We start from the raw sequence: 230686 nt of genomic DNA, 5'->3' as shown, positions 1-230686 counted from the left end.
CTGGTATTTCGTGGCCTTGGCGGTGAAGAGCTGATCCATGAGCTGTTTATGGCCATGCCCGGCGGTGTGGTCGGTGCCATGTTGCTGGTGATGGCGGTGATCTTCCTGCTTGGCTTTATTCTGGATTTTATCGAAATCACTTTCGTGGTGGTGCCGCTGGTGGCGCCTATTCTGCTGGCGATGGGGCTGGATCCCGTCTGGCTTGGGATCATGATTGCCATGAACCTGCAGACCTCGTTCTTAACGCCCCCTTTTGGTTTTGCGCTTTTCTATCTGCGTGGTGTGACCGGCGATACCGTGTCCAGCGGGCAGATCTACCGGGGAGTCATTCCCTTTGTGGTACTGCAGCTGGTGATGTTGCTGCTGCTGAGCCTTTGGCCGGGATTGGCCACCTGGTTGCCGTCGGTGCTGTATGGCAACTGACGGCCAATACTAAAGACAGGAGTTACTCAACATGATGCGTAAAATAGGGTTTTCGGTGCTGGCGACGGCGCTTTTATTGATGGGCTGCAACGACGACAAGGCCCCGGCCGCTCAGGCTCCGGTGGCCGAGGTTAAGCCCATTGAGTGGAAACTGGCGACCTCTTGGCCAAAGAACTTCCCGGGGTTGGGGACTGCGCCCGAACACTTCGCCACCATGGTGGATGAGATGTCTGCCGGGCGCCTGAAAATCAAAGTCTATGGTGCGGGCGAGCTGCTGCCGGCACTGGAAGTGTTTGAAGCCGTGAGCGAAGGCTCAGTGCAGATGGGCCACAGCGCTGCGTATTATTGGAAAGGTAAGGCACCGGCGGCGCAGTTTTTCACCTCCATACCCTTCGGTCTTAATGCCCAGGAGATGAATGGCTGGCTTACCTACGGCGGCGGTCAGCAGCTGTGGGAAGAGGTGTATGCGCCTTTTGGTATTCTGCCGATGCCAGGCGGCAACAGTGGCGTGCAGATGGGCGGCTGGTTTAATAAAGAAATCAATAGCCTTGATGATTTGAAAGGCCTGAAGATGCGCTTGCCCGGGCTTGGGGGCGAAGTGCTTAAGCGCCTGGGCGGCGTGCCTGTGGTGCTGCCGGGGCGTGAGCTTTATACCGCGATGCAGACAGGTGCCATTGATGCAACCGAGTGGGTGGGGCCATACAATGATTTGGCTTTTGGCCTGCATAAAGTTGCCAAGTTTTACTACTATCCCGGCTGGCATGAGCCCGGCACAACACTTGAGTTTCTGATTAATAAAGAGGCCTTTAACAAGCTGCCCAAGGATTTGCAGGCAATAGTGCGGGTGGCGGCCAAGGCCACCAATCAGGATATGCTTGATGAGTACACCACCCGCCATGTGGGCGCGCTGGAAAGCCTTATCAATGAGCATGGCGTGCAGCTGCGCCAGTTCCCTCAGGATGTGATGGACGGGCTTCGCAAGACCTCGGCCGAGGTGATTGCCGAGCAGTCGGCGCAGGATCCCATGATGCAGAAGGTGTTTGATGCCTATCGTGAGTACGAGCGCGGCGTGCGTCAGTATCACCTGATCTCGGAAGATGCTTACAGTCGCTTAAGACAATGAGGTTTTTGAGTGCAGGCTTTAATGCTATGCTTGGCTCACTTTGCAAAACTACTTTGTGCCCCGGCTGACGGGGCTGGAGAGCACCATGCCTTTATTGGACAGTTTCACCGTTGACCATACCCGTATGAACGCCCCTGCGGTGCGGGTGGCTAAGACCATGAGCACCCCAAAGGGTGACACCATTACTGTGTTCGATCTGCGTTTTTGTGCCCCCAATAAGGACATCCTCAGCGAGCGTGGCATCCACACGCTGGAGCACCTGTTTGCTGGCTTTATGCGCGATCATTTGAATGGCAATGGCGTTGAAATCATCGATATTTCGCCCATGGGTTGCCGCACCGGCTTTTATATGAGCCTGATTGGTGAGCCGAGTGAAAAGCGGGTTGCCGATGCCTGGCTTGCCGCCATGGAAGATGTGCTCAAGGTTGCCGATCAGAAGGCCATTCCAGAGCTCAATGAATACCAGTGCGGTACCTATGAGATGCATTCTCTGGAGCAGGCGCAGGACATCGCGCGCACCATTATTGCCGCTGGTGTCAGCGTAAACCGTAACGATGAACTCAAGTTGGCTGACGAAATTCTGAACCAGCTCTGATTTATTGAACGTCATATTGAAAAAGCGGCGCGAGCCGCTTTTTTTTCGTCTAAAATCATCCATGTCACAAATAAATAACAATAAAGCTGCCGACATTGGTGGCCATTTCGGGATATATGGATGAAACACACCCCTGCGCTTGTTTCCTGCTTATTGGCCGGGTGCGCATGCTTCGCTGCGTGGGCCGAAGAGCTGCCCGCGCAGACTGTCACTCCCTTCTTTACCGAGCTGCTTGGTATCAATTCCCCAACAGTGTTACCCCTTCAGCCCCTTGGCAGCCTTGCAGGCAAGGCATCAATCATGGGCGAAAGTCGCTTTTTTCAATCTGACAGCAGAGAAAATACCCCCGGCCTGAACGGGATTGACCTTGCGCTGGCCCCTTTTGCTGCACCGGGCGTGTGGCTCGATGCCGGGCGCTTCGGTGTCGATGGCCTCGATTTGTGTGGCTTGTCGGCTGAGCAGTGCGCCAATGAGCTCAAAAGTGATTATTGGCTCAGTCCGGCGGGGCAGGGCAGTGATGGACTGGGACTAGAGGCACGGGATGATAAAACCGCAGCACTGAGGGCGGCGCTGCAATCCAGTAACGAGGCGCTGGATATGGGATTTCGCGGCAGTTATCTGCAGCAGAAAGCCGATGACAGCAGGCTGGATGATGCTAAAGACACCGAACTCTTTATTGCCCTGGGTGCCTCCAGTTTGCCGGGGGCAAAGAATAAGCAGCGCACCGAGCTTGGCTGGCTGTATCAGGACAGCAGTGTGCCGCTTTCAGCCGCGGCGTTGACCGTAAGCCGCGAGCGGCAACGGCTGCATCTAACCCATTATGCGGGGGTAGTTGGCGGCACTGGCAGCAGTCAAAGGACAAATATCAGAAGCAACAGCATTCAAAGCAGCACCCGTACCGACCTTTTTTGGCAGGAAAGCCGGATAGATTTTACTGCGCTTGCAGCGGCGCCTTCCAATACTGAGGCTGACAATAGCCTGCTTGGCGCCGCGGGGCCGAGCTCTGCGCTTATAGATGGCCCCAAGGATACGGCAGCGGCTGCGGTCCAGGGTATTAATGCTGATAACTTTATTGGCGGCTTTGTTGGGGATGTGCGCTATCAAACCATGGGCATTCAAAGCGAAAGCATCGACAGCTATGGTAAGCACTCACTCAGCTATCGGCTGAGTTATCAGCACGACAGCGCTGACTATAAAGGCAGCATGCTGGTTGAGAGCGCAGCGGGCACTAACCCGGAAGTTGCCAATGTGGAGATAAGCGACAGCGCCAGTGTACTGACACTGGGGCTTAAAGCACGGCTCGATTTCGCCTGGCTGGATGTAGCCGCACAGGCCAGTTGGCTGCGGGCCGACACTGAGCGGGTAAGGACTGAGCGGGCAGGTACTGAGCGGATAAGCAATGAGCCAGCTGGCGGCGAAGCGGGCACTGACTTTTCCATGGATAGCAGCAGTGAAGGCTGGCGCTATGGTCTGGGGTTGCTGTTTGCCGACGACAGCATTGGCTTGTGGGGCCGGCATGGCTTTACTCCCCCCGCACCTGGGAATGCCGAGGCGCTGGCGCAAACCTGGGATGGCATCAACCTGGATGGAAATTGGGCCATGGGCTCATTCAGTCTGAAAGGACAGCTGTGGGCACGGGACTACGACAACTTGCATCTGGACTGCACCGAACTTGAGGACTGCCCTGGTCTGAAAGGCATGCATCAGCTCAATGTCGCGGATGTATCGGCCAGAGGGTTTGGGCTGTCCGCCAGCTGGCTTGGGGAGTTTGGCGCGCTGAGCGTGCCCCTGGTGGTAGGGGTTGAGGAGAATCGCAGCGAATTTGATTCGGCCCAGTGCCTTGTGGCAGCGAGCCGCTGCTATAACAGTGGCGACCGATTGCCCTGGCAGCCTTCCCGGCAGCTGTCGATGGCGCTCGGACTCAGTGCTGGTGAGTGGTCACTGTCGTTCACTGGCCGCGAAATCACATACCCTGAAGGGGATATGAGCCGGCTTGATGCGGCCCTGTCGTGGCAGCACGGTGCCCATGGGGTGTACCTCAGGGCAGACAATCTTGCCGCCGATGACTTGCCCTCGAAGGTGGCAGATTTTGGTCCACGGGGTGGCGAAGTTTTGTTCAGTCTCGGCTATCGCTGGCATGGCTGAATCCGGCGGGGTTTTGTATCTCATTCGAGTTAGTGTCCCGGCTGGCGTGTCTTAGAGTTCTTTTCAATATTTGCTTATATAAGTTCATATATATTAGATAGATATAAAACTTGTTGCAGCAAAAATCCTTTTCTGCGAGGGCGATGTTTTGTCTTGGTGGAAAAGCGTGAATTTCACGGCGGAAAACGGCCTGCGAAGTTTGAAAACACGCATAATTTTCGTGGCGATGGCAGGGCGTTTGGGGTAAAATGCGCGCGACCAGCGTGATTGCGATCGCATTTCTGTGATAAATCTGCGCCAGCTCAACGCTAACGGTTTGTTTAAAACCGGGTGTCTAGCAGGAACGCGGCGCGTTGTCTTTCCTTCAAACGTAGTGCATGTGGATATGATTACAATTAAGAAAGGATTGGATCTGCCCTTAACGGGTGGTCCAGAGCAAGTTATCCATGATGGCCCAGCCATTAAACACGTAGCTACATTGGGTGAAGAGTATATTGGCATGCGTCCTACCATGAAAGTTAAGGTAGGAGACAAGGTAGCCAAGGGTCAGGTGCTTTTTGAAGATAAAAAGAATCCTGGCGTGAAATATACGGCTTTGGCCAGTGGTACTGTTACTGAAATCAACCGGGGTGCGAAGCGAGTTCTCCAGTCTGTGGTGATTGAACTTGAGGGCAACGATGCTGTTGCTTTTGCCAAGTACGATGCTGCTGAGCTGGATTCCCTGAGTGGTGAGCAAGTCAGAAACAACCTGATCGAATCAGGTCTGTGGACTGCCCTGCGTACCCGTCCTTTCAGCAAAGTTCCTGCAGTTGATGCGTCACCTGCCGGCATCTTTGTTACCGCAACCGATACCAACCCCCATGCTGCCGATCCCGCTTTGGTGATTGCCGAGCATAAAGAAGACTTTGCCAACGGCCTGAAGGTGCTGGCAAGACTGACCGAGGGTAAGGTTTACCTGTGTAAAGCGCCTGGCGCTGACATTCCTGCTGCCAATGCCGAAGTCCATGAGTTTGGTGGCAAGCATCCTGCCGGTTTGGCAGGTACCCATATCCACTTTATTCTGCCTGCGTCTGCCCATCGCTCGGTGTGGCATATCGGTTACCAGGACGTGATAGCCTTTGGTCAGCTGTTCACTACTGGCGAACTGAATACCAACCGTGTGATCTCTATTGCCGGCCCTAAAGCCGTTAAGCCTCGCCTGGTGCGTACCCTGTTGGGTGCCAGCATCGAGACCCTGACTGCCGGTGAAACTGCCGAAGGTGTGGTACGTAAGGTGTCTGGCTCTGTACTGAACGGTCGCACTGCGACTGGTGTACACGCCTACCTGGGTCGTTACCACCTGCAGGTGAGCTTGCTGGAAGAGGGTACTGAGAAGGAATTCATCGGCTGGATTTTGCCAGGCAGCAACAAGTTCTCCATTACCCGTGCCTTCCTGTCTCACCTGTCGCCAAGCCGTCTGTTCGATATGACGACCAGCACCGGTGGTTCAGACCGCGCCATGGTGCCTATCGGCAACTACGAGCGCGTAATGCCATTGGACATTCTGCCAACCATGCTGCTGCGTGATCTGGTATCCGGTGATATTGACGGCGCTATCTCTTTGGGTGCGCTGGAGCTGGATGAAGAAGATTTGGCACTGTGTACCTTTGTGTGCCCAGGCAAGTATGACTACGGTTCCTATCTGCGCAACTGCCTGGATACGGTAGAGAGGGAAGGCTGATGAGCTTGAAAGATTTTCTTGAGCGTATTGAACCGCAATTCGAAAAAGGCGGTAAATACGAGAAGTGGTATGCCCTGTATGAAGCGGCCGCCACTATTTTCTATACGCCAGGTCTGGTGAACAAGGGCAAGACCCACGTTCGCGATAACCTCGACCTCAAGCGTATGATGATCACCGTGTGGGCCTGTGCCTTCCCGGCGATGTTCGTTGGTATGTACAACGTAGGTCTGCAGGCTCAGCTGGCTCTGGCTGCTGGTTTTGCTACCCCTGACGTATGGCAGGTTAGCCTGTTCGGTATCCTGGGTACTGAGCTGACTGCCGATTCCGGTTGGGCCACGCTGATGTGGTACGGCGCCTGTTTCTTCCTGCCTATTTATGCTGTGACCTTCGCGGTCGGCGGTATCTGGGAAGTGCTGTTTGCCATGGTGCGCGGTCATGAAGTAAACGAAGGCTTCTTCGTTACCTCTATTCTGTTCGCCCTGACTCTGCCTGCCACTATCCCGCTGTGGATGGTTGCACTGGGTATCACCTTCGGTGTGGTGGTAGCAAAAGAAGTGTTCGGTGGTACCGGACGTAACTTCCTTAACCCTGCGCTGGCCGGTCGTGCCTTCCTGTTCTTTGCCTATCCGCTGAACATGTCCGGTGACACCAGCTGGGTTGTGGCCGATGGTTTCTCTGGTGCAACTCACCTGAGCCAGGCTGCTACCGGTACCCTGGAGTACGGTCTGAATCAGGATTGGTGGAATGCCTTCTTCGGCTTTATCCCAGGTTCTGTGGGTGAAGTATCGACTCTGGCCATTCTGCTGGGCGGCTTGGTTATCATCTATACCCGTATCGCGTCCTGGCGCATCGTGGGTGGTGTACTGGTAGGTATGATTGCCGTATCGACCCTGCTGAACGTCATCGGTTCTGACACCAACCCAATGTTCGCCATGCCTTGGTACTGGCACCTGGTACTGGGTGGTTTCGCCTTCGGTATGATGTTCATGGCTACCGACCCTGTGTCTGCCTCTTTCACCAACCAGGCCAAGTGGGCCTACGGTCTCCTGATCGGTGCCATGGCGGTGTTCATTCGTGTGATCAACCCTGCGTTCCCTGAAGGTATGATGTTGGCCATTCTGTTTGCCAACCTGTTTGCGCCACTGTTCGACCATTTCGTGGTACAGGCAAATATCAAGCGGAGGATTGCCCGTGGCTAATAATAAAGATTCGTTCGGAAGAACGCTGTTTATCGTTGTTGGCCTGTGCCTGGTGTGCTCGATCTTCGTATCGACTGCTGCCGTAGTACTGCGTCCGACTCAGCAGGAAAACAAGCTGCTGGATAAGCAAAAGTACATTCTGGAAGCTGCCAACCTGATGGACACCAAGGCTGGCAACATCACCAAAGCAGAAGTACTGGCAACCTACAACAAGTATGTTGAAGCCCGCGTAGTTAACCTGAAATCAGGTGAGTTTGTGGACGGTGTGGATGGCAATACCTTTGATCAGGAAAAAGCTGCCCGCGATCCAAAGACTTCTTCCAAGCCTGTGAATGACGTTGCTTCTATCAAGCGCGTACCTAACGAGGCTGTGGTGTACCTGGTGCGTGACGATGCCGGCGCGCTCAAGACTGTGATCCTGCCTGTTAAAGGCTACGGTCTGTGGTCAACCATGTTTGCCTTCCTGGCACTGGATCCTGACCTGAACACCATTCAGGGCCTGGTTTACTACGACTTTACCGGTTCTGGTGAAACCCCAGGTCTGGGTGGCGAAGTACAGAATCCTAAGTGGAAAGCACTGTGGCACGGCAAGAAACTGTTCGACGAACAGGGCAAGCTGGCTATCAGCGTGACCAAGAACCCAGCAGTGGCTGCCTCTGTACACGGCGTTGACGCCCTGTCTGGTGCAACCCTGACCAGTAACGGTGTTCAGCACTCGCTGACGTTCTGGCTGGGTAAAGAAGGTTTTGCGAGTTTCATTGAAAAAGCACGCAACGGAGGGCTGAGCTAATGGCCAACGAACTGAAAAAGGTTCTGACCGGACCTATTATCTCCAACAACCCGATTGCGCTGCAGATCCTGGGTGTTTGTAGTGCGCTGGCAGTAACCAGTAAGCTGGAAACTGCCCTTGTGATGACTCTGGCTCTGACCGCGGTAACCGCGTTCTCGAACCTGTTCATCTCCATGATCCGTAATCATATCCCTAACAGCGTACGTATTATCGTGCAGATGGCGATTATCGCCTCGCTGGTAATCGTGGTTGACCAGGTACTGCAGGCTTACGCCTACGACGTGGCCAAACAGCTGTCGGTATTCGTGGGCCTTATCATCACCAACTGTATCGTGATGGGCCGCGCCGAAGCCTATGCCATGAAGACACCTCCAATGATGAGCTTCATGGACGGTATCGGTAACGGTCTGGGTTATGGTGCCATCCTGCTGTCTGTTGGCTTTGTGCGTGAACTGTTCGGTAACGGTTCTCTGTTCGGCGTTGAGATCCTGTCCAAGATCTCTGACGGCGGCTGGTATCAGCCCAACGGTCTGCTCCTGCTGCCACCGAGTGCGTTCTTCCTGATCGGTATCCTGATTTGGATCATCCGCACCTACAAGCCTGAGCAAGTTGAAGCAAAAGGATAAGGTCAATGGAACATTATATCAGTCTGTTAATCCGCTCTGTTTTCATTGAAAACATGGCCCTGTCCTTCTTCCTCGGTATGTGTACTTTCCTGGCTGTGTCCAAGAAAGTAAAAACAGCCATGGGTCTGGGCGTTGCCGTTATCGTGGTACTGGCGATTTCAGTACCTGCTAACCAAATCATTTATCAGGGCATTCTGGCGCCTGGCGCTCTGGCCTGGGCCGGTGTTCCTGAGGCTGACCTGAGCTTCCTGAAGTTCATCACCTTTATCGGTGTTATTGCTGCACTGGTACAGATCCTTGAGATGACGCTGGATAAGTACTTCCCACCGTTGTACAACGCGCTGGGTATCTTCCTGCCGTTGATTACTGTGAACTGTGCAATCTTCGGTGCCGTAGCCTTCATGGTTGAGCGTGACTATAACCTGCCTGAATCGCTGGTTTATGGTATCGGCTCTGGTATCGGTTGGGCACTGGCCATCGTACTGCTGGCGGGTATCCGTGAGAAGATGAAGTACGCCGATGTACCTGATGGTCTGCGTGGTCTGGGGATTACCTTTATCACTGCCGGTCTGATGGCTCTGGGTTTCATGTCGTTCTCTGGTGTGTCCCTGTAAGGGGCACCTCAAGAAGGCTCATCGGTTAAGCCTTCTAAGGATTAGTTAATGGAAAATTTAGATATTTTTCTGGGCGTTGGTATGTTTACCGCCATCGTACTGGTGTTGGTACTGGTGATTTTGTTCGCCAAGTCCAAGCTGGTATCAAGCGGTGATATCACCATCGGTATCAATGATGATCCCGCAAAAGCCATCACCACCGAAGCTGGCGGCAAGCTGCTCGGTGCCCTGGCCAACAGCGGTATCTTCGTATCTTCTGCCTGTGGTGGCGGTGGCTCTTGTGGTCAGTGCCGTGTGCACGTGAAGTCTGGTGGTGGCGATATTCTGCCTACCGAACTGGATCACATCTCCAAGGGTGAAGCCAAGAAAGGTTGTCGTCTGGCATGTCAGGTTAACGTGAAAACCGACATGGAGATTGAACTGGAAGAAGAAATCTTCGGTATCAAGAAGTGGGAATGTACTGTTATCTCCAACGATAACAAGGCGACCTTCATCAAGGAACTCAAGCTCGGCATCCCTGATGGCGAATCAGTACCTTTCCGTGCCGGTGGTTACATCCAGATTGAAGCCCCTGCGCACCATGTTAAGTATGCTGACTACGATATTCCTGCAGAATACCGTGGCGATTGGGAACACTTTGGCTTCTTCAAGCTGGAGTCCAAGGTTGACGAACCTACCATTCGTGCATACTCCATGGCCAACTATCCGGAAGAGTTCGGCATCATCATGCTGAACGTGCGTATCGCTACGCCTCCACCACGTAACCTGAGCCTGCCATGTGGCAAGATGTCTTCGTACATCTGGAGCCTGAAGGCCGGTGACAAGGTTACTATCTCTGGTCCATTCGGTGAATTCTTCGCGAAAGACACCAATGCCGAGATGGTATTCGTGGGTGGTGGTGCCGGTATGGCGCCAATGCGTTCACACATCTTCGACCAGCTCAAGCGTCTTAAGAGCAAGCGTAAGATGAGTTTCTGGTACGGTGCCCGCTCCAAGCGTGAAATGTTCTACGTAGAAGATTTCGACGGTCTGGCAGCTGAAAACGATAACTTCGTGTGGCACGTGGCCCTGTCCGATCCTCAGCCAGAGGACAATTGGGATGGCTACACCGGCTTCATTCACAACGTTCTGTACGAGAACTACCTGAAAGACCACGAAGCGCCGGAAGATTGTGAGTTCTACATGTGTGGACCTCCAATGATGAACGCGGCAGTGATCGCCATGCTCAAAGATCTCGGCGTTGAAGACGAAAACATCCTGTTGGACGACTTCGGCGGTTAATGGAATTGGCCCCTGCTGATGGTGGGGGCCAAATATCAAGAACTCACGAGAATGCAGGTCCCAATGAAAAAGACCTTTTCAAACTGGCTGGTCCTTGTCGGGCTGGCCTTTTTTATTTCAGCTTGTGCTAAAGCGCCCGAAGTGGTTTCCCTGTCGGGCAGCACCATGGGCACCACCTACAACATCAAGGTTGTCCCCAACGACAAGCTGCCACAAAGCCAGCTGCTGCAGGCCGAAATCGATTTGGCACTGGAGCGGGTGAACGACCAGATGTCGACCTATCGCCCCAACTCAGAGCTGAGCCGTTTCAATCAACTGCCACTGGAGCAGGGCGTACAGGTCTCTGACGACACCATTACTGTGATCCGCGAAGGCATGCGTCTGTACGACCTTACCGGCGGCGCGCTGGATATCACCCTCGGCCCTCTGGTCAATATCTGGGGTTTTGGTCCGGACAAGCGACCAACCCACTCGCCAACCGAGGCAGAAATTGCCGAGGCCAAGAGCCGCACCGGTATCCACAACATCAGTATCGAAGGTAACCGCCTCTATAAGCATAACGCTCATCTATATGTGGACCTGTCATCCATCGCCAAGGGCTATGGCGTCGATGTGATTGCTGCCTTGCTGGATAAGTATCAGCCCCAGGGCTATCTGGTAGAAATCGGCGGCGAGCTGCGCATCAAGGGCACCAAGGCTGATGGCAGCGCCTGGCGTATTGCGGTAGAGAAGCCCCAGGCCGAAGGCCGCGCTGTGTCTCAGGTGATTGAGCCCGGCAATATGGGGATGGCCACCTCAGGTGACTACCGCAACTACTTTGAAGAAGACGGCAAGCGCTTTTCCCACTTGATTGACCCGCGCACCGCGTTCCCTATTCAGCACACTCTGGCGTCGGTTACTGTGCTGCACCCAAGCTGCATGACCGCCGATGGTCTCGCCACCGCCATGATGGTGCTGGGCACAGAAGCGTCGTTGGAACTTGCCAAACAGCACGGGCTGGCGATAATGCTGATTGAGAAGCAGGGCGAAGAGTTTGTGGTACACTACAGCGACGCGTTTTTGCCCTTCGTTAAGTCCACTCAGGAGTGAAGTATGAGTACCTTTATCGCGGCCTTTGCGGTATTGATGGTGTTTTTTCTGTTGATGTCGATTGGTTACATCATCAAGAAGAAAGCCGTTGCCGGTAGTTGCGGTGGCCTGGGTGCCATTGGCATCGAAAAGGCCTGTGACTGCGATGACCCTTGCGACCGACGCAAGGCCAAAATGGCAGAGGAAGAGGCTCGCAAGGAAAAGCTGGCAAAAGACAGGATCATCTGACGACTCACGCTCGTTTGCCAATACAGACTCTTATCAGCAGGGCGCCTTCGGGCGCTCTGTTTGTTTATTGGCTGGCGGCCGGGGTTGCTGTCTATACTCAGGCTTTAGGATCTGGTTTCAGGATCCGGTTGCCATCAGCGCCAAGGAGAAGCCATGAGTTCGGCACCCGAGCATCTTCTCAACTCAGTCGCCTCCATTACTGAGCAGCGGCAACTGCTGTCGCTGGCCACCAGTCTGATAGACACCATAGAGCAAACCATGGGGGTCAGCCAGGTGGCGGTCATTAATGTGGGCGAGTTACCCCACTTTCCGCAGCTATTGTCCTCCTCTGGCTTTACCTTGGGGATGGATCCTTTGCCGCCGTGTGTGCAGGCCTGCGTGGATCGCGGCGAACTGGTGCTGTGCGACCTTCAAACGCCCTGCAAGGTGGCTCTGCCCATCAAGATGAACGACACAGTGGTCAAGGTACTGCTGATTAACGATATCGACCCCGATGATACCCAGCTCACCATGCTCAGAGCCTTTTCGCGGATTTACGAGAACTTCGCCCGCGTGGTGCAGGAGAGCCAGACCGATAGCCTCACCGGGCTTTTGAATCGCAAGGCCTACGATGCCAGGCTGTTTCACCTGTTTACCTGTATCCGCAGCGAAACCCGCCGGGCACCTTATTTCTGGATGTTGACCTTCGACATTGATTTTTTTAAGAAAATCAACGATACCCTGGGTCACCTCTATGGCGACGAAGTGTTGCTGCAAATCAGCCAGGTAATGCATAGATGCTTCAGTGCCGACGATGCACTGTTCCGTTTCGGCGGCGATGAGTTTGTGGTGCTGCTGGATAACAAGTCCCAGCGAGAGGTCGAAGACATCTGCCGGCAACTGCTGGCCGGGGCCGCCAACATCCGCCATGAGAAGACAGGCCCTGTCACCCTTTCGATTGGAATTACCGCCCTCAATCTTGAGGACAATCCGGTCTCTGTGTTGATGAAAGCCGACAAGGCGCTGTATTTTGCCAAAGAGAACGGCCGCAACCAATGGGCGTTTTATCATCAACTTATCAGTCACGGTGACCTGTTGCCGCCCCATATTGATGACGATATTGAGTTGTTCTGACAAGGGGCTAAAGCATAAACGCAATGAGAATGATTGTCTTTAGTATGTAATTGATATTAAAGAAAAAGTTGATTCAGCCTTCCAGTTGTACTAGGTTTGAATTTTGATATAGATCAAACTTTCATCAACCTGGGACGACTGCTTATGAAAGGCCATGCCAACGTGGTAAGCCATCTCAACAAGGTGTTGACCGCCGAGCTTACTGCCATCAACCAGTATTTTCTCCATGCCCGTATGTTCAAAAACTGGGGGCTGGAAAAGCTCAACAGCAAAGACTACAAAAAATCCATTGAAGACATGAAGCATGCCGACAAGCTTATCGAGCGGATTTTATTCCTCGAAGGTTTGCCCAATTTGCAGGCGCTCGGCAAGCTGCGTATCGGCGAGCACTCAGAAGAGATGCTTGGCTGCGACAAAACCATGCTGGAAGAACAGTTGCCGCTGCTGCGCGCTGCCATTGCCGACTGTGAAGCCTCACAGGACTATGTCAGCCGTGACATTCTGGAAGAGATCCTCGAAGACGAAGAAGAGCATCTGGACTGGCTTGAGTCTCAGTTTGAGCTTATCCGTCTGACCGGCATACAGAATTATCTCCAGGCGCAAATGGACGATTAAAGGAGGGCAATATGAAAGGTAATCAGGAAGTCATAGACGTGCTCAACAGCTTGCTCACCGGTGAGTTATCCGCAATGGATCAATACTTTGTCCATGCGCGCATGTACGAAGACTGGGGACTGAACGAGCTTTATGAGCGTATCGCCCATGAATCGGACGATGAGCGCGAGCACGCCGCCAAATTGGTGTCACGTATCCTGTTTCTGGAAGGTACCCCCGATGTTGCCAGCCGTGAAAAGCTTAATATCGGCAGCAACGTCGAAGAGATGCTGAAAAACGATTTGGCGTATGAGTACAAGGTGGCGGGCAATCTGAAAAGCGCCATCGCCCTGTGCGAGGCCAAAGGTGACTACGTCAGTCGTGAGTTGCTGGAACAGCTACTTGAAGAAACCGAAGATGACCATCTCTACTGGCTTGAAAAGCAGTTGGGGCTGATTGGCAAGATAGGGCTGCAGAACTACCTGCAATCCAAGATGTAGTTGCCACTCATTTTTAAAGGTTATTCTGCGCCCATGCAGTTTACTCCTCGCTTTTTCCGGGGCAGTCACTGACTTTGGAGAAAGCTGCTGGCATTTGTAATTGAGTGCAGCATATCAAACCAACAGCGGCCAAAGCGGCCGCTGTTGTCGCTTATTTAACTAATTTCATTGATTATTTGCTGTTATGTGTTGGCGATTGTTGCTAGATTTGACTGCTATTTTGCCCACTTAGAATAAGGGAAGGCCACCAGGGCCCGTGGGAGTGCTGTGACCCTCGAGCGCCGTGCTCGTTGTCAGCGCTTACCCACCCGACTTGCGATTGCCTTCCTCAGTGCAAAGGGTCATTTCATGGGACATATTAAACGCTCTTTGAGTCTGCAATTGGTGCTGACTCTGGTTGGTGCGCTGGCGGTGTTGCTGGCTCTGGTCGCCACCTTTCTGGTTCGGGATGCCAGCCAATCAACCCGCGCGACCATCGACGGCGATATCAACGCGCTGATGGAACTCAAAAGCCGCGAGATCCGAGGCTATTTTGAGGCCAAAGGTCAGGTTATCCATTCGGTATTTGCCGAGCCTGGGCTGACTGGCTGGTTCAGTCAGTATCGGGCCCGTGGCAGTGAGATTAGCGCTGAAAAAACTTATCAGGATATCGTTGCCTATTTCCGATTCTTCTCGGACCGGGATGCTGACATTAAGTCGGTATTTTTCGGCTCGGCCAATACCTTCGAATATTTCGACCTGAACGGCCGTTACGACGGCGACCCCAACTATTACACCAATAAGCGTCCATGGTGGCAGGAAGCGCTGGACAAGGGCGGCCTGTTCGTGGGCGATCCGGCAGTGGATGCCAATGACGGCTCCATTTCCGCCACGGTAAAAACCCCGGTATTCGGCGCCAACGGTCAGCTGATTGGCATAGGCGGCATGGATATTCTTATCGATACCATTGGTAAAACCCTGCTGGCCCCCATCAAATACCGTGGTGCCGGGCAGGCATTTTTGATGACGGACGATGGCAAGCTTGTGTATTTCCCCGGCTTTAATCAGGCGTTCCCGCCAGGCTCGCTGATCCAGAACGTGGACAAAAATGGCAGCGACGGCTTTGCGGCTTTAGGCCAGCAGATGCGCCGCCAGGCCAGTGGTTTTGCCGAGGTGGAATATCGCGGTGAAGCCCAGCGGGTTGCCTTTGTGGAAGTGGGCGGCGATTACCCCAAGCAGAAATGGCATCTGGCCTTTATGCTGCCCCACGAGGTGATTGAAGCGCCGGTGCGGGATGCGTTTTGGAACGCCTGCTGGATGGCGCTGGGCATTATTCTGCTGGTGGGTATCACCGTGTGGCTGCTGCTGTTGCCGCTTCGAAGACAACTAAGCTCGCTGCTTGGCGCTATGGAAGACATGGCCAAAGGGGAGGGGGATTTGTCGCGCCGGATTGAGCTTGAGCGCGAGGATGAGCTTGGTCAGATGGCCGATGCCTTCAATCGCTTTGCCGCCAAGGTACAGCAAATGCTGCTGGAAACCCGTGAACTGACCCGGGATGTGGATGATGGCATTGTGGAGGCCCGTAAGATTTGCGATCTGGCGGTGGGTGCGGTCTCGCGTCAAAAGCAGCAAATCGACTCAGTGGCCGCAGCGGCCACTGAAATGGCTCACACCAGTCAGGAGATGGCGGCAAACTGTCAACGCAGCGCCGATTTTGCCGAGCGAGCCCAGAGCCAGGCCAACGATGGCAAGCTGATTGTCACTGAGGCCACGCAGGGGATAGAAACGCTCTCCAATCGGGTGGTGGAAGCGGCCGGGGTGATTAAAGAGCTCAGAAGCAGCTCTGAAAAAATCGGTGAAGTGCTCAGCGTTATTCGCAGCATTGCTGAGCAAACCAACCTGCTGGCACTCAATGCCGCCATCGAAGCGGCCAGGGCCGGTGAACAGGGGCGCGGCTTTGCGGTGGTGGCCGATGAAGTGCGTACGTTGGCATCGCGCACCCAGGATTCCACCGCCAATATTCAAGGCATTATCCAAACCCTGCAGCAAAGCGCCATGAGTGCCGAGTCAGTGATGGAGGCCGGGGTGACCGATGCCAGACGCGGTCAGGAACTCACCGAGCAGGTGCAAACTTCGCTGGTGCAGATCACCGAGGCTATTGAAGCGATTATGCAGCAAACCACTGAAATCACTGTGGCTGTGGGCCAGCAGGCCGTGGTGGCAGAGGAAGTGGCCCACAATGTGGAAACGGTGCGCGGGTTGTCTGATGAGTCCCACGCCGCCAGTCAGGAGCTTTCAGGCAGCCTCAAAGCCTTCGAGGACATGACCCGCTCCTTGTCCCGTAACATTGGCCAGTTCAGGATCTGATCTGCAGCCAACCTTAAAAAAGCGCCTGCGGGCGCTTTTTTATTGGATGGATTTTTGGTACTGTTTTTATATACAGTGTTTTTTGTAGCTCGCCAATGGGAAAAATCATACATATCGATATGGACTGCTACTTCGCTGCGGTGGAGATGCGGGACTTTCCCGAACTCAGGGGCAAGCCGATGGCTGTGGGTGGCAGTCGCGACCGCCGCGGGGTGATCAGCACCTGCAATTACGAAGCCCGCGCCTTTGGTGTTCGCTCAGCCATGGCCACCGCCTATGCCCTTAAACTGTGTCCGGCGCTTATTCTGCGCCCCGGTCGTATGGAGGTGTACAAGGAGGTCTCGGCGCAAATCCGGGAAATCTTTGGCCGTTACACCGATTTGATTGAGCCGCTGTCGCTGGATGAAGCCTATCTGGATGTGAGCGACTGCAAGTTGCATCAGGGCTCTGCGACCCGCATCGCCGAAGCTATCCGTGGTGATATTCTGCGGGAAACTGGCCTGACTGCTTCGGCCGGGGTGGCGCCGGTGAAGTTTGTTGCCAAGGTGGCCTCGGATCTTAATAAACCCAATGGCCAGTATGTAGTGACGCCGGATACCCTGATGGACTTTGTTCGCCAGCTACCCCTTGGCAAAATTCCCGGGGTAGGCAAGGTGACCGAAGAGCGGCTCGCGGCCATGGGGCTTAAGAACTGCAATGATGTGCAACAGTTGCCTGCGTCAGTGTTGGCGCAGCATTTTGGCAAGTTTGGTGCTGTGCTGTATGAGCGGGCCCACGGCCGGGATGAGCGCGCAGTGGTGTCTCACCGTGAGCGTAAATCCGTCGGGGTGGAAACCACGCTGCCCAAAGACCTGCATACTGAGGCCCAATGCCGTGAGGTGATGGCATCGTTGATCCCCGAGCTCAATCGCCGTCTGGGCAGAAGTGGCGCCGGGCGCAGGCTGAATAAGCTGGTGGTGAAGCTTAAGTTTGATGATTTCCGCCAGACCACCATTGAAAGCCGTGCCGATGAACCTTCGGTACGGCTGTTTGAGTCGCTGTTATCGCAGGCCTTTTTACGGGCCGAAGGCCGGGGTATTCGTCTGGTGGGAATTTCGGTAGGTTTGGCGAGTCAGGAAGCTGAAACCGATACCAGCGCCCAGTTGGCACTGGCGTTATAGTGAGGTCACAGGGGCTGTGCTTTTTTGTGTTCGCGATAATGCAGATACACCCCTACGGTAAACAGGGTCAGCACCCCGGCGATGATGGCACAAACAATGTGGTGCAGCAGCAGGTGGCTTAATAAAAAGGCCGGGATATCTTCAAAGCCTTCAATAAAGAACAGCTTGGCAACCAGCGCCATATACACGGCCGTATGCAGCAGGGCGCCCAGAGCAAATAAGCGGCCAAAGCGCTGCTTCAGCGCCGGTGCCAGCCCTGTGACTCCGGATTTCACCAGCACCCAGGCGAGCAGCGACAGCATCAGCGCCAGCCCACCGAGGCCCATCAGTGAACTCTTGATAACCGCAATGGCAGCAATAAAACAGGCAAGCAGCATCAGATACCCTCAAATTGTTGATGCGCCAAGCTTATTGATGCTTGCTGAAGCCTGACTTAATCAGCGCTTGAGTGACCCTAAAATCCCCCGCACCAGGCTCTGACCAAGCTTGGTGCCAAAGGTGCGCGCCAGACTCTTGAAAAACGTCTCAGTGGCCGAGTCGCTGCGTTTGGCGGGCTTTTTGGCACTCTTGGCCTGCTGCTGTGCTTGCGCTTGTTGCTGCTCGTCTTTCTCGGCTTGCTCACGGCGTTTGGATAGCAGCTCGAAGGCCGACTCTCGGTCAACCAGCTCTTTGTATTTGCCGGCAAGTGGCGAGCGTTGCAGCAGTTGGGTACGTTCTTCCTGGGTCAGGGGCCCAATGCGGCTTGCCGGTGGACACATCAAAATGCGTTCCACCTGAGTCGGGCTGCCTTTGGCGTCCAGTACCGACACCAGCGCCTCGCCTGTGCCCAGCTCGGTTATTACCTCAGCAGTGGCGAAGGCCGGATTTGGGCGGAAGTTATCGGCCACCGCCTTAACGCTCTTTTTATCCTTGGGGGTAAAGGCGCGCAGTGCGTGTTGAATGCGGCAACCCAATTGTCCAAGAATGGCTTCGGGAATATCCATCGGGCTTTGGCTGATAAAAAACACTCCCACGCCCTTGGAGCGGATAAGCCGTACCACCTGCTCAATTTTATCGACCAGCACCTTGGGGGCGTTATCGAATAAAAGATGCGCCTCATCGAAAAACAGCACCAGCTTGGGTTTGTCGGCGTCACCCTGTTCCGGCAGGGTTTCGAACAGCTCTGAGAGTAGCCAGAACAGGAAGGTGGCGTAGAGTTTGGGTGACTGATGGATAAGGGTGGTGACATCGAGAATGCTTACCACGCCTTTGCCGGAGAAATCGGTCTGCATCAAATCGGCAAGCTCCAGCGCCGGTTCGGCAAAGAAGTTTTCGGCCCCTTGTTCTTCCAATACCAACAGTCGGCGCTGAATGGCGCCTACTGACGCGGCACTAATATTGCCGTACTGACCCGAGAGACTCTTGGCGTTATCGGCCATAAACGATAGCAGGGCGCGCAGGTCTTTTAAATCGAGCAGCAACAGCCCCTGCTCGTCGGCATAGTCGAAACAGCCGTAGAGCACGCCGGTTTGGGTGTCGTTAAGTTCCAGCAGACTCGAGAGCAGCAATGGCCCCATCTCGCTGATGGTGGTGCGGGCACCCAGGCCCAGCTTGCCGAAGATGTCCCAAAAGAGGGCGGGGCAAGCGGCGAAGGCGGGCATCTCCATGCCAATCTGCTGGCAGCGACTTTGCAGTTTGTCGTTGGCTTTGCCGCTTGCTGCAAGGCCGCTCAAATCCCCTTTTACATCGGCCAGAAAGCAGGGTACGCCCAGATTGGAGAAGGATTCGGCCAATACCTGCAGGCTGATGGTTTTGCCTGTACCTGTGGCGCCCGCTATCAACCCATGGCGGTTGGCCATGGCCGCATCGAGTGAAACTTGCGCCTTGCCGTTTCCCCCCAAAAGAATGTCAGTCATAGTTGCTTCCCTGTCTGCCCCGTTCGGGCTGTAATGCATGTGGTAAGTAAGATGTTATCCTTTATAAGACAATGGTTTGTTGTGATTTAAACCACAAGAGAGACAAATCCATCCTTTGTCTGATTGGTCGTCGCAATGCATAACACCCCCAGATACCAAACCTAATTCGGCGACAATAAAAAAGCCACCTCAAGGTGGCTTTTGTGTGTTGTCCGGCGATCATTCTTGCCCGGAAACCCTGTTATGCCAGCGGTGGCGTGCGCGGAGGCACTTTACGCTTATTGCCGGTGGCTTCGAATGCCGAGGCGACACTGAGGAGCGCATTGTCATCATAGGCGCGGCCAGCAAAGGTCAGACCCACAGGCATGCCGATATCGGCCATTACACCCATGGGCACAGTCACAGTGGGTACGCCCAGATGACGGATGGCGAGGTTGCCATTGGCGACCCAAACGCCGTTGCTCCAGGCGATGTCGGCAGAAGCCGGGTTCACATCGGCATCGGCAGGGCCCACGTCGGCCACGGTGGGGAAGAGCACGGCATCCAGCTTAAGCGCATCCATCCAGTCTTCCAGATCCAGCTTGCGGGTCTTCTCAAGCCCACGCAGACCGTCGGGCACAGTGGCAATTTCATTCCACGGCTTGATGCCGCGCTTGGCCATGTTGACGTACTCATCCATACCGGCGGCAAGGTCGCCCTCGCGGTTTGGCAGGGTGCCCGGGTCATGGGGGAAAATCTTCGGCCCATCCACATCCTCAAGCTTATTAAGCTTGGGGTCGCCATTGGCACGCAAAAAGTCATCGAAGGCCCAGCCGGAGAGCTCCCACAACTCGTCGTGCAAAAACTCAGGGGTGACTATGCCGCGATTGAACACGGTTGGCGCGCCGGGTCTGTCGCCTTCGCAGTTGGACACCAGCGGGAAGTCCACTTCAATCACGTCGGCGCCGGCGGCTTCCAGCGCCGCTCGGGCCTGCTCCCACAGGGCAATCACAGAGTCACGGGTATGAATGCGCTGACCGGTCGGGCCGCCAATACCCGGGTTTTCGCTGGTGCCGGCGAGTTCATCCTTATTGATAAACATCTTGGGCACACCAAAGCGCTTGCCTTTAAGGCTATCGGCACTTGAGGCGAGGGTGAGATAAGACTCGGGGCGCACTTGTGAGGCCTTGGGGATGCTTACCCAGGGTTGCATGCGCCACAGATCGCCGCGGGTTTCGCTATCGTCGGCAACTACCACATCCAGCACCTCAAGCAAATCGGCCATGGTGCGGGCGTAGGGCACTACCACGTCCATGGTGGGGGTCAGTGGCCAGTTGCCGCGCACCGAAATCACGCCGCGGGACGGGGTGTAGGCGCACAGGCCGTTGTTGGAAGCAGGGCCGCGGCCGCTGGACCAGGTTTCTTCTGCAAGACCAAAGGCGCAAAAGCTGGCGGCGGTGGCGGTACCGGCGCCATTGGATGAGCCGGAGGCGAAGGGCGCAGTGAGATAAGCTGCGTTGTAGGGGCTTTCGGCGCGGCCATACACACCGCGCTGCATGCCGCCATTGGCCATGGGGGGCATATTGGTTTTGCCAAGGCAGATGGCGCCATTGGCACGCAGACGCTCCACGGTGAAGGCATCGCGCTGGGCAACCAAATCTTTAAAGGCCGGGCTGCCGGAGGCGGCGGTGAGGCCCTTCACCAAATAACTGTCTTTGGCGGTGTAGGGGATGCCATCGAGTGGCCCCAGGGTCTCGCCGCGAGCGCGGCGCGCATCGGATGCTTCGGCTTCTTTCAGTGCATCGGGGTTGTGCACCACCACCGCATTGAGTTTGGTGTCGGTACCTGGGCCATCATAGGCTTCAATGCGGGCAATATACGCTTTAACCAGCTCGACCGCCGTGGTGCGGCCGGATTCGAGCGCGCCGCGCAGCTCGGCAATGGATACTTCGGTTACTTCGAACATACGGGTAACTCCGAAAAGGTGAATAAACAGGCCGATTATTTGCCGGATGGGATCTGCTGGGTGATGCAGTGGATGTTACCACCGCCAAGCAGGATCTCACGGGCAGGCACGCCGATAACTTTATGCTCAGGGAAGATGTCTTCCAGAATGCGCTGAGCTTCACCGTCGGTGGCTTCGTCCAAAAGCGGGTAGACGATACGGTCGTTGGTGATAAGGAAGTTCACGTAGGAACCGGCCAGACGACCTTCGGCCTCGCGTGGCACGCCGGTGCCGCTCTCAACGCCGGCAGACTCTTCTTCGGTGCAGTACAGCGGGCCTGGCTGAGGCAGCTTCCACACCTTCAGTTTGCGGCCCTTGGCATCCACAGCGGCTTCCAGCACCTTGAGCGCGGCAACAGAGCGCTCGTACTGCGGGTCGTTCACATCGTCGGTCCAGTGCAGTGCAACTTCGCCGGGGCGGACAAAACAGCAAATGTTGTCGATGTGGCCATCGGTCTCGTCCATGTAAACGCCGTCACCCAGCCAGATAAAGCTGGTTACGCCAAGATAGTCGCGAAGATAGGCTTCGATTTGCTCTTTGCTGAGATGCGGGTTGCGGTTTTCATTAAGCAGGCACTCGGCGGTGGTGAGACAGGTGCCTTCGCCGTCCACGTGGATGGAGCCGCCTTCGAGGATAAGCGGCGCTGCGTATCTGTCCATGCCGTGCTGGGCCAGCATTTGGGCTGCCACTTTCTCATCCTGATCCCAGGGGTAGTAGAGGCCGCCTTTGTGGCCGCCCCAGGCATTGAAGCCCCAATCGATACCGCGGCACTCGCCGGCGGCGTTGGTAACCACTGTCGGGCCTGTATCGCGTGCCCAGCAGTCGTCGCTGTTCATCTCAACCAGGGTCACGTGGGCAGGCATTATGGCGCGGGCCTTATCCATAAACTCGGCTGGCACACCCATAAACACGGGGGTGGCGCCACCAATGGCATCGGCCACCTTGGCAAAGGTCGCCTGTGCGAAGCGACCGGCTTCGCGCCAGTTATCGGTGCGATAGGGCCAGATCATCCAAACAGCCTGCTGGTGTGCCCACTCGGCTGGCATGGTGAAGCCATCGGCGGCGGGGGTCGAATTTAGGGTGTTGATGCTCATCGCAAAGTCCTTATATCCCCGTGCTGGCATGTTGCACCACAGGGCCGATCATGGAGAAAACGGGTTTAAGCCGTCAGGTTACACCACTGAATGGTTAAGCAGTGTAATGGTTTTAATTTTAGCCTCGAACATCCCAAAAAAGCGCCAGCCTTTTTGGCGATGATTGAGTAGAGACAGTGTAAGAAGTTGCGCAGCCATACAACAAATGAATAAGATGTATGTGCCCATAAATATCGCGAATAGTGGTCATGAAACTGCATCAACTCGACCTGAATCTGCTGCTTGCCTTTGACGCCCTGATGACCCAGGGCAGTGTGACCCGCGCTGCCGAGTCGCTGTTTATCAGTCAGCCCGCCATGAGTCATGCTCTGGGCAGACTGCGCACCGCCTTTGGCGATCAGCTGTTGGTGCGCACTCCGCAGGGGATGGTGCCCACGCCCCGGGCACAGCATCTGCACAGTGGCGTACGTCAGGCGCTTAGGCTTTTGGAGCAGCAGCTCAGCGAAGAAGAAGCCTTCGAGCCCGAAAACTCGCGGCGCCGCTTTGTGCTGTGTACCACTGACTATGTGGAGTGCGTGCTGATGCCGCCTTTGATGCAGCGCCTCAACGAGCTGGCTCCTGGGGTGAGCATCGAAATTCGTATTCTGCGGGATAGGCTGCCGGAGGCGGAGCTTGCCTCCGGCGAAATCGATTTGGTGTTGGGCTTTGATGAATATATGCAGGTACCGGCCTATCTTGGCAAAGAAACCTGGCTCACCGAGCCGCTGGCAGGTTTGGTGCGAAAAGACTTACCCGGCGTTGGCGAGCAGATGGCGCTTAGCGAACTTATCGGCATGGCCCATGTGTTTCACTCGCCCCTTGGCACCTCAGAAGCCCGGCTCGATAGCTGGCTCGGGAGCCAGGGCTTATCGCGGCGCATTTCGGTGAACAGCCAAAGCTATATGTCGGCGGCATCGATTGTATGTCGAAGCGACTATGTATTGGTGCTGCCCAAAAAGGTGGCAGATTTGCTGGCCGAACACTGGCCGCTGAAGCGGCTTCAACTACCTGAGGATGTGCCCGGTTATCACCTGAACTGCGTCTGGCACCCGGCGCTTGGTGGACATCCGGCGCTGATTTGGCTTCGCAGCCTGATGAAGGCGTTGGTGAGCGGCTAGGCCATATAGCGCCAACGCTGTGCTGAGAGGTAAAGAAAAGGGCGACTCAAGAGTCGCCCTTTTTATTTGGTTAATTTAAGGCTCAGGCCTTTTCAGGAATACGCTCAAGCACTGCCAGCAGCAACTGCCAGTACTGGCCCACGGTTTCGATGTTCACCATCTCATCGGGGCTGTGTGGGAAGCGGATGGTGGGGCCTATGGAAACCATGTCCATCTCGGGGTAGGGCTTCTTGAACAGGCCGCACTCGAGACCGGCGTGGATAACCATGATCACCGGCTCCTTGTTGTAGATGTCCTGATAGGTTTCACGGACGATGGCCATCACGGGCGAGCTGTTGTCCGGCTTCCAACCGGGGTAAGCGCCGGAGAGCTCGATTTCAGCGCCAGCGAGGTTAGAGAGCGCAATCAGCATGCCTTCAACCTGGGTGCGGCCAGAGTCAATCAGCGAGCGGATAAGGCAAAGGATTTTCACATCCTGCTCGCTGGTGGTGATAACGCCCACGTTAAGCGAAGTTTCGGTGACACCGGCTACTTCATCGCTCATGCGCATCACGCCGTTGGGGCAGGCGTTCAGCAGGTCGATAAAGGTGTTCTGGCTGTGCTCGCTCATCACCCGCTTGGGCTCGGCCACTTCGGTCAGGGTCAGTACGGCGCCGGGATCGGCAATGGCCAGCTCTTCACGCACCAGGGCTTCGAAGGCACTGACGGCGTCTTTCAAGCCTTGCTCGTGCTCGGCCGGTACCATCAGGGTCAGGCCAGCTTCGCGGGGAATGGCGTTACGCAGTGAGCCGCCGTTGAAATCGGCCAGCTCCAGTTGCAGGGCTTCGACGTTTTCAAACAGGAAGCGGGCCAGCAGCTTGTTGGCGTTACCACGGCCAAGGTGAATGTTCACCCCTGAGTGACCACCCTTGAGACCAGACAGGTTCAGCGCGAAGCTCTTGTAACCTTCGGCCGGGGCTTCCCATACCATGGGCAGGGTGATTTCGGCGTCTACGCCACCGGCGCAGCCCATGTAAATCTCACCTTCCTGTTCAGAGTCTGTGTTAATCAGGATTTCGGCATCCAGGTAACCGGCTTCCAGGCCGAAGGCGCCGGTCATACCGGCTTCTTCGTCTATGGTCAGCAGCACTTCCAGTGGGCCGTGGGGAATGTCATCGCTGCCGAGGATTGCCAAGGCCGACGCCATACCAATGCCGTTGTCTGAGCCAAGGGTGGTGCCGCGGGCCTTAACCCACTCACCATCCACATAGGCTTCAATGGGGTCCTTGGTAAAGTCGTGTACCTTGTCGTTGTTCTTCTGCGGCACCATGTCGATATGCGCCTGAATAACCACAGTCTTGCGGTTTTCCATGCCGGGAGTGGCGGCTTTACGAATAATCAGGTTGCCGACTTTATCTTCCACAACGGGCAGGCCTTTATCGCGGGCCCATGCCTGAATGTGCTGGCTCAGAGCTGCTTCGTGTTTGGAAGGATGGGGAATGGCACAGATTTGTTCGAACCACTGCCACAGAGGCTGAGGGTAGAGCTGATTAATAGCAGTCACGGAATACTCCCGGCTTTTTTTGTCATGACTGGGCGCTGTGCGCCCCTGATTGCGCCGAGTTTACCACAGAGTCGGCGTCGGGTGGATGGTGAAAAGGGGCTGGACTGGAAGCCAAAGTTTCCAGCGAAAGGCCGTGCTGCGGGTGGCAAATGATGCTGTTTGCAGGAATAATCAGCCGAGCCTTGCAATACACAATCAAAACAATAGGACGGGTCATGTTTCAGGCACAATTTGTTGTTGAACAGGATGAAAATGGCATCTTCGCCGGTGAGGGCTTCGATGCCCTCGTGGTGCTTAGCCCTTCATTGGATGCAGTTTCCCTCGATGAAGTACGTCTGCTGGCAGGTCACGCCGCCAGTATCGACAAGCGGGTGGGAAAGACCACCACCTTACTGCTGGCACCGGGCCTCGCCGGTGGCCGCTTGATTTACGCTCCCATCGGCAGCAGCTATGGCGATTATGACGACGTACGCTCTGTCACCCAGGCCGCCCGCAGCGCCATTGCCATGGCAAGAGATGCCGGTGCCACCCGGCCACTGCTGGCGGTGTTTGGCCGTGACGATAAAGTTGAAGCCATGCTGGCCGCCGCCCTTGGCTGTGGTCAGGAATTATGGACCAGCCTTGAAGCCCGCGAGCAGGGCGCTGCCCTTTGCAGCATTGAAACCATTGGCCTTTATGGCGCCGATGAGTCGCTCGCCACACTGGCCAGCGCCCTCGAAACTGGCCGCAATCTCGCCCGAGACCTGTGCGGCACCGAGCCTGAGCGTATGTCGGCGCCCGCGTTTGCCGATTACTGCGTTAAAGCCTTTGCTGGCTCTGATATTCACACCCGGGTGATTGAAGGCCGTGACGAACTGGAGCGCGACTATCCGCTTTTGAGCGCCGTGGGCCGTGCCTCCTTTGGGGTGGGTCGTCATCAGCCCAGAGTCGTGAAACTCGAATACGTGGGCGAGGGCGAGATAGAGCGCACCTTCCTGTTTGCCGGTAAAGGCGTGGTGTACGACACCGGCGGCGCCGATCTGAAAATTGGCGGCGCCATGGCAGGCATGAGCCGTGATAAGGGCGGCGCTGCTGCCGTTGCAGGCCTGATGAAAACTCTGTCGCTACTCAAACCCAAAGGTATTCGGGTGATTGCCGAACTTGGGCTGGTGCGTAACAGCATTGGCTCAGAGGCCTTTGTCACCGATGAAATCATCCCAAGCCACGCCGGGGTGCGGGTGCGGATTGGCAACACGGATGCCGAGGGGCGTCTGGTCCTGGCCGATATCTTAAGCCACCTGCGGCAAAAGGCGCTTAGCGCCATCAACCCTGAGATCTTCTCGGTAGCAACACTGACCGGCCATGTGGTGCGCGCCTACGGCGGTTATCCGGCGGCGGTGGCCAACTCTGTGGCTCACAGCGGCGGAGTGGCAGGGCAGATTGCCATGTTGGGTGACAACATGGGGGAGCCATTCGAAGTCTCCAGGCTGCGCCGGGAAGACTTTGACAAGATTAAAGATGTGTCTGGCGCGTCGGACATTTTGTCATCCAACAATGCGCCTTCGTCTGTCACAGCCCGCGGCCATCAGTTCCCGGCGGCGTTTCTTATCCGCGCCTCGGGCCTTGAGGCACATGGGCTTGGCAGCGATAAGCCCCTGCCTTACGTGCATCTGGACATCGCCGGCAGTGCCACAGAAGGGGATCCTGTGTACGGTAAACCAACAGCATCGCCTTTGGCGGTAATGTGTCATTACATTACAAAATAATTACGCAATTTATAACTTGTTGAAAAATTGCGGAATGTCATTGGCGTTCCGCTTTTTTATTGGAAGTTCATCACAAATACCCCCAGAATTAATGTGTAATAAAATTACAGAAAATCGTCAAAATAAAAAATTTATCAAATAATGCTTGTAATAAAACTACAGTTAGCTATACTTGCTCTCGTTGACAGGGCAAGATGCCCGTCACCTCTAGTCAATCCAGGATGGATACCTCTCCAGGGAACCGAGTGACAAGTTGTCTCCACGGATATGAGAATCTCTAGCTCCAGGGAACCGAGCCAAGCTTCGCTAGAGTACTTACTGACTTGTTAATTTGGAGCTTATGACTATGTCTTACACTGGTAAAAACGCATTCGTTTGGCAGAACACCTGGTTTAACGCAACTTTGCTGCGCGGTGGTCTGTACACCATGAACTTCAAGGGTTAATCGTCCCCTTAATGGCGGTTCAAGGGTTTAACTACCCCTTCCCTAAGTAGTTTCCATCATCCATCAACCTTTGTGTTACCCCCTTGGGGTACTTTTTGGACTCAAGTTGTATGTTGATACGCATCTGTCGACATACCAGGTTTTTCCGCTAGCGCGGTAATTCTTTTCCCATCCGGGACGCTTGAAACATGTCTTTGCCTGCTCATTGAGCAGGCTTTTTTTTATCCATTGCAACCACAGCCGCTAATTTGCGCATTCGATTGCATGCTGGGTCCCACCTCGCTTTGGTGTTTTATTCTGGCCTGACCAGGCCAAAGTCCCTATAATCTGCCGCGAATAAAATGTTAAGGCATTTTTACATTCGCTCTGATACCCATTATTAAAACAAGATCAAGGAACCCGGTTCCATGTTAGAAAAAATCTTTAAACTCAAAGAGAATCAAACGACTCTGAAGCAGGAAGTGGTTGCGGGGTTAACGACCTTCCTGACGATGGCGTACATTATTTTCGTCAATCCCATGATGCTGGCCGACGCCGGTATGGATCACGGCGCCGTGTTTGTGGCGACCTGTCTTGCGGCCGCTATCGGCTGTTTGATCATGGGCCTGATGGCCAACTATCCCATCGCGCTGGCACCCGGCATGGGCCTGAACGCCTTCTTCACCTACACGGTAGTGGGTGAGATGGGTTACAGCTGGGAAACCGCGCTGGGCGCCGTGTTTATGTCCGGTGTCTGCTTCCTGATCCTGTCGCTGGTACGTATTCGCGAGTGGATTGTGAATTCCATTCCCATGTCGCTGCGTCTTGGTATTGCTGCCGGGATTGGCTTGTTCCTCGCCCTGATTGGCCTGAAAAGTGCCGGTATTGTGGTGGCAAGCCCGGCAACTCTGGTGACCATGGGCGATATCAAAGCCTTCCCGGCGGTGATGGCGGTACTGGGCTTCTTCCTGATTATTGCTATGGTAAATCGCGGCATGAAGTCGGCGGTTATCTTAAGCATTCTCGCCATTACCGGCCTGGGGCTGCTGTTCGGTGATATCCAATACAATGGTCTGGTTGCCGCGCCGCCATCCATTGCCCCCACCTTTATGAAGATGGACCTCTCTGCCGTGCTCGAAGTGAGCATGCTGTCGGTGGTGTTTGCCTTCCTGTTTGTGGATTTGTTTGACACCTCCGGCACCTTGGTGGCTGTGGCCCAACGTGGTGGTTTCCTTGATGACAAGGGCCGTCTGCCACGTCTGAACCGCGCCCTGACTGCCGACAGTGTGGCCACTATTGCTGGTGCTGCGCTGGGTACGTCAACGACCACCAGTTACATTGAAAGTACCGCTGGCGTGAGCGCCGGTGGCCGCACCGGTCTGACGGCCGTGGTGGTGGGACTGCTGTTTTTGGCCGCGCTGTTTATCTCGCCGCTGGCGGGCATGGTGCCGGCTTATGCCACCGCAGGTACCCTGTTCTATGTGGCCATTCTGATGATGTCTGGTCTGGTGCACGTAGAGTGGGAAGACATCACCGAAGCTGCCCCTGTGGTGGTGGTGTGTCTGCTGATGCCGCTGACCTTCTCGATTGCCTCGGGTATTGCCTTTGGCTTTATCTCTTATGCCGCCATCAAGGCGCTCAGTGGTCGCTTCCGCGACCTCAATGTAGGCGTGGTGGTGCTGGCGCTGCTGTTCCTGGCGAAGTTCGCTTTTGCCTGATAGCCCCCGGGCTGCTTAACAGATTAAGGGTCATACAATGTATGGCCCTTTTTTTGTGTGTTTTTTCAACATGAGTGCTTTTTGTGGCAAATATCCATCGGCGCCGTTGTGCAAGGGTGGTTGCTTTGGGTATAAGGTGAGTTCGGCTTTTTTACATGGATCAAGATGAACTCGAGTGTGCAGGGCTACCGGCGGGTAGTGGTAAAACTGGGAACCAGTGTGCTCACCTCCGGCAGCAAATCGCTGGATAAGGCGCATATGGTGGAGCTTGCCAGACAGATGGCGGCGCTGATGAAGTCAGGTGTGGAAGTGGTGTTGGTGACCTCGGGTGCCATTGCTGCTGGCCGTGAACATCTGGGATACCCGGTTCTGCCCGACACCATGGCCAACAAACAGCTGTTGGCCGCTGTCGGGCAAAGCCAGCTCATTCTCGCCTGGTCGCAACTGTTCAGTATCTACGGCCTGCATGTGGGCCAACTGCTGCTGACCCGGGCGGATCTGCACGACCGCGAGCGCTATCTCAATGCCCGCGATACCCTCAATGCGCTGCTGGCGCAGGGAATTATCCCCATCATCAATGAAAATGATGCGGTGGCGACCACCGAAATCAAAGTGGGCGACAACGATAATCTGTCGGCCCGGGCTGCGCTCTTGTGCGATGCCGACCTTCTGATGTTGCTTACCGATCAAAAAGGCCTCTTTGATGCCGATCCCCGCAAAGAGCCCAACGCCAGACTTATTCCGGAAGTGCAGCACATTGACGACAGCCTGCGTTTGCTGGCTGGCGGCTCTGTGTCCGGTCTTGGCACCGGCGGCATGGCCACCAAGCTTGAAGCGGCAGATATCGCCCGCCGTGCCGGTATCGAAGTGATTATCGCCTCCGGTCATCATCCGGAAGTGATCCAAAAGGCCGCCAGCCGAGAGGCGGTTGGTACCCGTTTTCTTGCTATCGAAAGTCCGCTTGAGAGCCGTAAACAGTGGATTTTAGCCGGTCCTAAAGCCAAGGGACGGCTGCATCTGGACGCCGGCGCCGTGGCTGCCGTTACAAGTAAAGGCCGCAGTCTGTTGGCCAAGGGCATTGTGTCGGTGGAAGGTGAGTTTGAGCGTGGCGATACCCTGGAGCTGCTAAGCCCCGAGGGCAGGGTGGTTGCCAGGGGCATTGCCCGCTATCAGGCCAGGGCGCTTAGCGCCATTGCAGGTAAGCACTCCGATGATATTGAGCCGCTGCTTGGCTATGACTATGGCGATGCCGCCGTGCATCGCAACGATATGGTGGTATTGGCGGGAGGTGAGCGCTGATGAGTGAGCAACAAGCGTATTTGGAACAACTGGGTCAGGCGGCCAAAACCTCGGGTTTTGCGCTGGCAAATCTGGGCATTCAAGCTAAAAATCAGCTGCTTGCGGCTATTGCCGCTGAGCTTCGCGCCGACAGCAGCACAATTTTGGCGGCAAATCGCCGTGATGTGGTATCTGCCCGCGAAGCCGGGCTCAACGATGCCATGATAGACAGGCTGCTGCTGGATGAGGCGCGGCTTAATGCTATTATCGCCGATATCGACAATGTGATTTCCCTTGCCGATCCTGTGGGTGAAGAGTTTGATAACCGCTTGCTGGATAACGGTATTCGCCTCAGTCGCCGCCGGGTACCCCTTGGGGTGATTGGGGTGATTTACGAGGCGCGCCCCAATGTTACCGTGGAGATTGCGGTGCTGGCGCTGAAAACCGGTAATGCGGTCATTTTGCGTGGCGGTAAGGAAACCCGTGAATCGAACCTGGCACTGGCTGCGGCTATCCGCCGGGGGCTGAGTCAGCAAGGACTGCCACAAGATTGCGTGCAACTGATTGATAATCCAGACCGTGCTTTGGTGACCGGGCTTTTGAAACTCGATAAATATGTCGACATGATAGTGCCCCGAGGCGGCCAGGGACTGCAGCGCCTGTGCGCCGAGCAGGCGACCATTCCGGTTATTCTGGGTGGGATTGGTATTTGTCATCTGTATCTGGATAAGGATGCCGACACCGGCCGCGCAGCGGATGTGATTATCAATGCCAAGGTTCAGCGCCCGACCGTGTGTAATGCGCTGGATACCCTGCTTATCCATCAGGATAAACTCGACTGGTTGCCGCAGCTTGCCAAGGCTTTGCAGCAGCAAGGTGTGAAGCTGGTGGCCTGTGAGCAAAGCCTGAGCGTCCTCGGATCCGCCGGGATGACGGCCCAGGCCGCCACCGAGGAGAGTTTTGGCACCGAGTGGTTGTCGCTGACTCTGGGGGTGCGGGTAGTGCCTGATATAGACACCGCCATCGACCATATCCGCCGCTATTCATCCGGGCACTCAGAGGCGATTCTTACAGACAATCTGGCCGCCGCTACCCACTTTCTGAATGAGGTGGATTCGTCGGCCGTGTATGTCAATGCCTCGACCCGCTTTACCGATGGTGGTCAGTTTGGCCTTGGCGCCGAAGTAGCGGTCAGCACTCAGAAGCTGCATGCCAGAGGGCCTATGGGATTGGAAGCGCTGACCACCTACAAGTGGCTCGCCATCGGCGACTACACCTGCCGCTGAACCAACAGCCGCAGTGGCAATCACTGATAACCAATAGCCACTAAAAAAGCCGCATCAAGCGGCTTTTTTTATTGTCTTTTTATCATCGTGGTTTTTTCGGCGGCACGTATTGATCACCCATCAGCTCTTTAAGTCTTTCTTCTTTGGGGAAGACCGGCGGGTCGACGATGTAATCCACAATTGCGATGCTCCAAACTATAACCATGCCGATAATGATGGCAATGGACATAATTCGAAAGGCAATGATTGGATCCTGGGCGTGGGCGAAGTACCTGAGCTGTACATAGCGGTTCAGGTAAATGGCGGGAAACAGAAACATGGAATACATCAGCACTGCGGTGGTGGTGAATACATTGCCGTAATAATGGTCCACCACGAGCATAAACAAACACACCAGTAAGGCCGTGTAACGAAAGCGAATTTCGGCCCTGGGAGAAAGGTGGAACAGGGGTTTGCCGTCAATAACCAGACTCATGCTCTTGCGCGCTCCTTTGCACTTGAGGTTTCAAGTTATAAACCTGTTAACGGAAGTTTTCAACCTCGTATGGTCTGAATGGCTAAGTCGATGGTGAAATTCACTAATAGCTGAGGCCTTGGAAACTCATCTTTCGCTGCGCCAATTTTATCGTGTTGAAAAATAAGGATATAAATTTTGGCATTCTCTTTGCTATCTCAACCTTTAGACAACTAAAGAGTTCCGCGTTTCAAGGAGAATCAAAATGAGAACAGCACTGACCACAGCCACCCTGACTGCACTGTTATTAGCCGTACCTGCGTTTGCTGCCGATAAAACCCTGACCCAGAGTTTTGATTATCAGGGCGAAACCCTGACCCTGGATGTGGGCGTGGGTGAGGTGGAGATAGTAGCCGCCGATACTCAGCAAGTTCAGATTGAAGTGAGGGTTGAGCCTTCCAATGATGGCTTCCTGTTTTTCGGTGGCCGCAAGGATGTAAGCGATGTGGATTTGCACGCCAAACTCACCGAAGGCAAGAAGCTGACGCTGCGTCTTAACGACAACGACGATGTGAAAGAGCACTGGCGCATCTCCATTCCGGCCTCAGCTGCCATCAATGTGGACATGGGCGTGGGCCGCATCGAAACCAACGGACTGGATAACAGCGTCGAAATCGACCTGGGTGTGGGCGAAGTGGAAGTGAATCACAGCCACGATTACGGCGATATCTCGCTGCACTCGGGTGTGGGTGATGTGAGCTTCAGCCACAATGGCCAAAACGTTGAAGTTGAGCGCGCCATGGTGAGTGCCAGCTATCAGGCCAATGCCGGTGGTCAGGGCCGTCTGGCGGTGGATGTGGGTGTAGGCGAAGTCGACATCAACAAGCTGTAAGTGGTTTTCCAACATTAAAAAAGCCCCATTGAGGGGCTTTTTTAATGGGCGAACTTAAGGAAGGTGTGAATAAGTCCCGTGCTTGCTCTGCGTGAGCTTACCGTGGATAGGTACAAGGCACAGTTCGCGGTGAATGGCCCTAGTCCTTCGCAAGACTTCGCAAGAACTGTAACGTCGCAGATACCGCTGTAAGCCGCGTCTTCAGTTGAATGCCTTAAACTGTCGCCGCTATCAAAGCCAGAGCTGTGCGACGACTTGTTCGCACCTTCCCTAACTGCTGAGCGGCGTCTTGGCGGTATTTTTAAGCCGTGGTAGCAATTGTTGCAATGCCAGCGCGAACAGAATCAGCGCCAGCCCAACAAAGGTTGAGGCTTTAATGGCTTCGCCCAGGATCAGCGCGATAAAGCCAATCGACAGCACAGGCGAGAGGAACACCAGGGTACTGATGCTGGCGGTGCGCTCGGCGGTTTTCAGCGCCATCAGCCACAGCACGAAAGTGACGCCCATTTCAAACAGACCCACATAGACAGCGGCCGCCAATCCCTGAGGATTAAAGTTCGGCCATCCCTGCGTGGCCAGCATTGCCAGGGTCACAAAGGGTAGGCCCACCATAAAGCTGAGCAGCAAGCTCACCACAGGGTCGCCCTTATCGCGGGTATTCACTATCCAGTACAGACACCAGAGCACAGTGCTGGTGAGCGCCATCAGCATGCCTGTGGGCTTCTCAATCGAAAAGCCACCCAGACTGCCACCGGTGGCAATCACAAACACGCCGCCATAGGCCACAAGCGCTGCCAGCAAGTCGGTCTTTCGCAGCTTTTGCCCAAGCAGCGGCACTGCCAGCAGCGGCAATAAAATCGCCCAGGTGTAATTGAGCGACAGGGCTTGCTGGGCGGGCAGCAGGTCGTAGGCTTTAAACAGCACCAAATAATAGAGGAAGGGGTTGAGCAGCCCGGTTTGCAGATAAAACAGCGGCCGCATTTTGAACTGGCGCTTGAGTAATGACAGTTTGCCCTGATATCCCAAAATGGCGGCAAGGGCACAGATGGAGCTGATGACGGCAATAAACAGCAGCTGCAGCGGCGAATAGTGCGCCAGTGCCAACTTAAAGGCCGTGGCAACCGTGGACCATAGCAGTACGGCAGCCATACCGTAAACATAGGCCAAACTTGAGGTTTTCAACGATAGTGTTCCTGTGAACCGAGACAACGTTGTCAATGGCATGGCCACTGACGCTTCGATTGCATGCATTATACGCTTTTCGGCTATCAATTTTGCAAAAAGGATCAAAATTTTTTATTCGCCCCTTGTAATCGAAAAGACCGACCCAATATAGGCGTTAAGGACGAGATGTGGCGAGCATCATGCGGGACTTGAAAAGTTCAGACCGCGGCCCCATATCCAAAACCAAGCAACGAATTACTGCATTTAAAAGATTTTTTGGAGGACTCCATGGGTAAGATTATCGGTATCGACCTCGGCACAACCAACTCTTGTGTAGCTGTGCTCGATGGCGGCAAGGCGCGAGTGATTGAAAACGCTGAAGGCGATCGCACTACGCCCTCCATCATTGCGTTTACTGAAGACGAAACGCTGGTAGGCCAGCCTGCAAAACGTCAGGCCGTGACCAACCCAACCAACACCTTCTTCGCGATCAAGCGTTTGATTGGTCGTCGTTTCAAAGATGACGAAGTTCAGCGCGACGTGAACATCATGCCATTCAAAATCATTCAGGCTGACAACGGTGATGCCTGGGTGGAAAGCCGCGGCAAGAAGATGGCACCTCCGCAGGTGTCTGCCGAAGTGCTGAAAAAGATGAAGAAAACGGCTGAAGACTTCCTCGGTGAAGAAGTGACTGAAGCGGTTATCACAGTTCCTGCTTACTTCAACGACGCCCAGCGTCAGGCCACCAAAGATGCCGGCCGTATCGCGGGTCTGGATGTAAAGCGTATCATCAACGAGCCAACTGCCGCGGCACTGGCCTATGGTATCGACAAGAAGCAGGGCGACAACATAGTTGCCGTGTATGACCTCGGTGGTGGTACTTTCGATATCTCTATCATCGAAATCGACAACAACGATGGCGACCAGACCTTCGAAGTACTGGCCACCAACGGTGACACTCACCTCGGTGGTGAAGACTTTGACAACCGTCTGATCAACTATCTGGCCGACGAGTTCAAGAAGGAGCAGGGCCTGGATCTGCGTAACGATCCACTGGCTATGCAGCGTCTGAAAGAAGCCGCTGAAAAGGCCAAGATTGAGCTGTCCAGCACCAACCAGACCGAAGTGAACCTGCCGTACATCACTGCCGATGCCACAGGTCCAAAACACCTGGTGGTTAAGGTGACCCGTGCCAAGCTGGAATCGCTGGTTGAAGACCTGATTCAACGTTCTCTGGAGCCGCTGAAAGTGGCCCTGGCCGATGCTGATCTGTCTGTGTCTGACATCAACGAAGTGATTCTGGTTGGCGGTCAGACCCGCATGCCAAAGGTGCAGGAAGCGGTAACCAACTTCTTCGGTAAAGAGCCTCGTAAGGACGTAAACCCTGACGAAGCCGTGGCCGTGGGTGCTGCCGTGCAGGCGGGTGTACTGGCCGGTGACGTGAAAGACGTACTGCTGCTTGACGTGACCCCTCTGTCTCTGGGTATCGAGACCATGGGCAGCGTGATGACCAAGCTGATTGAAAAGAACACCACCATTCCTACCAAGGCAAGCCAGGTGTTCTCTACTGCCGATGACAACCAGAGCGCCGTGACCATTCACGTGCTGCAGGGGGAGCGTAAGCAGGCCAGCGCCAACAAGTCACTGGGTCAGTTCAACCTGGAAGGCATTGAGCCTGCCCCACGCGGCATGCCACAGATTGAAGTAACCTTCGACATCGACGCCGACGGTATTCTGCACGTGTCTGCCAAAGATAAGAAGACCGGTAAAGAGCAGAAGATCACCATCAAGGCTTCTTCTGGTCTGTCTGACGAAGAAGTTGAAAAAATGGTGCGTGACGCCGAAGCCCATGCTGACGAAGACAAGAAATTCGAAGAGCTGGCTCAGGCCCGTAACCAGGCTGATGGTCTGGTACACGCGACCAAGAAGCAGGTTGAAGAAGCCGGTGAAGCCCTCGGCAGCGATGACAAGGCCAAGATTGACGCCGCCATCGCCGATGTTGAAGTGGCTGTAAAAGGCAACGACAAAGAAGCCATCGACAAGGCCACTCAGGCACTGATTGAAGCTTCTTCCAAGCTGGTGGAAATCGCTCAGGCCAAGGCCCAGAGCGCCGAGGGCAGTGCCCAGGGTCAGTCTTCCAGCAATGCCGGTGGCGACGATGTAGTTGACGCCGAATTCGAAGAAGTGAAAGACGACAAGAAGTAATAAGCCCGGCTTATTACCTCGGTAGCGGGCGTTAGGGGCAACCCTCACGCCCGTTTGTCCAAGCCAAGCAATGAAAGCGTGAGCATATGTCAAAGCGAGATTATTACGAGGTGCTCGGCGTTGGCCGTGACGCCAGCGAACGGGAAATCAAGAAGGCCTACAAGCGCCTGGCGATGAAGTATCACCCCGACCGTAACCCCGGAGACAAAGAGGCCGAAGCCAGCTTTAAAGAGGTTAAGGAAGCCTATGAAATCCTGACCGATGCTGACAAGAAAGCCGCTTACGATCAGTTTGGTCATGCCGGTGTTGATCCCAACCGCGGTGGCGGTGGTTTCGGTGGTGGCGGTGATTTCGGTGATATCTTCGGCGATGTGTTCGGCGATATCTTCGGCGGCGGCCGCCGTGGTGGTCAGCGTCAGGCAGCCCGCGGCTCCGACCTGCGTTACAACCTGGAGCTGTCACTGGAAGAAGCCGTACGCGGCCTGACCAAAGAGCTGAAAGTCCCAACCCTGGTTGGCTGTGACAGCTGCGATGGTTCAGGTGCCAAGAAAGGTTCGTCTGCCACTACCTGTGGTACCTGTCATGGTATGGGCCAGGTGCAGATGCGTCAGGGCTTCTTTGCCGTGCAGCAGACCTGTCCTACCTGTCATGGACGCGGCAAGATAATCAAAGATCCTTGCAGCAAGTGTCATGGCAATGGCCGTGTTGAGAAGACCAAGACCCTGTCGGTGAAAATTCCGGCTGGCGTCGATACCGGTGACCGCATCCGTCTGGCCGGTGAAGGCGAAGCGGGTGAATTCGGCGCACCACCGGGGGATCTGTATGTACAGGTAACCGTGCGCGAACACCCGATTTTTGTTCGCGACGGCAACAACCTGTACTGTGAAGTGCCGATTTCCTTTGCCAAGGCTGCCCTTGGCGGCGAAATCGAAGTGCCGACCCTGGATGGCAAGGTGAGCCTGAAGATCCCGGCCGAAACCCAGACCGGACGCATGTTCCGTCTGCGTGGCAAGGGCGTGAAATCGGTTCGCAGCCATGCCGTGGGCGATCTGCTGTGTAAAGTGGTGATGGAGACGCCGGTCAACCTGTCTGAGCGTCAGAAAGAACTGCTGCGCGAATTTGAAGCCAGCCTCACCGGTGAGTCGAAAAAACACAGCCCCAAGGCTGAAGGCTTTTTCGATGGGGTGAAGAAGTTCTTCCAGGATCTGAACAGCTGATCCCAATCCGTAAATTGAAAAGCCCGGCAATGCCGGGCTTTTTGTTGTCTGATTTTTATCGTTTTTTCAGAGCAGACTAAACGGCTACTGCGCCTTGGGAGCGGGCTTGGGTTGACGGAATACCAGTTTGGCGCCATCGAATATCAACCTTGAGAGCAACTTTTTACAGTTGCCGGTGCCGGCATCATCAAATTGCAGGCCATATTCCTGGCGGCCCCTGTGGACCCGGCGGTTACGGATAATGCCTGAAAGCGGAAAGGTTTCGCCGCTGTCGGGGGATGCGACTTCGAGGGTCATCTCCTGACCCGACTCAAACACCGGCGCTATACCCTGATAGGAAAAGCAGCAGCCACTCATGGAAATGTCTTTTAGTGCCACCTCCATCCGCCGCTGTGCAGTCAGCAGAAATCCATTGATATTCAGCTGATAGCGCATTTCGCCCCTAAGCTGGAACAGGGTGGCTTGCTCGGGCAGCTTGAGGATCATCAGCCCAACCGGGGTACGGATGACATGGTCGATGCAGGTTTTGAACTTAACGATAGCGCCTTCCGCCCGCTCGGAAATACAGGTAACAAACACCCAGAAACCCACCTGCAGGTAAAGGTCCATTTCGGCGGGTTTCATCGACGGCAGGCTGTAAAAGATGTGCTTTTTATTGTCATAACCGATGAAATGGGTGTTGGCCGTTAGCCTTTGTCCAAGCGGGGTGGTGATTTCTACCGACACTTCGCTGCCATGGTCGATATGATCCATGGCCATCAGGCCCGACACTGCCTTTTCACGGTCTTTGGAGTAGAGGGTTTTGGGCTTGTTATTGGCCTGATTTGTCATGGAACGCATACGCTTTTATTGGGTGCCTTCCTAAAAGATAACACAATTTTTACAGGAGGCACCCTGAACAAATCAGCAGCACATCAGAGGCTTATCGGCGCAATTTCGCCCATTTCCACCATGCGGCCGATGGCAGGGCGGTCAATGCAGCGTTTCAGGTAATCCATCAGCTCTGGCATCACCTGCAGCCCAACCTTGAAGTGCATCATCAGTGCCACACAGTTGTGAATGTCGGCCAGGGAAAAGCCGCTTTCCAGCAGATAGCCGCTGCTGCTAATGCCTTTAAGCAGGATTTGCTGGGCCCGCATGCCTTCCCAGTCCATGGTTTGCTTGAGCTGTGCCATCTCAAGCTTCAGCTCATCCGGGTAGATACGCTCGTTTTTAATCAGTCCCCAGGGCGCGACTTCCAGCTCTGACAGCGCAAAGTCGCTCCACTGCATCAGCTTTGCCTGTGTTTTGGGGCACTCGGGCAGCAGCGGACTTTGCGCCGCTTTGGCGATGTAATAACAAATGGCGTTGGTCTCAAGCAAAATCAAATCATCATCTTGCAGTGCCGGTACCTTGCCATTGGGATTGATGGCGAGGTACTCGCCCTGGCGACACTCGCCGCCGCGCAGATCCAGCCTGCGATACTCGTAGGGCAGGGCGGTTTCTTCCAATGTCCATAACGCCCTCACGGTTCGGGTGTTGGGGCTTCCAAATAAGGTCAACATAAGCACTCCTTTGTCAGTGTTTCAATCGGTCTTGTACTTGCCAGTCTAGTGCTTGCAGTTAAGGCAAATAATGGTCATATTTGCCCATAAAGGTGCGAAATGTGACTTGGGGCCAGAAATGCCAACTATTGCCGTGTTAGCCATGCCGGGATGCATGGCCTCTTCAGTGCACAATGTGCTGGATGCCTGCTATGTGGCTAATCGCTGTATTGCGGCATCAAAGGGGGCGCAAAACGCTGATGACCAATCCGCTGAGGCCTCTTCAGGCCTGAGCACCAATATCCAGTCTGGCAATGGCCAAGTGGCCTCTGCGCAACATGGGCTTAAAAATAACGCTCAGGCTGGGTTTGTTGCCAGGGCCGGGTTTGACGCCAGGATAGTCACCATGGATGGCAAATCGGTCGATACCACTACAGGGCAGCAGATCCATCCCCATGCGGGTATAGATGATATTGAGCGGCCGGACATCATTCTTATCTCAAGCCTTTTATCTGCCTCGGCCACCTTTGCCGATGTGGATAGCTACCTTAAGAATGCCCTGCCTGCGGTCGAGTGGGTCCGCCAGATGAGCCGGGACGGCAGTTTTATTGCCAGCGCTTGCAGTGGCACCTTCCTGCTGGCAGAGGCCGGGCTGCTCGATGGCCGTGATGCCACTACACACTGGATGCTTGAAGGGGTATTTCGGCGCCGCTACCCAAGAGTCAGCTATCACGGGGAGCGATTATTGCTGGAATATGGCGACCTTATCTGCGGCGGCGCATTCAGCGCCTTTAATGATGTGCTGCTTCGGCTGATTGAGCGCTACGCCGGGCGGGAAATCGCGATGCTATGTGCCCGGGTGATGCTGCTTGAGCCGAGCCGCGAACTGCAACAGCCCTTTGCCGAGCCTGGCAACAAGCATCATGAAGATGAAAGCATTGCCCGTGCCGAGGCCTGGCTTAAGCGCCATTTCGACAAGAAAATTAGTGTGGAAGAGGCAGCCGATGCCGTCGCCATGGGAGGGCGTAACTTCAAACGCCGCTTTAAGGCGGCGACCGGGGAGACACCACTTGAGTATTTACAGCGGCTTCGTATTGAATCGGCAAAACGGCAGCTGGAGCAATCGGGTCGCAGCAGTCTTAAGGTGATCTGGTCTGTGGGCTATGAAGATGCCAGCTCGTTCAGACGCCTGTTTAAGAAGCACACCGGAGTGACAATGGAGCAATACCGGCGCCGTTTTGGGATGGTCCACTCGCCCGGAGCGCAATCGCTACAGGCATCCCCGGGCGATTTGGCCTGAGGCAGCAGTCGGCGTAGAATGGTGCCCATGTTGAGCTCCTGTTAAATCATGACGGGTAATTAAAGGAATAAGCGAATGAAACAACTCCTTTGTGCCGCTGCGCTGCTGGCGCTACTTGCTGGCTGTGCCACTCACCAATCGCCCACAGGCCGTGGCCAAACCCTGCTGTTTTCCGCATCAGAAATGGACCAGCTCGGTGCTGCTTCGTTTGAAGAGATGAAAAAGCAGCAAAAGATAAGTAAAGACAGCAAGGTCAACGCCTATGTGGGCTGCGTGGCCAACCGGGTAACAGCAGCACTGCCGGGGAACACCCAGCGCTGGGAAGTAGTTGTATTTGACTCGCCCCAGGTGAATGCCTTTGCTTTGCCGGGTGGCCATATCGGCGTGTACACAGGCCTTTTGAAGGTGGCTGAAAATCAGGACCAACTGGCAGTAGTGCTGGGCCATGAAGTGTCTCACGTGCTGGCGCAGCACAGTAATGAGCAGGTATCCCGTGCGCAGATGACCGGCACTGGCCTTCAGCTGGCCAATGTGGCACTGGGCGCAGGCGGTATTGCCAATCGTGACCTTTATATGGCGGCGCTGGGGCTTGGAGCCCAAGTGGGCTACATTCTGCCCTTTGGCCGCGAACAGGAAACCGAAGCCGATGTGATGGGGCTTGAACTGATGGCCCGCGCAGGTTTTGACCCCAGAGCCGGCACCAGGCTGTGGCAAAATATGGCTAAAGTGGGGGGCGAGCAGGGGCCAGAGCTACTCTCAACCCACCCTTCACACAGTACACGGATCAGTGAACTTAGCCGTCTGGAGCAAAAAGTGCTGCCCCTGTATGAGGCGGCAAAAGCGGCCGGGGTAAAGAACTGTCAAATTACTAAATAAGGCAGAGCTTTTTCGCCGCGGCTGCCTATTTCGTGATAGAATACCTGCCGTTATTTTCATGTACATTCGAGAGAACCCGAATTATGTCTGATAAATTCAGCACTGTTGAGCTGCAGGCGAGCTACGGCGTAGGCCGTCAGCTGGGCGAGCAACTGGCCGCCAATTCCTTTGAAGGTCTGAATATTCCTGCCGTACAGGCCGGTCTGGCCGATGCATTCGACGGCAAAGAAAGCGCCGTTTCCATGCAGGATCTGCAGATTGCCTTTACCGAAATCAGCCGCCGCCTGCAACAGGCTCAGGAAGAAGCTGCCGAAGCCGCTATCGCCGAAGGCGAAAACTTCCTGGCTGAAAACGCCAAGCGTGACGGTGTATTCGTGACTGAATCCGGTCTGCAATACGAAGTGCTGAGCGAAGGCAATGGCGACAAGCCTACTTACGAGTCAACTGTTCGCACTCACTACCACGGTTCTTTTATCGACGGTAAAGTGTTCGACAGCTCTGTTGTTCGTGGCCAGCCAGCCGAGTTCCCGGTATCTGGCGTTATCGCCGGCTGGACCGAAGCGCTGCAGCTGATGAACGTTGGCGCCAAGTACAAGCTGTACGTGCCATTCCACCTGGCCTATGGCGAGCGTGGTGCGGGCTCTTCCATCCCGCCATACTCAACTCTCGTTTTCGAAGTTGAGCTTCTGGATATCGTTTGATGTTAAGCGCCTGAGCAATGCTCGGGCGTTTTTTTGTGTTTCAGGGAGCAATAGATGACAGCACATGTGCGAGTCGCCGTCATTGGTGCCAGCGGCCGAATGGGCCGTGCACTGCTGGAAGCGGCCGGTAACCACGAAGGCATAGTGCTCGGCGCCGCCATTGAGCGTCCGGGTTCAACCTTGATTGGTGTTGATGCGGGTGAAATGGCCGGTTTGGGCAAGCTGGGCGTGAGCCTGGTGGATAGCCTAGATGCGGTAACCGAGCAGTTCGACGTACTTATCGATTTCACCTCTCCGGAGTCCACGCTGATTAATCTTGACTGGTGTGTAAAGCACGGCAAGGCCATTGTGATTGGCACTACCGGCTTTAACCATGCCCAGAAAGAACAAATAGTGGCGCTGGCAGAAGAGACCCCAGTGGTGATGGCCCCCAATATGTCAGTGGGCGTCAACCTGATGTGGAAACTGCTGGAAGTCGCGGCCAGGGTGATGGGTGAGTACACCGACATCGAAATCATCGAAGGCCACCACAGACACAAGAAAGATGCGCCTTCCGGCACCGCACTCAAGATGGGCGAAGTGATTGCTCAAACATTGGGGCGTGACCTGGAAAAAGTGGCCGTGTACGGCCGTGAGGGCATCACAGGTGAACGCGATCGTCAGACCATCGGCTTTGCCACAGTGCGCGCCGGCGATCTGGTGGGTGAACACACCGCCATGTTTGCCGATATCGGCGAGCGTTTGGAAATTACCCATAAAGCATCCAGTCGTATGACCTTTGCCAATGGCGCCATGCGTGCAGCCAAATGGTTGGCCGATCAGAAGTCGGGTCTTTACGATATGCAACAGGTATTGGGATTGAGTTGATTAAAAAAACCGCCATTGAGCGGTTTTTTTATAATCTCTGACCGTACTGTATAGACGAAGCCAAGCTTCGCAGATATAATCATTGGAATTTGTCAAAATTTCGTGTTTTTGCGGAAAATTGGTAATTAAATCGACAAAATTCTTCAAATAACAATGACTTGGCTCTTTCGGAGGTCGCGTTGACAAAGTCTGCCTTACTCGTACTCGAAGATGGAACCCTGTTCTCAGGCACAGCAATAGGTGCAGATGGAATTGCTGTCGGAGAAGTTGTTTTTAACACTTCAATGACAGGCTATCAAGAGATATTGACGGATCCTTCTTATTCTCGCCAGATAGTTACCCTGACTTACCCCCACATCGGAAACACCGGTACCAACGATGAAGACACTGAATCCAATGGGGTTCATGCCTGTGGTCTCATCATTCGCGATCTTCCCCTAATCGCCAGTAACTTCCGTTCCACCCAATCCCTCAGTGATTATCTCAAAGCCAACAACGTCGTTGGTATTGCCGATATCGATACCCGCAAGCTGACCCGCATTCTGCGTGAAAAGGGTGCTCAGGCCGGTTGTATCCTGGTGGGTGATTTGGACAGCGACAAGGCACTGGCTGCGGCCAAAGCTTTCCCAGGCCTCAAGGGCATGGATCTGGCCAAGGAAGTGACCACTGCCGAGCGCTATCAGTGGCGCAAGGGCAGCTGGCGTCTGGAAGGCGGTCTGCCTGCAGATACCCCGGAAAGCGAACTGAAATTCAAGGTTGTGGCTTATGACTACGGCGTGAAAACCAACATCCTGCGTATGCTGGTTGACCGTGGTTGTGACGTAACCGTGGTACCTGCCAAGACTCCAGCCAGCGAAGTGCTGGCGATGAATCCGGACGGTGTGTTCCTGTCAAACGGCCCTGGCGACCCAGAGCCATGTGACTACGCCATTGCGGCAATTCAGGACATCCTCAAGACAGACATTCCGGTATTCGGTATCTGTTTGGGTCACCAGCTCCTCGGCCTTGCCAGTGGCGCCCAGACCCTGAAAATGAAGTTCGGTCACCATGGTGCCAACCACCCAGTGGGTGACGTTGAAAAGGGCACTGTGATGATCACCAGCCAGAACCACGGTTTTGCCGTGGACGAGGCAACGCTGCCAGCCAACCTCAAGGTGACCCACAAGTCACTGTTCGACGGTTCGCTGCAGGGCATTCACCGCACAGACAAGCCGGCGTTCAGCTTCCAGGGTCACCCAGAAGCCAGCCCTGGTCCACACGACTGTGCCCCGCTGTTCGACCATTTCATCGAACTGATTGAAGAGTATCGCAAGAACGCCAAGTAAGCCGAGCTGGAGAAGATTGAAGCAATGCCAAAACGTACTGACATAAAAAGTATTCTTATCCTGGGTGCTGGCCCGATTGTTATCGGCCAGGCCTGTGAATTCGACTACTCCGGCGCCCAGGCTTGTAAAGCCCTGCGCGAGGAAGGCTACCGCGTCATCCTGGTGAACTCCAACCCAGCCACCATCATGACCGACCCAGAGATGGCCGATGCCACTTACATCGAGCCAATCCACTGGGAAGTGGTGCGCAACATCATCGCCAAAGAGCGTCCAGACGCCATTCTGCCCACCATGGGTGGCCAGACTGCACTGAACTGTGCGCTGGAGCTGGAAGCCAAAGGCGTGCTGAAGGAATTCAACGTTGAGATGATCGGCGCCACCGCCGATGCCATCGACAAGGCTGAAGACCGCGCCCGTTTCGACCAGGCCATGAAGAAGATTGGCCTTGAGTGTCCACGCGCCGGTATCGCCCACAGCATGGAAGAAGCCTACGGCGTTCTCGACCAGGTTGGCTTCCCTTGTATTATCCGTCCATCCTTCACCATGGGTGGTTCGGGCGGCGGTATCGCCTACAACAAAGAAGAGTTCGAAGAAATCTGTTCTCAGGGTCTCGAACTGTCTCCAACCAATGAGCTGCTGATTGACGAGTCGCTGATCGGTTGGAAAGAGTACGAGATGGAAGTGGTGCGTGACCGCAACGACAACTGCATCATCGTCTGCGCCATCGAAAACTTCGACGCCATGGGCGTGCACACAGGTGACTCCATCACTGTGGCACCCGCTCAGACCCTCACCGATAAGGAATACCAAATCATGCGTAACGCCTCCATGGCGGTACTGCGTGAAATCGGTGTGGAAACCGGTGGCTCCAACGTACAGTTTGGTGTTAGCCCCACCACCGGCCGTATGGTTGTTATCGAGATGAACCCCCGTGTGTCGCGCTCATCTGCGCTGGCCTCTAAAGCAACCGGTTTCCCGATTGCCAAGGTTGCCGCCAAGCTGGCCGTGGGCTTTACCCTCGATGAGCTGATGAACGACATCACCGGCGGCCGCACCCCGGCGTCCTTCGAGCCGTCCATCGACTACGTGGTTACCAAGGTGCCACGCTTTAACTTCGAGAAATTCGCCGGCTCCAACGACCGTCTGACCACTCAGATGAAATCTGTGGGTGAAGTGATGGCCATCGGCCGTACCTTCCAGGAGTCGGTACAGAAGGCTCTGCGTGGTCTTGAAGTAAGCCGCAACGGTTTCGACCCTATCGTCGACCTGAGCGATGCCGATGCTATGCAGAAAATTCGCCATGAGCTCAAAGAGCCGGGCGCTGACCGCATTTGGTACATTGGCGATGCCTTCCGCGCCGGTCTGTCTGTGGACGATATCTTCGCCCTGACCAACATCGACCGTTGGTTCCTGGTGCAGATTGAAGAAATCATCCAGCTGGAAGCCAAGGTGAAAGAGCTGGGTGTTACCGGTATTGATGCCGACTTCCTGCGTAAACTCAAGCGTAAGGGCTTCTCCGATGCGCGTATGAGTGCACTGCTTGGCATCAGCGAAGGCGAAATCCGCAAGCTGCGTGAGCGCTTTAACGTGTTCCCGGTATACAAGCGCGTGGATACCTGTGCGGCCGAATTTGCCACCGACACCGCTTACATGTACTCCACCTACGAGGAAGAGTGCGAAGCCAATCCGTCTGACAAAGACAAGATCATGGTACTGGGCGGTGGTCCAAACCGTATCGGTCAGGGCATCGAGTTCGACTACTGCTGTGTACACGCCGCGCTGGCGCTGCGTGAAGACGGTTATGAAACCATCATGGTTAACTGTAACCCTGAAACCGTTTCTACTGACTACGACACCTCAGACCGTCTGTACTTCGAGCCAGTGACTCTGGAAGACGTGCTGGAAATCGTGCGTATCGAGCAGCCAAAAGGCGTTATCGTGCACTACGGTGGCCAGACGCCACTGAAACTGGCCCGTGCCCTCGAAGCTGCCGGTGTACCTATTATCGGTACCAGCCCAGACGCCATCGACCGTGCCGAAGACCGTGAGCGTTTCCAGCAGGCCATCAAACGCCTGAACATGAAGCAGCCTGAAAACGATACCGTGACCACGGTTGAAGGTGCTGTGATTGCTGCCGAGCGGATCGGTTACCCACTGGTGGTTCGCCCATCTTACGTACTGGGTGGCCGCGCGATGGAAATCGTCTACGACGAGCAGGACTTGCGCCGTTACTTCAACGAAGCCGTAAGCGTATCCAACGCCTCGCCAGTACTGCTGGACCGCTTCCTGGACGATGCCACCGAGGTGGATATCGATGCTGTGTGTGATGGCGAAACCGTGGTTATCGGTGCCATCATGGAGCACATCGAACAAGCCGGTGTTCACTCTGGTGACTCTGCCTGCTCGCTGCCGCCTTACACCCTGTCCAAGGCGATTCAGGACGAAATGCGTGAGCAGGTGACCAAGCTGGCTTTCGAGCTGGGCGTAGTGGGCCTGATGAACGTACAGTTCGCCGTGAAGGATAACGAAATCTACATGATTGAAGTTAACCCACGTGCTGCCCGTACCGTGCCATTCGTGTCCAAGGCCACCGGTGTGCCACTGGCCAAGATTGCCGCCCGTGTGATGGCAGGTCAGAGCCTGAAAGAGCAGAACTTTACCAAGGAAGTTATCCCGCCTTTCTACTCAGTGAAAGAAGTGGTGCTGCCGTTTAACAAGTTCCCTGGCGTTGACCCGCTGCTCGGCCCTGAAATGCGCTCTACCGGTGAGGTAATGGGTGTGGGCGATACCTTCGCCGAAGCCTATGCCAAGTCTGAGCTGGCCTCTATCAAGGATGTACCACGCTCAGGCCGCGCCCTCTTGTCTGTGCGTAACAGCGACAAGAAGAAGGTTGCCGACCTGGCCGCTAAGCTTTTGGAGCTGGGCTATGAGCTGGACGCCACCCACGGTACCGCCGTGGTACTGGGTGAAGCCGGTATCAACCCGCGTCTGGTGAACAAGGTGCATGAAGGCCGTCCACACATTCTTGACCGCATCAAGAACGGTGAATACGCCTATATCGTCAACACCACCGAAGGCCGTCAGGCTATCGAAGATTCACGCCAGCTGCGCCGCGCTGCACTGCGTTACAAGGTGAACTACACCACCACCCTGAACGCAGCCTTCGCCAACTGTGTGGCTCACAACGCCGACGACCGTAACAAGGTTGCTTCGGTGCAGGAACTGCACGAGCGCGTGAACAAAGCCCAGGGCTAATTGGCCGCTAAGCCAACACGCTAAATAAAAAAGCCACCCAATCGGGTGGCTTTTTGTTTCAGGGTAGAAAAGTGTTGGGAGATTGGTTGGGAGCCCTGAAACCAGGGCTCCCCGAGCAAGGTTAGAACTTGTAGTTCACACCCAGGGTGTAAGTACGACCATCCAGATCGAAGTAACGACCTTGATCGTAGGTACTTGGGTTACGTGGTGGCTCCACATCGAACAGGTTCAGTACACCGGCGCGAACCTGCAGGGCATCCGTGATGTTATAGCGACCGGTCAGATCCCACTTGATATAAGAGGGCAGTTCGTTGTAGTCGTTATCTTCCGGAGTCCACTCATTGCTCAAACGGGTGTGATGACGGTAGTTAGAGGTTAACGCCAGGCCTAAATCATTGATGCTATAGTTGGCAGTAAAGCGCATCTTCAGACGAGGATTGTGGTAGTTGCCTGTGGTATTGCGGTAATCCTCTTCTTTACCTGTGGTGTTGTGCTCACGGTTCTCAAGGTAAGTACCGAGTAAGCGCAGGTCAAAATCACCAAATCCGGAGTCGAAACCATAGTTCACCTCAAAGTCAGTGCCTTTAAGGTTTGATGTCGCGGCATTCACGGGCTTCTGGTAGTAATTGTCGATTTCCAGCGTGCCTGGGGTACGCTCAATCAGTGCGCAATAAGGGTTATCCAGGCTTTCAGACTCATAGCACCCAGAAACAATTTGTGCGGCGCTTGGATAGGTAATCATATCCTCCATATCGAATTCCCAGTAATCCACTGTTACCGAGAAGTTTTCAAGATATCGTGGGGTATAGACAAAGCCGATAGTAATGTCGTTGGCGATTTCTGCAGACAGATCGGTGTTACCTACGATGAAGCCTGGATGGTTGGTCGATTTCCAATCGTTCGACGGTGCCCAACCCTCAGGAATACCGGCAGCACGGCAGTTTGCCAGGATATTGTCTTTATATTTACCTGCGTTATCAATCTGGCCTTGCTCACAGGGGTCGTTAAAACTCCCGTAAGTTTGTGCCTTCGGATTGTAAAGTTCGGAAATGTTAGGTGCACGAACAGACTTGGATGTGTTGAATCGGAATTTCAGGTCGTCGTTCACAGTCCAGTTCAGACTTACTTTCCATGCATCTTCCTGACCTACTTCAGAGTAATCCATGAAGCGGTAGGCGGCTTCCAGAGTCAAGTCACTGATTAGGAACACATCAGCAATCAGTGGCACAGAGACTTCTACTGCAGCTTCGTTAACGCTAAAGCCACCATCCATAGCTTCGGAAGCGTTACCAAAGATAAGACCTTTGGCCATGTTTTCATCTGGCTCAGTGACAGAGCTTTCTTTGCGGTATTCGTAAGTGAATGCACTCACGACTGTACCTGCTGGCAGCTCGAACAGATCGCCGGAAACGGTCGCACCCACCACAGTCTGTTCGATGGTGGCTTCACGCTCAGCAACAGTGGAGAAGTAATCGAGGGATTCTTGGCTTACAAGGCCCTTACCCCAAATGTTGGCGGGAGTACAGCCTTCAACCGCGCCAATCACATTACCGGCGGCGTCACGTTTGGCACAAACGATTTCGCCGTTGTAGAGACCGGCATCCAAGGCGTCGGTGAGCTTGGCTGTCAACACTTCACCCTGGAATTCAGTGTGCTGTTTGACCTGACCGAACTGAGCGTAAGCGTCATAGCTCCAGCTGTCAGAAATACCGCCTTCGAAGCTCAAAGCAGCGCGCACTGTATCGCGCTGCTGGTCATACTTACGGTTACCAAATGCACTGCCGAGGAAGTAGGCATTAAAGGTTTGCATTCCCTTGTCGGCGAAGAATTGTCTCGCTTGGTCTGTCAGCAGTGGGTTATCGGTACGCTGGTTTCTGAAAGTGAAAAATGCAGGTGAAGACTCGCCAAAGGCGTGGGTGTCGGAGTAGAGCAATTCCAGGCTGACACTGTGGTCATCGGCGTAGTCATAGGTAAAGTTACCCATGGCGTTGATACGCTCAAGCGGGGTTCTTACATACTTGTGCTCAAGGAAGTTATAACCATCGCCTTCACCTGTGTAGTAGTTGGTGTTACGGCTGCCTGGGGTTTTACTGGCTGGAAACGGATCGTTGGCGACAAACTCGCGGATATCGCCATTGTCGGCAAACACATAGTGGCCACCCGGGGCAAAAAAGTCGCCGGTTTTGCTGTAAACAAACAGTGAAGATTGGCCTTCACCATAGATGGTGCGACGTGGAATACCATCGGTATTATCTACGTTATCAGGATGGTCGTAGGACAATACACCATTACGAATAAAAGAGCGTTGGTCGCCGCGTAGCTGCTCGTCTTTGGTGTAAGACAGGTTACCGATAAAGCTCAACTTACCCAGCTCGTTACCAAAAGTAAAAGAGGCGTAGCTTGATTCGCCACCGTCCTGAGAAGGCTGTCTGGTTGAAGCGTCAACCTCAAAACCATCAAAGGATTTTTTGGTGACAATGTTTACCACACCGGCAACTGCGTCAGAGCCGTATACGGCAGAAGCGCCACCGGTACTGATTTCAATACGCTCGATGATAGATGTAGGAATGTTGTTCAGGTCAACGGCACTTGAAGTTGGCGAGCCTGACACGAAGCGGCGACCATTCACCAGTACCAAGGTGCGGTCAGTTCCAAGACCACGCAGGTCGGCGTTGTTCAGACCGTTGGCGAACACACTGTTGTTGGTGGTTTCAGGTGAAAGGCCGGTGGTCGCTGACGGCAGCTCTTCAAGCAGACCGGCGACGTTGGTGATACCGGCATCAACCATGGTATCGCCGCTGATAACTGTGATTGGAGTTGGAGAGAGTTCACCGATACGCTTGATTTTAGAACCGGTAACTTCAATACGTTCAACAGGTTGTTGTTCTGCTGCTACAGCTGGAAAAACCAGACTGGTGGAAAGCGCCAAAATCCCCAAGCGCACTGCGTTTGCTGTCAATGATACAGAGTTCTTCATTACATCTCCTTGAACTTTATAGTTATGTCCGTTGCCAATTGAGCACGGTTAAGCTCGTGGCAATGGGCTGTTCCCGCAATGTTTCTGTGTGTGTTTCGTCTGTTGCGAAAATATTGCGGACTGTGCATATCAAATGAATTCCCTTAAACAATTCTTAAAACATGTAAATTCGGGCGGGATTTTCATCAGCAATGCTGGATAAGGGTGGAATAATTTTGATACAGACGGGCGGAGAAACGACGGCAGGCATGATGTATAGGGTCATCAGAGTGCAAAACAAGCCAATCATGCTGCCTGTATCAGACGCTCGATTGATTTTTGTGTTCGGGTGGCCAATTATATTTAAGAGAGGGTTACCAAGTTGTTGCAATGCTGCCAAAGGCTTGGGTGGCACCCTCTCGTTGTCGTGCAGTGCTGAACCCATCCGGCTGCCAGGGAAGGAGGTACGGAGTTTATAACCCTAACCAGGAGAACCCGTATGTTTTCCAGCCTCAGGCTCTCTCAGCAGCTCTATTACTCATTCGGTGCCGTGATTCTGCTTCTAATGGTGGTCACAGTGGCCGGATACCGTGGACTGACTCAGGGCTTTGATAACTTCACTGAATATAGGTTGCTGGCGCGAAGCTCCAACGCAGCCAGTGAAGCCGAAGCCACTTTGCTCCGTGCCCGGGTCGATGTCCTCAAGTACCTTAAAACCCCGGAAGATAAGGTTTATCAGTCATTTCAGACAAACATGGCTGAGCTCAATAAAGGCTTTGCCAAGGCCAAGGAACTGGAGCTTGATGCCGCCCGCGACCGTTTGCTGGCCCAGGCTGACGAACTGGTGAAAAATTACGCCTCTACCTTTGAAGCCGTTACCCACGACTTTGCCGCCCGCAACAAGGTGGTACACAATGTGCTGGACCCTACGGGGCTTGGCATGCGGGAAAAGGTGACAGATATCATTACTGCCCTGTATCAGGAAGGTGATTCCGAAGGCTTATTTATTGCCGCAAGAAGCCAGGAAAAACTGATGCTTGCCAGGCTGTATGCTTCCAAGTTTCTGATTTCCAATAAAGAAGATGATTATCAACGGGCATTGCAGGAACTGTCTGCCCTCGATGGCACTGTCGATGGTCTTAAAAATACCGAAAGCGCGGCCGTGATTGCCGACAAGGTACAGAGCATAGATGAAGGCCGCGCCAAGTACCGCGACGCACTTAAAGAGGTGTACGGCATTATTCAGGGCCGCAATAAGCGCATCAATGAGGGACTGAATGTGATTGGCCCCAAGGTGGCTGGGGTGCTTGATGACTACAACAAAGCGATTCAGCAGCAGCAGGATGAGCTGGGGCCCCATGCGCAGCAGGAAAGTGAAGCAGCCATCAATACCGTGATTGTGGTATCCATAGCAGCGCTGCTGCTTGCCATTTGGCTTGCCGTTACCGTGGTGCGCGCCATTCGTCGGCCTGTGGGTGGCGAACCCAGAGAAATGGCATCCATTGCCCGTGAGATAGCCGCTGGGAACCTGGGGCAGAACTTCCAGACTCAAGGCAGTACCGGTATTTATGCGGCCATGGCTGAGATGAATGACAACCTGCGCCGCATTATCAGCGAACTCACGGAGGCATCCCGTACCCTTGGCGAATCCTCCAGTGGCATGCTGGGCGTCACCGAAGAGAGCCGGGTCAACTCAGAGTCTCAGGCCGATCAATTGGCGCATACCGCCTCGGCGATGCAGGAGATGACCCACACTGTGGATGACATAGCCCAGAATGCCCAGCGCGCTTCGGAAATGGCCTCTGAAGCCGATCACCATGCTCAGGACGGCATGGGCGTGGTAGAAGACACCCGTCGCAGCATTATGGCGCTGGTGGACAATATCACCGATGTCAGCGGCATTATCGAGAACCTGGAGAAAGAAACCGAAAACGTCGGTTCTATCCTCGGGGTCATTCGCGGTATTGCCGAGCAAACCAACCTGTTGGCGCTCAATGCAGCCATTGAGGCGGCCCGCGCCGGCGAACAGGGACGCGGCTTTGCGGTGGTGGCCGATGAGGTGCGGAATCTTGCCAGTCGAACCCAAAACAGCACCGAAGAAATTCAGGCCCTGATTGGCCGCTTGCAGGCCGAGTCACGCCGTTCAGTTGAATCCATGCGGGTCAATGTAACTGAAGCCACTCAAACGTCAGAAAAGGCCAATAAGGCGATTGCTGCCCTCGGGGCGATTGCCGACTCTGTGATGGCTATCCGTGACATGAACCACCAGATTGCGGTTGCCGCCGAAGAGCAGGCCACTGTGGTCAACACCATTAACCTGAGTGTGGAAGAAATCAGCGTGCTGGCCCGCAAGAATGCCGAAGGCAGTGAACAGGTGCAAAGTTCGGCCAATGGTATCAACGGAATATCCCGCAAACTCAGTGGGATAGTAGGGCGATTCAAGCTCTGATCCCCAAAGCCCCGACATCATATGGCTGGTCTGTCCTTTGTGATGTCGGGGCTTTTATTATTGGCGCGCCGCGTCAAGCGTGTTATCAACGACCTGTTAGCCCAACCTTTTTGATTATCTACAGGCCGCAGGTTTTGCTTGCACCAACGCAGTTTCTGGAGAAGCGTCGGCCCTTATTGATGGTATCCCGCCACGGATGCCAGGACGGGGAATCGCCATGAGTCGCAACAAACTTGCCGAAGCCAAACATTTGCTGGAGCAGCCCATGACCCTGGGCAACCTGAAACGCTTTCAGGTGCTGTGTCAGGGAATGGACGCCGAAACCGACGCTGTGCGTGAGCTGCGTGAACCACTCAAAGCCCGCGTAGCTGAAGATGAAGAGCTGTTTTTTACCGCACTCGAGCAGGGGCTGCTTTAACCGGCTCTCAGTACAAGTGAGCCGCTGCCAAGACGCCCAGCTTCAGCCAAGACATATAGCTTCAGCTACCAAGCAGCAACAAGCGTCTCAGCCACGACATAGAGCCAATGTCCTGTTTCCGGCGCAATCCTCGCGTGCAGTTTCGTGCCTCTCTCGCACTTGATGTAATCTGCCCTTGAAAAGCGCCTGAGCGAGCCCCATATTAGCCACTATGAACGCCACCAGATCTGTCTTTGCCGCGCTGCTAATTGTTCTCGGCCTGTTTTTCGCAGGCTGGGCGGGTGTGGCTCAGGCATTTTCCGCCGACCATTCGGTTGAGTCGGCGGCCTTATCCGGTGGACAATCCTGTGCTGAGCTTTGCTCTGATTTCGATGGCATTTTTTCTGAAATCAATGGCATAGACGGCAATAACTTGCCGGTGCATCTGGAGCTTAGCGCCGCGACGCCATTCGGCGCGACGCCATTCGCCGCCAAGGCTCTGGGGTCAGGAAGTCATCACGCCGGCTCGTCACTGCCGCTTGGCAAAGATCTTAATATTCCCCGCTCGTTTCGATGGCAGGTGCTGCAAAGTCAGTGGCAGCGCGATTTTGCCCCCGAATATCAGTTGCTGTTCGAACTGGCGATGCCAAGCTCGCCCGAGCTTGAGCCTGGACGGATAGAACCCAAGCCGCCTCAGGTACAGTGGGTGCTTGGGCCGCAAACCGGTGGCACCTTGCGCCCCGGTGGCTGGAAAGACACCAATCTGCAATTCCGTTTTATCCAACAAGCCGACTTTTCTCTCGCTTAATCAGGCCTTTGGCCTGTCTGGGGCCGCACGGTTTCGTCGCGGCTTGGGCACAGATTTTGTGAGAGATCATCATGATTACCGATTCAATCCTCCAGCGTGGGCGGCAAAAGTCGTCTGCGCGTAAAAGCCTTAACCGTAATTCCCCCTGGCAGGTGCTAAGCCTGCTTATTGGACTGATTTTACTGGCATTGTCGGCCTTGCCGAGCTTCTTTGGTGAAGATGCTGCACTGGTGGTGGGCAAAGATGCCTGGCTTGGGCCAGAGACCATCAGTGAGCAGCTTGGCGCTGCCAATATTGCTATTAAGCACATCAGCCGCGACGGCGATAATGTGCTGGTGGTGCTTGCCGAGCCGCAGCAGCAAATGTCGGCCCGAGCGCTGTTGCTGCCAACAGCCAGGGAAGCCTCAGCCATCACCCTGTCTATGGTGCCTGCCGCGCCCGAGTGGCTCAGTCGGCTCGGGCTTTCACCGGTAAAACTCGGACTGGATTTGCGTGGCGGCGTGCAGTTTTTGATGCAGGTGGATCTGGAGCCCGTGTATGCCGCCCAGGGCGATGCCTTGTCGTCTGCTATCCGTGAACAGCTGCGTGCCCAAGGCAGCCGCGGCGTTGCCCTTTACAAAGACGATACCAGCGGCGAAGCGCCTGACGCCATCCGCGTTGCGGGCGATGAAGCAGGCTTGTCGCAGCTTAAAGTTTGGCTGCAACGCAGCTACCCACAGTGGCATATCAGCACCAAAGACGGCGCGCTGCATTTGCGCCTGACCGATAACGAACGTCAACTTATCCGCCAGCAAACCATGGGGGAAAACGTGCGCATTATGCGTGGCCGTATTGGTGAGCTTGGGATCACCGAAGCTGTGGTGCAGCGACAGGGCGACAGCCGCATTCTGGTGGAGCTGCCCGGGGTGCAGGATCCGGTTGCCGCCAAGAGGGTGTTGGGGGCAACTGCGAGTCTGGCCTTTTATGAGCTCAGCGACAGCCCCGGCGCGCAGCAAATGCCCTTCGGCGAAGGGCGTATCGGCATTGCCCGTCAAAGCGTGCTTGGGGGCGAGCATATTAAGGATGCCCGCGCCGGCAGCGATGAAATGGGACGCCCTTCAGTGAATATTGCGCTGGATACCGAAGGCGGCCGCCGGATGGCGGATTTTTCCCGTACGCACATTGGCAAGCCCATGGCCACCAGTTACAGCGAATATCAGGCTACTGAGCAGGGCACCCGCAAGGACAGCCGAATTATTTCGGTGGCTACCATCACCAGTCAGCTGGGGAATCGCTTTTCTATCACAGGGCTTGGCAGTCATCAGGAGGCGCAGGAGCTGGCCATGTTGCTGCGGGCTGGCTCAATGACGGCGCCGGTGACTATTAAAAAAGAACGCACCATAGGCCCAAGCCTGGGGGCAGAAAATATTCACAATGGTTTTGCTGCGCTCACTCTTGGGCTGGGAGCCACCTTGCTGTTTATGGCGCTGTGGTACCGGCGTCTTGGCTGGGTGGCCAATGTGGCGCTGCTGGCCAATATGACCATGCTACTTGGGCTGATAGCCCTTATCCCCGGCGCTGTGCTCACCTTGCCGGGCATCGCCGGATTGGTGCTCACCGTCGGTATGGCTGTCGATACCAACGTACTGATATTTGAGCGTATTCGCGACAAGATGAAAGAGGGGCGCAGCCTGGCGCTTGCCATCGACCGCGGCTTCTCTTCTGCCTTTGGCACCATTCTCGATGCCAACCTCACCACCATGATCACCGCGTTGGTGCTGTATGCCATCGGTAATGGTCCGGTGCAGGGCTTTGCCCTGACTCTGGGTCTGGGATTGGTGACTTCCATGATCACCGGCATTTTCTTATCCCGGGTGATTATCAACTGGGTATATGGCCGCGATGAGCGCAAGGCAGTGAGGATTTAAACATGAAAAAGCAAACGTTAAGCAGAATTCGGTATCTGATGAGCGGCATTTCCGTGCTGCTGCTTTTGGCCTCTATGCTGCTGGTGGGGTTCAAGGGTTTTAATCTGGGGCTCGATTTTACCGGCGGCGCCTATGCCGAAGTGGTGATGGCCCCCGGCACCGAGCCCCGTACCCTGGAGCAGGCATTGACCCCGGTGATGGGCGCCAACCTGTCGGTGGTGGCCACCGAGCCTGGCCGATTTTTGATCCGTACCGGCGAGCCGCTGGATGAAGTCTCCCGTCCGGCGTTCAATCAGGCACTGACATCCATCGATGCCGATGCACGGGTGCTCGACAGTGACTCAGTTTCGCCGCAGGTGGGCGAGGAGCTATTTGAGCAAGGCGGACTTGCGCTGTTGGTGGCGCTGATGTGTATCCTCGGCTACCTGTCGCTGCGCTTTGAGTGGCGTCTTGCCAGTGGCGCCCTGCTGGCGCTGCTGCACGATGTGGTATTGGTGCTTGGGGTGTTTGCCGTTACCGGAATGGAGTTTAACCTCACTGTGTTGGCGGCGGTGCTGGCGGTGCTTGGTTATTCGCTCAACGACTCCATTATTATTGCCGACAGGATGCGCGAGCTGATGATTGCCCGTCCCCATGACAAGTTGGCTGATATCAATAACGCCGCTGTGGTGCAAACCTTCTCCCGCACCATGGTCACTTCGGGCACCACGCTGATGACGGTCGGCGCCCTGTGGCTGCTGGGAGGTCCGGCGCTGGAAGGGTTTGCCACTGCCATGGTGATAGGCATAGTCACCGGCACCTTCTCGTCGATTTCGGTTGGTACCGTGCTGCCGGAACTACTTGGGTTGACACCGCAGGTGCTGGCAAAGCCTGCACCTCAGTCACCCTGAACCGCACTGCCCATTGTCACCAATTGATGCAATTGACCAAATTTTAGCTGCCTCAGAGGCTTGGGGCAGCTTAAGGTGTGAGCTTACAGAGGTTTGCTCGGTCAAAGGTTTGAGATTGTGGCGTTAATGGCATAGCATGCGCCAAATTTTCTACCGCTCACAATACCATGCTGACTGTTACCGACTACTTTGCCAGGCATCAGATTAACGACTTCGTGTTCATTCCCAACCCGGGTAATGCCGGAGATTCACTTATCAATGCAGCCACTTTTCAGGTGTTTGATGATGCGGGTTTTCGCTATGAAGTCAGAAGTCCGCGCCAAGTGCGCAAGGCCATTCTGGCGGGGCAGAGCATGGAGGCATTACAGCTTAAGGATAAGATAGTGGTTCTGGGCGGCGGTGGAGCCTTTACTTCCCAGTACACCCATTCTGCAACTCTGATTGAGGCCATTCATCGCCAGGCACGCCAACTCATCCTGTTGCCTTGCACTGTGGAGGGGCACCAGCAGCTGCTTGGCTCACTGGGAAGCAATGTCACCATATTCTGTCGTGAGCGTATCAGTCTTGCCCATGTGCAAGCCCATTGTGATGGCCCAGAGCTGTTGCTGCATCATGATATGGCCTTCTCGGTTAACTTGCCGCGTCTGTTGGCACAACCCGTGACAGGTGTCAGCCTGCGCAAGCGTATCCGACTTTATTTCAGTCGCCGCGCCATGGCAGCCCTAAAGCAAAAAAATGGTCAAGCCAGCCTGAATGCATTCCGTCTTGATGCCGAAGCCTGTGGCCGGCCCATTCCCGAAGACAATCAGGATCTGTCTGAAATGTTTACCCTCGGCACTCAGACCCGGGCACAGAACCTGTCTTCAGCCAAAATTCTGTTGTCGCAGATTAACCAGTTTGACCATATCAGCACCAATCGTCTGCATGTGGGGATTGGCGCGTTTTTGCTGGGCAAACGGGTCGACTTTTTCGCCAATTCTTATTTTAAAAACCGCGCCGTGTATGAGCTTTCCATCGCAGGGCGAGACGGGGGCAGGGTGAGCTTTATCGACTCATCCGCAAACGATACAGCCGCTGCAGAAACGGCAGCGAATGGGACTGAAACCGGCTGCGCAGCCTGAGTTTCCATCCCGCAAAACGGCAGCCCTGGGCTGCCGTTGTTGTTTCAGCCATATGAGGGTTACCATGGCCGGCACATAGCCGCTTTCACATCGACGTTACCAAGGTGGGAAAGCAGCTGACAGGGGCAGCTAACCAGGCAGCCGCCGACAGAAAGTAATCAGGTAATGAATATAAGGGAATGGGTATAAAAGTGACTTGGAATATATGGGGGCCACTGTGAGCAGCATGTCCGGCACAGCAGTCAGCAACAGTATTATCAACACCGCCAGAACAAAGCTGGTGGCCGTGACCGCTGCCGATGAGCCTCTGCTTCGGGTTATAAGTGAGGCTTTACCGGCGATACTTACCCCAGCGGTATGTCTGCATTTGCCGCCGAATTTTTCAGATATTAGCTCGGCAGCCAAGGCAAGAGCGCTGTTGGATGAGATGCTATCCCAAAGTCAGGTTACTGCTATTTTTGCCAATCTGGGCGATAAGCCTGATGCTAACCCACTGGCTGGACTTATCTTTATGCATATCGCCGCACAAGAGGCGGCAAGCGGTGCGGCCGAGGCGCACCTGGGTTACCTGTTGGCGGAGCGCTTTTGGGGTGGCGGCATCGCCAGCGAATGCCTGAGTGCCTTTGTCGCTGAGGTAAGTAAGTCGGCCCCGGTGAACACCCTGGTGGCCGGGGTCGAGGTTGGCAATCTTGCATCTATCCGATTGCTGGAAAAACTCGGCTTTAGCCTACAGAACAGTGACAGCGAGCAGAGCACGCTTCACTACGCTCTGGCCCTGCGCTGTCACGGCTAGTCCCGTCACAGCGTGTCTCGTCACAGCTAGTCTCTTCACAGTGATTGAACTGGCTTGGCGATACTCTGCTTTAACGCCTGAGTCTGTACTGGCATAGATTGCCACTAACTCTCTCAGAGGCAGTAGCCGCCATCTATGGTGAGGCTGGTACCTATTACCCCTTCAGAGCCGGGAGACAGCAGGAATGCCAGTCCCGCCAGCATCTGCTCAGGTTGCAGGAAACCGCCAAAGGCTGTGGAGGACAGCTGGTCGCCAAGGCCGTCAATCTGCTGTTGGCTGAAGCCAGCCTTTTGCTGAATTTCGGTTAGGGTCACCCCTGGGCGCAGGCTGTTGATGCGAATGTTACGCGGTGCCAATTCCAGGTTAATGGCAGCCACCGCTGCTTCGAAAGCACCTTTGCTGGCGCTGTAAATAGCGGCACCGGCAAAGCCTTTTTCAACCGCAATGCTGGAGGTATACACCACGGACGCGCCCTGGCTCAGCAGTGGCAGCAGGGTTTGCAGGGTAAACAGCGGCCCTTTGAAATTCACCTGCATGGTTTCTTCAAACAGCGAGTCTGTCATATCGGCAAGGCCAAACGGCTTGAAAATCCCGGCATTGAGCAGCAGGGCATCGAGGCGGATTTGGCACTCTTCCAGCGTCTGCTTAAGCCTCGGTAAATGCGATACATCAGCGCTGTCGGCCAGCACTCCCAGCACCTTTGCCCCTTTTTGCTGTGCCTGTAGCTGACTAACGGCATCATCGAGCCTTGCCTGATTGCGGCCGGTTATCACAAGCTGCCAGCCGAGTTTAAGAAAATGGCTGGCGGCGGCATAGCCGATGCCTGAGGTGGCGCCGGTGATCAGCAGTGTTTTTTGCGGGGCTTGTTGCGTATCCATGGGGTTCTCCTGTGGTGTATTGAGCTGCTTTTCAGCATACTTAAGCCTTGGCGCAAGGATTAGCCCCCAACTGGGCAACACAATGATTCCCAAAGGTAAACACTGATGTATGAGCCTGTTTTTACAGCGGATGTTAGCTATGACACCAATAGTATCGAACCCGCACAGCCGCCCAAATCCCCCATTAAACCGCATCTTTTGCACCAGCAGTTGCCGCTGATTTATGTGTTCAGGCTGGTGGCCGAGCTTGGCAGTTTTCAGGCGGCGGCCCACAGGCTGGCGTTGCCACGCTCTTCTGTCAGTAAAAAAATTGCGGCGTTGGAAGACTTTTGCGCCGAGCGTCTGTTTGCCCGTCATACCCGCGCACTCAAATTGACCGATGCCGGTGTGGCCTTGCTAAGCGCTACTGATGGCCTGTCGCAGCTGCTGGCCCAAACCGAAAACTGGTTGGTGGGTCAGCAAAGGTCACTTTCAGGCAGAGTAAAACTCAGCTGCTCGACCTTGCTTGCCGCCGAATACTTGATGCCAAGGGTGATTGAACTGCGGCGCCTCTATCCACAAATCAGCCTGGAGCTGGACTTTCGCGACGAGCTGGTGGATTTGCTCGATGAAGGGGTGGATATTGCCATTCGGGTGGGCAAGCTGCCCGACTCGTCGCTGGTGGCAAAAAGGGTTGGGCTCAAACGCTTTGGCTGGTATGCAAGCCCCGGCTATCTTAAGCAGCGTGGCGTGCCAGCGGCGCCTGAGTCTTTAAGCGAGCATGATTGTATCGTGTATCGCAATCGTCATTTGTGTATGGATTTGTGGCGGTTCAGTGGCCCCGATGGGCGTATCAGCGAGCACAGGGTCAGTGCCGCAATACTTTCAAGCGACAGCCGCAGCCTGCTGGAACTGGCGCTGGCCGATCAGGGGATTATCATGGCTGACCGCCTGCTGGCCCGCCGCTACCTTGCCACCGGCCAGTTGGTGAGCCTGTTTGATGACTGGCAACATCCTGAGACCCAACCTGTGCATCTGGTTTGCCTTGGCCGCAATAGCCGCAGCCGCGCCGCCGAGACCCTGTGGGAGCGACTGGCTGAATGGCTGCAAGCCGATTTGGCCTGAACAGGTTTGGCCTGACCTGTTTGTTTTGAACAGGCTTAGCCCGCGCTGCGGAGCGCTTTGGTGATCGAGATCAGCCGCTGGTTCGTAATCTTTGCTGACTGCCACGGCTGTTGCCATCGCCTTTGCGAATGCCTTTGCACAGGTTGAAATTGCCCTTTGCCGTGGCCCTTCTCACCCAGCCGGAATGAGCCACAACCAGATGTTACCCCAAAGCCCCAAGGGCGATTTTCAGTTTCATACGCTTCGATTACTCCTTGGCGATCAGCTGGGCAGCAATCACTCCTGGTTCAGTCAGCGCGATGATGGCGTGCTCTATCTTATCGCTGAGCTTAAGCAGGAAAACAGCTACGTTACCCATCATATCCAGAAGGTGTGCGCCTTTTTCGCCGCCATGGCGGATTTTGCCACAAGCCTTAAGGCTGCGGGTCATAGGGTGTTGCACCTCACCCTGGATGACAGCGCCGAATTTGCCGACCTGCCAGCACTCTTAAGCCATGTGCTGCAACTAACAGGTGCCGATCGCTTTGAATATCAGCGCCCCGATGAGTATCGGCTGCTGTTGCAACTTGGCAGCTTTGAGCCGTGTGGGGTGCAAGTCGAGATGGTGGAAAGCGAACACTTTTTACTGCCGTTCGATGAGATAAATGCGCTCTTTCCCAAAGGGAAACACATACTGATGGAAAGCTTTTATCGGCGGATGCGAAAGCGCTTTAACATTCTGATGGATGGCGCCAAGGCCGTTGGTGGCCAGTGGAATTTCGATGCCAGCAACCGCAATAAATTAAAAGCGCCCGACATTGCAAACTTGCCGCAGCCTTTGCAGTTTACAAACGATATCAGCGAGATAGTCTCGCGCCTGCAGCGCCATGGTATTGTTACCATCGGCAGTCTTAAGCCCGGAGCCAGGCAAAGCTTCTCAACAGCAAGCGAGTCATACGCCAGCGGTGACCTATTTGCCACATTTGCTCAGCCCGAGCCCGAGTTTGAGCCTGATCATGCCTCCCGCGCCAAAACACACACTCTGCTGTGGCCCATCAATCGCCAGCAGAGTCTGGCCCTGCTGGCCCATTTTTGCCGTTACTGCCTGCCGCTGTTTGGCCGTTTTCAGGATGCGATGACGGCAAATCACTCATCCGCCTGGAGCCTTTACCACAGCCGCTTATCCTTTTCGATAAACAGCAAAATGCTGCATCCGGCCGAGGTGATAGATGCCGCCATCAGCGCCTATAAGGCCAGCGGCAATGGTGGAGTAAAGGGCGCAATCGATTTGGCGCAGGTCGAAGGTTTTGTACGGCAAATCCTTGGCTGGCGGGAATATGTGCGCGGCGTCTATTGGGCCAATATGCCGGATTACGCCAATCTTAATGCCCTTGGCGCTCAAAGGCGGCTGCCGCACTATTTCTGGAGTGGCGATACCCGCATGAACTGTATGCGCCGCGCCATAGGGCAATCACTGGATTATGCCTATGCCCACCATATTCAGCGGCTTATGATCACCGGCAATTTTTGCCTGCTAACCGACATCGACCCGACGCAGGTGGACGACTGGTACCTTGGCATCTATGTGGATGCCATTGAATGGGTCGAGATGCCTAACACCCGAGGCATGGCGCTGTTTGCCGATGGCGGCATTGTGGGCACCAAACCCTATGCCGCCAGTGGCGCATATATCAACAAGATGAGTGATTACTGCCAGGGCTGCCATTACAACATCAAGGCCAAAAGTGGCGTAGGTTCGTGCCCCTTTAACAGCCTGTATTGGCGCTTTATGTACAAACATAAAGAGCGCCTTGGCGCCAACCATCGGCTGGGGATGATTTTCAGCAGTTGGTACAAAATGGCAGAGTCGCAGCGCAGCGCGATTCTGGCCACAGCCGAGCAGTATCTGGTGGATTTGGAGCGACTGTAATGAAGATTTTGATTGTGGGTGGCAGCGGCGGTATTGGCAGCGCCATGGTCAAAGAGGTGATGGCAAGGTTTGCTGATGCCGAGGTGCATGCAACCTTCTACACAAGAAGCAATCCGCCCGACAGCGAGCACATACCCGGCGTCAGTTGGCACAGGCTCGATGTAACCGATGAGGCCGAAATTCAGGCATTGAGCGAAAGCTTTGAAAGTTTGGACTGGCTTATTAACTGCGCAGGCATGTTGCATACAGCCAGCAGGGGGCCGGAAAAGTCCCTGTCGCAGTTTGATGCGGATTTTTTCCTGCACAATATAAAAGTGAACGCCTTGCCTTCTTTGCTGCTCGCCAAGCACTTCAGTGCAAAATTAAAGTCCAGCGCTGCGCCGCGACTGGCGGTGCTTTCTGCCAAAGTTGGCAGCATCAGTGATAACCGCTTGGGCGGCTGGTACAGCTACCGGGCCTCCAAGGCGGCGCTTAATATGCTGATTAAAACCCTGGCGGTGGAGTGGCAGCGCAGCCTGAAACAGGGCGTGGTGCTGGCGCTGCATCCGGGCACCACCCAAACCCGCTTATCTGCGCCGTTTCAGGCCAATGTGCCCGAGGGAAAACTGTTCTCACCTGAGCGGGTAGCGGCTGATTTAATTGCCATTCTTGCCAACGCCAAGGTTAATGACAGTGGCAGCTTCCTTGCCTACGACGGCACTGTGCTTGGTTGGTGAAGGCTGCCTTAGAGAAAATCCTCAATAAACCAGGCGGCAAAGCCATGTCTGCCGCTGACTCCGGCCTTTTTGTACACCGCCGAGGCCTGCTGGCGAATGGTCTTCTCTGCCGTGCCGCGCAGCAGGGCAATTTCTCTTAGCGACAAGCCCTTAAGTAACAGCAACCCCACTTCCTTCTCGCTTTGGGATAGCTCCCAGCGCTGAAATTGCAGTGCTATCACTTCCGATAATCTGTGCCTTGCATCTATCAGGCCTTCATCCTGTGGCAGCGGCAGATTACGGGCCTCATCCAGCGCCTGTTTCAGCTCGGCTATCTCAGTCTTTTGCCTATGGTGGCTGTTTAACATCCAAGCCAGCATCAGGGTAGCCAGCAGCAACAGCGCGCCTTCCTGAAACAGGTGCGCCTTGGAAGCCCCCTGGCTTAAATCGGCATAAAGATCCTGACCACTGGCAAAAATCACCAATAGCAGCAGCCCTATGGTCAAGGTGTCGCGGTTTGGCATTGGTTGTCCTCAATTCCTCTGTTATCGCTGTTTTGGCCAGATTTATGGCCCTTTGATGTATCCGGCAAATGTCCTAAAGGCTTGTCAGTCAGGCGTTTGCCCAATGTATCTGGCCATTCACAGGCAGATAATCCGCTTATCGAATAGAGCCTTACGGCGCCGATTATCCAAGCCCTGCTGCGGGTGAACTTTTACCCGGTAGCCACTGAAAACCGCAATAGCAGCAGGGCCTTTTTAGACATCACACAGGAGTCAGTGTCATGCAAGAGAAAAAATACGTTTGGGACATTTTTGTCAGAACTTTCCACTGGTCGCTGGTTATCGCCTTTGTGGTGAGCTACGTGAGTGGCGATGAATTGCAAAGCCTGCATGTGGCCAGTGGCTATTTCATCCTTGGCCTTATCCTGATGCGGCTGGTGTGGGGCTTTATTGGCACCAGGCACGCGAGATTCAGCGACTTTGTGCGCTCACCGGTTGCGGCCTTTGGTTACCTTAAGGGGCTTGTCAGTGGCGATGACCAAGGTGCAGGGCCGCGGTATGAGGGCCACAACCCGGCTGGCGGCCTGATGGTGTTAATGCTGCTTGCCTCGATACTCGCCACCGGGTTCAGCGGCCTTAAAATCCTCGGCTATGAAGGCGAGGGACCTTTTGCCCAAACCGGCATCGCTCAAAGCGACGGCAATAGCCAAACCGAGATGGCTCAAACCGGCATTGCTCAAATCGATAGTGCGCCAACCCTCGCAGCTCAGCCAGATATCGCCATCAAGCAGCCAGCAGCAGGCAAGGACGATGATGACGATGACCATCATCAGAGCGCCTTTGGCAGCGACGGGCACAACCGGCAAGCCTACGCCTCGGTGGGCGACTATCATGACCATGAAGGCGCCGAGAGCGAAGCCGAGGAGTTCTGGGAAGAAATCCATGAGTTCTTTGTCAACTTCACCCTGCTGTTGGTCATACTGCATGTGGGCGGGGTATTCCTGTCATCCCGCGCCCACGGCGAGAATCTGGTGAAGGCCATGGTTACTGGTTATAAAGGTGAAAAAGACTGACTTGCCCCGGGGGATTTGAAGGGGGAGCCGCACAGTCGTTATTAGGGCGTTATACCCCTATAACAGAAAAAGATATATCAGCTACAGCATTGTGGATTAGGCATACGCCATCCCCCATCGAAGCCGCTTTGGGTGTTGGGAGAACTTTGAGGACAGCCATATCTTTCTGAGGTTTCGCACGCTCTTGACTAGCCTTTGAGGCATCCCCTTTTCGTCAGTCGAGGCTCATCATGACTATAGCTCGCTGTCAGTTGATTGATGCTGAAAGTACGCCCTTTTACCAAGTGATTAACCGTCGCGTGAGGGATATTACTATTCAGGCGGCAAATGACCTGCGTCGCTCAGCCCCTCAGAAAGTAAAGCAACAACTGGCAAGGGTTGGCTCTGTGTTTTGCTGGGTTTGCCTTTAGGGAGAAGAGCGCAGTGTTGTGTGGCTTTCCGCAGCAGAGGTGTTGCGGGGGGGCTGACTTTTCTGCTCGGTTTCTGGTGTCTTGCTGTGATCTTCCTGCAAGACCTTTTTCAGGCTGCGGAAAATGTGAATAGCACTGCGTTCGGCCTTGTCGATGCGGCCATCGTTGATATTAATGGCGATGGCCGCATCGTACTCGGGTAGCAGTGTTAGCAGGCTGTACCACATTGTGTTTGAGCCATTGTGCCAGAGAGTTTGTCCTCCCTCTGCGGCTGGTCTTTGCTTTATGACCCAGCCTTTGGCGTAATCATCCAATGACGGCTGATGTAGGCGACTGAACTGGTCGTGTGGCAGAAATTGGCTGCGCCCGCTGCTGCCAAGCAGATGCTCGTTGGCGTAGCGGGCGAGGTCGGTCAGACTCATATGAACGCTGCCAGCAGGTCCCATCAATTTGGGATTGTCGGCATTGGAGGTGACTGAAAAGGTAAATCCGAGTATTGACTTGTGGCCACGTGGCTGGGAGTTGTCCGGTTCATCCTGCGGCGGGCCAAAGCCTGCAGAACCAAGCCCCAGCGGGATAAAGAGTTCTTGCTGCATCAGGCTCTCCCAGCTTTTGCCGGTAGCCTTCTCGGCGATAACGGCGGCTATGGTGTAGCCCGTGTTGGAGTATTGATACTGGCTGCCCGGTGCGTGTTCCGGAGCATCAGCCAGTATTTTTTGCACGGCTTTTAGCCTGGCCTCCAGCAGCTGCTGCTCATTGTCGGGGTCGTCTTTGAACATGATTGATATAGGGAAATTTGCTGGTGCACCTGATGTGTGATGCAGCAAGTGGGCCAGAGTAGCTTGTTGCCAGCCGGCGTCTATGCCGCCTTTGCCGGGAGGAATAGACTCAATCCCCTGATCCCAGCTTAGAATACCTTTTTGCACTAGCCGGGCAATCACAGTGGCAGTCATGGATTTGGTGACAGACCCCAGATGCCACTTATCTTGGACCGAGAGCGGGGTGTCTCGGCTTTTTTCCTGCTTCCCTTCAGTGGCAAGTGCCCGAATTTCCCCATTTTGGATCACCACAGCCCCCATGCCCATCAACCTGGTTTCTCTGAGTTGGGTGTTGAGTTGTTGTTCCAGCAACAATTGAAGTCGGGGGTTGGTTTGAGCCATAGATTGAGCCATAGATGGGATACTCCATAGGCAGAGGCATGGAAGTAGTGCGACTAAAGTATTCTTAACGTTGTTGTTTTTATACATAGAGCCTTTGAGATGATTGGTCTATAGCCATTGATTTTATGATTAACCCTTAAGGACTGACAGACAGAAAATAGAGTGATATTTGTAAGTGAATACGAATGAAGTGGCAGCACAGGGCTAGATAGCGAAGGTGCTCCAGGGAAGGTGAGATGAAACTGGTCAGCTCATAAGGCCAAAGTGAGCTACCGATAATTGTTGCGCTAAAAAGTTAGCTCTGTCTCAACACAGTTGTTGAGCAGTATGTAATCCCTTTAGGCGTCGATTTAAGTCGCTTACAAAGCGATTTATGCAATCAAATCCGTTGAGAACTCTTTGCTGTACAGGCCATAACCTCTACCCGTTATTTATGTACTCAATTGACTTTTATAGTAAAAATTAAATATCGCTGTCCCTTCAACAATCTTCAGAAACCTTTAAGACCCTTCCGGCAAGTTTGTCCCTAAGCTGTGAGTCTCACTAATCCGAAGGAAGATAATATGAGACGAAACAGCCTATTGATAATGGTGGTTGCTGCGCTGAGCATTGCTGCAGCCGAAGCTTCTACGACTGATGTAACTCAGCAAAGCGCCTCGCAGCAAAGTGAAGCCGCCACAGCAAATGTGGTAAGCGACAAGCTGAACATTGGCGCGCAGATACTGGCATCCGAGCCGAAGCTGCTAAGCAGCGTGATAGTGATGCATCAGGGCAGCTTGGTGCATGAGTCTTACTACAACGGCGCCAAGGCGGACGGCCTGCACGACTTTCGCTCTGCCAGTAAAAGCCTGACTGGCTTGATGTTTGGGGTTGCGCTGCACGATGGCTATTTTAACTCAGAGCACGACAAGGTATTGCCGCTGTTTAAAGACTATGAACCCTTGCTGTACCCCAGCGCCGAGAAGTCGGCGATGAGCTTTTTCGACTTGCTGTCGATGACCAATCCCCTCGAATGTGACGATATGAATAATTTCTCGGCCGGCAATGAAGAGCGGATGTATCTGCGTAAAGACTGGTTGCGATTCTTCTTCGATTTGCCGTCACGGGCCAATCCGCCCTGGGAAGCGCCGATGGATAAGCAGCCCTTCGGCCGTGACTTTTCTTACTGCACCGCAGGCATTTCCATTACCGCAGCGGCCATCGAGCGAGCGTCTGGTAAGCGTCTGTCTGATTATGCCGACGCGGCGCTGTTAAAGCCCATTGGTGTGGGCGAGACCCAGTGGCTGTATTCGGCCACCGGCATTACTCAGGGCGGCGGCGGGCTGCGAATAGCGCCGCGGGACTTTTTGAAAATTGGCGAGCTGATCCTGAACAAGGGTCGTTGGGGCGACAAACAACTCTTGCCCGCCGAGTGGATTGCCAAGAGCCTGACAGCCTATTCTGAGTCTATGCCAGAGCTTAATGCCAGCTATGGCCTCACATTCTGGCAGTTCCCCTATGAGATAAAGGGCAAAACAATCAATGCCTTTGCGGCAGCTGGTAATGGTGGTAACTATCTGTTTATCGTGCCTGAGCTTCAGCTTACGGCGGTGATTGCTGCCACCGCATACAACACGCCTTACATGCACAAACAATCTCAGGGCATTTTTGCCGCTATTGTGCTGCCTGCAATAGTTGATTAGGGTCGGGCAGGGATATCAGGCCGATTTTGGTGCGCTCGCGGGCACTTAAATCGGCCATATGGTCCAGCACCTTTTGTAGCTTGCCTGTCTGTATCAGGCCTTTAAAAGGGGGCAGACTGGCAATAAATTTATGGTCCAGATAGCCAAGCCCCGCCGCTTGGTCCAGCGCCTCGATTGCGGCCTGGTTATGGCCATCGGCGATGTCCAGCAGGCTTTGGGCAATGAAGAGGTTAGGCCAGCCATCCGGGCTGGGGTTTATCTGTGGTTTGGGCGGCATGCCAGCTAGCTGTGTATCTGCTCCAGGCTCAGTTTTTAGCAGCCAGTAGCGCAGGGCAAGGGCGGTGGCCGAGTTGCTGTCTTTCGAAATTGCGCTGTCCAGCAACGCCATTGCTCTTTGCCAATCCTCGGCCTGCATCGCAATCAATGATTGCAACAGCAGACTGTCGGCGGTGGCCGTATCCAAGGCGTGCAGCTTTTCAATTGCCGCAAGTGCCTTAGCAGATTGGTTATTCACCATCAAAGACCTGGCATAGAGCAGCGAGGTGAAGTTGTCGTTGGGGGCCAGACTGTAGGCTAGCCCTATCCACTCATAGGCCCGGGGCGCGTCAGCCAGATAGAGCACTTCGGCAATTTGCAGATACTTGTACGGGCTATTGCCCGCCAGCGCCGACAGATTGAGGTTGATTGACTCGTACAGCCGCCCTTTTTGGGTGTAGAGGTAGGCGAGGGAGCCTGCTATCCGGCTTTGCAGCTTTGAGGGCTTTGCGAGTGCCTGCTCGTAACTGGCAATGGCCCGATTGATATTGCCAAGCACATCCTGATGGTAGCCTTCGAGCCAGAGGATTTCGGCGTCCGGCTGCGGGTTTTGCTTAAGGGCTGTGATAAGGCTGGCGGCTTCATCCAGCAATTCCGCTTTGCCATCGAACTTGGCCACCCGCTCCAGCAGCGCCTTACAAAGGCCAATCTGTGCCTGCTGCTTATCCGCCGCATTGGCTAAAAACTGCCGGTAGAGCTCTATAGCCAGCAGATTACCTGCCGCCGTGTGCTGGTTGGCAAATTGCCCGGCCTTTCGCAGCAGTACAGGTAAGTCAGCAGCCTCTTGGTTGTTGCTAACTTTCCCGTTGCCTGCGCCACTATCAGAGGTAGCAGATTGCCAACTAACCCAGGCTAGCAGGGCCAGGGCGCACATCAGGGCAGCCGCTATTACGACTGGCCAATACCGCTTTTCTCCTTTGGTGGCTGTTTGCGTATACACTGGGGGGGGCAAGGCTGCATCGGCAGCGCCTGGAGGCTTGGGGGCAGCGCCTGGAGGCTTGGGGGCTGCGCTTGGTGATGTGGGCGCTTCGGCGGATGCTGAGGTGACCTCCCCAAGCCAGATATAACCCACGCCGCGCTCGGCTTCTATGGCATCCCGGCCGGTCTCGCCCAAGGCCTTTCTAAGCAGCGAAACCCGCTGGGCCAGGGTTTCATCGCTGACAAATTCTTTATTCCACACTAATCTCGCCAACTGCTTTGTGGGCAGCGGCTTAGCGGCATTGAGCAGAAACACTTCCAGCAGGCGATAACTGAGGCCATTGATATTCACGGCTTCGCCATCAATGCTGACCTGCCTTGACTGGGTATTTAGCTGAATGCCACGGCTTTGCAGTATTGTCGGCTCGTTGGCTGAATTGATATAGATATCAGGCATATCCGCTAAGATAACCAAGCTTGGTAGAAATTGATACCAGTGAACAGGCCATTTGATTGGGGAAAGACATAAACCCAAAGCGAGCCCGCTATCGCAGATAGCAAAAAGGCCCGCAAGGGCCTTTAGTACTTGTCATTCTTGGCGGCGCGCTACAGCAAGGGGCTGGCAAGTAAAAAGCCCCGAAGGGCTTTTCTCATTTAGGCGGCGCGATTTCTCATTTAGTGTAACGGGTCAGGGGGAATGAGAATAATGGGATCAGGCGGGAATGAATGAAAACTGGTGAGAAATTTCCAGAAACCATGCGGGTTTGATGGGGGTTTAAAGGCTCGTTAACGGCTTCTTTCTAAACGCAAAGCTAATTGAGAAAAAGGACCGGAGCTGCGCAACAGCTCCGTATAAATGAGAAATCTCACTTGATGTCCTTTCCTACCCAAACAACCTTGCCAACGATGGTCAACTGCTTCAGGTCTGAGCCTTGCACAGTCTGGGTCTTATAATCGGTGTTGTCCGATATCACATCAATCCCGCCATCGATACGACGTTGCACTCGTTTTGCAAACAAATCGCCACCAAGGCTCAAGACATAGATGGAGTCATCCAGTTGTGTTTGGCTTGTATCAACCAGGATGGAGTCACCGCTGTGGATTGTTGGCTCCATAGAGTCGCCTTTCGCAAACACCACTCTCAGGTGCTCGGGGTTTAATCCTCTATACCGCAGCCACTTGTACCTAAATGCCAGCTTACGTTTTACCTGTTCATTTTCCCAAACTGCACCATGGCCCATGCTTACTTGGGCATGAAACCCGTCAATGAGTGCGTACTCTTCGTCAAATTCTGCGCAAGAGACAACGGCATAGGTTGATTCAGACTCTTCTTGGGTCTGATGCTTTGGGCCTTTACCAGTTGCCAACCATTCCAGATTCACGCCGCGATACCGGGCCATCTTTATAACTTCGGCCAGCTTAGGCGTTCTGCCTTTGAGGTGCATTCTCAGAGCGCCTTCAGAGAGGCCAATGCTGCGAGCAAACTCCCTGATACTGTCGTCGCCAATCAGCTCGTTGATTCGCTCCGGTAGTGATCCTATTTCCTTAGCAAGTATCGGATCGTCGATCCGATTTTCCTGCGCATCTTTGTCTTTATCCATAATCTTTTTAAAAACAACCAGATATTAGCTGGTCGTCACTTTTGTGATGAAAAAAAGAAACGGATCAAGAAAAAATACTTGAACCGCGAATAAATGTGATCAAACATGATTATAAATATACGCATTGCGTACATTTGTGGGCTTTCTTCGTTTACGTCACAACATACCAGATAACACGCAAAGCGCACGTTTATGGATGTTACCACAGGGAAATTGAAAAGGTATGGACATACACAATGCCAACCAGATCCGGGCAGCGTTGATGGCAAAAGGATATTCCTGCCGTACCTGGGCCCAAGAGCACGGCTATTGCCCTCGAACTGTGCAGCAGTACGTGAACCTGTTCGCGCCAGACACAGGTCGAAAGCCTAAGCGTCAGATAGCCAAACAGATCATCAAGGATTTGGCCAAAACCTTGGACGTTGAGTTTTCCCAAGGAGAAGGTCAATGAAAGAATGGTTTACAGCCAAGGAGTTGGCAGGGCTGCCAGGTCTGCCAGCGGCAGATAGAAATATCCGTATATCTGCGCAAAAAGGTGATTGGATAAGTCGCCCTCGCGCCAAGGGTAAGGGCCTAGAGTACCACCTGAAAAGTTTGCCGCCGCTGACTCAGGCTCACCTGCATCAGCAAGCTATTCAACAGCCTGAGCGAGTTATGGCTACCGCTCGGTCGATAACGTCCAAGCCCAGTCAGGCCATAGTTACCAAGCTGGAAGCACAGAGCAAATACCTGAGCCTGCCCTGTTCAAAGCAAAACGTTGCTGAGTCCAGATTCCAGTTGCTGCAAGAAATGGAGCAGTTCCTAATTCCTTTTGAGGTGGCTGGTCGAAAAACCGAAGGTGTTCAGGCTTTTGCTGATCTTCATAAACTGTCAAAAGCTACCCTGTATCGCTGGCAAAAAGCCTATGAGGCTGAAGGCAAAATGGGACTGGTCGACACAAGGGGCGGCGTCACAGCCAGCGTCATGGCTGACAAGCAATTGCAGGAGTTTTTGATTGCACTGGTGAGCGCAAAGCCACACCTGCTGAATCAGGCCAACGAATTGCATCGCCTGGCAGCGCTAAAGGCTGATGAGCATCTGTGGAAAGTCCCCTCTGTAAGCGCTATTCGTCGCTGGATGAATCGTTGGCATCAAGATAATCAGGCAGCCTTTGCCAGTCTCACCAACCCCGATGCGTACAACAGCAAACACCGCCCTTTGTATGGCACCACTTATCCGTGGCTTACCGGCCCCAATCAGGTGTGGGAGTTCGACTCCACCCCAACCGATGTGATGCTAAATGCCAACGGCAAGCTGCGTCGTTACGCCTTAGTGGCGGCAATTGATGTGTATAGCCGACGCCCCATGGTCCTGGTTACACCCAGCTCAAATGCTGAAGGTATCTGTCTGTTACTTCGTCGCTGCCTGCTGACCTGGGGCATGTTGGAAGAAGAAGGGCTTGCACGTACCGACAACGGTAGTGATTACGTGAGCAGTCGTGTCACGGGCATCTTTGACTTACTGGGTATCCGTCAATCCAGAACGCGTCCATTCAGTGGCTGGGAAAAACCCTTTATCGAGCGCTTCTTTGGCACCTTAAGTCGAGCCCTGTTCGAGCTGTTACCGGCTTATATAGGCCATAGCGTAGCTGAGCGACAGCAAATTGAATCGGCCAAAGCTTTTGCACAAAGGATTGGGGGCAAAAACAAAGCTGCCAATACCGAAGAAACCCTGGCGCTTGCGATGACGCCTGACGAACTGCAGAAAATGATTAATGACTGGGTGGAATATGACTACTTACACCGGGTTAACGACGGTTTTAAAGGCGAATTGAAAGGCAAAACACCCTTTGAAGTGATAAGCCAAAGCCGATACACGCCGCGCCATGTGCCTAACCCTCATGCGCTTGACGTGCTGCTCAACCACATCGGCGACGCCACCGTCATTCGTGGCAGCGTCAGCGCCGGTGGAATCAAATACACAGCGCCAGAGTTGCAGGAAAGTGCCTGGGACAGAAAGCGAGTCAGAGTATTCCTCGATCCATCCGATGTTGGCCGCGCCACCTTGTACGCACTTGATGACTGGGGTCGCTGCATCGATGCCGTGAACCTTGATTTGGTCGGGCGCGACATCGACCCGGCCGCATTCAGACAGGCGCGCAAGGAAGATAAAAAAGTCCTGGCAAGTTTTCGCAAGGCAACCCGCGAGCTACAGCAAAAATTCAATATCGATGGATTGGCCGCAGAGGCGTTGGCCAAGGCGGCAGCAGAGCGGGGCAGCCTTACAGGCTTTGTGCCAAAGGCATCACTTACCGATAACCCAGCACTCACAGCGCTGAGTATTCCCTCTCCGAGCAATAGTGAAAACCAGCTTGAGCGAATCAGCCGTGAGTCTGAAACCGTGGCCGCAGCTGCGCACAAGGTTAATCAAACCCACGCCAATGCCATGCGCACCGAGCATGAAAAGGCAGAAGAACTCACTCTCGAATCGATTAATCGCGCTCTGACAGAGCGGGAGCAGGCATGGCTTAAGAGCTATCGCCTCAAATATCGCTTGTTTGCCAGTCGGTTGGACAAGCTCAAAGAAGACGTAAAAAAAGCCGCCAATTGAGGTGGCGGCTGTTGGGTGGGCGCTTGCGTCCAACTTTAATACACAGGAGATATTAGATATGAAACACCGAGTTGTCGAGGTTAAAAACGTGCTGGCCTGTCTTGAACTGATGGAAAACCTTCAGGGCCGCTCCAGCATTACCCCCGGGATCGGTCTTATCCATGGCCCAAGCGGTTTCGGTAAAACCACCACCATTTGCTGGCTCATCAATCAGCTGGGCGCCATGAATGCCATTTATGTGCGCTGTTACGCCACCGATACCCCTTCGTCATTTCTCGCCCGAGTCATGGAGGAACTGGGTGCCGACATGCTGTATCCGCTGCGTAAGAGCGTCGATTTCATCGTTGACCGCATGAATGAACGCCAGTTGCCACTGTTTATCGATGAAGCTGACCACATTGTCGGCCAGTCAAAAATCATGGAAACCATCCGCGATCTCTACGATGCCACCGAGCAGCCGGTGGTACTGGTAGGCATGGAAGAGATTGCTCGCCGTATCAGTCACCGCAAGCAGCTGTTTAACCGGGTCAGCGAGTGGGTCGAGTTCCAACCTGCCGATTTGGCTGATGTACACAATTTTGCCAAAGAACTCCTTGATGAACGCATCTCAGTGGGTGACGACCTGCTTGAACATATCCGCAAACGCAGTGGTGGCGAGGTACGACGCATCCTCACGGCTCTGGAAAAAATAGAGCGCAGCGCTTTGGCGAACGATTTGGATTACGTCGATTTGTCGAGCTGGGGTGACCAACCTCTGTTCCTTGAGTTCAGGCGCTAGTCCGCTTCATTCCCCAGCCATCAGAGCACTCTCAAGGGATTCAAGCTGAACATTTAGGGATTGATTATGGCGAACGACACAGAAAAGGCCTGGGCTTGGATCCAGCGTCAAACCAGTTTTACCCGCGCAGAACTCGCTGAGGCAACAGGGGTTGGACTTAAGAGTTGTAGCGGCATTATTCAGAACCTTAAAAATCAGGGCCTGATCAAAGTGACGGCTTACCCGACTGGGGAGCGGTTCAAAGGTGGTTTTAAACCCAGACGCTACAAACCTGTAAAGGGAGCAACTCTTCTTGGACGTGGGCACAGCCGCAAAGCAAAACATCGCCGTGGCACAGGGCAGCAACGGCTTTGGCAATCAATGCGAATTTTGCGCACGTTCACATACCCAGATCTGGTGGCAACAGCTGAAGTGAGCATCAGCACAGCCCGCACTTATTGTTGCTTGTTGATTCGCTTTGGCTATGTCCGGGTAGTCAGGCCTCGCCCTGATCACTTGCCCAATGCGCAACGCACCGGACAGTGCGCCAGCTTCCGACTTGTAAAAGACTCAGGCCCAATTGCGCCCAAACGTCAGGGTGATGGGCTGTATGACACCAACTTAAAGAAGGAGATCCACCATGACGTGGCTTGAGGTGATGGCCGAACAGGCTGAATTGCATGGCCAAAAAGCGGTGGCTAATAAGCTTGGGATCTCTCGCACCACAGTTAGTCAGGTGCTGAGTGGCAAATATCCAGGAGACATGGAGCGGATGCGAAAGCTGGTGGAAGGCGCATACATGAATCGCACCGTTTTATGTCCCGTGCTGGGCGAGATCCCGCTGAATGAATGCCTTGCCAATCAGCGCAACACCCGTACCACCGGCAACCCAATCCGAATCAAGTTGTACCGCGCCTGCAGGGCTGGCTGTGGCCACTCCAGTTTGGAGGTGGACCAGGTATTCACAGTGCAATCAAGTTTGGTGAGCCGCCGCAACGACTATGACGCAGACGGCACCATAAGGCGCCTGATGCTGCAGGCCGGTGATGACAAACCTCAATTGATTGCTTTGTTAAAAACGGAACTTAAACACCTGGGCGCCAGGTTCAACCGCGCAATGAAGGAGAAAGCATGAAAAACACCAATGGGTTCAACGTTATTCAGGCTTTGCGCCTGCGCGGTATGCAGGTTGTGAGCCAGCAAAACAACGTCATTCATATCGACCGTCCCAGCAGTGATTTTCGCAAGGCGGCGGTAGACATCATCGAAAACATCAAAGGCATCCGCCGCCGCTCACAGGCCGTGCAGTTTCACGGCGTCACGGTGCGCTGGAGTGAGGACGCTTAGCATGGAGTATCAAGCTATGGGCATGAAAACTAATCACAAAGTGGCCGAGCAGGCCACCCCCGCAGGCTATCGCCAAAACGCCAAGGGCGATTTGGTACCGGAAAACCGCATCAAACCAGTGGACAAACTGCGTGATGAGCTGGTGCTCAGTTTGGTCGTTAAGGCCAAAGAACTGCGGCAATTGATGATGGAGTTCAAGCTGCTCGCCATGGGGAATATTGCCGACTTTGTTGAGCTGTCAGCCAGTGAGTACGGCGTCAACTACGGCGGCAGAAAGGGCAACGTCACCCTCACCAGTTTTGATGGCCGCTACCAGCTGGTGCGCGCCATGGGCGAACACCGGGTGTTTGATGAACGCATCCAGCACGCCAAGGCGTTGATTGATGCCTGCATCACCCGCTGGAGCGGTGGCGCCGACACCCGACTGATGGCCATGGTGGAGCATGCGTTTAGGGTCAACCAGCAAGGTCGCATCGATGTAAACCAGGTACTGAGCCTGCGCCAGCTCGACATTGACGATACCGACTGGAAAACCGCCATGGATGCCATCGCCGATGCCATTCAAGTCACAGGTACCAGCCAATATCTTCGCCTTTACGAACGTAATCCCGGCGGCCGCTATCAGCAGCTGCCACTCGATATCAGCGCCCTTTAATCCAATTTTGCCAACTGAAAGGAATCCCCATGGAACACATCAATGAAAGCCAGTTTTACCTCGAAAGCGCCACCGAAGCCGCCAGTCTTGAGCGCCGCAAACTTTACGCAAGTGCCGCTGAACTCTGGTCTAAAGCCGCCATTGAGGCGAGCTGTCGCCTTAACCAGCATTGGGCTGAAAACCGCGCTGAATTTTGCCAAAAGGCCGCCCGCAGGCAAAAAGCGGCTAAAGAGTTGTCGTTGGTGGCCCGTTCTGTGGCCGAAGCGGAGGTGGCCTGATGGAGTCAATCAAACACCTGCTGCAAAACAACCAGGCAAGCCTCGACCAGGTCGCTTTCAAGCTGCGATTGGCGGCGCTGCTTGAGGCCAGCTTCGAGACACTTCGAAGCGAACTGTCCGCTATGGCCAGCGAGCATCCGGCGCTATGCCTCGAAATGGGCGCTGCCATCATCAAGGCGCTCGATGGCTTAAGTCATGAGTTTGCCGGAGAGCGCCGCAACCTGGTGGCCTTCTTTATGAACAAGGTGCTAAAGGAAGTCGCCAGTGCCAAGCGGGGGCCAATCCCCGCCTAAGCGAAACCACCGGCTGCTGCTAAGCAGTGGCCGTTTGGTCTGCCGTATGTGGTGATACGGCACTGATGAGCAGCCAAAGGAAACGGCATGAATGACAACCGTAAAGCCCTACACAGCAAACGTCCTGCTCAAGTACGTGATGAAGCACTTGCCAGCCACCCAGTCAGTTGCTGAGGCGTGGCTCGATAAAAACGCCCCTCACTGGCGCAAAAAGGCAAAGGAGACCCAATGCAAACCGACTCATTCAAAATCGACAGCAGAAAGCGCCTGATGCAGCTGATTAACATTGCCAAAGGCAAGCTGCTGCTGGATGAAGACACCTATCGCAGCCTGCTTAAGGGCATCACCGGCAAAGACTCCCTGCGCGCCATGGGCCTACATGAGCTGGAAACCGTGCTTGAGGTGCTCAAACAAAAGGGCTTTAAACCACACAAGGGCGAGGGCAGGCAGACTACAGCCCGCAGGCTCAGTAAACCCAGCGGCCACAGCAAGCTTGCCCTTATTGACCGTATCGTAGCGGTGTGGATCACCATGGGCCATCACCTGGTAATAACCGATCCAAGCGAGGCCGCGCTCGATGCCTACGTGCGCCGTATGACATCAAAAGCAAACGGCGTGGGGATGGGGGTAGACAGCGTGCGTTGGCTCGATGAAGTGCAGGCAGTAAAGGTGCTCGAAAGCCTTAAAAACTGGCATAAGCGGGAGCTGCTTGAGCGTATTGCCCAGCGCGGCGAAGCCTTGCCCCTTGGCAAAAGCGGTGCCCCAGCCGGTTATCAAACCGTTGTTAACGCATACCTGGGCGCAGGTGCTGCAGAATGAATGTGAAAAAGGATGTGCCACTAAATCCCCAGCTTGAGGATGAGCAACTGGAGCTGCTTGGTGCAGGCAGTGAAGAGCTGGAGCAGGCGCTGCTTACCTTATCCAGCCTCGATGATGACGAGCGCATTGAGTTTATGCGCCGCTGGCCATCGACCCTGCAAAGCCTGTGTGAGCTGATGCGCATCACGCTGCAGGAATATAAGGTTGCCGAACCGGCACTCATCGCCGAGGCACTGGCCACCACCTTAAGCTCTTATCTCGGTGGCCGGGATCTCTATATCCCCAACGGCGAGCGGCTCAAAGACGCGCTGCGGGATATCCGTATCTGGCGCGAGTTTAAAGGCAATAACCTGGAGCAGCTCAGCCGCCAGTATGGCCTCACCGAGCGGCGGGTCAGCCAGATAGTGGCAGAGCAGCGCGCGGCCTTTGTGGCAAGAAGGCAAAGGGGGTTGTTTTGATTGTAAGTTGTAGGAATAATAACCACTTAATTCGTGGAGGTTATTATGGCTTTATGGGTTGGTGATTGTCCTAGGTGTAAAGCGAAAAACATGACGTTTGACGTAGAAAGCTATGTATTCGTTAGGAAGTTTACTAATTTCCAGGACATTCTCGAAGTTTCCGCTCAATGCCGTCAGTGTCGACAACTTTCAATTCTTCTTTGTTTATCCCAGAATCATGATCATAGCCATAAAGGTAGAATTGCTATAGCAGCCATCCCCGATGATCTAGAGAATCATTTTAAATTCCAAAGGCTCGTTACCAACGCTGACATTGATGTAGCTGAGGCTCCTGAGCACACCCCATCAGACATAAAGCAAGCATTTGAGGAGGGGGCAAAATGTCTCGCTGTTGGATGCAATAATGCGTCGGGCGCAATGTTTAGGTTAGCTCTGGATCTTTCTTCTAAAAGTCTTTTACCTGAAGAAGGCAGTCCAGACATCAATTACCGACAACGAACGAATTTAGCAGATAGATTGAACTGGCTATTTGATAATAGGCATTGGCCGGAGTCATTGAGGGAACTGGCAGTATGTATCCGACTGGATGGCAACGATGGTGCTCATGATGGGGCATTAGGGATTGAAGATGCCGAAGATCTGATGGACTTCACGTACTTGTTGCTGGAAAAAATCTATACGGAGCCCGCGCGGATTGAAGCAAGTAAGGCTCGACGCGAAGCCCGCAGAACTGCTGCGAAAGTATAGGTTATAGGTACTGGGAATAGCCACTCAGTGGAAAGAAGGAACTTCAAAATGCGCTTTGTTCTTGTCTTATTAACAGCCCTTATCTGGGCGTACTACTTTTTTCCTGTTCAAGTGTCCGGAACTGTCTATATTGTCACCAACTCAGCAACAGTAAGAACCCTGCCTCTTACTGAGATTAAGGTTTACCCTCTTAAGCAGTTCAGAGCCGCATTTTATCTCAAGCAAGCCTTTGTAAGTGAGCATTGCATTGGTGCAAAAGATGAGGCCTCAGCAGCCAAAGCATTGTTGGAAAAAGGCCCTGTTGCTCGTGAAGATTACGAGCAAAGTGTGGTGTGCTCACCGCGCAATCTCATCAGTAGTATTGAACTGGAACCAAAAGAAATCCTCATAACGGATCAGCTAGGCAACTTTACCTTTTCGCTCTCCCGTTTAAACGATGTTGTGCTGGTTGCGATGGCAGAACGCCAATTGCCCTTAGAAAAGGAACGCTATCTTTGGTTAGTCCCTGTAAGTGCACATCGTGGATTTACTGTGGCAGTCGAACTAAACAATCTTAACCAGGTCGTTTCAAGTGATATTAGGGATATTGCTCTGTAACAACGTGTTTTTAACTATACTCTTGCTTATGTTGTGTGATTCGTTCGGTGATAGGGTTGACCATGAAAGGTAATAGTGTTTCCAAGGATATTGCAACGACCTATTTAATCGGATTCGAAGTAATCCAGAATCAGTTCAGCTCTTTTAGGCAGGCAGCCATACGTAAGTACGCTGAAGATGAGTCCTCAAACCAAGGCGTCAAGGCTGTATTCGCAGATAGCGGATGCCTTCAGTTTCATCTTTTCGGTATGTATGTGGATGTCTTTTTTGAACCAGTTGTTGTCAGCAAAGTAGAGCGAGCCGTCTTTGGCAGAATCAAGTTTGTCCATAGGCGATGTGGATTAAATTGTTTGCTGATGGAGTTGTTGGTTTCTCTGGAAGGTCGAGTGTTCAGGCCTTGCGGCAAGCCTGATATTTTGGGACAAGAATACGGCACCATTGGCGATGAACAATGGAGATTGCATACTGACTTTGATAAAGACTTAGCCGCTGCCCTGTTGAATTTATATGTTCATGGGGAATCACCACAAGCTTACTGGGATTCTCAGCACTAACCCCGAAACCTTTCCAATCCGCCCGGTCTCTCCAAACCGGAACAATGGCAATACGTCCATCGTTCCGGTTTTTTTATGGCCCCAGCTTCCTGTCACCACAGCACCACTTGCGCTTTTAATCGCAGTACCGAAAAAGGTCTGACCCACCCTGAACTGGTGGCCACTGCCAGCAAGCTACTCGAAGACGAAGAGCAGTATCGTGCCAAGCCTTATATGTGCTCTGAGCGTTATCCCACCGTGGGCTTTGGTCAGCGCATTGGCCCCCGTGATGCACCGCTTTCCGTTTACCGTTTCACTCTGCCACGGCCGGTTGCCGAAACCTGGCTACGGATCAATGTTGCACTGCTGGCTGGGCAGCTTGTTACTCACCCCACCATTGCCCCGGCTTTTGCCGCGGCCAATCTGGCGCGCCAGACCATCTTGCTGAGCATGGCCTATCAACTCGGGGTCAATGGTCTGGCCCGATTTGAAAACACCCTTAAGGCCGCAGCCAGTGGCGACTGGCGCGCAGCAGCGCGCCATGCCCTCGATAGCCGCTGGGCCAGGCAAACCCCACAGCGCGCCAAACGCCATGCCATGGCACTGGAGCGCGGAGAGCTTGTCGGCGCTATGACGCTTACTGCTAACGCGGGGGAACAACGCTGATGGCCTTTATCCCACAACGCCAGCGCAGTGCCGTTAACTCGGCACCCATGGTGACGGATACACCTAAACGCATTCAGAACAAGGTCTATCGCCAGTGTGCGCTGGACGGTTTTCATGCCCGCATTGAGCGCGAACTCTCTGGCCAAAGCACTGCACTGGTGCCGCTCTACAGCCACCACGCCACCCGCCAGAGCTTTTATGAGCAAGGCTGGCATGCAGTAACACCTCTGCATCTGATGAAGGCTCAAGCTAAAGCCCGCACCGCTTCAAGTAACACCCAATCACATAGCCAATCAGCCACCAGAACTCTGCCATAAGGAATGCCCATGGACCCTCTGACTTTAAGCGCTATCGCCACCACCTTAATCAATGCCGGACCCGGCATTATTCGGGGGATAGCGGCGCTGTTTGATGATAAGCCTACCCGCGACACAGCCCACAAGGTGGCCGACCTGGTGGAGGTCGCAAGCGGCCGTAAAGCTGCCAGCGAGACCCTGGCCAAGGGGCTTACCACCTTTAACCCGGCTGAAATTCTGCGTTTGGAAGAAATCGCCCGTCAGGCAGAAGTGGAGCTTGCCCGCATCGAGGCTAACCGTGACACCGAGATCCATAAACAAACCCAGGCCACCATCCAGAACGGCGATAACGCAGCTGACCCCTATGTGCGTGCCACCCGGCCGCTGATGGCGCGCTTAAGTGGTATCGCCGCCTTTGTGTATGTGCTCGCCCTGGAGCTGGCCCGCGCCTTTGGTAAAGGCGATGGTGCCCAGGTGCAGCTGGCGCTGCTGCTGATAGCGCCGCTGCTTACTTACATGGGCCTGCGCGAAATCGGCAAATGGCGCGAGGCAACTGGGGCTGTGGGCTCACTTGCTACGGCGGGTGCCGGACTCAAGGGGCTCTTTCGCAGCAAAGTGCCTGCTACCACAAGCAAGGACTGACATGGACGAACTAGACCGGGCACAGGCCCTTGAAGCCATGGAGCGTGCTGCCTGCATTTCGGCTGCGGTCGCAGCCAAGCCCAAAGGCAACGGCATCTGCATCGATTGCCAGGAGGCGGTGGAGGCTGAGCGCAGCAGTTCCCTTCGCTGCTTAAGCTGTCAGCAGGACGACGACAAACGCCAGTTACAGCGAACCGGAAAGCGTACAGGAGGCCTCCGTGCTTGATTGGTTACTCAAATACTGGAGCGTGCTGGCGGGCATTGGTGGGCTGCTTGCCCCTTTTGTGATGGCCTGGTTTACCACCCGCTTTACCCCGCGTATCGAGCATGAGCGGGTGGTGCAGGCCGTCGCTGAGATAGAAAAGCGCCAGCGGGAAACCCAGCAACAGCTTGAGGGCATTCCTACACGTGATGAGCTGCATGCACTCGACAAGGTGCTCCACGGTCTTGGCGAACGGCTGGGCGCCATGGAAAAGGGCATTAACCATGTCCGTAACAGCGTAGACATGCTGATTGAAAACGAAATTAAAAGTGAGCGCCGGGGCTGACACGCTGGCCACCTGAAAGGAGATAACAATGGCATTGGCAAACATTATGGCAGAGCACCAGCGCCTGGTGATTTTGCGCCTTCTGGCTGAGGTGCCGGGGTATGAGTTAAACGAGTCCATTCTTCAGGATGGACTCGATGCATACGGCCTAAACGTCAGCCGTGATGCGCTGCGCACCCAACTGGCATGGCTCACCGAGCAGGGGCTGGTTGCACTGCAAACTGTAGGCAACACCCAACTGGCCACCCTTAATGGCCGGGGTGAAGACGTGGCAGCAGGCCGCGCTTATGTCCCTGGCGTTAAGCGCCCAAGGGCTGGGGGCTGATATGGCAATAGCTGACACCCCCACCCGAGGCCGCCGCAGCAAGGTGGATTTGCTGCCGGACGATATCCGCAAGCGCCTTGATGCCGGGCTGCGTGATGGCTCGATTCAGCAGATTGATCTGCTGGATGAAATCAATGCCCTTATCAAAGCGGCGGGCTTGCCAGAAGAGCAGCAGCTCAGTCGCGCCGGGCTTAACCGCTATGCCAGCAAGATGGAGGCCGTGGGTAAGTCCCTGCGCGAGATGCGCGAAATCACCCAGGTGTGGACGGCCGAACTTGGCGACAAGCCCACCGGTGAGGTGACCAAACTCATCCTGGAGATGGCCCGTTCACAGCTGTTTAAAGCCCTGTTAAACGAGTCCCAAAGTGGCGAGATCGCAGACGTCGGGATGATTAAGGAAGCGATGCTGGCGGTGCAGCGCCTTGAGTCGGCCGCCATGGCCAGCCATAAGCGCGAGAAAGAGAACCGTGCTGTCTTTGCCCAGGAAGCTGCCGCTGCGGCTGAGAAAGTTGCCAAACGCCAGGGGCTCACCGCCGAAGGGGTGGCGGCCTTTAAACGTGAAATTCTTGGCATTGCCTAACACCTGAGCCGGAGGTCATATGGCTAAAAAAGTGCTGTGTAACATCACCATCAAGGGGCATGAAAAGACCTGGGGCTTTCATACCCATGTTGATCCCAAATACCTCGACGAGTGGCGCGCCGATGGCATTCACATTGAAACCATCGTCTGCATTGTTCCTGTGGCCGTTCAGCGTGCCGGGTTAACCAAAGTTTGGTGCGTTGGCTGGGATCTGGTGTCATTTGCTTTTTTAAAGCCAAGTTGGTGGCGCGAGCGTAGCGGTGAGCTGAAGGCCGCTGTCGCCCATTGGTGGAGTAGCCGCTGATGTCTGCTGTTGCCGCCGTGCCCAATCACGAAGACCTGCTGGGATTTGATCCAGGTGAGGTAATGCTCGGCTATCAGCGCCGCTGGGTCGCCGATCCTGCGCCGCTCAAGATTGCCGAAAAGTCACGCCGTACCGGCCTGACCTGGGCCGAGGCCGCCGATGCGGTGCTTACGGCAGCCAGCAGCCGGGGTGAGGGCGGTACCAATCACTTTTACGTGGGCTCTAACAAGGAAATGGCGCGGGAGTTTATCGATGCCGCCGCCATGTGGGCCAAGGTATTCGATAAGGCTGGCAGCGAGATCAGCGAAGAGGTGTTCATCGATTCTGGGCAGGATGGCAAAGAGATCCTCACCTTCGCCATTTACTTCGCCTCCGGCTTTAAAATTCAGGCACTGTCATCGAATCCTTCAAACCTGCGCGGGATGCAGGGCAATGTCACCATCGATGAAGCCGCCTTTCACGACCGTTTGGCCGAGGTGCTCAAAGCGGCGCTGGCGCTCACCATGTGGGGCGCCAAGGTGCGGCTTATCTCTACCCATAACGGAGTGGAGAACCTATTTAACGAGCTGATTAACGACTCCCGCGCCGGTAAAAAAAGTTACTCGGTGCATCGGATTACCTTGGATGATGCCTGCGCTGAGGGGCTGTATCGGCGTATCTGCCAAATCCGGGGCAAGCCCTGGAGTCAGGCGGCCGAAGATGCCTGGAAAGCAGAGCTGCTTAAATCTACCGCCACCGAAGATGATGCGTTGGAAGAGTATTACTGCGTGCCCAAATCCGGCGGCGGTGCTTATCTTTCCCGGGCGTTAATTGAAGCGCGTATGGCATCAGTCACAGACAGTGGCCCAGTGGTGCGCCTGGCTAAAAAGAATGACTTTGGCGAGTGGCCAGAGAGCCTGCGCGCTGCCGAAGTGCTCAAGTGGTGTGAGGACGAGCTTAAAGGCGTGCTCGATGCGCTCGACCCAAACCGCCCCCATTGCTTTGGCGAGGACTTTGCCCGCTCAGGCGATTTAACCGTGATTAACGTGGGCGAAATTGCCCAGGACCTACACATCACCGCCAAGCTGCAGGTGGAGCTTAAAAACATTCCGTTTCGCCAGCAGGAGCAAATCCTGTACTACATAGTCGATGCTCTGCCACGGCTGCGTGGCGGCGCCATGGATGCACGTGGTAACGGCCAAGCCTTGGCAGAATACGCCCAGGACAAATACGGCAGCGAGGTGATTGCCTCGGTGATGCTGAGCGAAAGCTTCTACCGTGAGCAGATGCCCCGTTTTAAAGCCCACTTTGAAGATGCGTTAATCACCATCCCCCGCGACGATGACACCCGCGCCGACTTGCAGGCGCTTAGCGTAAACCGCCGAGGCACCCCCTGCCTGGGTGAGGTGCGCACCGGCAAGGAGAAAGAGCGCCACGGTGATGCGGCCATCAGTTTGTTTTTGATGGTGTACGCCTCAACGCTGGATGGCGCGCCCATCGAATTTACCCCCATTCCCAAAAGCGACCACCGCAACCAGTTGGCGGGCGCAAACCGAAACAATGACGACGACATCCCGCAGCGAGGTTGCTGGTAATGCAAGAAAGAACATCCAAGATAGTGGACAGCCAGGGCCGCCCCTTTAAAACGAAAGATGCACAGGCGTATCAAACCGACGATGTGCGTCTGGCATCACTGCACCGTACCTTCTCAGAGCACCCATCCAGTGGACTCACGCTAGCCAGGGCCGCCGAGATCCTGATAGCCGCCGAACAGGGCGACATCATCGCCCAGTGTGAGCTGGCCGAAGACATGGAAGAAAAAGATGGCCACCTGTATGCGGAACTGGATAAGCGCAAGCGTGCCCTGATGGGCGTAGATTGGCAAATCCAGCCGCCCCGCAACCCCAGCCAGCAAGAGCGTGATGATGCCGATTATTTGTCAGAGCTGCTCAGTGAAGGCAACTACATGGCCAAGCTTATCAAAGACATGGCCGATGGTATTCATAAGGGGTTTGCCATGCTGGAGCTGAGCTGGCATCGGGAGCTTGGTGAGTGGTTTGTGGAGGCGCCGGAGTATCGCGATCCATCCTGGTTTATGCCTCACCCTGAGCGGCGTAATGAGCTGAGGCTGCGTGATGCTACCGCTGAAGGGGCAGAGTTGTGGCCCTTTGGCTGGATTAGCCACCGGCACCCCGCCAAGAGTGGCTATCTCAGCCGTTCGGGTTTGGTACGCCAACTGGTGTGGCCCTTCATCTTTAAAAATTATTCCATCCGTGACCTGGCGGAGTTTCTAGAAATCTACGGTTTGCCGCTGCGGATTGGTCAGTATCCGGCTGGCGCCAGTGCAGACGAGAAATCGGCGCTGTTGCAGGCGGTAATGAGCATAGGCCACAACGCCGGTGGCATTATGCCCAAGGGCATGGTGATGGATTTTCACAGCGCCGCCAGTGGTCAGGCAGACCCGTTTGAGCTGATGTTCAGCTGGGCCGAAAAGACCATGAGCAAGGTTATCCTGGGCGGTACCTTAACCAGTCAGGCCGATGGCAAGTCATCAACCAATGCCCTGGGTAACGTACACAACGAGGTGCGAGAAGAGCTGCGCGACTCAGACCTGATGTTGATTGCCGAGACCTTGAGCCGCGATCTGGTTATGCCCCTCTATGCCCTCAACTGCAAGGGCTTCCAAAGCCCGCGCCGTTATCCGCGTCTGGTGTTTGATACCACTGAAGCGGAGGACTTTAAGCAGCTGGCCTATCCCCTGCGGGCGTTTGTCAGCATGGGCATGCAAATCCCGCAGCAGTGGCTCCATGACAAGACCCGCATCCCCAAGCCGGTGGACGGTGAGGCGGTGTTGACCATGCCGAAAGAACCGGACGCAGAGCCTGCTGTGGCACTGGCAGCCCTTGCTGCCACCTCTACAGATAAGCCTTTAGCCCAGGACTCTTTAAGTGAGGCCGCTTTAAATGAGGAGCCTTTCACTCAGGATAGTCTGGCACAAATGACCGAGCGCCTGAGCCGCGACGCCGGGGCGCTGATGGCCAGCCTGATGGAGCCCGTGGCCGATGCGGTTTTGAACGCCTCCAGCCTGGAAGAGCTGAGAGACAGCATCACGGAACTTGAGCTGGATGATTCGGCGCTTCGCAGCCAATTGCAAAAGGCCATCGCTGCCGCTTATTTGCTGGGGCAAATTGAAGTGGAAGACGATGCCGAGGAGGCAAGCTGATGCCTGGGGCCGCCGCCAAATACGGCAGCTTGCCCTTTGCCGAGGCCATTGCGGTTTTTCGGCAAAAGCTCAATATGCCCACCGAGAGCTGGCGCGATGTCTGGGGTGAGGCCCACAACCGCGCCTTTATGGTGGCAGGCGCCATGGGTGAAAGCTTGCTGAATGATTTACGTGGCGCTGTGGACGATGCCATTGCCAGAGGCGTTAGCCTGGGCGAGTTTCAAAAGCAGTTCGCCGCGATTGCGGCCAGGCATGGCTGGGACTACACAGGCCCGGAGCCGTGGCGCGCCAGAGTTATCTACGACACCAACATGCGCCAGAGCTATAACGCCGGTCGCGAGGCGCAAATGGAGGCGACCAAGGGGCGCCGCCCTTACGGCATCTATGTGCATGGGGACTCACTGAATCCTCGGGAGCAGCACCTCAAATGGCATTATCTGGTATTGCCGCTGGACGATCCCTGGTGGCAGACACACAGCCCCAGCAATGGCTATGGCTGCAAGTGCAAAAAGTACAGCCTGAGTGCAGCAGAACTGCAGCGTCGGGGGCTGACTGTCTCCAGCTCGCCCGCCATTGAATACCGGGATTACCTGGATAAAGCCACCGGCGAAATAAGGCAAATCCCCAGAGGCATTGATCCCGGCTTTGAATATCGCCCTGGGAATCTGGAAGATGCCAACAAGACATTGCAATCAAGCTTGCAAGCCAAAGCCACCTTCTCCACCAAGCCAAGAGCGGCCACTGAGCCAAGAGTAGCCAAGGCGCCAGCAGCTGCGCCGCGCACCTCTTCACCGAGAATGGTGGATAGCGTGTTTTCATCGGTAAAGGGCGTCGAGGCCAAGGGCTTGTCGCAGCTGCTGGAGCAGTTGGCACCGGAACCCAAAGCGCTGCTGGCCCAGTACATCCAATCGCGTGGTGCCAAAACATTGTTTGTGAAACAAACCGAAATGGGCAGTGGCGTGGCGGGTAACAAGATTGCCGATGAGGTAGCAGCCTATCTTAGTATCGATAAGGCTCAGGCCCGGTATATGTATTACAGCCGCCATGCCAGAAGAACCAATGGCTTTACCGCCAAACACTGGCAACACGTAGTGGTAAAGTCGCCCGCCAGTGCCAGCTTTAAAAAAGTAAAAATGGAAACCTTAGCCACTGCAGCTGCTGACGCATTGCAAGCGGCACAGTTGGGGGCACCGCTCTGGAGTATCTCCACCAGAGCGCAGACTCTGGGCGGAGACAGCGCCCGAGTGTTGGCGACCTGGGCACATGAAATAGGACATCAGGTACATTTTCACGGTGGCGAAACTGCACTGGCAGAGTTTGGCTATGTTTCGCAATATGCTAAAAGTAATAACTATGAAACCTTTGCTGAATGGTTTGCCTGTTTCCTGTTTGCCCCGGATGCCGTTAAGGCTCACAATCCGGTGCTCTATCAGGCAATTGTGCAAACAGTTCAGCATGCCAGTGGTATTCGGGAGCAGAAAAATTAATGATAAAAAGCGATAACACCAAACTTGAGCGTGCCATTGCCATTCTGGACTTACCACTGACATTGGCACTGATTAGGGAATTTAACTATCTGGCTGATACAGCAACGGGTGCAGAGGCAAGAAAAATAGGTGAATTACACGGTGCACTATTTTTAAAAGTGTCTGAAAACCGTGAGTTGTTCGTTGAAGCAATGGAAGAAGGCTTGATCTAATGGCAGGCGCCCGGATTGAAATCAGCACCGAGGGATTTGAGGCTGCGGCGGCCAAGCTTGCGGCCATTGCCGCCAAAGGCGAGAAGCTTGGGCCGCTGATGAATGACATCGGCGAGATGCTGCTCTTTAGTCATCAGGAACGTAACGCCCAGGGAATTGCACCGGATGGCACCCCTTGGGCGCCATTGAGCGCCGCCACCCAGGCGCTGAAACCGCGCCACCAAACCACGCCCTTGCGGCTTAACGATATCCTGTTAAACCAGCTGGCCTATCAGGCCGATGACCAGGGCTTGGAGCTGGGCTCCAACATGGTCTATGCCGCCATGCAGCAGTTTGGCGGCACCACGTCCCCCAAGAGTATGATCCCCGGTAAGGAGATCCCGGCAAGGCCGTTCCTTGGCCTCAGTGACGAAGACGAAGCCAGTGTGCTGGAAATGGTGGCAGGGCATTACCAGTTTGAAGGCTGAAGCCATGGGCGCGATTTTAACGGCTTGAGTCTGCAAAGGTGAGCCGTGGCACATCGAAACAGGGTTTAATGGCTTTCAGGGGGATTTAAACGGGGTGGAAGGTGGATCCTGGTTTGCAATCTCAGTTGGCTTTAAAAAATCTTAACTCAGATTGGTTCTTTAGGTTCGAGATCGGTTAGCTTTGCAAAGCACCACTTAACAAGAACGGAGAATAGGATGATGGGTGAGTTTGCAGAGCTGAACGTATTTGAGTATTTGCGGTTGCAACTAAAGAAAGCTGCCGAGGGAAAGAGACAGCGCTCAGACTATGCGGTAATTCAGCGATTGTTAGAGCGATATTCAGAGCTTGAGTCACACATCAATATCATGTACCAGACACTAACGATTCCTCAGATGAATCGATTAATTGACTTGGTGATTGACGCAGTGGCATTCGGAAATGAGGATGAAGTCGAGGAGGTTAGGAATACTCCAAAAGAATTGAAGGCCATTAATGACAAAATTGCCAGTTTGGCATTTGAACTAGCCGAGCAATTGGATAAGCGAACTCAGTTTCACAATAAAACATCATTCACAAGTAATACTCACTATGCGTTATTCAAACTTATTGAAGATGCAGGGAGTTCAAATTATCTGTTTGAGAGCTTTTTAAAAGAATCGTTGAGAAATACAGTCGGCCCGTATGATCTAAAATATTACCCATCTATTCGTCAAGTAGTCATCCAGCTTGGGGTTGACGCTAAAAATGCCTTAATTGAGACAAGTTCAGAATTAGATCTAATTATCACTAGAACTGAACGCCCATCTAATGCTGATCAAATTAGAGCAATTTTAGAAATTTTGCAATTTTCCCAAAAGAATGATGGCCATTATTCCTATTTTAGAATCCCAGATGAATTTGAAATGTCTAACCAAGCCATTGCCGCTTTTGTAAATGTTGCTTTTGATATTCCATTTGATAAGCTTGTCGACGACATACAAGTAAGAAATGCTAAGCGTAAATATAAACAGCTTTGCACAGAAGACTAAGCCCGAAAACTTCGTGAACCGCTGACCACAGCAACCTGCATAATGGGCACTCAATCACCGAAAAGTGCCCAATTTTTATGTGTCCCGGCGGCCCTATTCACAGAAGTCTACCGATCGCCCTTCGTCAGAGCCGTCACAGACACTGCAGCTTGCAGGCTTTAGTTGTTGAGGTATTTGCTTACGGATTAGTTGAATCCTTTACCTCCACATAACACCACTGCTCGGTGTCTTCTAGGTAGTGGATATCCACGGTCAACGGCTTGGTGTTGCCTTGCGCCAGTCGTTGACTGGCCCGCTCGGCGAACAGCAGCTTAAGATCTTCTCGTTTGTCCACGCAGCCGTAGCTGGGTATGAAGAAATAGCCAACCAGTGTCACCAACATTGCCCCGGGCACGGCCACCATAAATACCCGCTTCCAGCTGAATTTGCGTTCCATCGCTTGCTCCTGCGTTTCCTGAAGGCGCTGCCTATTACTGATCGCTACGTGCCAACTTGCAGCTTGAGCCTAGACCCAAAACCTTGCCTGTGCCAGCCAGATGCGGCAAGCATCCTAAAAATGCCCCTAAAGCGCAAAAGCCACCTGCGCCGCTACCCACATAAGACAAAGCAGGGGTTAACGGCTTTCTGACGGTTTTAAAGGGCATTTAAAGGGGGTTAAGTGACTAGTTTCTTGAAAAGCGGCGCGGATTGAGCAATGTTCACCGTGGGACACTACTGAGAATGCAACATGTGCGGACGCCTCAACGTAATAGACGATCCTCTTTGTATCTGGGTGCAGGATGTGCTGGGGCTTAAGTTTAGCACCCACAGCAACAGCGATCTGCGGCCAACTCAACCCCTTGCCGCTATTCATAAGGCCCTAGGGCAACTGGCACAGCTCGATTGCAGCTGGGGCATCAAGCCGCAGTGGGCCAAGCAGCTCTTAATCAATGCCCAGGCCGAAACTGTGCGGGAAAAGAAGACCTTTGCCAAAGCATTTCGGGAGCACAGAGTGTTGGTGCCATGCTCCGGCTGGTATGAGTGGCGCACAGAGGCTGGCACTAAACATAAGTATGCCTTCAGCCATCCCGCCGGTGAGCCTCTACTGATGGCTGGCATCTATTACCCCAGCTATTATGAGCAAACAGCTCCTCAGCTGGTTCCCCTGACCACGGCCCCGACCCAGCAGTGCGCCGAGTACCACAACCGCATGCCCTTATTGGTACCGCTTGATGCCGTGGGTTATTGGTTTAACAGTGTCTCTGAAAATCTTGATGTGTTGCTGCATTCTCCTTCGCTGCCTTTTCTGATAAATCGAAGTTAATGTTTCATGGGCTTTTATAGCCCGTAAACCTGTTGGATAGCAGTTGTTGTCCACTTCATGAAAGTCGAACTACACTTCTATAACTACTGGGAAACTTGGTTCAGGGAATGCGCGAACGATGATTTTGACTGTAGTGAGATATTCCTATGAATGTAAAACTTAAAATATTTTTTGATGCTTTAAAGTCCACTTATAACAATTGGGAATACCGTGAATTCGGACGAGGTGAGTTTGATGTTGACGCCGTGAATTCTGAAGTTCATTACCGAATTTACTATGATGGTAAGTTGATGATTGCTTTTAAAAGTAATACGGGTGTTGAACCAGAACGTCTGCACGCCAACAGTGAACAATTCCATCAGGTGAATGTGAATGTACAAGACAGCCATTTTAACTTTGCCAGTAAGGATGACGGTTGGTACTTCGAAGGTATGCACCTGGATCATCTTCCTAGCTACTTTGAGGGTATGCTGAATTTTGCGAGAGAAAAGCTAATTTCAGTGGACTAAATTCCTTTCTAACCCGAAACCTTTCCAATCCAGAAGGGTTAGTTTCCCCGACAAAATGGGCACTCAGTTTAGGTTTAATACCGTGAGTGCCCATTTTTTATGTCTACCGCAAAGCGTCAATCACAGCAGCTGCAACTCGCCGCCTTAAGTTCTGCCATTGCCTTTGAGATAGGCAGCGCCGGGGCAACTGGCGACGATGAAGGTTGGGTTCAAGCGCTGCCCGATGGTGCGTTTGCAGCGGTGGATGGCCGCCCCCACGATGTTGCCAGTGGCAAGTGGCTGATGGATAGCATCGCCTTTGCCGCGCTGCAAGCCAACACCCCGCATCAGGCGGGTGATCTGGTGGTGGATTACGAGCACCAGACGCTGAACAAAGAAAAGAACGGCGAACCGGCACCGGCTGCCGGTTGGTTCAGCATCAGGGATGTGGCCTACCGTCCCGGTGAAGGACTGTTCATTAAACCTCGCTTTACCGACAAAGCCCTGGCGTTTCTTGCTGCCAAGGAATACCGCTATTTCTCGCTGGTCTTTGGCTATGACACCGCCACAGGCCGCCCCCAATTTATCCACTCCGGCGCCCTGACCAATCGCCCCGGCGTCGATGGCATGTTGCCCCTGGCTGAGCTTTCGGCGCGGCTTGCAGCCTTGGGCTCAGGACTGCCTGCACGGCTGAATGCCGCTGGCTCAGGGCTGCCTGCACGGCTGGATGCCGAAGGCTCTGGACTGCCGGACTCCTTACCACAAGTTCACCCAACCCCACCCAACACGGAGGAGAAACCCGTGAATGACACCCTGAAAAAACTGCTGGCTAAGCTCGGCGTCTCCCTTGAGGAAGGCACAGAGCTTAACGAAGAGCAGGCAGCTGCAGCCCTGGCTGCACTCTGTGCCCTTGAAGCCCAGGCCGGAGAGGTCGCCGGGCTGCAAACCCAATTGGCGGCGCTCTCTGCCAATCCGCCTGCCATGCCTGTTGGCCAGGTTGACCTGAGCCAGTATGTGCCCATTGCCACGGTCAATGCCCTGCGTGAGCTGCTCACGGCACTGACCGCCGAGAACGGCGCCTTAACGGTGGAGCAAACCGTGAAAGCCGCCATCGATGATGGCCGTGCCTTTGCCTGCGAAAAAGACTACCTGGAAGCCCTGGGTAAGCAGTCGATGGCGGCGCTTTCGGCGAACCTCGATGCCCGCAAGCCGTTGGCCGCATTAACCGCAAAACAGACCACCACGGTGCCCGCTCCCAAAGAGCAGGACACCAAGCTGGCGGCACTGTCTGCTGAAGAAAAACAACTGGCCAACGCCTGGGGCATGTCTGAAGCAGACTTCGCCAAGGCCAAAGCCGCTGACAAGGAGTAACCCTGATGGCTGCGATTAATGCTGCAAGCTTGCAGGCCCTGCGCACCATGGTGCGGGCAGAGTTTCAAAATGCACTGATGAACGTGGAGCCGCTTTACAACAAGGTGGCCAGCGTAGTGCCCAGCAATACCAAGTCCAACACCTATGGCTGGCTGGGTGCGATGCCTTCGTTTCGTGAATGGATTGGTGACCGGGTTATCAACTCCATCAAAGAACACGGCTACACCATCACCAACCGCACCTTTGAAAACACCATCGGCATCGGTCGCGATGATGTTGAAGACGATACCGTGGGTACCTACAAGCCGATGGTCGCCATGCTCGCCCAGGAAGGGGTGGAGTTCCCCGATGAGCTGGTGTTTGGTCTGCTTGCCGCCGGTTTTACCTCACTGTGCTACGACGGTCAGAACTTCTTTGACACCGACCACCCGGTGAATGCCAAGCATGATGGCACCGGCGCCGATGCCTCTGTGGCCAACATGGCTGTTGATGGTGCCTACACCGGCGAACCCTGGTTTGTGCTGGATACCACCCGTCCTTTGCTGCCGCTCATCTTCCAGGAGCGCCGCAAGCTGGATCTGAACACCCTGTTTAACCCTACCGATCCTGCGGTGTGGACCAAGAACGAGTTTCAGTTTGGTGCTGACATGCGCTGTGAGGCCGGTTTTGGTTTCTGGCAGATGGCCTTTGGTAACAAGCGTGCGCTGAACGCTGACAACCTCTGGGACACCATCAAGCAGATGAAGGGCTTCACCCGTGATGGTGGCAAGAAGCTCAAAATCCGCCCCAGTCTGTTGGTGGTACCGGCCAGCCTCGAAGATGTGGCGACCAAGCTGCTGACCCGCGAGCTGATTGATGAAAGCGGCACCTCGGTACAGAACGAGCTTAAGGGCAAGCTTGAGCTGCTGGTGGTACCCGGTCTGTAACCCATGTCTTTGGCTCACAGGGAAGTGAGCCAAAGCCCGGTCTCAGTCTGAGGCCATAAACCCAGAGAGAGAAACATGAAATGGCGAATCCGACTATCTCAAAGCTTGCTGTGCTTATCGCTGTGTGCCTCGCCCATGATGGCTATCGCCGCGCCGGTCTTAGCTTTAAACGGGGCGAAAATAAGCTTGATCCCGAAAGCCTGTCTGAAGACCAGGTTGCCGCCCTGGAGGCCGATCCCCGCATCCTTTTGGAGCTGCGCTCTCCTGACGGTGAGCCCGTACCGCAGTCTGCGCTGGTTTCAGCGCCGGGGAGTCTGGACACAGCAAACGGTGATAAGGCACTGAGCTTTGCCGAGGCCGTGGCAACCCTTGAGCCAGACAACAGGGAGCACTTCACCAGCGGTGGCAAGCCCCAGCTTGAAGTCCTGGGCAAGCTGATGGGTAAAACCCTGACGGCGGCTGAGCGCGATGCGCAGTGGCTGGCCTATCAGGCAGCCGCCGGTAGCGGAGCAACGGCCTGATGTACGCCACCGCCGCCGATATGGTGAGCCGCTTTGGTGAGCAGGATTTGGTGCTGCTTACCGAACGGGAGGACTCCACCCCAGGTGCGATAAACCAGCCGGTGCTGGAGCAGGCTCTGACAGATGCCAGCGCCGAGATAGACAGCTATCTGGCTGGCCGTTATCAGCTGCCACTGGCGCAGGCGCCCGAGGTGCTTATTCGCAGCTGCTGTGATGTGGCCCGTTATCTGCTCCTGGGCGACCGTGCCCCGGAGCAGGTCGAGAAGCGCTATCAGGCGGTGGTCAAGTGGCTGACTCTGGTGAGCAAGGGGGACATCCAGCTCGGGTTGGCATCCGACACTCCCATAGAGCCCAGCGGCCCGGTGGCCGTGATTGAAAGCGCGGGCAGCGTGTTCAGCCGTGCTGGCAGTAAGGGCTTTATCTGAGGGGGGATGTATGTACGTGCTTATCGATGACTACCTGATAGCCGGTGATGCGCTCAAGTCTTTGCTCGCCGATGTGCCCGGGGTGCGCAAGGTCTACGCCCAGAACGAGCTGGGTGATGTGGATGAACGTGCCCAGGTGACCCCGGCGCTTCATGTGCTCTACCAGGGCGACACCCTGCCGGATTCGGCCCAGGGCGGCACCAATGTGCAGGTAAAGCAAACCTGGCTGGTGGTGGTGGCCTGCCGACTGTCACTGCATGAAACCCCCGGCAAGCTGATTGCCGGGGTGCTCAAAGCGGTGGCGGGCAAAACGGCGACGCTTGAAAACCAAACCCTGGGACCGTTCCTGCGGGTACCTGCTGCGGTAAAGCCCAGGTACACCCAGAGCCACGCCTATTTCCCGCTGGCCTTCAGTGTCCAGCTTAAGTTCAACAACAAGTAAGGAGACATCTTATGTCTGGATTGTTAGTCGCGGGCAACTTCTTCGTTGACCGACTCAATGCCCTTGGGCAATCAACCGGGGTTGTTGGTCCTATCAACACTACCAAACTGGCCATTAAAACCGATGCCGACGAAAAGGTGCGCGGCAGCCGTAAGAAAGAGAGCTATGGCCAGGCGCTGAGCGTGGTGAAAATCGCCAAGCCGGTGGAAGTGGAGTGGACCTTTGACGACGTTCCTGCCGACCTGTTGGCCATGGCGCTGATGGGTGATGCCACTGTGGTGAATACCGGTTCGGGCAACCTCACAGATGAGCCCTTTACCTTGCCGGATAACCAGCGCTGGCTGGAGCTGGGGCAGCGTAATTTTGCCAAAGCGGCCTTTGTGGTCAAGAAAGACGCCGCCACCCTGACGTTGGGCACCGACTACGAGGTCAACTATGCCCTGGGCCTTATCCGCGCCCTCAAAGGTGGAGCGGTTGCGTCAGGCGGCGCCATTACCGTTACCGCCCAGCACAACGCTATCAGCGGTACCCTGATTAAGGGCGGTATCAAGGCGCAAACCCGGGCGCGGATCTTCGGTGAGGGTACCAACCTGGAAACCGGTAAGCCGATTTCGCTGGATATCTTCGATGCCTCACTGGCCTCGACCCAGGCAATCGACTTTGCCGCTGCTGAGTTTGTGTCAGGCACCCTTGCGGGTAAGGCGCAGCTTAAAACCGGTAAAGACTCGCCCTTTGAGTATATGGAGCTGGACGCCTAACGGCACCACCACAACAAGGCTCCAAACCGCTGTTTGGAGCCTTTAATCCCTCATTAACACCCAATTAAATACAGGATTTTGCATGAGCAACACCTCCCTGGAATTGGCACTGCGCATAGTGGCCGAGGCCACCGGCAAGCAAAGCATCGAGGCCCTGGTCGCGGAGCTTTTGCGCGTTGGCGAAACCTCAGACAGTGTTAATCCCAAGGCCAAGGCGCTCGCCAATGAAATCGATGAGCTTGGCAACCAGCAGGAACTCATCAACAGCTTTAAGGCCAGCCGCAATGCGCTGGAAGAGCAGGAACTGGCGCTCACTGCAGCTGCTATGTCGCTGGAAGAGTTGCGCCGTAAGGCCGAGCGCACCGATGAACCCTTCACCCAACTGGCCCGCTCCATTGACAGTGCCGAGAAAGAGCTGGAGCAGATGCAGCAGGAACTGGCAGAGCAATCCGCCAGCCACACCCGGCTGCAGCAGGCGCTGTCCAAATCCGGCATCGACTATAACAACTTAGGCATAGCACAGCGTAAGCTCGGCGTGGGCTTCGATGATGCCGGGCGCAAGGTTGACCGGTTCACCAAAGAGCTGGACGAGGGCGACGCCCAGGCACGCGCCAGCGCCGAAGGGCTGCGAGGTGTGGTGGCCCAGGTTACCGCCCTGGCTGCCGCTTATGTGGGCTTTGATAGGGTCGCCCAGGCTGTTAAGGATGTGTTCACCACCGGCGACCAGTTCGAACGCCTTGGGGTACAGTTTCAGGCGCTGATGGGCTCCATCGAAGGGGGCAAGCAAGCCACAGCCTGGGTGAAGGAGTTTGCCAAAAACACCCCGCTACAACTTGAAGAAGTCAGCCAGGTGTTTGTAAAGCTCAAAGCCTTTGGCCTCGACCCCATGAATGGCTCGATGCAGGCGGTAGTTGACCAGGCATTAAAGCTGGGTGGCTCATTCCAGGAAGTGGAAGGCATCGCGCTCGCGCTGGGGCAGGCATGGGCCAAGCAGAAATTGCAGGGCGAAGAGATCCTGCAGCTGGTCGAGCGTGGTGTGCCCGTGTGGGACATGCTCGCCAATATCACCGGCAAGAATACCCAGGAGCTGCAAAAACTCAGTGAGCAGGGCAAGCTTGGCCGCGACGTTATCCAGCAGCTGATGGACGAAATGGGCCGCAGCAGCGCGGGCAGTGCGGCGGCGCAGATGGCGCTTTTGTCTGGTCAGGTCTCAAACCTTCAAGATAACCTCAGCCAGTTTTATGACCTGGTGGCCCAAAGCGGCGCACTCGATTGGCTCAAGAGCCAGTTATCAGAACTTAATGCCGAGTTTGCCGTCATGGCCACCGATGGTCGCCTCAAGGAATGGGCACAAGCCTTCAGTGACACCATAGTGTCTGCCGGTGCTGCCATCAAAGACGTGATGGGGCTTTTGTACGACTACCGCGAAGAAATTGGCTTTGTGGCCAAAGCCTGGCTGGCGCTCAAGGTGGGTAGCTATTTCAGTGACGTGGTGGTGGGCGCCCAAGCCGCCATGGTCGCGATGCGCAGTTACACCGCCGTCATCGCCGGTACCGCAGCCGCAACCGACGCCGCCACCCTGGCGGCAGGCAAATGGAAAACGGCGCTTGCCGCCGTTGGCCGTGCCGGGCTGTACCTCTGGCTGATAGAAGAGCTGGTGACGGTTGGCTTTGCCTACAAGGACATGCTCGTAGCCCAGGAGGCCCAGGCAAAATCAGAGCGCGAAGCAGCGGCGAGCACCAAGGAAAAAGCTGAACGTCTAAAAGAGCTGAGCGAGGAGACTGGCATAGCCATCAGCACCATGGCCGAGTTTCATGAGGCCGAGGAAAAGGGGCTGATTATCTATGACGAGGCAATAGGGAAATATAAAGCGGCAGCGAAGGCGGTAGAAGAGATTGCGGATGCGGCAGACACTGCCACGGCTGCACTCGCTACCATGTCAGAACCCATCCGCATCACAGTGGATGAAGCGCTTAAGCTTACCGACACCTTAAGCCGCCAGGCGGGCAGCCTCGACAATCTCAAGGGGGGCATGGGCGGCTTTATCCGCATGGTGGATGTTGCCCTGGTATCACTCAAAGATGCCGGTGATGAGTACCGTGCTCACGTGAGCCTGCTGGAAGAGCTGAAAGGCAAGTTTGAGGCGCAGCAAACCTACCTTGATGCGGTGGCCCAGGGCACTGAGGCGCTGGAAGCCGCATACAAAGAGCTGGGCATTACCAGTGCCAACTCACTGCAAGATACTGCCGAAAAGTCCCGTGTTGCGTTTGAGCTTATCCGTGATGCCAAAGAGCCGGTAGATAAGGTGCGGGATGCGTTTATTCAATACGCCCGCGCCGCGATCGTAGCAGCAGAGGCGAATGGTAAAGCCGTACCGGACAGTCTCAAAATGCAGGCAGCAGCGCTTCAGCTTAGTGAAGAGTTCGACAAGCTGACTCGTAAACAGCAGCAATATGGCGAGACTGTTAAAGGTCTGACACCAGAGCATAATCGCTTGGCAAAGGAGCTGGAAAACACTCGCGAAAACCTTGCCCTTAGTCGCAATGAAATGAACTCCAGCACGGCCAGTGAAAAAGATAAAGCCGAAGCCACCAAGCGCCATTGGGAACTGCAAAAGAAGTTAGGCGAGCAGACTCAGGCGCTGACAGAAATTCAGGCGTTGGAAGCGGCTAATTACTCGCAGCTGAAAGCCAAATATGAGGCTGTGTCAGATGAATTGCTGCGGCTTGAAAAAGCGTACCAGGACAATGGCATCACCGCCGCTGAGTACCTGGAGCAAAAAGAGCGTCTGGGTAATGTGCTCAGCGTGCTGCAACGCCTGATGGGGGGCTACTCAGACGCACAGAAAAACGCCGCCAAAGCTGCCAGTCAGGCCACTAAAACATTGGCTGAGCAGCGCGAGGAACTGGAGCGCTTACAGCAGACAACCGGCAGAGCGGTTGAGTATGTAAACCTGTTCGCAGGTGCTTTTGAACACCTCAATAAAAAGTTCAACTTCAGCGCCGACAGTACCGAAAGGCTCACAGCCCGTCAGGATGAGCTGACGGATATGATCATCCGAAACTCGCGGGTGACTACGGGCTTTTGGGGAGAGTTGGCAAAGCTCTCTAATCAAGGCTTTATCCGTGAACGGCAAATCATCAGTGAAACCCTGTCTATTCGACGCTGGACCGAGCAACTGGCCAGCTCTGGCATCACGCTGCAGCAAATTGATGCCATCGCCAAAGCGTCACGTCTGCAAATCCGCACCCTGGGTGAAGAAGACTTAAAGCCACTGCAGAGCGCCATCGACGCCGCCCGGCAAAAACTCAAAGACCTTCGCGATGACATCCAGGGGACGGTGCGGGATCTGCAGGATGAGCTTGATCAGCTTAACGACAATCAGGCAGCCATCGAAAAACGCCGATATCAGCAGCAACAGCGCGATTTGCAAGACAAACTCAAGGCCGCCGAAAAAGCCCAGGACCGAGAGGCCATGGCCGCTGCCAGCGAGGCGCTGCGCCTTGCTGAAGAGGTGTACCGGGTTAAGCAAAAGCAAGCCGCCGCAGACAAAGCTGAGCGTGAGCAGCGCGAGCGGGAAACCCGAAGTGGAGCAGCGGCTAAAACCGTGTCTCAAGCACCTACCCAACAAGCCGCAGCGGGCGCTGGTATTTCAGCACCTGGTGCAGCGCTGGCCAGCGGCGGCGCTCAAAATGTTGTGCGTCTCGAATTGGTGATGCCATCCGGGCGAATGATTGAGGCTGAGGTTTTTGGGCAATTTGGCGAGCAGCTGCTGGCCGAGCTGGAACGCATCAAGGGGGCATCATGATCACATTAGACGCTATCGAACTGCCCGAGTTTATTTGGCAAAACCGCACTGGATACAGCCCCTGGCGAGTGCATCAGGAGTATTCCCTGGATGGCAGTCAGCACATTGAGGTGGCGGCTGCTCAGGCCGGACGGTCAATTGTGCTTTTCAGTGAGGGCGAGGCGGCTGCGCTGTTTAACCAGTTGGAAACTCATGCCATCGCCAGCGGCGCCGCCAGCTTTGAGCTGGTTATCCAGGGCGAGAGCTACAACGTGATGTGGGACTACAGCAGCCAGCCGGTTTTCGGGGTGCCCAGCGTGAACTACGCAGACCAAGCACCCGAGTTTTATGACGCAGTAACACTGCGTTTAATGACCGTTTAACAGGGACAATCACAATGACATACACCCGCTCAAACCTGGCAATCTTCAAGGCGCAACAAGGCGGTGATTCACCGGATGCCGGTGGTCAGCGCACTATAAACAAGGTCGCATCGGGGGTAATCAACGCCCTGTTCCCGGGCCTGTCTGATATTGATCATGCTGAAAGTGCGGTAGAGATTGCCAAATGCTTTCCAGCCCTCGATACGGCTGACACAGAGAGCCTGATTGATGCACACATTTTTATCAGTGAACCCCCTACAGATCCGCTGGTAACCCTGATGATTGCGGAAAGCTCTTTGCTGGATGATGAGAGTCGCCGCAAGGACATGGTGGACATGCTGGAAAGTTCAGTGCGGGCAGGGCAGTTAATCCGTGATGGCTTGATTGGCCTGCTGGCCGGTCAGGACAGCTTTCCCCGTCCTTATCTGCAGTCCATGTACCGCTTTAATGACCGTGACTATTGGGCCAACGTGACCTTGCTGCAGGGGCAGATTATTTGCATCAGTGTTGAGTATGAAGGCAACGAAGATGCCCGCTATCCCCGGTTTGAGCATTTTTGTGAAATTCAACGCACAGTGACCGGTGGCCAGGAAGGGCAAGTGCAGTTCAAACCGCCCATCCCCTTTGACACACCAGACCGCGATGTGGTTATTAACGGCGAGTCTGGTTGCACCAAGCTGCGTCTTACCAGCCAGAACGCCGATGTAAAATACCACGGCGTCACCCGCCTGACCGCCGAAAACAGCTCATCTTTGCTGGCAGTGCAAAACACCGTGGCTGAACTGTTGCCCCGGGTGAAAACCGCCAAGCCCCATGCTGGTTTGTCACTGTCAGCTCAGGGCACCTCTGATGTGCCGTCACAGGTGATTAAACGGGTGGTTTCGCTGCCGGAAGTGTCGGGGCAGTCTACTTATATTTTCGATGTGCCAGACCTGATTAATACGGATTTTGTCAATAAGGTGCTGGGCTTGGCCCCCAAAGCGAGCGGCATCAGAAGCAGTTATCGCTGGAGTGTATCAGTCACCGGCAGCAAAGCCTCAGCAACCAGGAGCATTACGATTGGCGGTGGGGTCGGTGTGGCAATAAATGGTGTTAGCCTGGAATACGTATCCGGGCTGCGGTACCACCACTATGAGTCAAGCAGTCCACTGCCAAGCTCAGATAAGATTGCCATCGGTACCGTGATAATGACCATCACCTTTACCAATGGTTCGGGCAATATCGTGCTGCGGGAAACTGAGGCGGGCTTTGTTGACAGCTCAGGCCGCAAGTTTGTCGAATTGGATTATGCCGATGGCACTGTTACCAAGTTCCCTGATGCGCGTGGCGACTTTACCGTCAGCTTTGAGTGCCTGGCTGAGCCTGGGCTGTCTGAGGAAAACGTAGCGGCATTCAACATGTCGATTACCAGCCCCATACCCGAAACCTTTTATTTCACCGTCAACTCAGCCGATGGCAGCACTTTGCTCAGCGGCAGCAGCGATGCGGCGGGCGTGATTACCGGTAATGGTGTCACCAGTGGCAGCATCAGCGGCAACACAGTGCAAATCAGTTTTGCCCAGGATGTTGATTTGACCAGCTTCCGCTATGACGTATCTGAGCTGGTTACACTCAACCCGCCGCCTGAGCTGTTTGGCCTGAACCCGCTGCGGCTGCAAAACGCAGGGGTGGTACCTATTTTCAATGCCTGGAATGCGGTAGCCATCCAGCACACCCAAACGCAGATAGTTGCAAGCCCTGCGAGCGGCCAGACCAAGAACGTGAGGGCAGGGGCGCAGTTTGTCGATATAACGGATGCCGCCGGTCAGAGCCTGTGGACGGAAGCCAATACCCATTACAGCTATGACTCAACCACCGGCGTGGTGACCATTAACAGCGACTTTGCCGGTTTCACCGCACCGTTTTTGCTCACCGATACCATTGGCGAATTGGCGCAGGTGCTTGAGGTATTCGAGAAGTCTTTGCAGCTGTCAAAGCCGCTGGAAGGAACCTATCCAGCGGGCGCCGTGGTGGCCTCAGTGCAAAAGCTGGGCAGCCTGCAGGCGCGGGTAGGACAAGTACGGGATATGTCGTCTTGGGACGATAACTGGAACCAGGATGGCACCCCGGCAACCGCCAGCTTCAACTATGTGGATTATCCGATTGAAGTACAAAACGACAGCGCGGTGAATGAAGAATGGGTGCTGATTTTTTCCAGCTCCACCACGTTCCGCTGTGTCGGTAAGCGTATCGGTCAAATCGCCACCGGTGACACCTTAAACGACTTTAGCCCCATTAACCCGCTCACCGGGAAGCCATATTTCATCATCCGTTTTCAGGCGTTTGGCGGCGGTTGGCAAGTGGGTGAGGCCATTCGATGGCCAACCTACGCCGCCAGCAAGCCAGCCATGCTTATTCGCACCACCGCTTCTGGTCACAGTCAGATAGAGGTTGACCGTTCAGTGCTGGGCTTCCGTGGCAACCGTTCATCAAATCCAGCCCTGTAAACCGGGGCGCATCTTGGAGATAGCAATTTATGGCAGCTTTACCCGTCATTGAGTACCGCTGGGACGACCCCGGCGCCCCTCAGCTTGTCAATCGCACAGCTGCAGAGTGGATTGATGTATTTAAGAAGTGTTTGGTGGATGGTTATGGCACCAAGCCCGGTGCAGGTTGGTCGGTTGCGTTCGAGAACGAGGCCAGCAAGCAGGTGATGTTTCAGACGGCGATGAATATCCCAGGTCACACCGGCGGCTTTTGGAAGCTGTGGCCAAAGGATGGACAGGAAACCCAAAACAACGCCACGATGCTCAACCGCTCAGGCGTGTTAGTCACAGGCCTTGACCCCAATTGGGATACGGTACCAAACGCCAGTTACCAGAACGCATTCTATGGCTACTACGTAAACAAGTGGATTATTCTGGCGACCCCTATCAGCTTTTACATTTTCACCGGCTCTGATAATCGGCCATATATGTTTAACGCTACGGTAGAGCACCCCTGTTTTGGTGTTGGCGCCCTGGATAGCGCTTACCCCAATGATGCCTCTGAACACACATTGATGGTGGCATCTTTATCAAGCAATGAAGCGTCCGGACATTGGTCAAGATGCCTTGGATACATTTCATCTGGGGTTAATGCGGTTCCACTTGCCGAAACGTCTGGAACACAAAGTAAACAGTGGTATAGGCACCGCTTACCATTTGATAGCTTTGGAGCTTCTAGCTCAACTAATACACCAGGCACCGGCTGCCCTAACCCCGTGTATGGCCGTCACCTGCTTTACTCCGCTGTAGCCGCCTACAACTCAGGAACTGACAGCGAAGGCACTTTGATAAAAGACAGCCTGTTGGCACCGCTGTTCAGGGGCGGATTCCCCGGCCTGCGGCAAATGTCCACATCAGGTTTTTCTGACCAGCTTTGGCCTCAAACCAGAGTGATAAATGGTCAAAAGCATTACCTGTTATCGAACCCGAACAGTGGTGGCTGCAACCTGTGGGTAAACGCAGAGGAATGGTATGAATAATCTGATTACGTTTGGGATTGATAAAACTATCCCGCGCCAGATGGCCAAGCTCGCCATCGTGAATGCTGACCCCAATGCAGAGCGTTTCTTGGTGTTGGACAGGCGCACCATGGCAGTGCTGCGGCATGGCTCTTTTGCCAATGGCCATACTCAGAATTGCTTCTTTGGCCTCGGCTATGAAAACAGCAGCGATTTGCTGTTGTTGATTGTCGATGATGATGAGCAGTTCAATGCCAAGGCCACGGACGGCATTCAGGCAGAATTAGGGGATGCCAACGAGGTGGGCTAATGCCAGTCACAATCCTGTTTGATGAATCCTGGCCTAATGCCAGCTCACCCCTGGATTTTAGCCCGGTGGTAACGGGGGTTTCCCCTCAGTTTGATGAGCCCTGGCTCAATGCCCGCTCACCAGTTTCCCCGCAATTTGGCGGGGGTACCACCCCTGAGCCAGTCGATGATTCAATCGGTATTCAGGTGGGCATTGCCTGGGCCGACTTTACAGCGGCAGAGCAGCAGCTGCTGCTGGCCAGTGAAAGCGTTTCATTCGATACCCGGGCGGCCTTAGCCTGGCAAGCCCAGGCTATCAATACCGAGAGTGCGATTGAATGGGACTCACCACTTGCAGAAGAAAACCGTTGCAGTTTGTCACAGGATAACCCCGCCTCGGTGCGGCAGTCGGTAGGCGTGGATTGGGACAGCCCCGAAACCGTTGAAAGCCAAAGCGCCAGTGAGTGGCAGACCATGCCACCCGTGCGGGATACGCCAGCGCTGGCATGGTCAGACAGGCCATCAGACGGACTGCGGCATGGTACCGCCTGGCTAAAAGCGCACCCTGTTGGAGCGCGGCCAAAACTGGCGTGGTTTTCACCGCCTGCAGGTGTTTGCAGCAGGATCCGCTGGGGCATACCAGAGCGCAAGCGGGTGTGTTCGAATCAGTATCGTAAGCCAAAAAGCCCTATCACTATTCTGTTTGATGAACCCTATGGATCCAGTGTTGGGGTTACTGATTTGCGCTTTGACACTGAGCCCATGGTCTGTGAGTGGGTAGGTGGTGGCGGCCTGATTGACGGCCCGCCAATCCTGCCTCCGCTCAACCTGAAAATCCCCATAGAGCCCCAAATTCGCAGGAGTTATTTAATGACACCGCAAATAACCTGTATCCGCATGACTGACCAGCTTCCGATTGTACTGCGCTCTGTGTCTATTCAGCACTCTCGAAGCCAATGGGCTTGCACCTGCAATATGGTGTTTTCATCAAAGGGCGATGCTGACCGGGCAGCCGGGCAGTCGGTGAGGTTAACGGTCAATGGCTATGACTTTTATTTGGTTGTTGGCACCTCAGCATCCAGTGAGCGATTTGGCCAGGCTACCTTTACCGCATCGGGACGTGGGCTGCTTGCAGAGCTGGCAACACCCTATAAAAAGGCCGTGAACTATACCAACCAGGTGGCTCGAAGCTTTCTGGGGCTGGCCTCAGACATTGTGGCTAACACAGGCTGGAACATTGCCTCGGCCATAACCGATTACAACGTCCCGGCGACGGCATGGAGCTATGCACAAAAGACCCCCGCAGAGGCGTTGAATATGATGGCATCAAGCATTGGCGCCATGCTCGATGTAGACGGTGAAACCCGCACCATTACCTTCATACCTCGCTGGCCGGTGTCGCCCTGGGCGACAGATACAGCCACCCCCGATGTGGTGCTGCATGATTCAGTTATTTTGGAAATGAGCGAGCGTGAAGACCTGCGTTCGGATGCAAATGCGGTTTTTGTGCGTGGTGAGCAGCTTGGTGTGGCCGCTAGAGTGAAACGCTTCGGAACCGCAGGCGATGCCTTTAGTGGTGATATTGTCGAGAAGCTTATTACTGACAACCAAGCCGCCAGAATGCGGGGCACTCACGAGTTGGCTGAGGCCGGGAGCAAGTTACAGACTCAAATCCGCACCAAGCTGATGGCCGACCTGCCACCAATCAGACCCGGCATGTTAGTTGGCGTTCGCCGTGGCGCATCATTATTTAAAGCTGTTTGCGACAGCTGGCAGTTAAATGCAGCGGTTAACGGAGAGGGTAAAGTGGTGGTTAACCAGAGTTTAACCCTGTTGAGGAATGCAGCATGAGCAACCTCTACCAGCGATTTAGCCAGCTTAATCCCAAGCCTCAACGTGCTGTTGCGACCGTTGTATCGGTGTCAAATGGCATGACGACAGTGCAGCACGTCGATGGCAGCTATCAGACTGTGTTAGGGGAGGGTATTGCCAGCGGCAAGGTCTACATCATCGACGGTCAGCTCCAAGGCCAAGCCGCCGACCTGCCATTTACTGAGATTGAAGTGTGAGATCAATCAGATAGGCTTAATTTGCTTGAAGTGTCGCATCTGATTGATGAGATGAGCTGAGAGCTTGAGATATTTCTCTGACTGTTCGCTGGTAAAGGGCATGATCGGGTTTCTTACCATTATTTTGTCAATCTCGATCATGGTTCTGAGCAAGGCTCGGTCAACTTCTATCGGGAGAGCAAATCCTGGTAGCTCATTCTCGATGTCGGTCCACAATAAAAATTCGAGGGAAAGCTCGCCATTTTTTTCTTGATCAGAGTGTTCCATCAGTATGCGAAATAACTGTTTTTCAAGTTGTTGCCAAGATAGATGCAAAGCTCCCTTAGGGGATGAGATGCATGTTTTTTGTAGACTTGAGAGGATCCCCAGCTCAACAGGTTCTGCTAGCGGGTACTGCATAATGAAGTCTAGCAAGTTTACCAAATGGTTTCGGTCACCTATTTTGGGGGCTGATTCGGAAGGTGAAATGCCTATCTGTGATGTATCTGATTGATAAAAAAGAGCAATTGTGACGGCAGTCACAAGCGATAGGAGCACGGCAGATAGTATTAAAAGTTGACTAAACAATTTTCTAATCCCTGAAATATTGTTTCTGATTCAGTACTGCATCGAGATTTTGTATTGGATGTAAGGAAAACTCGCACTGAGCACTCGCCGATATGGTCCAGCCAAAACACTGAATAATTTGAATGTAGATAGTGGCCAGCGTTCTGTAAATGGTGAGTTAGTAGATTAATACGTTTGTGGAAGTAGTCTGTGATTCAACACCAATTTTTTAATTTATCAGTGGTCTGCATGGCACGAAGGGCGGTGCCTAAAGTACCGTAGACATTTGTCATTCGTGGCGGCGTGCTACAACAGAAAAGGCCCCTGTTGGGCCTTTCTCTTTTCTCATATAGGCGCCGCCATTTCTCATTTAGGTCGGCGCGCTACATTTAGGTCGGCGCGCTACAGCTACACATCCCAAAATCATTCCGGCTTGGGTGGAACATAACCTTCGATTTCAACATCCTTGCCTTCGAACAGGAACAGCTGCATTTGCTCTTCGAGCAGTTTGCGATGTTCCATATTCATCATATTGAGCTTCTTCTCATTGATAAGCATGGTCTGCTTTTTCTGCCACTCGCCCCAGGCTTCTTTGCTGATGGTGTCGAAAATGCGCTTGCCGAGTTCACCGGGGTAGAGCTGGAAATCCAGGCCTTCGGCTTCTTTACCCAGATAGACACACTGAATGGTACGGGCCATGTTTTACTCCTTGTTGGCGGCAGCGTTGCCGCCGGATTCTTGCTTAAGTTCGCTTACAAGGCTCGCCAGAATGCGCTCGGTGGCGGCGGCAAGCCCAAGATTTTCGCCTTGGAGGAGGTTATACCAGAGACTCAGGTTATCTTCCATGATAAGCGCCTCAGCCTGGGGGCTGCCAAGGCGCAGTTTTACCGGCTGAATGTCGAGGTGAAAGTGGCTGAAGGTGTGACGAAAGCCATCGAGCAGGGCAAGCTTTTTGCTGTCAAAGCCATTGGTTTCGACAAAATTATTGAGTGCCTCTTGGCTGTCAAACTGCGGGAAGCACCAGAGGCCGCCCCAAATGCCGCTGGGTGGCCGCTTGATAAGCTTGACTGTGTTTGCCTGCTGCAGAATAAGCATCCAGCCTTCGCGGGCGGGAATGGTCTTTTTTGGCTTTTTGCCGGGAAACTCGGTCTGGCGACCTGCGAGCTGGGCCCTGCAGTCGATGGCGACCGGGCAATCGCCACATCTGGGGCGGCTGCGGGTGCAGACATTGGCGCCCATATCCATCATCGCCTGATTGTACTTTTGAATATCTTCCTTTGGCGTCAGCGCTTCGGTGAGCTGCCACAGGGCGGTATCGACCCGCTTTTCACCGGGCCAGCCTTCGATGGCGCCGTGGCGTGCCAGCACTCTTTTTACGTTGCCATCGAGAATGGGGTGATGTTGCCCCAAAGAGAGCGACAGCACGGCACCCGCGGTGGAGCGGCCAATACCGGGCAGGGCGAGAACAGCCTCAAAATCGGTGGGAAACTCTCCGCCGTGCTCATCGCGGATAATTTGCGCGGCCTTATGCAGGTTACGGGCGCGGGCATAGTAGCCAAGGCCGGTCCAGTGGTGCAGCACTTCATCTTCGTGGGCGTTTGCCAGGTCGCTTACCGTGGGGAAGCTCGCCATAAAGCGTTCGAAGTAGGGGATAACAGTGGCGACCTGGGTTTGCTGCAGCATGATTTCCGACACCCACACTTTATAAGGCGTCTTATTTTGCTGCCACGGCAGGCTCTTGCGGCCGTGTTTGTCGTACCAGTTGATAATGCGCTCGCCAAAGGAGGCGCTGGGGTGAGTTGCTGCCATGGAAGGTGCGAACCGCTCCTGAATACCTGAGTGTGAAGCTAAGGAAGGTGCGAATAAGCCCCGTGCTTGCTCTGCGTGAGCTTACAGCGGATAGATGCAAGGCACAGTTCGCAGCCAATGGCCTTAGTCCTTCGCAAGAGCTGTAACGCGGCAGATACCGATGTAAGTCACGCCCTACGGGGCTTTGATAGCAACACCATTTCGGCGTTATTCAACTTCGCCATGCCCCGGCATGCATTCAGTTGAATGCCTTGAACTGTCGTCGCTATCACAGCCAGAGCTGTGTGAGGACTTGTTCGCACCTTCCCTAAGGATTGGCGGGCAGTGTAGCCTCGCTGCGCCCAGGGGACAAGCCGGACGCAGCAGGCTGTCGAAAAGCGCTATGAAAACGGCTGGGAATTCAGGCTGTCAGCAGGCGCTGCTGCTGGTATACTTTTTCAGCTTCGGGGCTTGCGCTCAAAGGATAACTTTGGATAATGCCCCTTCCTTTTTGAATAGTGTTTTAAGTTGTCTGCACTCCAGCGCCCGTGAGGCCTTGGGTTGCGGGCAGATGCGAGGCAGGAATGAGTGAAGTAACCACCGCAGAATTTAACGAGGATGGCGTTTATCTTCGCAAGGTACGCAGCTTTGTTCTGCGTGAAGGTCGCCTGACCACAGGCCAGGCCAAGGCCCTTGAAAGTTTTTGGCCCACCATGGGGCTGGAATATAGCCCTGAGCCTGTGAATTTTGCCGAGGCCTTTGGCCGTGAAGCCGACACAGTAGTGGAAATTGGCTTTGGCATGGGCGCTTCTCTGGTGGAGATGGCAGCCAACGCCCCTGAGCTTAACTTTATCGGTATTGAAGTGCACAAGCCTGGCGTAGGCGCCTGCCTCGGTGATGCCGGTGCGGCTGGGATAAGCAACCTGCGCGTGTATCACCACGATGCGGTGGAAGTGCTGGAAAACGCTATTGCCGATGGCTCTTTGGCCCGGGTGCAGCTGTTCTTCCCAGACCCATGGCACAAAAAGCGTCACCACAAGCGCCGTATCGTACAGCCTGAATTTGTGCAGCTACTTCGCCGCAAGCTCAAAATCGGCGGTGTATTCCATATGGCCACCGACTGGGAAAACTATGCCGAGCATATGCTGGAAGTGATGAGCGCTGCCGAAGGCTATAAAAACCAGTCTGAAACCAACAACTATGTTCCGCGCCCGGATCATCGCCCACTGACCAAGTTTGAAAACCGTGGTCACCGCTTGGGTCATGGGGTGTGGGATCTCATGTTCGAACGCGTTGAATAATCAACTATTTCCATCAACCAAAGAGGGAAGAAACATGGCCAAGAACCGTAGCGCCCGTCTGCGTAAAAAGCTGCGAGTGGATGAGTTCCAGGAACTGGGTTTTGACGTACGCTGGGTATTTAACGACAGCGTCAGCGAAGCCGACATTGATGCGCTGGTGGATAAGTTTATCGATGACGTGATTGAGCCCCGCAAACTGGGCTTCCACGGCGGCGGCCACAAGGAATGGGAAGGCATCATCGCCACTCAGGCCCTGGGCAAGTGCACCGATGAAGACCGCGCCGCCGTAAAAGCCTTCTTCGATACCCTGCTGGTATCCGATGTGGAAGTGTCTGAGCTTTACGATCTCTGGTGGGATTAATTGATGGCCGAGCAGGCACTGCTTGACGAGCTGGTCGCCAGAGTCAGGCCGTTGCTCGGACAGGGCAAGGTGGCGGATTATATTCCGGCCCTTGCCCGGGTTTCACCCCACAAGCTCGGCATTGCCGTGACCAGCCTCGATGGCACCACCATTGGGGCCGGTGACTGGCAAGAGCCATTCTCGATTCAAAGTATCTCCAAAGTATTCAGCCTGACCGGCGCCATGATGCTCTACGAAGAGAGCGAGATCTGGTCGCGGGTAGGTAAAGAGCCGTCCGGGCACTCGTTCAACTCGCTGGTGCAGGTTGAGCTTGAGCGGGGCATTCCGCGAAATCCCTTTATTAATGCCGGCGCGCTGGTGATTGCCGATATGCTGCAAAGCCGCCTTGGGGCGCCCAAACAGCGGATGCTGGAAGTGGTGCGGATGATGAGCGGTAACAGCTCTGTGTGCTACGACAAGGTGGTGGCCGCCTCTGAGTACCAGCACAGCGCCCGTAACGCCGCTATCGCCTATTTGATGAAGTCCTTCGGCAACTTCCACAACGACGTGGACAAGGTGCTCAGAAGCTATTTCCACTATTGCTCGTTGTCGATGAGCTGCGCCGATTTGTCCCGGGCGATGATTTATCTTGCCGATAAGGGCATGACTCTGGATGGACGCGAGATAGTCAGCCCCACAGAGACCAAGCGCCTGAACGCGCTGCTGGCAACCTCTGGCCTCTATGATGGCGCCGGTGAGTTTGCTTACCGTGTTGGTATGCCGGGCAAGAGTGGCGTGGGTGGCGGTATTATCGCGGTTATTCCCGGGGATATGGCAGTGTGCGTCTGGTCTCCTGCGCTGGATGCCAGTGGCAATAGCCTTGCGGGCACCCGCTTGCTGGAGCTGCTGGCCGAGGAGCTGGGGCGCTCGATTTTCTGAGCCTTTCTTTTTAGGTTTTTTGCCCCTCGCTCAATTACAGCTACGCATCTTAAAGGCGATTTCCTGATTTGCGGATATAACTCCCCATCGCAGGAAATCGCTTTTTGTTATCTTTCTCAGTAACTGGTGAAAAAAATCACTTTTTAGTGATTTAGCTCACGCCTGCCTTTGCTTTGATTCAGCTCATCTTCATTGAAATTATATTAATTCCTTATTAATCATTTTGTTATAAAAGTTGGCATGACCTTCGCTATATCAGGCCATATAACTTACAAAGGCAAGGATAGATGCGATGAAAACCAAGACTCTTGTTACCGGTGTAGTTTTGGCAACTTTGATTGGCGTGACTGCCGTGGTACCCGCCATGGCCCACGGGATCAGTAACGACAGCTGCGATGTGAACCTGAATTATGACATTTCTCTTGAGCCTCAAAAGCTGGTGCTGAGCCAGAAAGGGGATGAGTTTTATCGCTTCGAACCCGGCAAATTGTATGTGGAAGGCAAAGAAGTTGCCTTGACTGGTGAGCAGCGCGCGCTGGTAGACAGCTACGCCGACAGCGTGGCCCGTCAGGTGCCTGAGTTTGTCTCCCTGGTAACCGAAGCTGTGGGTCTGGCCAGTCAGGCAGTAAACACAGCGCTGACGCCACTGCTGGGTGAAGATACCGGCAACCGTGTAGGCGAGCTGATGGACAACGTTAACGAGCGTCTTGGCGAAGTGATGCATAAGAACGGTGACAGCTACTACATAGGTGTAACCGATGGCTCCATCGATGAGGTGTTCGACAAGGAGTTCGAACAGGAAATCGAAAACCTGGTGCAGGAATCCGTAGGCACCCTGATGGTTCGCCTCGGCACCGAAATCCTGTCTTCAGAAGGCGACAGCTTCGAGGCCAAGATGGAAGCCTTTGGCCAGAAAATGGAAGCCATGGGCGAGCAGATTGAGCGTGAAATGGAAGCTCAGGCCAGCACCCTGGAAGCCCGAGCCAATAAGATGTGCGATGAGTTTGAAACCTTGGTAGCCCTCGAGAGCGAGCTTAGGGCCAAGGTGCCTGAGCTGTCCAAGCTGGAGTTGGCCGACGCCAAGCAAGAGGCGCTGCGCGAGTAACAGATGTAAGGCAAGTATGTTGTGAGTAACTGAATTTCAGCGGCATTTTTCAGCAAGATTTTTAACTGACATTCCTTGGTTCATTCCTTGAACGTTTGGCCCCATCCCCTGGGGCCGTTTTTTTATTCTCCTGTTGCTGCTTGAGCCACGGCAGAAGTGGAGACAGCGAGCGGATTTTTGTTATACTGCTAAAAAATAACAAAAAACTCGGGTTTCTCCGGGATTCCCTGACTCTACCTTAACGTGCTTTTTTGGTATATCTGATTGATTATCATTGGTTTGTCTGAGCTTTGGCCCCGGCCCGAGCTGAGCTCGCCGAACATAGCTTAAGGCCACCTTCATGTTAGAACTGTTAGAACCCATTGCCATTTTCACCCATGTTGCCAGGGCGGGAAGCTTCAGCGCAGCGGCAAGGAAACTCGGGATTTCCAAGTCAAAGGTGAGCACCCAGGTGGCTGATCTTGAACATAAGCTGGGCGTGCAACTTATTCAGCGCACCACCCGTAGCCTGAGTCTGACCGAGGCCGGTCATCTGCTGTATGTGCAGGGCGAAGAGCTGCTGCGGGATGCCGACCAGGCCGTTGCCAGTGTTCACAATCTCAATGATGCAACCCGTGGTGTGCTCAAGGTGGGGATTTCCCAGTCCTTCGGAACCATGCACATTATTCCTGCGTTGCCTGAGTTTATGACCCGTCACCCTGAGCTTGAGCTGCAGGTGAGCTTGCTGGACCATAAGGTGGATGTGGTCAGTGAGGGCCTGGATTTGCTGCTGACCATGTCGGAGCAATTGCCTCTGGGTATGGTGGCGCGGCCGCTGATGAAGTGTCAGTTTTTACTGGTGGCTTCCCCCGATTACATTGCCCGCCATGGCGAGCCGACCCGCCCAGAGCAATTGGTTGATCACAATTGTCTTGTGTATCACGGCGAGTGGCACGAGCACAGCGTGTGGCAGTTCAAGCGTGGCGATGATTACTGTGAGATTGGTGTTTCAGGTAACTTCCGGGTAGATAACGCCCCGGCGCTGAAGTCGGCTGCCGTAAGCGGTTTGGGTGTGGTGTATCTGGCGAGCTATCTGCTGGAAGATGAAGTGCAAAAGGGGACTCTGGTGCCGCTGCTGCGCGACTGGCAGCTGACTCATCATTTGCCGCTGCAGGCCGTGTATCCACGCCGTAAGCATCTGGCTCCCAAGGTGAGCTCCTTTATCGATTTCATCAAAAATCATATCGGGACTCCCCCTTATTGGGATGCGCCTTATCAGGAACTGTACGCCGAACGTCGATGATTTTATAAATTCATTGTTTGTGAAAACGGATAATGATGTGATCTGGGTAGTATAAAATCAATTAATTCACAAATAATCAAACGTTTAGCAAATGTATTAAACCGGTCCAAAGGGCCGGTTTTTTAGTATCCGCTTAAGCAGTTTTTCCTACATCACTTGCACTCTGTTCATGAATTAATACAATGGATGCCAATTGGATTGGGGCGATCTGAGCCCGTATCGACAGGGGAAATGACCCCTTCCGCTGTTGATACGCAGATCACGCGATAAGCAGTCCCAAGACAATGCCGGCAGAGTTTATTATTAAAACCGGTCCGGCTTTGAAACCATCATCCTAGTTTTTTGGTTTACCCCGGACGTCATGCCGGGGTGATTTTTTATGGCCAGACTGATTTTGTGATGGAACAGATTAAGCACCCTGTACCCTACAAGCCGCCGAACGATAATAATGAGCGGCACACAGGGCGCCAAATGGAAATTGCAGTCATAGTGGCATACGCCAAAGGATGACTCAGGCTTCCAGAGAAAAAGCCACAACCCAGGTTGTGGCTTTTTTTCGTCTTGTGTTCTTGTGATTCTGTGGTAGTCACGATGCCTTTTGAGATTGTCCTGATGCCTTTAGTGCGGGCTTCATCAGCCTTTCCTGTGGCCTAACAGGTAACCTTTCCAAACGCCTTTTTTGGCGCGCCAAACAAAAAGCCCGGGTCATAGCCCGGGCTTGTTTATTCGGCGGCAATTACCGCCTTTGTGGCAGCCGTTACAGCTTGGCTGCGCGTGCCTTGGTGTCCTGCACCCAGGACTGTACCTTGGTTTCGAGTACATCCAATGGCAGCGGGCCGTTTTTCAGCAGTAGGGTGTGGAATTCACGGATATCAAAGTCTTCACCAAGGGATTTCTTGGCGTAAGCGCGCATATCCAGAATGCGGTTCATGCCTACCTTGTAAGCTGTTGCCTGTGAAGGCATAACAATATGACGCTCAACCATTTTGACTGCATCAGACTCGGCGTTGGGGGTGTTTTCCACATAGTAGGAAATACCTTGCTCGCGGGTCCATTTTTTGGCGTGAATACCTGTGTCTACCACCAGGCGGCAGGCGCGCCACAGCTCCATGGCCAGACGGCCAAAGTTGGAGTATGGGTCCTGGTACAGGCCCATTTCACGTGGGAAGTACTCGGTGTACAGGCCCCAGCCTTCAACATAGGCGGTGTAGCTGCCGAAGCGGCGGAATTTGGGCAGACCTTCCAGTTCCTGGGCAATGGCAATCTGCATATGGTGGCCGGGCAAGCCTTCGTGGTAGGCCAGGGCTTCCATCTGGTACTTGGGCATGGCCTTCATGCTGTACAGGTTGGCATAGTAGGTGCCGGGGCGACTGCCGTCCGGAGAAGGCTGGCTGTAGAAGGCCTTACCGGCACTCTTTTCACGGAACGACTCAACCGGCTTCACAATAAGCCCAGCCTTGGGTTTGATGGCAAAGACTTCATCGAGACGTGATGACATGTTGTCAATCAGGGCCTTGGCATCGTTGATATAGGCGGCCTTGCCTTCATCGGTTTCCGGATAGTAGAACTGCTCATCGTTGCGCATAAAGATAAAGAAGTCTTTCAGGCTGCCTTTGAAGCCCACTTCTTTCATGATGTCGCGCATTTCATTGTGAATGCGCTCCACTTCCTTAAGCCCCAATTCGTGGATGGCGATGGCATCCATGTCGGTGGTGGTGGTGCGCTTGAGGGCATTGTTATAGAAAGCATTGCCGTCAGGCAGCTTCCACACGCCATCTTTGTTATCGGCACGTGCTTCCAGGGTGCCCAGATACGTTATCAGATCGCTGTAGGCCGGTTTAACTGCGTTTTTCAGTGCCGCCTCGGCCTGGGACAACAGCTCAGCACGCTCTGCATCGGTGATCTCCAGCTTTTCCACTTTACGCTTGAAATCGGCCCACAGGGTGCTGTCGGCGCCGTTTTCAAACGGGGCACCCTTGATGATGTTGTTGCTGTCGTTGATTACATGGGGGAATACAAATTTGGGCGCTATGATGCCTTTGGCTGCTCTGATCTCAAGCGCATCTTTAAGCTGAGCAAAGCGCTGTGGTACGCCATTGAGGCGGCTGATGTAAGCCTTGGCATCGTCGATATTGTCGACCATATGTTGGTTGATAAGTATCGATGCAGTGAGTGAGTGCACGCCGTACATCTGGTTTACCGGATAGTTGTGCAGGCGCCATTTGTGGTCGGCAATCTGATTTTCCAGCCGCTGAATCGCCAGGGTTAAGCTAAGGGCAGTCTGCTCATCCAGCTCGCTTGAATTAACGGTCTGCAGGCGTGTCAGCTGTGATTTGGCCCGCGCCAGTTCCTGTTCGCTGGCCGCTTCACTGATTTCATCCCATTTGCCATAGTCGGCGCCCTTGATGCCCAGCATGGTCTGGCTGATGGGGCTTGCCATCACGTTTTCCATAAACAGGGTCTCGAACAGGGCGTTGGCCTGCTCAGATGCAGACAGTGCCTGCTGCTCGGCAGCGGTCTTGGTGGTATCGGCGATGGCCAGTGACGGAGCAGTGCCCAGAGCCATCATCAGGCTGAGGGCGAGAAAGGTTTTATTGTTTTTATAAGATGAGAACATTGGCTGACTTTAGCTAGGTTGATTTGCGATGGGATCATCCTAAAGAAGCCAGTGTTAAATTTCAGAGTTTAGTGTTAGGAAATGTTTCGATGTGCGCGGTATCACGGCTTTTTTCAGTCAGTCGTGAACCTTGCGCACTCAAAGATCATAAAAACTGCGACAGCAGATCGTTGACGAACATATGGCCCTTGGGGGTAAGGGTCCAGTGGCTGTCGCTGTTCTCTATCAGGCCGCGCTCGGCGGCGCATTGCATGCCCCCGGCAATGGTGTCAGCACTGATACCTGTGCGTGCTTCAAACTCGCTCTTGGGAATAGGGCTCATCAGCCGCAGTCGGTTCATCAGGTACTCGAGGGGTCGGTCTTCTTCAGCTACCTCTGAGCACTCGAACATAAAGTCGCTGGCACCCAGATAACCCTTGGGATGCTTAATCTTTACCGTGCGCACAATGCGGTTTTCTGTCGCCAGAGTCAGTTTGCCATGGGCGCCGCAGCCGATGCCGAGGTAGTCGCCAAACTGCCAGTAATTGAGGTTATGGCGACACTGGAAGCCCGGTTTGGCATAGGCCGAAATTTCGTATTGCTCATAGCCAAGCGCCGCCAGTTTTTTCTGACCCTGTTCGTAGATGCGCCACAGATCTTCATCATCAGGCAATTGCGGCGGCCGCGAATGGAACAGGGTGTTGGGCTCAATGGTGAGCTGATACCAGGACAGATGCGGCGGGTTCAGGCTGGCGGCAGTATCGATATCGGCCATGGCCTCTTCGAAAGACTGATTGGGCAGACCGTGCATCAAATCCAGGTTAAAGCTTTGATAACCAGCGGCTTTGGCAAGCTCGGCGGCGCGGGTGGCTTCATCCTTGCCATGAATGCGGCCAAGCAGATTAAGCTTGTCTTTGGAAAAGCTTTGCACCCCAACCGACAGGCGGGTGACTCCGGCGCTGCGATAGGCGCTGAAATCGTCATGTTCCAGGGTGCCGGGGTTGGCCTCCATGGTGATTTCGATATCGGCTTCAAAGGGGATGCGCTGCTTTACGCCATCCAGCAGCCTGCCAATGGCGCTGGCATCAAACAGCGATGGTGTGCCACCGCCGATAAAGATGCTGTGCAGTTTGCGGCCCTGAACATAACCAAGGTCGGCATCCAGATCCTTAAGCAAATCGTCGACATACTCTTCCTGTGGCAGCTCGCCTTGCTTGCCATGGGAGTTAAAGTCGCAATAGGGGCATTTTTGCACGCACCAGGGGATGTGAACGTACAGGCTCAGCGGTGGCAGCGCTAAAGAAGGGCTGCCCTGGGTCACGGCTTGGCTCATAGAAATCAGATAATACCCTTGGCCTTGAACTCAGCCAGCAGCAGCGCCAGCGCCTTGCCGCGGTGACTAACGGCGTTTTTGGCTTCGGACGACATTTCGGCAGCGGTCAGCTGGCCGCCCTCGGCGATGAAAATTGGGTCGTAGCCGTGGCCATTGTCGCCCTTGGCTTCAAAGCCGATGCGACCTTCCCAGGCAGCCTGGCAGATGATGGGGGTTGGGTCCTTGGCGTGGCGCATAAATACCAGTACGCACTGGAAGCGGGCACGGCGCTCAGTTTCTTGTTCGAGGGCGCCGAGCAGCTTTTGCCAGTTGTCGGTGTCTTTGGCGCCAACGCCTGCATAGCGGGCTGAATAGATGCCAGGGGCACCCTCGAGGGCGTCTACTTCGAGCCCTGAGTCGTCGGCAATGGCCGGCAGACCGGTAATGGCGGCGGCGTGGCGGGCCTTGATGATGGCGTTTTCAACGAAGGTGGTGCCGGTTTCTTCGACATCGGGTACCTGAAACTCGCTTTGAGCTACAACCTCAACGTCAAACGAAGCGAACATTTCATTGAATTCTTTCAGCTTTCCTTTGTTGCCACTGGCAAGAACCATCTTTTTCATCATAACCCCCGATAGGCTTGGAAGGCGCACCACAGCAATGTTTCGGGCGCCATTTCAACGTGGCGCCATAATACCCAAGGACACCTTCAAAGGACAGAAAAAACAAAGCCTGCGAATGCAGGCTTATCGGCTGTGAAATTTGTCAGTCTATGTAGAACTTCTGCTTGAATTTCAACGTGGTATTTAGCTTGTTACCGCTTTTGACCGCAATCTGGAAGTTGATTTCTTCGTCGTTGCGAACCGGCACCTCGGCAATGTAATAGATTGCCGCGCCTTCGCGGATTTCACGGAACTTGAGCTCCACCTTGGCATCCAGCAGGTTATTGGCCACGCCGCTGATCTCAACGGGGACTGCAGGGTTACCGGCTTCGGCGGTGTCGAGCACGGCAATATTGACTATGCCCTTGTAGCTGGAACGCTCAATGCCATAGTTTTTGGCGATGGTGGGGGTGAGGAAGGTACTCGGCAGAGCCATGTAGTGGATATCGTACTGACCTACCTGTTCCTTTTGTTCGGCGCTGGCCAGGCCACAAAGGCTGGCGGTCAGTACCAATACTGCGCAGAGTTGACGCAACATAATCCTGTCCTCCTGAAATGGACGTATTGCATAAGTATAAACCGGCGAAACGCGACTGACATTTCGCCGGGGTGGCTGTTTTATAAAAACGCTTTGAAATCTTCCGGGATTTGGCTGGGGCTTTTGATACGGATGAGCTTGTGGCGGCCAAGTTCGCCGCGCTCAATGACCACATCGCCCTTGGCGACTTTAAAACGCTTGGCCAGTAGCTTGCAGATATGGGCATTGGCCTTGCCGTCCACCGGTGGCGCTGTGATGGCGAGTTTAAGCTCCTCGCCGTGCAGCCCCATCAGATCGTCCCGGCTGGCCTTGGGCTGAACGTACAAGGCCAGCAGCAGATCGTCGTTGTCGTATCTGATGGCTTGCATCAGATATAAGCCCAGAAGGGCACGTATTGCGACAGCAGCATATTGATAAAGTTAAGGGCGATAAACACCACCAGTACCGACAAATCCAGGCCACCGATGGGTGGAATGATACGGCGTACCGGCGCCAGAACAGGCTCGGTCAGCTGGGCGATGACCATGATAAAGGGGTTATAACCCTGATTGAACCAGCTGAGGATGGCACGGATAAGCAGCATCCAGAAGAAGAGCACACCGGCGTTTTTAATCACCGCCACTACTGAGTAAGCGAGTATGGTGGGCAGGTTGATGACAGCCCCTGCTATCAGGGTCAGCACCAGCATTTTCACTACAACAACGGTAATGGCCAGCAGCACGGAGGCGGTGTCCAGTTTGCCGATAGGAGGCAAAATGCGGCGCAGAGGTGCAATCACCGGATGAGTGGCTTTTACCACAAACTGGCTGAAGGGGTTGTAGAAGTCGGCTCTGGCCAGCTGCAGCCAAATCCTTAAGATCACCACCATCAGGTAGAGGTCAAACAGGGTGTTAACCAAAAAAACCATCGCATTCATGAAGTTTGCCCTTAGTTTCTAAAACGGGTTTAAACAATCAGTTCCCAAAAATCGTGCCATTAAAAGCTTTTGGCCATCTGTTCGGCGCGCTTGATGCAATTGCCCATGGCGTCCTTGACCAGGCTTCTAAGCCCACCGGCCTCGAAGGTGGCAATGGCCTCGGCGGTGGTACCGCCCTTGGAGGTCACATTGGCCCTGAGCTCAGCTGGAGTGAGATCCGGATTTTGCTTGACCATGGCCGCGGCACCAACGGCAGCCTGCTGCGCCAGGGTGCGGGCGTCGGCTTCGGGGAGCCCCATCTGCACACCGGCTTCTATCATGGCCTCAATGAACAGGAAAAAATAGGCCGGTGAACTGCCTGCAAGTGCAATTACTTTATCGATTCCAGACTCATCGGCGACCCACACCACATCGCCACAGGCGCGCATAAGGTGCTCGGCAAAGACTTTATCGTCTTCGCTGATGCCTGCAGGGGCGTAGAGACCCGTCATCCCCAGCCCCAACTGCATCGGGGTATTTGGCATGGTGCGGATAAGTTTGACCTGCTTGCCGAAGTAATCATGATAGCGGCTTTCAGGAATACCCGCGGCTATGGTGATAAGCAGCTTGCCATCGATAACATTGGCCAACGCTTCGCAAACCCCTTGCATCAGCTGGGGCTTCACTGACAGCAAAATCACATCGGCATTGCTGGCGCTTTCGAGGTTATCGTGGGAGGTATTGATGCCGTAATCGGCTGCCAGCGCCTCAAGTTTGGCGGCGCTCGGGTTGGTGGCTGTGATAAGGGCTGAGTTGTAGCCGCTTTTTACCAGTCCACCGATGATGGCCCGGCTCATATTGCCGGCGCCGATAAAACAGATTTTCTTTTGTTGCATCTACAGGGCCTCTTGGGCTGTGTTATAGGGTCAATATGGGGGCCGGGTGCTGCAAAAACAATGCAATCGACAAAAAATCAGCCTGCTGAAATAGGCCCTAGTATTATGGTTAGTTCAGGTTGACGTGCCCTGGTTGCGCTCGCCAAAAATGGCGCTGCCAATCCTCACCATGGTTGAGCCTGCGGCGATGGCAAGCTCCAGATCGCCGCTCATACCCATGGACAGGGTGTCAATTTGTGCCCGCTCGCCATGGCTTTGTTTAAGGGCATCGAACAGGGTTTTCATGGCGCCAAGCTCGGCGCGGGCGCGGGTTTCATCTTCGGTAGCCGCCGGAATCGCCATCAGGCCTCTGAGTTTGAGCTGGGGCAGGGCGCAGATGACGTCGGCAAGGGCAGCTATCTCTTCAGCGCCGATGCCGGATTTGCTGTCTTCTTCGCTGATGTTCACCTGAATCAACACATTGAGGGGGGCCAGTGCGGCCGGGCGCTGATTGGCAAGCCGGGTTGCCAGTTTTTCTGAGCTTAGGGTATGCATCCAATCGAAGTATTCGGCCACCAAACGGCTCTTGTTGGATTGCAGCGGGCCGATGAAATGCCACTCGATACCCGGACAAGACTCGCCAAGGGCTTCTATCTTGGAAACCCCTTCCTGAACGTAGTTTTCACCAAAGCAGTTCTGCCCGGCGGCAAAGGCTGCCTGAATATCGGTCACAGGTTTGGTTTTACTGACCGCAAGGAGTTTGATTTCTGATGGGTTTCTTGAAGAATTTTGCGCCGCTTGGGTGATTCGCTGCTGGGCGAGAGCCAGTCTGTCTGCTATTGTTGTCATCATGTAATCAATCGGTTGAATGGATATCCCATACCATGGAAATCACAGAGTTACTGGCGTTTAGTGTAAAACACAAAGCCTCGGATCTGCACCTGTCTGCCGGGGTTCCCCCCATGATCCGTGTGGACGGCGAAGTGCGTAAAATCAATCTGCCTGCACTCGATCATGCCGGCGTACACTCCTTGGTGTACGACATTATGAATGACAAGCAGCGCAAAGACTATGAAGAGCACCTGGAAATCGACTTTTCCTTCGAAGTGCCCAATCTCGCCCGTTTCCGTGTGAACGCCTTTAACCAGTCCCGCGGTGCGGCGGCGGTGTTCCGTACCATTCCCAGCCAGATCCTGACCCTTGAGCAGCTGGGCGCGCCGGAAATCTTCAAAAAAATCGCCAGTTTCCCCCGTGGTCTGGTGCTGGTAACCGGCCCAACCGGTTCCGGTAAGAGTACCACCCTGGCGGGCATGATTGACTATGTGAACGAAAACCGTCACGACCACATCCTGACCATCGAAGACCCTATCGAATTTGTGCATCAGAACAAACAGTGTCTGATTAACCAGCGTGAAGTGCATCGCCACACCCACAGCTTTAACGCCGCCCTTCGAAGCGCGCTGCGTGAAGACCCCGACGTGATCCTGGTGGGTGAGATGCGTGACCTTGAAACCATTCGTCTGGCCATGACAGCCGCAGAAACAGGTCACCTGGTTTTTGGCACCCTGCACACCACCTCGGCGGCCAAGACCATTGACCGTGTGGTTGACGTATTCCCCGCCGGTGAAAAAGACATGGTGCGTACCATGTTGTCAGAGTCATTGCAGGCGGTAATTTCCCAGACCCTTATCAAGAAGATTGGCGGCGGCCGGGTGGCGGCGCACGAAATCATGATGGGTACTCCGGCTATCCGTAACCTTATCCGTGAGGACAAGGTGGCGCAGATGTATTCGGCCATTCAAACCGGTATGGCCCACGGCATGCAGACCCTCGAGCAGTGTCTGGCCAACCTGGTGAACCGTGGTCTCATCACCCGTGAAGATGCCATGGCCAAGAGTTCCAACAAGCAGGCGACATTTTAAGGATTAACCATGGATGTACGTCCCTTTTTGAAGGTGATGGTCGAGCGTAAAGCCTCGGATTTGTTCATCACCGCAGGCTTTCCGCCCAGCGCCAAAATCGATGGTGAACTGCGGCCGCTGGCGGAAAATCCATTCAGCCCGGCGCAGTCGCTGGACTTCGTTGAATCGCTGATGAGCGATGCGCAAAAGAAAGAATTCCACGAAAGTCGCGAATGTAACTTCGCTTTTGCCGCCAAAGATCTTGGCCGTTTTCGTGTGAGCGCATTCTGGCAACGTGAATCGCCTGGCTGCGTAATGCGCCGTATCGAAACCCGCATCCCTGAGATGGAAGATCTGAAACTGCCGCCAGTGCTGAAAGACCTGGTAATGAGTAAGCGCGGTCTTATCATCATGGTGGGTGGTACAGGTACCGGTAAGTCAACGTCGCTCGCGGCCATGGTGGGTTACCGTAACGCCCATGAGCGCGGCCATATTCTGACTATCGAAGATCCGGTGGAATTTGTGCACGACCACCGCAAGAGTATCATTACCCAGCGCGAAGTGGGCATAGATACAGACTCCTTCGATGCGGCGCTCAAGAGTTCGCTGCGTCAGGCCCCGGATGTGATCCTTATCGGTGAGATCCGCAGCCAGGAAACCATGGAGTTTGCCTTGTCGTTCGCCGAAACCGGTCACCTGTGTATGGCAACCCTACACGCCAACAACGCCAACCAGGCGCTGGACCGTATCATGCACCTGGTGCCTGAAAGTAAACACCAGCAGCTGCTGTTTGACCTGTCGCTTAACCTGCGCGGCATTGTGGCGCAGCAATTGGTGCCCAAGGCCGATGGCACAGGTCGCCGTGCCGCCATCGAAATTCTGATTAACACTCCCCGTGTGTCCAGCATCATTCAGAAAAATGAGCTGCACTTGCTGAAAGACACCATGGCCAAGTCCAATGAGCAGGGGATGCAGACCTTCGACCAGGCCCTGTTCCAGCTGTATCAGGAAGGTGAAATCAGCTACGCCGATGCGCTGCACCACGCCGACTCGCCAAACGACCTGCGTTTGATGATTAAGCTGGCAGGCTCGGAAAGCACGGGCTCAGGTTTCCTCGAGGGCGTGACCCTGGATATGGACTGACGCTTTGTGATGAAAAAAACCAGGCGTATGCCTGGTTTTTTGATCGCAGCGGCCGCTTGTGGCGTACTCTCATCTAAACCAATTGCTTTCCCTCATTGGCCGGTTAACGCCGGGAAAGGTCACTGAAGACATTAATATTCAGGAGTCAGGATGCGTAGTTTATTGTTTTCATTGCTGTTGATTGCAGGTGTTCATCCGGCAATAGCGGAAGTGCAGGGCACCGAAGTAAAGGGCGCCGAAGTACAGGACACAGTAGCGCAGGGCGCGGCGGAGCAAACAGTGGGCGCTCAGTCCGCTTGCCCTGCGTATCTCAACCATGAGTTTCGAAAGCTGCACTCCAGCGAGTCGGTCAACCTGTGCGACATTGCCGCCGGCAAGCCTGTGCTCTTTATCAACACCGCCAGTAATTGTGGTTTTACCCCGCAGTTCAAGGCGTTGGAGCAGCTGAATAAGGAATATGGTCCCAAGGGGCTGGTGCTGGTGGGCTTTCCTTCCGATGATTTCTTTCAGGAAGAAAACGATGAAAAGGACACCGCCAATGTGTGTTACCTCAATTACGGGGTAACCTTCACCATGCTGGCCACCTCGGCGGTGCGTGGCGGTGATGCCAACCCGGTATTTGAGTATCTGGGAGATAAGGCCGGCTCGCCCAAGTGGAATTTCTACAAGTATCTGGTATCTGCCGATGGCAGTGAAGTAAAGGCATTCAACTCACGGGTGAAGCCCGACAGCCTGGAGCTAAAGGCTGCAATCGAGGCCCTATTGCCCAAAGCGCTTTAGAGTGTTATCCAAGGCGCTTTGAGGTGTAACGCATTCAGGCTGAAATAAAAAAACGCCGCATCAGCGGCGTTTTTTATTGGCGATATCAGCCGCAATATTGATTTTCAAAGTAGCTTTCGACAATCAATACCGCCGATACCGCATCCACCTGGCCCTTGGTCAGCGCCTTGAATCCGCCAAGCTCAAACAGCCTGGCCTTGGCATCGGCTGTGGTCAGGCGCTCATCCTGGGTGGCAATCTTCACCCCGAAACGGCCATTCAGGCGGTTGGCGAACTTGCGTGCCCGTTGGGTCATCTCCTGTTCGGTGCCATCCATGTTCAGTGGCAGGCCAATCACCAATAAATCGGGTTTCCACTCGTTAATCAGCTTGCCGATGTCATCCCAATTGGGGATCCCATCCACCGCCTTAACCGAGGTGAGCGGATTGGCGCTGCCGGTAATTGACTGGCCAACGGCGATACCTATGCTTTTGGTACCAAAATCAAAGCCCATCACTGTACTCATCAGGCATGTCCCGTCTGGCTGGATACCTGCCACAGTTCAAAGCCCAGCGACTTGCTGGCCTGTTGCCAGCGGTCTTCGTGGGGCAGGGCAAACAGAATTTCATCGCTGGCAGGGATGGTGAGCCAGCTGTTGTCGGCAAGCTCCTGCTCAAGCTGACCCGCGCTCCAACCTGCGTAGCCCAGCGCCACCACAAAGTCCTTGGGAGCCTTGTGGGTGCCAAGGGATGAGAGAATATCCCGCGATGTAGTGAGCATCAGCTCGTCGGTCAAGGCACTGGAATTAGCCCAGCCGCCCTGGGTGGTGTGCAGCACAAAGCCGCGCTCCGGATTCACCGGGCCGCCCACCAGTACCTGATCGCGGGTTTCACTCAGTAAAATGCCTTCTTCCGGCAACAGGTCGAGCTGGGCAAGCAGATCCCTGATTGACATACCCACCGGACGATTGATCATCAGCCCCATGGCGCCCTTGGCATCGTGCTCACACAGGTAAACAACGCTGCGGTCGAAAAAACCGTCATTAAGGCTTGGCATAGCAATAAGTAAATGATTTTTAAGACTGTCCATAGGCCTAACCCCCGGCGAGTTTAACCGTGAAGCCTTGCTTTTCCAGCAAGGATTTTAGCTGCTCGCGATTGTCGGTTTGGATTTCAATATCAAAGTCTTTGACAGTACCGCCGCAGCCGCACTGTTTTTTCAGCTTTTGCGCCAGCTCTTTAAGTTCACTAACGTCCAGCCCCAGACCTTTAATTACGCTGACACCCTTGCCCTTACGGCCTTTACTGTCTTTGTGAATACGGACGACGCCATCCCCTTTGGGGACTTCGGCCTGTTCCTTGGGCTCATCGATTCTGCCTTTATCTGTGCTGTAGACCAGTAATACGTTCGGATCGATTCTCATTTTGGGATGCTTTTTCCACGGGGCATTTTTGCCAGTTTACCAGAGTGGACGGGCATTTGGCTCCTAGACAAACGACAAAAGCCACCCGCAGGTGGCTTGTGTGACTATCGGCTCTGACTATCAGTGCTTAAAACATCAGCAGTAGATTGGTCAGCAGCAACGCCGAGGTGAGCAGCAGTGCCGGCAGCATAAAGCGGCGCAGGCTGGGCACAGTTAAAATGGCACTCAGCGCCAACATTGCCAGCGCCAGGCTGGCAGGCAATAACTTCTCGGGGGTGATTTGGGTGAGCAATAACCAGCTGGTCACCAGCAGGGAGACCAATAGCAGCCCGGGATTCGTCAGGCTGGAGTGTTCCGTGCTGATGTCGGTACTGACCTTGTTGGACGCCGGGGCGAAAAAGAACACGGCAGATGCAATCACAATGGCAGCGATAAACCAGTACACGGGCAAACCTCCTGTTAAACCTAATTGATAATGATTATCAATAAATGTTTTGTCCGGGTCAAGTGCTACCTGGAAATCGTGATATTTTTCAGTTGTTACTCACAAAAATGGCAGTTAAGCTGAAACCAATTTACCGTCCTTCTGTCTTACCCAGCAGAAGAATCGCTTTTTCGGGGAAGTTATTATGAAGAAACTTATTATCGCGGCAGCAGCGCTGGCACTCAGTGCCTGTTCCAGCCTGAATACCAGCTGGGACTTCGATCCCGGTGTTAGCTTCAATCAGTACAAAACCTATAGCTGGATTGAAAAACAAGGCGATGAAGCCGGTTACCATCTGGATGGTTTGATGGATCAGCGGGTACGCGACGCCATTGAATCCGAGCTTAACCAAAAGGGTTTCAGCAAGACAGACAAGGCGGGTGCCGATCTGTTGGTGAACTATCTCACCAAGGTTGATAAGAAAATCAATGTCGATACCTTCAACACCAACTACGGCTACAACCCATATTGGGGCCCCGGCTGGGGTTGGGGCGGCCATGTGCAGACCCAGACCACAGTGCGCGAGTACGAAGTGGGCACGCTGATCATTGATTTGGTTGACAGTAAAACCGGTAAGCTGGTGTGGCGCGGCTCAGTGGCCGACACCATTCGCGATAAAAACACCCCTCAGGAGCGCGAAGCCAAGGTGCGTGAAGCCGTCTCCAGCGTGATGATGAATTATCCGCCCAAGCCTGAAGGCAAGTAGCTGCAAAGCAATAAGCCTTTGTAGGCTAATACAATACTTGAGTAATCAAAAAGCGACCAGAGGTCGCTTTTTTTGTAGCTGATGCCCTTAATAGCCAGGGTTATTTAAGTCGCAGGGCTGTCCGCAAATGTTGTCCCAGCGGTGACATCGACAGGCTGTGATGCTGGATAATATCCACATTGGCCTGCCACCCGAGAGACTCAAAACTGATCGGCAGCCGTTGCATATTGCCCTTGAGCAAGTCGCGCTCAACCAAATGTTTGGGTAACAGCGCCCATCCCAGTCCCTGCTGAACCAGGGTCATCAGCACAAAGTAGTTGTCGGCATACCAGGCATCGGGGGAATGAGGCTCACTCAAAAAGCTGCGATGCTGCCCGCGGGCGCCTATTACCAACTGTCGGTGCAGCTTAAGCTCATCTATGTGTGCCAGAGTGCGCTTGGCCAGCGGGTGATGGCTTGCCACCACCGGCTCAAAGCGTACGCTGCCGATGGACTCAAAATCCATGCCTTCCGGATAAAGCGCCTCACTGAATACCAAGCCTGCGCCCACCCGTCCGGTGCGGGTCATTTCGATAATATCGCTGCTCGCTGCGGACAGAATTTCCACTTTAAGCCCGGGAAAGGCATCGGGCAGCTCGGTCAGCAGCCGCAGAAGCTGCTGCTCGGGAATGCCTTCATCATAGGCCAGCGTCAGACTGGCAGGACCGATTTGCCCAAGCAGTGACACTTGCTGATTTAGCCTGTGCTGCTGGCCAAGCACGGCTTTGGCATAGGGGAGCAGGCGCTCGCCTTCAGCGGTCAGTGCCGGGTAGCGGCCCGTCCGGTCGAATAGTTGATGGCCGCAGTCGATTTCCATATTGATCACCTGCTGACTCACTGCAGATTGCACCTTGCCAAGGCGTCTGGCGGCGCCGGAAAACGAACCTTCTTCCACGGTAGTGACAAAACAGAGTAGCTGCTCGTGACCAAGCATATCGATATTCCAGATGGTATCTAACTTTATTTGGCATTTTAGCAGATAGAAAATGGCCGCAGTCGGATCTTTGGGGAGACAGAACATGGGCAAGGGTCAAAAGAGCAACAGTCAAAAGTGCAATGGTCATATAGGCAATGCGAAGGCAGTGAGGTCTGAACTGACGGCCGAGATGACCAAATCAGAAATGAGCACGCCTGAGCGGGCACTGCAGGCAATGATATTTGAACTGTTGGGGCTGGTGATGGTGGTACCGCTGGCCGCCTGGCTGACCGGTGAAAGTGGCGGTCATATGACGGTGATAGGCGCGCTGCTGTGCATCTTTGCGCTGCTGTGGAACTACCTCTACAACCTCTGGTTTGACAAGGTCATTGCCGTACCAAGGGCCAAACGCGGCTTTTGGCTGAGGGTAGGGCATGTGCTCGGCTTCGAGCTTGGGCTGGTGTTGGTGAGTGTGCCTGTGATTGCCTGGTATCTGGATGTAAGCCTGTGGCAGGCGCTGCTGCTGGATGCCGGATTTTTGCTGTTCTTCTTTGTGTATGGCGGGCTGTTCTTCTGGCTGTACGACAAGCTGCGGCCTCTCTGGCACCGCCCAGTGCCCTGCAATCCATAAAGACGCAAGCCACACCGCCGATGAATGGCGCTGCCAATAGTGAGTACAACTCGACCAAAGTCGAGCAGCAGCGCTGCGAACGCCTTGTTATGCTGCCAGCCGGTAGTGGCATTTGTGGCTCAAATGAATGTGCTGCCGCTATTTTCTTAACCCGCGCTGTTATCCAGTCCAAAAAGGTATTGGGTAACGCATCTGGCAGAAGGCGTAAGCTATGCAGGCATTTTTGGCATCCTGGTTTGACAGTTTGGAAGGGGGGGATACGCCCGATGCCGTGTGCTCAAGCCGCTGGCGGGAACTGATCCAACAGGCCGCCAATGGCGAGCTGGATGACTGGCAATCCACTCCTCCCGGAATGCTGGCGCTGATTTTACTCTTCACCCAGGTGCCAAAGCGCCTCGGGCTGCCAAGCCCTGAGCGCTGGCACTTCAAGGCACGCGCTCTGTGTATCAGTGGTATTCGCCGCGGCTTTGATACCCAGCTTGACCTTTGTGGCCGACATGGCTTTTATGCGCCGCTGTTTCACTCCCAACTCGAAGAAGACAAACTGTTGCTGTCACGCCTGCTTGGGGGCATGCGCGCCCTCGCGGCCGATCAGGATCCGCAGCTGTGTCGACTGGCCCAATGGCAGGGCTGGTGGCAGCAGGCGGGCCTTGAGTCCGCCGTGGCAGGATGTCAGTCAAATGTTTGAATTTCCAGACACTACTGCTAGCCTTATCCCATGATGAAAACAAAATGCTTTTTCTTTGTGAATTAAGCAGTAAAATATCATCCGTTGATCATGGGGTCGAAAGATCCTGAAATGGCGCAGATTATGCTGTGTCTGTGATTAAACCTCAGGGATTTCACTATGGATCCGTGGCTAAAAGGCTGTTTACTGCTGCTGTGTCTTTACGGACCCTGGGTGCAGGCAAACAGTGATAAAGATGGAGATGGGGTTCCGGACTTCAAGGACGCATGTCCCGGCACTCCCGCAGGCAGCAAAGTTGGCGCCAACGGGTGCGCAGTTCAACCTTCTTTTTCTTCTCCTCTGTGCTTGATGACCTCGGACAATCAGCCATTTCCGGCCGATTGTAACCATGCTGAAATTCCATCGGTTTATTTTGAATTCGGATCGGCTTTTGTACCCTTTGAAGATGCCGCCATGCTGGCGCGGTTGGCAGATTCTGTGAGGGAGCAAAAGGTGTCACTGCTACTTAAGGGGCACACCGATATTATCGGCAAGGATGACGTCAACCGACGCCTGTCCCTTGCACGAGCCGAAAATGTGGCGGCTGTGCTGAGTGGTGACTTTGGCATTGAAAGGGCGCGGATCCGTCTCGAATCCTGTGGGGATTCCGAGCCGGTAGCCTCCAACGAAACCGAGTACGGCAGACAACAAAACCGCCGCGTGGATATACTGATAATTGTTGAATAAAAAAGCGTTTCTACTTTTTAAGGGAGTAACTTAATGGAACATATCCAAGCGCTTCTCGATCAAGCCCCTGAGCTTGCGATGACCTACGGCATGAAAGTCATTTTTGCCATCATCATCTTCCTGGTGGGTAAGTACATCTCCAACGTGGTGAAGAAAGTCACCACCAAGGTGATGACCAACCGTAAGATTGACCAAACCGTCACCTCATTTGTGGCCAACCTGGCGTGGGCCGTGGTGTTTGTGTTCACCATCATTGCCACCCTGGGTCAAATTGGTGTGCAGACAGCCTCTCTGGTTGCGGTCATCGGTGCCGCCGGTCTGGCGGTAGGTCTGGCGCTGCAAGGTTCTTTGTCCAACTTTGCTGCCGGTGTGCTGATGGTTCTGTTCCGTCCATGCCGCGTGGGTGACTTCATTGAAGCCGCTGGCATCGCGGGTGTGGTAGATGAAATCACCATCTTCTCTACCAAACTGCGTACAGGTGACAACAAGGTTATTATCGCGCCTAACTCTGCCATCATGAATGGCACCATCACCAACTACTCCGCCATGGAGAAGCGCCGTGTGGATCTGGTGATTGGCGTGTCTTACGATGCCGACATCGCTCTGACCAAGAAGGTGCTGACCGACATTCTGGACAACAACCAGTATGTGCTCAAAGACCCTGCTTACACAGTTGCGCTGAACGAGCTGGGTGCATCTTCCATCGACTTCGTGGTGCGTCCATGGGTGAAAAGCGGCGACTACTGGGCTGCCAAGTTCGAGCTGATGGAGCAAATCAAGAACGCGCTGGATGCCAACAACATCGGCATTCCTTATCCGCAGATGGATATTCACGTGAAAGAATTGCCTGCTGCAAAATAATCAGCAGTTATTCTGAAAAGAGCCGGCTTTTGCCGGCTTTTTTATTGCCGCCTATGGCGATAGCAAAGGCTTTTTGCAACACTGTTTGGTTAATAGTGCTGATGGCGCCAGGTCATCAGTCCATGCAATAAGGCACAGCTTCAGGGAGAGTCGCCATGTTTAAACCACTGTTATTGGCAGCCTTAATGGCTGTTTGTGTCAGCCCATACGCCGCCGAGCGCGCCAGCGTGACCATGGGAGGCAAACCGGTTGCCCTGTCAGGCACCTTACCAGAGGTGGGTCAGGCAGCGCCGGGATTTCGGGTGGTCGACAGCGCCTTTAATCCGGTCGCCCTGAGTGACTTTAAGGGCAAAACAGTGCTTATCAGCGCCGTGCCCAGCCTGGATACCGGGGTATGTGCGCTGCAAACCAAGCGCTTCAACGACGAAGTGGGTAAGTTTGATCCCAAGTCGGTGGTCATGCTGACCTTAAGCACCGACTTACCCTTTGCCCAGAAGCGTTTTTGCAAAGTGGAAGGCGTTGAAAATATTCAGGTATTGTCCGACTCTGTCTGGCGCAACTTCGCCGAAGAATACGGGCTCCTGATTGAAAATATGGGTCTGCTGGCCCGCAGTATCTTTATTGTTGATGCCGATGGCGTGCTCAGATACAGCGAGCTGGTCCCGGAAGTGAGCAAGCACCCCGATTATGATGCGGCGCTCAAGGCGCTTACCGATATCAGCAGCCGTTAATTCGATGGGTTGAATAATAAAAAAGCGCCGCTATTGCGGCGCTTTTTGTTGATATGGCTCAGTGGGCGTGGGGATCGCTCTGGTAATTAAAGGTCGGCATCGACCAGCGATAACGGATAGCACACATCCTCAGGCCAAAGCCCAGCAGCAGGCAGCCCAGCAGACTTGGCCAGCCGCCAAAGCCGCTCATGGCCAGCAGCACATAGGCCGAGGCGGTTAATGCCGAGGCGAGCGCGTAAAATTCACGCCTGAAAATCAATGGGATCTCGTTACAGAGAATGTCGCGAAGCACCCCGCCAAACACGCCGGTTACCACCCCCATGGCCACGGCCACCACGGGGCTGAAACCCAGCATCAGGGTTTTCTGGGCGCCGGTAATAGAAAATACCGCCAGCCCCAGTGCATCAATGGCCAAAAACAGCCTGCCCAGATAACGCATCAACGGCGCAATCAACACTGTCAGCAGCGAAGCGGCGGCAATGGCAATCAAATAGTGCCAGTTGGCAATCCAGATCAGCGGATAGTTGCCAAGCAGCATATCCCTGAGGGTGCCGCCACCCACGGCGGTGACCAGACCGATAATCACTACCCCGAACAGATCCATCTGTTTGCGACCGGCCGCGAGGGCACCGGTCATGGCCTCGGCAAGTACACCGATAAGCCAAAGGATCATAATGAATTCTGTTTGTGCCACTTTGGCGCTCCGATGGGGTGAAAAACGCTGCATTTTGCCTGAATCTCTGGCCTTTTCAACCAAGATTAGTTCGGGATTTGCATTAGATTATGTAATGTGTGAGCCAGATGTTTCCGGGGGCAGATGAACGCCTGTTCGGCGCACAGTGTTGCTGTGCTGGCCTTTCATGACATTAGCCTTGATAATCGGCTGTGACTTTACTTAGCGGGGGACAACCAATGCCAGTGGATTTCAGAAGTGATACCGTGACTCAACCAACCGACGCCATGCGCCGCGCCATGTTTGATGCGCCGCTGGGGGATGATGTATACGGAGATGATCCCACGGTCAACCGTCTGGAAGCCATGGCCGCAGAAATGCTGGGTTTCGACAATGCACTGTTTACCAGTTCGGGCACTCAGGCCAATTTGCTGGCGCTGATGAGCCACTGCGATCGCGGCGACGAATACATCTGCGGCCAGCAGGCCCACAATTACCGTTTCGAAGGCGGCGGCGCTGCAGTGCTTGGCAGTATTCAGCCGCAGCCACTGAATAACCAGGCCGATGGCAGCATTGCCCTTGAGGATATAGAGGCGGCCATTAAGCCCGACGATGTGCACTATGCCCGTACCCGTCTTTTGAGCCTTGAAAACACCATAGGTGGTAAGGTGCTGCCGATGAGTTATTTGGCGGACGCCCAGGCACTGGCGTTTAATCGGGGTCTTAAAATTCATCTGGATGGCGCCCGGCTTGCCAATGCAGCGGTGGCGCTGAACAAGCCCATGGCGGAGATTGCCGGTCACTTTGACTCGGTATCCCTGTGTCTGTCCAAGGGACTGTGCGCGCCAGTGGGCTCGCTGCTGCTGGGGGATGACAGGCTTATTCAAAAGGCGCGTCGCTGGCGCAAAATGCTGGGTGGGGGCATGCGTCAGGCCGGTGTGCTTGCTGGTGCTGCCATAGTGGCGCTGGAGCAGCAGGTCGAGCGACTGGCTGACGATCATGACAATGCGGCATTGCTGGCCCGGGAGCTTGTGCAAATCGACGGTTTTGACGTAGATATGGCATCGGTGCAAACCAATATGGTGTTTGCCAGGGTGGCTGACAATATCGATATTCAGGCAGTCGCAGCCGAGCTGAGCAGTCGTGGTTTTGTAATTTCAGCATCAAAGCAGCTTCGTCTGGTCACCCATAAGGACATCAGCCGCGCAGATGTGCACAGCTTTATTGCGGCGCTTAAATCAATCTGTCAGTAAGCCCGGCTTATCCAGTGTGAGCGGTCATGAGCTCAGCAGCTGGGGCAGAACGTGCCCCAGCGCGGCGCGCTCTTGGGGACGCACGCGCAAACTTGGTGCAGCTTTTACCTCTATTGAGGTGGGCGGTTGTTCAACTAATTGATTTATATGGCGCCACAACTGTGGCGCGGCGGTTGCAAAGACATTGGGGTGAACATCACGGAGGACACCCCATGAAATACCTGAGCCGTCGTTTGGTTAAACCCGATCATCTCAATCCCGCCAATACCCTGTTCGGCGGTCAGTTGCTCAGCTGGCTCGACGAAGAGGCGGCCATTTTTGCTGCCTGCCAAATGAAGAGCGAGCGGCATGTCACCAAACTTATCGCCGAAATCAACTTTATCACGCCGGCGCGGGCTGGCGATGTGCTGGAGTTTGGCTTCGAACTTATCAGCATGGGGCACAGCTCCATTACGGTGCGTGCCAAGGTGCGCAACAAGGTGTCGCTGCTGCCGGTGGTGACCGTGGAAAAGCTGGTTTTTGTGCATGTGAATGAGAAGGGATTGCCTACCCCCCATGGGATGCGGGCCTATGCCGCCTGAAGGCTCAGCGCCCATGTTGGAAGCCTGGAGTTAATCCCGGGCGTGAACTGGCGGCAGGGAAGCCTGTCAGTTTTTCTCTTCAGAAAGCTCTTCTTTGACTGAATTGACCGCATCCCGTGAGGCATGACCAACGGCCTTGGTGGCATCACGGGTAGCGTGACCAATCGCCTTGGTGGCATCGCGGGTGGTGTGGCCGATTTCGCGGGTAACGTCCTTGGTGGTATCTCCCACGGTGCGCCCAGCGTCTTTAAGCTCGGCGCAGCCGCCAAGCAGTGCCAGAATCGCAAGTGTGGTAGTGAGAGTTGCTAAGGCTTTCATAAAGGCTCCTTGGTTATTGGCGGCCATTATACTACCAATTACTGCCTTTTTTGCCTCCTGGTTTGTGCCTAAGCTGGCTGAGACTTATTTGCACTCGCCGGTTTGCCCCTGCCTTTATCGAAAAGACTATGATAGGCTGATTTCACAAAACAATAACAAAATCTGTGAGTTCCCTATGCTTTCTTCTCAAACTCCGCCAGCCGATCCCCTGGCCATCGACATCTTCGAAATGCAGCCTGCCGACTTTGCCGATGTGCTTGCGCTGGGTGAAATTGTGCACGGTGAAGCCTATCTCGACCTGCCTCATCTTGAGGCGCTGTGGCGCGCCGGCGTGAAAGGGGGCATTAATGCCAGTTTTGTCGCCCGCAGTGGCAGTGAATTGCTGGGCTTTCGCCTGACTGTCGCTGCCGGAAACTGGCAGCCTGATACCTGGTGCAGCCCCGAACTTTGGGGTGTCGCGATTGAAGAGGTGTGTTATTTCAAATCCAACACTCTGGCTGAGCATGCCCGTGGCAAGGGCCTCGGTGGTTTGCTGCTTGCCAATGCCGCAGCCGCCGCCAAGGCGCAGGGCGCCAAGGCCGGGGTGGCCCATCTGTGGCAGGAAAGCCCCAACAATGCGGCGGTGCGCTATTTCACCAAGGCCGGAGGCAAACTTATCAAGGCCCATCCGGACCGCTGGAACCAATCCCACGACAATCCCGATTACCTGTGCACCCTGTGCGGTAACGATTGCCACTGCACCGCCTGTGAAATGCTGTTGATGCTGTAAGGAGCCCGCCGTGTACGATCCTTTGGTTAGTTCGTGCCCTGCCGGGCTGCCGCTGGCGCGCTCCTATTGGAGTAGCACGACTGAATTGGCGCCGCCCAGACCGCCGCTGCAGGGCGGCCACAAAGCGGATGTGGTAGTGATTGGTGCCGGTTTCACCGGGCTGCTGACGGCCTGGTATCTGGCATCGGAATATGGCCGCGAGGTTACAGTGCTTGAGGCCAACCGGGTCGGTTTTGGTGCCAGCGCCCGCAACGGTGGCTTTGTGCTCAAAGGCTCGGGCCGCCTCAGTTACGCCCAAATGGCATCCCGCTGGAGTCTTGATACTGCCAAGGGCATTTATCAGGAGTTTTCCGAGGCTGTCAGCCGGGTTGAGGATATTATCCATACCGCTGCCATCGACTGTGAACCCCAGCAGCAGGGCTACCTTAAAATCGCCCACAGTCCCAAAGCCATGGCTTCAATGCAGGCCGGTGCCGATTTTATTGCCCGCCATATGGGCCAGGGTGCCGAGTTTATCAGTCCTGAACGGCTCAAAGCGGAGTTTCTCAATCATCAGCAATCCTTCGGCGCATTGCGCCTTGCCGATGGTTTTGGCCTCAATCCGCTTAAGTTGTTGCTGGGTTACGCACGGCTTGCCGAACAGGCCGGTGTGATAATTCATGAAGGCAGCACTGTGCTTGGCAGTCGTCAGGAGGCAGCGGGCTATGTGCTTGAAACCTCCCAGGGCCAGCTGCAGGCAAACGCGCTGGTGTATGCCGGTAATGCCTATTCGCAGCCGTCGCTGACCGACATGCTTGCCGGGCGTTTTTTGCCGATTTTGAGCAATGTCATAGTTACCGAACCGCTCAGTGACGAGCTGCTTCATGAAGCCGGGCTTTACAGCCGTCAGGTGGCCATGGATACCCGGGTGCTCAAATACTATTACCGTTTGCTGCCGGACAATCGGTTGCTGTTTGGTGGCCGCGGCGCGGTGTGGGGCAAGGATGCCGATGACTATGTTTATGTGCGGCGCTTGCAACAGGCCATGTGCCGCGCGTTTCCGGCGTTATCCGGGGTTTCGCTCAGCCATCACTGGCACGGCTGGCTTGCTGCCGCCATGGATGATATGCCCCATGTGTATACCAGAGGCGGGGCAGGTTACAGCATGGGTTATTGCGGTGCTGGCGTGTCTTTTTCGGCCCAGGCAGCCTGGCGCCTGGCGGGAATGCTAAGCGGTGTAAAACCGCCCCAGTTGCCTCTTTATGGCACGCCTTTGCCACATTTTCCGCTGGCGCCGCTTCGTCGCCTCGGACAATGGGGCTACTACCATTACGGCCGTTTCCGGGATGCGCTGGGGTAAGCAACAAAAAGCCCGGAGAGACCTGTGTCCATCCGGGCTTTTCAATTGAAGACCTTTATTCGGTTAATTCAGATGCTTGCTCATCCAATAAAGACTCTGACTCATCCAGAGGCAGCAGTTTAATCTGGAAGTAGGCATAGCCTGCACTTACCACGGGGCAGATGTAATTGAAAAAGGCGAATGGCAGATAAGCAATGGTGGCGACGCCAAGGGTGCTTGCCATAAAAGCGCCGCAGGTGTTCCAGGGAACCAGCGGACTGGTGACAGTGGCTGAGTCTTCCAGGGCACGCGACAGGTTTACCGGCGCCAGATTATGACGGCTGTACTCAAGCTTGAGCATACGGCCGGGCAAAATGATGGCAATAAACTGATCGGCAGTGATGATATTGGCACCGATGGCACAGCCCAGAGTGGTGATCACCAGACTGGATGAGGTTTTCACCATCGACAGCATACTTTGCAGCAAACGGTTCAGCAGCCCCGTGGCTTCCATCACCCCGCCAAAGGCCATGGCCGACAAAATCAGCCATACGGTGTTGACCATGCCCGACATACCGCCACGGCTCAGCAGGCTGTCCAGCATCTCATCGCCGGTGTTGGCGCTGTAGCCATTGAACATGGCAATCCACAGCCCCTTGATGAGCGCCAGTGGCTGACCCAGACTTGGATCTGCGGCAAGCTTGGTTACGCCATCGAATTGGAACAGCGCGGCGCAAAGCACACCGGCGAGGGTGCCCAGGATCACGGTAGGGAAGGCGGGCATTTTGCGGTAGGCAAGAAAGATAACCACCAGCAGTGGCAATAGCAGATGCGGGCCGATATGAAATTCGCCGTCGAGCAGTGCCAGGGTGGCGTCGAGGTTGGTTTCCACCCCGCTGGTATCGGCCGACAGACCAATAAATAGGAAAATCAGTAGTGCAATCAGGATGCTGGGCACTGTGGTCCATGTCATATGGCGGATATGGCTGAAAATATCCGTGCCCGCCACGGCGGGTGCCAGATTGGTGGTGTCCGACATTGGCGACATTTTATCGCCAAAATAGGCGCCGCTGATGATGGCACCTGCCGTAATTTCAAGGCTCAGGCCAACTGCCTGGGCAATGCCAACAAGGGCGATACCCAGGGTGCCTGCCACTGTCCAGGAGCTACCGATAGACAGGGCCACCAGTGCACACAAAAGGCAGCTGGCCGCATAAAAATAATCCGGGCTCAACACCTGCATACCGTAGTAAATCATGGCAGGCACTGTGCCTGAGAGGATCCAGGCGCCAATTAAAGAGCCCACCGAGAACAGGATCAGCAGTGCCGGGGTGGCTACTCCAATACTGCGCACCATGCCTTCTTCGACATCTTTCCAGCAAAAGCCATTTTTAATGCCCACCACCATGGCGATACAGGCGGCGAGGATCAGGGCTATCTGGTTGGCACCGGAGGAGCTGTCGGAGGAGAAAAGGTAAACGGCGGCGGCGAGCATGGTGACCAGGGCCGCCACGGGGATAAGCGCATCCACCAGGCTGGGCTGTTTGTGGGAGGTCATATTTTACATCCTGAAATTATTATAATTTTTATTCCGACTTTGGTGCCGGATGGCCTGTTTTGGCCTTTATGTTTTTGCTTGTGTTTGGCAGTGTCTGCCGGACGCTGAGCGCCTGTGCGCGCCCAGAGCAAGCCTATCCTGACATACTTGAATGACAAAAGTCGATAACAAATCCGTTACCTTGGCGCCGTCCAGGCCACGTTATTCGGTGAAGCTCCGCAAGGTTAAAAGCCGCCGCAGGAAGGAGTAAGGGGTCATAGATGTGACAAATGAAGTGAAGAGTGTCAAAAACAAAAAGGGCGCCCTTTGGCACCCTTTAAGCGGTTAAGCACAATCAGATTTTGCCGAGGCGGTCCTGATAATCTTCGATAAGGTGGCTGACAATCGCCTTAGGATCGGCTTCGTCGCAGCACTCATCTAGGAAGAGTTTAAAGGTGACCAGGGCATGACCGTCGTTTTTCAGCCGGGAGCTTTGCACCGCAAAAAACGCCTTTTCATCGGTGGCCTTGCGTATCACAAACCCTGCGTCTTCAAATGCCAGCTCGCCGGACTCGCTGTGCCATTTGGTGATACGTTTCAGGGCGATTTCACTGGAGTGGTTTAACTCGATGTGGTTTTTCCAGCTAACCTCGTGCTGGGGATCCTTGTAGTGTGGGCAGCGTACTGTGTAGTTATAAACATGGGTAATGGCTGTCATCGCTTTCCTGCCTTATGTTCACCAAAAATGTTGCGCCTAAGATAGTGTTACCTTAGCCCGATTTTCAAAAATGTGTAGCATCAGTGTCACTTGTCTTGTTTGTAACATGCTCATGGGGGTTAAAACGGGTGTTGGATCAAACTTTAGCAATCGCTGATGAAAAACTGAACAGTCGTAATGGAAAGCCGTGCTGAGTGGACTGGCTGGTTTTGGCAAGGGTGAGCCGCTGCCAAATGGCTTCGCCTAATGACTTTTGCGTGATGATTTAAGACGTCGCTTGGTATCGACACTTATTGACGCTGCCTGCTTGCCGCTGCCTGCGAGGGATGGAAGCGGTTAACGCATCAGAAAAGAAACGGCCCGGCATTAAGCCGGGCCTGTGTTTGCCTAATCTTTGCAGGGAAAAAGCGAACAAGCACATTCTAAGTGATTTGTATCATTCTGTAACCCTGCTCTGGCTAAAAATGTAGGTAAATTTACATCAATCCGGGGAAATCTTTGCCTTTTGAACCGCGATCGCGTCATTAAATGATGCTGTACGCTATCGAGCTGTTTCATTGATATCTATTCGGGGATCAAGTGGCCAATAAAAAGGCCCCCGGGGGAGCACCGGGGGCCTGGCTTTGCCTCGCTGGAAAGGCTGGGCTTAAGCCCGGCCGTCAGCGAAAGTTAAAGCGCATTCTTGAAAATCTGACAGATTTCTTCGTGGCTTGCCTGCTTGGGATTGGTAAAGCCACAGGCATCTTTCAGGGCGTTGTCTGCCAGCACCGGAATGTCCGCTTCTTTCACCCCAAGTACGGTGAGGTTTTCAGGGATGTTCACCGCTTTGGACAGGGCCTTGATAGCATCGATGGCCGCCTGGGCGCCTTGCTCGTCGGTCAGCGCCGCAACTTCAACACCCATGGCTTTCGCCACATCTTTCAGGCGCTTAGCCGCAACCTGAGCGTTGTACTCCTGCACATAAGGCAGCAGCAGGGCGTTACATACGCCGTGGGGCAGGTCGTAGAAACCACCCAGTTGGTGCGCCATGGCGTGCACATAACCAAGACTTGCGTTGTTAAAGGCCATACCGGCAAGGAACTGGGCGTAGGCCATCTGTTCGCGGGCTTCAAGATCCTGACCATCGTGCACCGCACGGGCAAGGTTGGCCTGGATAAGTTCAATCGCCTTGATGGCGCAGGCATCGGTAATGGGGTTGGCGGCAATGGATACGTAAGCTTCAACCGCGTGGGTCAGCGCGTCCATACCTGTGGCAGCGGTGAGCGCGGCGGGCTTTTTCAGCATCAGCTCAGGGTCGTTTACCGACAAAATCGGCGTGGTGTGCTTGTCCACAATGGCCATTTTGATATGGCGCGCTTCGTCGGTGATGATACAGAAGCGGGTCATTTCGCTGGCGGTACCTGCGGTGGTGTTAATGGCCACCAGCGGTAGTTGCGGCTTGGCCGATTTGTCCACTCCTTCGTAGTCTTTAATGCTGCCGCCATTGGTGGCCACCAGAGCAATGCCCTTGGCGCAGTCGTGGGGCGAGCCGCCGCCCAGTGAAACCACAAAGTCACACTGGTTGTCTTTCAAAAGTTTAAGGCCAGCTTCCACGTTGCCTGTGGTGGGGTTGGGCTGTACGCCATCAAACACCACGGCCACAATGCCGTTTTCACCGAGTTTTTCGACCAGATCGCCGGCAATACCGATTTGCACCAAGGGCTTATCGGTCACAATCAGTGCCTTTTTAAAGCCGAGGGTTTTGATATCGCCAATGGCATCGTCCACCGCACCCTGACCGAGTACGTTTACTGACGGGATAAAAAATTTAGCAGCCATACATCCACCTTTCTAAGCTGAAATTGAGTTTCTTCTGGCACTAAAGGTAACAGTGGCTTAGGGCTGAATTTGTGATCCGGTGCAGGCTTTGTACCCACAAGTGAGTAAAAGAATTCAAAAGTTGTAAGTGGTTAACACAATGGTGTTGCCCTGTTGTCTGGCGCAGTAGTTTACCGTGCAGCGGCTGATGCATTTTTGTGCAGCCTGCACTGCCTTGGTGCTCAAATGAAATCAAATACCTGCAATTCCACCCACTTACTCTTGGCCGCAGATTCCCCAAGTCGATAATTTTTATCTTCATTTTGCTGAAACCAAAGTGAAGCAATTCCTTGGCATGCTGTCTGCTCTATGACCACTGATGGTCGAATAGGGTGGAGAGAATGGCATTGGACAAGCTCTTTTATCTGCAAGGGATAGGAGACAGGTTCATCGATTGCAGCGGCGCTGAGCGCAGCTTCAGTCATGATGAACGCATGGCCTTGCTGTGTGCCCTGATGCGCAGGGACTCAGCACCGGGCGAGCAGGATATTGCCAAACGTATTGAAGCGCTGGACGCTAACCCCTGGCTCCATGTGCTGCCGGGGCTGCAACACGCCTTTGTTGATGAGCCCGCCATCGAACTGCAACTGCCAGAGTCCGCCTTTGCGGGGATGCAGCTGCCTGTTGCTCAGCAGCATGAGTTTGGCTCAGCTGCTGCCAATCCTCTGCACTCCCAACACTTAATTGAGCTTTGTATCCGCTTGACTGGCGACGAAAACTCAGGCGCCAAGGCGCCGGCAAGCTATCGGCTCAGTTTGACGCTGGCGCAGGCAAAAGAGGTGGGCGACTATCTTCGCCCCGATGGCCGTTACATCAGATTGCGTTTGCCATTGCCCCTTGAGCTTCAAATTGGCGAGTACCAACTGACGGCGACCCTGGATTGGTTTTCGCAACATGCCTTTTCCGGCGAGTTGTTGATTGTCCCCAGACGCGGCTATCTGGGGGTACTGGATACGTCTGCTCCTTCCAAACTCAGTCGCCCATGGGGCCTTGGGATCAGCCTTTTTTATCTTCGCAGTCAGCGCCAGTGGGGCGTGGGCGATTTTGCCGATCTGGGCAAACTGATTGAGCTTGGCGCCGAATCCGGCTGCGACTTTATTACCTTAACCCCGCTGCACGCGCCTTCGCTCGCAAACACCAGCCTTATCAGCCCATACAGCCCGTGGGACAGACGCTTTCTAAATCCACTGTCGATTGCCATCGACTGGCTGCCGGAATATGCCGGTCTCAGTCAGCAATTTAAAGTGGGTGAGTGGCTGCGCGAGCGGTTGCTGCTTAACCAACTTGCTGAGATTGATTATCCCAAAGTAGCGCTGCTCAAATACCGGGCATTGGCGCGACTGTTTGCGGCGTTTGAGGCCATGGACGAACTCTGTGGCCGGGTGCAGCGCTTCGAAGCCTTTGTTAAAAGCCGTGGTCAGGCGCTTGAGAATTTCTGCCAAAGCCAGCTTGCTGAAGCCAAGGCGCTTGGCGCCGTAAGCGAGGGCGTGCTCTGGTGGGCAGACGAGGCGCTGTCTGTGGTGCTCAAGACCCCGCGCTTCTTTGCCTGGCTGCAATTTGTGGCCGATGAACAGCTTGAGCAAAGTCAGCTGCGCTGCCGTCAGGTGGGAATGCGACTTGGGCTGGTACGGGATCTCGCCGTCGGCGCGCTGGGGCAGGGCAGTGAAGTCAGTGCCCGCTACCAGCGCTGCGCTGCCGGGCCCTTACTGCAAGAGCCTGCCGGAGAGGCTGCTGCAGCGGGGTCTGATGAACTCACCGCCTTTTGTGAGCGGCTCGATATTGGCGCGCCGCCAGACCCCTTTTCCGCCACCGGCCAGAATTGGGGCATGCCGCCTTTTGACCCAGTGGCCCTGAAGCAATCTGCCTTTCAGGCTTTCAGGCGCCTTTGCCGCGAAAACATGCGCCACTGCGGTGCCCTTCGTATCGACCATGTGATGGCGATGAGCCGCATCTGGTGCTGGAGCCCAGCCCTTGGCGGCGACGCGGCAAAGCAAGCTCACCCGGAACAGGACGGCGGCGCTGGCGATACACGACTTGGCTGCTACCTGCATTTCCCGGCCGACACCCTGCTGGCCATCTTAACCCTCGAGAGCCATTTAAGCCGCTGCGTACTCATAGGTGAAGATCTTGGAACTGTGCCGCCAGGGCTCAGAGAAGAGCTTAAAAAGCTTGGGATTTTTGGCAATGACCTGATTTATTTCTGCCGTGAAGGCGAGCGTTTTATTGCCCCTGCCAAACAGCGCCGCGCGGCCTTGCTGCAGCTTGGCAATCAGGATGTGCCGCCCTTTATCGCCTGGTGGCGAGGGCTGGATTTACAGCAGCTTGACGCCATAGGTCTTGGCCGTGAAGGGGTACTTATGCAGCGTCGGCGCGATAAAGAGGCGCTGGCTCAGGCGCTGTCGGATGAAGGGGTGCTGGCAGCAAATGCCCTGAAGTCAGATGCCACTGCGTCCGACGATGAACTTGCCGTATTCGATGCCCTGCTCAATTGGTGCGGTCGCAGCCGCGCCGAGCTTGTGGGGGTCAGCCTTTGGGATCTGGCGCTGGAAACACGGCCGGTGAATATCCCCGGCACCCATAACGAATATCCCAACTGGCGCGCCCGCCTTAGCCAATCGTTGGACAACCTGTGGCAATCGGCCGGATTTCGCGCCCGCTTGCATGCCATTCGTTTGGGCAGGCGCGGTGAATTGCAGCCTGACACTGTGGCGACCCAGGGGACAGATGCCTGAGCACAGAATTACATTTTAAAAATATCCAGTTACCGCCTTTGGAGGACACCATGACAGCCCCGGATGTTTGCGAAAGCGATGTGAATAGCACCCTGGTCAGCGCTTCGGCGTTGGGCCAGAACTCCGAGCAGACGTATGCCGATGCGTATTCACAAGTCCAAAGCCCAGTCTTGGCTGATTCAGGGCTTATCAGTGAGCAGGAGGCCCGCCTGTTGGCCCGCGGCGAATACGTCAATGTGTTTTCCCTGCTGGGCATGCACAAGGTCGCCGGCAAGCTCTGTGTGCGCTGCTTTTTGCCGGGTGCCATGGCGGTGGATGTGCTGACCAAAGATGGCAAAAAGGTAGCAAGTCTTGATGCGGTGGCGCGGGAAGGGCTGTTTGCCGGCCTGCTTGGGCGGCGCAGTAATCCCTTTGCCTACCGGCTGCGGGTGGCCTATCCCGCCTTTGAGGTGGTGATTGATGACCCCTACGGCTTTGGCTCCCAGCTTGACGACACTTCGCTCTACCTTTTCGGTGAGGGGCGTGAGCTTTATGCCCAGGATTATCTGGGTGCCAATCAGCGTGTTGTCGATGGCGTGGCGGGCATTTTGTTTTGCGTTTGGGCACCCAATGCCAAACGGGTTTCTGTGATTGGCGATTTCAACCATTGGGACGGCCGGGTGCATGTGATGCGCCATCATCCTGCCAGTGGCATTTGGGAAATTTTTATCCCGGCAGTGCATGATTTAGCCCACTACAAGTTTGAAATCCTCACGCCTGCTGGGGAGCTTCTTATCAAGTCCGACCCCTTTGCCAAAGCGATGGAAGCTGCGCCCAATAATGCATCCAGAGTGGCGCCAGTCTCTGCATTTGTGTGGCAGGACGAAGCCTGGATGCGCGGGCGCAGCCGCGATTGGCACAAAGAAGCCGTGAGTATTTACGAGCTGCATCCCGGCTCCTGGCGGCGAAAGCAGGGCAGCAGTGAGAAGCCACAGGGCGCCTGGCTCAGTTACCGCGAGCTTGCCGATGAGTTGGTGCCTTACATCAAGTCCATGGGCTTTACCCATGTTGAGCTGATGCCGCTGTCGGAATTTCCCTTTGATGGTTCATGGGGTTACCAGCCGGTGGGCCTTTTTGCCCCCACTCAGCGCTTTGGCAGTGCCGATGACCTTAAATATCTGGTGGATGCCTGCCACCGCGCCGGCATTGGCGTGCTGCTGGATTGGGTGATAGCCCATTTCCCATCCGATGCCCATGGCCTTGCGCGCTTCGACGGCAGTTGCCTTTATGAGCATGAAGATCCGCGCCTTGGACGTCATCCCGACTGGGACACCCTGATCTACAACTATGGCCGCGCCGAGGTGCAAAGCTTTTTACTGTCGGCGGCCACCGTGTGGCTGCGTGACTTTCACATCGATGGGCTCAGGCTCGATGCGGTGTCGTCGATGCTGTATCTCGATTACAGCCGCGAGGCGGGGCAGTGGCTACCAAACAGCGAAGGTGGCCGTGAAAACCTCGACGCCATCGACTTTTTAAAGCTTCTGAATCAACGGCTTTATGCCGAGTTCCCCGGCATCATGATGATTGCCGAAGAGTCAACCGCCTGGGACGGTGTTACCCGGCCCGTGCATCAGGGCGGGCTTGGCTTTGGCTTCAAATGGAACATGGGCTGGATGAATGACAGCTTAAGTTATCTCGCCAAAGACCCCGTCTATCGCAGTTTTCATCATCATCAGCTTACGTTCGGCATCATGTACGGCCACAGCGAGCAGTTTATTTTGTCCCTCAGTCACGACGAAGTGGTGCACGGCAAAGGCGCGCTGCTGTCGAAAATTCCCGGTGACGACTGGCAGAAGTTCGCAACGCTTCGCGCCTACTACGGCTACATGTGGGGCTTCCCCGGCAAAAAGCTGTTGTTTATGGGTGGCGAGTTTGGTCAGCGTGATGAATGGAACCACGACAGAAGCCTCGACTGGCACCTTTTGCAATATGCGCCCCATCAGGGGCTGGCGCTGTGGCTTGCCGATTTGAACCGCTTGTACCGCGAGCGCAGTGTGCTTGGGCTAAGCGATCACGATATGTCCGCCTTTCATTGGCTTGACTGCGACAACGCCGCCCACGGCATTTACGCCTTTGTGCGCGGAAGGGGCGAAGAGGCCCTGGTGTTTGTGGTCAATATGACCCCTGAGCTGTATCTCGGCTACCGGCTTGGCTTGCCGGATGTTATCGAGGTTGACGCCGGGGAGCATGATACTGAGCAAGCCCGTGTTTCGGGGCAGTACAGTGTTTCGGGGCAGGACATTCTTTCGGGGCAGGACAGTGCTGCCGCCGATGAGTGGCGCGAGCTTTTAAACAGTGATGCCCACTGTTATGGCGGCAGCAATCAGGGCAATGGCGGGGTAATTGTCTGTGAAGACGTGCCCGCTCAGGGGCAGCGAAGAAGCGCTCTTATCACGGTGCCGCCCCTTGGCTGCCTGGTGATTGGGCGAGCTGCTTCCAAACGCACTGTATCCGGGCAAGCGCTCGCTGCGGCCAAGTCTTCGCTTGCTACTGCCAGTAAAACCGCTGCCAGTAAAACCGCTGCCACTAAAACTGCTGCCGCTAAAACCAACGCTGTTCAAGCTAAAACCGAGAAAGCCAAAACCACGAAAGCCAAAACCGCAAGAGCCAGCGCAAAGCCCGCGACAGCCAAACCAGCCGCCGGTACCGGGTTGAAAGGGGCGCGAAAATGAACTTCCACGCCGGACAGCCGGGAGTATGGCTAACCGACGAAGGCGCCAGTTTTTGCGTGTTCAGCGGAGACAGTCAGGCAGTATTTTTGTGCCTGATTGACGAGGCTGATAAAGAGTTTTGTTATCCAATGACCCGCCGTGGTGACCTCTGGTCTTTGACCGTGGAAGGGGTGCGCCATGGCCAGTGTTATGGCTACCGGGTCCACGGCGAGCAGGACGCCTTTGGCTCACTGAAAGACCCATCAAGGCTGCTGCTTGATCCCTATGCTCGCGCCATAGTTGGCATGCCGGCAAAGTCACAGCGCGAGGTGTCTGCTCTCAAAAGTCGTCTGCTGGATACCGCCGCGCTGCCGCCTTTTGTGCATCCAAGGCCCCGTGTGCCGATGGAGCACAGCGTGCTTTACGAGCTGCATGTAAAGGGCTTTTCCATGGGCTTTCCTGGTATTCGCGATGAGCATCGCGGCAAGTTTCTCGCCTTTACTGAGCCTAAGGTGCTCGATTATCTCGCCAATCTTGGCATTACCGCGGTTGAGCTGATGCCCTGCCAGCAGTTTTTTCACGAGCCCTTTTTAACCGATAAGGGGCTCACCAACTACTGGGGTTACAACAGCATCGGCTTTTTCGCACCCCACAGTGACTACGGTGATATTAGCGACTTTCGCGCCATGGTCGACGCCCTCCACAGCCGCGGCATTGAGGTGATTTTGGATGTTGTCTACAACCACACTGCCGAAGGTGGCGCCGAGGGACCGGTTTACAGCTTCAAGGCCCTCGATAATGCCGCCTATTATCGGCTCACCGAGGGCGGCGGATATATCAACGACACCGGCTGCGGCAACACCCTGAATCTCAATCATCCGCGGGTGCTTGAGTTGGTGATGGATTCGCTGCGCTACTGGAGTGAGGTGGGCGGGGTTGATGGATTCAGATTCGATTTGGCCGCTTGTCTTGGCCGCACTGCCACCGGCTTTGATGTGATGAGTGGCTTTTTCGCCGCCATCGGCCAGGACCCTCAGCTTAAGCGTCTCAAGCTTATCGCCGAGCCCTGGGATGTGGGGCCGGGGGGGTATCGCTTAGGCGAGTTTCCGATGGCGTTTTCGGAGTGGAATGACAGATACCGCGACGCCATTCGCCGCCTGTGGCGTGGCGATGAGGCCATGCTGGGGGAGTTTGCCCGCCGCTTTCATGGCTCGGCGGATCTGTTTGAAGCAAGCCTGCGCGGCCCCTGGGCGAGCCTTAACTTCATCACCAGTCACGACGGTTTTACGCTTCGGGATTTACTGTCCTATACCGAGCGCCACAACGAGGCGAACCTTGAAGACAACTGCGACGGCCACCGGGAAAACCTAAGCCAGAATCAGGGCGTTGAGGGCGATGCCCCCGAGCTTGAACCACTGCGCCAGCACAAGGCCCGCGCCATGCTGATGACACTGCTGTGCTCCTTTGGGGTGCCTATGCTGCGTGCCGGTGATGAGCTGTGGCAAACCCAAAAGGGCAATAACAACGCCTACTGCCAGGACAATCCACTGACCTGGATTGACTGGGAAAACGCCGATCAGGATTTTGCTGAATTTGTCCGCAAGCTGATAGCTATTCGCCGCAGTTTGTTGCTCCTCGGTGCTGAGCGTTATATCCACAGCACCAGCGCAGAGGATGGCCGCAAGGGGCACTTTCTCGCCTGGTTTAACGAGCGCGGCGAGCCGATGCAGGACGCAGATTGGCAGGGCGCGGCAAAGCGTGAGCTTAAGGTTGCCGCAGTACCGCCTGCCAGGGCGCCCCATGAGCAAACGCCGCTGGCACAGGCCATTGGTGATGCCGTCGGGGCCGAGCCGAAGTTTTTCGACGTAAGCCCGGATGCTTGCAGGGCAAGTTCAGGCACGCTCGAGTGCTTTTCAACACAGAAAGTGGCCGCGCAAGAAGAGCAGGCAATTGTAGCCGAGGCCATTCAGGGCACCACAGCGCTGATAGCCGCCTTTGGCGAGTACCATCCCCTTCACGGCGAGCAGTTGTTGCTGTTTGTGATAAACCCCGGCAGTGACGATCGCATCCTGCGTTTGCCCTCATTCAGCCTCTGGTCGCAGCTTAAGATGCTTTGCAGCAATGCCGCTGACTCTGCGAGCAGTCCCGATACCAACCTTGATGGCAGCAGCCTTATCCAGGGCCGCCTGGTGCAAAGCGGCAGCTGTGTGTACCTGCCGGCCTTTGGCGCGGCGCTGTTGCAAAGTGTCTCGACGGCGGCAGACGGGGCGCAATTTTCCGAGGCACAGCAGCAAGCTGCCGTTGATAAAGACCCCAACCCTTAAGCCTCAGGGCATGTGGCAAAGGAGCAAGTTATGCCTAAGCGTGAAACAAGTACGGTTGAATCAGCTGCTGCCGGTGGTGTGCAGGCCGCTGAGCATTCGATGAAAGGTAAAAGCCGTCATGAGCCTTGCGAGCCCTGTGATGCGCTGCCGGCCTGCCTTGAGCGGCAGCTGCGTTACAACCTGTGCCGGTTTGAACCCAGATCGCAGGATCTGTTTCATGCGCTGGCGCTTGGGGTCAAGGAGCAGTTGCTCGATGACTGGCGCAGCACCCGCAGCAGGGATGCCGAGGGCGACAAGCGGCAGGTGGCCTATCTGTCGCTGGAGTTTCTGATGGGCCGCGCCCTTGGCAATGCGCTGCTGAATCTGGATTTAACCCAGGATGCCCGAGATGCACTGGTGCCTTTTGCGGTGACCCTGGAGACGCTGGCACAGGAGGAGCACGACGCAGGCCTGGGCAATGGTGGTCTTGGCAGGCTGGCTGCCTGCTTTTTGGATTCCTGCGCCAGCATGGATATTGCCGCCACCGGTTACGGCATCCGTTACGAGTACGGCATGTTCGCCCAGAAGATTGTCGATGGTTTTCAAATAGAACGTCCGGACCGCTGGCTCAGGGAAGGCAACCCCTGGGAGGTTCGCCTGCACGCCTATTCCGTATTGGTGCCCTTTTTTGGTCATACCGAGTCCTATGTTGACCGAGAGGGAAGGCGGCATATTCAGTGGGTTGGCACTCAGGATGTGCGGGCTGTGCCCCACGATATGCCGGTGCCGGGCTTTCGCAATGGCCGCATTAATACCCTGAGGCTGTGGAAGGCCGAAGCCACAGATGATTTTGATTTGGAAGAGTTTAATCAGGGCGACTATGCCGAGGCCGTGGCCCGTAAGAACCTTGCCGAGCAGATAACCATGGTGCTTTATCCCAATGATGCCAGTGAAAACGGCAAGGAGCTTAGGCTGCGCCAGCAGTACTTTTTGTGCTCGGCGAGTCTGCAGGACATGCTGCGCCGCCATATCGCCCGCTTTGGGGATGATTTGAGTCATTTTGCCAAACACAACGTGGTGCAGCTTAACGACACTCATCCGGCCATTGCCGTGCCTGAGCTGATGCGGCTGCTTATCGATGTGCATTGCCTTGAGTGGGACCAGGCCTGGGCAATCACCAGCGCCACCATGGCCTACACTAACCACACCCTGCTGCCGGAAGCGCTGGAGTGCTGGAGCGTGCGCATGCTGGGGCACATGTTGCCGCGGATTTTGGAAATCATCTTTGAAATCAACGCACGATACCTGGACTTGGTGGCCCACCACTGGCCCGGCGATGCCGACATGCTGGCCAAGATGTCGATTATTGAAGAGGGCAGCGAACCCCGGGTGCGGATGGCATACCTTGCCATTGTTGGCAGCTTTTCAGTCAACGGTGTGGCGGCGCTGCACACCGAGCTTTTAACCCGTGGTCTTTTCAAGGATTTTCACGCCCTTTGGAGCGATAAGTTCAACAATAAAACCAATGGGGTTACCCCCAGGCGCTGGCTGATGGCCTGTAATCCGCAGCTTGCCAGCCTTATCGACCGCCGCCTTGGCAGCGACTGGCGCGAAGACTTAAACCGGCTTTCAAGCCTGGGCGCCTTTACCTCGGACACTGACTTCATCAAGGCCTGGCACGAAGTGAAAACGGCCAACAAGGCGGCGCTGGCGGCTCTGGTTGAACGTGAATGTGGCGTTACCTTCGACACCCAAATGCTGTTCGATGTGCAGGTAAAGCGCATCCATGAATACAAGCGCCAACTGATGAATGTGCTGCATGTTATTCATCTCTATCAGCGGGTGCTGAAGGGAGATACCCGGGGCATGGTGCCGCGCTGCGTATTGATTGGCGGCAAGGCGGCGCCGGGTTACGCCACCGCCAAACTCATTATCAAGCTTGCCGGTAATGTGGCCCACATGGTCAACAGCGACCCCCACGTTACCCCATGGCTGAGGTTTGCCTTTTTGCCCAACTACAACGTGAGCGCTATGGAAGTGATAGCGCCGGGCACAGATTTATCGGAGCAAATCTCCACCGCAGGTAAGGAAGCCTCCGGCACCGGCAACATGAAATTCATGATGAATGGCGCCCTGACCATGGGCACTCTGGATGGCGCCAATATCGAAATTCTGCAAGCCGTGGGTGAGGACAACTTTTTCCTGTTTGGCCTCAATGCTGATGAAGTGGCACGGCTTAGGGAAGATTACCGCCCCAAAGACATCATCGCCGCTTCGCCAGCCCTTTGTGGCGTGCTTGAGCTTATCCGCAGTGGTCATTTCAGTCTGCAGGAGCCGGGCCTCTTTGACCCCTTAATCGATGCCATCGAAAGCCCCTGGGATCAGTGGATGACCGCAGCCGACTTTGATGCCTTTGTAAGCGCCCAGACGCGCGCAGCGGCGCTTTACGCAACCCCCGACGAGTGGACAGTGCGCAGTATCCGCAATACTGCCGCCAGCGGCCGCTTTTCTTCCGATGCCACCATTGCCCGCTATCGCGACGATATTTGGCGCGGCGCCTGACAACCTGAATCAAGGAGCCTTTTATGCCCAATCACAGCCCACGCTACATCAGTAACCTGACCCGGGAAACCTATGCGCTGATCCTCGCCGGTGGCCGGGGTTCACGCCTGTATGAACTGACCGATTGGCGCGCCAAACCGGCGCTGTATTTCGGTGGCAAGTTCCGGGTGATTGACTTCCCCCTGTCTAACTGTGTGAACTCAGGCATTCGCCGCATTGGGGTGGTCACCCAGTATCAGTCCCATTCGCTTATTCGCCATGTGATGCGCGGCTGGGGCCATTTCAAGCGTGAGCTTGGCGAGTCGGTGGAAATTCTGCCGGCCTCCCAGCGCTACTCGCAAAGCTGGTATCAGGGCACGGCCGATGCGGTGTTTCAGAATATCGACATCATCCGCCACGAGCTGCCCAAGTACGTGATGATCCTCTCGGGCGACCATGTGTATCGCATGGACTACGCTGGCATGCTGGCGGCTCATGCCCAGTCCGGCGCGGACATGACGGTGTGCTGTCAGGAAGTCAGTGTGGCGGAAGCGGCGGGTGCTTTTGGGGTAATGGAAGTAAGCGATGAGATGCAGGTTATCGGCTTTGAAGAAAAGCCCTCTGAGCCCAAGTCATTGCCCCACGACCCTGAGCGCTGCCTTGCCTCCATGGGCAACTATGTGTTCAACACTGAGTTTTTGTTTGAGCAGTTGAGAAAAGATGCCGAAAACGCTGACTCAGATCGCGACTTTGGCAAGGACATCATTCCGTCCATCATCAGCGAGCACAGGGTATTTGCCTATAACTTCAAGAGTGGCCTCGGCGTTGGTCAGGATTACTGGCGCGATGTGGGCACCCTGGACATGTTCTGGCAGGCCAATATGGAGTTGTTGTCGCCGGAGCCGCAGCTGAATCTGTATGACGCCAAGTGGCCCATCTGGACCTATCAGGAACAATTACCTCCCGCCAAGTTTGTGTTTGACGATGACGAGCGCCGCGGCATGGCGGTGGACTCCATTGTCTCTGGCGGCTGCATTATTTCCGGCGCCAAGGTTAAACGCAGCGTGCTGTTTAACGAGGTGCGGGTGTGCTCATACTCAGAGGTGGAAGGAGCGGTGATTTTGCCCGATGTGGTGGTGCTTCGAAACTGCCGCATTAAAAATGCCATTATCGATCGGGGCTGCGTGATCCCGGAAGGCATGGTGATTGGATATAACCACGACCACGACAGGGCCCGTGGTTTTCGGGTAACAGACAAAGGCGTGGTACTTATTACCCGCGAGATGCTGGGGCTGCCGGTGGGGTTTGAATAAGATGGCGCAGCGGGAACAAGGTGGAGCGTTGCAGCAGGCTGAGCCGCTGTCGGTATTGATGCTGGCTGCTGAGCATGGCGCTCTCAAAGGCGCCAAGGTAGGCGGCATGGCCGATGTGATTGCCGGGATAGTACCGGCGCTGGCATCCATTGGCGTAACCGTGAATGTGGTGATGCCAGACTATGGCTTTCTGACCCGGTCTCTGGGGCTGGGCGAGCCGGGCAGATTTGCGGTGCCATTTCGCCATGGCATAGAAGAAGTCCTGCTCTATCAGTATTTTGATGCTGACACAGGTGCAACCCTTTATTTGCTCGAGCATCCTTTGTGGCGCTCTTCTCCCGGCAGACTCTACGTCACCAGTGCCGATGGTCGCCCCTTTGCCGATGATGCCGACCGCTTTGCGCTGTTTGGGGTGGCGGTGGCCGAAGCGCTCACCCTCGGGCTAATCCCTTTGCCAGAGCGACTTCACCTGCACGACTGGCATCAGGGCTTTTTTGCACTGTTAAGGGCGCTTGATAGCAAATACCAGTCGCTTAAGGCCACTCCCTTGGTGCTCAGTATCCATAACCTGGCGCTGCAGGGTACCCGGCCGCTGGAACAGGAATCCTCCTCCCTTGCCGCCTGGTATCCCTGGCTTGGCTTGGGGCAACACACGGCGCCAGCCTGGGGGCGGGACCCGCGCTTTGGGCACTGCTTTAATCCGCTGCGCGCGGCTATCAATTCGGCCGATATGCTGCATCTGGTATCGCCTCACTATTGCACCGAGGTGCTCAAACCCTCTGATCCGGCGACCGGCTTTGTTGGCGGTGAGGGGCTTGAGGGCGACTTGCAGCGCCTGAATGATGAGGGGCGCTTGGTCGGAATTTTAAATGGCTGCGAATATCCTGAAATGCCCACTTCCGGGCGCGCCGAACCTGATGCAGTTGTGGCTGCCATCCTCGGCGCCCTTGCCAGAGCACAAGCCAGCGCGGGGCCTGTCATGACGGTTGATTTTCTGGCTGGGCTCAGGCTGCAGGAAATGCAGCTTGCTTGGCTTTCAGATAGGCGCACAGACAAGCGCGCAGATAAAAGCCAGCAGCCATTTTTGCTGACCTCGGTTGGCAGGCTGACCGAGCAGAAGGTGGGGCTGCTGCGCTTACATTTGCATGGCAAAAGCGTGCTGGAATCTCTGCTGGACAGCCTTCGTGACTTCGATGAGCGGGCGCGTTTTATCCTGCTTGGCAGTGGCGATGTATCCATAGCCAGAGAGTTTCAGGCCATCTCGGCAAGGAATGATAATTTCATTTTTATCAATCACTTTGACTTAGAACTGTCGGCGGCGCTTTACCGGGCCGGGTCGCTGTTTTTAATGCCAAGCAGCTTTGAGCCCTGCGGCATCAGTCAGATGCTGGCGATGCGCGAAGGTCAGCCCTGTCTGGTGTCCAGTGTCGGTGGTTTGGTCGACACAGTAAAGCATGGCGAAAACGGTTGGCGCTTCGATGGACAGACGCCGCAGGTGCAGGCGGCAAGGCTGCTGGAGACATTTGCTGCGCTGCTGGAGCAATACGGCAGTGCTGACTGGCAACGGGTGGTGGACGGTGCCCTTGATAGCCGCTTCAGCTGGGATGCCGCCGCGGCCGACTATCTTGAGCGCCTGTACCGGCCATTGCATACTTACGTCTGATACCCTCTGCTACAATTCTGGAAAGATTAAGACTTTTCTTTCCCCATGCCATCGGGGCATGATAAGGGAAGTGTAAGACTTTACCGGTCCAGGCCGGTTATCCGGGGGAATTCAGGCAGACAATGGATCAGGGTATTCTGTTCCCGCTGGTGGAAAACGCCGCGCTATTGCTGGCGCTGGTGTTTATCTACGATGCCATACCATGGCTGAAGCAGCAAAGACTGCTTGGGCTGTGGCGAGTGCTGCTTGGTGTGGTCATCGGCGGCATTGGCATGACCATTATGTCTACCCCCTACGAGTTCGCCGAAGGCATTTATTTCGATACCCGCGCGGTGCTGCTCAGCGTCAGTGGCCTGTATTTTGGCGGCGTACCAACCATTATTGCCGCCGGAATGACCTCGGCGTTTCGTGTCAGTCTGGGCGGTCAGGCGATGTTTGCCGGTATAGCCGGTATTGTACTGAGCGCCGGGCTTGGCCTGCTGTGGCGCCTGCGCTGGAAAGACAACCTCGCTCATATCCCCCTGTTACAACTGCTGGTGCTGGGTGTGCTGGTGCATCTGTGTGTGCTTGGCAGCATGTTTATCATGCCTCTCGGTGTGGCCTGGGATCTGCTGTCAGCCATCGCACTGCCTGTGCTGCTGGTTTGCCCGCTGGCGACCATGCTGCTGGCCAGATTGCTGGCGCGGCGCATCGAAATCGAACGCGATGAAAAAATCAAATTACAGGATGACTTCCTGTTTCGTTCCCAGTTCAACGTCGGCAATATCGGTATTGCCATCACCTCGGTGGACAAGCGCTGGATTAAGGTGAATCCACGCCTGTGCCAGATGCTGAAATACACCGAGAAAGAACTGCTTGGCCTTAGTTGGGAGCAAATGTCCCACGAGGATGATTTGGCCAAGGACTTGGAGCAGTTCCACCGCATGCTGGCGGGCAGTATCGACCAGTATGAAATCAATAAGCGTTTCTACGCCAAAGACGGCAGCGTGGTGCACACCCATATGACGGTGGCCTGTAAGCGCAGCGGCGGCAAGGTGCAATTGGTGATAGCCGGCTTTATGGATATCAGCGATCAGACCCTGTCGGAAATGCGGGTGCGGGCCAGTCGCGAGCAGCTTGCATTGGTGCTGGCCTCAGGCGACTTGGGCTTTTGGGACTGGGATCTTAAGTCCGACATAGTAGTGCGCAACGAGCGCTGCGCCCAGATGCTCGGCGTATCCATGGCTGAAATGATAGATAACAACCGCATTTGGGTCGATGCGGTGCACCCGGACGACCGACTTAAACTGCTGCGCTCCCTCGATTTACACCTTAACGGCCACAGCCAGAACCATAACCTCGAATACCGTATTCGCCGCAAAGATGGGCAGGTGATCTGGGTGCGGGACACAGGCCGGGTGATGCACAGAGATGTTGACGGCAAGGCGCTGCGGATGTGCGGTATCCACGTGGACATCACAGATGCCCGTCGCAGCCAGGAGCAGTTGGAGCTGGCGGCATCTGTGTACAACAACTCCAGTGAAGCCATGAGCGTGATGGATGATAAGGGCAATATCATCACCATCAACGCCGCTTTTACCGATATCACCGGCTACAGCGAAGAAGAGGTGCTGGGGCGCCATATCAGCCTGCTCAATTATCCCCGTAATCCTGAGCACTTTTACGATCAGCTTAACCGCGAAGTACAAACCTCTGGTCGCTGGCAGGGGGAAATGTGGCAAAAGCACAAAAATGGCGAGGAGTACCTGATTTGGCTGACCGTAAACACCATTTACGACAGCTACAATCGCCCTTATCGCCGGGTGGCGCTGTTCTCGGATATCACCGAGAAAAAGGCCCAGGAGCAGCTGATTTGGCAGCAGGCCAACTATGACCCGCTCACAGGTCTGCCAAACAGGCGTATGTTGCTGGATTATTTGGATAAGGAAATAGCCCTGTCGGAGCGTCAGCATACTCACTTTGCGCTGCTGTTCCTCGATTTGGATTTCTTTAAAGAGGTGAACGACACCCTGGGCCACGATATGGGCGACAAGCTGCTGGTGGAGTGCGCCGGGCGGATCCGCGGCTGTGTACGCGAGTCGGATGTGGTGGCACGTCTCGGCGGCGATGAGTTCACGGTGATAATCCGCGATATCCACGACCCACAGGGTGTGGAGCGGGTGGCCAGCAAAATCTTAAAAGCGGTGGCCGAGCCTTATCTGCTTGGGCAGGACACCGCTTACATCAGCGTCAGTATCGGTATTACCCTGTTCCCGGACGATGCCAACAGCCGCGAGGCGCTGCTCAAACACGCAGACCAGGCCATGTACGCCGCCAAGGAGCAAGGCCGCAACCGCTTCAATTACTTCACGCCTTCCATGCAGGAGTACGCCCGTTATCGGATGCGGCTTATTCAGGATCTGCGTCTGGCGGTTGAGCAGCAGCAATTTACCCTGTATTTCCAGCCGATAGTGCAGATGTCCAGCGGGGCGGTGCACAAGGCCGAGGCCTTGCTGCGCTGGCAACATGAGGAGCGCGGTTTTGTGTCGCCGGCGGAATTTATCCCTGTGGCCGAAGATACTGGGCTCATCCTGGAGATCGGCACCTGGGTGTTTGAAAATGCCGCCCGTCAGAGCCGCGACTGGCAGCGCAAGTTTGGTCAACCCATACAGCTCAGCGTCAACAAATCTCCGGTGCAGTTCCGTGATGAAGGGGAAAACTTCGAGCGCTGGGTGGAATTACTCAAAGAGCTGGAACTTACCCAGGGGGGCATTTGCATCGAAATCACCGAAGGGTTGCTGCTGGATGCCTCATCCGGGGTATCGGAAAAGCTGCTGGCTTACCGTGATGCGGGCATTCAGGTGTCCTTGGATGACTTTGGCACAGGATACTCATCTTTGGCGTATCTTAAAAAGTTCGATATCGATTATCTTAAAATCGATCAGTCCTTTACCCGCAATCTGGAAGAGGACTCCAGCGATCGCACCCTGTGTGAAGCCATTATCGTGATGGCCCATAAGCTGGGCATGAAGGTGATTGCCGAAGGGGTGGAAACCACCGCCCAGCGCGACATTCTGCTGGCCATGGGATGCGATTACGGCCAGGGCTACCTGTATTCCAAACCGGTGACGGCACAGGAATTTGAAGCGCGTTATCTGGCTGCGCCAGTGAAGGAAGCCGCAGCGCCCAGCCTGCAACAGTAAATTGAGCGTAGCCTGAGCGAGGCGGATTTATCTGCCTCAGTTGCCGATTGCCATTTCGTCCCGGGGGACTATACTGCCGCCTCGGTTTCTTCACCCCAACAGCTGCGAACACGCCATGACTTTTTCATCCCTCGGGCTAAGCCCGGCACTTACCGAGACGGTCAGCCGCCTGGGTTATCAGACGCCCACCGACATTCAGACCCAGGCTATCGCTGCCATGCTGAAGGGCGCCGACGTGCTGGCCATCGCCGAGACCGGCAGTGGCAAGACGGCTGCCTTTGCCTTGCCGATCCTTGAGCAGCTGCTAAGGCACCCTTCGGCGCCAGTCGAATCTCAGTCGGCACAGCGGCTGCAATTGGAGGCGCTGTATGCCTCAAGGGCGGCCTCAAGGCTGCGGGCCCTGGTGTTGGTGCCTACCCGCGAGCTTGCCGAGCAGGTGGCGGTCAGTGTCAATCGTTATGCAGGCGACAGCGGTCTGGTGGCGCTCGCGGTGTATGGTGGGGTGAATATTCGTGCCCAGACCCGCGCCCTGGCGGAGGGGGTGGATGTGCTGGTGGCAACGCCGGGCAGACTATGGGATCTGATTTGTCATTTTGGCCTTTCCCTCGATGCGGTGCGCTATTTGGTGCTCGATGAGGCTGACCGCATGCTGGATATGGGCTTTGCCCCGGCAATCGATAAAATCCGCACCCGCCTTGGCGCTCATCAATCGGCGCTTTTTTCTGCAAGCTTTGGCGAGCGTGAGCGCGCACTTGCCCAGCGCTGGCTGCGCCAGCCCGTAACAGTGGAAACCGCAGGCACAGGCACCACCCCAGAGCAGCTGTCGGTTGAGCTGTTTCATCTCGACAGGCGCCGCTGGGCCGAGTGGCTGGCGGAGCTGGTGGGCAAGCGTAATTACGGGCAAACCCTGGTGTTTGTTGGCACCAAGGACAGCGCCAACAACCTGGTGCGTGAGCTTAAACTCGATGGCCTTCGCGCCGAAGCCTTCCATGGCGATAAAACCCAGGGCGCCCGCCGTCGCGGACTGGATGAATTCAAGCGCAGTGCCGTGCGTTTGCTGGTGGCCACCGATGTGGCAGCCCGGGGGCTGGATATTGCCAAATTGCCGGTGGTGATAAGCCTGGGGATGCCCCACAGTGAAGAAGACTTGCTGCACCGCCTGGGGCGCAGTGCCCGCGCCGGAAACGCAGGTCACGCCATTGTGGTGCTGGAGCGGGACGATAAGGCCGGGCTGGCTCAATTGGCTGCGGTGTGCCCGGGCTTGCCCGAAGCGGTGACGCCCGCAGGCTACGGCCCTAAAGATCCGCTGCCGGAGCGCTATCGTAACCAGCAGGGCGGCAATCAACCAAGCGGCAATCAGCAGGGCCGAAATTCCAAATCAGCAAATACATCGGCGCGGTCATCCACACGAAAAGCCGCCCAGGGCACGGGGAAACCCAGGCAGCGAAGCAGCGACAGACCTGGCAAAGATCAGCGCCCGGCACGAAGCTCAGAGAAGGGCAGGAGCAACAGTGGCCGGAGCGGTTGGCAGAAATAATCCGCACGTGTCGCCTTCAGGCTTGCTGAGGTACACTTGCCGTTTTGGCGTTTCGATGTACAGGGAGACCTGAGATGCTGCTTGCCAATATTCCGGTCAATATAATCACCGGCTTTTTAGGCGCGGGTAAAACCAGCTTTATCAAATGTTTGCTTGCTCAAAAGCCCAGGCATGAACGCTGGGCCGTGCTGGTGAATGAGTTTGGTGAAATCGGCCTCGATGGGGCGCTGCTGGGTGAGGCCGATGGCGTGGCCATTCGCGAAGTGCCGGGGGGCTGCCTGTGCTGTGCGGCGGGTGTGCCCACCAAAGTGGCCATTGCCGGGCTGCTGAAAAAGGCCAAACCCCACAGATTGTTGATTGAGCCCACAGGGCTTGGTCATCCTGCGAATATTTTGCAAACCCTGCAAAGCGATGAATACCGCGGCGTGCTTGAACTCAAAAGCAGTGTGTGTCTGGTTGACCCGCGCAATCTGGCCGACAGCAGATACACAGAGCATGCTCTGTTTAACCAGCAAATGGCGATGGCCGATATGGTGCTGGCAAGTAAAGCCGATTGCTACGCCGAAGCGCCGCTGCGCTCGCTGTCTGAGTATTTGAGTACCATCAACCCGTATGCCACCACGATGGCGTTTTCCCGCGAGCAGCCGCTTACCGCATCTTTGCTTGAAATGCTCGATAGCCCATCGGGCGCCTTACGGCGCGCGAAAAGCACCCAAAACAGCCGGTTTCAAGCTACCGGGCTTGCCTTTAGCAGGCCTGCCGTGAGCCTGTTTGATGCCGAGCCTGATGCCCCTCCCATGGACTTTAATCCGCAGGGTTTTGTACGCAAGCCTCATCAGGGCGAAGGGCTGTATGCCTGTGGCTGGTGCTTTGCGGCCGATTGGTGTTTTGATTTCGATGCGCTGATGGCTCTTTGCGAGGCAACCCCAAGCCTGCGGCTTAAAGCAGTGATGATTACCGCAGATGGCATATTGGCCATCAACCGCCTGGAGACAGAGCTGTACCTGGCGGAGCTTGATGATGCGCTGGACTCGCGGATTGAGTTTATCAGCCGCGAGCGTCTGGATTGGGATGCCATCGAAAAGCAGATCCTGCGCGCAGGACGGCGGCAAAACGCTGGCTAATCTCAGTGCTCATCCGCTACAATCGCCGCTGGCAATGTAAAAAATAACAATCATAAAGCGCAATAAATAACACATGAATCATACCCAAGCCCTGCTGGATGCGCCCATCCATCGCCTGTTCTGGCGCTACACCCTGCCCACAATCGCCTCCATGCTGGTGACGGGGGTGTATGTCACCATTGACGGCATGTTTGTCGGTCATTTCCTTGGTGAAACCGGGCTTGCGGGCATTATGCTGGCGTATCCTGTGGGCGCCGTGCTCTATGCGGTCGGCGCCATGATTGGCATGGGCGCCGGTGCGCTGATGTCGATGCGTCTGGGGGAAGGGAAAACCGATAAGGCGCGCCAGCTGCTGGGCAATGCCTTCAGTTTGGTGCTGCTCGCGGCGCTGTTTTTCACCATTGTCGGCTCACTCAGTGCCAGGCAATTGCTGATATGGCTTGGGGCTGAGGGCGAGGTGCTCGAAAGCGCCCATGATTACCTGTTCTGGTACTTTGCCCTGTGTATCTTCCCGCTGATTTCCATGGCCTTTACCACGCTGCTGCGTAACGATGGCAAACCAGCCTTTGTGACCTGGGTATTGATAGGCGGCGGTGTGCTTAACACTGTGCTGGATTATCTGTTTATCGCGGTGTGGGATTATGGTCTGGCCGGTGCATCTATCGCGACCATGTTGTCCCAGGCCGTGACCGGGCTTTTGTGTTTGCAGCATTTTTTCTCGCCGCGTACCCAGCTTCGAATCGACTGGCAGCAAATGAAGCTGACGCTGGATAACTGCCTCAATATTGCCAGAGTAGGTTTGCCAAGCCTGTTAATGAACCTGTACTTATCCATAGTGCTGACACTGCATAACACGGCGCTGCTGTGGGTGGGGACGCCGCTGCACGTGGCCGCCTATGGCGTGGTGAGTTATACCGAGGCGTTTTTCTATCTGATTTTTGAGGGCATCGCCCTTGGCTCTCAGCCGGTGCTCAGCTTTAATGCCGGTGCAGGGCGCTATGACAGAGTGAGAAAGACCCGTAACCTCGCCATGATGGTGACTCTGCTCACCGCAGGCCTGGGGCTGATGTTTATCTATGGCAAGCCAGAGTGGGCGGTGTTTATTTTTGCCGGTGATAATCCGGCCTTAAGCCCTGTAGCCATCGAAGGCATGCGGCTGTATTTTTGGGGATTACCGTTCGAAGGCATGATTCTGGTGGGCGCCAGCTTCTTCCAGGCCATTAACCGGCCGAAGGAGGCCTCCATCCTCACCGGCACCAAGCTGGTTCTCATTGCCATAGTTATCTACAGTTTCGCCTGGGCCTTCGGTGTGCCGGGGGTGTGGGTGTCGCTTGCCTGCGTCAGCGCCTGCCTTACTGTATGGATGCTGAACCAGATGGTAAAGATTGATACCAAATCGGCCTGATTTGTTTATGCCTTGTGGTGATTGTGATAATTTCGGTGGCGGTTTTGTGATGTGGCCGACAAAAAGGAAATTATAACAATGAAAGCAATAGGGAAAATTGCCCCGCTCCTGTTCGCCCTTAATGCGGTATCGCCTCTGGTTGTTGCCGATGAGTTTTCCGATGTTTACAACAGCTATCAGCAGGCTTTGGAAACCGGCAACAACATCGATGCACGCAGTTTTGCCGAACAGGCCTACACATTGGGCGAGGTGAAATTTGGCAAGGACAGTGTGGATTACGCCAACCTGGGCTTGAATCTGGCTAAGGCGCTCAGACACGACAATTCCGGTGATTATGAGCTGAATCGTCAGCGTGCCACCGAGATTGCCAGCCTCAGTCTGGCAAGCTATGAAGCACGATTTGGTGAGGAAGCCGTTGATCTGATTGATCCGCTGATGGTGCTGGGTGATGTCACCAACGACAGCAAAACGGCAAGAGATGCCTATCAGCGTGCATTGGTGCTTGCCAAAGCGTCCGGTAAGGCGGACTTGCTTGCCTATACCCGCATGAACGCCTACAAGCGTCTTTCCCGTACCGAGTATTACACTTCAGCAGTTTATGGCTATATCCGCGATGCGCATGAATATTTTGCCGAAAACCACCCCGCCAACAGTGCCGTGCGCCTTGAAGCGACCTACATGCTGGCCGGTGCCCATATGGGCAATCGCAAACTGAGAAAAGCCGAGCCGCTGTTTCTCGAAGTGATTGAGCAATATAAAATATTTGACTATACCCATCCCTATGCGTTGGGAGCCCACAGTCGTCTGGTTGAGCTATATGAGCTGATGGGTAATTCGGACCTTTCCACCGAGCATTGCATTGCCATTGGCAGCATGAAGCCGTGGGATGACAACCAGCAGCAGACACCGCTGTTTCGCCGTGAACCCGACTATCCAATGGAGCTTGCCCGGCGAGGCAAAAACGGCTGGGCTGAAATCAGCTTTACGGTAGATGAAATGGGGATTGTGCGGGATCCCAAAGTGCTCGACTCAGAGGGTGGCAAGGGCTTTGAGAAGGCCTCGATGGAGGCTCTGAAAGCCTGGCGTTATGCCCCCAAGTTTGAAGATGGCAAGCCGGTGAAAGCCGAAAGCTCAGTCAGACTGGACTTTTACGTAAAGTAGCACCCATGAAAGAAAAACGCCGCGAATTCGCGGCGTTTTTGCTTTCATCAGCGTGAGCACTAAATCAAATACAGCCCCAGGCTACAGGCGCCGTGGGCGCCTACCACCAGGGCTTGCTCGATATCGGCGGTTTTGGATGGTCCGGCAATAAAGACCCCAAAGCCCAGTTCATCTTCAAGCTTACCGATACGGCCCATGGCCTGATGCATGTCGGCGACTATGGCATCGCGGCGTACCACAAGCAGCAGGTTTTCGCAGATAAAGGGCGCGATGCGGGTTGTGTGGTCGCCCTGAGTGAGCGAAGCTTCCGTGACCCACACAGCGCCGTTTTCGGCCACTGCCAACTCGCCCGGGATAACTGCAAAATCCACATCCGCCAGGGCGTGGGGGGACGCGGTCAGCTCACGGTTGCCGGGCACGCCGTCAATCAAGGAGAGCACCACTTTGCCTTGAGCCATCAGGCTTTGGGTGTGCGCCTTTAATGCGTCAATGCCGCCCAGCTCAAGTTTGCCTGCCACTGTGGCGAGGTTGGTTTCAAGGCGGCTTTCAAGCTCCAGCTGGGACAGCTGATTGCCGATACTTTTAAGCTCAGGCATGGCCACGTCCGCCATGGCGGAGGTTTTCAGCGCATTTAGAATGGCTTGCTTGGACATATCAGTTTTCCCCCTTGCTGTTCTTGCTGCCCTTTACCAAAAGCTCTGGCCGGTTTTTCTTAAGCCAACCCTCGAAGCTTGAGCCCGGCGCTGTGGGCAGCTCACGGTATTTGCCCCAGGCGCCACTCATGGGTTTGAGCAGGCTGTGAGGCAGAATGGCCAGCGCAGTGCGCGCCGCTGCCATACCTGTGTTTAGCAGGGTTTCGCTCGCCATAAAACGGCCCACCAGCGGCATATAGCTGCCTTTGCCGTAGGGCAGGCTGCCACGCTCGGCGTAGAGGCGGCGACGGTGGAAAATAATCTTGTCCAGCGGCACCTTGGTGGGGCAGACAAAGCTGCAGGAACCACACAGGGTACAGGCCCAGGGGCTGGAATGGGTGTCATCTTCATCGGCGCCCACGGCAATACCAATGGGGCCCGGGATGGTGTGACCATAGCTGTAGCCGCCGCTTCGGCGGTACACAGGGCAGGTATTGAGGCAGCCACCACAGCGGATACATTTGAGCGCTTCGCCCAAAATTTTGTCGCGCATCATTTCGCTGCGGCCATTGTCCACAATGATGATGTGCATCTCGCCGCCGGCTTTGGCGTCGCGGTAGAGACTGGAATAGGTGGTGATTGGCTGACCTGTGGCGTTGCGGGCCAGCATCCTGAGGAGCACAGCAGCGCTGTCCATGTCCGGCACTATCTTGTCGATGCCCATGGAGTGCAGCTGCAATTTGGGCAGGTTGGCGCCCATATCGGCGTTGCCTTCGTTGGTGCACACAATCACGGCGCCTTCGCTGGCCACGGCCATGTTGACCCCGGTCATGGCCGCATCGGCACTGAGGAACTGCTCCCGCAGGTGGGCGCGGGCAGCGCGGGTCAGGCGGGTTGGGTCGCTCTCACCCTTGGGGGTACCAAGCTTGTCGTGAAACAGCTCGCCCACTTCCTCTTTTTTCATGTGGATGGCAGGCACCACAATGTGCGAGGGCGGCTGGTGATTGAGCTGAATAATGCGCTCGCCAAGGTCGGTGTCGATGACCTCAATGCCATGACCTTCGAGGAAGGGGTTTAAATGGCACTCTTCGGTGAGCATCGACTTGGACTTCACCAGTTTTTTCACCCGATGGCGCGTTAAAATCTCCAGCGCAATACGGTTGTGCTCGGCGCCATCTTTGGCCCAGTGCACCTGAATGCCGCGCTTGAGACAGTTGGCCTCAAAGGTTTCCAGATACTGGCCAAGGTGGCTTAAGGTATGCAGCTTGATTTGGGAGCCAAGGGCGCGCAGCTCCTCCCACTCGGGCAGGCTTCCTGCGGCGCGGTCACGCTTTTCACGCAGTACCCACAGGGCTTTGGAGTGCCAATCGACTCGACTCTCATCGCGGCAGAAAATCTCGGCCGCCTTGGCATGGGTTTGTACTTTTCGCTCCATGACGACCTCCGTTACAGCGCCAAATCAAGGATTTGGGCAAGATGGCGGGTTTCGATGGCAAGGCCTTTACGGCGGATGGTGCCATCGAGGTGCATCAGGCAGCTGGGGTCAAAGCCCACCGCATAGTCTGCGCCTGTGTCGGCGTGGGCCTGGGCCTTGTCTTTGCCCATCTTGGCCGACACTGAGCCTTCATCCACGCTGAAGGTGCCACCAAAGCCGCAGCATTCATCACGCCGCTCCGGGTAGCAAATCTCAACGCCATCGATGCGCGACAGCAGGGCTTCCATCTTGTTGTAGCGCGGCCCCATGTATTCAGTGGGCGCGGCCAAATCCAGCATGCGGATGCCGTGGCAACTCAGTTGCAGGCTGAGCTTTTTATTGAGTGGTCTGCTGAAGGTCGTTACCGGCGCCACATCGTGCAAAAATTCGGTCAGTTCAAACAGCTTGTCGATAACGGCTTTGGCTTCGGCGCTTTTATCGAATTCATGGAAGTTCTCTTTGGCCGCCACCAAACAGGACGCCGCCGGACAGACAATGGCGTCGCACTCCACGCCTTTGAAGGCGTTCAGTAGTTTCATGGTGGTGTTTTTGGCTTCGTTGAAGCAGCCAGAGTTGGTCATGGGTTGGCCGCAGCAGGTTTGGCCTTGGGGGAAGATCACCTGGTGACCCAGTTTTTCCAGTACCGACAGGGTTGCCACTGCAACCTCGGGCATCATCTGGTTTACCAGGCAAGGCGTGAAGAGGGCTATTTTCATCGTTTTGGTCCCATTTGCCGACATGCAATTTAGCGGGCCGCTGGGGCGGCCTCTGTGGACATTCAAAGGGGTATGCCAAAGATGCATATCCCCTATGGCATTTCACTATAGGCCTAAAACCCTATTCAAAACAGTGGTATTTCAGTAAATGCAAGATTGCTTTTTTGCAAAAATGCAAAGGTTGTAATTTATTGATTGTAAAAATAAAAAGGTCGCAATTCTGCGACCTTTTTTGATGAGGTTTAACTCGCGGATCAGTTACCGCGGCTACATTCTTCCACCAGATACACCAGATGGCGGTAGGGGATGCCGCTGTGCTTGCCAAGGCCAACTTCACACATACGGTTGGCGTAGTAGCCTTCCTTCACACCGACCGGCAGCAGCTTTTTGATATTCCGAAGCGCTACTTCGTTGATTTCAGGCTTGTAGAGGCCTTTCTCACCGGCATAGCCACAGCAGTCGATACCTGCAGGACGGTGCACCTGTTTGGCACAGAGCTGGGCGATGGCCTGCATCTTATCTTCCACCTTGAGGTGTTTGGCGCTGCAGCCCAGGTGCAGGGTAACCGCCTCCTTGGGGCTCAGAGTCAGGCGCGGCAGCACTTCATCATGGAGGAATTCCACCAGATCCGTGACTTCAATATCCGGATCGCCGCCCAGGGTGCGCTTGGTACAGGAGAGGGCATCGACAAGGACCTTGAGCTTGCCGTTATCGGATTTGGCTTTCAGTGCCTCAATCAGTTCGAGCCGCTTGGCATCGGCGTTCTTGAAATCGCCCTTGGACTCCCACATCTGGCCGCAGCACAGGCTTCGGCCGTGCTCGGGTACCACCACATTGTAGCCGGCGCGCTCAAGTACAGTCACCACCACCTCAGGCAGCGGCCGTTTGTCGGTATCGAGTGGCGTGGGGCCAAAGGTGCGGCCACCACAGGCGGGGAAATACAGCAAAGTTTCGCGGCCGGGCTTGGGCGCTGATACCTTCGGCAGGCTGCCACCTTTGGGGAAGCTTGGATCCCAGTAGGGCACTTCTTTGGAGATCATCCGGCCGAACTTCATCAAGCCGGAGGTGAGGCTGTCGCCTGTGATGCGATGAATAATGCCAAGGGCATCGAAACCTGTGCTTATCACCTGATTTACGGCGCCAAAGTGTTTGGCCTGGAAGTCCAGCACCTTTTGCTCTGTGGTGCTGATGTAGGGGGTGCGAAGCTTGCGCACCAGCTGGCCCATGCTGTTGTCTACCGGGCAGGCTATGGTACACAGCTGACAGGCGGCGCAGGTATCCACCACATCGTATTTGGCAGCATCCCGAAGCTCCTTCGCAGCGGCACTGTCGCCACTTTGCTCGAGGCGGCTGATTTCCCTCAGAGTCGCGATACGCTGTCTTGGGGTGAGGTTAAGGGCCGACGTCGGGCAGGTCTTTTCACAAAAGCCGCACTCGATGCACTTGTCCACCAGGTCGTCCACCACCGGGCAGGGCTTGATGTTTTTCACGTGCACCTGGGTGTCGTCGTTGAGGATAACGCCGGGGTTCAGCATACCTGTCGGGTCAAACAGCGCCTTGATGCTTTTCATCAGGGTGTAGGCATCGCTGCCCCATTCCATTTCCACAAAGGGCGCGACTGCGCGGCCGGTGCCGTGCTCGGCCTTCATTGAGCCGTCGTAAGTGTTGATGACCATCTCGGCCACATCCTGCATAAAGCCGTGGAAGCGGTCGATGTCGGCCTGGGTGGCGAAGGTGGGGGTGATGATAAAGTGGAAATTGCCCGCCAGCGCATGGCCGTAAATCACACCTTCAGGATAGCCGTGTTTATGGAACAGAGCCGTTAAATCCCGGGCAGCTGCCGCCAGATGCTGCACTTCAAAGGCCACGTCTTCGATAATGACCGAACTGCCCTTGGGCCGCTCACCACCAATAATCGGGAACAGCCCGGAGCGCATCGCCCAGTACTTACTGTACACAGCTGCATCGGTACTGAATTCAATGGGTTGCCAGGTAGGGATGTGGGCAATCTTGCCAATCACTTCGTCGGTGTAGGCCTTAAGGGTTTGCGCATCGCTGGCGCGGGACTCAATCAGCAAAATCGCTGCGCCTTCGGGCAAGTCCTTAAGCCATAGCGGCATGCCTTTTTTGCCGGTCACGGCCTTGATAGAGGCCCAGTCCAGCAGCTCAGCGGCCGCGACGCTGTCGCCAATCAAAAACGGAATGGCGCTCGCAGCCGCTTCCATGGAAAAGAACACCGCCATGGCCGAGGCCTTGAAGCGGGCTTCATCCACTGTGTGGTAGGTGACTTCATCCACAAAAGCCAGGGTGCCTTCGCTGCCCACCATCAGGTGATTCAAAATATCAAAGGGCTCTGAAAAATCCACCAGGGCGTTGAGGCTGTAGCCGGTGGTGTTTTTAATGGCGTATTTTTTACGAATTCGCTGGGCTAGGGGGTCGTTGGCTTTGACCATGGCAGCAAGGTCGGCAAGACCATCAAGCAGCTCAGCATGGCTTTGACGGAAGCGCTCCCTCGACGTTTCACAGCCGGTATCCAGCGCCGTGCCATCGGCGAGCGCCAGTTTCATCGAGGCGACCGTCTGATAGCTGTTTTGTGCGGTGCCGCAGCACATGCCCGAGGCATTGTTGTTGACGATACCGCCAATCATGGCCGAGGCAAGGGTGGCGGGATCCGGGCCGATTTTTTTATCCAGCGGTTTGAGCGCCGCGTTGGCGTCAGCGCCGATAACCGCAGCCCCCAGAGTGACCTTGGTGCCATCGTCGCTGACAGCAAGCTTTCGAAAGCCGTCATGGCCAAGCTTGAGCAGAATGCCCGGACCAATCGCCTGGCCTGACAAACTGGTGCCGGCAGCGCGAAAGGTCACAGGCGCGCCGTGCTTGCGGGCAAGGCTTAAGGTGGCCTGCACCTGCTCAAGGTTGTCGGCGTGAACCACCACTTCGGGCACTATGCGAAAGTAGCTGGCGTCGGTTGACCAGGCGAAGCGGCGCACCGGGTCACGGCTGACCGCCTTCTCCCCGAGACTGGCCTTCAGGTCGGTGGCCAGGCTCTCATAATCGACCATTTTGGAGACTATGGCTTTGAGCTCTACAGCATTGTTATCGACAGACATAATTTGCTCTCTACACTCAAGCGACTGCAATCAGTCGGGCGTTGAAAGTCGCCCGGTTTCGTTGGGCGCTTTCTTTTATGGCCTGCTGGGCAGGCTCTTATTTCAGGCGTTGTTTTCACTTTTAACGCCACCACAATGGTGGCTTACTGCATTAACAGCCACCCGGCGGGTGGCTGCTTTTCTGAGAATCCACCTCAGCTCAGAATCCACCCCAAATAGTGGCGATGGTGCCGGCCAGCAGGGCATAGCCCAGAGCCACTGGCATGGTTTTACGGATGATTTCAGACTCGCGGCCCGCCATACCCACCACTGTGGCTGCGGCAACCACGTTCATTACGCACATCATGTTACCGGCGTTGGCACCAATGCCCTGCAACGCCAGCGTCAGTGCGTGATTGGCGCCAATGTTGTCGGCCACGCTGTATTGCAGGCCCGAGAACATCATGTTGGAGAAGGTGGCGCTGCCAGACAGAAACGCGCCGAAAATCCCCACCACAGGCGCCATCCAGTTCCATACTGCGCCCATGGAGCCTGCCAGCATGTCTGCAAGTGCCACCGGCATAGAAGCAAGACCTGCCTCATTGGCGCCCGAGTTCAAAAAGATTTTCACCATGGGCACTGAGGCGCCCAGTGAAATCACCGTGGGTACCATAGATTTCAGCGACACTGACAGCGACTCTGTGATGGCGTCGCGGCGCATTCTAAACAGCACAAACCCAAGTACACACACCAGCACGAAGAAGGCGCCCGGCGCGTAAAGCGTGGCAAAACCGGCTTTAAGATCAGTGCCGAGCAGATTGGTCCAGCTTAAGTTAAAGCTGTTCAGCCAGGCTTTCAGCGGCGCTATGGTGCGGCTGGCAACCAGCAGGGCGGCCATTACCAGATAAGGTGTCCAGGCGGCAAGTTGGCTGAAACGCACTTCATCCTGTTTGCCTGACTCATTGTCAGAGTCAGTCTGCGATTCTTCTCCGGCAAAGTCGTGCCAGGGGGTTTTAGGCAGCAGCCAGCCTTTGCGGGCAACCGGAATGACCATCGCCATGCCCACCAGAGCGCCGATTACCGATGGGAACTCTGGGCCTGCAACATAGTTGATGACCCAGGCCGGAACAGTGAAGGCAAAACCGGCAAACAGGGCGAATTTCCAAATGGCAAAACCTTCGGCAAAGGATTTATTGCGGCCGAAGAAGCCGGTCAGCACTGTCACCAGTACCAGTGGGATCAGGGTACCGGTGATAAGGTCGATGGTGATCATGTGCATGGCAATAAAGCGGGCGTAGTCGCTGAAATGGCCACCATGCTCGGCAATTTGTGCCGCCGCCATGCTGCTGCCACCCTCAATCAGGCCTTGCTCCATACCGAAGAGTACCGGCAGACCTATGGCGCCAAAAGACACACTGGCCGAGTCGGCAATCAGCGCTACTACTGCGGCGGCTACCGGCGGTATGCCCAGCAGTACCAAGAGCGGCGCGCCAATGGCGGCAGGGGTACCAAAACCGGCCGAGCCTTCAATAAAGGCACCGAACAGCCAGCAGATGATAATCACCTGCACCCGGGCATCGGCACTGATATTGGTAAAACCGGCGCGGATGGTGTCCATGGCGCCGGAATATTTGAGGGTATTGAGCAGGAATACTGCGCCAAAGATGATAGACAGCGGCGTCAGAGCCGACAGCAGCCCTTCCACCACAGATGCACTCAGCATCTGGGTATCCATTTGCCATACGAATATGGCGGCAAGTGCGGTGACCAATGCCGAAATTGGCATGGCCTTGGATGCGGGGAGCCTGAGCAGCACCAGGAACAGCATGACGCTGATCACCGGTGACAGACTGGCAAGAAGTTGAACGAAAGTCATGGTTGCCTCTTCTAGGGTTGCTTGTTTCGCCGGAAGCCCCGGCCCATCGCCTTGGTTATTGTTTAATCTGTGGCGATTGTTGTATGCAGGTTTATTCGGATCCGTTGTCAGTTTGCAGCAGACTCATTCAAACCTGACGACAATAAACGGCTTTTGCCCGATTAAAAACTTGATACAGATCATTTGGAGCAGGAAACACCAGACCAATATCAGGCATTGGGAGTTCGCTCCAGTCGTCTTTGGTCTGGAATGTGATCTGGGTCTTGTGCCTCCATGGTGTTTTTATAGCCAATGGTTATTAAAAGTGAGAAAAACACCGAAATGACGGTGTAGAAGGGCGTGAATGATGCCATAAAGGTAATAATCTGATCGGATTATTTCAAAGCTGTTGCTTATAAAGAGGTAAACAAGAAGGTGCTAATGTGTGCTCGGTCACAAAATTTGGTATGACCAATGTTCAAATAGTGGATGATGAAATTAGCCTATTGATTAATATTGGTTTTATTCGAAATTTCGGCGGGTGTGGTAATTGAAGCAAGGCAGCGAGTTAATCGTCGCAGAGACGGTTAACTGCCGAGCGAATTACCGTTTTGTAAGTTTTTGCTTGCTGGATTCTGGCTGGCGTTTGCGCCTTGCTGGGTTGCTCAGAAGTCGTGATTCTATCATTTGCTGACAAGCGTCTATCACTCCCAGCCAAGCGTCTATCACTCGCAGCCAAGCGTCTAGCACTCACAGCCAAGCTTCAATCACTTCCGTCGCTAAGCGCATTAAAACAGCTTGCTGCCCCAGCCGAGTTTGTTTCTCAGCACATGGAAGTAGTTGTAATTCTTGGGATGAATAAGCCGCAGACGCTCGTTGCTCTGGCGAATGATGATTTCATCGCCGGGCAGTACCGCCAGGGTGACGTGACCATCGCAGCTGACTTCAAGGTTTTCGCCATTTTCAGGTGAGACCACCAGTTTGATGGTGGAGTTGGCGTCCACCACAATTGGGCGGCATGACAGGGTGTGGGGGAACATGGGCACCAAAATCAGCGCCTGCAGATTGGGAGTCAGGATGGCGCCGCCTGCGGACAATGAGTAAGCCGTCGAGCCGGTCGGGGTTGAGACTATCATGCCATCGGCGCGCTGGGAGTACATGAACTGATTGTCGATATAGACTTCATATTCAATCATATGGGCAATTTTGCCCGGGTGCAGCACAGCTTCATTCACTGCGGTATTGCTGGCTTTGATGGCGCCGTGGCGATGCACTTCGGCTTCCAGCAAAAAGCGATGCTCGGTGACGAACTCGCCATCCAGCACGGCGGCGAGCATTTCTTCAAAGTCGTCCGGCGGCAAGTCGGTTAAAAAGCCCAGGTTGCCACGGTTAACACCAATTACACCCACATCGAAGCGAGCCAGTACCCGCGCGGCGCCCAGCATATTGCCATCACCGCCCACCACTATGGCCAGATCGCAGCGATTGCCGATTTCCAGCAAATCCACCGCGCGCACGTTGGCACCCAGCTCGGCGGCCACTCTTTCTTCCACCAAAACTTCAAACCCCTGGCTGCCCAGCCAGTGGTGTAAACGCTTCAATGTCAGGTTGGTACCATTGTGATGAGGTTTGCCAATCAGGCCAATGGTGTGGAATTGGGATGTCATAACAGGGAAACTGCGCCCTCTAGGCCTTGAAACGCGGGAATTGATCCCCATAATATGCCCTGTGTATGCAGAAACAAAGCATTTTTAGCTTGGAGTAGAGATGAGCAACGAATCGACCAACCCCCAACAAGAGCCACTGGAACAGGTACAGGACACCGAAGTCGTCACTGATGAGGTGGCGCTGGTAGACGAGCTGACCCAGGCTAACTTCCGTATCGAGGAGTTGGAACAGGCCCTGGCCGCTGCCGAAGCCAAGGTAGAAGAGCAGAAGGACTCTGTGGTCCGTGCTGCTGCCGAGGTGGACAACATCCGCCGCCGCGCCGCTATGGACGTGGAAAAGGCCAATAAGTTCGCCCTCGAGAAATTTGCCAACGAGTTGTTGCCGGTACTGGACAACATGGAACGCGCCCTGGCGGGTACCAATGCCGAAGATGAGGCCACCAAGGCCGTTTTCGAAGGCGTTGAGCTGACCATGAAGACCCTGATGAGTGCCGTAGACAAGTTCGGTGTAAAAGTGGTGGATCCTATGGGCCAGCCATTTAATCCTGAGCAACATCAGGCTATTGGCATGCAGCCAAACCCTGAGGTGCCTGCCAACCACGTGATGGTAGTGCTGCAAAAAGGCTACGAGCTAAACGGTCGCCTGCTGCGTCCTGCCATGGTGATGGTATCGCAGGGCGGTGGTGTTGACACCCAGGCCTGATTAAGCGTGTGAAAACAGCTTTCAATAACAAAAAGGACTGCCGAGGCAGTCCTTTTTTATTTGCGATTGAGGCTATCAGGCTTCGATAAAGGCGCGGATTTGCCGCTCGATGCCAATAGCGTCGAGGCCGAGCTCGGTGAGGATCTCCTCCGGGCCACCATGCTTGATAAACTCATCGGGAATACCGATTTGCAGCAATGGCTTAAGGCGATTCTTGCTGGCGAGGAACTCAAGGACTCCAGAGCCGGCGCCGCCCATGATGGCGTTTTCTTCCACCGTGATAAGCACATCATGGTTTTCGGCAAGCTCAAGGATAAGGTCTTCATCCAGTGGCTTTACAAAGCGCATATCGGCCACGCTGGCGTTCAGGGAATCGGCTGCGGTCAAACAGGCGGCCAGCGTGGTGCCAAAGTTGATGATGGCAATCTTCTCGCCCTGGCGACGCTTCACACCTTTGCCTATGGCCATGGCGGTCATCTCTTCAACCTGCTCGGCACCTGTGGCACTGCCGCGGGGATAGCGCACTGCGCTTGGTCCCTTGTCGTAGCTGTAACCTGTGTAGAGCATCTGGCGACACTCGTTTTCATCGCTTGGCGCCATTATCACCATATTGGGGATGCAGCGCATGTAGCTTAAATCGAAGGCGCCCTGATGGGTGGCACCGTCGGCGCCCACAATACCGCCGCGGTCGATGGCAAACAGCACCGGCAGGCGTTGCAGCGCGACATCGTGAATAAGCTGATCGTAACCGCGTTGCAGGAAGCTTGAGTAAATGGCCACCACCGCCTTAAAGCCTTCGCAAGCGAAACCAGCGCCCAGGGTGACCGCGTGCTGTTCGGCAATGGCAGCATCGAAATACTGCTTGGGAAAGCGCTGGGAAAACTCCACCATGCCCGAGCCTTCGCGCATGGCCGGGGTTATGGCCAGCACCTTGTCGTCTTTTTCGGCGATGTCACACAGCCACTTGCCAAATACCTGCGAGAAGGTCGGCAGCCCCGGCTTGGTGGCCGGTTTACGGAACTGAGTCGGATCGAACTTGGGCACTGCATGCCAGCCGATGGGATCTTTCTCGGCGGGTTCGTAGCCTTTACCCTTTTTGGTCATGATATGGAGGAACTGCGGGCCTTTGAGATCGCGCATATTGCGCAGGGTCTCGACCAGAGATTCCACATCATGGCCATCGATGGGGCCTATGTAGTTAAAGCCCAGCTCTTCAAACAGGGTGCCGGGCACCACCATGCCTTTGAGATGCTCTTCGGTGCGTCTGGCCATCTCTTTGATGACCGGCATACCCTTGAGTACCTTCTTGCCACCTTCGCGGATGGTGGTGTACAGGCGGCCGGACATGAGTCTTGCCAGGTGATTGTTAAGGGCGCCGACGTTTTCCGAGATAGACATCTCGTTGTCATTAAGCACCACTAACATGTCTTTGTGCAGGTCGCCTGCGTGGTTAAGCGCTTCAAACGCCATACCGCCGGTAATGGCGCCATCACCGATAACGGCCACCACTTTACGGCCCAGGGCTTCTTTCTCGGCGGTTACCGCCATACCCAGGGCTGCTGAAATCGAGGTGCTGGAGTGCCCCACGCTAAAGGTGTCGTATTCGCTCTCTTCCCGCCAGGGGAAGGGGTGCAGGCCGTCTTTTTGACGGATAGTGTGCATACGGTCCCGTCGCCCGGTGAGAATTTTATGGGGATAGGCCTGGTGGCCCACGTCCCAAATAAGGCGATCGAAGGGGGTGTTGTACACGTAATGCAGCGCCACGGTCAGTTCAACCGTGCCCAAGCCCGAGGCGAAATGGCCGCTGGAAATCCCCACCGAGGTCAGCAGAAACTGCCTTAGCTCGTCCGACAGCTGTTTCAGCGCCGATTGGGGAAGTTGGCGCAGCTCATCGGGGGTGCTCGCCAGCGCAAGCAACGGATAGTTCGAAATGTCCAAACTCATAGCGAGATTCTTTATCTTTTTTATACACGTCTCTCGACGATGTAACGGGCAAAGTCTGCAAGTAGCTGGCTATTGTATGGCATTTTAGCCAGGGCTGATAGTGCGTCTGCCACCAGGGCATCGGCAGTCTGCCGGGCGCCGTCAAGGCCCAGCAGCTTGGGATAGGTACTCTTGTTGGCATCCAAATCCGACCCCTGTGGCTTGCCCAGCTCCTCGGTGGTGGAAGTGATATCCAAAATGTCGTCCTGAACCTGAAACGCAAGGCCAATGGCTTCGGCATAACCGAGCAGCGCACTGCGGTCGCGCTCGTTGGCCTCGGCTGCAATCAGTGCCAGTTCAACGGCGGCGCGGATAAGGGCTCCGGTTTTCAGGTTGTGAAGCTCGGTCAGGCTGTTTAAATCAATACTCTTGCCTTCGCTTGCCAGATCAATTGCCTGACCACCACACATACCCAGATAGCCCGAAGCTCGTGCGAGCGCGGCAATCATGGCCACCTGCAACTCGGGCTTTAGACCTGAGCCGGGCTCGGCAATGATTTCAAACGCCAGGGTTTGCAGCGCATCACCGGCCAAAATAGCGGTGGCTTCATCAAAGGCAATGTGCACGGTTGGCTTGCCACGGCGCAGGTTATCATCGTCCATGGCCGGCAAATCATCGTGAATAAGCGAGTAAGCGTGAATACACTCGATGGCAGCCGCAAGCCGGTCCAGCTTGGCTTTATCGACTCCGAGCAGCTCACCTGTGGCATACACTAAAAAGGGCCGGATGCGCTTGCCGCCAATCAAGGCGCCGTGGCGCATGGCGGCTTTAAGTGCTGGCGCTGTGGCCGGCAGAACATCGAGATGGCTGGCCAGAATGGCATCGACACGGGACTGACACGCAGATAACGCAGCTTTGAGCATTATTCGCCCTCGGGCTGAAAATCGCTCAGGGGCGCATTGGCCTCATCGCTGAGCAAAATGGCCACCTTCTGCTGAGCCTGTTCAAGCTTGGCCTGACTGGCACGTACCAAGCCTATGCCACGCTCAAATTGCTTTAGAGCATCGTCCAGAGAGACTTCCCCCTGCTCCAGCTCTGCGACTATGCGCTCCAGCTCCGCCAAAGAGGCTTCAAAGCTCAGGTTTTCAGGTTTTTTGACCACGGTATTTGTTCCTGCTGTGTCGGCGTGCACAAGGTATCTCAGGAGGCTTACAGGGTCAAATTATGCGGGGGAATATTTGCTGTGCAGCACGCTTTGTTGCTGAATTTTTGTTAGAAAAAATAAATTGGCGCTAAACTTGCCGAAGGTCTGTCCGATAACTGAGAATAGTGATTGGTGTGTGAAGTCCCTGCCTTTTGGTAATAAGAGGGCATCCGACCGGCTTATTTCTGGCTGAATGACGGTTTTCCTTGGCCGCCATTCCCTCATGACTGCGTATTTAAGGAGCATCCGTGGATTTAGCAACCCTCATTGGACTGTTGGGCTCGTTCGCCTTCGTGGTCATGGCGATGGTGATGGGTGGCGGCCTCGCCATCTTTATCGACGTTCCCTCAGTGCTGATTGTGTTTGGTGGCACCTTGTTTGTGGTGATGATGAAATTCAACCTCAAGCAGTTTTTCGGTGCCGCCAAGATTGCAGTCAAAGCTTTTATGTTCAAAATCGACAAGCCCGAGGAACTGATTGAACAGTCAGTATCCATGGCGGATGCAGCTCGTAAAGGGGGCTTTCTGGCGCTGGAAGAAGCGCAGATCTCCAACAGCTTTATGCAAAAAGCAGTCGACATGCTGGTGGATGGTCACGACGGCGAAGTGGTGCGGGAAGCGCTGGAAAAAGACATTGCCCTCACCGAAGAGCGCCACAAAACCGGTATCGGTATCTTTAAGGCCTTCGGTGACGTGGCCCCGGCGATGGGGATGATTGGTACCCTGATTGGTCTGGTGGCTATGCTGTCAAACATGGATGACCCCAAGTCCATCGGCCCCTCCATGGCGGTAGCACTGCTTACAACCCTGTATGGCGCCGTTATCGCCAACATGCTGGCCATTCCCATTGCCGATAAACTGTCGCTGCGTATGGGCGAAGAAATGCTTAACCGCAACCTGATTATGGATGCGGTGCTGGCGATTCAGGACGGCCAGAACCCACGGGTTATCGAGGGCTTCCTGAAGAACTATCTGGCGGAAAAATCCCGCAAGATAGACACCACCGACGGGGAATAGGCCATGGCAGCCAAGGCCAAGTGTGACTGCCCACCCCCAGGCGCGCCCATGTGGCTTGCCACCTTTGCGGATCTGATGTCGCTGCTGATGTGCTTCTTCGTATTGTTGCTGGCGTTTTCTGAAATGGACGTCATGAAGTTCAAGCAGATTGCGGGCTCGATGAAGTACGCCTTCGGGGTGCAAAATAAGGTGGAAGTGAAAGATATTCCCAAGGGCACTTCGGTGATTGCGCTTGAGTTTCGCCCCGGCAAGCCCGAGCCAACCCCCATCGAAATCATCAACCAGCAAACCAACGAAATGACCGAGCCGATTCTGGATTACCAGGAAGGCGAGAGTGACAGCGCCGGTGGTGTTCAGCAGCAGCAAGGCTCCCAGCGGGGAGGGCAGGCATCGTCCACTGCCCAGGAAACCCAGCAGGAAAGCCAGAAGAGCGATGCGGCTTCTTCCCAGGATCAAATTAATCAGCAGGTCAAAAAGATGGCCGAGCAGCTGAATGAGCAAATTGTCGATGGCGCGATTGAAATCGAGTCGCTGGGGCAGCAAATCATTATCCGCATACGTGAAAAGGGCGCCTTTGGCTCAGGCTCCGGCTTCCTGCAACCCAGGTTCAGGCCGGTTATTCGCGCCGTGGGCGAGCTGCTAAAGGATGTACCCGGTATCATCACAGTGTCGGGATTTACCGACGATATGCAGATAAGCAATGAGCTTTATTCGTCCAACTGGGAGCTGTCATCCAAGCGGGCTGTGTCGGTGGCACACGAACTGGTGAAGGTAAAAGGCTTTGATGCCAGCCGCATGAAAGTGGTGGGCATGGGCTCTAACAATCCCTTGGTGCCCAATGATTCGGCCGAAAACCGTGCCCGCAATCGGCGGGTGGAAATTGCCATTGAGCAGGGCAAAGCCAAAGAGTCGGAAGAAATTCAGGTGAGCCCTCCCCCCGCCACTGGGCCCTGAGTTGCGACTGTTTAAGATGTAACAAATAAGCTGTATCAAGCCCGGCCCAGGCCGGGTTTATTTTTGACCCTGCCCCCGGCAGCCTCTTTTTGATATAATCCCGCGATTGTTTGTTTGAACCCTGGTGTTCGCCGCCAAAACGGGCCGCGAGCGCTAACCTTTTGCTGGAAATCCCATGAAGTTTATCGTCAAGCTGTATCCCGAAATCATGATAAAGAGCAAACCGGTAAGAATGCGTTTTACCAAGATGCTCGAGTCCAATATCCGCAACGTGCTCAAAAAAATCGATGAGGACGCCCGGGTACAGCGCCAGTGGGACAAGATTCTGGTGAAGGTGCCCAAAGACAAGCCTGAGCTGACCGAAGTGTTTGCCGAGCGTCTGGCCTGTATTCCCGGCATTCACCATGTGCTGGAAGTGGCTGAATTTGATTACGAAACCGTTGACGATATCTATCAGCATGCCTTGTCTGTCTACAAAGATGCGTTGAAAGACAAGACCTTCTGCGTGCGGGTAAAGCGCTCAGGCCAGCAAAGCTTTACTTCCATTGAAGTGGAGCGCTATGTGGGCGGTGGCCTGAATCAGTTTACTGAGGCCAAGGGCGTTAAGCTGAAAGACCCAGACATGACCATTCAGCTCGAAATCGACCGTGAAAAGCTGTACATGGTGTGTCGCCGCATCGAAGGTCTGGGCGGTTTCCCGATTGCAGCTCAGGAAGATGTGCTGTCGCTTATCTCCGGCGGCTTCGACTCCGGCGTGGCAAGCTTCCAGTTTATCAAGCGCGGTTCACGCACCCATTACTGCTTCTTTAATCTTGGCGGCGCCCAGCACGAAATTGGGGTAAAGCAGGTGGCTTACCATCTGTGGAAGACCTACGGCGAGTCTCACAAGGTGAAATTCGTGACCGTACCTTTTGAAGAGGTGGTGACCGAGATTCTTGAGCGCATCGAAAACGGCCAGATGGGCGTGGTGCTCAAGCGGATGATGATGCGCGCTGCTACCCGCGTGGCTAATCGTATGGGCGTGCAGGCGCTGGTTACCGGCGAGAGCCTGGGCCAGGTGTCGAGTCAGACTCTGACCAACCTGAATGTGATTGACCGCTGCACTGACCTTTTGATCCTGCGCCCGCTTGTTACCATGGATAAGCCGGACATCATCAAACAAGCGCGTCGCATAGGTACTGAAGACTTTGCGGCCTCCATTCCTGAATACTGTGGGGTGATTTCCCAGCGTCCTACCGTGAAGGCGGTGCTGTCCAAGGTGGAAGCCGAAGAGCAAAAATTCTCTGAAGATCTGCTCGACCGGATTCTGGCCAAGGCCGAAGTGATTGATATCCGCGATATCGCCATTTCCACCGCCGAGGCGGTTGCCGAGACAGAAACCGTGTCGGCCGCCGAGGGCAATGAGGTCATCATCGATATCCGCGCGCCGGAAGAAGAAGAGGCCAAGCCGCTGGAAGTGGACGGTGTTGAAGTGAAGGTGATCCCCTTCTTCAGACTCGCCACCGCCTTTGCTGACCTCGACAGCAGCAAGACATATCTCTTGTACTGCGAACGCGGTGTGATGAGCAAACTGCAGGCCCTTTATCTGCAGGAGCAGGGCCACAGCAATGTGAAGGTGTATCGCCCCTGATTTGGGCTGGGCGTGCCGGTCAATTTACCAGTTTAAAAAAGCGGCCAGTTGGCCGCTTTTTTATGGTTTGTGCCCCTGTTTAAGCAGTAAAAAGCCGCACCTTTAAGTGCGGCTTTTTTGAATTCAAATTCACGTTCTAAGTGATGGCTTATTCGGCCCTTGGTGCTGCCTTCTCTTCTTTGGCCTCGTCTTTGCTGGCCAGCAGCATAACCTGGCCTTGCTTGTTGTCTTTCAGCTCCTGATGAATGTTGGCCATGTTCATGCTCAGCTCGGCGCTGATGGCATCATGCAGGGCCTGGGTGTCGAACTGGATCTCAGTTTCGGTGGCAGTGGCAGACAGTGAAGCAAAAAGTGCAAAAGCAAATACGGTTTTCAGATTTAACATGGGGCGCCTCCGGGCAGCATTATTTGCGACATCTTGGTCGCTCGCCAGGCGTGCTTATTCCGACTTAAAGCCGCCCGACCATCTCGTTTGTAGGCGCAAAATTTACTCAAAAGCCCTTCCATTAACAAACGATAAAATGTAACAATGCGGATTAGAAAAACTAATTAAAAAATGAGAGTGGGATCACCATGTCAAGACGACTTCCTCCCCTCAATGCGGTGAAGGCATTTGAGGCGGCAGCACGGCATCTTAGTTTTACACGGGCGGCAGAAGAGCTGTTTGTAACTCAGGCGGCGGTCAGCCATCAAATCAAGGCGCTGGAAGACTTTCTGGGATTAAAATTATTTCGCCGAAAAAACCGCTCTCTGCTGCTGACCGAAGAAGGTCAGAGCTATTTTCTCGACATTAAAGACATCTTTATCCAGTTGGCCGATGCCACCGACCGCCTGCTTGCCCGCAGCGCCATCGGCTCGCTTACCGTGAGTATGTCGCCAAGCTTTGCTATTCAGTGGCTGGTGCCAAGGCTTGCCAAGTTCAGTGAAAAGAACCCCGAAATCGATGTGCGTATTAAGGCGGTGGACAGCGAAGAAGGCTCGCTTACCGACGATGTTGATGTGGCGATTTATTATGGCCAGGGCAACTGGCCGGGGCTCAGAGCCGACAAGCTGCGCAACGAAGTGCTTATTCCCGTGTGTTCCCCCATGCTGCTGAGCGGCCCCAAGCCGCTTGAGAAACCATCTGATCTTAAGCATCACACCCTGCTGCACGATATGAGTCGCCATGACTGGCAGGCCTGGTTCCGCCAGTGCGGCGTCACCGATGTGAACGTGAACCAGGGGCCGATTTTCAGCCACTCGTCTTTGGTGCTGCAGGCGGCCGCCCATGGCCAGGGCGTGGCGCTTGGCTACAGCGTGCTGGCCCGTCCTGACATCAAGGCTGGCCGTTTGGTTGTGCCGTTTCAGGAAGTGCTGGTGAGTAAAGACGCCTACTATCTGGTATGCCAGCAGAATCACGCAGAGCTTGGCAAGATTGTGGCATTTCGCGAGTGGATGCTGGACATGTTTGCCGAAGAGTCCCGCAGCGAGCTGCTGCCCGGCTGACGATGTGGCATTTCGCGAGTGGATGCTGGACATGTTTGCCGAAGAGTCCCGCAGTGAGCTGCTGCCCGGCTGACGATGTGGCCTCTTCGTTTAACAGAATGAATAAGAAAGGTTGTAGATGACACTAACAATGCTTCCTGACTGGCTGAAAGTCGATGGCGCGCAGGAAAAGCCGCAGACGCTGGTGCTGTTTGCCCATGGTGCTGGCGCCGATATGGACTCGGACTTTATGGCTGCCATGGCCAAGCTGCTGGCGGATAAATGCGTGACCGTGGTGCGCTTTAATTTCCCCTATATGCAGCAGCGGCTTGTGGACGGCAAGCGCAGGCCCCCCAATCGGGCACCAGCGCTGCTTGAATGTTTTAACGAGGCCATTTCGCTGGTGAATGACGTCTTTGCCCCGGGCAAACTCTATTTGATGGGGAAGTCCATGGGCGGACGTATGGCCGCTATTGTGGCTGGCGATGAGACCATTAGCGCCAAACTCGCAGGAGTGGTCTGTCTGGGGTATCCCTTTTTGCCGCCCAAGGGCAAAGAGGTCAGGCTTGAGCCGTTACAGCAGTGCACGGCGCCGCTGCTGATTATTCAGGGCGAGCGCGACAGCTTTGGAAACAGGGCGCAGCTGGCCCAGTGGGATGTCCCAGAGCGGGTGGCCGTGCAATGGATCCCGGACGGGGATCACAGCCTGAAGCCACGCAAGTCGTCAGGGCACACCGAAGCGGCTAATCTGGCGGCGGCCGCCGAGGCCTGTTTCGGGTTTATGAAATAGGGTCTTCGCGATTAACTCATTAGCAATAAAGAGGATTCAAGGTGAATAGAGGTCTGTTTTTGTTTGCATCTGTCAGTGGCTTTTTCGCCGTGGCGTTGGGGGCCTTTGGCGCCCATGGCCTTAAAAACCTGGTGTCCAGCGAGATGGTTGACGTGTTCAATCTGGCGGTGGATTACCAGTTCTACCACACCTTTGCCATTATCGCGGTGGCCTTTGCCTGGCACTTTATCAAGTCGCGACTGCTGGGCTGGGCGGCAGGATTCTTTATTGCCGGCATGGCGCTGTTTTCTGGCTCACTCTACGCACTGGTGCTGACCGGCTCCAAGTGGTGGGGGCCTATCACCCCGCTGGGTGGCACCTGCTTTTTGGTGGGCTGGCTGCTGCTCGGCACCGCCGTATGGCGCAACCGTGTAATCGATGGCGAATAAGCCGCCCTGGCGTAAAGATGCTTGTGGCGTAATGCCATTCACCACCAAGCCTTCGGGCTTGTGATATACTCCCCGCAATTTCCATTCAGGCGGTCAGGCTGTGAGCTTGAGCCGCCTCGTATCAATGTAATAAACAACGGCAACCAAGAACTGCAATGAAAAACCTGTTTTTATACTGTCGCGCCGGTTATGAAAAAGACTGCGCCGCTGAAATCCAACAGCGTGCTGCTGAGCTCGGTGTGGGCGGCTTCGTCAAAGCCAATCGTGATGAAGCCTTTGTGGTGTTTCAGGGCTTTGCCGATGATGACGGCGACCGCCTGGCAGCCGAACTGCCGCTGGATTCATTGATTTTTGCCAGACAAATGTTTGCCTGTGGCGACCTTTTGAGCGACCTGCCAGCCGAAGACAGGGTAAGCCCGCTGACTGCTGCCCTTGCTGATGTTTCCCGTGGTGGTGAACTCAGGGTCGAAACGCCGGATACCAACGAAGCCAAAGAGTTGTCGGCGTTTTGTCGCAAATTTACTGTGCCTCTGCGTCAGTCGCTGCGAAAGCAGGGGATTTTGCTCGATAAAGAAAACCCACGTCGCCCTATTGTGCACGTGTGCTTTATCGGTCCTGGCAAGGCCTATGCGGGCTATTCGCTGTCCAATAACAGCTCGCCTCACTATATGGGTATTCCACGGCTTAAATTCCCGGCCGATGCGCCAAGCCGCTCAACGCTGAAGCTCGATGAAGCCTTTATTCACTTCATCCCAAGGGAAGAGCATGAAACCCGTTTGCGAAGCGGCCTCAATGCGGTGGATCTGGGGGCGTGCCCCGGCGGTTGGACCTATCAGCTGGTGCGTCGCGGCATGATGGTACATGCCATCGATAACGGCCCCATGAATCACGATTTGATGGAAACCGGGCAGGTGACTCACCACCGCGCCGACGGTTTTAAGTTTGAGCCCGCCCGTCGCAATATCTATTGGCTGGTGTGCGACATGGTTGAGAAGCCTGCCCGCGTGGCGGAGCTGATGGAATACTGGGCGATTCAGGGCTGGTTTAAAGAGGCGATTTTTAACCTCAAGCTGCCGATGAAGAGCCGCTACAAAGAGGTATCGCAGATCCTTGCCAATATGCATGCCATCCTCAAGGAAAACGGCATCAACGAGTTCCATCTGGCCTGTAAGCACCTCTACCATGACCGTGATGAAGTGACAGTGCACCTGTGGCTGAAACCCAGCTCGCCCTGGATTTAATCCCGCAGTGTAGCGGTAGGGTTTATTCGATAAAAAGGCGCCTAAGGGCGCCTTTTTATCGGTTCTAGTTTATCTCTCAACTGCTGTTTCAGCATTCCTTGCAGCCGATTAAAGCTGGTAGTGGAGGATATAGGAGTGAATACCGTCTTTCTGGACAATCTCCAGTGTGCCCGAAATGTTGGCAAGCTCACCGGTGCCAGAGCCGGGGAGTACATAAATCTCCAGCCTTTGCTCTTCGGCCGACATAAAGCCCGAGTGGATCAAGGTAAACGCCCCTTGTTTGCCCGCAAGCGAGCCTGAGAACTCTTCTACCGCGGAATAAGCTGCTGCGCCGCCGATTGTTCTTTTACTTATCATCTGGCCAATGCCGCTGCCTAGCAGGTCACCGCTGTAGCTTTTACGAATAATCATTCGGCCTGCCGGGGCCTCAGTATCCTGTTGTGGCTCCAGTGCTATTTCAAAACTTCCTGATGCAGTCCCTGATGTTGTCATTGGCAACTCCTTCTCATCTATTGCCGCATTTACTGCAAATACGGCGGTAACCAGAACAGCGCTCAAAATCCGATAAATCAACCCTGGTACCATATCAGTTTCTTAGTTTTGAGCGTTTATTAATCGCGTTTATATCGGCACGTCCCGCCCAGCCGCGCCAGGCTGCCGTAAGCATAATGGCACAGGCTACCGTCAGCATCGGCCACTCACGGTGGAGCAGATGTGTGGCTATGGCGCCAAGCATTAATGCCGCCAGACACAGGGATGCGAGCGAAGAAAGCCTTGGTATGAGCAACCCTATGGCGCCAAAAACTTCAAGCACGCCAGTTAGATACATAAACTCAGGGGAGTAGCCCCAACGTGCAAATGCGTCGACCTCAAACGGCAATGACAGCAGCTTGGCGCCGCCCGATACGGCAAAGATGAGAGCGAGTATGTAGCTTGTTATACGCAAAGACATAGAAATACCTTGCTTCCAATTCTTGCCATCAGGTTTGCTTTTGCGTCGCGGTAAAATCACCCGCAGCTAAGGGATGTGAGTGAGTTCGAACCTGAACGGATGTTTCATTGCTAATTCAGCATCCTGACAGATATAGCCGAATATGTGCAAGTAGTTGGCATATGTGAATTCCAGTGTTCTGGAAGGGTGTGTTACAGCCTGTTGGCAGGGTACAGGCCTGCTGGAATGTGGCTGAAGCCAATAAAAAAGGATGAGCCTGGCTCATCCTTTTGGTATTACGGGGGACTTGGCAACAGATCAGAGTCTGTCGAGTACCGCTTGGGTGAAGTCGGTGGTGCCGTGGGTGCCGCCCAAATCGCGGGTGGTACGGTCGCCTTCTTCAATCACGGCAGATACGGCGTTGCGGACAGCCGCAGCCTTGTCTGCCATACCCAGGTATTCCAGCATCTGTACAGAGGCCAGGATCACGGAAGTTGGGTTGGCCAGGTTCTTACCGGCGATATCAGGGGCACTGCCGTGAACCGCTTCGAAAATGGCTGCGTTGGCACCGATGTTGGCACCAGGTGCCATACCCAGACCGCCCACCAGACCGGCGCACAGATCCGACAGGATGTCGCCAAACAGGTTGGTGGTTACAATCACGTCGAAGTTTTCTGGGTTCATCACCAGCTTCATGCAGGTGGCGTCCACGATCATTTCTTCAGTGGTGATATCAGGGTAGCGCTGACCCACTTCACGGGCCACTTTCAGGAACAGACCTGAGGTGGACTTCATGATGTTGGCCTTGTGCACAATAGTCACCTTCTTGCGGCCTTCTTTGCGGGCCAGCTCGTAGGCGAATGTGGTGATCTGCTCAGCGCCCTGACGGGTGATGATGCTGGTGGCTTCGGCGGTGGCGCCGTCATCAGAAACCTTCTGACCGTGACCTGAGTACATACCCTCGGTATTTTCACGGACGGTGATGATGTCGATATTGTCGTATCTGGCCTGGGTACCTTTGAAAGAAATCACCGGACGCACGTTGGCGTACAGGCTGAACTTCTTACGCAGGGTCACGTTGATGGAGGTAAAGCCCTCACCCACAGGGGTGGTCAGGGGGCCTTTCAGGGTAATACGGTTCTTTTCGATAAGATCCAGCGTACGCTGAGGCAGCAGTTCACCGTGCTTTTCCAGTGCCGTCAGACCCGCATCGGCAAATTCATATTCGAAGTCGCAACCCGCTTTGTCGAGGATTTTCAGGGCGGAGTCGATGATGCTTGGGCCGATCCCATCACCTGGGATCACGGTAATCGTTCTTTTGGACATGGATATTCCTTCCACGGTTGGTGGTTACTGCAATTGTCGGTTTCCGCGAGCGGAAACATGACTGGAATTATGTGATTTATGTCTCGTTTAGTTTAAACACTTTTATACATTTTTCACAGGAAAAGGTGAGCAAAAGCTCGGTTTTTTCTGTAGGCTAACTTGCATAAATCAAGGCTAAGAAAGATGATTCAAACCCTAAGCCTTAAAAAGTCTACTTTAGTCGAATAACAACATATAAGAGGACGACATTTGAAGCCTTCAAGACTCTTTTGTGCGCTCGCAGGCGCCGCCAGTCTAGGTCTGCCCCTCAGTTTACCCGCGATGGCTGCATCGCCCGGTAAAATGACGCTGCAGGACATTATGCAGTTTGAATCCCTTAAAAAACCGGTTCTGGCCGACAACGGCAAGCTGCTTGCGGTGGAAGTGGCGCCCGACCGCGGCGACAGCCGCACCCTCATTAAAGGCACCAATGGTAAACCTGAGCTCAGTATAGCCGGTGCATCAGATCCTGTGGTCAGCGCCGATGGCCGTTATGTGGCCATGAAGCTTGAGCCAAGCCTGCTTGCCAAAGAAACCAGCGATGCCAAAGCCAAAAAGAAGCTAAAGGCAGGCATGGTGCTGGTGGAGGTCGCTTCCGGCAAAGAGCAGCGCTTCGAGCGGGTAAAAGACTTTGCCTTTGACGACAGCGGCAAGGTGCTGGCCATCTGGTTTGAGCCAGAGGATGAGAAAAAAGACAAAGAAAAGGACGACGACAAAGCCGGTGACACCGCCAAGGCTGAAGCCAACAGCAAGGCACCTGAGCAAACCGCCAAGGCCGACGAGGCCAAAAAGCCAAAAATCGACAAGGCCGATAAGGGCAGCGCATTAACTCTGCTGGCACTGGCCTCCGGTAAACAGGCTGAATTTAACGATGTCACAGCCTATGCGTTTGATAAGCAAGGGAACACTGCTGCGGTCCTTATCAATGATATTGCCAACACTACCCACAGGTTGATGGCAGTATCCTTAAGCTCACTGGACACAAGCGCCCGCTTCGAGTCGGCCAGCGAACAGCTTGGCGCCCTGGCACTGAGTCCGGATGGCAGCCAGATTGCTTTCAGCGCCGGCAGCGCCGATACCCGCATCGATGAGCGTGCCTATCGTCTCGGTCTGATTGACGCCACCGGCAAGGTGACCTTTGCCGCGCATCCACAAAGCTGGCAGCTCAATCGTTACTCCAGCATGTCGTTCTCGAAAGATGGCGAGCGAGTTTTCTTTGGTACTGTGCCCGAAGTCAGCAAGGTGTTGTCACTCAAGGCCTTTAAAACTGAAGCCGACTTGCTGGATGAGGCGGTTATCCGCGACAGCCGTGGCCTGAAGCTGTGGCATGGGGACGATCCGCGCATTAAACCCCACGAAATCAAAACCTTCGACAAGCTGAAAAAGCACACCCTGACGGCGGTGTGGCACCTTGGCCAGAACAAGGTGGTACAGCTGGCGACCCCAGAGGTGCCGGAAGTCGATACCCTTGAGTTTGGCCGTTTTGTGATGGCCAAATCCAGCGAACCCTATCTGAAGGAAATCACCTGGGCAGGCTTTTTCAGCGATTTCTATCTGGTCGATACCCTGGATGGCGAGCGCCACCTGATAACCAAACGTCAGCCATCGAACAGCGAGCCTGTGGTGTCGCCAAATGGCCACTTCGCCGCGTTTTTCCGCGAAGGGCAGGTGCAGCTGTGGGATGTGCAAAGCGGCAAGCATAGAAGCTTAACTGCTTCGCTGAACGTGCCTTTTGCCGATGAAGACCATGATTATCCATCTGAGGCGCCTGGTTACGGTTTTGGCCCCTGGCTTGCCGATGAGTCGGCGCTGCTGGTGTACGACAAATATGATATCTGGCAGCTTGCGACTCAGGCGGGCGCGGCGGCGCTTAAGCTTACCGATGGCCGCAAAGACGGCATCAGCTACCGGGTTGAAGGTCTCTATCAGGCCAAAGATGAGCCGCCGGCCACGCTGAAGGCAGGCCAACCCCTGTTGCTGCAAGGCTACAACGAGCGCACCAAGGCTGACGGTTTCTACCGTGCCGAGGTGGGCAAGAGCGGCGTAAAGGCGCAGTTTGCCAAGGATGAAAAACTGCATGTGCTGGCTCGCGCCAAAGATGCCAATACCGTGATTTTCAGCCGTGAGCGCTTCGATAAGTATCCAGATCTTTACAGCGCCGATGTGAACGATATTAGCGATTTCGAGCGTCTTACCCGCCTAGATGGCCAGCGCGACAAGTTTGCCTGGAGCAAAGCTGAGCTGGTGCACTGGACCAATACCGATGGCAAGCCACTCGATGGGGTGCTGATAAAGCCCGCAGGTTACCAGAGTGGTAAGCGTTATCCGGTGCTGGTGTACTTCTATCGCTTTATGAGCGACCGTTTGCATGCCTTCCCGGACATGCGCATCAACCACAGACCTAACTTCGCCTGGTATGCGGATCAGGGCTACGCGGTGTTCCTGCCGGATATCCGTTTCGAGATTGGTTACCCGGGCAACAGCTCGGTGCAGGCGCTCACTTCCGGGGTACAGAAGCTGATTGAGATGGGCATTGCCGATCCCAAAGCGGTGGGCATTCAGGGCCACTCCTGGGGTGGCTATCAAACGGCCTTTGCGGTGACCCAGACCAATATCTTTGCCGCAGCCATTACCGGCGCTCCGGTGGGCAATATGACCAGTGCCTACAGTGGTATTCGCCATGGTACAGGCCTTGCTCGCCAGTTCCAGTACGAAACCGGCCAGAGCCGCATTGGCGAGAGTCTGATGCAGGCGCCGCTCAAGTACGTTGAAAACTCACCGGTGTTCTATGCCGACCGGATCAAGACGCCCATGATGATCATGTTTGGCGACAAAGACGATGCGGTGCCCTGGGAGCAAGGTGTTGAGCTGTATCTGGCCATGCGCCGCGCAGGTAAGGATGTGGTGCTGCTGCAATACGAGGGCGAGCCACATCACCTCAAGCAGTATGGTAACAAGCTCGATTACAGTGTCCGTATGAAAGAGTATTTCGACCATTATCTGAAGGGTGCGTCAGCCCCTGAATGGCTTAAACAGGGCGAGCCGTACCGTGAGTACGATAAGGCCGACTGAGCCGCAAAGGTAAATGTCATCAACTGAAAAAGCCGCCCTCGGGCGGCTTTTTTGTGCCTGTTTCGCAGCTTTTTTACTGCTGCAGAATCAGTGCTAAATTCCGGCTGGTGTTTCGCTCAGGTATTGTTTGTAGGTGTCTGAGCCCCAGGCAATCAACTGATTGTTTTTAAACAGCAATGGGGTGCATTCATCCTTGGTGGTTACCCCGTCTGACTTCTCGTGGTGAGTGCGGTAAAACAGGACCTGCAGCGCTGTGTCGTTGACCGACTTGGCCTCATTGAAGTCAGGTGCGCCCAGCAGTTGTCTTACTGAGGCGATGTCCTGCCCAATCACCAGTTCAGCCAGGGCTTTGTTGTTGAAAACCTGTCTGTCTTCCCAATCCATGTTTTCCGGGGTGGGCTCGTAGCCAATGGCTACCACTCCCACAAAGGCCAGATAAGCGGCAAATACCGAGCCAATGACCACAGGAGCTTTTCCTTTCATATTCCGTTCCTCTTGTACCACTGATTGACTGTGGTGCAGTCGTCAATGGCGATAAAGATACTGCAAGCGCACGAAAGGGTAAACGCCATGTAGCAATTGTTACAAATTTGGCTTGTAAAGATGCTATTGCACCACCCTGAGTTCGCTGAGTTTGAGATTCAGCGGTAACTCGGTTTGCAGGCGGGCCAGTTTGTAGCTCAGACGGGCCATATCGCGGCCGTCTCTGAGTTTATTGGCCTGACGGCTGCCAAGGGTGCCAAGGGAGTGGTAGAGGTTTGCCAGGCTGCGATAGGTGCGTAAAAGCTCGCTGGCGGATTTGGGACCTATGCCGGGAATGCCGGGGATCTTGTTGCCGCTGTCGCCGCACAGGGCGATATAGTCCAACAGCTGGTGCCGCTCAATACCGAGCTTGGCCTCGAAGGCTTCAATATCGATAAACTGCTGGGAAAAATGATCCCACTGGCGAATGTGGGGCGACATCAGTTGCAGTAACCCTTTGTCGGTGGAGACAATTATAGCCTCACCGCCGTTGGCAGCCAGCTTGCAGGCGAGGGTGGCAATAACATCGTCCGCTTCTGACTCGGCATTGACCGAGTGTACCTGGATCTCTGCCAGCGCGGTTTTCAGCCCATCAAGCCCCTTGGCAAGGGCTTCAGGCATGGGTTTACGGCCTTTTTTGTAGTCTTCATACAGGTGTTTGCGCCAGGAGATGGCATCGCCATCCCAGACAATGGCGCAGTGGCTTGGAGTATGGCCACGCAGCAATTTACGGCAGGCCTGGGTGACCCGATCGTATAGGCTGTCCATGTCGGCTTCGTCGGGCAAAGCCGCATGGATGCGTCTGGTCAGGTTCAGGCCATCGATTATCAGCAGTCGGTTCATTTCACTATCTTGTAGCAAGGCTCATAGGCGCTGCCGGGGAGTTTCATCCGCTGTTGCACCACAAAGGCCTGCAGCAGCTCGTCCATCAGCTCCATCAGCTTGGGATCACCCTTAATCTCAAATGGGCCATGGCGCTTAATCAGGCGAATAGTTTCGCCTTTTACGTTACCGGCCACAATGCCGGAAAACGCCCGTCGCAGATTGGCGGCAAGCTCGGCCTTGTTGTTCTGGAAGTAAAGGTTCAGGTTTGCCATCACCTCGTGGGTGGGGACAAAGGGCAGCTGGAATTCAGGCTCGATTTTCAGCGACCACTGGTAGGGGTAGGCATCGCCGTTGGATTTACGGAACACCTTCACCTCTTCCATGCTTTCTTTCATGACCCGGGCCACTTCTTCGGGGTTATCCACTATGATGCGGTACTTGCTCTGGGCCTCTTCACCGAGGGTGGCGCCAATAAACTCATCGATTTTAATGAAGTAGTCGGCGCTCTCTTTCGGGCCGGTCAGCACCAGCGGGAAGGGGATGTCTTTATTGGCTTTATTGAGCAAGATGCCGAGCAGGTAGAGCAGTTCTTCGGCCGTACCTGCGCCGCCGGGGAAAATCACAATGCCGTGACCGAGGCGCACAAAGGCTTCCAGGCGCTTTTCAATATCCGGCAGGATCACCAGTTCGTTCACAATCTGATTGGGCGGCTCGGCGGCAATGATGCTGGGCTCTGTCAGGCCGATATAGCGGGCGTTACAAATCCGCTGCTTGGCATGGCCGATAGCAGCACCTTTCATGGGCCCTTCCATGGCGCCGGGGCCGCAACCGGTGCAGATATCCAGTTTCCTCAGCCCCAGCTGATAACCCACTTCACGGGTGTATTGATATTCGATGGCATTGATGCTGTGACCACCCCAACAGACCACCACGTTGGGGTCGTTTTTGGTGGGCAGGGCACGGGCGTTACGCAGAATATCAAACACCACATTGGTGATGTGGCTGGCGTTGGTGAGGTTAATGTGTTTGAGGTTATCGTACTTGTCGGCGATATAGAGTATGTCTCTTAGCACCGAAAACAGGTGCTCCTGAATGCCGGCGATTATTTGGCCATCCACAAAGGCCTGCTCAGGGGGATTGACCAGTTCGAGTTTTACCCCGCGTTCACGTTGCAGGATATTGATTTCAAAATCTTTATAGGCATCAAACAGCTCGGTTGAGCTGTCGCTTTTCAGCCCCGAGGCCAACACGGCCAGGGAGCAGTTGCGGTAGAGTTGATAGAGGGGACTTTTGGCGCTTTGCTTGAGGCGATCAACTTCCAGTTGGGACAGTTGGTCCATGCTGCCACGGGGGCTCACTTTCACTATCATAGCAACTCCTTAAGCAGTGACAGGAGTTGCCGGCCTCCCGTTGGGGCTAGTTGTCGATGATCACCCTGTCTCTGCTTTCATGTTTGGCTTTGTAAAGGGCTGCGTCGGCTCGCTCGAAGGTTTCGTGAATGAGCTCGTTGTCCATCACGCGAGCAGCCCCTATAGATACTGTAACTGTAATTCTCTGATTTTTAAATTTAAATGGAATATTTTTTACTTTCTCACGTACCCGGTTCAGCAGCTGTTCAATATCTGAAGCCGACACCTCTGGTATTAGCAGAACGAATTCTTCGCCGCCATAACGGGCCACAAACTCGGTATCTCGCAGTGAGTTTTTCAGCGCCATGGCAATCACCTGCAGGGTTTTATCACCCGTGCTGTGGCCAAAGTTGTCGTTGATGGATTTGAAGTGATCGATATCGGCCACCGCCACCCACAGCGGATGCTTGTGGCGTTGATAGTTGCGGAATTCCTGCTCCATACGCTCTTCGAGGGCGGCACGGTTTGGCAACTGGGTCAGGCTGTCGAGCAGGTTGAGCTTTTGCTGCTCGAACAGGCGCTCTTTGTAGTTACTGGCTTCTTCAGAAAGCTCGTTCAGCTCCTTGCGCATGGTCTCCATCGACTTGCGCAGCAGTGCCTGCTCACGCTGTTCCAGAGCTTCTTTGCGGGCGAGGGCGGAGCGCAGACTGGACAGCTGCTCGGTGATTTGGCTCTTGAGCATGCCAATATCTTCAATGTCGACAATGGCTTCGCCAACGCTGTCGACCCGGGTATTGATTTCGCGGTTTAGCTGATGCTTGAGCTGATGGCTGCGCTGGGCGTGATTGTATGAATCGCTCACCACCTCACGTACCGCCGACAGGGCATCATTAAGGGCGTAAAGAAATTCCTGGGAGGCGCTTTTCTCGCGGGCGATATTGTCTATCAGCAGCGACAAAATGGTCTGGTAGGCATCGAGTAGACCTTCCACTTCGATATCACCGGCGAGCATTTCTTTAATAACCAGCACCTGATCGCGCTGATCTTTACGAAACTCGATTTCCGAAATCATCTGAGCCAGTTCGTGGGCAAGTTGTCTGTGCTTGGGCAGCACGGCAAGCTTTTCACCACTCTGGAATTGCTGGGCGAGGATTTCTTCATAGAAACCAATCAGCTGCTCTACTTTGGGAATGTACTCCCATACGGTGTGCAGCGGTTTGGCGAGATCCTGTTTGAAGTAGGTGACTTCTTTTTTGAGCTTGTCAGGTACTGAATCGACCCGCTGAATTTGGCGGATAACCCGGCCAAGTCCGGCGCGGCTTTCTTCGAGCTGAGCCATCACATGGTGGTACTGGCCTTTGAGCAGGCGTTCAACCTCAACCAGTTCCGGCAGCGCATCGTCGAGTCGCTCGAAGGTAGACAATTGGTGGCGCAGTTTGGCCAGCTTGTTATCGAGTTCGAGATTTTGCCCCTTACAGGCGAGGCTGAGATGCCCGATAAACTGAAGCAATGTCTGCAGCTTGGTGTTGCGATCTTCGTTCAGTTCGTCCAATGCCACTTTGGCAGAATGGAGCTTCTGTTTGAGTAAGGTGATTTGCGAGATCGCCTCGTTGGAATCCTTCATGCAGAATGCTTTCCTGACGTGTGTGCGGTGCTCTGAACCGCGATGGATATTGGCATCTTGCCTATTGAGTTAATGGTATAGCAATCACCGGATTGTGCAAATGCAGACCGGGTGCGGCTGCTGCATTTTTGACTGCTAAATCACATCCGGTAGTTCCTTATCGGCATAATCCGGCATTTTCCACAGTGGCCAGCGCAGATTTTCCTTGTCACCGTTGGTTTCCACCCGCACCAAACCGCGGCCGATACTCTTCTCCAGATGCAAATACAGTGGCTGGCTGAAGACCGCCGATGGGGTAAAGTCCAGCGCCCGGAAACCAAGGTATATGTCGCTGGTTTCGGCGAGAGAATCTATGCCTGCCAATGCCATTTGCAGCACTTCAAGATGAATGCCGTGGGGAATGGACAGCTCGGGGTTTGGCAGCAGCGGCAGGTTGATAAAACCAAGTTGCAGCTGGCCTTCAAGGTCGGTGAGCTGGTTACGCAGATTAAACAGCAGTGCATCGGGGGCATCGATGGCACCGTCCAGTGCCAGAGCAATAAGTCCGGGGCGCATTGGATAGGCTTTGATGCCCGGCAAAGTCTCGATAGCCTTCAGGGTGCTGAGCGTCGCATCAATCATACGTTGCTGGCCAATATGAATATCGGCCTCACACAGACTCGGAACACGCAGCAGTGCCAGTGCTTTCACCTGACCCTTCTCAAGCGCGGTACAGAGGGCCCGGTAGCCATCGCGGCCGGTGATGGGGTCCTGGGGCAGGCGGGCTGCAAGCTCTTGGCACTGGGCTTTAAGCTCAAGCTTTGAGCGGCGATAGTGACCAACAATGGTGGCTAAAATCAGTGCCAGCATCACAGCGCCGGCGGCGAGAATGGTGCGTTCTCTTAAGGTGTCGCTGGCGTTTTCAAGCTGCTGTACTTTTTGGTGCAAATCCAGTTTCAGCTTCTGTTCGGTCAATGCCGAGGCAGCGCCTGTTACCGTCGCTTCGGCGGCCTTGGGGCTGTCCATCAGCTCGATAATCAACGCCTGATGTTCGATGGCGGCATTCAAATCTTCCAGCGCCTTGGCGGCAATAATCTTTTGTTTGAGGGCGCTTATTTTTACTTCATCGAGCGACTGTTGCTCCGCCAATGGCAGCGCCTTGTCGGCGTGGAGAATACAGTCGGCCCAATGGCTCATCTTGCAATGGATTTCGGCCAACAACACTTCGTTGTGAACCAGATAATGTTTCATCTTGCGCTCAACAAACATCTGGTTGGCCTGTTCCAGATAATTCAGCGCAAGATCGTTCTCATCCAGCTTGCTGTAGGCTTCGCCGAGGTTGTGGAAATTACGCGCCAGGGCACTGAAATTGCTGCTGCGGCGGTCGACCTGCTGAGCATTGAGGTAATAATCGATGGCCTTGTTCCACTCGTTGTTACCGGCGTGGGTCACGGCGATAACGGTCAGGGTGGAGGAGAGATAACCATCTATGCCGAGGCGGGTGTAGGTCTCGGCCGCCTCATGGGCGTGGGCCAGCGCATCGGAGCTTTGTCCCAGATCCCGGTATACCTTGGCGAGCTGCATTTGCAAAAACGCGCGCTGGAAGGGGTGGTTTTCACGGTCCGACAGCCGTAAGGCTTCGCTGTAGTGCTGCAGAGCCTTGGTCAGCTCCTGTTTTTTGATGTAGTACTTGCCAAGCTCGGCTTCGGCGGAAGCTATCAGGTAGTCGTTTCTTAGCTGGTAGGCATGGTCGCGAAACTTCTGCAGATGTACCAGTGCAGTTACGTCCTGATTAATCATCAGATACATGGTGCCAAGCTGCTCGTGCAGGTTGAGGCGCAGCAGTTGCGACTCCAGGCTCTGGCTCTCCTGATCAACGGTAAGCGACTGAATAAAGTAGCTGGCGGCGTCTTCGAATCTTTGGTCAAGCCTCGCCATTGCCCGGCCTTTGAGCATCAGCGCCATGGCTCTTTGGTAAGGGGTGGTGGCGGTGTTTTCCAGTGACTGGGTGATGATATCAACGTCCTGACGCTTGTTGCTGTTGCTGACGTTGGGTTGCAGGTTGGCGCGGGCGATCAGGACCAGCAGTTCTGACAATTCCTGCGGGGACAGCCCTTGCTCGCGGGCATAAAAGCTCAGCTGCTCGCTGGAAGCCAGCGGCGCCTCGGGCAACGAAAGGGCGGCGCTGATGCGGTCAAACAGTCGCTGGGGGGTTTCTCTTAGCTGAACTTCTTCGGACTTGAGGTCTTTGGCCGACGCCAAAGGGGAAAAAGCAAAGATTAATACAAAAAATACCAATGAAAGTAGTCGCATAGATTTTCCATCGCCCAAGTCTCCCCTGTGGAAAAACGCGAAATTGTCAGCATTTGTGACATCGGGATGAGGGGAGTTGATAGTCTTGTTATACTCAAGCCCTTTTTAAGTGATTCCATCATACCTATAAGGACAACAGAGTGGAACAGAAGATAACAGCCTTTTTACCCCTGTCACTTTTTTTGGCGAGTTCCGCCTGGGCCGGGGTGGATTACCAGATTGATCTGACTTCACCTACCCAACATTTGGCGAAGGTGGAAGTGAAATTTCCTCAAATCGCCGCCGGTGATTTCAGCGTGAACCTGCCAGTTTGGCGCACCGGTAAATATCAGGAATTACCGCTGGCGGACGGGGTGCGCCGCTTTGTGGCCGTGGATGAAAATGGCCAGGAGCTGCCCTGGCAGCGAAACGCCAGCGGCGAGTGGGTTATCCAGCTTGCCAAACCCAGCAAGGTGAGCGTGAGCTATCAGCTTTATGCCGATGAACTGGGACAGCGCACCCGCCACATAGATGCAACACATGCTTATTTGGATGCCAGCAGCGTCTTTATGTACAGCCCGGCGTTTCGGGATGAAGCCGTGACGGTAAGCCTTAAGGTGCCCGGTGAATGGCAAAGCTATTCCGGCATGCAAAGTGGCAACGGCGCCCACAGTTTTGTGGCCCCCAACTACGATGTGCTGGTGGATTCGCCCATCGAAACCGGCATCAGCCACCACAGGAAGTTTACATCCGCTGGCCGCGACTATGAGCTGGTGGTGTGGGGTGAGGGCAATTATGACCTCGAGCAGATGGTGACCGACCTGACCAAGCTTGGCACCCAGGCCAATGCCATCTGGGATGGCTTTCCGTTTGAGCGTTATGTCTATATGGTGCATGCCACCAGCGGTGCCCGCGGCGCCACCGAGCATTTGAATTCAACAGTGATCCAGCTGCCACGCTTTATGTTCCGCGAGCGTAAGGACTACCTCCGCTTTATCTCCACCGCCTCTCACGAATTTATCCATACCTGGAACGTGAAAGCCTACCGTCCGGCGGGATTGGTGCCTTACGACTATCAAAATGAAGCCATGACCAGTCTGCTGTGGATGGCCGAAGGCTCCACCAGCTACTTCCAGCATCAGCTGCTGGCCCGCGCCGGCGTGATCACCCCCAAGGAGCTGTTGGAAGACATCGCCACCCGTATCGACAGACACCAGCACACCCCCGGTCGTGAAATCCAGTCGGTGGCCGAGGCGAGTTTGGGGCAGTGGGTGGCCCAGGGCGGCGACTATGCCCATAACCACAGCGTGAATATTTACTCCGAGGGTTACATGGCCTCGCTGGCGCTGGATATGGCCATTCTCAGCGATACTAAACTCAAGCACTCCTACCGCGACGTACACCGCAATCTGTACAAGGACTTTGCCCTGCCAAAGGGTTACACAGAGTCTGATGTCAAAGGCATTCTTAAGTCGCTGACAGGTAAGGATTACGCTTCGTGGTGGCATGCCAATATCGACAGCCCGCTGGCGCTGGATTTCGATGAGCTCTTATCCCGTGCGGGCCTTAAGCTTGCTTATGGCAAGGAGGGCAAACAAAAGCCATACCCCGGCTTTACCCAAAGCAGCCTCAAGATCCAGACGCTGGACCGTGGCGGCAACGCCTGGAAAGCCGGTTTGGTGGCGGGCAACGAAATTGTTGCTATCAATGGTTTGAAGGTTACCGCCGATGGCTTTGATAAGCGTCTGGCTGACTTCAAACCCGGCGACAAGGTGCGGGTGAGCTATTTTGCCGACGATAAGCTCAGCGAGACCGAACTTGAACTCAGCGCCCGCCCCGAAGGCAAGGCCGAAATCAAGCCGCTGGACAAGGTATCGTCCAAGCAGAAGGCCTTCTTCAAGGCCTGGCTCGGCATTGATTGGCCGTTCGATGCCAAGGGCGACTTTAAGAAGAGCTGAAGCCTCTAATTTATCCCCAAAAAAATGCCGCCGCAGTGTAACCACAGCGGCGGCATTTTTTTGTGGCTGACCATGTTACGGCAAACTTCAGTGTCTTGAACCTTGGTTGCGGCCTTGGTTAACGCGCAGGGTGCCAAATACACATTTGCTAAAACTTCTGTTAACGGTTTCTGCTGCCAAGGGCGCGCTGCTCTGGTAGTGTCGGGTTTATTTTGCCAAGCGCAGCATCGGTTTAAGCGCGCCCCTTTATTCGGGGGGCGGGACGGAAATGCGCCAACTCAGGCGTTTGGCGGCATGGTTTATCAGCGATAAGCGTTCCTGATACTGATAAAAAAGATAGCGATAACGACAGGACAATCACCCAATGAAACTGCGTCTCTCCGTTGCCGGCTGCTTGCTGGCCCTGGGCACCTTTGGTCTGCCAGCTTATGGCAGTGAAGGTTACTTCCGCTTCCCCGAACTGCACAACGATACCCTGGTATTCACCGCCGAAGGCGATCTGTGGCTTGGCCGTGTCGGCAGTGAACATACCAGCCGTCTGACTACCCAGGCCGCCGAAGAAACCCAGGCGCGCATTTCCCCCGACGGCAAGCAACTGGCCTTTGTGGCCAATTATGACGGCACCGACGAAGTGTATGTGATGCCCATTAGCGGCGGTGAGCCCAAGCGTGTCAGCTTCGAAAACGCCCGCGTTCGTCTGCAAGGCTGGAGTCAGGACGGCAAGGTGCTGTATTCCACCAATAATGTCTTTGGTCCGGCCAATTACTGGGTGCTGCGTCTTGCGGATCCAGTGTCGCTGACGACCGAAGATCTGCCACTGGCCGATGCCATTGAAGGCGCGCTCGACAGCAGTGGCGACTATGTGTATTTCGTGCGTTTTGGTCTGCAGGCCACCGGTGACAATGCCAAGGTGTATCGCGGCGGTGCCCGTGGTGAGCTGTGGCGCTATAAGCTTGGCAGTAAAACGGAAGCCGAGCGGCTGCTGTCTGGTCATGAAGGTTCGCTGCGCCAGCCAATGTTCTGGGATGGGCGCCTCTATTTCATCAGTGATGCCGATGGTAACGACAACCTCTATTCGGTGACGCCGGATGGTCAGGACCTTAAGCAGCACAGCCAGTACAAAGACTTCCAGATCCGCGCTGCCCGCATTAACGACGGCAAGCTGATTTTCCAGATGGGCGCCGATATCCGTACGCTGGATATTGCCAGTGGCAAAGACAGCGTTCTGCCGCTGCAGCTGACGTCGGATTTCCCCGCCCGCCGCGCGCGTTGGGTAAACAACCCCATGGATTATGTCAGCGACGTGCGTTTTGCACCCTCTGGCGATAAAGCGGTGATTACTGCACGCAGCCAGGTGGCCATTGCCGCCACTGATGGTCGCCGTCTGGTGCAAATCAGTTCGCCTGCAGACAGTCGGGTACGTAACGCCGTGCTCGGCAGCGAAGGCAAGTATGTGTACGGTATCAGCGATGCCTCCGGCGAGCAGGAGCTGTGGCGCTTCCCGGCCGATGGCAGTGAAGGCGCGGTGCAGCTGACCAAGGATGCCAAAACCATGCGCATGAGCCTGGTGGCCTCCCCGGACGGCCGCTATCTGGCCCACGACGACTATGAAGGTAACCTGTACCTTTACGACATCAAAAAAGGCAGTAACAGCCTGATTGTCTCCGGTCATCAGGGCCTGGGTCCATATGGCGACATTATCTGGTCACCGGACAGCCGCTTTATTGCCCTGTCGATGAATGAAATGGGCAAGCAGCGTCAGCAAGTGGTGCTCTACAGCCTGGAAGAGAAGCAGCAGCACAGCCTCACCAGCGACAAGTATGAGTCCTTCTCTCCTGCTTTCAGCCGCGATGGTCAGTGGCTCTACTTCCTGTCGAACCGTGAATTTAACGCCACCCCTGGCTCGCCATGGGGCGATCGCAACATGGGGCCGGTGTTTGACCGCCGCACCGGCGTGTTTGCACTGGCCTTAAGCGCCGATGCCCGTTTCGCCTTCGAGCGTCCGACCGAGCTCAGCACGCCAGCCCCTGAAAAGGCCGAGGGCGAGCTTAAGCTTAAGGTGGACTGGGACGGTATCCAAGGTCGCCTGTGGCAAGTGCCTGTAGGAACAGGGAATTTCAGTAATCTGAGTCTTGCCGATGGCAAGCTTTATGTGCTCGATGGCGATATTGCCGGTCAGCAGTCGTCACTGAAGGTCGCCAAGTTTGATGGTCTTTCGCCCAAGCTTGAGACCTTTGCCGACGATATCGGCAACTATGTGTTGTCGGCTGATGGCAAAAAGCTGCTGCTGTCGAAAAAGAGCAATGGCAAGGAGCTGCTGATTGTGGATGCAGGCGACAAGCTGCCGGGGGATCTGGCCAACGCCAGAGTACGTACCCAGGATTGGCAGATGGAGCTGAGCCCCAAGGCCGAATGGCGCCAGATGTTTGATGATGCCTGGTTGATGCACAGAGACTCTTTCTTCGACAAGAAGATGCGTGGCCTCGATTGGCAAGCTACCCGCAACAAGTATCTGCCACTGCTGGAGCGAGTCACTGACCGCCATGAACTGAACGATCTCTTTATGCAGATGATGGGCGAGCTGGATGCACTGCACTCTCAGGTGCGTGGCGGCGATTTGCCCAAGGATGCCAATACGCCAAATCCGGCCGGGCTGGGTGCCCGCCTGGCGCAAAGCTCCCAGGGCGTGAAGATTGAACATATTCTGAAAACCGATCCTGAGCTGCCCAATATGGCGGCGCCGCTGGCCCGTCCCGGCGTGGATGCCCGCGAAGGCGACCTTATTACCGCCATCAATGGCCGCAAGGTGACCACAGTGGCAGACGTGGCCTCCATGCTGCGCAATCAGGGTGGCAAGCAGGTGCTGTTGTCACTCAAGCGCGGCAGTAAGGCGGTGCAAACCGTGGTGTGGCCTGTGTCTGTGAACGAAGAAGATAAGCTCAGATATCAGGACTGGGTAACCCATAACGCCACCAAGGTGAGCAAGGACAGCGATGGCAAGATTGGCTATCTGCACCTGTACGCCATGGGCGCCGGCGACATTGCTTCCTTTGCCCGCGAATTCTACGCCAACTATGACAAAGAGGGGCTGATTATCGATGTGCGCCGTAACCGCGGCGGCAATATCGACAGCTGGGTGATTGAAAAACTGCTGCGTAAGGCCTGGGCTTTCTGGCAGCCAACCCACGGCGATGCCTCCACCAACATGCAGCAAACCTTCCGTGGTCATCTGGTGGTGCTGACCGACCAGCTGACTTACTCAGACGGTGAAACCTTCTCTGCCGGTATCAAGGCACTGGGGCTGGCGCCTCTTGTTGGCAAGCAAACTGCCGGTGCCGGTGTCTGGCTCTCTGGCCGTAACTCGCTGACCGACCGTGGTATGGCGCGGGTGGCCGAGTATCCTCAGTACGCCATCGATGGTCGCTGGGTGATTGAAGGCCGTGGCGTGAGCCCGGATGTCGAAGTCGACAACCTGCCTTATGCCACCTTCACCGGTTTCGATGCCCAGCTCGAAAAGGGTGTTGAGATGCTTAAAGCCAGAATTACCGCTGAGCCTGTGCCTGCGCTCAACGCCAAGCCTATGCCTGCCAAGGGTGAGGCTGCGGACATCAAGTAAGCGTGAGGCCTGTTTAACTCAGGCAAAGAAAAAGGGCGACCAGGTCGCCCGCAGTTTGAGGGCTGTACCGGCAACGTAGTTCCCAGTCGGTACGGCCCGTTTTTTTATCCTTTCACCAGCCTGGCGCGAAAGACCCTGAACTTGCCTTAGAAGCGAATTTCCACTTCACAGTCGAGGGTGTTGGCAATAAAACAGTTGGCGTGCGCCTTTTCGTGCATTTTCTCCAGCGTTTCGCGGCTGACCTCAACGCCTTCCACAAATTCCACTTCGGGATTGAGCTGCATATAGTTCACTGCCAGCTTGCCGTTGTCGCGTTTACCCAGTTCCGCCAGGGCGTTGTCGTTATAACTTTTCACCGGCAGGCGTTTTAAGTGCGCGATGGCGAGGAAGGTCAGCATATGGCAGGACGACAGCGCCGCCAGCAGGCTTTCTTCCGGGTTTACCATGGCTGAGTTGCCTTTGTATTCGGGCGCTGAGGAAGCCTGAATTTTCTGGCCGCTGCCAAAATGAATGAGGTGATCGCGGTTGAATTCGCCTTCCGGGGCGTCGCTGGCTTGCCAGCTGGTCTGCAAACGGAAACTCACGTGGATGCTCCTTGTTGTGGTAATCGTCTCGTCTGTCCGGGCGAGCCGCCAAACAGCCGTTTATAGGCTTTGGAGAAGGCGGCTTCGTCGCTGTAGCCCGCTTGTTCGGCCACGGCGGCAACCGTGTTACCGGCGAGCAGCGACTTGCGGGCGCGGATCAGACGTAAGCGATTAAGATACGCCAGCGGAGTCAGCCCGGTAAAGTCCTTAAACAGGGTGGCAAAGCGGGTACGGGAGTAAAAGCCGACTGCCGCCAGGCTTTCCAGGCTCCAGGGAGCATCGGGCTCACAGTGCATTTTGTCCAGCACCCGGGCAAGACCTGGCTGGCGGGAGAGGATTGCCAGCTTACTTTGCTCGTCCGCAGGCAACTGGCGCAGCATGCACTGGAAAAACGCCTCGCACAGGCGGGTGAGGATAACTTCGCTTGCATAGGCATCGCGGCTTGCTTCATCAATCAGCGCCGTGAGCAGGCCATCGAGGGCGCCAATGCGCTGGTCACGGCGAATATGGATCAGCACCGGCAGACTCGCCAGCAGCGGATGCAGCTTGTCCTCGCGAAAATCGAAGTGACCGCAAATCAGTGCCGTTGGCTCTGAAGGCGCCTCTGAGGACATCTGTGAGGGCACAGCTGGCCCCTGAGCTTGCCCCAACGGCCAGTGGGTGGGTGGGAGCATCATCTGAGCAGGCGGCTCGGTGGAAAAACTCAACTGATGTGGCGTGTCTTTGGTAAACAGCAGCATGTCGCCTGCTGTCAGCGCCAGTGGCGCCTGATTTGGCCGGTGCAACCATGCCTTGCCCGCGACCAGCAGATGAAAGCTTGCCAGCCCGGTCCCCGACGTATCCGTTTGCCAGCTGTCACACACCCAGCCGCGGAAAAACAAGGTGGCACTGAGCTCAAGGCCGCTGAGCAGCCGCTCAAGCCCGGGCTCGGGGCTATGGTCAATTATCATTCCTTTCCCTTGTGAACTTTCGAACATAAAAGCCGGTTTTTCGCACATGTTGCTGGTGGGCCGCTCGGCCTATTCTGCAATGGCTTTCGAAACTGTTTAAAAACCAAGAGGAACCAACCATGAAAAACCTGTTTAAATCGATTGTAGCCGCTGCCGGATTGCTGATGAGCCTGTCGACATTTGCTGCCACCCCAACCGTTGGCGCCGATGGCGTTACCGATATCTACCTTGAGCAGCACGGCGGCCACTTCAGCGCCCGCGATACTCTGGCTTCGCTCAAGCCAGGTAAGTACCGTTTCGTTATCACCAACAAGGCCGGTAAGCTGGTAGGTTTCCAGCTGCAAAACTTCACCACCCATGAGCCACTGGACATGTTTCCGCTTGAAGTGGGTGAGACCCGCACCAGTGACGTGGTCAACGTGACCGCGGAAGGCGTGCGTTTCCGCTGCCCAATCAATCCCACCCCCTGGTACGACATGGATGTGATCAGCGCTAAATAAGACGCCAATTTTATCCGCTTCCGGCGGGTTTCAGTGACAGGCCTCTCCCTTAGACCGGGGAGAGGCCTTATAGCTTTCGGGACAAAAAACATTGGCCGTTATTATTGGCAAAGCGGTTATCAGGGATGCACAAAAGCGCTGTGAGACTGATTGCTTATAAGGCGGGGCAGAACGTTGAGAGGACTGAGGCCCGGGCGTATAAGTTAACAGATAGGTGGTTAATGATTTGTTGACTCACCTTGGTCACGGACGTCACCGGACAGTCAAGGGACTGGCATGGATTTCCACATCAAGGAGCCTGCCATGGGTACAGTCACGCCGCTGGTTGTCGCCATCTCCCTCGGGTTGTTCACTGCGGGTTTGAGCCCAGTCTCAGCCGCCGAGTCATCAGTACAAGTCGCGTCTGCTTCACCCGGGCGCTATATCGTTACATTCAAACCCGGTCACGGTGCAGCTGCCAGAGCCAGCGTGCAGGCCGCCGGCGGCAAGATGGTGCAGGATTTGTCCCGCCATAATGCCGCTGCTTTTATGTTGCCAGCCAAGGCCCTGGTCGGCCTGATGCAAAACCCCAATATCGAATATGTCGAGCTGGATGCGCCCCGTTATCCAATGGCGCAGACCATGCCCTATGGCATCCCCATGGTGCAGGCCAATCAGGTCAGTGACAGCAATGCCGGTGCCATCACCCTGTGCATTATCGACTCTGGCATCGACCAGAATCATGAAGATTTATCCGGCAATCAGCTTGATGGCACCAGCGACAGTGGTACCGGCAATTGGTTTACCGATGAAAACCACCACGGTACCCACGTGGCAGGCACCATAGCGGCGCTGAACAACAGCCTTGGCGTGCAGGGCGTTAACCCCGGCGGCCATTTGAATCTGCACATCATAAAGGTATTCGATGCATCAGGCTGGGCCTATTCATCGGGTTTGGTGGCGGCACTCGACAGGTGTGATGATGCCGGAGCCACAGTAATCAATATGAGTCTGGGTGGGCCGCTTAAGAGCCGCACCGAAGACAGGGCATTTGCCGATGCCGAGAATCGGGGGATTTTAAGCGTGGCGGCCGCCGGTAACGACGGCAACACGCGTCATTCCTATCCGGCGTCTTACAATGCCGTGGTTTCGGTTGCGGCCATTGACTCGGCCAAAGTCGTCGCCGACTTCTCCCAGCAAACCAGCCAGGTTGAGCTGTCCGGCCCGGGGGTTGGCGTGCTTTCTACTGTGCCCATGGGCAGCGCGCAAACGGCGGCGGTGACTGTGGGCGTAAATGCGTTAGCCGCGGCGGCGATGGAAGGCTCTCCGCTCGCCAGTGTAAGTGGCAATCTGGTCAATTGCGGTTTGGGCGACAGTGTATGTAATGCCAATGGTCAGGTGTGTCTTATCAGCCGCGGCAGCGTCAGCTTTGCCGACAAGGTGCTCAACTGCCAAAGCGGAGGCGGTATCGGCGCTATCATCTATAACAATGTCGCCGGTGACCTCTATGGTACGCTCGGCGGTGTGGCAACGACCATCCCTTCGGTGGGGGTGTCCGATACTTCGGGTGCTGAGCTGCTGACGCAGCTTGGCTTGGTTGCAAGCGTGGATGTAACCGCCGACCACTACGCCTATTTCAGTGGCACTTCCATGGCCACTCCCCATGTGGCGGGGGTGGCCGCCCTGGTGTGGAGTCAGCATCTTAACTGCTCCAATAAAGAAATCCGTGCCGTGCTTAGGGCCACAGCCGAGGATTTGGGCCCTGCCGGGCGGGATGATGCCTACGGCTATGGTTTAGTGCAGGCCAAGGCAGCGTCCGATTACATCAGTGCCAATGGCTGTAGTGTTGGTGGCGGTGGCAGCAGTGGCGGCGGAGGCAGCACCTGTAAGGGCAAGCGCTGCAATTAGGCAGCCCTTGCTTATGAGTCACAACGAGTCGCAGTGAGCTGAAAAGAGCCATAATGAGTCAGAGAGGCCACAGAGAGCGGCGCGCTATTGTCAAGGTGTGTTGCCCAGTTTGCTTTGTATGAGATGCATTGCCTGAAATGTGTCGCTCTAAATGTGCCGTTCGAGATGTGCCGCTTGAGATGTTTGGCATATCAGGGCATCAGCCTGATAAAAAACGCCGCAGTGAATGCGTCGTTTTTTCTGCTTTCATTTTTACTTTGCCCACGTGCTATGGGTTTTCGGTATGAGCAGGCTTACAGTTTATGCTCCGGGATCTGTATGCGATACTTGAGTCCCTGACCTTCACCACTGTTGGTTTCCAGTTGGCCTGCCAGATTGAAATAGACCAGATTGTGGATCCGACAGGCACTGAGACCACAGTGGCTGCCACCGCGCTTGCTGGTGTAGAAGGGCTCAAATAGCCTTGGCAATGAGGTTTCCGACATCCCGGGGCCATTATCCTGAAAGTCCATGATAAGAGAGCCGTTTTGGACTTTGAACTTGACCGCTATCATCAGCCGGGTGTCGTCCTGACGGGCATGATCGAGCGCATTGCGGATAAGCTCTTTCAGCAAATCCACCAGCAACAGCTGCGGCATGGTGAATTCAGCCTCGGCGCCATCTACGGTCAGTTTCACTGAGCCCTGCTCCAACTCGCTGCTGTAAATGCTGGTGGCCATGTTCACCGCATCGTTGAGAATAAAACGATTGGCGCTGAGTTCACGTTGGTCCTGCGCCAGCTCCCTAAAGCGGTCCACCAGCAGCGACACCCGTTGCAGGTTGGCCTCAATCAGGCTTGTGCCTTCTTTGACATGATCGAGGCATTGCATCAGCAGCTCCGCGGTCAGGCTGTTGTCGTGCATGGCCGAACCCAGGGTGGTACCGGCGTCATTGATAAAGGTGGCGGCGGTGATACTGACCCCCAGCGGGGTGTTGATTTCGTGGGCGATACCAGCAGTGAGCTGAAACAGGCTATTAAACAGCTGTTGACGGGCCTTTTGGCTCTTGAGCTGCTGTAGCGACAGTTGATTTTGCACCCGCACCAACACTTCCCTTGGCCGGAATGGTTTGGTGACATAGTCCACGCCGCCGGCCTTGAACGCGGCATCGATGGCGTTCACATCTTCATTGGCGCTGATAAAAAGCACCGGAATATCGGTCAGCAGTGGCGTTGACTTAAGTCGCCGACAGGCTTCCAGCCCGTCCATTTCCGGCATGTTGATATCCATCAAAATCACATCGGGCGGCTTGCTGGCAGCGAGCTGCAGTGCCTGCTTGCCATTGGTGGCCGCCCTGACTCTGTATCCTTCCTGACTCAGGATCCCCCGCAGCATTTCCAGATTTGCGGGCATGTCGTCAACTATCAGTATTTCATGGCTCATGGTCAGTCACTTTCCACGGGACTTTGCAGTTTGGCCAGCTCTTCCTCGGCCAGGGCGAAGTCGTAGTTACCCAGGGCGCTGTTCAATGCCTTGAGGCGCCTTGCTGCACCGGCCGATGTGGCGGCAAGTGCACTTACCTTGTCGATGGCTTCCGTATCTCCCTGGGACACCAACAAGGCGATTTGTGCCATGGCGTTGTCCCAGTTGTCATCCTCTGGTGCATCATCTGCTTCTGGATGCTGCGGCCCAAGGCGACCTTCCACCTGAGCCTTGAGGCTTGCCAGCATGGCGTATAGCTGAGCGGCCTGCTGCGAAGAGGGCAGGGTTTTACTTTTGGCCAGCGCTTCGAGCTGAGCGCCCAGTTGGCTTAACACCATGATGCCGAGGTTGGCGGCGGCCCCCTTGATGCCATGGCAGATATTGGCAATGTTGGCGGTGTCCTGGGCGTCGATTGCCGTTAAAAACTCGGTTTCGGTGGCAAGCTGTTGGTCGATAAAGTTGGCGGTTATCTGCCAGAAGCGCGCCTCATTGCCGCCCATGCGGGCAATGCCATCGGCCGGGTCGAATATCAGTTCCTGGGAGCCTGCACTCGGGGCGGGCTTTTGGGATTTGGGCTCGGTCTCAGTTGAGGCCACGGGCACATAATCGCCACCATCGCCAAGATGTTTAAGCATTTTTTCAAACAGATCATTCACTTCGATGGGCTTGCCGATATGGGCATTCATGCCCGCCTCAATACAGGACTTGATATCCTGCTCCATGGCGTTGGCCGTCATGGCGATAATTGGCAGCCTGGCAAATTTCGGTTGGCTACGGATGGCGCGGGTGGCGGTAAGACCGTCCATCACCGGCATCTGCATATCCATGAGCACCAGCTCAATGGGTTCCCGCTCCAGCAGCTCCAGTGCTTCCTGGCCATGGTTGGCTAACAGCAGTTTCACGCCTTGCTGCTCAAGAATACCGGCGGCCACTTCCTGATTGGTAATGTTGTCTTCCACCAGCAAAATGCGCCGCCCGGCAAGACCGCTGACGGTATTGGTATCGGAGGGCTCCATATCAGCACTGAGGACCCGGCCGCCGAAGGCATCGGCGATGGCGTTGAACAGCAGCGAGGGATTAACGGGTTTTATCAGCAGGCCGTCTAGGTTCTCTGTGTTGTCGTTGCCAATGGCAAAGTCGCGGCCATAGGCGGTAACCAAGATGATTTTAGGCTGTTGCAATACTTTGTTAGCACGGATCCTTTTACTGATTTCCACCCCATCTTCGCCGGGCAGCTGCCAGTCCATAAATACCAGATCGAACGGGTCATCCATAGCGTTGGCCGCATCCAGGGTGGCCAATGCTGATGCGCCGGAGGCCTCCAGTGAGACCCTGAAGCTCATGGCCTCCAGCAGCCCTTTCATGATTTCCCTGGCGGCATCGTTGTCGTCCACCACCAGGGTGCGTTTGCCCTTGAGCGACTCTATGGGCTGGTACAGATCCCGTGCCTTGGCTTCCTGCAGGCCAAACCACACATCAAAACTGAACACCGAGCCCTGACCCGGGGTGCTGTCCACCAGAATATGGCCCCCCATCAGCTCGACCAGATGCTTGGAAATCGTCAGCCCCAGGCCGGTGCCACCGTATTTGCGGGTCACGCTGCCATCGGCCTGGGAGAATGACTGGAACAGGCGGCTTAGTTGTTCCTTGGTCATACCGATGCCGCTGTCACGGATTTCGAAGCGGATGTGGGCTTTCTTCTCTGTGGTTTCCAGCGGGAATACCTTGAGGATGACTTCGCCTTTTTCAGTGAATTTCACCGAGTTGCCGCAGAGGTTTGTCAGCACCTGCCCCAGGCGAAGCGGGTCGCCCACCAAGCCAAGTGGCAGCTCAGGTGACAGGTCAAACAGCAGCTCTATACCTTTTTCTTCCGCGCGGATCCCCAGCAGATTGGAGAGGTTTTCCATCACGTCATCCAACAGGAAGTCGGTGTGTTCCAGCTGCAGCTTGCCAGCCTCGACCTTAGAGAAATCGAGGATGTCGTTGATGATGCCAAGCAGTGACTTGGCGGCCTGATCGATACGGGTAACATAGTGGCGCTGCTTGGGATCCAGTTTGGAATTCAATGCCAGATGCGACATACCGATGATGGCATTCATGGGGGTGCGGATTTCGTGACTCATATTGGCCAGGAACTCGCCCTTGGCGCGGGAGGCGTCGTCGGCGGAATCCTTGGCCTGCTGCAATACCTGTTCAAACTCTTTCTGTTCGCTGATATCCACCAGCAGGCCCACCACGCCTTCGGGCTTATGTTCGGCGTCATAGTAGGTGGCTTCGTACACGCCAAACTGGCGCACATCGCCCTCGGCGTTGTTGAGGGTAAGCTGATAATCCAGATTGCCGGGGCTGGTAAGCAGGGATTCATGTGCGGCACTGAAATCCTCCGCCGCTTCGCTGTAAAGGCCGCTCAGGCTCTGACCGAGAATTTCATCTTCGCTGAGGCCGCAGAAGGTAATGAATGCGGTGTTCACCCCAATCAGTTGCTGATTTTTATCTATGTAATACATGGGGTTGGGGATAGCATTCAGCACTTGCTGGTTAAACTGAAGCTGGGCGCTGACCTTGCGCTCGGCTTCGAGCTGCTTTTGCTGGTTGTAGGACAGTCGCATACCTATGGCGAGGTCGCTGCCTATCACATCCAGCCAATGGATGACCGATTCCTGCAGCGCGCCAATGCAGCCAATTTCCAACAGGCCTATGGGCTGTTTGTTGATTTGCAGTGGCAGAAAATGCAGCTCGGACAGGGCAAGCTCGCCGCCGAGTGTCGGTAAGCGGTAATGACCATCCAGGCCTTTGAGTGATTGCGGCTTTTTGGCTTTAAGCATCCGCATTTGCAGGCTGTCCTCGGCGGCGAGGCGTTCGGCATCGGCCGGATAGCCAAGCCCGGCAATGCGGTACAGACCGTCATCCCCGTGCAGGTACAATCCCACCAGTGGAAAACCATAGCGGGACATCAGGAATTGAATAACCTTGTCGCCAAATTCGGTGAGGGTCTCGCAGCCACGGGTCGCGTCCGAGAGTTCTTTCAGCGCCTGATTGCTGTCCAGCTGGGTGGCCACTTCCGCCAGCAGGCGATTCTGGGCGATGGCGAGGGGCCGTAAAGCACCTTTATCGTCTTCATCCAGAGTGAAGTGATAGTCATGCCGCTCCACGTGCTGGGTCATTTTCTCCTGCATGGCATTCAATGGATGCAGGTACCAGCGCCAGATGGCAGCAAAGGTGCCCAGGGTAAAAAGTGCCAGCAGCGCCAGGGTAAACTGCTGCTCACTGTTAAAAGTCAGCAGTGCCTGCTCGGCGGCATCAACCTTGGTATCGTGGCGCTTGCTCAGCGCATCGTAAAAGTCTGACAGCGGCATCATAATTTTGCGCTTTTCGCCAAAGTAGGCCTCGCTGAACACTATTTTACTGGCGCCGAGCAGATCCGGCTTGCCCTCGGGATGATACTTGCCCGCTACCAAATCGAATGCCAGCCGCTCCATGGAAACCAATTCGTTGGAGGTATTGAGCGCCTGCTTTAGTTGCATCAGCTCGCTGTCGGTAAGCCCGGCTTCAATCATCTCGTCAATCAATGCGGTGTACTGGGGGGCGCCGGATACCAGCGGTGGAATGTCGGCGCCGGGGGCGGCTATCACGTCCCAATAGCTGAATTCATGACCATGCTGGCGAGGCATCTGGCCGTTACGCACTGCCAACACATAATTGAAAAGCTGTTGATACTTGGGATTGCCGGTAACGGCGTAGGCGCGGGCGAATTTGGTCAGGTGATCTGAGCTGCTGCGCACCTCCTGAGCCAGCGACAGGCTGTAGCGCGCTTCGTCGTATGACTGAGTCAGTTCCTCGGTCAGGGTGCGAAAGTCATGGGTGAGTTTGGCCTGAAAAGCCAGCAGCAATACCGTGAGGGTAAACAGCAATATGCTCAGATGGCGGATAAAGCGCATCAGGGTTCTCCAAAGACTCTGTGGCAGCAGGGGCTTTGAAAAGTGTAGGCAATAATTGCCATTTCGACATTTATTCGGTGTTTTCTCAGTCAGTTGGATACTCAGTTTTGCCGTTCGCCCGGCGTGAGCGCCGTCGGTGCATTGCTTGAGCAAAGCGGGTAGGATTGGACAAATACTCACCACTGCAACTACCAGAAAAACAAGGACAGACATGGCGAACTCCAATCAGGGACACTGGCCACGGCAAATCCCGTTCATCATTGCTTCGGAAGCCTGCGAGCGTTTCAGCTTCTACGGCATGCGCAACATCCTCACCCCCTTCCTGATGACGGCCTTGTTGCTGTCGGTGCCCGAGCATCTGCGGGCCGGTGAGGCCAAGGACGTGTTCCACTCCTTCGTGATTGGGGTGTATTTCTTTCCGCTGTTGGGGGGCTGGATTGCCGACCGCTTTTTTGGCAAGTACCACACGATTTTGTGGCTGTCGCTGCTGTACTGTGTGGGGCATGCATTTCTGGCAATTTTTGAAGACAGTAAAACCGGCTTTTATTCGGGGCTGTTTCTGATTGCGCTGGGCTCGGGGGGCATTAAGCCACTGGTGTCGTCGTTTATGGGGGATCAGTTCGATCAGAGCAACAAGTCGCTGGCCCAGAAAGCCTTCGACATGTTTTATTTCACCATCAACTTCGGCTCCTTCTTTGCCTCTTTGACCATGCCTTTGCTACTGAAATACTTTGGCCCGGCGGTGGCGTTCGGCATTCCCGGGGTGCTGATGTTTATTGCCACCCTGTTCTTCTGGGCCGGGAGGCACCGTTATGTGCATATGGCGCCGCAGGAGAAAGACCCCAATGGCTTTTTGCCGGTGGTGAAAACTGCACTGCTCAGCCCCGGGGGGAGCCGCAGCGGCCTGGTGCTGGCGCTGATGGGAACTGTGTTGGCACTGGTGGCCCTCGGGTGTATGCCAACCCTGGGGCTGGTAACCTCCCTGTGTCTGGCTCTGGTGCTGCTGATGGGCTTTGTGGGCGCAGGCGCTTCTATGCAGCTTGAGCGTGCCCGCGCGAGCCACGGCGACGATGCGGTGGAGGGCGTACGCTCGGTGATGCGCATTCTGGTGCTGTTTGCGCTGGTCACGCCATTCTGGTCGCTGTTCGATCAAAAGGCGTCAACCTGGATTTTGCAGGCCAATGAAATGACCAAGCCTGAGTGGTTTGAGCCCGCCATGATGCAGGCGCTGAACCCGTTGCTGGTGATGATCCTCATTCCTTTCAATAACTTTGTTCTATATCCCATGCTCGAGCGGAGGGGCTTTCGACTCACGGCGCTGGGCAAAATGGCCTCGGGTATCGCCTTCTCGGGACTGTCCTGGGTGGTGATTGGCTGTATTCAGTTGATGATGGATGGCGGCAACGCCGTGTCCATTGTCTGGCAGGTGTTGCCCTATGCGCTGCTGACCTTCGGTGAGGTGTTGGTATCGGCGACCGGGCTTGAGTTTGCTTACAGCCAGGCACCCAAGTCGATGAAAGGCACCATCATGAGTTTCTGGACCCTGTCGGTTACCGTGGGCAACCTCTGGGTGCTGCTGGCCAATGCCAGCGTGAAGGGGCAGGGGATGACCGACTGGATTGCCACCACAGGGCTGTCGGTTACGGCGTTCCAGATGTTCTTTTTTGCCGGGTTCGCGCTGGTGGCCGCGGCTATTTTTGCGTTATATGCCAAAAACTACCGCATGCAGGACCATTACCGGGCGGTCGAGGTTTAGATTTATGGCTTAAAGCTCCAAAGCCTGCTGTTTTGGTAATTCGAAATGCTGATTTTGGCTGAATCGTCAGAATTGTGTATGACGTTGGCGTGGCGGATTTGTGATATTGGCATCAGTGCTGCTTGCGGTTTCGGGGCAGACTGAACAGGCCGCGTCAGGTGCGCTTGGCGCTATCACTCATTTGGAATACGAGTAAGGGGACAGTGATGTCAGGTTGGTATGAATTATCAAACAGTTCGGATGGTCAGTTCCGGTTTGTACTCAAGGCAGGCAATGCCGAAACCATTTTGACCAGCGAGCTTTATAAAGCCAGAAGTGGCGCTGAAAACGGTATTGCTTCAGTGCAAACCAACAGCAGCCTGGACGAGCGCTATGAGCGCAAAGAAGCCTCTAACGGTAAGCCTTATTTCAATCTCAAGGCCGCCAACCATCAGGTGATTGGCACCAGCCAGATGTACGCATCTGAGGCATCCCGCGACAAGGGTATTGAGTCAGTGAAGGCCAATGGCGCCACCACGACCATTAAAGATTTGACCTAAATCGCACGGGCGACAACGCAGCCATAAAAAAACGCAGCCACAGGGCTGCGTTTTTTATCGGGCATTGATTTATTCGATGATGTTGGCGTTGTGATAGACGTTCTGTACGTCGTCACAGTCTTCCAGTGCCGCGATAAACTTATCGAACACGGCCACATCTTCACCGCTGATGTCAGTTTGGTTCTGAGGTACGAAGGTAATTTCTTCGACTTCGAAATTCACCTCTGGCATGGCTTCGAGCAGGGCGGTCTTGGCCTTGAAGAACTCGGTGTGCGGCGCGTATACGCTCACCATGCCCTCTTCCACTTCCACGTCGCTCACGTCCACGTCGGCGGCCATCAGGATTTCCAGTACTTCTTCGTCATTGTCACCGGCAAACACAAACACGGCCTGATGATCGAACATGTGAGCCACGGTACCTGGACCACCCAGCTTGGCATCGTTTTTCACGAAGGCCTGACGCACTTCGGTAAAGGTGCGCTTACCGTTGTCGGTCAGACAGTCCACAATCACCATGCAGTTACCTGGGCCGAAGCCTTCGTAACGGGCGGTATCATAGTCTTCACCGCCGCCGCCTCTGGCTTTGTCGATGGCACGCTCAATCACGTGAGCCGGTACCTGATCTTTCTTGGCGCGGTCAATCAGACGACGCAGTGACAGGTTGCCGTCAGGGTCAACGCCACCATTCTTGGCGCAGACATAGATTTCTTTTCCGTAGCGGGAATAGATCCGAGTCTTCTGAGTGGCGGTTTTCGCCATGGATTCTTTGCGGTTTTGATATGCTCTGCCCATCTTGTCTTCTCGTTAACGCACAAAAAAATTTTCCGGATTCTAGCAGCTTTATGGCCGGATGTGCACCCGTCGCCATGTGAGGCCGCAAACAAGTATGAACATCACGGTTTAACAATTTGTTGTTCTGGTCGGTGTGGCAACTATTGCGCTTGGTAAATTTTTATAGTCATATGTTAAATCTAATGGCTGGTAAATGCCGTTATCTGGGCAAAGACCGGACGCTTTGACCCGCCACTCGACCCGTGAGAGGGCTGGAAAGCCCAACTCAATGATGAAGGAAGTGAATAGATGCAAGGCGGTAAAACAGAACAACAGCTTGCCGATACGGCAAACGACTTGCTTGACTTCGAAGCCGAAAATGGCGCTACCGTCACAGTGCTGTATTACGACGCACCGGCGGGCCTTATCATGCACAACGCCGTGTTGACCGGTTTGCCGGTGAGCGACACAGGCCGGGTGATGATTCCCCAGTCGTTTCGAAGTGGAAAATCCATTATTGCGGTGCTGGAAGGGGAGTGCAAAATCCTTAACTCCCTCGGCGAGCGGGTTTATGCGCAAAAAAGCCTTGGGCTTGGCTGACCTGGGTTGGTCAATAAATGGTGCAGTGACTTTAATGAAAAATCCCGGCAATGCCGGGATTTTCTGTATCAGTTACAGCTGTCTTTTAACAGCTTGTCGGCCAGCCGGGTGAGGGTGGCCTCGGCCGGGTGAGTCTGCGCCAGAGTCCGCAGCCCATAAACGCCCATTACAAAATACTCGGCCCGCTCGATACTGCTTTGATTGGCAGGCATTTCCTGATTATCAATGGCGCGCTGAAACTGCCTGGCCAGTCCCTGCTGGCAGGTACCCAGACTTTGACACAGCAGTGCGCGGATTTCTTCATCCTGCTCGGCCAGCTCGTTTAATGATTTGGTCAGCAGACAGGCCTTGTCGGCCCCGCATTGGCATTCGGCCACGATATTGGCCAGATAAGCGGCCAAGCCATCGACCACCTTGCCGTCTTCGGGAAAATACGCCTGAAACTGCGCCATGCGGTCAGCCTGATACTGGGCAATGGCCGCCAGCAGCAGACCACGCTTGTTTTCGAAGGCGCAATAAATCGAGCCCGGGTGCAAGCCTGTTGCCCGGGTTAAATCCTGCATGCTGGTTTTGCTGTAGCCCTTCACCATAAAGGCCTGCATGGCCTGGCGAAGCACGTGTTCTCGGTCAAATTCGGCGCTGCGCATCTGCTTACATCTCTACTCGGTTCCGCCTTAGGGTAACAGAATTTTTGAATAAACGTTCAAAAATAACTTGAATGACCATTCAAGAATCTTTATCTTGAACACATATTCAAAAAAGGAAAGCCCCATGACCGATATTCTGTTTACCCCAGTACGCCTTAATGAGCGTCTGACACTGAAAAACCGCATTCTGATGGCGCCGCTCACCCGTTGTATGGCAGATGATGCCCTGGTGCCTACCCAACTGATGGTCGACTACTATGCCCGCCGCGCCGACGCTGGGCTTATCATCAGCGAAGCGACCATTATCCGCCCCGATGGCCAGGGCTATCCCAATACTCCAGGCATTTACACTCAGGAGCAAATTGCCGGTTGGCGCAAAGTGACTGACGCCGTTCATGAAAAAGACGGTAAGATTTTTGCCCAGCTGTGGCACACCGGCCGGGTGGCTCATCCCCATTTTTGGGGTGGTGACGAAGTGCTTGCCCCGTCAGCCGTTGGCATTGAAGGCACTGTGCCCAGAATGCGCGAGCTTAGCTATTTGGTACCCCGCGCCGCTACAGCTGCCGAGATTGCCCAGCTGGTTGAGGACTATGCCAAGGCGGCCGAAAACGCCATCGAAGCCGGTTTTGACGGTGTCGAAATTCACGGTGCCAACGGTTACCTTATCGATGAGTTTCTGCACCACGACACTAACCGTCGTGATGACGAGTTTGGCGGCAGCCCAGAAAACATGGTGCGCTTCCCGCTGCAGGTGGTGGATGCGGTGATAGCCCGTATTGGCGCCGAGCGCACCGCGCTGCGTATTTCGCCTGCGGCTTATTTCAACATCAGCCCTGATGATCGCGATCGTGCCGTATTTGACTTACTGCTGACCAAGCTGGATGAGCGCGAGCTTGCCTATCTGCATGGCGGCATTTTCGATGACAGCGTGCACTACGACTATCTGGATGGCAAAGTCAGTGAATATTTGCGCCGTCACTCCCGCCACACCCTGGTTGGCGTGGGTGGCTACAGCGCCGAAACGGCCGCCGAAGCCATCAGTGAAGACAAGTTTGAACTGATTGCCATTGGTCGGCCTTTCATTGCCAACCATGACTACGTGGTCAGGGTGCGTGAAGGCAAGGAAACCAAACCCTATTCAGACGAACTGCTGCCGGTACTCTATTAAACCCAAGCGGCTCATGGCCTTAAGGCCCAATAAAAGGCCCCGTCAATGCGGGGCTTTTTTATACGGCAAACCAACGCTGTCAGTCGTCTTTGGCGTTTTTAATGATTTGATTGAGCCGAGCCACGGCGCGGCCAAGCAGGGTTTCCAGGCTGGCATCGTCCACATTGCCCACATCCAGGCCAGTGAACAGCGCCATGGCCTCGGTCACATGATCCACGGCATAAATATGGAACTCGCCCTTGCTCACGGCTTCGACTATGTCCTGTCGCAGCATCAGATTTTTGATGTTGCTGGCAGGGATAATCACCCCCTGGGTCGGTGTGCGGCCCTTGATGGCACACACATCGAAGAAGCCTTCAATCTTCTCGTTCACCCCGCCGATGGGCTGCGACTCACCAAACTGGTTCATTGAGCCGGTAATGGCCAGATCCTGACGCAGCGGCACGCCGCTGATGGCCGAGACAATGGCGCAGCACTCCGCCATTGAAGCACTGTCGCCGTCCACGCCGCTGTAAGACTGCTCAAAAGTGAGGTAGGTGGTCAGCGGGATCCCCCTTTGCCTGCCAAGCAGCGATGAAATATAGGCGGTCAGTATCCACACTCCCTTGGTGTGAATGCGGCCACCAAGGCGCACCTTATGTTCGATATCCAGCACCTCGCCCTTGCCGTAGGCGGTGGTGGCTGTGATGCGATTTGGCGCGCCAAACTCATGATCTGTAGTGGAAATAACCGACAGGGCATTGACCTGACCCGTGACCATGCCATCGGCACTGAACAGGGTCTGGCCGTTTTTGAACTGCTGCATCACCATATCTTTGAGGCGACAGACCCTGAGTTCCTGATTTCTGAGCGCCAGATCCACATGCTCGCGGCCAATCTCAGTGGCACCGGCACCTTTGGCGCAGTAATTGGTTTCCCGCAGCAGATTGGCAATGTTGGCCGAATGCAGCGACAGCCGGGTTTGGTCATCGGCCTGGCGGCTCGAGTATTCCAGAATGCGCGCCAATGCCGAGCGGTTGCAGTGCAGCATGTTGTTGTCGTGCACTATGGAGGAAATAAAACGGGCGTACAGGGCTTCAGACTCATCGGTACGTGGCATCACGTCTTCAAAATCGGCGGTCACCCGGAACAGCTCGTTAAAGTCGGGGTCGTAGTGCTGCAGCAACTGATAGGTCTGATAGTCACCAAAGAGGATGATTTTTACATCCAGCGGAATGGGCTCTGGCGCCAGCGAGATGGTGCCCGACAGGGTCACTTCGCGCTCGAGGCTGTTCATATCCAGATTGCGGGAGCGCAGCGCTTTTTTCAGGCCGTCCCACACATAGGGGCGCTCCAGCACCTTAATGGCATCCATCAGCAGCACGCCGCCATTGGCTTTGTGCAGTGCGCCGGGGCGAATAAGCGAAAAGTCAGTGAATACAGTGCCTTTGAAGGTGGCGTTTTCGATGTAGCCAAACAGGTTGTGGTAGTTGGGGCTTTCTTCCACCACCACAGGGAAGGCATGCTCGTCCTGGCACACCAGCACGTTGATTTGATAGCGCCGCGGCATTTTTTTATCCAGCGCCGCATAGGCCAGCCCCAGTTGCTCTTCACTTTCTTCCAGAAAGATATCCAGATTGTCGAGGATGTCTTTTTGCATCTCGGCGAGGAAGGTGCGGATTTCTTCCAGATCGCGATATTTGCTTTTCAGCGGCTTGAAGAAGTGCGCCAGCACCTCTTTGGCCACCTGCTCATCGTGCTCCTGCTGCTTTTCGGAGAACTCTTCTTCCCACTCCGTCAACTGACGAATAATGCCGCGCAGGCGCTTTTCCAGGGTCTTGATGCTGGCTTCGAAGTCGGCGCGCTCTTCGTCGGTGAGGGCATCGTAGCTTTCTTCGCTGTGGGGCTCCTCACCATTCATGGCGATAAGCTGGTAGTCGCCCTGAACCGAAATCGACAGACTGATGTTTTTGCTTTTGGCTTCTTCAGCCAGGGCAGTCAACGCCGCTTCCTGCTGACGGGAGAGCTCGCCTTTTAGCTTATCGGCGCGGGTGTAATACATCTCGTTGTCGAAGGCCAGTGGCAGCGCTTTAACCAAACGGATCAGCAGCTTTTCAATGTCTTTCTTAAAGCCGTTACCTTTGCCCGCGGGCAAACGCAGCACCCGTGGTGCGCGGTTGTCATCGAAGTTGGCCACATAACACCAGTCGTGCAGTTGGCTGTCTTCGAATTGATGGCGCTTCAAATAGCGCAGCATCATGGTGCGCTTGCCCAGACCATTCTGGCCGATGGCATAAATGTTGTAGCCCTTTTCGTGGATGGACATGGCAAATTCCACCGCACTCTGGGCGCGTTCCTGGCCGATGATGTCATCCAGCGGCGGCAAATCGGCCGTGGTTTGGCAGTTATCCGCCAACCCGGCCAGTGTCGAGACCCGATACAGGCTCTGGGCATCCAGTGCGTTAATGGCCATAAAATCCCTTCCCGTCAGAATTTAATTTTCTATAACTGACAATAAGATGGCTGAAGGTGAATGGCAAACCCCCACTGGGCGAGTGCTGAAATTTCAACCAGATTAAAAGAGTTCGATGTCCGGGCTGGCGGTTTGGCTTTGGGGGCTATGGCCAAGAAGATTACGCGATAGCTGCAGCAGCAGCGAGGCGTACTGATTCAAGTCGGCACTTATCGACAGGTTGTCGCCGGCATCCCTTGCCAGCAGTTGACTGCGCTCAGAAAGTTCAGCAATTCGTTCGCCGATTTGCTGGCACTCCCTCGCCGCATCTGAGGCAAGTTGGCGCTGGTGCTCGCCGTTGGCGGTCATGGCCTCCATGGCGGTTGCCAGCAGGGCAAGCTGACGATTGGCCTCCTTACTGTACTCATGGTTTCGCGCCAGCATCGCCTTGCCCTCGGTCATCTCGCTGGTGCTGTTACCGGCCCTGAGGATAAGCGCCTCGGCAAATTCCCGTATTTCGGTAGTGGCCTGGGCGGTACGGCCTGAGAGCGATCGCACTTCATCGGCCACCACCGAAAAGCCGCGGCCCGCTTCACCGGCTCTGGCCGCTTCAATGGCGGCGTTAAGCGCCAACAGATTGGTTTGATTGGCAATGTTTACAATCAAGTCCAGCACCCGATTGATGTTGGATACCGACTGGGACAGTGCCGACAGCTCGTTATCGACATTGTCCATGGTAGCGATAAGATTTTGCTGGGATTGCCCCAGCTCATTGAGATGGTTTTTCACCGTGTTGCAGCTGGCATGTGCCTGTTGGCCGTGACCTGCTTGCTGCTCGCTGGCTTCGCATACGCCCTGCATCAGCTGACTTAACTGATCTGCGCCCTGTTCCAGCTGGCTTTGCCCTGCGGCGTAGTCGCCAATCAACTGGCTCTGACTGTCGATAGCCCACTGGGCGCGGCTCGCTTCGCTTGAGAGTTTTTCAGATAACTCGGAGAGTTGGCTTACGCTGATTTCGGTGCCTGCTACCAGTTGATTGAATGCCCGGTAGAGGGCGGCGATTTCATCCTTGCCCTCGTCTGGAAGCCGAAGCGCCAGGCTGCCTGGGTGTTCAGCCAGCGATTGCTGGGCAAGATACAGTGCCTTTAAGCGCCGAAGCGCCGGAACAATCCGAAAGTAAATGCCGAAAGTGCACACCAGGGTGAGGATGGCCAGCGCCAGTCCTATGCCCCAATCGAGCCATTTCACCTGCTGCGAGAATTCCCGGTGGCGCGCTTCCACGTCCCGGCGCAGGGTGTCGCGCACCCCGGCAAGGCCATCCCCATGGCTGTTGTGCCAGTTAATATCGGTAAGCAGCTGATGAATTTGGCTTGCCGCAGTGCGGTACTGGCCAATCACAGGGGCAAGCTCCGCTGGCAGGGCATCCAGCGCTGTCATGGCCTGTTGCCACAGTTGCCAGTCTTCCTCGCGGTGGCGCGACAAATAATCTTTTTCATAGCGGCGGGCATAGAGCACCAAATTGAGCGCGTCGGGATGGGCGGCCACCGCTTGTTCCATTTGTCTGCCGGCGGCACGGGCTGCGCCGCTTTGGCCCTTGTCCATAAATCCAAGCTCGGCAACCGCCTTGCCCAGTTTGGCAAGCGCCTGTGAGTAGCCTTTCAGCTCGGTCTGTTCTCCCTGATACGCCTCAAGTTCAACAGGCTCGCCCTGATAGATGGCAAGCTCTGCCTGAAGCATGCTGATGTAGCTGTGATGTTCGTCCAGCAGGCTTAATAACTCAGATTCCTGGCCGAAGAATACCCGGTTTAGGGTAAACAGCATCGACATAAGGATCACCAGGGCTGTGACCACTAGCGTCAGATACTTGTACAGCTGCCGTTTGATAGTCATGGGCGTAAAGGGAAAAGAAGCGGTGAAAAGGAGTATAGGTCAGGATTTGATACGGTATACTGTGGCTTAGAATCACGGTTGGTACAGGGGCCGTTTAACAGCATGTATTGGGGTTGGGATTGAAAACAGGGACAAAACCAGACAGCTATCCATTACTGACACAGGTGTTGCCAATGCTGGGTGATTTTGCGGTGACCCACGAACTCGCGCTCGCCCTGTACCATGGTGATAACTGTCTGTTATCGCTCAACCATCGCAATCAGGCCTCTGGATACAGCCAATTGGAGCCCAATGCCCCACAACCATTGAGCGGCGGTGTCAGCCAGCAGCTTTACGCCAAGGGGCTTGCGCAGCAGTGGCGGTTTGAGCTGAGCGCAGATGCGCTGCCTGATGCAGTGCTTGTGCAGGCGCAGCTGCTGCTGGAAGGCATAGGCGTGCTCTGCGCCGGGCTTGGCAGCGGCCTTATGCAAAGTTTCCTCGATGCCTTCGATGAACATCTGTGGATCAAAGATGGCGCCGGCCGCTATCGCTTCGCCAATCGCTCGACGCTGGAGTCCTGGGGGCTTGGCGCCGATGAGCTGCTTGGCAAGGGCGACGAAGACATTTTTCCCGCCAAAGCCGCCGAATTTTGTGCCACCGATGCCCAGGCCATTGCCGCCGGGCACCCCATTGTGGTGGCCGAGTGTATCGACAGGGATCAGCACAAGGGGCGGATCTGGCTCGAAACCTTAAAGGCTCCCATGTACGACGGTGAAGGTCGCTTGCTGGGCGTTATAGGTTACACCCGCGATATTGCCCGCTACAAAGCGGCCGAAGAGCAGCTGATGCTCACTTCCAAGGTGTTTGAAAACGCCGCGGAAGGGGTGATGATCACCAACCCCGACGGCATCATTACCGACATCAACGGCGCCTTTGAGAAAATCACCGGTTACCAGCGCGATGAAGTGCTGGGCAAAACACCACGGCTGCTCAATTCCGGGCGCCATGAAAAAGACTTCTTCGATAACTTCTGGCGCTCGCTCAAACAACAGGGCCACTGGCACGGTGAAATCTGGAACCGGCGCAAAAACGGCACCCTGTATGCCGAGCAAATCAGCATCAGTTCCGTCTATGGTGATGATGGCCAGATTCGGTGCTATGTGGCGGTATTTTCAGATATTTCATTGCTAAAGCAGACCGAGGCGGAAGTGGCACAGCTCGCTTGGCATGACCCGCTGACCCGACTGCCCAACCGCTCCAAACTCAACACCATCATGCAGCAACAGCTGAAGATGGCATCGCACCACAAGTCCAGGCTGGCGCTGCTGCTGATTGATGTGGATTTGTTCAAACACATCAACGACAGCTTCGGCCACGTGATTGGCGATAAAGTGCTTTATTCACTGTCGGAGCGCCTTGGCGCCTTGCTGGATGCGGAAGTAACCCTGGCGCGTATCGGCGGTGACGAGTTTGTGGTGCTGACTGAGGTGAATTCCCGCAGCGACATTACCAGTACCCTGGAGGCAATTCAGCGCGCCTTTGATACCAGTTTCAGCACCGATGAGCGCGGCGCCGTGCGCTTAAGCGCCAGTATCGGCATTGCCCTGTATCCGGAAGATGGTAAGGATCCGGATACCTTGCTGAAAAATGCCGACGCTGCCATGTACCGAGCCAAGCAGCAGGGCCGCAACAGCCATGCGTTTTACACCGAGCAGATGACCCAAAGTTCGCTCAAGCAGCTCAAGTTGCAAACCGCGCTGCGTGAAGCGGTGCGCCACGGGCGCTTTTATCTGCTGTATCAGCCCAAGGTGGATTTACTAAGCCGCTCCATCGTGGGGCTGGAGGCACTGTGTCGCTGGACCGATCCTGACCTTGGCAGTGTCTCCCCCGCCGACTTTATTCCGGTGGCTGAAGCGATTGGATTAATGCCGGAAATTGGCCTGTGGGTGCTGGCTGAGGCTTGCCGGCAAACCAAGACCTGGCTCGATGCCGGGCTCAGCCCGGGCCGGGTGGCGGTGAATGTCTCCGGCTCGCAGCTGGCGGTGCCTAGCTTTGTCGATGACGTGGCGGCGGTGCTGGCGAAATATGCGCTGCCGGGCACTGCGCTTGAGCTTGAAATCACCGAGAGCATGGTGCTGCAAAACCCCGAGGGCGCCATCGACACCCTGGAAAAACTCAAAGCCATGGGTATTCGCCTGGCGCTCGATGACTTTGGTACCGGCTATTCATCCCTCAGTTATCTTCGCAAACTGCCCATAGATACCCTGAAAATCGACCAGTCTTTTGTGCGTGAATTGCCAGCGGATCAGGACAGCGCCGCCATTGCCATGGCCATTATTGCCATGGGCGAGGCGCTGCGTCTGAGCGTGATTGCAGAAGGGGTGGAAACTGAGGAGCAGGCCAATCTGCTTTACAAACTCGGCTGCACCGAGGCGCAGGGCTACCTGTTTGCCCGGCCGCAGCTGGCGTTCGACCTGGCGAGCGTGCTGCCGCCCGCGTGAGCCGATGGCGCAAATTCGTCGGGGCAATGGTAAACTGCCGCCTTTGCTGTGTGAGTTGGAGCCTGACGTGTCTTTTGCTGCCTTTAATCTGCCATCCCCTTTGCTTGACAACCTGAGCGGCGCCGGTTTTTCCGCCCCAACAGAGGTGCAGGCCGCCGCTATTCCTGCGTTGATGGATGGCCGTGATTTGATGGTCAAGGCCGCGACCGGCACCGGCAAAACCGCCGCTTTCCTGTTGCCGATGCTGGCAAAACTGCTCAGTGAAACGGCGCCTGAGCGTAACCAGCCTTCACCGCGGGCGCTGGTGTTGGTGCCAACCCGCGAGCTGTGTCAGCAGGTATATGACGCCGCCACGCAGCTTGGCAAGGGCAGCGGCGTCAAGGTTGCTCAGGCCTATGGCGGCGTGCCGCTGGAGAGCCAGCTCAAGGCCATCAAGGGCGGTGTGGACTTACTGATTGCCACCCCGGGCAGGCTGATTGACCATCTTAAAAAGCGCACACTGCGTATCGATACCGTAAGTTTTCTGGTATTCGATGAAGCCGACCGCATGCTCGATATGGGCTTTGAAGATGAAATTCGCGCCATCACCAAAAAGCTTGGCAAAGTACGTCAGACGGCGCTGTTTTCTGCCACCTTTGGCGATGGTGTCTGGCGCGTTGCCAAAAGCCTGATGACATCGCCTGCGCTGGTGGAAATTGCCGCCGCCAAAGACGATAAGCCGCTGATTGAGGAGCGGATCTACGCCATTGATGCCGCTAGAAAGCTGGCGTTTTTGAGCCATCTTCTTGGTAAAAACGACTGGAAACAGGTGCTTGTTTTCAGCCGCACCAAAGAGGGCGCAGATAAGCTGGTTGCCAAACTGGTGGACGTTGGTCACGGCGCCGTGGCCATGCATGCGGATCTGTCGCAAAAGCAGCGCGAGCAGAATCTTGCCGACTTCAAGGCAGGCTCGGCGCGGGTGCTGGTGGCCACCGATGTGGCTGCCAGGGGCCTGGATATAGAAGCGCTGCCCTGTGTTATTAATCTGGAGTTACCTTTCAAGCGCGAAGACTATGTGCACCGCATTGGCCGCACCGGCCGGGCAGGGGCATCCGGGCTTGCGTTAACCTTACTCGACCCCAGCGACGAAGCCCTGCACATTGAGCTTGAAACCTTCCTGGACCGCCGCCTGGCACCCCAGTGGTATCAGGGGTTTGAGCCGGATTTGACTATCACTGTTGATCGCCCGCGCAGCTTGAGCAAGGCGGCGCAGAAGCAAAAAGCCCGCAAGCGGGCTTTGGGTAAAGGTTAGTATCCCGTTTCAGGCTCGGGACATTGTGGCTTAGAAGTCGTAACGGATCCCGACGCTGGTGATGGTGTCATCAAAGCGGGCATAGTTATCCACGGTAAATTGACCGGCTTCGATATGAACTCGTGTTGATTTGGACAGGAAGTACTCGGCCCCCACGCCCCATTGGCTTACCTGTGGTACTGTGGTTGCTGCTTCCCCCAAGTCATTGTAGATCCGGTTGGCAATCAGGCCTGTGCCCGAGTCATCCTGGCCATACTGCGCCTTGAGCAGCCAATTATCGAGCTTGTAAGAGGCACTGACAATAAAGCCGAGGCCATCTCTGTCCTGCCAGTGGGGTTTGGTCGGGTTGGCCAATTCAGACTGCTGGATAAGGGTGCCAAGTTTAAGGTTATCCAGCCCCAGTGCTGCGGCTTTCCAGTGGCCGACCAGACGCCACGCCTTAATGTCTTCAACCCCATCGGAATACGCGGCGGCAAGATAGAGACTGCCGTCTTTGAGTTTTTTATCACCGAAAGTCAGCGCCAGCTGGTAGTTGCCATTGTCATTGCGCGGGTCATTTTGCTGATAATGGTTGTCTTCCAGCAGTACACTGGCTCCCAGTTGCCATCCGTGCCAAACCGGGGTTTTGTATTCGAAAGAATCGCCCCAGCGTTTGTCCCCCGCCATCAGACGGTCGTGCTTCATGCTGTAGGTATCGAACACGTCCACAAAGCCCTTGGTCATTTTGAACACAGGTTCCATCCGGCCCGCGGCCAGTGAGCCCAGCTGTGCATGGCGAATACCGATAAAGGTTGGACGGGCGCTGAAGGGCTTATTGCTGCCTGAATTGCTGGCAGAGTCAACGCCCATTTCAATCTGGTAAAACAGACTGATATCTGTGGTCAGCGGCTCGTTACCGCGTACTCCCAGGCGGGTGAAGTTATTCTCAAGAATGGTGCCATCCAGTCCCTTGTGGGTAGCAGAGCCTGAGTCTGAATGGGTAACTGAGTAGTCAATGCGGCCGTAGAAATCGGGGCTGGCTGTGGCAGTCATACTCAGGCAACTACCCAGTGCGGCGGCCAGCAGGGATAAGCGACATGTGGTCATAATTTACTCCGGCTCATTTTGAAAAGTTGGGAAAGGCAAACTGGTGGCAGTCATTGCACAGTACTTTCGCGCTTTTGTGCTCGCTGTGGCACACAGTGCAGGGCACGTCGGCTCCCCAGTGCGGCGCATCGTGTGGATTGGGTGTCTGACTGGCGGTAGCGGCGGCTATTTCTTGATAACTGCCATGGCAGTCAATACAGGCCGTCTCTGTGGCTGGCCCCTTTGGACTGCCCTGATGGCAGGTTTTGCAGTCCTTTTCCTCGTACATGAAACTGTGGTTGGTACGTCCTTCGCGTTTGCCCATCACCTTATGCAGCTCGCCAGCGTAAAGAGGCGATGACAGCAGGCTCAGCGCAAACAGGGATAAAATCAGCTTTTTCATGGGTTTCTCCTCAGGCTTTAGCTGCTTGTTCACCGGCAATCACACCGAACGCAAAGGCGTCAGGACAGGAGCAGGCGGTTAACCGAATACGGCCAAACAGGCCGCCGGTGGCTTCGCCGCAGGCATACAGCCCCTTGATGGGCTTGGCGTTTTCTCTGGAAATCACCTGAGCGTTTTCGTTGATTAGCACGCCGCCCTGGGTGTAGTTGAACTTGGGGCGAGCCTTAATGGCATAGAAGGGGGCGCGTTTTACGCTGACCTGCTTGAGGGCGTTCATGTCTTTGCCAAACTGGCTGTCTTTGCCGCTCAGGGCATTCTGGTTGTAGCGCTCAAGCGTGGCCTTGAGACCATCAAGCTCAATGTTTTCACCTTTGGCGAGGGCCTCTATGGCGTCGTACTTCACCATCATGCCTTCCTCAAGCGCCAGGTGAAGACGCTGTTTGTCGTGGAAGTTATCAATGCCATCCTGATCGTAAATATTCAGCGGGAAACGGCCGCCGTTGCGGTCCATGATGTTGCAGATGGCTTCGGCAACCACCTGACGATTGTTCTTCTCACTGATAAAGCGCTGGCCGCTTTTGGGGTCGACCAAGGCGCCCCACTGCAAATCTTCGGTAGGAATATCAAAGGCAAAGCGCATCAAAGACAGATGGACTGTCTGGGCACCGGCTGCAACCAGAGACTTGAGTGCACCGGCGGTGGCGCCTCTATGGGTTGTAGTGGGAATGTAGTCGCGGATATTGGGGAACTCCATGGCACGGAACTCCACATCGCGGCTGTAACCACCGACGGCCATCACCACACCCTTGGTCACCCGATAATGTTTGATGGTGCCAGTGCTGTTTTCGCGATCGTCATTGGCAAGGTTTGGGTCAAAGAAGTATTGCTCCCGTACCTGAATGCCAATTACCTCGCCCTGAGCGTTCAGGTGCAGCTTGTCGAACTTGACCCGCCTGCGGATCTCCCCCTTGAGAGTCTGGGTGTAAAATTCCCGCAGCGGCCGCAAAATGCCCTTGCCACCCCCGTTGACCGGATACAGGGTTCGGGGCACTGAGTGGCCGCCCAGACTTTTCAGTTTGTCATGGAAACGGCAGCCGCGTTCAATGGCCCAGGGCAGCACCCGGGTAGTGGTTTCTGCCATTTTGTGGGTCAGGGCTCTGTGGTTTTGATAACCACCGGCGCGGGAGATGTCTTCCGCGAATAGCTCTGCGGAATCGCTGATCCCCTGAGCTTGCTGCAGATGGCTGTTCACTACCGAAAAATTCAACCCTGAGATGGCGGATGTGCCGCCAAGAACGGGCATTTTTTCGATAATGACAGTGTTGTTTGCTCCGGATTCTTTGGCGCGAATGGCGGCGCAGGTGCCAGCCAGACCGCTGCCAACCACAATCACTTCAAAGGTTTCATCCCACACAATGGGGTCTTTGTCGCTGGTTTTCGCCAGCGCAGCAGGCGCCAGCCCGATAGCTGATATTGCCAGTCCTCCCTTGAGGAAGGCGCGGCGGCTTTGTTTGATTTTCTCGTCCATAGTGGCCTCACTTTTTGATTACAACGCAATGGAATCAAAATGCCGCCCGGCACCATATAGTGGTTTTCCGAAAGGCAGCTGGCGCTGTGAGGCGGATCAACTCTTGCCAAGTTCAAGATGCACGCCACCCGCGTAGCGCAGATAATGTGCCGCAGTAGCGAACGGGATGTGATGTAACCGGTGCGGCGGGAACGTCGGGTGTTGCGAGGTAGCGGTGAGAGGTAATCGGGTGTTATTACGGCTTGGGGCTGTGTGGAGTCGTTGTGGGGGGCCTAGTAGGATGTTGCGATTGGCGCCGCAGTCACTCGCTGGCGGTATCCTTGTCGCTGCTATCTTTTTTTCAGGCGCAGCAACAGCTCAGCCGCTGGCGCAGACGCAGCCAGCGGAGCAGGAAATCCGTATCGGCATACTCACTTTTGCCGATGCCAGCGACACACGAGAGGCTTGGCTGGAGACAGCAATACATCTGACCAAGCGCACCGGTTTTAAGGTGAGTATGCAGCCGCTGACGCCTTCGCAGCTCGATAAGGCGGTTGCAGCCGGAACGCTGGACTTCATTATTTCCAATCAGTTTGTGGCGGTGGGTTATAAAAAAGACCGTGGCGCCAGTCAGTTACTTACTCTGCTGCCCGCAGATGGGCGCGACCCGGCGCGGGCGGTTGGTTCGGCGCTGGTGGTGCGGGCAGGGCAGAAAGTGGACAGTTGGCAGCAGCTTGCTTCGCTCAGGCTCATTTCCAGTGACCAAAGGGCTTTTGGCGGCTTTTTGATTTTTGCCGGCGAAATGCTCAAGCGGGGCCTGGATCCTGTGTCGGATCTGCCGCAACTGTCTTTTCAAGGCTTTCCCCAATCTGAGCTGCTGCAAAAACTGTGGTTGAAACAGGCGGATGTGGCCATTCTGCCCGCCTGCGTGATGGAGCAGGCCGTCGCCCAAGGTCTGTATCCAGAAGGCACTTTTGACGTAGTGTTGTCCCAGGATGCGCCGGGCCTGGGGTGTCAGGTATCGAGTGAACTGTACCCCTATGGCGCACTGTCGAAACTGGGCCATACCAGTCATGGGCTGGCCACCGAAGTGGCCAAAGCCCTGCTTGACATCACCCCGGACTCAGCGGCGGCCATTGAGGGCGGTTATCGGGGCTGGTCGGTGCCGGTGAATGACCATAGGGTATTTGCCCTCAAGCACACCTTGCGGGAGTGGCCGTTTCAAACCAATTGGCAACGGGTTGCCCATGCTGCCCTGCCTTGGTTTGGGGCCGTGGTGTTGTGCCTGCTGCTTGGGTATGTGCATCACCTGAGAATTAAACGGCTGGTGGTGAGGCGCACCCGGGCATTGGTGAACGAAATAGAGCTGCACCGTGAGACTCAAAAAGCCTTCAACGAACAGCAAAGCCAATTTTATCGGGCGCAGCGGGTACTGCTTACCGGCGAGATGGCGTCGGGCATTTCCCACGAACTTAAGCAACCACTGGCGGGGATCCGCTATCTTGCGCAGGGTTGCCTGTATCGGCTTGAAGACGACGAGCAGGGCATAAAAACCGCGCTGTCCGGCGTGCTGACTCAGGTTGACCGGGCGCAGGAGACCATCAGCAGGCTACGCAGTTTTTGCCAGCAGCCCTGTGAGCGGGAACTGCGGCGGGTCGACCGCTTGATTGAAGAGACCTTGTCAGTCATAGCACCGGAGCTGAAGCGACTTCAGCTTGAGCCGGAACTTCACCTCAGTGCTGTGGAGGCAAGGCTGGATCCCGGGCTCATGACTCAGGTGCTGGTTAACCTGATGCTCAACGCCCTTGATGCCATGGCAAATACTGCCGAACCCTGGCTTGGGATCTTTCTTGAATCCACTCAGTTCGGGTTTCGGATCCGGGTGGCGGACAATGGCTGCGGCCTGTCGCAGAATCAGCTGTCGCGGCTGTTTTTCCCGTTTGAGTCCGCCAAAGCCGATGGCTTGGGGCTTGGCATGGTGATCTGCAAACGCATTGTGGAAGAACATGGTGGCAAGATAAGCGCTGAAAACCGGCTGATGGCTGTTGATGGGGCGTTGGGGCTGCACCCTGGCGGGCTTGAGATCACCATTGAAATGCCCACTGGAGGCCAGAGTGATTGATGTGTATTTGGTCGATGACGATCCGGATGTGTTGGGGTCTCTTAAGTGGATGTTGGAAGGCCTTGGTATTCGTGCCCAGGGTTTTGACTCGGGGCTGGCATTTTTGACTAAGGTGGATTTGGCGCGCCCCGGGGTGGTGGTGCTTGATGTGCAAATGCCCGAAATGGACGGCATGAGCGTACTCGAATGTTTGTTTGCCCGGCCTACGCCCGTGGTGCCCGTTATGCTGACCGGCCATGGCAATATTTCGATGGCAGTTAAGGCCATTCAGCAAGGAGCGTTGGATTTTCTGGAAAAGCCTGCCGATGGTGACAAGCTGCTGACGCTGCTCAAACGCGCAGCTGCAGTGTCCCTTGAGCGCTGTGAAAGCCTGCGTCAGTCAGCACTGCTGCAAAGTCGGGTCGACAGTCTGTCGCCTCGGGAAACCGATATTATGCATCGGGTTCTTGAGGGGAAACTCAATAAAACCATTGCAGCGGAGCTGTTTATTACCCAAAGAACCGTTGAGATCCATCGCAAAAATTTGCTCGAAAAAATGGCAGTAAATAACGTGGCCGAACTGGCATTTGTACTCTCCAAATTGCGGCCTTGATCAAGGCAAACAGCAAGGGCTACACTCGGATTTCATGGCGTTTGGACTTGCCAGGGTTTATCTCAGCTGGGCGGCTTCTGACATCGGGGATACCGCCAAGGATAATTCTCTGTGGTCACTCAGTGGCGGCTATCCTACAGGTCATCACTAAATTAGTTTCACCTTCTTTTTAGATTGCGACAATCTGATTTAATCGTTAGTCGCGAATCAACTTCCTCTCTACCTTGGAATAAACACCGGCGGGCAGTATCAGCCGCTGTTTAACCGTGACCGTTTGTTTAAGGCGCGCTTGTAAAAGGCGCCGACTAACGGCGCATTTGTCGGGTGCGTGGCCCCTCCACGCCCTCCACCAAGGAAGAGGACTTCCAACATGAAATCAAGTATTCCAACCCTGACCGCGGTCGCCCTGTCGGTAGCCATGGCTTTTGGCGCTGCCAGCGCAGAAGCGGCTGAAGCCAAATCGGCTGCAGCCCAATCGTCCGCTGTTACCACCAACGCCTATTGGTGGCCAGAGCAGCTGGATTTATCTCCTTTGCGTCAACATGGCGCCGAATCCAACCCTTATGGTGCCGATTTTAATTACGCCAAAGCCTTCCAATCGCTGGATTTGGATGCGGTGAAAGCCGATATCAAAACCACCCTCACCACTTCCCAGGACTGGTGGCCTGCCGACTACGGTCACTACGGTCCGTTTTTCATCCGTATGGCCTGGCACAGCGCCGGTGTATACCGCATTTTTGATGGTCGCGGCGGTGCCAGTGGTGGTCAGCAGCGATTCGAGCCGCTTAACAGCTGGCCGGATAACGTCAACCTCGACAAAGCCCGTCGTCTGCTGTGGCCGGTGAAGCAAAAATACGGCGCCAAGATCTCCTGGGCTGATCTGATGGTGTTGGCGGGTAACGTATCTCTTGAGTCAATGGGCTTTAAAACCTTTGGTTTTGCCGGTGGTCGCAGCGACGACTGGGAAGCCGAAAAGGTAAACTGGGGCGCCGAAAAGCAGTGGCTGGATAACAAGCGCCGCAACCAAAAAGGTGAATTGGCCAAGCCCCTGGGCGCAACCCAGATGGGCCTGATTTACGTAAACCCTGAAGGCCCAAATGGCGTGCCTGACCCGTTGGCTTCCGCCCAGGAAATCCGCGACACCTTCGGCCGCATGGCCATGTCTGATGAAGAAACCGTTGCCCTGATTGCCGGTGGCCATACCTTTGGTAAGGCGCACGGTGCTCACGACCCAGCCAAGTGTGTTGGGGTAGACCCGGCCGCAGCTGGCCTTGAAGAGCAGGGCATGGGCTGGAAAAACCGCTGTGGTAAAGGTCACTCTGAAGACACGGTATCCAGTGGCCTTGAAGGTTCATGGTCGTCCAATCCGACCAAGTGGACCATGGAATACTTAACCTGGCTTTACACCTTCGACTGGGTACAAACCAAGAGCCCGGCCGGCCATATTCAGTGGATCCCGGCGGATGGTAAAGCGGCCAATCTGGTGCCCGATGCCCACATTCCCAACAAGCGCCACGCGCCTATTATGTTCACCAGTGATATCGCCCTGAAGGAAGACCCCATCTACCGCGAAATCACCACCCGCTTCCTCAATAACCCGGCCGAATTTGAGCTGGCGTTTGCCAAAGCCTGGTACAAGCTGACCCACAGGGACATGGGGCCGAAAGTGCGTTATCTGGGTAAAGATGTGCCCTCTGAAGTACTGATTTGGCAAGACCCAATCCCGGCAGTGGATCATGCACTGATTGACGCCGCCGATACCAAGCGCCTTAAAGCGGCAATCCTCGATTCGGGCTTAAGCGTGTCAGAGCTGGTGAGAACCGCCTGGGC

The 230686-nt window shown here is 55.0% G+C and carries 203 protein-coding genes and 1 other RNA gene (2 of these 204 only partly in view); 138 read left to right on the top strand and 66 right to left on the bottom strand.

Translation table 11 applies throughout. The features are described 5' to 3' along the window. From MJ923_RS15240 to dinB, 17 genes are all read left to right on the top strand, one after another. Positions 1-423 carry the final stretch of a TRAP transporter large permease gene (locus MJ923_RS15240; RefSeq protein WP_240591829.1) on the top strand. It extends 942 nt beyond the left edge of the window, so 423 of the gene's 1365 nt are visible here — the last part of the coding sequence; its start codon lies off the left edge, out of view; its stop codon occupies positions 421-423. 34 nt (positions 424-457) lie between these two features. After that, positions 458-1546: a TRAP transporter substrate-binding protein DctP gene (locus tag MJ923_RS15235; protein ID WP_240591872.1), complete on the top strand. Its 1089-nt coding sequence runs from the start codon at positions 458-460 to the stop codon at positions 1544-1546. An 85-nt stretch (positions 1547-1631) separates the two neighbouring features. Then, positions 1632-2141 (top strand): S-ribosylhomocysteine lyase, encoded by a 510-nt coding sequence (gene luxS / locus MJ923_RS15230; protein ID WP_126167708.1) that lies wholly within the window; start codon positions 1632-1634, stop codon positions 2139-2141. A 120-nt stretch (positions 2142-2261) separates the two neighbouring features. Then, positions 2262-4286 (top strand): hypothetical protein, encoded by a 2025-nt coding sequence (locus MJ923_RS15225; protein ID WP_240591828.1) that lies wholly within the window; start codon positions 2262-2264, stop codon positions 4284-4286. Positions 4287-4671: 385 nt separating this feature from the next. Beyond that, positions 4672-6006, top strand: a complete 1335-nt coding sequence (locus MJ923_RS15220) for a Na(+)-translocating NADH-quinone reductase subunit A (protein ID WP_240591827.1) — start codon at positions 4672-4674, stop codon at positions 6004-6006. Continuing rightward, a complete protein-coding gene (locus MJ923_RS15215; RefSeq protein WP_126167705.1) occupies positions 6006-7205 on the top strand; it encodes an NADH:ubiquinone reductase (Na(+)-transporting) subunit B in 1200 nt (399 codons plus the stop codon). Before MJ923_RS15220 ends, MJ923_RS15215 begins: the two co-directional genes overlap by 1 nt. Continuing rightward, positions 7198-7995, top strand: a complete 798-nt coding sequence (locus MJ923_RS15210) for a Na(+)-translocating NADH-quinone reductase subunit C (protein ID WP_126167704.1) — start codon at positions 7198-7200, stop codon at positions 7993-7995. The genes MJ923_RS15215 and MJ923_RS15210 overlap by 8 nt, the downstream gene beginning before the upstream one ends. Continuing rightward, complete coding sequence (locus tag MJ923_RS15205; protein WP_126167703.1) at positions 7995-8621, top strand: NADH:ubiquinone reductase (Na(+)-transporting) subunit D; 627 nt, start codon at positions 7995-7997, stop codon at positions 8619-8621. Before MJ923_RS15210 ends, MJ923_RS15205 begins: the two co-directional genes overlap by 1 nt. A 5-nt stretch (positions 8622-8626) precedes the next feature. Further along, the gene (gene nqrE / locus MJ923_RS15200; protein ID WP_126167702.1) at positions 8627-9235 is read left to right on the top strand and encodes an NADH:ubiquinone reductase (Na(+)-transporting) subunit E; all 609 of its coding nucleotides are present in this window, start codon (positions 8627-8629) and stop codon (positions 9233-9235) included. Between the two features lie 48 nt (positions 9236-9283). After that, entirely contained in the window at positions 9284-10516 is a 1233-nt protein-coding gene (nqrF, locus tag MJ923_RS15195; RefSeq protein WP_240591826.1) for an NADH:ubiquinone reductase (Na(+)-transporting) subunit F, read from the top strand. A 63-nt stretch (positions 10517-10579) separates the two neighbouring features. Continuing rightward, positions 10580-11605, top strand: coding sequence for an FAD:protein FMN transferase (locus tag MJ923_RS15190; RefSeq protein ID WP_240591825.1), 1026 nt, complete (start codon positions 10580-10582; stop codon positions 11603-11605). A 3-nt stretch (positions 11606-11608) separates the two neighbouring features. Next, positions 11609-11833, top strand: a complete 225-nt coding sequence (nqrM, locus tag MJ923_RS15185) for a (Na+)-NQR maturation NqrM (RefSeq protein WP_126167699.1) — start codon at positions 11609-11611, stop codon at positions 11831-11833. 153 nt (positions 11834-11986) lie between these two features. Continuing rightward, positions 11987-12946 carry a GGDEF domain-containing protein gene (locus MJ923_RS15180; RefSeq protein ID WP_240591824.1) on the top strand — a complete coding sequence of 320 codons (960 nt, stop codon included), beginning with the start codon at positions 11987-11989 and terminating at the stop codon, positions 12944-12946. Between the two features lie 144 nt (positions 12947-13090). Beyond that, positions 13091-13561: a bacterioferritin gene (bfr, locus tag MJ923_RS15175; RefSeq protein ID WP_126167697.1), complete on the top strand. Its 471-nt coding sequence runs from the start codon at positions 13091-13093 to the stop codon at positions 13559-13561. Between the two features lie 11 nt (positions 13562-13572). Beyond that, positions 13573-14040 (top strand): bacterioferritin, encoded by a 468-nt coding sequence (gene bfr, locus MJ923_RS15170; RefSeq protein ID WP_126167696.1) that lies wholly within the window; start codon positions 13573-13575, stop codon positions 14038-14040. A gap of 348 nt (positions 14041-14388) precedes the next feature. Then, positions 14389-16386, top strand: coding sequence for a methyl-accepting chemotaxis protein (locus tag MJ923_RS15165; protein ID WP_240591823.1), 1998 nt, complete (start codon positions 14389-14391; stop codon positions 16384-16386). A gap of 95 nt (positions 16387-16481) precedes the next feature. Next, the gene (dinB, locus tag MJ923_RS15160; RefSeq protein WP_240591822.1) at positions 16482-17546 is read left to right on the top strand and encodes a DNA polymerase IV; all 1065 of its coding nucleotides are present in this window, start codon (positions 16482-16484) and stop codon (positions 17544-17546) included. 5 nt (positions 17547-17551) lie between these two features. Here dinB and MJ923_RS15155 read toward each other — a convergent pair whose 3' ends face one another. The 4 genes from MJ923_RS15155 to aguA all read right to left on the bottom strand — a co-directional run bounded on the left by MJ923_RS15155 (position 17552) and on the right by aguA (position 22519). Beyond that, positions 17552-17923, bottom strand: a complete 372-nt coding sequence (locus MJ923_RS15155; protein WP_240591821.1) for a hypothetical protein — start codon at positions 17921-17923, stop codon at positions 17552-17554. A gap of 60 nt (positions 17924-17983) precedes the next feature. Further along, the gene (locus MJ923_RS15150; protein WP_240591820.1) at positions 17984-19441 is read right to left on the bottom strand and encodes a helicase HerA-like domain-containing protein; all 1458 of its coding nucleotides are present in this window, start codon (positions 19439-19441) and stop codon (positions 17984-17986) included. A 241-nt stretch (positions 19442-19682) separates the two neighbouring features. Then, positions 19683-21386 (bottom strand): amidase, encoded by a 1704-nt coding sequence (locus MJ923_RS15145; RefSeq protein WP_240591819.1) that lies wholly within the window; start codon positions 21384-21386, stop codon positions 19683-19685. A gap of 35 nt (positions 21387-21421) precedes the next feature. After that, positions 21422-22519 carry an agmatine deiminase gene (gene aguA, locus MJ923_RS15140; RefSeq protein ID WP_240591818.1) on the bottom strand — a complete coding sequence of 366 codons (1098 nt, stop codon included), beginning with the start codon at positions 22517-22519 and terminating at the stop codon, positions 21422-21424. Between the two features lie 248 nt (positions 22520-22767). Here aguA and MJ923_RS15135 point away from each other — a divergent pair, with 248 nt between their 5' ends. Beyond that, entirely contained in the window at positions 22768-23676 is a 909-nt protein-coding gene (locus MJ923_RS15135) for a LysR family transcriptional regulator (RefSeq protein WP_240591817.1), read from the top strand. Positions 23677-23758: 82 nt separating this feature from the next. Here the strand turns inward: MJ923_RS15135 and MJ923_RS15130 are convergent, their stop codons facing one another. Next, positions 23759-25219 (bottom strand): aminoacyl-histidine dipeptidase, encoded by a 1461-nt coding sequence (locus MJ923_RS15130; protein WP_011760628.1) that lies wholly within the window; start codon positions 25217-25219, stop codon positions 23759-23761. A gap of 215 nt (positions 25220-25434) precedes the next feature. Between MJ923_RS15130 and MJ923_RS15125 the strand changes: the two genes are divergently transcribed. The 4 genes from MJ923_RS15125 to MJ923_RS15110 all read left to right on the top strand — a co-directional run bounded on the left by MJ923_RS15125 (position 25435) and on the right by MJ923_RS15110 (position 31670). Further along, positions 25435-26964, top strand: coding sequence for a M17 family metallopeptidase (locus MJ923_RS15125; protein ID WP_240591816.1), 1530 nt, complete (start codon positions 25435-25437; stop codon positions 26962-26964). An 852-nt stretch (positions 26965-27816) separates the two neighbouring features. Further along, the gene (locus MJ923_RS15120; RefSeq protein WP_126167685.1) at positions 27817-29106 is read left to right on the top strand and encodes an NCS2 family permease; all 1290 of its coding nucleotides are present in this window, start codon (positions 27817-27819) and stop codon (positions 29104-29106) included. A gap of 165 nt (positions 29107-29271) precedes the next feature. Next, positions 29272-30405 carry a glutamate 5-kinase gene (gene proB / locus MJ923_RS15115; protein WP_240591815.1) on the top strand — a complete coding sequence of 378 codons (1134 nt, stop codon included), beginning with the start codon at positions 29272-29274 and terminating at the stop codon, positions 30403-30405. Beyond that, positions 30405-31670 (top strand): glutamate-5-semialdehyde dehydrogenase, encoded by a 1266-nt coding sequence (locus tag MJ923_RS15110; protein WP_240591814.1) that lies wholly within the window; start codon positions 30405-30407, stop codon positions 31668-31670. Before proB ends, MJ923_RS15110 begins: the two co-directional genes overlap by 1 nt. Positions 31671-31752: 82 nt before the next feature. On the opposite strand, the gene MJ923_RS15105 is transcribed toward MJ923_RS15110, so the two are convergent. Continuing rightward, the gene (locus tag MJ923_RS15105; protein ID WP_126167682.1) at positions 31753-32145 is read right to left on the bottom strand and encodes a hypothetical protein; all 393 of its coding nucleotides are present in this window, start codon (positions 32143-32145) and stop codon (positions 31753-31755) included. Between the two features lie 244 nt (positions 32146-32389). Between MJ923_RS15105 and MJ923_RS15100 the strand changes: the two genes are divergently transcribed. Next, positions 32390-33016 carry a hypothetical protein gene (locus MJ923_RS15100; RefSeq protein ID WP_126167681.1) on the top strand — a complete coding sequence of 209 codons (627 nt, stop codon included), beginning with the start codon at positions 32390-32392 and terminating at the stop codon, positions 33014-33016. A gap of 270 nt (positions 33017-33286) precedes the next feature. Here the strand turns inward: MJ923_RS15100 and MJ923_RS15095 are convergent, their stop codons facing one another. Beyond that, positions 33287-34198 (bottom strand): DMT family transporter, encoded by a 912-nt coding sequence (locus tag MJ923_RS15095; protein ID WP_240591813.1) that lies wholly within the window; start codon positions 34196-34198, stop codon positions 33287-33289. 270 nt (positions 34199-34468) lie between these two features. On the opposite strand from MJ923_RS15095, the gene dnaK reads away from it, so the two are divergent. Next, positions 34469-36385, top strand: a complete 1917-nt coding sequence (dnaK, locus tag MJ923_RS15090) for a molecular chaperone DnaK (protein ID WP_240591812.1) — start codon at positions 34469-34471, stop codon at positions 36383-36385. Between the two features lie 86 nt (positions 36386-36471). After that, the gene (gene dnaJ, locus MJ923_RS15085) at positions 36472-37602 is read left to right on the top strand and encodes a molecular chaperone DnaJ (protein WP_126167678.1); all 1131 of its coding nucleotides are present in this window, start codon (positions 36472-36474) and stop codon (positions 37600-37602) included. Between the two features lie 84 nt (positions 37603-37686). Here the strand turns inward: dnaJ and MJ923_RS15080 are convergent, their stop codons facing one another. Together MJ923_RS15080 and MJ923_RS15075 are read right to left on the bottom strand one after the other, a co-directional pair. Continuing rightward, complete coding sequence (locus tag MJ923_RS15080; RefSeq protein WP_240591811.1) at positions 37687-38442, bottom strand: PilZ domain-containing protein; 756 nt, start codon at positions 38440-38442, stop codon at positions 37687-37689. A 74-nt stretch (positions 38443-38516) separates the two neighbouring features. Next, positions 38517-39146, bottom strand: a complete 630-nt coding sequence (locus tag MJ923_RS15075; RefSeq protein ID WP_240591810.1) for a glutathione S-transferase family protein — start codon at positions 39144-39146, stop codon at positions 38517-38519. Between the two features lie 118 nt (positions 39147-39264). On the opposite strand from MJ923_RS15075, the gene MJ923_RS15070 reads away from it, so the two are divergent. The 6 genes from MJ923_RS15070 to carB all read left to right on the top strand — a co-directional run bounded on the left by MJ923_RS15070 (position 39265) and on the right by carB (position 47449). After that, the gene (locus MJ923_RS15070; protein WP_240591809.1) at positions 39265-40425 is read left to right on the top strand and encodes a GlxA family transcriptional regulator; all 1161 of its coding nucleotides are present in this window, start codon (positions 39265-39267) and stop codon (positions 40423-40425) included. 75 nt (positions 40426-40500) lie between these two features. Then, positions 40501-41301, top strand: coding sequence for a M48 family metallopeptidase (locus tag MJ923_RS15065; protein ID WP_240591808.1), 801 nt, complete (start codon positions 40501-40503; stop codon positions 41299-41301). A gap of 83 nt (positions 41302-41384) precedes the next feature. Then, on the top strand, positions 41385-42002 hold the full coding sequence (locus MJ923_RS15060) for a BamJ family beta-barrel-assembly machinery protein (protein ID WP_240591807.1): 618 nt from the start codon (positions 41385-41387) through the stop codon (positions 42000-42002). 54 nt (positions 42003-42056) lie between these two features. After that, positions 42057-42869: a 4-hydroxy-tetrahydrodipicolinate reductase gene (gene dapB / locus MJ923_RS15055; protein WP_126167672.1), complete on the top strand. Its 813-nt coding sequence runs from the start codon at positions 42057-42059 to the stop codon at positions 42867-42869. Positions 42870-43048: 179 nt separating this feature from the next. Further along, positions 43049-44194, top strand: a complete 1146-nt coding sequence (gene carA, locus MJ923_RS15050) for a glutamine-hydrolyzing carbamoyl-phosphate synthase small subunit (protein ID WP_240591806.1) — start codon at positions 43049-43051, stop codon at positions 44192-44194. A 24-nt stretch (positions 44195-44218) separates the two neighbouring features. Then, entirely contained in the window at positions 44219-47449 is a 3231-nt protein-coding gene (carB, locus tag MJ923_RS15045; protein WP_240591805.1) for a carbamoyl-phosphate synthase large subunit, read from the top strand. Positions 47450-47570: 121 nt separating this feature from the next. Here carB and MJ923_RS15040 read toward each other — a convergent pair whose 3' ends face one another. Then, complete coding sequence (locus MJ923_RS15040; protein ID WP_240591804.1) at positions 47571-50426, bottom strand: TonB-dependent receptor domain-containing protein; 2856 nt, start codon at positions 50424-50426, stop codon at positions 47571-47573. Between the two features lie 478 nt (positions 50427-50904). On the opposite strand from MJ923_RS15040, the gene MJ923_RS15035 reads away from it, so the two are divergent. The 7 genes from MJ923_RS15035 (at position 50905) to MJ923_RS15005 (ending at position 58770) form a co-directional block, all read left to right on the top strand. Next, positions 50905-52854, top strand: coding sequence for a HAMP domain-containing methyl-accepting chemotaxis protein (locus MJ923_RS15035; RefSeq protein WP_240591803.1), 1950 nt, complete (start codon positions 50905-50907; stop codon positions 52852-52854). A gap of 217 nt (positions 52855-53071) precedes the next feature. Next, on the top strand, positions 53072-53272 hold the full coding sequence (locus MJ923_RS15030) for a hypothetical protein (protein WP_240591802.1): 201 nt from the start codon (positions 53072-53074) through the stop codon (positions 53270-53272). A gap of 211 nt (positions 53273-53483) precedes the next feature. Next, positions 53484-54059 (top strand): hypothetical protein, encoded by a 576-nt coding sequence (locus tag MJ923_RS15025; protein WP_240591801.1) that lies wholly within the window; start codon positions 53484-53486, stop codon positions 54057-54059. 71 nt (positions 54060-54130) lie between these two features. Beyond that, a complete protein-coding gene (secD, locus tag MJ923_RS15020; RefSeq protein ID WP_240591800.1) occupies positions 54131-55966 on the top strand; it encodes a protein translocase subunit SecD in 1836 nt (611 codons plus the stop codon). Positions 55967-55968: 2 nt separating this feature from the next. Further along, positions 55969-56856 carry a protein translocase subunit SecF gene (gene secF, locus MJ923_RS15015; RefSeq protein ID WP_240591799.1) on the top strand — a complete coding sequence of 296 codons (888 nt, stop codon included), beginning with the start codon at positions 55969-55971 and terminating at the stop codon, positions 56854-56856. Positions 56857-57023: 167 nt separating this feature from the next. Further along, positions 57024-57977, top strand: coding sequence for a polysaccharide pyruvyl transferase family protein (locus tag MJ923_RS15010; RefSeq protein WP_240591798.1), 954 nt, complete (start codon positions 57024-57026; stop codon positions 57975-57977). Between the two features lie 226 nt (positions 57978-58203). Beyond that, on the top strand, positions 58204-58770 hold the full coding sequence (locus MJ923_RS15005) for a GNAT family N-acetyltransferase (RefSeq protein ID WP_240591871.1): 567 nt from the start codon (positions 58204-58206) through the stop codon (positions 58768-58770). Positions 58771-58883: 113 nt separating this feature from the next. On the opposite strand, the gene MJ923_RS15000 is transcribed toward MJ923_RS15005, so the two are convergent. Continuing rightward, on the bottom strand, positions 58884-59648 hold the full coding sequence (locus MJ923_RS15000) for an SDR family NAD(P)-dependent oxidoreductase (protein ID WP_240591797.1): 765 nt from the start codon (positions 59646-59648) through the stop codon (positions 58884-58886). A gap of 105 nt (positions 59649-59753) precedes the next feature. Here MJ923_RS15000 and MJ923_RS14995 point away from each other — a divergent pair, with 105 nt between their 5' ends. The 3 genes from MJ923_RS14995 (at position 59754) to MJ923_RS14985 (ending at position 63377) form a co-directional block, all read left to right on the top strand. Beyond that, entirely contained in the window at positions 59754-60752 is a 999-nt protein-coding gene (locus tag MJ923_RS14995) for a LysR family transcriptional regulator (RefSeq protein ID WP_240591796.1), read from the top strand. 184 nt (positions 60753-60936) lie between these two features. After that, complete coding sequence (locus MJ923_RS14990) at positions 60937-62661, top strand: cryptochrome/photolyase family protein (RefSeq protein WP_240591870.1); 1725 nt, start codon at positions 60937-60939, stop codon at positions 62659-62661. Then, positions 62661-63377, top strand: coding sequence for an SDR family oxidoreductase (locus MJ923_RS14985; RefSeq protein WP_240591795.1), 717 nt, complete (start codon positions 62661-62663; stop codon positions 63375-63377). The genes MJ923_RS14990 and MJ923_RS14985 overlap by 1 nt, the downstream gene beginning before the upstream one ends. Positions 63378-63385: 8 nt before the next feature. Here MJ923_RS14985 and MJ923_RS14980 read toward each other — a convergent pair whose 3' ends face one another. After that, positions 63386-63880, bottom strand: a complete 495-nt coding sequence (locus MJ923_RS14980; RefSeq protein ID WP_240591794.1) for a helix-turn-helix transcriptional regulator — start codon at positions 63878-63880, stop codon at positions 63386-63388. A gap of 260 nt (positions 63881-64140) precedes the next feature. Between MJ923_RS14980 and MJ923_RS14975 the strand changes: the two genes are divergently transcribed. Next, complete coding sequence (locus tag MJ923_RS14975; protein ID WP_240591793.1) at positions 64141-64932, top strand: cytochrome b/b6 domain-containing protein; 792 nt, start codon at positions 64141-64143, stop codon at positions 64930-64932. Between the two features lie 406 nt (positions 64933-65338). On the opposite strand, the gene MJ923_RS14970 is transcribed toward MJ923_RS14975, so the two are convergent. Beyond that, positions 65339-66514, bottom strand: a complete 1176-nt coding sequence (locus MJ923_RS14970; RefSeq protein WP_240591792.1) for a serine hydrolase domain-containing protein — start codon at positions 66512-66514, stop codon at positions 65339-65341. Between the two features lie 551 nt (positions 66515-67065). Between MJ923_RS14970 and MJ923_RS14965 the strand changes: the two genes are divergently transcribed. Beyond that, positions 67066-68184: a serine hydrolase domain-containing protein gene (locus tag MJ923_RS14965; protein WP_240591791.1), complete on the top strand. Its 1119-nt coding sequence runs from the start codon at positions 67066-67068 to the stop codon at positions 68182-68184. Here MJ923_RS14965 and MJ923_RS14960 read toward each other — a convergent pair. Both MJ923_RS14960 and MJ923_RS14955 read right to left on the bottom strand, forming a co-directional pair. Beyond that, complete coding sequence (locus MJ923_RS14960) at positions 68156-69874, bottom strand: winged helix-turn-helix domain-containing protein (protein WP_240591790.1); 1719 nt, start codon at positions 69872-69874, stop codon at positions 68156-68158. The two genes, MJ923_RS14965 and MJ923_RS14960, sit on opposite strands and share 29 nt — an antisense overlap. A 409-nt stretch (positions 69875-70283) precedes the next feature. Next, positions 70284-71018, bottom strand: coding sequence for a LexA family transcriptional regulator (locus MJ923_RS14955; RefSeq protein ID WP_240591789.1), 735 nt, complete (start codon positions 71016-71018; stop codon positions 70284-70286). 223 nt (positions 71019-71241) lie between these two features. On the opposite strand from MJ923_RS14955, the gene MJ923_RS14950 reads away from it, so the two are divergent. From MJ923_RS14950 to MJ923_RS14810, 29 genes are all read left to right on the top strand, one after another. Then, complete coding sequence (locus MJ923_RS14950) at positions 71242-71469, top strand: helix-turn-helix domain-containing protein (RefSeq protein WP_240591788.1); 228 nt, start codon at positions 71242-71244, stop codon at positions 71467-71469. Then, positions 71466-73607: a DDE-type integrase/transposase/recombinase gene (locus MJ923_RS14945; protein ID WP_240591787.1), complete on the top strand. Its 2142-nt coding sequence runs from the start codon at positions 71466-71468 to the stop codon at positions 73605-73607. The genes MJ923_RS14950 and MJ923_RS14945 overlap by 4 nt, the downstream gene beginning before the upstream one ends. A 58-nt stretch (positions 73608-73665) precedes the next feature. Beyond that, positions 73666-74385 carry an AAA family ATPase gene (locus MJ923_RS14940; RefSeq protein WP_240591786.1) on the top strand — a complete coding sequence of 240 codons (720 nt, stop codon included), beginning with the start codon at positions 73666-73668 and terminating at the stop codon, positions 74383-74385. Between the two features lie 66 nt (positions 74386-74451). After that, the gene (locus MJ923_RS14935; RefSeq protein WP_240591785.1) at positions 74452-75018 is read left to right on the top strand and encodes a hypothetical protein; all 567 of its coding nucleotides are present in this window, start codon (positions 74452-74454) and stop codon (positions 75016-75018) included. Next, the gene (locus tag MJ923_RS14930; RefSeq protein WP_240591784.1) at positions 75005-75499 is read left to right on the top strand and encodes a helix-turn-helix domain-containing protein; all 495 of its coding nucleotides are present in this window, start codon (positions 75005-75007) and stop codon (positions 75497-75499) included. Before MJ923_RS14935 ends, MJ923_RS14930 begins: the two co-directional genes overlap by 14 nt. Further along, on the top strand, positions 75496-75711 hold the full coding sequence (locus MJ923_RS14925; RefSeq protein WP_240591783.1) for a DUF2067 domain-containing protein: 216 nt from the start codon (positions 75496-75498) through the stop codon (positions 75709-75711). The genes MJ923_RS14930 and MJ923_RS14925 overlap by 4 nt, the downstream gene beginning before the upstream one ends. Before the next feature lie 22 nt (positions 75712-75733). Continuing rightward, the gene (locus tag MJ923_RS14920; protein WP_240591782.1) at positions 75734-76366 is read left to right on the top strand and encodes a DUF3164 family protein; all 633 of its coding nucleotides are present in this window, start codon (positions 75734-75736) and stop codon (positions 76364-76366) included. 29 nt (positions 76367-76395) lie between these two features. Next, positions 76396-76644 (top strand): ANR family transcriptional regulator, encoded by a 249-nt coding sequence (locus MJ923_RS14915; RefSeq protein ID WP_240591781.1) that lies wholly within the window; start codon positions 76396-76398, stop codon positions 76642-76644. After that, positions 76644-76937, top strand: a complete 294-nt coding sequence (locus tag MJ923_RS14910) for a hypothetical protein (RefSeq protein ID WP_240591780.1) — start codon at positions 76644-76646, stop codon at positions 76935-76937. The genes MJ923_RS14915 and MJ923_RS14910 overlap by 1 nt, the downstream gene beginning before the upstream one ends. After that, positions 76936-77016, top strand: an RNA gene (locus tag MJ923_RS14905) — hammerhead ribozyme type II. Before MJ923_RS14910 ends, MJ923_RS14905 begins: the two co-directional genes overlap by 2 nt. A 149-nt stretch (positions 77017-77165) precedes the next feature. Continuing rightward, positions 77166-77756: a gp16 family protein gene (locus MJ923_RS14900; RefSeq protein WP_240591779.1), complete on the top strand. Its 591-nt coding sequence runs from the start codon at positions 77166-77168 to the stop codon at positions 77754-77756. Continuing rightward, positions 77753-78214: a Mor transcription activator family protein gene (locus MJ923_RS14895; protein ID WP_240591778.1), complete on the top strand. Its 462-nt coding sequence runs from the start codon at positions 77753-77755 to the stop codon at positions 78212-78214. The genes MJ923_RS14900 and MJ923_RS14895 overlap by 4 nt, the downstream gene beginning before the upstream one ends. A 45-nt stretch (positions 78215-78259) precedes the next feature. Further along, positions 78260-78961 carry a DUF4145 domain-containing protein gene (locus MJ923_RS14890; RefSeq protein WP_240591777.1) on the top strand — a complete coding sequence of 234 codons (702 nt, stop codon included), beginning with the start codon at positions 78260-78262 and terminating at the stop codon, positions 78959-78961. A 48-nt stretch (positions 78962-79009) separates the two neighbouring features. Next, positions 79010-79558 (top strand): hypothetical protein, encoded by a 549-nt coding sequence (locus MJ923_RS14885; RefSeq protein WP_240591776.1) that lies wholly within the window; start codon positions 79010-79012, stop codon positions 79556-79558. A 62-nt stretch (positions 79559-79620) separates the two neighbouring features. Beyond that, complete coding sequence (locus MJ923_RS14880; protein WP_240591775.1) at positions 79621-80112, top strand: hypothetical protein; 492 nt, start codon at positions 79621-79623, stop codon at positions 80110-80112. A 75-nt stretch (positions 80113-80187) separates the two neighbouring features. Continuing rightward, positions 80188-80757 carry a lysozyme family protein gene (locus tag MJ923_RS14875; protein WP_240591774.1) on the top strand — a complete coding sequence of 190 codons (570 nt, stop codon included), beginning with the start codon at positions 80188-80190 and terminating at the stop codon, positions 80755-80757. Then, positions 80757-81074 carry a hypothetical protein gene (locus tag MJ923_RS14870; protein WP_240591773.1) on the top strand — a complete coding sequence of 106 codons (318 nt, stop codon included), beginning with the start codon at positions 80757-80759 and terminating at the stop codon, positions 81072-81074. The genes MJ923_RS14875 and MJ923_RS14870 overlap by 1 nt, the downstream gene beginning before the upstream one ends. Positions 81075-81083: 9 nt before the next feature. Beyond that, positions 81084-81695, top strand: coding sequence for a hypothetical protein (locus tag MJ923_RS14865; RefSeq protein ID WP_240591772.1), 612 nt, complete (start codon positions 81084-81086; stop codon positions 81693-81695). A 1-nt stretch (position 81696) separates the two neighbouring features. Then, positions 81697-81921, top strand: a complete 225-nt coding sequence (locus tag MJ923_RS14860; RefSeq protein ID WP_240591771.1) for a hypothetical protein — start codon at positions 81697-81699, stop codon at positions 81919-81921. After that, positions 81914-82243, top strand: coding sequence for a DUF2730 family protein (locus MJ923_RS14855; protein ID WP_240591770.1), 330 nt, complete (start codon positions 81914-81916; stop codon positions 82241-82243). The genes MJ923_RS14860 and MJ923_RS14855 overlap by 8 nt, the downstream gene beginning before the upstream one ends. A 28-nt stretch (positions 82244-82271) precedes the next feature. After that, positions 82272-82568: a VpaChn25_0724 family phage protein gene (locus MJ923_RS14850; protein ID WP_240591769.1), complete on the top strand. Its 297-nt coding sequence runs from the start codon at positions 82272-82274 to the stop codon at positions 82566-82568. Between the two features lies 1 nt (position 82569). Continuing rightward, entirely contained in the window at positions 82570-83148 is a 579-nt protein-coding gene (locus tag MJ923_RS14845; protein ID WP_240591768.1) for a DUF3486 family protein, read from the top strand. 19 nt (positions 83149-83167) lie between these two features. Beyond that, on the top strand, positions 83168-83452 hold the full coding sequence (locus tag MJ923_RS14840) for a hypothetical protein (protein ID WP_240591767.1): 285 nt from the start codon (positions 83168-83170) through the stop codon (positions 83450-83452). Beyond that, on the top strand, positions 83452-85026 hold the full coding sequence (locus MJ923_RS14835) for a terminase family protein (protein ID WP_240591766.1): 1575 nt from the start codon (positions 83452-83454) through the stop codon (positions 85024-85026). Before MJ923_RS14840 ends, MJ923_RS14835 begins: the two co-directional genes overlap by 1 nt. Then, positions 85026-86654 carry a DUF935 domain-containing protein gene (locus MJ923_RS14830; protein ID WP_240591765.1) on the top strand — a complete coding sequence of 543 codons (1629 nt, stop codon included), beginning with the start codon at positions 85026-85028 and terminating at the stop codon, positions 86652-86654. Before MJ923_RS14835 ends, MJ923_RS14830 begins: the two co-directional genes overlap by 1 nt. Next, the gene (locus MJ923_RS14825) at positions 86654-88141 is read left to right on the top strand and encodes a phage minor head protein (RefSeq protein WP_240591764.1); all 1488 of its coding nucleotides are present in this window, start codon (positions 86654-86656) and stop codon (positions 88139-88141) included. Before MJ923_RS14830 ends, MJ923_RS14825 begins: the two co-directional genes overlap by 1 nt. Continuing rightward, on the top strand, positions 88141-88353 hold the full coding sequence (locus MJ923_RS14820; protein WP_240591763.1) for a hypothetical protein: 213 nt from the start codon (positions 88141-88143) through the stop codon (positions 88351-88353). Before MJ923_RS14825 ends, MJ923_RS14820 begins: the two co-directional genes overlap by 1 nt. Next, positions 88353-88820 carry a phage virion morphogenesis protein gene (locus tag MJ923_RS14815; protein WP_240591762.1) on the top strand — a complete coding sequence of 156 codons (468 nt, stop codon included), beginning with the start codon at positions 88353-88355 and terminating at the stop codon, positions 88818-88820. The genes MJ923_RS14820 and MJ923_RS14815 overlap by 1 nt, the downstream gene beginning before the upstream one ends. Positions 88821-89036: 216 nt before the next feature. Beyond that, positions 89037-89849, top strand: a complete 813-nt coding sequence (locus MJ923_RS14810) for a hypothetical protein (RefSeq protein ID WP_240591761.1) — start codon at positions 89037-89039, stop codon at positions 89847-89849. A 178-nt stretch (positions 89850-90027) separates the two neighbouring features. Here the strand turns inward: MJ923_RS14810 and MJ923_RS14805 are convergent, their stop codons facing one another. Next, positions 90028-90285 (bottom strand): hypothetical protein, encoded by a 258-nt coding sequence (locus MJ923_RS14805; protein ID WP_240591760.1) that lies wholly within the window; start codon positions 90283-90285, stop codon positions 90028-90030. 291 nt (positions 90286-90576) lie between these two features. Here MJ923_RS14805 and MJ923_RS14800 point away from each other — a divergent pair, with 291 nt between their 5' ends. From MJ923_RS14800 to MJ923_RS14730, 15 genes are all read left to right on the top strand, one after another. Continuing rightward, the gene (locus MJ923_RS14800) at positions 90577-91152 is read left to right on the top strand and encodes an SOS response-associated peptidase (RefSeq protein ID WP_240591759.1); all 576 of its coding nucleotides are present in this window, start codon (positions 90577-90579) and stop codon (positions 91150-91152) included. A 146-nt stretch (positions 91153-91298) separates the two neighbouring features. Beyond that, positions 91299-91661, top strand: a complete 363-nt coding sequence (locus MJ923_RS14795) for a hypothetical protein (protein WP_240591758.1) — start codon at positions 91299-91301, stop codon at positions 91659-91661. A gap of 99 nt (positions 91662-91760) precedes the next feature. Next, the gene (locus MJ923_RS14790) at positions 91761-93011 is read left to right on the top strand and encodes a phage protease (RefSeq protein WP_240591757.1); all 1251 of its coding nucleotides are present in this window, start codon (positions 91761-91763) and stop codon (positions 93009-93011) included. Between the two features lie 5 nt (positions 93012-93016). Next, complete coding sequence (locus tag MJ923_RS14785; RefSeq protein WP_240591756.1) at positions 93017-93937, top strand: Mu-like prophage major head subunit gpT family protein; 921 nt, start codon at positions 93017-93019, stop codon at positions 93935-93937. An 80-nt stretch (positions 93938-94017) separates the two neighbouring features. Next, positions 94018-94458: an HI1506-related protein gene (locus tag MJ923_RS14780; protein WP_240591755.1), complete on the top strand. Its 441-nt coding sequence runs from the start codon at positions 94018-94020 to the stop codon at positions 94456-94458. Next, positions 94458-94883, top strand: a complete 426-nt coding sequence (locus tag MJ923_RS14775) for a gp436 family protein (RefSeq protein WP_240591754.1) — start codon at positions 94458-94460, stop codon at positions 94881-94883. Before MJ923_RS14780 ends, MJ923_RS14775 begins: the two co-directional genes overlap by 1 nt. A 10-nt stretch (positions 94884-94893) precedes the next feature. Then, positions 94894-95325, top strand: a complete 432-nt coding sequence (locus MJ923_RS14770; RefSeq protein ID WP_240591753.1) for a phage tail terminator protein — start codon at positions 94894-94896, stop codon at positions 95323-95325. 11 nt (positions 95326-95336) lie between these two features. Beyond that, positions 95337-96083, top strand: coding sequence for a phage tail tube protein (locus tag MJ923_RS14765; RefSeq protein WP_240591752.1), 747 nt, complete (start codon positions 95337-95339; stop codon positions 96081-96083). Positions 96084-96165: 82 nt separating this feature from the next. Further along, complete coding sequence (locus MJ923_RS14760) at positions 96166-99891, top strand: tape measure protein (RefSeq protein ID WP_240591751.1); 3726 nt, start codon at positions 96166-96168, stop codon at positions 99889-99891. After that, positions 99888-100253 carry a hypothetical protein gene (locus MJ923_RS14755; RefSeq protein ID WP_240591750.1) on the top strand — a complete coding sequence of 122 codons (366 nt, stop codon included), beginning with the start codon at positions 99888-99890 and terminating at the stop codon, positions 100251-100253. Before MJ923_RS14760 ends, MJ923_RS14755 begins: the two co-directional genes overlap by 4 nt. A gap of 14 nt (positions 100254-100267) precedes the next feature. Next, complete coding sequence (locus tag MJ923_RS14750) at positions 100268-102739, top strand: hypothetical protein (protein ID WP_240591749.1); 2472 nt, start codon at positions 100268-100270, stop codon at positions 102737-102739. 29 nt (positions 102740-102768) lie between these two features. Next, positions 102769-103758, top strand: coding sequence for a hypothetical protein (locus MJ923_RS14745; protein WP_240591748.1), 990 nt, complete (start codon positions 102769-102771; stop codon positions 103756-103758). Continuing rightward, the gene (locus tag MJ923_RS14740) at positions 103751-104047 is read left to right on the top strand and encodes a hypothetical protein (protein WP_240591747.1); all 297 of its coding nucleotides are present in this window, start codon (positions 103751-103753) and stop codon (positions 104045-104047) included. Before MJ923_RS14745 ends, MJ923_RS14740 begins: the two co-directional genes overlap by 8 nt. Then, on the top strand, positions 104047-105876 hold the full coding sequence (locus tag MJ923_RS14735) for a hypothetical protein (RefSeq protein WP_240591746.1): 1830 nt from the start codon (positions 104047-104049) through the stop codon (positions 105874-105876). Before MJ923_RS14740 ends, MJ923_RS14735 begins: the two co-directional genes overlap by 1 nt. Continuing rightward, positions 105873-106094 (top strand): hypothetical protein, encoded by a 222-nt coding sequence (locus MJ923_RS14730; RefSeq protein ID WP_240591745.1) that lies wholly within the window; start codon positions 105873-105875, stop codon positions 106092-106094. Before MJ923_RS14735 ends, MJ923_RS14730 begins: the two co-directional genes overlap by 4 nt. 6 nt (positions 106095-106100) lie before the next feature. On the opposite strand, the gene MJ923_RS14725 is transcribed toward MJ923_RS14730, so the two are convergent. The 3 genes from MJ923_RS14725 to mutY all read right to left on the bottom strand — a co-directional run bounded on the left by MJ923_RS14725 (position 106101) and on the right by mutY (position 108449). Next, a complete protein-coding gene (locus MJ923_RS14725; RefSeq protein ID WP_240591744.1) occupies positions 106101-106661 on the bottom strand; it encodes a hypothetical protein in 561 nt (186 codons plus the stop codon). A 402-nt stretch (positions 106662-107063) separates the two neighbouring features. Further along, complete coding sequence (locus tag MJ923_RS14720) at positions 107064-107339, bottom strand: oxidative damage protection protein (protein WP_126167648.1); 276 nt, start codon at positions 107337-107339, stop codon at positions 107064-107066. 3 nt (positions 107340-107342) lie between these two features. Continuing rightward, positions 107343-108449, bottom strand: a complete 1107-nt coding sequence (gene mutY / locus MJ923_RS14715) for an A/G-specific adenine glycosylase (protein WP_240591743.1) — start codon at positions 108447-108449, stop codon at positions 107343-107345. 563 nt (positions 108450-109012) lie between these two features. Here mutY and trmB point away from each other — a divergent pair. The 5 genes from trmB to MJ923_RS14690 all read left to right on the top strand — a co-directional run bounded on the left by trmB (position 109013) and on the right by MJ923_RS14690 (position 113395). Further along, positions 109013-109729 carry a tRNA (guanosine(46)-N7)-methyltransferase TrmB gene (gene trmB / locus MJ923_RS14710; RefSeq protein ID WP_240591742.1) on the top strand — a complete coding sequence of 239 codons (717 nt, stop codon included), beginning with the start codon at positions 109013-109015 and terminating at the stop codon, positions 109727-109729. Positions 109730-109763: 34 nt separating this feature from the next. Then, positions 109764-110090 (top strand): YggL family protein, encoded by a 327-nt coding sequence (locus tag MJ923_RS14705; RefSeq protein WP_240591741.1) that lies wholly within the window; start codon positions 109764-109766, stop codon positions 110088-110090. A gap of 3 nt (positions 110091-110093) precedes the next feature. Beyond that, positions 110094-111008 (top strand): glutaminase B, encoded by a 915-nt coding sequence (gene glsB, locus MJ923_RS14700; protein WP_240591740.1) that lies wholly within the window; start codon positions 110094-110096, stop codon positions 111006-111008. 292 nt (positions 111009-111300) lie between these two features. After that, positions 111301-112113: a YggN family protein gene (locus tag MJ923_RS14695; protein ID WP_240591739.1), complete on the top strand. Its 813-nt coding sequence runs from the start codon at positions 111301-111303 to the stop codon at positions 112111-112113. A 340-nt stretch (positions 112114-112453) separates the two neighbouring features. Then, entirely contained in the window at positions 112454-113395 is a 942-nt protein-coding gene (locus MJ923_RS14690) for a LysR family transcriptional regulator (RefSeq protein WP_126167642.1), read from the top strand. Between the two features lie 757 nt (positions 113396-114152). On the opposite strand, the gene MJ923_RS14685 is transcribed toward MJ923_RS14690, so the two are convergent. From MJ923_RS14685 to MJ923_RS14650, 8 genes are all read right to left on the bottom strand, one after another. Next, complete coding sequence (locus tag MJ923_RS14685; RefSeq protein ID WP_240591738.1) at positions 114153-116012, bottom strand: DUF885 domain-containing protein; 1860 nt, start codon at positions 116010-116012, stop codon at positions 114153-114155. 145 nt (positions 116013-116157) lie between these two features. Continuing rightward, positions 116158-117324, bottom strand: a complete 1167-nt coding sequence (gene hemW / locus MJ923_RS14680) for a radical SAM family heme chaperone HemW (RefSeq protein WP_240591737.1) — start codon at positions 117322-117324, stop codon at positions 116158-116160. Between the two features lie 5 nt (positions 117325-117329). Beyond that, positions 117330-117926, bottom strand: coding sequence for an RdgB/HAM1 family non-canonical purine NTP pyrophosphatase (gene rdgB / locus MJ923_RS14675; protein WP_240591736.1), 597 nt, complete (start codon positions 117924-117926; stop codon positions 117330-117332). Between the two features lie 142 nt (positions 117927-118068). Further along, positions 118069-118503 (bottom strand): DUF4426 domain-containing protein, encoded by a 435-nt coding sequence (locus MJ923_RS14670; protein ID WP_126167638.1) that lies wholly within the window; start codon positions 118501-118503, stop codon positions 118069-118071. An 80-nt stretch (positions 118504-118583) separates the two neighbouring features. Next, the gene (gene yggU, locus MJ923_RS14665; protein WP_240591735.1) at positions 118584-118871 is read right to left on the bottom strand and encodes a DUF167 family protein YggU; all 288 of its coding nucleotides are present in this window, start codon (positions 118869-118871) and stop codon (positions 118584-118586) included. Beyond that, positions 118871-119419, bottom strand: a complete 549-nt coding sequence (locus tag MJ923_RS14660) for a YggT family protein (protein WP_126167636.1) — start codon at positions 119417-119419, stop codon at positions 118871-118873. The genes yggU and MJ923_RS14660 overlap by 1 nt, the downstream gene beginning before the upstream one ends. 59 nt (positions 119420-119478) lie before the next feature. Continuing rightward, on the bottom strand, positions 119479-120294 hold the full coding sequence (gene proC, locus MJ923_RS14655) for a pyrroline-5-carboxylate reductase (protein WP_240591734.1): 816 nt from the start codon (positions 120292-120294) through the stop codon (positions 119479-119481). A 114-nt stretch (positions 120295-120408) separates the two neighbouring features. Further along, a complete protein-coding gene (locus MJ923_RS14650; protein WP_240591733.1) occupies positions 120409-121122 on the bottom strand; it encodes a YggS family pyridoxal phosphate-dependent enzyme in 714 nt (237 codons plus the stop codon). Between the two features lie 35 nt (positions 121123-121157). On the opposite strand from MJ923_RS14650, the gene MJ923_RS14645 reads away from it, so the two are divergent. The 3 genes from MJ923_RS14645 (at position 121158) to MJ923_RS14635 (ending at position 124097) form a co-directional block, all read left to right on the top strand. After that, positions 121158-122195 (top strand): type IV pilus twitching motility protein PilT, encoded by a 1038-nt coding sequence (locus MJ923_RS14645; protein WP_126167633.1) that lies wholly within the window; start codon positions 121158-121160, stop codon positions 122193-122195. Positions 122196-122204: 9 nt separating this feature from the next. Then, a complete protein-coding gene (locus MJ923_RS14640) occupies positions 122205-123317 on the top strand; it encodes a PilT/PilU family type 4a pilus ATPase (protein WP_126167632.1) in 1113 nt (370 codons plus the stop codon). A 150-nt stretch (positions 123318-123467) separates the two neighbouring features. Next, positions 123468-124097 carry a glutathione peroxidase gene (locus tag MJ923_RS14635; protein ID WP_240591732.1) on the top strand — a complete coding sequence of 210 codons (630 nt, stop codon included), beginning with the start codon at positions 123468-123470 and terminating at the stop codon, positions 124095-124097. An 85-nt stretch (positions 124098-124182) separates the two neighbouring features. On the opposite strand, the gene ruvX is transcribed toward MJ923_RS14635, so the two are convergent. The 4 genes from ruvX to MJ923_RS14615 form a co-directional block, all read right to left on the bottom strand. Then, entirely contained in the window at positions 124183-124602 is a 420-nt protein-coding gene (gene ruvX, locus MJ923_RS14630; RefSeq protein ID WP_240591731.1) for a Holliday junction resolvase RuvX, read from the bottom strand. Beyond that, complete coding sequence (locus MJ923_RS14625) at positions 124602-125165, bottom strand: YqgE/AlgH family protein (protein ID WP_240591730.1); 564 nt, start codon at positions 125163-125165, stop codon at positions 124602-124604. Before MJ923_RS14625 ends, ruvX begins: the two co-directional genes overlap by 1 nt. Positions 125166-125169: 4 nt before the next feature. After that, complete coding sequence (gene yciH, locus MJ923_RS14620; protein ID WP_126167629.1) at positions 125170-125499, bottom strand: stress response translation initiation inhibitor YciH; 330 nt, start codon at positions 125497-125499, stop codon at positions 125170-125172. 127 nt (positions 125500-125626) lie between these two features. Then, positions 125627-125944: a hypothetical protein gene (locus MJ923_RS14615; protein ID WP_240591729.1), complete on the bottom strand. Its 318-nt coding sequence runs from the start codon at positions 125942-125944 to the stop codon at positions 125627-125629. 184 nt (positions 125945-126128) lie between these two features. Here MJ923_RS14615 and MJ923_RS14610 point away from each other — a divergent pair, with 184 nt between their 5' ends. Next, positions 126129-126689: a DUF4136 domain-containing protein gene (locus MJ923_RS14610; RefSeq protein ID WP_240591728.1), complete on the top strand. Its 561-nt coding sequence runs from the start codon at positions 126129-126131 to the stop codon at positions 126687-126689. Positions 126690-126789: 100 nt separating this feature from the next. Here MJ923_RS14610 and MJ923_RS14605 read toward each other — a convergent pair whose 3' ends face one another. Continuing rightward, on the bottom strand, positions 126790-127662 hold the full coding sequence (locus MJ923_RS14605; RefSeq protein WP_240591727.1) for a LysR family transcriptional regulator: 873 nt from the start codon (positions 127660-127662) through the stop codon (positions 126790-126792). 172 nt (positions 127663-127834) lie between these two features. Between MJ923_RS14605 and MJ923_RS14600 the strand changes: the two genes are divergently transcribed. The 5 genes from MJ923_RS14600 to tpx all read left to right on the top strand — a co-directional run bounded on the left by MJ923_RS14600 (position 127835) and on the right by tpx (position 131281). Continuing rightward, entirely contained in the window at positions 127835-128275 is a 441-nt protein-coding gene (locus MJ923_RS14600; protein WP_240591726.1) for a PACE efflux transporter, read from the top strand. A gap of 211 nt (positions 128276-128486) precedes the next feature. Then, complete coding sequence (locus MJ923_RS14595) at positions 128487-128963, top strand: DUF924 family protein (protein WP_240591725.1); 477 nt, start codon at positions 128487-128489, stop codon at positions 128961-128963. 159 nt (positions 128964-129122) lie between these two features. Continuing rightward, positions 129123-129689, top strand: coding sequence for an OmpA family protein (locus MJ923_RS14590; RefSeq protein ID WP_240591724.1), 567 nt, complete (start codon positions 129123-129125; stop codon positions 129687-129689). Positions 129690-129722: 33 nt separating this feature from the next. Beyond that, positions 129723-130550 carry a mechanosensitive ion channel family protein gene (locus MJ923_RS14585; RefSeq protein WP_240591723.1) on the top strand — a complete coding sequence of 276 codons (828 nt, stop codon included), beginning with the start codon at positions 129723-129725 and terminating at the stop codon, positions 130548-130550. Positions 130551-130705: 155 nt separating this feature from the next. Next, positions 130706-131281: a thiol peroxidase gene (tpx, locus tag MJ923_RS14580; protein ID WP_240591722.1), complete on the top strand. Its 576-nt coding sequence runs from the start codon at positions 130706-130708 to the stop codon at positions 131279-131281. Positions 131282-131339: 58 nt separating this feature from the next. Here tpx and MJ923_RS14575 read toward each other — a convergent pair whose 3' ends face one another. Continuing rightward, complete coding sequence (locus MJ923_RS14575) at positions 131340-131975, bottom strand: trimeric intracellular cation channel family protein (protein WP_164551194.1); 636 nt, start codon at positions 131973-131975, stop codon at positions 131340-131342. Positions 131976-132193: 218 nt separating this feature from the next. On the opposite strand from MJ923_RS14575, the gene ltaE reads away from it, so the two are divergent. Further along, positions 132194-133207, top strand: a complete 1014-nt coding sequence (gene ltaE, locus MJ923_RS14570; RefSeq protein WP_240591721.1) for a low-specificity L-threonine aldolase — start codon at positions 132194-132196, stop codon at positions 133205-133207. Between the two features lie 212 nt (positions 133208-133419). Beyond that, complete coding sequence (locus MJ923_RS14565) at positions 133420-133788, top strand: acyl-CoA thioesterase (RefSeq protein WP_240591720.1); 369 nt, start codon at positions 133420-133422, stop codon at positions 133786-133788. A 66-nt stretch (positions 133789-133854) separates the two neighbouring features. On the opposite strand, the gene MJ923_RS14560 is transcribed toward MJ923_RS14565, so the two are convergent. Further along, positions 133855-134106, bottom strand: a complete 252-nt coding sequence (locus MJ923_RS14560) for a hypothetical protein (protein WP_240591719.1) — start codon at positions 134104-134106, stop codon at positions 133855-133857. A 175-nt stretch (positions 134107-134281) separates the two neighbouring features. On the opposite strand from MJ923_RS14560, the gene MJ923_RS14555 reads away from it, so the two are divergent. Together MJ923_RS14555 and MJ923_RS14550 are read left to right on the top strand one after the other, a co-directional pair. Then, positions 134282-134875 carry a GNAT family N-acetyltransferase gene (locus MJ923_RS14555; RefSeq protein ID WP_240591718.1) on the top strand — a complete coding sequence of 198 codons (594 nt, stop codon included), beginning with the start codon at positions 134282-134284 and terminating at the stop codon, positions 134873-134875. Between the two features lie 10 nt (positions 134876-134885). After that, positions 134886-136214: an NAD(P)/FAD-dependent oxidoreductase gene (locus MJ923_RS14550; RefSeq protein WP_240591717.1), complete on the top strand. Its 1329-nt coding sequence runs from the start codon at positions 134886-134888 to the stop codon at positions 136212-136214. A 55-nt stretch (positions 136215-136269) separates the two neighbouring features. Here MJ923_RS14550 and nhaC read toward each other — a convergent pair whose 3' ends face one another. From nhaC to yiaY, 3 genes are all read right to left on the bottom strand, one after another. Beyond that, the gene (gene nhaC, locus MJ923_RS14545; protein WP_240591716.1) at positions 136270-137751 is read right to left on the bottom strand and encodes a Na+/H+ antiporter NhaC; all 1482 of its coding nucleotides are present in this window, start codon (positions 137749-137751) and stop codon (positions 136270-136272) included. 334 nt (positions 137752-138085) lie between these two features. Then, complete coding sequence (locus MJ923_RS14540) at positions 138086-138448, bottom strand: cytoplasmic protein (RefSeq protein WP_126167614.1); 363 nt, start codon at positions 138446-138448, stop codon at positions 138086-138088. 669 nt (positions 138449-139117) lie between these two features. Further along, positions 139118-140266, bottom strand: coding sequence for an L-threonine dehydrogenase (gene yiaY / locus MJ923_RS14535; protein ID WP_126167613.1), 1149 nt, complete (start codon positions 140264-140266; stop codon positions 139118-139120). Positions 140267-140646: 380 nt separating this feature from the next. Between yiaY and MJ923_RS14530 the strand changes: the two genes are divergently transcribed. The 11 genes from MJ923_RS14530 (at position 140647) to MJ923_RS14480 (ending at position 161956) form a co-directional block, all read left to right on the top strand. Beyond that, positions 140647-143037, top strand: coding sequence for a 4-alpha-glucanotransferase (locus MJ923_RS14530; RefSeq protein WP_240591715.1), 2391 nt, complete (start codon positions 140647-140649; stop codon positions 143035-143037). 50 nt (positions 143038-143087) lie between these two features. Continuing rightward, positions 143088-145748, top strand: coding sequence for a 1,4-alpha-glucan branching protein GlgB (gene glgB, locus MJ923_RS14525; protein ID WP_420854489.1), 2661 nt, complete (start codon positions 143088-143090; stop codon positions 145746-145748). Beyond that, a complete protein-coding gene (gene glgX / locus MJ923_RS14520) occupies positions 145745-148051 on the top strand; it encodes a glycogen debranching protein GlgX (protein ID WP_240591714.1) in 2307 nt (768 codons plus the stop codon). The genes glgB and glgX overlap by 4 nt, the downstream gene beginning before the upstream one ends. Before the next feature lie 30 nt (positions 148052-148081). Further along, positions 148082-150592, top strand: a complete 2511-nt coding sequence (locus tag MJ923_RS14515) for a glycogen/starch/alpha-glucan phosphorylase (protein ID WP_420854488.1) — start codon at positions 148082-148084, stop codon at positions 150590-150592. 23 nt (positions 150593-150615) lie between these two features. Continuing rightward, positions 150616-151884: a glucose-1-phosphate adenylyltransferase gene (glgC, locus tag MJ923_RS14510; protein WP_240591713.1), complete on the top strand. Its 1269-nt coding sequence runs from the start codon at positions 150616-150618 to the stop codon at positions 151882-151884. Position 151885: 1 nt separating this feature from the next. Further along, positions 151886-153547: a glycogen synthase gene (locus MJ923_RS14505; RefSeq protein WP_240591712.1), complete on the top strand. Its 1662-nt coding sequence runs from the start codon at positions 151886-151888 to the stop codon at positions 153545-153547. A gap of 122 nt (positions 153548-153669) precedes the next feature. After that, complete coding sequence (locus MJ923_RS14500) at positions 153670-156729, top strand: EAL domain-containing protein (protein WP_240591711.1); 3060 nt, start codon at positions 153670-153672, stop codon at positions 156727-156729. 115 nt (positions 156730-156844) lie between these two features. Further along, positions 156845-158266: a DEAD/DEAH box helicase gene (locus MJ923_RS14495; RefSeq protein WP_240591710.1), complete on the top strand. Its 1422-nt coding sequence runs from the start codon at positions 156845-156847 to the stop codon at positions 158264-158266. A gap of 74 nt (positions 158267-158340) precedes the next feature. Then, on the top strand, positions 158341-159390 hold the full coding sequence (locus tag MJ923_RS14490) for a CobW family GTP-binding protein (protein WP_240591709.1): 1050 nt from the start codon (positions 158341-158343) through the stop codon (positions 159388-159390). A 73-nt stretch (positions 159391-159463) separates the two neighbouring features. Continuing rightward, the gene (locus tag MJ923_RS14485; RefSeq protein WP_240591708.1) at positions 159464-160795 is read left to right on the top strand and encodes an MATE family efflux transporter; all 1332 of its coding nucleotides are present in this window, start codon (positions 159464-159466) and stop codon (positions 160793-160795) included. A 78-nt stretch (positions 160796-160873) separates the two neighbouring features. Continuing rightward, positions 160874-161956, top strand: coding sequence for an energy transducer TonB (locus MJ923_RS14480; protein ID WP_240591707.1), 1083 nt, complete (start codon positions 160874-160876; stop codon positions 161954-161956). A 59-nt stretch (positions 161957-162015) separates the two neighbouring features. Here MJ923_RS14480 and MJ923_RS14475 read toward each other — a convergent pair whose 3' ends face one another. From MJ923_RS14475 to nadK, 6 genes are all read right to left on the bottom strand, one after another. Continuing rightward, positions 162016-162609, bottom strand: coding sequence for a LutC/YkgG family protein (locus tag MJ923_RS14475; protein ID WP_240591706.1), 594 nt, complete (start codon positions 162607-162609; stop codon positions 162016-162018). A gap of 1 nt (position 162610) precedes the next feature. Further along, positions 162611-164023 carry a lactate utilization protein B gene (locus MJ923_RS14470; protein WP_240591705.1) on the bottom strand — a complete coding sequence of 471 codons (1413 nt, stop codon included), beginning with the start codon at positions 164021-164023 and terminating at the stop codon, positions 162611-162613. An 11-nt stretch (positions 164024-164034) separates the two neighbouring features. After that, positions 164035-164778, bottom strand: a complete 744-nt coding sequence (locus tag MJ923_RS14465; protein WP_240591704.1) for a (Fe-S)-binding protein — start codon at positions 164776-164778, stop codon at positions 164035-164037. 254 nt (positions 164779-165032) lie between these two features. Beyond that, complete coding sequence (locus MJ923_RS14460) at positions 165033-167840, bottom strand: FAD-binding and (Fe-S)-binding domain-containing protein (protein ID WP_240591867.1); 2808 nt, start codon at positions 167838-167840, stop codon at positions 165033-165035. Positions 167841-168087: 247 nt separating this feature from the next. After that, positions 168088-169743 carry an L-lactate permease gene (locus MJ923_RS14455; protein WP_240591703.1) on the bottom strand — a complete coding sequence of 552 codons (1656 nt, stop codon included), beginning with the start codon at positions 169741-169743 and terminating at the stop codon, positions 168088-168090. 767 nt (positions 169744-170510) lie between these two features. Beyond that, a complete protein-coding gene (nadK, locus tag MJ923_RS14450) occupies positions 170511-171389 on the bottom strand; it encodes an NAD(+) kinase (RefSeq protein WP_126167598.1) in 879 nt (292 codons plus the stop codon). A 100-nt stretch (positions 171390-171489) separates the two neighbouring features. Here nadK and grpE point away from each other — a divergent pair, with 100 nt between their 5' ends. Further along, complete coding sequence (gene grpE / locus MJ923_RS14445) at positions 171490-172092, top strand: nucleotide exchange factor GrpE (RefSeq protein ID WP_240591702.1); 603 nt, start codon at positions 171490-171492, stop codon at positions 172090-172092. 75 nt (positions 172093-172167) lie between these two features. Here grpE and dxs read toward each other — a convergent pair whose 3' ends face one another. The 3 genes from dxs to xseB are packed head-to-tail and all read right to left on the bottom strand — an operon-like array spanning position 172168 to position 175177. Beyond that, complete coding sequence (gene dxs / locus MJ923_RS14440; RefSeq protein WP_240591701.1) at positions 172168-174036, bottom strand: 1-deoxy-D-xylulose-5-phosphate synthase; 1869 nt, start codon at positions 174034-174036, stop codon at positions 172168-172170. A gap of 20 nt (positions 174037-174056) precedes the next feature. Then, a complete protein-coding gene (gene ispA, locus MJ923_RS14435; protein ID WP_240591700.1) occupies positions 174057-174938 on the bottom strand; it encodes a (2E,6E)-farnesyl diphosphate synthase in 882 nt (293 codons plus the stop codon). Further along, positions 174938-175177 (bottom strand): exodeoxyribonuclease VII small subunit, encoded by a 240-nt coding sequence (gene xseB / locus MJ923_RS14430; protein WP_126167594.1) that lies wholly within the window; start codon positions 175175-175177, stop codon positions 174938-174940. Before xseB ends, ispA begins: the two co-directional genes overlap by 1 nt. A gap of 290 nt (positions 175178-175467) precedes the next feature. Between xseB and pomA the strand changes: the two genes are divergently transcribed. From pomA to thiI, 3 genes are all read left to right on the top strand, one after another. Beyond that, complete coding sequence (gene pomA, locus MJ923_RS14425) at positions 175468-176235, top strand: flagellar motor protein PomA (RefSeq protein WP_126167593.1); 768 nt, start codon at positions 175468-175470, stop codon at positions 176233-176235. A 3-nt stretch (positions 176236-176238) separates the two neighbouring features. Next, positions 176239-177189, top strand: coding sequence for a flagellar motor protein MotB (locus MJ923_RS14420; RefSeq protein ID WP_126167592.1), 951 nt, complete (start codon positions 176239-176241; stop codon positions 177187-177189). Positions 177190-177364: 175 nt separating this feature from the next. Next, positions 177365-178819, top strand: coding sequence for a tRNA uracil 4-sulfurtransferase ThiI (gene thiI, locus MJ923_RS14415; protein ID WP_126167591.1), 1455 nt, complete (start codon positions 177365-177367; stop codon positions 178817-178819). A 148-nt stretch (positions 178820-178967) separates the two neighbouring features. Here thiI and MJ923_RS14410 read toward each other — a convergent pair whose 3' ends face one another. Beyond that, complete coding sequence (locus MJ923_RS14410) at positions 178968-179204, bottom strand: hypothetical protein (RefSeq protein WP_240591699.1); 237 nt, start codon at positions 179202-179204, stop codon at positions 178968-178970. A gap of 188 nt (positions 179205-179392) precedes the next feature. Here MJ923_RS14410 and MJ923_RS14405 point away from each other — a divergent pair, with 188 nt between their 5' ends. From MJ923_RS14405 to rlmM, 4 genes are all read left to right on the top strand, one after another. After that, positions 179393-180304, top strand: coding sequence for a transcriptional regulator GcvA (locus MJ923_RS14405; protein ID WP_240591698.1), 912 nt, complete (start codon positions 179393-179395; stop codon positions 180302-180304). Between the two features lie 118 nt (positions 180305-180422). Continuing rightward, positions 180423-181073: an alpha/beta fold hydrolase gene (locus MJ923_RS14400; protein WP_240591697.1), complete on the top strand. Its 651-nt coding sequence runs from the start codon at positions 180423-180425 to the stop codon at positions 181071-181073. Between the two features lie 41 nt (positions 181074-181114). Continuing rightward, positions 181115-181501: a DUF423 domain-containing protein gene (locus MJ923_RS14395; RefSeq protein ID WP_240591696.1), complete on the top strand. Its 387-nt coding sequence runs from the start codon at positions 181115-181117 to the stop codon at positions 181499-181501. A gap of 155 nt (positions 181502-181656) precedes the next feature. Continuing rightward, positions 181657-182742 carry a 23S rRNA (cytidine(2498)-2'-O)-methyltransferase RlmM gene (gene rlmM / locus MJ923_RS14390; protein ID WP_240591695.1) on the top strand — a complete coding sequence of 362 codons (1086 nt, stop codon included), beginning with the start codon at positions 181657-181659 and terminating at the stop codon, positions 182740-182742. Between the two features lie 108 nt (positions 182743-182850). Here rlmM and MJ923_RS14385 read toward each other — a convergent pair whose 3' ends face one another. The 3 genes from MJ923_RS14385 to MJ923_RS14375 all read right to left on the bottom strand — a co-directional run bounded on the left by MJ923_RS14385 (position 182851) and on the right by MJ923_RS14375 (position 184999). Further along, positions 182851-183315, bottom strand: a complete 465-nt coding sequence (locus MJ923_RS14385) for a DUF3224 domain-containing protein (RefSeq protein ID WP_240591694.1) — start codon at positions 183313-183315, stop codon at positions 182851-182853. Positions 183316-183328: 13 nt separating this feature from the next. Continuing rightward, positions 183329-183694 (bottom strand): DoxX family protein, encoded by a 366-nt coding sequence (locus MJ923_RS14380; protein WP_240591693.1) that lies wholly within the window; start codon positions 183692-183694, stop codon positions 183329-183331. Positions 183695-183991: 297 nt separating this feature from the next. Continuing rightward, positions 183992-184999 carry an isocitrate dehydrogenase gene (locus MJ923_RS14375; RefSeq protein WP_240591692.1) on the bottom strand — a complete coding sequence of 336 codons (1008 nt, stop codon included), beginning with the start codon at positions 184997-184999 and terminating at the stop codon, positions 183992-183994. A 321-nt stretch (positions 185000-185320) separates the two neighbouring features. On the opposite strand from MJ923_RS14375, the gene MJ923_RS14370 reads away from it, so the two are divergent. Beyond that, entirely contained in the window at positions 185321-188110 is a 2790-nt protein-coding gene (locus MJ923_RS14370) for a S9 family peptidase (protein WP_338092238.1), read from the top strand. Positions 188111-188203: 93 nt separating this feature from the next. Here MJ923_RS14370 and MJ923_RS14365 read toward each other — a convergent pair whose 3' ends face one another. The 5 genes from MJ923_RS14365 to MJ923_RS14345 all read right to left on the bottom strand — a co-directional run bounded on the left by MJ923_RS14365 (position 188204) and on the right by MJ923_RS14345 (position 194722). Then, complete coding sequence (locus tag MJ923_RS14365) at positions 188204-188593, bottom strand: DUF3192 domain-containing protein (protein ID WP_126167583.1); 390 nt, start codon at positions 188591-188593, stop codon at positions 188204-188206. Positions 188594-188716: 123 nt separating this feature from the next. Next, positions 188717-189475, bottom strand: a complete 759-nt coding sequence (gene xni, locus MJ923_RS14360) for a flap endonuclease Xni (RefSeq protein WP_240591690.1) — start codon at positions 189473-189475, stop codon at positions 188717-188719. Beyond that, positions 189472-190827: a nucleotide 5'-monophosphate nucleosidase PpnN gene (gene ppnN, locus MJ923_RS14355; protein WP_240591689.1), complete on the bottom strand. Its 1356-nt coding sequence runs from the start codon at positions 190825-190827 to the stop codon at positions 189472-189474. The genes xni and ppnN overlap by 4 nt, the downstream gene beginning before the upstream one ends. A gap of 46 nt (positions 190828-190873) precedes the next feature. Continuing rightward, entirely contained in the window at positions 190874-192430 is a 1557-nt protein-coding gene (locus tag MJ923_RS14350) for a GGDEF domain-containing protein (protein WP_126167580.1), read from the bottom strand. A gap of 135 nt (positions 192431-192565) precedes the next feature. Further along, positions 192566-194722: a tetratricopeptide repeat protein gene (locus MJ923_RS14345; protein WP_240591688.1), complete on the bottom strand. Its 2157-nt coding sequence runs from the start codon at positions 194720-194722 to the stop codon at positions 192566-192568. A 140-nt stretch (positions 194723-194862) separates the two neighbouring features. Between MJ923_RS14345 and MJ923_RS14340 the strand changes: the two genes are divergently transcribed. Then, positions 194863-196659: a M61 family metallopeptidase gene (locus MJ923_RS14340; RefSeq protein ID WP_240591687.1), complete on the top strand. Its 1797-nt coding sequence runs from the start codon at positions 194863-194865 to the stop codon at positions 196657-196659. Between the two features lie 364 nt (positions 196660-197023). Beyond that, positions 197024-200275, top strand: coding sequence for a S41 family peptidase (locus tag MJ923_RS14335; RefSeq protein WP_240591686.1), 3252 nt, complete (start codon positions 197024-197026; stop codon positions 200273-200275). Positions 200276-200421: 146 nt separating this feature from the next. On the opposite strand, the gene MJ923_RS14330 is transcribed toward MJ923_RS14335, so the two are convergent. Both MJ923_RS14330 and MJ923_RS14325 read right to left on the bottom strand, forming a co-directional pair. After that, positions 200422-200859, bottom strand: coding sequence for an OsmC family protein (locus tag MJ923_RS14330; protein WP_126167576.1), 438 nt, complete (start codon positions 200857-200859; stop codon positions 200422-200424). After that, the gene (locus tag MJ923_RS14325) at positions 200856-201809 is read right to left on the bottom strand and encodes an AraC family transcriptional regulator (protein ID WP_240591685.1); all 954 of its coding nucleotides are present in this window, start codon (positions 201807-201809) and stop codon (positions 200856-200858) included. Before MJ923_RS14325 ends, MJ923_RS14330 begins: the two co-directional genes overlap by 4 nt. 119 nt (positions 201810-201928) lie before the next feature. On the opposite strand from MJ923_RS14325, the gene MJ923_RS14320 reads away from it, so the two are divergent. After that, positions 201929-202309 (top strand): hypothetical protein, encoded by a 381-nt coding sequence (locus MJ923_RS14320; protein ID WP_240591684.1) that lies wholly within the window; start codon positions 201929-201931, stop codon positions 202307-202309. A gap of 276 nt (positions 202310-202585) precedes the next feature. Continuing rightward, positions 202586-204196, top strand: a complete 1611-nt coding sequence (locus tag MJ923_RS14315) for a S8 family serine peptidase (RefSeq protein WP_240591683.1) — start codon at positions 202586-202588, stop codon at positions 204194-204196. Positions 204197-204489: 293 nt separating this feature from the next. Here the strand turns inward: MJ923_RS14315 and MJ923_RS14310 are convergent, their stop codons facing one another. Both MJ923_RS14310 and MJ923_RS14305 read right to left on the bottom strand, forming a co-directional pair. After that, positions 204490-205617 carry a hybrid sensor histidine kinase/response regulator gene (locus MJ923_RS14310; RefSeq protein ID WP_240591682.1) on the bottom strand — a complete coding sequence of 376 codons (1128 nt, stop codon included), beginning with the start codon at positions 205615-205617 and terminating at the stop codon, positions 204490-204492. 2 nt (positions 205618-205619) lie between these two features. Continuing rightward, positions 205620-209594: a response regulator gene (locus MJ923_RS14305; RefSeq protein ID WP_240591681.1), complete on the bottom strand. Its 3975-nt coding sequence runs from the start codon at positions 209592-209594 to the stop codon at positions 205620-205622. A 211-nt stretch (positions 209595-209805) separates the two neighbouring features. On the opposite strand from MJ923_RS14305, the gene MJ923_RS14300 reads away from it, so the two are divergent. Continuing rightward, positions 209806-211350, top strand: a complete 1545-nt coding sequence (locus MJ923_RS14300; protein WP_240591680.1) for a POT family MFS transporter — start codon at positions 209806-209808, stop codon at positions 211348-211350. Positions 211351-211556: 206 nt separating this feature from the next. Further along, on the top strand, positions 211557-211889 hold the full coding sequence (locus MJ923_RS14295) for a YegP family protein (protein WP_126167569.1): 333 nt from the start codon (positions 211557-211559) through the stop codon (positions 211887-211889). Positions 211890-211958: 69 nt separating this feature from the next. On the opposite strand, the gene MJ923_RS14290 is transcribed toward MJ923_RS14295, so the two are convergent. Beyond that, on the bottom strand, positions 211959-212681 hold the full coding sequence (locus tag MJ923_RS14290) for a YebC/PmpR family DNA-binding transcriptional regulator (RefSeq protein ID WP_126167568.1): 723 nt from the start codon (positions 212679-212681) through the stop codon (positions 211959-211961). Between the two features lie 336 nt (positions 212682-213017). Between MJ923_RS14290 and MJ923_RS14285 the strand changes: the two genes are divergently transcribed. After that, positions 213018-213260: a TIGR02922 family protein gene (locus MJ923_RS14285; RefSeq protein ID WP_338092237.1), complete on the top strand. Its 243-nt coding sequence runs from the start codon at positions 213018-213020 to the stop codon at positions 213258-213260. Positions 213261-213328: 68 nt separating this feature from the next. On the opposite strand, the gene MJ923_RS14280 is transcribed toward MJ923_RS14285, so the two are convergent. Continuing rightward, positions 213329-213907, bottom strand: coding sequence for a TetR/AcrR family transcriptional regulator (locus MJ923_RS14280; RefSeq protein WP_240591679.1), 579 nt, complete (start codon positions 213905-213907; stop codon positions 213329-213331). A 124-nt stretch (positions 213908-214031) separates the two neighbouring features. Between MJ923_RS14280 and MJ923_RS14275 the strand changes: the two genes are divergently transcribed. Then, positions 214032-215075: an alkene reductase gene (locus MJ923_RS14275; RefSeq protein WP_240591678.1), complete on the top strand. Its 1044-nt coding sequence runs from the start codon at positions 214032-214034 to the stop codon at positions 215073-215075. 79 nt (positions 215076-215154) lie between these two features. Here the strand turns inward: MJ923_RS14275 and MJ923_RS14270 are convergent, their stop codons facing one another. Then, positions 215155-217527: a Lon protease family protein gene (locus MJ923_RS14270; protein WP_126167564.1), complete on the bottom strand. Its 2373-nt coding sequence runs from the start codon at positions 217525-217527 to the stop codon at positions 215155-215157. Between the two features lie 102 nt (positions 217528-217629). Beyond that, positions 217630-219333 carry a methyl-accepting chemotaxis protein gene (locus tag MJ923_RS14265; RefSeq protein WP_240591677.1) on the bottom strand — a complete coding sequence of 568 codons (1704 nt, stop codon included), beginning with the start codon at positions 219331-219333 and terminating at the stop codon, positions 217630-217632. 182 nt (positions 219334-219515) lie between these two features. Here MJ923_RS14265 and MJ923_RS14260 point away from each other — a divergent pair, with 182 nt between their 5' ends. Both MJ923_RS14260 and MJ923_RS14255 read left to right on the top strand, forming a co-directional pair. Next, a complete protein-coding gene (locus MJ923_RS14260) occupies positions 219516-221876 on the top strand; it encodes a putative bifunctional diguanylate cyclase/phosphodiesterase (protein ID WP_240591676.1) in 2361 nt (786 codons plus the stop codon). A 67-nt stretch (positions 221877-221943) separates the two neighbouring features. Further along, a complete protein-coding gene (locus tag MJ923_RS14255; protein WP_240591675.1) occupies positions 221944-223167 on the top strand; it encodes a DEAD/DEAH box helicase in 1224 nt (407 codons plus the stop codon). A 30-nt stretch (positions 223168-223197) separates the two neighbouring features. On the opposite strand, the gene MJ923_RS14250 is transcribed toward MJ923_RS14255, so the two are convergent. Genes MJ923_RS14250 through MJ923_RS14240 form a run of 3 tightly spaced genes read right to left on the bottom strand, consistent with a single transcriptional unit; the run spans position 223198 to position 226163 of the window. Next, positions 223198-224253 (bottom strand): porin, encoded by a 1056-nt coding sequence (locus MJ923_RS14250; RefSeq protein WP_240591674.1) that lies wholly within the window; start codon positions 224251-224253, stop codon positions 223198-223200. Between the two features lie 13 nt (positions 224254-224266). Beyond that, positions 224267-224635, bottom strand: coding sequence for a cytochrome c3 family protein (locus tag MJ923_RS14245; protein ID WP_240591673.1), 369 nt, complete (start codon positions 224633-224635; stop codon positions 224267-224269). Positions 224636-224645: 10 nt separating this feature from the next. Further along, the gene (locus tag MJ923_RS14240) at positions 224646-226163 is read right to left on the bottom strand and encodes a flavocytochrome c (protein ID WP_240591672.1); all 1518 of its coding nucleotides are present in this window, start codon (positions 226161-226163) and stop codon (positions 224646-224648) included. A 289-nt stretch (positions 226164-226452) separates the two neighbouring features. Here MJ923_RS14240 and MJ923_RS14235 point away from each other — a divergent pair, with 289 nt between their 5' ends. The 3 genes from MJ923_RS14235 to katG all read left to right on the top strand — a co-directional run. Then, on the top strand, positions 226453-228264 hold the full coding sequence (locus tag MJ923_RS14235) for a sensor histidine kinase (RefSeq protein ID WP_240591671.1): 1812 nt from the start codon (positions 226453-226455) through the stop codon (positions 228262-228264). Beyond that, positions 228233-228856, top strand: a complete 624-nt coding sequence (locus MJ923_RS14230; RefSeq protein ID WP_276313117.1) for a response regulator transcription factor — start codon at positions 228233-228235, stop codon at positions 228854-228856. Before MJ923_RS14235 ends, MJ923_RS14230 begins: the two co-directional genes overlap by 32 nt. A 370-nt stretch (positions 228857-229226) precedes the next feature. Continuing rightward, positions 229227-230686, top strand: the 5' portion of a protein-coding gene (katG, locus tag MJ923_RS14225) for a catalase/peroxidase HPI (protein ID WP_240591670.1). It continues 787 nt past the right edge of the window; only the first 1460 of its 2247 coding nucleotides appear in the window; it begins with the start codon at positions 229227-229229; the stop codon falls past the right edge of the window.

The sequence above is a fragment of the Shewanella zhuhaiensis genome (assembly GCF_022484835.1).
Classification (GTDB): Bacteria; Pseudomonadota; Gammaproteobacteria; order Enterobacterales; family Shewanellaceae; genus Shewanella; species Shewanella khirikhana.
Note: the sequence above shows the minus strand (reverse complement) of the source record. Positions and strands in the feature narration are given on the sequence as shown.

Excerpts from the sequence above, each read along its gene's own strand:
- tpx (WP_240591722.1), top strand. The coding sequence starts at position 130,706 with ATGTTTAAACCACTGTTATTGGCAGCCTTAATGGCTGTTTGTGTCAGC.
- MJ923_RS14985 (WP_240591795.1), top strand. The coding sequence starts at position 62,661 with ATGAAGATTTTGATTGTGGGTGGCAGCGGCGGTATTGGCAGCGCCATG.
- aguA (WP_240591818.1), bottom strand. The coding sequence starts at position 22,519 with ATGAGCATCAACACCCTAAATTCGACCCCCGCCGCCGATGGCTTCACC.
- MJ923_RS15135 (WP_240591817.1), top strand. The coding sequence starts at position 22,768 with ATGAAACTGCATCAACTCGACCTGAATCTGCTGCTTGCCTTTGACGCC.
- glgB (WP_420854489.1), top strand. The coding sequence starts at position 143,088 with ATGACAGCCCCGGATGTTTGCGAAAGCGATGTGAATAGCACCCTGGTC.
- MJ923_RS14465 (WP_240591704.1), bottom strand. The coding sequence starts at position 164,778 with ATGAAAATAGCCCTCTTCACGCCTTGCCTGGTAAACCAGATGATGCCC.
- MJ923_RS14555 (WP_240591718.1), top strand. The coding sequence starts at position 134,282 with ATGCTTTCTTCTCAAACTCCGCCAGCCGATCCCCTGGCCATCGACATC.
- MJ923_RS14980 (WP_240591794.1), bottom strand. The coding sequence starts at position 63,880 with ATGCCAAACCGCGACACCTTGACCATAGGGCTGCTGCTATTGGTGATT.
- MJ923_RS15145 (WP_240591819.1), bottom strand. The coding sequence starts at position 21,386 with ATGTTCGAAGTAACCGAAGTATCCATTGCCGAGCTGCGCGGCGCGCTC.
- MJ923_RS14595 (WP_240591725.1), top strand. The coding sequence starts at position 128,487 with ATGCAGGCATTTTTGGCATCCTGGTTTGACAGTTTGGAAGGGGGGGAT.
- MJ923_RS14940 (WP_240591786.1), top strand. The coding sequence starts at position 73,666 with ATGAAACACCGAGTTGTCGAGGTTAAAAACGTGCTGGCCTGTCTTGAA.
- MJ923_RS14370 (WP_338092238.1), top strand. The coding sequence starts at position 185,321 with ATGGCTGCATCGCCCGGTAAAATGACGCTGCAGGACATTATGCAGTTT.
- MJ923_RS14410 (WP_240591699.1), bottom strand. The coding sequence starts at position 179,204 with ATGTTAAATCTGAAAACCGTATTTGCTTTTGCACTTTTTGCTTCACTG.
- MJ923_RS15100 (WP_126167681.1), top strand. The coding sequence starts at position 32,390 with ATGAGAACAGCACTGACCACAGCCACCCTGACTGCACTGTTATTAGCC.
- MJ923_RS14565 (WP_240591720.1), top strand. The coding sequence starts at position 133,420 with ATGAAATACCTGAGCCGTCGTTTGGTTAAACCCGATCATCTCAATCCC.
- MJ923_RS14265 (WP_240591677.1), bottom strand. The coding sequence starts at position 219,333 with ATGTCGATGCTGTTTACCCTAAACCGGGTATTCTTCGGCCAGGAATCT.
- MJ923_RS14295 (WP_126167569.1), top strand. The coding sequence starts at position 211,557 with ATGTCAGGTTGGTATGAATTATCAAACAGTTCGGATGGTCAGTTCCGG.
- MJ923_RS15190 (WP_240591825.1), top strand. The coding sequence starts at position 10,580 with ATGAAAAAGACCTTTTCAAACTGGCTGGTCCTTGTCGGGCTGGCCTTT.
- glsB (WP_240591740.1), top strand. The coding sequence starts at position 110,094 with ATGGCCGAGCAGGCACTGCTTGACGAGCTGGTCGCCAGAGTCAGGCCG.
- hemW (WP_240591737.1), bottom strand. The coding sequence starts at position 117,324 with ATGAGCCAAGCCGTGACCCAGGGCAGCCCTTCTTTAGCGCTGCCACCG.
- MJ923_RS14250 (WP_240591674.1), bottom strand. The coding sequence starts at position 224,253 with ATGACCACATGTCGCTTATCCCTGCTGGCCGCCGCACTGGGTAGTTGC.
- MJ923_RS15025 (WP_240591801.1), top strand. The coding sequence starts at position 53,484 with ATGAACGCCACCAGATCTGTCTTTGCCGCGCTGCTAATTGTTCTCGGC.
- MJ923_RS14890 (WP_240591777.1), top strand. The coding sequence starts at position 78,260 with ATGGCTTTATGGGTTGGTGATTGTCCTAGGTGTAAAGCGAAAAACATG.
- MJ923_RS14775 (WP_240591754.1), top strand. The coding sequence starts at position 94,458 with ATGTACGCCACCGCCGCCGATATGGTGAGCCGCTTTGGTGAGCAGGAT.
- MJ923_RS14935 (WP_240591785.1), top strand. The coding sequence starts at position 74,452 with ATGGCGAACGACACAGAAAAGGCCTGGGCTTGGATCCAGCGTCAAACC.
- rdgB (WP_240591736.1), bottom strand. The coding sequence starts at position 117,926 with ATGAAAAAGATGGTTCTTGCCAGTGGCAACAAAGGAAAGCTGAAAGAA.
- MJ923_RS14240 (WP_240591672.1), bottom strand. The coding sequence starts at position 226,163 with ATGGACGAGAAAATCAAACAAAGCCGCCGCGCCTTCCTCAAGGGAGGA.
- MJ923_RS14315 (WP_240591683.1), top strand. The coding sequence starts at position 202,586 with ATGGATTTCCACATCAAGGAGCCTGCCATGGGTACAGTCACGCCGCTG.
- MJ923_RS14720 (WP_126167648.1), bottom strand. The coding sequence starts at position 107,339 with ATGGCCCGTACCATTCAGTGTGTCTATCTGGGTAAAGAAGCCGAAGGC.
- MJ923_RS14420 (WP_126167592.1), top strand. The coding sequence starts at position 176,239 with ATGGCAGCCAAGGCCAAGTGTGACTGCCCACCCCCAGGCGCGCCCATG.
- MJ923_RS15155 (WP_240591821.1), bottom strand. The coding sequence starts at position 17,923 with ATGCTGCTTGCCTGTTTTATTGCTGCCATTGCGGTTATCAAGAGTTCA.
- MJ923_RS14990 (WP_240591870.1), top strand. The coding sequence starts at position 60,937 with ATGAGCCACAACCAGATGTTACCCCAAAGCCCCAAGGGCGATTTTCAG.
- MJ923_RS14490 (WP_240591709.1), top strand. The coding sequence starts at position 158,341 with ATGCTGCTTGCCAATATTCCGGTCAATATAATCACCGGCTTTTTAGGC.
- dinB (WP_240591822.1), top strand. The coding sequence starts at position 16,482 with ATGGGAAAAATCATACATATCGATATGGACTGCTACTTCGCTGCGGTG.
- MJ923_RS14640 (WP_126167632.1), top strand. The coding sequence starts at position 122,205 with ATGGATGTACGTCCCTTTTTGAAGGTGATGGTCGAGCGTAAAGCCTCG.
- MJ923_RS14380 (WP_240591693.1), bottom strand. The coding sequence starts at position 183,694 with ATGTCTTTGCGTATAACAAGCTACATACTCGCTCTCATCTTTGCCGTA.
- MJ923_RS15110 (WP_240591814.1), top strand. The coding sequence starts at position 30,405 with ATGAGTGAGCAACAAGCGTATTTGGAACAACTGGGTCAGGCGGCCAAA.
- nqrM (WP_126167699.1), top strand. The coding sequence starts at position 11,609 with ATGAGTACCTTTATCGCGGCCTTTGCGGTATTGATGGTGTTTTTTCTG.
- MJ923_RS14825 (WP_240591764.1), top strand. The coding sequence starts at position 86,654 with ATGCCTGGGGCCGCCGCCAAATACGGCAGCTTGCCCTTTGCCGAGGCC.
- MJ923_RS14750 (WP_240591749.1), top strand. The coding sequence starts at position 100,268 with ATGACATACACCCGCTCAAACCTGGCAATCTTCAAGGCGCAACAAGGC.
- MJ923_RS14895 (WP_240591778.1), top strand. The coding sequence starts at position 77,753 with ATGAATGTGAAAAAGGATGTGCCACTAAATCCCCAGCTTGAGGATGAG.
- MJ923_RS14305 (WP_240591681.1), bottom strand. The coding sequence starts at position 209,594 with ATGCGCTTTATCCGCCATCTGAGCATATTGCTGTTTACCCTCACGGTA.
- MJ923_RS14335 (WP_240591686.1), top strand. The coding sequence starts at position 197,024 with ATGAAACTGCGTCTCTCCGTTGCCGGCTGCTTGCTGGCCCTGGGCACC.
- MJ923_RS14585 (WP_240591723.1), top strand. The coding sequence starts at position 129,723 with ATGGAACATATCCAAGCGCTTCTCGATCAAGCCCCTGAGCTTGCGATG.
- MJ923_RS14690 (WP_126167642.1), top strand. The coding sequence starts at position 112,454 with ATGTTAGAACTGTTAGAACCCATTGCCATTTTCACCCATGTTGCCAGG.
- MJ923_RS14835 (WP_240591766.1), top strand. The coding sequence starts at position 83,452 with ATGTCTGCTGTTGCCGCCGTGCCCAATCACGAAGACCTGCTGGGATTT.
- MJ923_RS14345 (WP_240591688.1), bottom strand. The coding sequence starts at position 194,722 with ATGCGACTACTTTCATTGGTATTTTTTGTATTAATCTTTGCTTTTTCC.
- carB (WP_240591805.1), top strand. The coding sequence starts at position 44,219 with ATGCCAAAACGTACTGACATAAAAAGTATTCTTATCCTGGGTGCTGGC.
- MJ923_RS14845 (WP_240591768.1), top strand. The coding sequence starts at position 82,570 with ATGGCAATAGCTGACACCCCCACCCGAGGCCGCCGCAGCAAGGTGGAT.
- thiI (WP_126167591.1), top strand. The coding sequence starts at position 177,365 with ATGAAGTTTATCGTCAAGCTGTATCCCGAAATCATGATAAAGAGCAAA.
- MJ923_RS14860 (WP_240591771.1), top strand. The coding sequence starts at position 81,697 with ATGGACGAACTAGACCGGGCACAGGCCCTTGAAGCCATGGAGCGTGCT.
- MJ923_RS14900 (WP_240591779.1), top strand. The coding sequence starts at position 77,166 with ATGCAAACCGACTCATTCAAAATCGACAGCAGAAAGCGCCTGATGCAG.
- MJ923_RS14300 (WP_240591680.1), top strand. The coding sequence starts at position 209,806 with ATGGCGAACTCCAATCAGGGACACTGGCCACGGCAAATCCCGTTCATC.
- MJ923_RS14400 (WP_240591697.1), top strand. The coding sequence starts at position 180,423 with ATGACACTAACAATGCTTCCTGACTGGCTGAAAGTCGATGGCGCGCAG.
- MJ923_RS14780 (WP_240591755.1), top strand. The coding sequence starts at position 94,018 with ATGGCGAATCCGACTATCTCAAAGCTTGCTGTGCTTATCGCTGTGTGC.
- MJ923_RS14790 (WP_240591757.1), top strand. The coding sequence starts at position 91,761 with ATGTCTACCGCAAAGCGTCAATCACAGCAGCTGCAACTCGCCGCCTTA.
- yggU (WP_240591735.1), bottom strand. The coding sequence starts at position 118,871 with ATGCAAGCCATCAGATACGACAACGACGATCTGCTGCTGGCCTTGTAC.
- MJ923_RS14540 (WP_126167614.1), bottom strand. The coding sequence starts at position 138,448 with ATGACAGCCATTACCCATGTTTATAACTACACAGTACGCTGCCCACAC.
- MJ923_RS14960 (WP_240591790.1), bottom strand. The coding sequence starts at position 69,874 with ATGCCTGATATCTATATCAATTCAGCCAACGAGCCGACAATACTGCAA.
- MJ923_RS14760 (WP_240591751.1), top strand. The coding sequence starts at position 96,166 with ATGAGCAACACCTCCCTGGAATTGGCACTGCGCATAGTGGCCGAGGCC.
- MJ923_RS15225 (WP_240591828.1), top strand. The coding sequence starts at position 2,262 with ATGAAACACACCCCTGCGCTTGTTTCCTGCTTATTGGCCGGGTGCGCA.
- MJ923_RS14485 (WP_240591708.1), top strand. The coding sequence starts at position 159,464 with ATGAATCATACCCAAGCCCTGCTGGATGCGCCCATCCATCGCCTGTTC.
- MJ923_RS14515 (WP_420854488.1), top strand. The coding sequence starts at position 148,082 with ATGCCTAAGCGTGAAACAAGTACGGTTGAATCAGCTGCTGCCGGTGGT.
- MJ923_RS15125 (WP_240591816.1), top strand. The coding sequence starts at position 25,435 with ATGTTTCAGGCACAATTTGTTGTTGAACAGGATGAAAATGGCATCTTC.
- MJ923_RS14800 (WP_240591759.1), top strand. The coding sequence starts at position 90,577 with ATGTGCGGACGCCTCAACGTAATAGACGATCCTCTTTGTATCTGGGTG.
- MJ923_RS14745 (WP_240591748.1), top strand. The coding sequence starts at position 102,769 with ATGGCAGCTTTACCCGTCATTGAGTACCGCTGGGACGACCCCGGCGCC.
- secD (WP_240591800.1), top strand. The coding sequence starts at position 54,131 with ATGATTACCGATTCAATCCTCCAGCGTGGGCGGCAAAAGTCGTCTGCG.
- MJ923_RS14870 (WP_240591773.1), top strand. The coding sequence starts at position 80,757 with ATGGCCTTTATCCCACAACGCCAGCGCAGTGCCGTTAACTCGGCACCC.
- MJ923_RS14375 (WP_240591692.1), bottom strand. The coding sequence starts at position 184,999 with ATGTCCAAAAGAACGATTACCGTGATCCCAGGTGATGGGATCGGCCCA.
- rlmM (WP_240591695.1), top strand. The coding sequence starts at position 181,657 with ATGAAAAACCTGTTTTTATACTGTCGCGCCGGTTATGAAAAAGACTGC.
- MJ923_RS14830 (WP_240591765.1), top strand. The coding sequence starts at position 85,026 with ATGCAAGAAAGAACATCCAAGATAGTGGACAGCCAGGGCCGCCCCTTT.
- MJ923_RS15005 (WP_240591871.1), top strand. The coding sequence starts at position 58,204 with ATGTCCGGCACAGCAGTCAGCAACAGTATTATCAACACCGCCAGAACA.
- MJ923_RS14695 (WP_240591739.1), top strand. The coding sequence starts at position 111,301 with ATGAAAACCAAGACTCTTGTTACCGGTGTAGTTTTGGCAACTTTGATT.
- MJ923_RS15070 (WP_240591809.1), top strand. The coding sequence starts at position 39,265 with ATGCCAACTATTGCCGTGTTAGCCATGCCGGGATGCATGGCCTCTTCA.
- MJ923_RS15035 (WP_240591803.1), top strand. The coding sequence starts at position 50,905 with ATGTTTTCCAGCCTCAGGCTCTCTCAGCAGCTCTATTACTCATTCGGT.
- MJ923_RS14670 (WP_126167638.1), bottom strand. The coding sequence starts at position 118,503 with ATGTTGCGTCAACTCTGCGCAGTATTGGTACTGACCGCCAGCCTTTGT.
- bfr (WP_126167697.1), top strand. The coding sequence starts at position 13,091 with ATGAAAGGCCATGCCAACGTGGTAAGCCATCTCAACAAGGTGTTGACC.
- MJ923_RS14405 (WP_240591698.1), top strand. The coding sequence starts at position 179,393 with ATGTCAAGACGACTTCCTCCCCTCAATGCGGTGAAGGCATTTGAGGCG.
- MJ923_RS15165 (WP_240591823.1), top strand. The coding sequence starts at position 14,389 with ATGGGACATATTAAACGCTCTTTGAGTCTGCAATTGGTGCTGACTCTG.
- ppnN (WP_240591689.1), bottom strand. The coding sequence starts at position 190,827 with ATGATAGTGAAAGTGAGCCCCCGTGGCAGCATGGACCAACTGTCCCAA.
- MJ923_RS14625 (WP_240591730.1), bottom strand. The coding sequence starts at position 125,165 with ATGGACAGTCTTAAAAATCATTTACTTATTGCTATGCCAAGCCTTAAT.
- MJ923_RS14505 (WP_240591712.1), top strand. The coding sequence starts at position 151,886 with ATGGCGCAGCGGGAACAAGGTGGAGCGTTGCAGCAGGCTGAGCCGCTG.
- mutY (WP_240591743.1), bottom strand. The coding sequence starts at position 108,449 with ATGGCAGCAACTCACCCCAGCGCCTCCTTTGGCGAGCGCATTATCAAC.
- MJ923_RS14795 (WP_240591758.1), top strand. The coding sequence starts at position 91,299 with ATGAATGTAAAACTTAAAATATTTTTTGATGCTTTAAAGTCCACTTAT.
- proC (WP_240591734.1), bottom strand. The coding sequence starts at position 120,294 with ATGCAACAAAAGAAAATCTGTTTTATCGGCGCCGGCAATATGAGCCGG.
- MJ923_RS14915 (WP_240591781.1), top strand. The coding sequence starts at position 76,396 with ATGGAACACATCAATGAAAGCCAGTTTTACCTCGAAAGCGCCACCGAA.
- nqrE (WP_126167702.1), top strand. The coding sequence starts at position 8,627 with ATGGAACATTATATCAGTCTGTTAATCCGCTCTGTTTTCATTGAAAAC.
- ispA (WP_240591700.1), bottom strand. The coding sequence starts at position 174,938 with ATGCTCAAAGCTGCGTTATCTGCGTGTCAGTCCCGTGTCGATGCCATT.
- MJ923_RS14480 (WP_240591707.1), top strand. The coding sequence starts at position 160,874 with ATGAAAGCAATAGGGAAAATTGCCCCGCTCCTGTTCGCCCTTAATGCG.
- yiaY (WP_126167613.1), bottom strand. The coding sequence starts at position 140,266 with ATGGCTGCTAAATTTTTTATCCCGTCAGTAAACGTACTCGGTCAGGGT.
- MJ923_RS14955 (WP_240591789.1), bottom strand. The coding sequence starts at position 71,018 with ATGGATAAAGACAAAGATGCGCAGGAAAATCGGATCGACGATCCGATA.
- MJ923_RS14610 (WP_240591728.1), top strand. The coding sequence starts at position 126,129 with ATGAAGAAACTTATTATCGCGGCAGCAGCGCTGGCACTCAGTGCCTGT.
- ruvX (WP_240591731.1), bottom strand. The coding sequence starts at position 124,602 with ATGAGTACAGTGATGGGCTTTGATTTTGGTACCAAAAGCATAGGTATC.
- MJ923_RS15075 (WP_240591810.1), bottom strand. The coding sequence starts at position 39,146 with ATGTTGACCTTATTTGGAAGCCCCAACACCCGAACCGTGAGGGCGTTA.
- MJ923_RS14560 (WP_240591719.1), bottom strand. The coding sequence starts at position 134,106 with ATGAAAGCCTTAGCAACTCTCACTACCACACTTGCGATTCTGGCACTG.
- MJ923_RS15065 (WP_240591808.1), top strand. The coding sequence starts at position 40,501 with ATGAAACAACTCCTTTGTGCCGCTGCGCTGCTGGCGCTACTTGCTGGC.
- grpE (WP_240591702.1), top strand. The coding sequence starts at position 171,490 with ATGAGCAACGAATCGACCAACCCCCAACAAGAGCCACTGGAACAGGTA.
- MJ923_RS14245 (WP_240591673.1), bottom strand. The coding sequence starts at position 224,635 with ATGAAAAAGCTGATTTTATCCCTGTTTGCGCTGAGCCTGCTGTCATCG.
- MJ923_RS14470 (WP_240591705.1), bottom strand. The coding sequence starts at position 164,023 with ATGGAGCGAAAAGTACAAACCCATGCCAAGGCGGCCGAGATTTTCTGC.
- MJ923_RS14475 (WP_240591706.1), bottom strand. The coding sequence starts at position 162,609 with ATGTCCAAGCAAGCCATTCTAAATGCGCTGAAAACCTCCGCCATGGCG.
- MJ923_RS14275 (WP_240591678.1), top strand. The coding sequence starts at position 214,032 with ATGACCGATATTCTGTTTACCCCAGTACGCCTTAATGAGCGTCTGACA.
- dnaK (WP_240591812.1), top strand. The coding sequence starts at position 34,469 with ATGGGTAAGATTATCGGTATCGACCTCGGCACAACCAACTCTTGTGTA.
- MJ923_RS15220 (WP_240591827.1), top strand. The coding sequence starts at position 4,672 with ATGATTACAATTAAGAAAGGATTGGATCTGCCCTTAACGGGTGGTCCA.
- MJ923_RS15060 (WP_240591807.1), top strand. The coding sequence starts at position 41,385 with ATGTCTGATAAATTCAGCACTGTTGAGCTGCAGGCGAGCTACGGCGTA.
- MJ923_RS14460 (WP_240591867.1), bottom strand. The coding sequence starts at position 167,840 with ATGGTCGATTATGAGAGCCTGGCCACCGACCTGAAGGCCAGTCTCGGG.
- MJ923_RS14970 (WP_240591792.1), bottom strand. The coding sequence starts at position 66,514 with ATGGCTCAATCTATGGCTCAAACCAACCCCCGACTTCAATTGTTGCTG.
- MJ923_RS14885 (WP_240591776.1), top strand. The coding sequence starts at position 79,010 with ATGCGCTTTGTTCTTGTCTTATTAACAGCCCTTATCTGGGCGTACTAC.
- MJ923_RS15235 (WP_240591872.1), top strand. The coding sequence starts at position 458 with ATGCGTAAAATAGGGTTTTCGGTGCTGGCGACGGCGCTTTTATTGATG.
- bfr (WP_126167696.1), top strand. The coding sequence starts at position 13,573 with ATGAAAGGTAATCAGGAAGTCATAGACGTGCTCAACAGCTTGCTCACC.
- dxs (WP_240591701.1), bottom strand. The coding sequence starts at position 174,036 with ATGAGTTTGGACATTTCGAACTATCCGTTGCTTGCGCTGGCGAGCACC.
- MJ923_RS14965 (WP_240591791.1), top strand. The coding sequence starts at position 67,066 with ATGAGACGAAACAGCCTATTGATAATGGTGGTTGCTGCGCTGAGCATT.
- MJ923_RS14290 (WP_126167568.1), bottom strand. The coding sequence starts at position 212,681 with ATGGGCAGAGCATATCAAAACCGCAAAGAATCCATGGCGAAAACCGCC.
- MJ923_RS14270 (WP_126167564.1), bottom strand. The coding sequence starts at position 217,527 with ATGGCCATTAACGCACTGGATGCCCAGAGCCTGTATCGGGTCTCGACA.
- MJ923_RS15105 (WP_126167682.1), bottom strand. The coding sequence starts at position 32,145 with ATGAGTCTGGTTATTGACGGCAAACCCCTGTTCCACCTTTCTCCCAGG.
- MJ923_RS14645 (WP_126167633.1), top strand. The coding sequence starts at position 121,158 with ATGGAAATCACAGAGTTACTGGCGTTTAGTGTAAAACACAAAGCCTCG.
- MJ923_RS14310 (WP_240591682.1), bottom strand. The coding sequence starts at position 205,617 with ATGAGCCATGAAATACTGATAGTTGACGACATGCCCGCAAATCTGGAA.
- MJ923_RS15150 (WP_240591820.1), bottom strand. The coding sequence starts at position 19,441 with ATGACTGACATTCTTTTGGGGGGAAACGGCAAGGCGCAAGTTTCACTC.
- MJ923_RS14730 (WP_240591745.1), top strand. The coding sequence starts at position 105,873 with ATGAGCAACCTCTACCAGCGATTTAGCCAGCTTAATCCCAAGCCTCAA.
- luxS (WP_126167708.1), top strand. The coding sequence starts at position 1,632 with ATGCCTTTATTGGACAGTTTCACCGTTGACCATACCCGTATGAACGCC.
- MJ923_RS14685 (WP_240591738.1), bottom strand. The coding sequence starts at position 116,012 with ATGTTCTCATCTTATAAAAACAATAAAACCTTTCTCGCCCTCAGCCTG.
- nqrF (WP_240591826.1), top strand. The coding sequence starts at position 9,284 with ATGGAAAATTTAGATATTTTTCTGGGCGTTGGTATGTTTACCGCCATC.
- glgC (WP_240591713.1), top strand. The coding sequence starts at position 150,616 with ATGCCCAATCACAGCCCACGCTACATCAGTAACCTGACCCGGGAAACC.
- MJ923_RS14785 (WP_240591756.1), top strand. The coding sequence starts at position 93,017 with ATGGCTGCGATTAATGCTGCAAGCTTGCAGGCCCTGCGCACCATGGTG.
- glgX (WP_240591714.1), top strand. The coding sequence starts at position 145,745 with ATGAACTTCCACGCCGGACAGCCGGGAGTATGGCTAACCGACGAAGGC.
- nadK (WP_126167598.1), bottom strand. The coding sequence starts at position 171,389 with ATGACATCCCAATTCCACACCATTGGCCTGATTGGCAAACCTCATCAC.
- MJ923_RS14810 (WP_240591761.1), top strand. The coding sequence starts at position 89,037 with ATGATGGGTGAGTTTGCAGAGCTGAACGTATTTGAGTATTTGCGGTTG.
- MJ923_RS14755 (WP_240591750.1), top strand. The coding sequence starts at position 99,888 with ATGATCACATTAGACGCTATCGAACTGCCCGAGTTTATTTGGCAAAAC.
- MJ923_RS14495 (WP_240591710.1), top strand. The coding sequence starts at position 156,845 with ATGACTTTTTCATCCCTCGGGCTAAGCCCGGCACTTACCGAGACGGTC.
- MJ923_RS15120 (WP_126167685.1), top strand. The coding sequence starts at position 27,817 with ATGTTAGAAAAAATCTTTAAACTCAAAGAGAATCAAACGACTCTGAAG.
- MJ923_RS15215 (WP_126167705.1), top strand. The coding sequence starts at position 6,006 with ATGAGCTTGAAAGATTTTCTTGAGCGTATTGAACCGCAATTCGAAAAA.
- MJ923_RS14735 (WP_240591746.1), top strand. The coding sequence starts at position 104,047 with ATGCCAGTCACAATCCTGTTTGATGAATCCTGGCCTAATGCCAGCTCA.
- MJ923_RS14840 (WP_240591767.1), top strand. The coding sequence starts at position 83,168 with ATGGCTAAAAAAGTGCTGTGTAACATCACCATCAAGGGGCATGAAAAG.
- MJ923_RS15040 (WP_240591804.1), bottom strand. The coding sequence starts at position 50,426 with ATGAAGAACTCTGTATCATTGACAGCAAACGCAGTGCGCTTGGGGATT.
- MJ923_RS14945 (WP_240591787.1), top strand. The coding sequence starts at position 71,466 with ATGAAAGAATGGTTTACAGCCAAGGAGTTGGCAGGGCTGCCAGGTCTG.
- MJ923_RS14705 (WP_240591741.1), top strand. The coding sequence starts at position 109,764 with ATGGCCAAGAACCGTAGCGCCCGTCTGCGTAAAAAGCTGCGAGTGGAT.
- MJ923_RS15205 (WP_126167703.1), top strand. The coding sequence starts at position 7,995 with ATGGCCAACGAACTGAAAAAGGTTCTGACCGGACCTATTATCTCCAAC.
- trmB (WP_240591742.1), top strand. The coding sequence starts at position 109,013 with ATGAGTGAAGTAACCACCGCAGAATTTAACGAGGATGGCGTTTATCTT.
- MJ923_RS15180 (WP_240591824.1), top strand. The coding sequence starts at position 11,987 with ATGAGTTCGGCACCCGAGCATCTTCTCAACTCAGTCGCCTCCATTACT.
- yciH (WP_126167629.1), bottom strand. The coding sequence starts at position 125,499 with ATGAGAATCGATCCGAACGTATTACTGGTCTACAGCACAGATAAAGGC.
- MJ923_RS14865 (WP_240591772.1), top strand. The coding sequence starts at position 81,084 with ATGGACCCTCTGACTTTAAGCGCTATCGCCACCACCTTAATCAATGCC.
- MJ923_RS14950 (WP_240591788.1), top strand. The coding sequence starts at position 71,242 with ATGGACATACACAATGCCAACCAGATCCGGGCAGCGTTGATGGCAAAA.
- secF (WP_240591799.1), top strand. The coding sequence starts at position 55,969 with ATGAAAAAGCAAACGTTAAGCAGAATTCGGTATCTGATGAGCGGCATT.
- MJ923_RS14325 (WP_240591685.1), bottom strand. The coding sequence starts at position 201,809 with ATGATAATTGACCATAGCCCCGAGCCCGGGCTTGAGCGGCTGCTCAGC.
- ltaE (WP_240591721.1), top strand. The coding sequence starts at position 132,194 with ATGCCAGTGGATTTCAGAAGTGATACCGTGACTCAACCAACCGACGCC.
- MJ923_RS14920 (WP_240591782.1), top strand. The coding sequence starts at position 75,734 with ATGAAAACTAATCACAAAGTGGCCGAGCAGGCCACCCCCGCAGGCTAT.
- MJ923_RS14500 (WP_240591711.1), top strand. The coding sequence starts at position 153,670 with ATGGATCAGGGTATTCTGTTCCCGCTGGTGGAAAACGCCGCGCTATTG.
- MJ923_RS14805 (WP_240591760.1), bottom strand. The coding sequence starts at position 90,285 with ATGGAACGCAAATTCAGCTGGAAGCGGGTATTTATGGTGGCCGTGCCC.
- MJ923_RS14770 (WP_240591753.1), top strand. The coding sequence starts at position 94,894 with ATGTACGTGCTTATCGATGACTACCTGATAGCCGGTGATGCGCTCAAG.
- xni (WP_240591690.1), bottom strand. The coding sequence starts at position 189,475 with ATGAACCGACTGCTGATAATCGATGGCCTGAACCTGACCAGACGCATC.
- dnaJ (WP_126167678.1), top strand. The coding sequence starts at position 36,472 with ATGTCAAAGCGAGATTATTACGAGGTGCTCGGCGTTGGCCGTGACGCC.
- MJ923_RS14280 (WP_240591679.1), bottom strand. The coding sequence starts at position 213,907 with ATGCGCAGCGCCGAATTTGACCGAGAACACGTGCTTCGCCAGGCCATG.
- MJ923_RS14635 (WP_240591732.1), top strand. The coding sequence starts at position 123,468 with ATGCGTAGTTTATTGTTTTCATTGCTGTTGATTGCAGGTGTTCATCCG.
- MJ923_RS15000 (WP_240591797.1), bottom strand. The coding sequence starts at position 59,648 with ATGGATACGCAACAAGCCCCGCAAAAAACACTGCTGATCACCGGCGCC.
- dapB (WP_126167672.1), top strand. The coding sequence starts at position 42,057 with ATGACAGCACATGTGCGAGTCGCCGTCATTGGTGCCAGCGGCCGAATG.
- MJ923_RS14975 (WP_240591793.1), top strand. The coding sequence starts at position 64,141 with ATGCAAGAGAAAAAATACGTTTGGGACATTTTTGTCAGAACTTTCCAC.
- MJ923_RS15010 (WP_240591798.1), top strand. The coding sequence starts at position 57,024 with ATGCTGACTGTTACCGACTACTTTGCCAGGCATCAGATTAACGACTTC.
- MJ923_RS14995 (WP_240591796.1), top strand. The coding sequence starts at position 59,754 with ATGTATGAGCCTGTTTTTACAGCGGATGTTAGCTATGACACCAATAGT.
- MJ923_RS14740 (WP_240591747.1), top strand. The coding sequence starts at position 103,751 with ATGAATAATCTGATTACGTTTGGGATTGATAAAACTATCCCGCGCCAG.
- MJ923_RS15080 (WP_240591811.1), bottom strand. The coding sequence starts at position 38,442 with ATGCGTTCCATGACAAATCAGGCCAATAACAAGCCCAAAACCCTCTAC.
- MJ923_RS14660 (WP_126167636.1), bottom strand. The coding sequence starts at position 119,419 with ATGAATGCGATGGTTTTTTTGGTTAACACCCTGTTTGACCTCTACCTG.
- MJ923_RS14600 (WP_240591726.1), top strand. The coding sequence starts at position 127,835 with ATGACCAAATCAGAAATGAGCACGCCTGAGCGGGCACTGCAGGCAATG.
- MJ923_RS14930 (WP_240591784.1), top strand. The coding sequence starts at position 75,005 with ATGACGTGGCTTGAGGTGATGGCCGAACAGGCTGAATTGCATGGCCAA.
- MJ923_RS14455 (WP_240591703.1), bottom strand. The coding sequence starts at position 169,743 with ATGACTTTCGTTCAACTTCTTGCCAGTCTGTCACCGGTGATCAGCGTC.
- MJ923_RS14590 (WP_240591724.1), top strand. The coding sequence starts at position 129,123 with ATGGATCCGTGGCTAAAAGGCTGTTTACTGCTGCTGTGTCTTTACGGA.
- MJ923_RS14820 (WP_240591763.1), top strand. The coding sequence starts at position 88,141 with ATGATAAAAAGCGATAACACCAAACTTGAGCGTGCCATTGCCATTCTG.
- MJ923_RS14815 (WP_240591762.1), top strand. The coding sequence starts at position 88,353 with ATGGCAGGCGCCCGGATTGAAATCAGCACCGAGGGATTTGAGGCTGCG.
- nhaC (WP_240591716.1), bottom strand. The coding sequence starts at position 137,751 with ATGACCTCCCACAAACAGCCCAGCCTGGTGGATGCGCTTATCCCCGTG.
- MJ923_RS14320 (WP_240591684.1), top strand. The coding sequence starts at position 201,929 with ATGAAAAACCTGTTTAAATCGATTGTAGCCGCTGCCGGATTGCTGATG.
- MJ923_RS14765 (WP_240591752.1), top strand. The coding sequence starts at position 95,337 with ATGTCTGGATTGTTAGTCGCGGGCAACTTCTTCGTTGACCGACTCAAT.
- MJ923_RS14850 (WP_240591769.1), top strand. The coding sequence starts at position 82,272 with ATGGCATTGGCAAACATTATGGCAGAGCACCAGCGCCTGGTGATTTTG.
- MJ923_RS15030 (WP_240591802.1), top strand. The coding sequence starts at position 53,072 with ATGAGTCGCAACAAACTTGCCGAAGCCAAACATTTGCTGGAGCAGCCC.
- MJ923_RS14910 (WP_240591780.1), top strand. The coding sequence starts at position 76,644 with ATGGAGTCAATCAAACACCTGCTGCAAAACAACCAGGCAAGCCTCGAC.
- MJ923_RS14350 (WP_126167580.1), bottom strand. The coding sequence starts at position 192,430 with ATGAAGGATTCCAACGAGGCGATCTCGCAAATCACCTTACTCAAACAG.
- MJ923_RS14530 (WP_240591715.1), top strand. The coding sequence starts at position 140,647 with ATGGCATTGGACAAGCTCTTTTATCTGCAAGGGATAGGAGACAGGTTC.
- MJ923_RS14605 (WP_240591727.1), bottom strand. The coding sequence starts at position 127,662 with ATGCTTGGTCACGAGCAGCTACTCTGTTTTGTCACTACCGTGGAAGAA.
- MJ923_RS14925 (WP_240591783.1), top strand. The coding sequence starts at position 75,496 with ATGAAAAACACCAATGGGTTCAACGTTATTCAGGCTTTGCGCCTGCGC.
- MJ923_RS14875 (WP_240591774.1), top strand. The coding sequence starts at position 80,188 with ATGGCCCCAGCTTCCTGTCACCACAGCACCACTTGCGCTTTTAATCGC.
- MJ923_RS14880 (WP_240591775.1), top strand. The coding sequence starts at position 79,621 with ATGAAAGGTAATAGTGTTTCCAAGGATATTGCAACGACCTATTTAATC.
- MJ923_RS14650 (WP_240591733.1), bottom strand. The coding sequence starts at position 121,122 with ATGACAACAATAGCAGACAGACTGGCTCTCGCCCAGCAGCGAATCACC.
- MJ923_RS14365 (WP_126167583.1), bottom strand. The coding sequence starts at position 188,593 with ATGAAAGGAAAAGCTCCTGTGGTCATTGGCTCGGTATTTGCCGCTTAT.
- proB (WP_240591815.1), top strand. The coding sequence starts at position 29,272 with ATGAACTCGAGTGTGCAGGGCTACCGGCGGGTAGTGGTAAAACTGGGA.